Source organism: Melissospora conviva (genome assembly GCF_049523535.1).
GTDB lineage: Bacteria > Actinomycetota > Actinomycetes > Mycobacteriales > Micromonosporaceae > Melissospora > Melissospora conviva.
Genome location: NZ_JBLLDT010000002.1, coordinates 571,795 through 801,897, shown reverse-complemented (window position 1 = coordinate 801,897; position 230,103 = coordinate 571,795). Strand labels below are relative to the sequence as shown.

199 protein-coding genes, 1 tRNA gene and 3 pseudogenes (1 of these 203 only partly in view) are annotated in these 230,103 nt (G+C 72.5%); 122 read left to right on the top strand and 81 right to left on the bottom strand.

Features of this window, described 5'->3' with window-relative positions; genetic code table 11:
• Positions 1-600, top strand: the 3' end of a protein-coding gene (gene mptB / locus ACK8GG_RS08680; protein ID WP_440355996.1) for a polyprenol phosphomannose-dependent alpha 1,6 mannosyltransferase MptB. Its footprint begins 843 nt before the window's first position; 600 of the gene's 1,443 nt are visible here — the last part of the coding sequence; the start codon falls outside the window, past its left edge; it ends in the stop codon at positions 598-600.
• Positions 597-2,180 carry a polyprenol phosphomannose-dependent alpha 1,6 mannosyltransferase MptB gene (gene mptB / locus ACK8GG_RS08675; protein ID WP_440355995.1) on the top strand — a complete coding sequence of 528 codons (1,584 nt, stop codon included), beginning with the start codon at positions 597-599 and terminating at the stop codon, positions 2,178-2,180. The genes mptB (ACK8GG_RS08680) and mptB (ACK8GG_RS08675) overlap by 4 nt, the downstream gene beginning before the upstream one ends.
• A 101-nt stretch (positions 2,181-2,281) precedes the next feature.
• On the opposite strand, the gene ACK8GG_RS08670 is transcribed toward mptB (ACK8GG_RS08675), so the two are convergent.
• From ACK8GG_RS08670 to glnA, 3 genes are all read right to left on the bottom strand, one after another.
• A complete protein-coding gene (locus ACK8GG_RS08670) occupies positions 2,282-2,695 on the bottom strand; it encodes a VOC family protein (protein WP_440355994.1) in 414 nt (137 codons plus the stop codon).
• A gap of 105 nt (positions 2,696-2,800) precedes the next feature.
• Positions 2,801-3,925 (bottom strand): peptidoglycan recognition protein family protein, encoded by a 1,125-nt coding sequence (locus ACK8GG_RS08665; RefSeq protein ID WP_440355993.1) that lies wholly within the window; start codon positions 3,923-3,925, stop codon positions 2,801-2,803.
• Positions 3,926-4,171: 246 nt separating this feature from the next.
• Positions 4,172-5,596 carry a type I glutamate--ammonia ligase gene (gene glnA, locus ACK8GG_RS08660; RefSeq protein ID WP_440355992.1) on the bottom strand — a complete coding sequence of 475 codons (1,425 nt, stop codon included), beginning with the start codon at positions 5,594-5,596 and terminating at the stop codon, positions 4,172-4,174.
• 239 nt (positions 5,597-5,835) lie between these two features.
• On the opposite strand from glnA, the gene ACK8GG_RS08655 reads away from it, so the two are divergent.
• The gene (locus ACK8GG_RS08655; protein ID WP_440350496.1) at positions 5,836-6,279 is read left to right on the top strand and encodes an RDD family protein; all 444 of its coding nucleotides are present in this window, start codon (positions 5,836-5,838) and stop codon (positions 6,277-6,279) included.
• 91 nt (positions 6,280-6,370) lie between these two features.
• On the opposite strand, the gene ACK8GG_RS08650 is transcribed toward ACK8GG_RS08655, so the two are convergent.
• Complete coding sequence (locus ACK8GG_RS08650) at positions 6,371-7,054, bottom strand: DUF4191 domain-containing protein (RefSeq protein ID WP_440355991.1); 684 nt, start codon at positions 7,052-7,054, stop codon at positions 6,371-6,373.
• 151 nt (positions 7,055-7,205) lie between these two features.
• Between ACK8GG_RS08650 and ACK8GG_RS08645 the strand changes: the two genes are divergently transcribed.
• Entirely contained in the window at positions 7,206-7,757 is a 552-nt protein-coding gene (locus ACK8GG_RS08645; protein ID WP_440355990.1) for a hypothetical protein, read from the top strand.
• 10 nt (positions 7,758-7,767) lie between these two features.
• Here ACK8GG_RS08645 and lipA read toward each other — a convergent pair whose 3' ends face one another.
• Positions 7,768-8,709, bottom strand: coding sequence for a lipoyl synthase (gene lipA / locus ACK8GG_RS08640; protein WP_440355989.1), 942 nt, complete (start codon positions 8,707-8,709; stop codon positions 7,768-7,770).
• 405 nt (positions 8,710-9,114) lie between these two features.
• Here lipA and aspS point away from each other — a divergent pair, with 405 nt between their 5' ends.
• Positions 9,115-10,431, top strand: a complete 1,317-nt coding sequence (gene aspS, locus ACK8GG_RS08635) for an aspartate--tRNA(Asn) ligase (protein ID WP_440355988.1) — start codon at positions 9,115-9,117, stop codon at positions 10,429-10,431.
• 71 nt (positions 10,432-10,502) lie between these two features.
• On the opposite strand, the gene lipB is transcribed toward aspS, so the two are convergent.
• The 4 genes from lipB to ACK8GG_RS08615 form a co-directional block, all read right to left on the bottom strand.
• On the bottom strand, positions 10,503-11,141 hold the full coding sequence (lipB, locus tag ACK8GG_RS08630; RefSeq protein WP_440355987.1) for a lipoyl(octanoyl) transferase LipB: 639 nt from the start codon (positions 11,139-11,141) through the stop codon (positions 10,503-10,505).
• Between the two features lie 52 nt (positions 11,142-11,193).
• Positions 11,194-13,032, bottom strand: a complete 1,839-nt coding sequence (locus tag ACK8GG_RS08625; RefSeq protein WP_440355986.1) for a DUF6311 domain-containing protein — start codon at positions 13,030-13,032, stop codon at positions 11,194-11,196.
• 126 nt (positions 13,033-13,158) lie between these two features.
• Positions 13,159-14,055 (bottom strand): TIGR01777 family oxidoreductase, encoded by an 897-nt coding sequence (locus tag ACK8GG_RS08620; protein ID WP_440350488.1) that lies wholly within the window; start codon positions 14,053-14,055, stop codon positions 13,159-13,161.
• A 47-nt stretch (positions 14,056-14,102) separates the two neighbouring features.
• A complete protein-coding gene (locus ACK8GG_RS08615) occupies positions 14,103-15,359 on the bottom strand; it encodes a globin domain-containing protein (protein WP_440355985.1) in 1,257 nt (418 codons plus the stop codon).
• A 232-nt stretch (positions 15,360-15,591) separates the two neighbouring features.
• Between ACK8GG_RS08615 and ACK8GG_RS08610 the strand changes: the two genes are divergently transcribed.
• Positions 15,592-16,236, top strand: coding sequence for a 2'-5' RNA ligase family protein (locus ACK8GG_RS08610; RefSeq protein WP_440355984.1), 645 nt, complete (start codon positions 15,592-15,594; stop codon positions 16,234-16,236).
• Positions 16,237-16,330: 94 nt separating this feature from the next.
• Here ACK8GG_RS08610 and sucB read toward each other — a convergent pair whose 3' ends face one another.
• Together sucB and lpdA are read right to left on the bottom strand one after the other, a co-directional pair.
• Entirely contained in the window at positions 16,331-18,172 is a 1,842-nt protein-coding gene (gene sucB, locus ACK8GG_RS08605; protein WP_440355983.1) for a 2-oxoglutarate dehydrogenase, E2 component, dihydrolipoamide succinyltransferase, read from the bottom strand.
• A gap of 67 nt (positions 18,173-18,239) precedes the next feature.
• Complete coding sequence (gene lpdA, locus ACK8GG_RS08600) at positions 18,240-19,628, bottom strand: dihydrolipoyl dehydrogenase (protein ID WP_440350484.1); 1,389 nt, start codon at positions 19,626-19,628, stop codon at positions 18,240-18,242.
• Positions 19,629-19,799: 171 nt separating this feature from the next.
• Here lpdA and ACK8GG_RS08595 point away from each other — a divergent pair, with 171 nt between their 5' ends.
• A complete protein-coding gene (locus ACK8GG_RS08595; RefSeq protein ID WP_440350483.1) occupies positions 19,800-20,132 on the top strand; it encodes a hypothetical protein in 333 nt (110 codons plus the stop codon).
• A 91-nt stretch (positions 20,133-20,223) separates the two neighbouring features.
• Here ACK8GG_RS08595 and ACK8GG_RS08590 read toward each other — a convergent pair whose 3' ends face one another.
• Positions 20,224-21,798, bottom strand: coding sequence for a leucyl aminopeptidase (locus ACK8GG_RS08590; protein WP_440354829.1), 1,575 nt, complete (start codon positions 21,796-21,798; stop codon positions 20,224-20,226).
• A 157-nt stretch (positions 21,799-21,955) separates the two neighbouring features.
• Here ACK8GG_RS08590 and gcvT point away from each other — a divergent pair, with 157 nt between their 5' ends.
• Complete coding sequence (gcvT, locus tag ACK8GG_RS08585; protein ID WP_440354828.1) at positions 21,956-23,086, top strand: glycine cleavage system aminomethyltransferase GcvT; 1,131 nt, start codon at positions 21,956-21,958, stop codon at positions 23,084-23,086.
• 5 nt (positions 23,087-23,091) lie between these two features.
• Here gcvT and ACK8GG_RS08580 read toward each other — a convergent pair whose 3' ends face one another.
• Both ACK8GG_RS08580 and ACK8GG_RS08575 read right to left on the bottom strand, forming a co-directional pair.
• Positions 23,092-24,387 carry a DUF2314 domain-containing protein gene (locus ACK8GG_RS08580; protein ID WP_440354827.1) on the bottom strand — a complete coding sequence of 432 codons (1,296 nt, stop codon included), beginning with the start codon at positions 24,385-24,387 and terminating at the stop codon, positions 23,092-23,094.
• Positions 24,388-24,480: 93 nt separating this feature from the next.
• Positions 24,481-26,328 carry a bifunctional adenosylcobinamide kinase/adenosylcobinamide-phosphate guanylyltransferase gene (locus ACK8GG_RS08575; RefSeq protein ID WP_440355982.1) on the bottom strand — a complete coding sequence of 616 codons (1,848 nt, stop codon included), beginning with the start codon at positions 26,326-26,328 and terminating at the stop codon, positions 24,481-24,483.
• 175 nt (positions 26,329-26,503) lie between these two features.
• On the opposite strand from ACK8GG_RS08575, the gene ACK8GG_RS08570 reads away from it, so the two are divergent.
• On the top strand, positions 26,504-26,704 hold the full coding sequence (locus tag ACK8GG_RS08570; protein ID WP_440350750.1) for a hypothetical protein: 201 nt from the start codon (positions 26,504-26,506) through the stop codon (positions 26,702-26,704).
• A 110-nt stretch (positions 26,705-26,814) separates the two neighbouring features.
• Here the strand turns inward: ACK8GG_RS08570 and ACK8GG_RS08565 are convergent, their stop codons facing one another.
• The 3 genes from ACK8GG_RS08565 to ACK8GG_RS08555 all read right to left on the bottom strand — a co-directional run bounded on the left by ACK8GG_RS08565 (position 26,815) and on the right by ACK8GG_RS08555 (position 32,469).
• Positions 26,815-27,813 carry an aldo/keto reductase family protein gene (locus ACK8GG_RS08565; protein ID WP_440350478.1) on the bottom strand — a complete coding sequence of 333 codons (999 nt, stop codon included), beginning with the start codon at positions 27,811-27,813 and terminating at the stop codon, positions 26,815-26,817.
• A 66-nt stretch (positions 27,814-27,879) separates the two neighbouring features.
• The gene (locus ACK8GG_RS08560) at positions 27,880-29,451 is read right to left on the bottom strand and encodes a WG repeat-containing protein (protein WP_440355981.1); all 1,572 of its coding nucleotides are present in this window, start codon (positions 29,449-29,451) and stop codon (positions 27,880-27,882) included.
• A gap of 2,460 nt (positions 29,452-31,911) precedes the next feature.
• A complete protein-coding gene (locus ACK8GG_RS08555) occupies positions 31,912-32,469 on the bottom strand; it encodes a helix-turn-helix domain-containing protein (RefSeq protein WP_440350476.1) in 558 nt (185 codons plus the stop codon).
• A 65-nt stretch (positions 32,470-32,534) separates the two neighbouring features.
• Between ACK8GG_RS08555 and ACK8GG_RS08550 the strand changes: the two genes are divergently transcribed.
• Positions 32,535-33,218, top strand: coding sequence for an AzlC family ABC transporter permease (locus ACK8GG_RS08550; protein WP_440355980.1), 684 nt, complete (start codon positions 32,535-32,537; stop codon positions 33,216-33,218).
• Positions 33,212-33,520 (top strand): AzlD domain-containing protein, encoded by a 309-nt coding sequence (locus tag ACK8GG_RS08545; protein WP_440350474.1) that lies wholly within the window; start codon positions 33,212-33,214, stop codon positions 33,518-33,520. Before ACK8GG_RS08550 ends, ACK8GG_RS08545 begins: the two co-directional genes overlap by 7 nt.
• Before the next feature lie 91 nt (positions 33,521-33,611).
• On the opposite strand, the gene ACK8GG_RS08540 is transcribed toward ACK8GG_RS08545, so the two are convergent.
• From ACK8GG_RS08540 to nadA, 3 genes are all read right to left on the bottom strand, one after another.
• Positions 33,612-34,211, bottom strand: coding sequence for a DUF3043 domain-containing protein (locus tag ACK8GG_RS08540; RefSeq protein WP_440350473.1), 600 nt, complete (start codon positions 34,209-34,211; stop codon positions 33,612-33,614).
• 69 nt (positions 34,212-34,280) lie between these two features.
• Entirely contained in the window at positions 34,281-35,636 is a 1,356-nt protein-coding gene (murA, locus tag ACK8GG_RS08535; protein WP_440355979.1) for a UDP-N-acetylglucosamine 1-carboxyvinyltransferase, read from the bottom strand.
• Between the two features lie 219 nt (positions 35,637-35,855).
• The gene (nadA, locus tag ACK8GG_RS08530) at positions 35,856-37,025 is read right to left on the bottom strand and encodes a quinolinate synthase NadA (RefSeq protein WP_440355978.1); all 1,170 of its coding nucleotides are present in this window, start codon (positions 37,023-37,025) and stop codon (positions 35,856-35,858) included.
• A 66-nt stretch (positions 37,026-37,091) separates the two neighbouring features.
• Here nadA and ACK8GG_RS08525 point away from each other — a divergent pair, with 66 nt between their 5' ends.
• The 3 genes from ACK8GG_RS08525 (at position 37,092) to ACK8GG_RS08515 (ending at position 39,798) form a co-directional block, all read left to right on the top strand.
• On the top strand, positions 37,092-38,213 hold the full coding sequence (locus ACK8GG_RS08525) for a glycerate kinase family protein (RefSeq protein ID WP_440355977.1): 1,122 nt from the start codon (positions 37,092-37,094) through the stop codon (positions 38,211-38,213).
• A 111-nt stretch (positions 38,214-38,324) separates the two neighbouring features.
• Positions 38,325-38,693, top strand: coding sequence for an iron-sulfur cluster insertion protein ErpA (gene erpA, locus ACK8GG_RS08520; protein ID WP_440350469.1), 369 nt, complete (start codon positions 38,325-38,327; stop codon positions 38,691-38,693).
• Between the two features lie 127 nt (positions 38,694-38,820).
• Positions 38,821-39,798: a carbohydrate kinase family protein gene (locus tag ACK8GG_RS08515; RefSeq protein ID WP_440354821.1), complete on the top strand. Its 978-nt coding sequence runs from the start codon at positions 38,821-38,823 to the stop codon at positions 39,796-39,798.
• Positions 39,799-39,826: 28 nt separating this feature from the next.
• Here the strand turns inward: ACK8GG_RS08515 and ACK8GG_RS08510 are convergent, their stop codons facing one another.
• Both ACK8GG_RS08510 and ACK8GG_RS08505 read right to left on the bottom strand, forming a co-directional pair.
• Positions 39,827-40,075: a sulfurtransferase TusA family protein gene (locus tag ACK8GG_RS08510; RefSeq protein ID WP_440354820.1), complete on the bottom strand. Its 249-nt coding sequence runs from the start codon at positions 40,073-40,075 to the stop codon at positions 39,827-39,829.
• 36 nt (positions 40,076-40,111) lie between these two features.
• On the bottom strand, positions 40,112-41,263 hold the full coding sequence (locus ACK8GG_RS08505) for a cysteine desulfurase family protein (protein ID WP_440354819.1): 1,152 nt from the start codon (positions 41,261-41,263) through the stop codon (positions 40,112-40,114).
• A gap of 167 nt (positions 41,264-41,430) precedes the next feature.
• Between ACK8GG_RS08505 and ctaC the strand changes: the two genes are divergently transcribed.
• Positions 41,431-42,384, top strand: coding sequence for an aa3-type cytochrome oxidase subunit II (gene ctaC, locus ACK8GG_RS08500; protein ID WP_440350465.1), 954 nt, complete (start codon positions 41,431-41,433; stop codon positions 42,382-42,384).
• Between the two features lie 3 nt (positions 42,385-42,387).
• Positions 42,388-42,813, top strand: coding sequence for an aa3-type cytochrome oxidase subunit IV (gene ctaF / locus ACK8GG_RS08495; RefSeq protein ID WP_440354818.1), 426 nt, complete (start codon positions 42,388-42,390; stop codon positions 42,811-42,813).
• A 102-nt stretch (positions 42,814-42,915) separates the two neighbouring features.
• Here the strand turns inward: ctaF and ACK8GG_RS08490 are convergent, their stop codons facing one another.
• The 4 genes from ACK8GG_RS08490 to ACK8GG_RS08475 all read right to left on the bottom strand — a co-directional run bounded on the left by ACK8GG_RS08490 (position 42,916) and on the right by ACK8GG_RS08475 (position 45,739).
• Positions 42,916-43,110: a hypothetical protein gene (locus ACK8GG_RS08490; RefSeq protein ID WP_440350463.1), complete on the bottom strand. Its 195-nt coding sequence runs from the start codon at positions 43,108-43,110 to the stop codon at positions 42,916-42,918.
• 86 nt (positions 43,111-43,196) lie between these two features.
• On the bottom strand, positions 43,197-44,255 hold the full coding sequence (trpD, locus tag ACK8GG_RS08485; protein ID WP_440355976.1) for an anthranilate phosphoribosyltransferase: 1,059 nt from the start codon (positions 44,253-44,255) through the stop codon (positions 43,197-43,199).
• 86 nt (positions 44,256-44,341) lie between these two features.
• Positions 44,342-44,740, bottom strand: coding sequence for a response regulator (locus tag ACK8GG_RS08480; protein ID WP_440350461.1), 399 nt, complete (start codon positions 44,738-44,740; stop codon positions 44,342-44,344).
• 99 nt (positions 44,741-44,839) lie between these two features.
• Positions 44,840-45,739 (bottom strand): cytochrome c oxidase assembly protein, encoded by a 900-nt coding sequence (locus ACK8GG_RS08475; protein ID WP_440350749.1) that lies wholly within the window; start codon positions 45,737-45,739, stop codon positions 44,840-44,842.
• Between the two features lie 164 nt (positions 45,740-45,903).
• Here ACK8GG_RS08475 and ctaE point away from each other — a divergent pair, with 164 nt between their 5' ends.
• From ctaE to ACK8GG_RS08450, 5 genes are all read left to right on the top strand, one after another.
• Positions 45,904-46,503: an aa3-type cytochrome oxidase subunit III gene (ctaE, locus tag ACK8GG_RS08470; protein WP_440350460.1), complete on the top strand. Its 600-nt coding sequence runs from the start codon at positions 45,904-45,906 to the stop codon at positions 46,501-46,503.
• Positions 46,504-46,694: 191 nt separating this feature from the next.
• Positions 46,695-47,471: a cytochrome bc1 complex diheme cytochrome c subunit gene (gene qcrC, locus ACK8GG_RS08465; protein WP_440354816.1), complete on the top strand. Its 777-nt coding sequence runs from the start codon at positions 46,695-46,697 to the stop codon at positions 47,469-47,471.
• 76 nt (positions 47,472-47,547) lie between these two features.
• Positions 47,548-48,639 (top strand): cytochrome bc1 complex Rieske iron-sulfur subunit, encoded by a 1,092-nt coding sequence (gene qcrA, locus ACK8GG_RS08460; protein WP_440354815.1) that lies wholly within the window; start codon positions 47,548-47,550, stop codon positions 48,637-48,639.
• Positions 48,636-50,243, top strand: a complete 1,608-nt coding sequence (gene qcrB, locus ACK8GG_RS08455) for a cytochrome bc1 complex cytochrome b subunit (RefSeq protein WP_440354814.1) — start codon at positions 48,636-48,638, stop codon at positions 50,241-50,243. Before qcrA ends, qcrB begins: the two co-directional genes overlap by 4 nt.
• A gap of 325 nt (positions 50,244-50,568) precedes the next feature.
• Positions 50,569-51,252 carry a DUF4142 domain-containing protein gene (locus tag ACK8GG_RS08450; protein WP_440355975.1) on the top strand — a complete coding sequence of 228 codons (684 nt, stop codon included), beginning with the start codon at positions 50,569-50,571 and terminating at the stop codon, positions 51,250-51,252.
• 105 nt (positions 51,253-51,357) lie between these two features.
• On the opposite strand, the gene ACK8GG_RS08445 is transcribed toward ACK8GG_RS08450, so the two are convergent.
• The 5 genes from ACK8GG_RS08445 to ACK8GG_RS08425 all read right to left on the bottom strand — a co-directional run bounded on the left by ACK8GG_RS08445 (position 51,358) and on the right by ACK8GG_RS08425 (position 56,920).
• A complete protein-coding gene (locus ACK8GG_RS08445) occupies positions 51,358-51,645 on the bottom strand; it encodes an Lrp/AsnC family transcriptional regulator (RefSeq protein WP_440350455.1) in 288 nt (95 codons plus the stop codon).
• A gap of 38 nt (positions 51,646-51,683) precedes the next feature.
• The gene (locus ACK8GG_RS08440; protein ID WP_440355974.1) at positions 51,684-52,556 is read right to left on the bottom strand and encodes a nucleotidyltransferase family protein; all 873 of its coding nucleotides are present in this window, start codon (positions 52,554-52,556) and stop codon (positions 51,684-51,686) included.
• Positions 52,553-53,071 carry an NUDIX hydrolase gene (locus tag ACK8GG_RS08435; RefSeq protein WP_440350454.1) on the bottom strand — a complete coding sequence of 173 codons (519 nt, stop codon included), beginning with the start codon at positions 53,069-53,071 and terminating at the stop codon, positions 52,553-52,555. The genes ACK8GG_RS08440 and ACK8GG_RS08435 overlap by 4 nt, the downstream gene beginning before the upstream one ends.
• A 54-nt stretch (positions 53,072-53,125) precedes the next feature.
• Entirely contained in the window at positions 53,126-54,922 is a 1,797-nt protein-coding gene (locus ACK8GG_RS08430; protein WP_440354811.1) for a RelA/SpoT family protein, read from the bottom strand.
• A 192-nt stretch (positions 54,923-55,114) separates the two neighbouring features.
• Entirely contained in the window at positions 55,115-56,920 is a 1,806-nt protein-coding gene (locus ACK8GG_RS08425; protein WP_440356088.1) for a DEDD exonuclease domain-containing protein, read from the bottom strand.
• Positions 56,921-57,053: 133 nt separating this feature from the next.
• On the opposite strand from ACK8GG_RS08425, the gene ACK8GG_RS08420 reads away from it, so the two are divergent.
• The 3 genes from ACK8GG_RS08420 (at position 57,054) to ACK8GG_RS08410 (ending at position 61,054) form a co-directional block, all read left to right on the top strand.
• Entirely contained in the window at positions 57,054-58,556 is a 1,503-nt protein-coding gene (locus ACK8GG_RS08420; RefSeq protein ID WP_440350452.1) for an NYN domain-containing protein, read from the top strand.
• 117 nt (positions 58,557-58,673) lie between these two features.
• Positions 58,674-59,933 carry a M48 family metallopeptidase gene (locus tag ACK8GG_RS08415; protein ID WP_440354809.1) on the top strand — a complete coding sequence of 420 codons (1,260 nt, stop codon included), beginning with the start codon at positions 58,674-58,676 and terminating at the stop codon, positions 59,931-59,933.
• Positions 59,930-61,054, top strand: a complete 1,125-nt coding sequence (locus ACK8GG_RS08410) for a glycosyltransferase family 4 protein (RefSeq protein ID WP_440354808.1) — start codon at positions 59,930-59,932, stop codon at positions 61,052-61,054. Before ACK8GG_RS08415 ends, ACK8GG_RS08410 begins: the two co-directional genes overlap by 4 nt.
• 50 nt (positions 61,055-61,104) lie before the next feature.
• On the opposite strand, the gene ACK8GG_RS08405 is transcribed toward ACK8GG_RS08410, so the two are convergent.
• The 5 genes from ACK8GG_RS08405 to ACK8GG_RS08385 all read right to left on the bottom strand — a co-directional run bounded on the left by ACK8GG_RS08405 (position 61,105) and on the right by ACK8GG_RS08385 (position 68,078).
• A complete protein-coding gene (locus ACK8GG_RS08405; RefSeq protein ID WP_440355001.1) occupies positions 61,105-62,769 on the bottom strand; it encodes a putative bifunctional diguanylate cyclase/phosphodiesterase in 1,665 nt (554 codons plus the stop codon).
• Positions 62,770-62,839: 70 nt separating this feature from the next.
• On the bottom strand, positions 62,840-63,649 hold the full coding sequence (locus ACK8GG_RS08400; RefSeq protein ID WP_440354807.1) for an SAM-dependent methyltransferase: 810 nt from the start codon (positions 63,647-63,649) through the stop codon (positions 62,840-62,842).
• A gap of 246 nt (positions 63,650-63,895) precedes the next feature.
• Positions 63,896-64,561: a response regulator gene (locus tag ACK8GG_RS08395; protein ID WP_440350447.1), complete on the bottom strand. Its 666-nt coding sequence runs from the start codon at positions 64,559-64,561 to the stop codon at positions 63,896-63,898.
• On the bottom strand, positions 64,558-66,252 hold the full coding sequence (locus ACK8GG_RS08390; protein WP_440354806.1) for a GAF domain-containing sensor histidine kinase: 1,695 nt from the start codon (positions 66,250-66,252) through the stop codon (positions 64,558-64,560). The genes ACK8GG_RS08395 and ACK8GG_RS08390 overlap by 4 nt, the downstream gene beginning before the upstream one ends.
• A gap of 14 nt (positions 66,253-66,266) precedes the next feature.
• Positions 66,267-68,078 (bottom strand): AMP-dependent synthetase/ligase, encoded by a 1,812-nt coding sequence (locus ACK8GG_RS08385; protein WP_440354805.1) that lies wholly within the window; start codon positions 68,076-68,078, stop codon positions 66,267-66,269.
• 182 nt (positions 68,079-68,260) lie between these two features.
• On the opposite strand from ACK8GG_RS08385, the gene ACK8GG_RS08380 reads away from it, so the two are divergent.
• From ACK8GG_RS08380 to ACK8GG_RS08355, 6 genes are all read left to right on the top strand, one after another.
• The gene (locus ACK8GG_RS08380) at positions 68,261-68,716 is read left to right on the top strand and encodes an SRPBCC family protein (protein ID WP_440354804.1); all 456 of its coding nucleotides are present in this window, start codon (positions 68,261-68,263) and stop codon (positions 68,714-68,716) included.
• 39 nt (positions 68,717-68,755) lie between these two features.
• Positions 68,756-69,493, top strand: coding sequence for a hypothetical protein (locus ACK8GG_RS08375; protein WP_440354803.1), 738 nt, complete (start codon positions 68,756-68,758; stop codon positions 69,491-69,493).
• A gap of 77 nt (positions 69,494-69,570) precedes the next feature.
• Positions 69,571-70,542 (top strand): ROK family glucokinase, encoded by a 972-nt coding sequence (locus tag ACK8GG_RS08370; RefSeq protein ID WP_440354802.1) that lies wholly within the window; start codon positions 69,571-69,573, stop codon positions 70,540-70,542.
• A 72-nt stretch (positions 70,543-70,614) separates the two neighbouring features.
• Complete coding sequence (locus ACK8GG_RS08365) at positions 70,615-71,337, top strand: endonuclease/exonuclease/phosphatase family protein (RefSeq protein ID WP_440355973.1); 723 nt, start codon at positions 70,615-70,617, stop codon at positions 71,335-71,337.
• Between the two features lie 57 nt (positions 71,338-71,394).
• Positions 71,395-72,792, top strand: a complete 1,398-nt coding sequence (locus ACK8GG_RS08360) for a flavin-containing monooxygenase (protein ID WP_440355972.1) — start codon at positions 71,395-71,397, stop codon at positions 72,790-72,792.
• Positions 72,789-73,610 carry an alpha/beta hydrolase gene (locus tag ACK8GG_RS08355; protein ID WP_440354799.1) on the top strand — a complete coding sequence of 274 codons (822 nt, stop codon included), beginning with the start codon at positions 72,789-72,791 and terminating at the stop codon, positions 73,608-73,610. The genes ACK8GG_RS08360 and ACK8GG_RS08355 overlap by 4 nt, the downstream gene beginning before the upstream one ends.
• Positions 73,611-73,620: 10 nt before the next feature.
• On the opposite strand, the gene ACK8GG_RS08350 is transcribed toward ACK8GG_RS08355, so the two are convergent.
• The 3 genes from ACK8GG_RS08350 to ACK8GG_RS08340 all read right to left on the bottom strand — a co-directional run bounded on the left by ACK8GG_RS08350 (position 73,621) and on the right by ACK8GG_RS08340 (position 79,758).
• Positions 73,621-75,042: an alpha,alpha-trehalose-phosphate synthase (UDP-forming) gene (locus ACK8GG_RS08350; RefSeq protein ID WP_440355000.1), complete on the bottom strand. Its 1,422-nt coding sequence runs from the start codon at positions 75,040-75,042 to the stop codon at positions 73,621-73,623.
• 164 nt (positions 75,043-75,206) lie between these two features.
• Positions 75,207-76,046, bottom strand: coding sequence for a DUF308 domain-containing protein (locus ACK8GG_RS08345; protein WP_440354798.1), 840 nt, complete (start codon positions 76,044-76,046; stop codon positions 75,207-75,209).
• Positions 76,047-76,191: 145 nt separating this feature from the next.
• The gene (locus tag ACK8GG_RS08340; RefSeq protein ID WP_440354797.1) at positions 76,192-79,758 is read right to left on the bottom strand and encodes an ATP-binding protein; all 3,567 of its coding nucleotides are present in this window, start codon (positions 79,756-79,758) and stop codon (positions 76,192-76,194) included.
• A 169-nt stretch (positions 79,759-79,927) separates the two neighbouring features.
• On the opposite strand from ACK8GG_RS08340, the gene ACK8GG_RS08335 reads away from it, so the two are divergent.
• On the top strand, positions 79,928-80,119 hold the full coding sequence (locus ACK8GG_RS08335) for a hypothetical protein (protein ID WP_440354796.1): 192 nt from the start codon (positions 79,928-79,930) through the stop codon (positions 80,117-80,119).
• A 53-nt stretch (positions 80,120-80,172) separates the two neighbouring features.
• Here ACK8GG_RS08335 and ACK8GG_RS08330 read toward each other — a convergent pair whose 3' ends face one another.
• Positions 80,173-80,865, bottom strand: a complete 693-nt coding sequence (locus ACK8GG_RS08330; protein ID WP_440350435.1) for a Crp/Fnr family transcriptional regulator — start codon at positions 80,863-80,865, stop codon at positions 80,173-80,175.
• A gap of 353 nt (positions 80,866-81,218) precedes the next feature.
• Between ACK8GG_RS08330 and ACK8GG_RS08325 the strand changes: the two genes are divergently transcribed.
• From ACK8GG_RS08325 to ACK8GG_RS08310, 4 genes are all read left to right on the top strand, one after another.
• Positions 81,219-81,713 carry a polyadenylate-specific 3'-exoribonuclease AS gene (locus ACK8GG_RS08325; RefSeq protein WP_440356087.1) on the top strand — a complete coding sequence of 165 codons (495 nt, stop codon included), beginning with the start codon at positions 81,219-81,221 and terminating at the stop codon, positions 81,711-81,713.
• Positions 81,714-81,820: 107 nt separating this feature from the next.
• The gene (locus ACK8GG_RS08320) at positions 81,821-82,849 is read left to right on the top strand and encodes an ATP-dependent 6-phosphofructokinase (protein WP_440350434.1); all 1,029 of its coding nucleotides are present in this window, start codon (positions 81,821-81,823) and stop codon (positions 82,847-82,849) included.
• 74 nt (positions 82,850-82,923) lie between these two features.
• Positions 82,924-83,739 (top strand): pyrroline-5-carboxylate reductase, encoded by an 816-nt coding sequence (gene proC, locus ACK8GG_RS08315; RefSeq protein WP_440355971.1) that lies wholly within the window; start codon positions 82,924-82,926, stop codon positions 83,737-83,739.
• A 130-nt stretch (positions 83,740-83,869) separates the two neighbouring features.
• Positions 83,870-84,196 (top strand): antibiotic biosynthesis monooxygenase family protein, encoded by a 327-nt coding sequence (locus ACK8GG_RS08310; RefSeq protein WP_440354794.1) that lies wholly within the window; start codon positions 83,870-83,872, stop codon positions 84,194-84,196.
• Positions 84,197-84,368: 172 nt separating this feature from the next.
• Here the strand turns inward: ACK8GG_RS08310 and ACK8GG_RS08305 are convergent, their stop codons facing one another.
• The 3 genes from ACK8GG_RS08305 to ACK8GG_RS08295 all read right to left on the bottom strand — a co-directional run bounded on the left by ACK8GG_RS08305 (position 84,369) and on the right by ACK8GG_RS08295 (position 87,223).
• Complete coding sequence (locus tag ACK8GG_RS08305; protein ID WP_440355970.1) at positions 84,369-85,538, bottom strand: endonuclease; 1,170 nt, start codon at positions 85,536-85,538, stop codon at positions 84,369-84,371.
• Between the two features lie 236 nt (positions 85,539-85,774).
• Positions 85,775-86,638, bottom strand: a complete 864-nt coding sequence (locus tag ACK8GG_RS08300) for an exonuclease domain-containing protein (protein WP_440355969.1) — start codon at positions 86,636-86,638, stop codon at positions 85,775-85,777.
• 96 nt (positions 86,639-86,734) lie between these two features.
• Positions 86,735-87,223 (bottom strand): glutathione peroxidase, encoded by a 489-nt coding sequence (locus ACK8GG_RS08295; protein WP_440355968.1) that lies wholly within the window; start codon positions 87,221-87,223, stop codon positions 86,735-86,737.
• 327 nt (positions 87,224-87,550) lie between these two features.
• Here ACK8GG_RS08295 and ACK8GG_RS08290 point away from each other — a divergent pair, with 327 nt between their 5' ends.
• Both ACK8GG_RS08290 and ACK8GG_RS08285 read left to right on the top strand, forming a co-directional pair.
• On the top strand, positions 87,551-88,957 hold the full coding sequence (locus ACK8GG_RS08290) for a class II 3-deoxy-7-phosphoheptulonate synthase (RefSeq protein ID WP_440350428.1): 1,407 nt from the start codon (positions 87,551-87,553) through the stop codon (positions 88,955-88,957).
• Positions 88,950-89,981, top strand: a complete 1,032-nt coding sequence (locus ACK8GG_RS08285) for a threonine aldolase family protein (protein WP_440355967.1) — start codon at positions 88,950-88,952, stop codon at positions 89,979-89,981. The genes ACK8GG_RS08290 and ACK8GG_RS08285 overlap by 8 nt, the downstream gene beginning before the upstream one ends.
• A 46-nt stretch (positions 89,982-90,027) precedes the next feature.
• Here the strand turns inward: ACK8GG_RS08285 and ACK8GG_RS08280 are convergent, their stop codons facing one another.
• Positions 90,028-90,894 (bottom strand): deoxyribonuclease IV, encoded by an 867-nt coding sequence (locus ACK8GG_RS08280; RefSeq protein ID WP_440355966.1) that lies wholly within the window; start codon positions 90,892-90,894, stop codon positions 90,028-90,030.
• Positions 90,894-92,858 carry a Stk1 family PASTA domain-containing Ser/Thr kinase gene (gene pknB / locus ACK8GG_RS08275; RefSeq protein ID WP_440355965.1) on the bottom strand — a complete coding sequence of 655 codons (1,965 nt, stop codon included), beginning with the start codon at positions 92,856-92,858 and terminating at the stop codon, positions 90,894-90,896. Before pknB ends, ACK8GG_RS08280 begins: the two co-directional genes overlap by 1 nt.
• Positions 92,859-93,013: 155 nt before the next feature.
• Here pknB and ACK8GG_RS08270 point away from each other — a divergent pair, with 155 nt between their 5' ends.
• Positions 93,014-93,385, top strand: a complete 372-nt coding sequence (locus ACK8GG_RS08270; RefSeq protein WP_440350424.1) for an Rv2175c family DNA-binding protein — start codon at positions 93,014-93,016, stop codon at positions 93,383-93,385.
• Between the two features lie 15 nt (positions 93,386-93,400).
• On the opposite strand, the gene ACK8GG_RS08265 is transcribed toward ACK8GG_RS08270, so the two are convergent.
• Both ACK8GG_RS08265 and ACK8GG_RS08260 read right to left on the bottom strand, forming a co-directional pair.
• Positions 93,401-94,483, bottom strand: coding sequence for a polyprenyl synthetase family protein (locus ACK8GG_RS08265; protein WP_440350423.1), 1,083 nt, complete (start codon positions 94,481-94,483; stop codon positions 93,401-93,403).
• A gap of 18 nt (positions 94,484-94,501) precedes the next feature.
• Entirely contained in the window at positions 94,502-95,881 is a 1,380-nt protein-coding gene (locus ACK8GG_RS08260) for a helix-turn-helix domain-containing protein (RefSeq protein WP_440355964.1), read from the bottom strand.
• A 258-nt stretch (positions 95,882-96,139) separates the two neighbouring features.
• Here ACK8GG_RS08260 and metF point away from each other — a divergent pair, with 258 nt between their 5' ends.
• On the top strand, positions 96,140-97,069 hold the full coding sequence (metF, locus tag ACK8GG_RS08255) for a methylenetetrahydrofolate reductase [NAD(P)H] (protein WP_440355963.1): 930 nt from the start codon (positions 96,140-96,142) through the stop codon (positions 97,067-97,069).
• A pseudogene (locus ACK8GG_RS08250) lies at positions 97,066-97,770 on the top strand (CDP-alcohol phosphatidyltransferase family protein); the annotation flags it as partial. The gene metF and the pseudogene ACK8GG_RS08250, both read left to right, overlap by 4 nt.
• 215 nt (positions 97,771-97,985) lie before the next feature.
• Here ACK8GG_RS08250 and ACK8GG_RS08245 read toward each other — a convergent pair.
• From ACK8GG_RS08245 to ACK8GG_RS08215, 7 genes are all read right to left on the bottom strand, one after another.
• Positions 97,986-99,467 carry a phytoene desaturase family protein gene (locus tag ACK8GG_RS08245; RefSeq protein WP_440355962.1) on the bottom strand — a complete coding sequence of 494 codons (1,482 nt, stop codon included), beginning with the start codon at positions 99,465-99,467 and terminating at the stop codon, positions 97,986-97,988.
• Between the two features lie 9 nt (positions 99,468-99,476).
• Complete coding sequence (locus ACK8GG_RS08240; RefSeq protein WP_440355961.1) at positions 99,477-100,598, bottom strand: glycosyltransferase family 2 protein; 1,122 nt, start codon at positions 100,596-100,598, stop codon at positions 99,477-99,479.
• The gene (locus tag ACK8GG_RS08235; protein ID WP_440355960.1) at positions 100,595-101,377 is read right to left on the bottom strand and encodes a carotenoid biosynthesis protein; all 783 of its coding nucleotides are present in this window, start codon (positions 101,375-101,377) and stop codon (positions 100,595-100,597) included. The genes ACK8GG_RS08240 and ACK8GG_RS08235 overlap by 4 nt, the downstream gene beginning before the upstream one ends.
• Positions 101,374-101,925: a GNAT family N-acetyltransferase gene (locus ACK8GG_RS08230; protein ID WP_440354782.1), complete on the bottom strand. Its 552-nt coding sequence runs from the start codon at positions 101,923-101,925 to the stop codon at positions 101,374-101,376. The genes ACK8GG_RS08235 and ACK8GG_RS08230 overlap by 4 nt, the downstream gene beginning before the upstream one ends.
• Positions 101,922-102,659 (bottom strand): monooxygenase, encoded by a 738-nt coding sequence (locus ACK8GG_RS08225; protein WP_440350416.1) that lies wholly within the window; start codon positions 102,657-102,659, stop codon positions 101,922-101,924. Before ACK8GG_RS08225 ends, ACK8GG_RS08230 begins: the two co-directional genes overlap by 4 nt.
• Positions 102,656-103,144 (bottom strand): YbaK/EbsC family protein, encoded by a 489-nt coding sequence (locus ACK8GG_RS08220; RefSeq protein WP_440355959.1) that lies wholly within the window; start codon positions 103,142-103,144, stop codon positions 102,656-102,658. Before ACK8GG_RS08220 ends, ACK8GG_RS08225 begins: the two co-directional genes overlap by 4 nt.
• 191 nt (positions 103,145-103,335) lie before the next feature.
• The gene (locus tag ACK8GG_RS08215) at positions 103,336-104,313 is read right to left on the bottom strand and encodes an EamA family transporter (protein WP_440350414.1); all 978 of its coding nucleotides are present in this window, start codon (positions 104,311-104,313) and stop codon (positions 103,336-103,338) included.
• 521 nt (positions 104,314-104,834) lie between these two features.
• On the opposite strand from ACK8GG_RS08215, the gene ACK8GG_RS08210 reads away from it, so the two are divergent.
• From ACK8GG_RS08210 to ACK8GG_RS08175, 8 genes are all read left to right on the top strand, one after another.
• On the top strand, positions 104,835-105,287 hold the full coding sequence (locus ACK8GG_RS08210; RefSeq protein WP_440350413.1) for an SAV_6107 family HEPN domain-containing protein: 453 nt from the start codon (positions 104,835-104,837) through the stop codon (positions 105,285-105,287).
• A gap of 13 nt (positions 105,288-105,300) precedes the next feature.
• On the top strand, positions 105,301-106,098 hold the full coding sequence (gene imuA', locus ACK8GG_RS08205; protein WP_440354779.1) for a DnaE2-dependent mutagenesis accessory factor ImuA': 798 nt from the start codon (positions 105,301-105,303) through the stop codon (positions 106,096-106,098).
• Positions 106,099-106,219: 121 nt separating this feature from the next.
• Entirely contained in the window at positions 106,220-107,791 is a 1,572-nt protein-coding gene (locus tag ACK8GG_RS08200) for a DNA polymerase Y family protein (protein WP_440355958.1), read from the top strand.
• A 33-nt stretch (positions 107,792-107,824) separates the two neighbouring features.
• Positions 107,825-111,160, top strand: coding sequence for an error-prone DNA polymerase (locus ACK8GG_RS08195; protein WP_440355957.1), 3,336 nt, complete (start codon positions 107,825-107,827; stop codon positions 111,158-111,160).
• A 68-nt stretch (positions 111,161-111,228) separates the two neighbouring features.
• Positions 111,229-111,975: a methyltransferase domain-containing protein gene (locus ACK8GG_RS08190; RefSeq protein ID WP_440355956.1), complete on the top strand. Its 747-nt coding sequence runs from the start codon at positions 111,229-111,231 to the stop codon at positions 111,973-111,975.
• Positions 111,972-113,120 (top strand): alkaline phosphatase family protein, encoded by a 1,149-nt coding sequence (locus tag ACK8GG_RS08185; protein ID WP_440355955.1) that lies wholly within the window; start codon positions 111,972-111,974, stop codon positions 113,118-113,120. The genes ACK8GG_RS08190 and ACK8GG_RS08185 overlap by 4 nt, the downstream gene beginning before the upstream one ends.
• Before the next feature lie 94 nt (positions 113,121-113,214).
• Positions 113,215-114,471, top strand: coding sequence for a DNA polymerase IV (locus tag ACK8GG_RS08180; protein WP_440355954.1), 1,257 nt, complete (start codon positions 113,215-113,217; stop codon positions 114,469-114,471).
• A 118-nt stretch (positions 114,472-114,589) separates the two neighbouring features.
• On the top strand, positions 114,590-114,994 hold the full coding sequence (locus ACK8GG_RS08175) for an SCO2097 family morphological protein (RefSeq protein ID WP_440354773.1): 405 nt from the start codon (positions 114,590-114,592) through the stop codon (positions 114,992-114,994).
• A 106-nt stretch (positions 114,995-115,100) separates the two neighbouring features.
• Here the strand turns inward: ACK8GG_RS08175 and ACK8GG_RS08170 are convergent, their stop codons facing one another.
• The 3 genes from ACK8GG_RS08170 to ACK8GG_RS08160 are packed head-to-tail and all read right to left on the bottom strand — an operon-like array spanning position 115,101 to position 119,864.
• Complete coding sequence (locus ACK8GG_RS08170; protein WP_440355953.1) at positions 115,101-117,527, bottom strand: transglutaminase TgpA family protein; 2,427 nt, start codon at positions 117,525-117,527, stop codon at positions 115,101-115,103.
• Entirely contained in the window at positions 117,524-118,810 is a 1,287-nt protein-coding gene (locus ACK8GG_RS08165) for a DUF58 domain-containing protein (RefSeq protein WP_440354771.1), read from the bottom strand. The genes ACK8GG_RS08170 and ACK8GG_RS08165 overlap by 4 nt, the downstream gene beginning before the upstream one ends.
• Positions 118,811-118,814: 4 nt before the next feature.
• Entirely contained in the window at positions 118,815-119,864 is a 1,050-nt protein-coding gene (locus ACK8GG_RS08160) for an AAA family ATPase (protein WP_440355952.1), read from the bottom strand.
• 449 nt (positions 119,865-120,313) lie between these two features.
• Between ACK8GG_RS08160 and leuS the strand changes: the two genes are divergently transcribed.
• Together leuS and ACK8GG_RS08150 are read left to right on the top strand one after the other, a co-directional pair.
• Positions 120,314-123,154 (top strand): leucine--tRNA ligase, encoded by a 2,841-nt coding sequence (gene leuS, locus ACK8GG_RS08155; protein ID WP_440354769.1) that lies wholly within the window; start codon positions 120,314-120,316, stop codon positions 123,152-123,154.
• A gap of 128 nt (positions 123,155-123,282) precedes the next feature.
• Positions 123,283-123,996, top strand: a complete 714-nt coding sequence (locus tag ACK8GG_RS08150) for a lysophospholipid acyltransferase family protein (protein ID WP_440355951.1) — start codon at positions 123,283-123,285, stop codon at positions 123,994-123,996.
• On the opposite strand, the gene ACK8GG_RS08145 is transcribed toward ACK8GG_RS08150, so the two are convergent.
• From ACK8GG_RS08145 to ACK8GG_RS08135, 3 genes are read right to left on the bottom strand one after another with little or no spacing between them, the layout of a single operon-like run.
• Positions 123,923-124,774: a TVP38/TMEM64 family protein gene (locus tag ACK8GG_RS08145; protein WP_440355950.1), complete on the bottom strand. Its 852-nt coding sequence runs from the start codon at positions 124,772-124,774 to the stop codon at positions 123,923-123,925. The genes ACK8GG_RS08150 and ACK8GG_RS08145 overlap by 74 nt on opposite strands.
• Positions 124,771-125,487 (bottom strand): type 1 glutamine amidotransferase, encoded by a 717-nt coding sequence (locus tag ACK8GG_RS08140; RefSeq protein WP_440355949.1) that lies wholly within the window; start codon positions 125,485-125,487, stop codon positions 124,771-124,773. Before ACK8GG_RS08140 ends, ACK8GG_RS08145 begins: the two co-directional genes overlap by 4 nt.
• Complete coding sequence (locus ACK8GG_RS08135; RefSeq protein ID WP_440356086.1) at positions 125,477-126,715, bottom strand: MurT ligase domain-containing protein; 1,239 nt, start codon at positions 126,713-126,715, stop codon at positions 125,477-125,479. The genes ACK8GG_RS08140 and ACK8GG_RS08135 overlap by 11 nt, the downstream gene beginning before the upstream one ends.
• A 401-nt stretch (positions 126,716-127,116) precedes the next feature.
• Here ACK8GG_RS08135 and mraZ point away from each other — a divergent pair, with 401 nt between their 5' ends.
• From mraZ to ACK8GG_RS08015, 24 genes are all read left to right on the top strand, one after another.
• Entirely contained in the window at positions 127,117-127,548 is a 432-nt protein-coding gene (gene mraZ / locus ACK8GG_RS08130) for a division/cell wall cluster transcriptional repressor MraZ (RefSeq protein ID WP_440350399.1), read from the top strand.
• Positions 127,549-127,748: 200 nt separating this feature from the next.
• Positions 127,749-128,849: a 16S rRNA (cytosine(1402)-N(4))-methyltransferase RsmH gene (gene rsmH / locus ACK8GG_RS08125; protein ID WP_440355948.1), complete on the top strand. Its 1,101-nt coding sequence runs from the start codon at positions 127,749-127,751 to the stop codon at positions 128,847-128,849.
• Positions 128,846-129,457, top strand: coding sequence for a cell division protein FtsL (gene ftsL / locus ACK8GG_RS08120; protein ID WP_440354767.1), 612 nt, complete (start codon positions 128,846-128,848; stop codon positions 129,455-129,457). The genes rsmH and ftsL overlap by 4 nt, the downstream gene beginning before the upstream one ends.
• A 3-nt stretch (positions 129,458-129,460) precedes the next feature.
• Complete coding sequence (locus tag ACK8GG_RS08115) at positions 129,461-131,629, top strand: peptidoglycan D,D-transpeptidase FtsI family protein (RefSeq protein ID WP_440355947.1); 2,169 nt, start codon at positions 129,461-129,463, stop codon at positions 131,627-131,629.
• Positions 131,630-131,750: 121 nt separating this feature from the next.
• Entirely contained in the window at positions 131,751-133,247 is a 1,497-nt protein-coding gene (locus ACK8GG_RS08110; protein ID WP_440356085.1) for a UDP-N-acetylmuramoyl-L-alanyl-D-glutamate--2,6-diaminopimelate ligase, read from the top strand.
• Positions 133,244-134,653, top strand: a complete 1,410-nt coding sequence (locus ACK8GG_RS08105) for a UDP-N-acetylmuramoyl-tripeptide--D-alanyl-D-alanine ligase (RefSeq protein WP_440355946.1) — start codon at positions 133,244-133,246, stop codon at positions 134,651-134,653. The genes ACK8GG_RS08110 and ACK8GG_RS08105 overlap by 4 nt, the downstream gene beginning before the upstream one ends.
• Positions 134,650-135,774: a phospho-N-acetylmuramoyl-pentapeptide-transferase gene (gene mraY / locus ACK8GG_RS08100; protein WP_440350395.1), complete on the top strand. Its 1,125-nt coding sequence runs from the start codon at positions 134,650-134,652 to the stop codon at positions 135,772-135,774. The genes ACK8GG_RS08105 and mraY overlap by 4 nt, the downstream gene beginning before the upstream one ends.
• A gap of 263 nt (positions 135,775-136,037) precedes the next feature.
• Complete coding sequence (locus ACK8GG_RS08095; RefSeq protein ID WP_440354998.1) at positions 136,038-137,441, top strand: FtsW/RodA/SpoVE family cell cycle protein; 1,404 nt, start codon at positions 136,038-136,040, stop codon at positions 137,439-137,441.
• Positions 137,441-138,547, top strand: a complete 1,107-nt coding sequence (murG, locus tag ACK8GG_RS08090; RefSeq protein ID WP_440354764.1) for an undecaprenyldiphospho-muramoylpentapeptide beta-N-acetylglucosaminyltransferase — start codon at positions 137,441-137,443, stop codon at positions 138,545-138,547. The genes ACK8GG_RS08095 and murG overlap by 1 nt, the downstream gene beginning before the upstream one ends.
• Positions 138,548-138,578: 31 nt before the next feature.
• A complete protein-coding gene (gene murC / locus ACK8GG_RS08085) occupies positions 138,579-140,045 on the top strand; it encodes a UDP-N-acetylmuramate--L-alanine ligase (protein WP_440354763.1) in 1,467 nt (488 codons plus the stop codon).
• Positions 140,042-140,875, top strand: coding sequence for a cell division protein FtsQ/DivIB (locus ACK8GG_RS08080; protein WP_440355945.1), 834 nt, complete (start codon positions 140,042-140,044; stop codon positions 140,873-140,875). Before murC ends, ACK8GG_RS08080 begins: the two co-directional genes overlap by 4 nt.
• Positions 140,876-141,119: 244 nt before the next feature.
• Positions 141,120-142,244 carry a cell division protein FtsZ gene (gene ftsZ / locus ACK8GG_RS08075; protein WP_440354761.1) on the top strand — a complete coding sequence of 375 codons (1,125 nt, stop codon included), beginning with the start codon at positions 141,120-141,122 and terminating at the stop codon, positions 142,242-142,244.
• A 10-nt stretch (positions 142,245-142,254) separates the two neighbouring features.
• Positions 142,255-143,001: a YggS family pyridoxal phosphate-dependent enzyme gene (locus ACK8GG_RS08070; protein ID WP_440354760.1), complete on the top strand. Its 747-nt coding sequence runs from the start codon at positions 142,255-142,257 to the stop codon at positions 142,999-143,001.
• Positions 143,002-143,196: 195 nt separating this feature from the next.
• Positions 143,197-143,904: a cell division protein SepF gene (locus tag ACK8GG_RS08065; protein WP_440350389.1), complete on the top strand. Its 708-nt coding sequence runs from the start codon at positions 143,197-143,199 to the stop codon at positions 143,902-143,904.
• Between the two features lie 28 nt (positions 143,905-143,932).
• Positions 143,933-144,232: a YggT family protein gene (locus tag ACK8GG_RS08060; RefSeq protein WP_440350388.1), complete on the top strand. Its 300-nt coding sequence runs from the start codon at positions 143,933-143,935 to the stop codon at positions 144,230-144,232.
• A gap of 52 nt (positions 144,233-144,284) precedes the next feature.
• Positions 144,285-145,100, top strand: coding sequence for a DivIVA domain-containing protein (locus tag ACK8GG_RS08055; RefSeq protein ID WP_440350387.1), 816 nt, complete (start codon positions 144,285-144,287; stop codon positions 145,098-145,100).
• Positions 145,101-145,149: 49 nt separating this feature from the next.
• Positions 145,150-145,719, top strand: coding sequence for a hypothetical protein (locus ACK8GG_RS08050; protein ID WP_440355944.1), 570 nt, complete (start codon positions 145,150-145,152; stop codon positions 145,717-145,719).
• A 39-nt stretch (positions 145,720-145,758) separates the two neighbouring features.
• Positions 145,759-146,046: a DUF167 domain-containing protein gene (locus ACK8GG_RS08045; RefSeq protein ID WP_440350385.1), complete on the top strand. Its 288-nt coding sequence runs from the start codon at positions 145,759-145,761 to the stop codon at positions 146,044-146,046.
• A 313-nt stretch (positions 146,047-146,359) separates the two neighbouring features.
• Positions 146,360-146,782 (top strand): TraR/DksA family transcriptional regulator, encoded by a 423-nt coding sequence (locus ACK8GG_RS08040; RefSeq protein WP_440350384.1) that lies wholly within the window; start codon positions 146,360-146,362, stop codon positions 146,780-146,782.
• A 62-nt stretch (positions 146,783-146,844) separates the two neighbouring features.
• Complete coding sequence (gene lspA, locus ACK8GG_RS08035; RefSeq protein ID WP_440355943.1) at positions 146,845-147,444, top strand: signal peptidase II; 600 nt, start codon at positions 146,845-146,847, stop codon at positions 147,442-147,444.
• Positions 147,441-148,379, top strand: a complete 939-nt coding sequence (locus ACK8GG_RS08030) for an RluA family pseudouridine synthase (protein ID WP_440350382.1) — start codon at positions 147,441-147,443, stop codon at positions 148,377-148,379. Before lspA ends, ACK8GG_RS08030 begins: the two co-directional genes overlap by 4 nt.
• A gap of 15 nt (positions 148,380-148,394) precedes the next feature.
• Positions 148,395-149,453 (top strand): hypothetical protein, encoded by a 1,059-nt coding sequence (locus ACK8GG_RS08025; RefSeq protein ID WP_440354758.1) that lies wholly within the window; start codon positions 148,395-148,397, stop codon positions 149,451-149,453.
• Positions 149,454-150,228: 775 nt separating this feature from the next.
• Positions 150,229-151,707 carry a MinD/ParA family ATP-binding protein gene (locus ACK8GG_RS08020; RefSeq protein WP_440356084.1) on the top strand — a complete coding sequence of 493 codons (1,479 nt, stop codon included), beginning with the start codon at positions 150,229-150,231 and terminating at the stop codon, positions 151,705-151,707.
• A gap of 58 nt (positions 151,708-151,765) precedes the next feature.
• Positions 151,766-152,698, top strand: a complete 933-nt coding sequence (locus tag ACK8GG_RS08015) for a DUF2567 domain-containing protein (RefSeq protein WP_440350380.1) — start codon at positions 151,766-151,768, stop codon at positions 152,696-152,698.
• Here ACK8GG_RS08015 and ACK8GG_RS08010 read toward each other — a convergent pair.
• Positions 152,613-153,305: an LON peptidase substrate-binding domain-containing protein gene (locus ACK8GG_RS08010; RefSeq protein WP_440355942.1), complete on the bottom strand. Its 693-nt coding sequence runs from the start codon at positions 153,303-153,305 to the stop codon at positions 152,613-152,615. The genes ACK8GG_RS08015 and ACK8GG_RS08010 overlap by 86 nt on opposite strands.
• Before the next feature lie 131 nt (positions 153,306-153,436).
• Between ACK8GG_RS08010 and hisD the strand changes: the two genes are divergently transcribed.
• The 10 genes from hisD to hisF all read left to right on the top strand — a co-directional run bounded on the left by hisD (position 153,437) and on the right by hisF (position 161,898).
• Complete coding sequence (gene hisD / locus ACK8GG_RS08005; protein ID WP_440355941.1) at positions 153,437-154,750, top strand: histidinol dehydrogenase; 1,314 nt, start codon at positions 153,437-153,439, stop codon at positions 154,748-154,750.
• Entirely contained in the window at positions 154,747-155,817 is a 1,071-nt protein-coding gene (locus ACK8GG_RS08000) for a histidinol-phosphate transaminase (protein WP_440350377.1), read from the top strand. Before hisD ends, ACK8GG_RS08000 begins: the two co-directional genes overlap by 4 nt.
• A 43-nt stretch (positions 155,818-155,860) precedes the next feature.
• Entirely contained in the window at positions 155,861-156,472 is a 612-nt protein-coding gene (gene hisB, locus ACK8GG_RS07995) for an imidazoleglycerol-phosphate dehydratase HisB (protein ID WP_440350376.1), read from the top strand.
• A complete protein-coding gene (locus ACK8GG_RS07990; RefSeq protein WP_440350375.1) occupies positions 156,472-156,642 on the top strand; it encodes a CG2302 family histidine operon protein in 171 nt (56 codons plus the stop codon). Before hisB ends, ACK8GG_RS07990 begins: the two co-directional genes overlap by 1 nt.
• Positions 156,642-157,262 carry an imidazole glycerol phosphate synthase subunit HisH gene (gene hisH / locus ACK8GG_RS07985; RefSeq protein WP_440350374.1) on the top strand — a complete coding sequence of 207 codons (621 nt, stop codon included), beginning with the start codon at positions 156,642-156,644 and terminating at the stop codon, positions 157,260-157,262. Before ACK8GG_RS07990 ends, hisH begins: the two co-directional genes overlap by 1 nt.
• Before the next feature lie 34 nt (positions 157,263-157,296).
• On the top strand, positions 157,297-157,623 hold the full coding sequence (locus tag ACK8GG_RS07980; protein WP_440355940.1) for a hypothetical protein: 327 nt from the start codon (positions 157,297-157,299) through the stop codon (positions 157,621-157,623).
• Between the two features lie 14 nt (positions 157,624-157,637).
• The gene (gene priA / locus ACK8GG_RS07975; protein WP_440350372.1) at positions 157,638-158,363 is read left to right on the top strand and encodes a bifunctional 1-(5-phosphoribosyl)-5-((5-phosphoribosylamino)methylideneamino)imidazole-4-carboxamide isomerase/phosphoribosylanthranilate isomerase PriA; all 726 of its coding nucleotides are present in this window, start codon (positions 157,638-157,640) and stop codon (positions 158,361-158,363) included.
• A gap of 301 nt (positions 158,364-158,664) precedes the next feature.
• Positions 158,665-159,933: an MFS transporter gene (locus tag ACK8GG_RS07970; protein WP_440355939.1), complete on the top strand. Its 1,269-nt coding sequence runs from the start codon at positions 158,665-158,667 to the stop codon at positions 159,931-159,933.
• Positions 159,926-160,954, top strand: coding sequence for an NADP-dependent oxidoreductase (locus ACK8GG_RS07965; protein WP_440354756.1), 1,029 nt, complete (start codon positions 159,926-159,928; stop codon positions 160,952-160,954). The genes ACK8GG_RS07970 and ACK8GG_RS07965 overlap by 8 nt, the downstream gene beginning before the upstream one ends.
• 176 nt (positions 160,955-161,130) lie before the next feature.
• The gene (hisF, locus tag ACK8GG_RS07960; protein ID WP_440350369.1) at positions 161,131-161,898 is read left to right on the top strand and encodes an imidazole glycerol phosphate synthase subunit HisF; all 768 of its coding nucleotides are present in this window, start codon (positions 161,131-161,133) and stop codon (positions 161,896-161,898) included.
• On the opposite strand, the gene ACK8GG_RS07955 is transcribed toward hisF, so the two are convergent.
• Positions 161,895-162,365: a hypothetical protein gene (locus ACK8GG_RS07955; protein WP_440350368.1), complete on the bottom strand. Its 471-nt coding sequence runs from the start codon at positions 162,363-162,365 to the stop codon at positions 161,895-161,897. The genes hisF and ACK8GG_RS07955 overlap by 4 nt on opposite strands.
• A 95-nt stretch (positions 162,366-162,460) precedes the next feature.
• The gene (gene yczE / locus ACK8GG_RS07950; protein ID WP_440350367.1) at positions 162,461-163,141 is read right to left on the bottom strand and encodes a membrane protein YczE; all 681 of its coding nucleotides are present in this window, start codon (positions 163,139-163,141) and stop codon (positions 162,461-162,463) included.
• A 58-nt stretch (positions 163,142-163,199) separates the two neighbouring features.
• Between yczE and yczR the strand changes: the two genes are divergently transcribed.
• Positions 163,200-164,657, top strand: coding sequence for a MocR-like transcription factor YczR (gene yczR / locus ACK8GG_RS07945; RefSeq protein ID WP_440350366.1), 1,458 nt, complete (start codon positions 163,200-163,202; stop codon positions 164,655-164,657).
• Positions 164,658-164,719: 62 nt separating this feature from the next.
• Here yczR and ACK8GG_RS07940 read toward each other — a convergent pair whose 3' ends face one another.
• On the bottom strand, positions 164,720-166,546 hold the full coding sequence (locus ACK8GG_RS07940) for an AMP-dependent synthetase/ligase (protein ID WP_440355938.1): 1,827 nt from the start codon (positions 166,544-166,546) through the stop codon (positions 164,720-164,722).
• A gap of 279 nt (positions 166,547-166,825) precedes the next feature.
• On the opposite strand from ACK8GG_RS07940, the gene ACK8GG_RS07935 reads away from it, so the two are divergent.
• Positions 166,826-168,052, top strand: a complete 1,227-nt coding sequence (locus ACK8GG_RS07935; protein ID WP_440355937.1) for a S8 family peptidase — start codon at positions 166,826-166,828, stop codon at positions 168,050-168,052.
• Positions 168,053-168,170: 118 nt separating this feature from the next.
• On the opposite strand, the gene ACK8GG_RS07930 is transcribed toward ACK8GG_RS07935, so the two are convergent.
• Positions 168,171-168,800, bottom strand: coding sequence for a TIGR03085 family metal-binding protein (locus tag ACK8GG_RS07930; RefSeq protein WP_440350363.1), 630 nt, complete (start codon positions 168,798-168,800; stop codon positions 168,171-168,173).
• A gap of 196 nt (positions 168,801-168,996) precedes the next feature.
• On the opposite strand from ACK8GG_RS07930, the gene ACK8GG_RS07925 reads away from it, so the two are divergent.
• The 12 genes from ACK8GG_RS07925 (at position 168,997) to ACK8GG_RS07870 (ending at position 187,986) form a co-directional block, all read left to right on the top strand.
• Positions 168,997-170,880: an ABC transporter ATP-binding protein gene (locus ACK8GG_RS07925; protein ID WP_440354754.1), complete on the top strand. Its 1,884-nt coding sequence runs from the start codon at positions 168,997-168,999 to the stop codon at positions 170,878-170,880.
• Positions 170,877-172,670: an ABC transporter ATP-binding protein gene (locus tag ACK8GG_RS07920; protein WP_440350361.1), complete on the top strand. Its 1,794-nt coding sequence runs from the start codon at positions 170,877-170,879 to the stop codon at positions 172,668-172,670. Before ACK8GG_RS07925 ends, ACK8GG_RS07920 begins: the two co-directional genes overlap by 4 nt.
• A gap of 129 nt (positions 172,671-172,799) precedes the next feature.
• Complete coding sequence (gene hisI, locus ACK8GG_RS07915) at positions 172,800-173,222, top strand: phosphoribosyl-AMP cyclohydrolase (RefSeq protein WP_440354753.1); 423 nt, start codon at positions 172,800-172,802, stop codon at positions 173,220-173,222.
• Positions 173,219-174,763 carry an anthranilate synthase component I gene (locus ACK8GG_RS07910; protein ID WP_440354752.1) on the top strand — a complete coding sequence of 515 codons (1,545 nt, stop codon included), beginning with the start codon at positions 173,219-173,221 and terminating at the stop codon, positions 174,761-174,763. Before hisI ends, ACK8GG_RS07910 begins: the two co-directional genes overlap by 4 nt.
• Before the next feature lie 44 nt (positions 174,764-174,807).
• Positions 174,808-175,356: a Trp biosynthesis-associated membrane protein gene (locus ACK8GG_RS07905; RefSeq protein WP_440354751.1), complete on the top strand. Its 549-nt coding sequence runs from the start codon at positions 174,808-174,810 to the stop codon at positions 175,354-175,356.
• A 303-nt stretch (positions 175,357-175,659) separates the two neighbouring features.
• Positions 175,660-176,463, top strand: coding sequence for an indole-3-glycerol phosphate synthase TrpC (gene trpC, locus ACK8GG_RS07900; RefSeq protein WP_440350738.1), 804 nt, complete (start codon positions 175,660-175,662; stop codon positions 176,461-176,463).
• A 100-nt stretch (positions 176,464-176,563) separates the two neighbouring features.
• Positions 176,564-177,841: a prolipoprotein diacylglyceryl transferase gene (gene lgt / locus ACK8GG_RS07895; RefSeq protein WP_440350357.1), complete on the top strand. Its 1,278-nt coding sequence runs from the start codon at positions 176,564-176,566 to the stop codon at positions 177,839-177,841.
• Positions 177,842-177,858: 17 nt separating this feature from the next.
• The gene (locus ACK8GG_RS07890) at positions 177,859-179,058 is read left to right on the top strand and encodes an FAD-dependent oxidoreductase (RefSeq protein WP_440350737.1); all 1,200 of its coding nucleotides are present in this window, start codon (positions 177,859-177,861) and stop codon (positions 179,056-179,058) included.
• A 309-nt stretch (positions 179,059-179,367) separates the two neighbouring features.
• A complete protein-coding gene (gltB, locus tag ACK8GG_RS07885) occupies positions 179,368-184,038 on the top strand; it encodes a glutamate synthase large subunit (RefSeq protein WP_440355936.1) in 4,671 nt (1,556 codons plus the stop codon).
• The gene (locus tag ACK8GG_RS07880) at positions 184,031-185,521 is read left to right on the top strand and encodes a glutamate synthase subunit beta (protein WP_440355935.1); all 1,491 of its coding nucleotides are present in this window, start codon (positions 184,031-184,033) and stop codon (positions 185,519-185,521) included. The genes gltB and ACK8GG_RS07880 overlap by 8 nt, the downstream gene beginning before the upstream one ends.
• Before the next feature lie 116 nt (positions 185,522-185,637).
• A complete protein-coding gene (locus ACK8GG_RS07875; RefSeq protein WP_440354748.1) occupies positions 185,638-186,708 on the top strand; it encodes a glutathione S-transferase family protein in 1,071 nt (356 codons plus the stop codon).
• Between the two features lie 168 nt (positions 186,709-186,876).
• On the top strand, positions 186,877-187,986 hold the full coding sequence (locus ACK8GG_RS07870; RefSeq protein ID WP_440354747.1) for an endonuclease/exonuclease/phosphatase family protein: 1,110 nt from the start codon (positions 186,877-186,879) through the stop codon (positions 187,984-187,986).
• A 102-nt stretch (positions 187,987-188,088) separates the two neighbouring features.
• On the opposite strand, the gene ACK8GG_RS07865 is transcribed toward ACK8GG_RS07870, so the two are convergent.
• The gene (locus ACK8GG_RS07865) at positions 188,089-188,958 is read right to left on the bottom strand and encodes an aldo/keto reductase (protein WP_440354746.1); all 870 of its coding nucleotides are present in this window, start codon (positions 188,956-188,958) and stop codon (positions 188,089-188,091) included.
• A 278-nt stretch (positions 188,959-189,236) separates the two neighbouring features.
• On the opposite strand from ACK8GG_RS07865, the gene ACK8GG_RS07860 reads away from it, so the two are divergent.
• On the top strand, positions 189,237-190,037 hold the full coding sequence (locus tag ACK8GG_RS07860) for an SGNH/GDSL hydrolase family protein (protein ID WP_440354745.1): 801 nt from the start codon (positions 189,237-189,239) through the stop codon (positions 190,035-190,037).
• A gap of 141 nt (positions 190,038-190,178) precedes the next feature.
• On the opposite strand, the gene ACK8GG_RS07855 is transcribed toward ACK8GG_RS07860, so the two are convergent.
• Together ACK8GG_RS07855 and ACK8GG_RS07850 are read right to left on the bottom strand one after the other, a co-directional pair.
• Positions 190,179-190,790 carry a hypothetical protein gene (locus ACK8GG_RS07855; RefSeq protein WP_440355934.1) on the bottom strand — a complete coding sequence of 204 codons (612 nt, stop codon included), beginning with the start codon at positions 190,788-190,790 and terminating at the stop codon, positions 190,179-190,181.
• A gap of 91 nt (positions 190,791-190,881) precedes the next feature.
• Positions 190,882-191,865 (bottom strand): DUF2804 domain-containing protein, encoded by a 984-nt coding sequence (locus ACK8GG_RS07850; RefSeq protein WP_440355933.1) that lies wholly within the window; start codon positions 191,863-191,865, stop codon positions 190,882-190,884.
• 212 nt (positions 191,866-192,077) lie between these two features.
• Here ACK8GG_RS07850 and pyk point away from each other — a divergent pair, with 212 nt between their 5' ends.
• From pyk to ACK8GG_RS07830, 4 genes are all read left to right on the top strand, one after another.
• Entirely contained in the window at positions 192,078-193,520 is a 1,443-nt protein-coding gene (gene pyk, locus ACK8GG_RS07845) for a pyruvate kinase (RefSeq protein ID WP_440350349.1), read from the top strand.
• 11 nt (positions 193,521-193,531) lie between these two features.
• Positions 193,532-194,398, top strand: coding sequence for an acyl-CoA thioesterase (locus ACK8GG_RS07840; RefSeq protein ID WP_440354996.1), 867 nt, complete (start codon positions 193,532-193,534; stop codon positions 194,396-194,398).
• A 57-nt stretch (positions 194,399-194,455) separates the two neighbouring features.
• A complete protein-coding gene (locus ACK8GG_RS07835) occupies positions 194,456-194,926 on the top strand; it encodes an RrF2 family transcriptional regulator (protein ID WP_440354742.1) in 471 nt (156 codons plus the stop codon).
• Positions 194,927-195,203: 277 nt separating this feature from the next.
• Positions 195,204-196,112 carry a sulfite exporter TauE/SafE family protein gene (locus tag ACK8GG_RS07830; protein WP_440350347.1) on the top strand — a complete coding sequence of 303 codons (909 nt, stop codon included), beginning with the start codon at positions 195,204-195,206 and terminating at the stop codon, positions 196,110-196,112.
• Between the two features lie 296 nt (positions 196,113-196,408).
• Here ACK8GG_RS07830 and ACK8GG_RS07825 read toward each other — a convergent pair whose 3' ends face one another.
• A complete protein-coding gene (locus ACK8GG_RS07825) occupies positions 196,409-196,888 on the bottom strand; it encodes an Lrp/AsnC family transcriptional regulator (protein WP_440350346.1) in 480 nt (159 codons plus the stop codon).
• Between the two features lie 82 nt (positions 196,889-196,970).
• Between ACK8GG_RS07825 and ACK8GG_RS07820 the strand changes: the two genes are divergently transcribed.
• Complete coding sequence (locus ACK8GG_RS07820) at positions 196,971-198,149, top strand: trans-sulfuration enzyme family protein (protein WP_440350735.1); 1,179 nt, start codon at positions 196,971-196,973, stop codon at positions 198,147-198,149.
• Between the two features lie 66 nt (positions 198,150-198,215).
• On the opposite strand, the gene ACK8GG_RS07815 is transcribed toward ACK8GG_RS07820, so the two are convergent.
• Positions 198,216-198,289: transfer RNA gene (locus ACK8GG_RS07815), tRNA-Leu, on the bottom strand.
• A 125-nt stretch (positions 198,290-198,414) separates the two neighbouring features.
• Here ACK8GG_RS07815 and ACK8GG_RS07810 point away from each other — a divergent pair.
• The 10 genes from ACK8GG_RS07810 to polA all read left to right on the top strand — a co-directional run bounded on the left by ACK8GG_RS07810 (position 198,415) and on the right by polA (position 209,584).
• Positions 198,415-199,038, top strand: a complete 624-nt coding sequence (locus ACK8GG_RS07810; RefSeq protein ID WP_440350345.1) for an ANTAR domain-containing response regulator — start codon at positions 198,415-198,417, stop codon at positions 199,036-199,038.
• Positions 199,039-199,234: 196 nt separating this feature from the next.
• On the top strand, positions 199,235-200,386 hold the full coding sequence (locus tag ACK8GG_RS07805) for a branched-chain amino acid ABC transporter substrate-binding protein (RefSeq protein ID WP_440350344.1): 1,152 nt from the start codon (positions 199,235-199,237) through the stop codon (positions 200,384-200,386).
• 108 nt (positions 200,387-200,494) lie between these two features.
• The gene (locus ACK8GG_RS07800) at positions 200,495-201,445 is read left to right on the top strand and encodes a branched-chain amino acid ABC transporter permease (RefSeq protein ID WP_440350343.1); all 951 of its coding nucleotides are present in this window, start codon (positions 200,495-200,497) and stop codon (positions 201,443-201,445) included.
• Positions 201,442-202,551: a branched-chain amino acid ABC transporter permease gene (locus ACK8GG_RS07795; protein ID WP_440350342.1), complete on the top strand. Its 1,110-nt coding sequence runs from the start codon at positions 201,442-201,444 to the stop codon at positions 202,549-202,551. Before ACK8GG_RS07800 ends, ACK8GG_RS07795 begins: the two co-directional genes overlap by 4 nt.
• Before the next feature lie 4 nt (positions 202,552-202,555).
• Positions 202,556-203,392 carry an ABC transporter ATP-binding protein gene (locus ACK8GG_RS07790; RefSeq protein ID WP_440350734.1) on the top strand — a complete coding sequence of 279 codons (837 nt, stop codon included), beginning with the start codon at positions 202,556-202,558 and terminating at the stop codon, positions 203,390-203,392.
• The gene (locus ACK8GG_RS07785; protein ID WP_440350341.1) at positions 203,382-204,092 is read left to right on the top strand and encodes an ABC transporter ATP-binding protein; all 711 of its coding nucleotides are present in this window, start codon (positions 203,382-203,384) and stop codon (positions 204,090-204,092) included. The genes ACK8GG_RS07790 and ACK8GG_RS07785 overlap by 11 nt, the downstream gene beginning before the upstream one ends.
• Positions 204,093-204,123: 31 nt before the next feature.
• Positions 204,124-205,023, top strand: coding sequence for an ABC transporter substrate-binding protein (locus ACK8GG_RS07780; protein ID WP_440352650.1), 900 nt, complete (start codon positions 204,124-204,126; stop codon positions 205,021-205,023).
• Between the two features lie 2 nt (positions 205,024-205,025).
• Positions 205,026-206,003 carry an amino acid ABC transporter permease gene (locus ACK8GG_RS07775; protein ID WP_440350339.1) on the top strand — a complete coding sequence of 326 codons (978 nt, stop codon included), beginning with the start codon at positions 205,026-205,028 and terminating at the stop codon, positions 206,001-206,003.
• Positions 206,000-206,809, top strand: coding sequence for an amino acid ABC transporter ATP-binding protein (locus ACK8GG_RS07770; protein WP_440352651.1), 810 nt, complete (start codon positions 206,000-206,002; stop codon positions 206,807-206,809). Before ACK8GG_RS07775 ends, ACK8GG_RS07770 begins: the two co-directional genes overlap by 4 nt.
• A gap of 87 nt (positions 206,810-206,896) precedes the next feature.
• Positions 206,897-209,584 carry a DNA polymerase I gene (polA, locus tag ACK8GG_RS07765; RefSeq protein WP_440355932.1) on the top strand — a complete coding sequence of 896 codons (2,688 nt, stop codon included), beginning with the start codon at positions 206,897-206,899 and terminating at the stop codon, positions 209,582-209,584.
• Between the two features lie 30 nt (positions 209,585-209,614).
• On the opposite strand, the pseudogene ACK8GG_RS07760 reads toward polA, so the two are convergent.
• From ACK8GG_RS07760 to ACK8GG_RS07745, 4 genes and pseudogenes are all read right to left on the bottom strand, one after another.
• Positions 209,615-210,469 (bottom strand): annotated as a pseudogene (locus tag ACK8GG_RS07760) (alpha/beta hydrolase family protein); the annotation flags it as partial.
• A gap of 80 nt (positions 210,470-210,549) precedes the next feature.
• Positions 210,550-210,882 (bottom strand): annotated as a pseudogene (locus ACK8GG_RS07755) (DUF3140 domain-containing protein); the annotation flags it as partial.
• Positions 210,869-211,087 (bottom strand): hypervirulence associated TUDOR domain-containing protein, encoded by a 219-nt coding sequence (locus ACK8GG_RS07750; RefSeq protein WP_440352654.1) that lies wholly within the window; start codon positions 211,085-211,087, stop codon positions 210,869-210,871. The pseudogene ACK8GG_RS07755 and the gene ACK8GG_RS07750, both read right to left, overlap by 14 nt.
• Before the next feature lie 84 nt (positions 211,088-211,171).
• Positions 211,172-211,978: a class I SAM-dependent methyltransferase gene (locus tag ACK8GG_RS07745; protein WP_440349177.1), complete on the bottom strand. Its 807-nt coding sequence runs from the start codon at positions 211,976-211,978 to the stop codon at positions 211,172-211,174.
• A 380-nt stretch (positions 211,979-212,358) separates the two neighbouring features.
• On the opposite strand from ACK8GG_RS07745, the gene rpsA reads away from it, so the two are divergent.
• The 3 genes from rpsA (at position 212,359) to uvrB (ending at position 217,692) form a co-directional block, all read left to right on the top strand.
• Entirely contained in the window at positions 212,359-213,855 is a 1,497-nt protein-coding gene (rpsA, locus tag ACK8GG_RS07740) for a 30S ribosomal protein S1 (RefSeq protein ID WP_440349176.1), read from the top strand.
• Between the two features lie 221 nt (positions 213,856-214,076).
• On the top strand, positions 214,077-215,258 hold the full coding sequence (gene coaE / locus ACK8GG_RS07735; RefSeq protein WP_440355931.1) for a dephospho-CoA kinase: 1,182 nt from the start codon (positions 214,077-214,079) through the stop codon (positions 215,256-215,258).
• A 328-nt stretch (positions 215,259-215,586) separates the two neighbouring features.
• Complete coding sequence (gene uvrB / locus ACK8GG_RS07730) at positions 215,587-217,692, top strand: excinuclease ABC subunit UvrB (protein ID WP_440355930.1); 2,106 nt, start codon at positions 215,587-215,589, stop codon at positions 217,690-217,692.
• 361 nt (positions 217,693-218,053) lie between these two features.
• On the opposite strand, the gene ACK8GG_RS07725 is transcribed toward uvrB, so the two are convergent.
• Positions 218,054-218,998, bottom strand: coding sequence for a C40 family peptidase (locus tag ACK8GG_RS07725; protein WP_440355929.1), 945 nt, complete (start codon positions 218,996-218,998; stop codon positions 218,054-218,056).
• Between the two features lie 15 nt (positions 218,999-219,013).
• Complete coding sequence (locus ACK8GG_RS07720) at positions 219,014-220,120, bottom strand: mandelate racemase/muconate lactonizing enzyme family protein (RefSeq protein ID WP_440355928.1); 1,107 nt, start codon at positions 220,118-220,120, stop codon at positions 219,014-219,016.
• Positions 220,121-220,163: 43 nt separating this feature from the next.
• Here ACK8GG_RS07720 and ACK8GG_RS07715 point away from each other — a divergent pair, with 43 nt between their 5' ends.
• Entirely contained in the window at positions 220,164-220,961 is a 798-nt protein-coding gene (locus ACK8GG_RS07715) for a tyrosine-protein phosphatase (RefSeq protein WP_440355927.1), read from the top strand.
• Here the strand turns inward: ACK8GG_RS07715 and ACK8GG_RS07710 are convergent.
• From ACK8GG_RS07710 to ACK8GG_RS07695, 4 genes are all read right to left on the bottom strand, one after another.
• On the bottom strand, positions 220,927-221,631 hold the full coding sequence (locus ACK8GG_RS07710; RefSeq protein ID WP_440355926.1) for a lysoplasmalogenase: 705 nt from the start codon (positions 221,629-221,631) through the stop codon (positions 220,927-220,929). The two genes, ACK8GG_RS07715 and ACK8GG_RS07710, sit on opposite strands and share 35 nt — an antisense overlap.
• 102 nt (positions 221,632-221,733) lie before the next feature.
• A complete protein-coding gene (locus ACK8GG_RS07705; protein WP_440355925.1) occupies positions 221,734-222,588 on the bottom strand; it encodes a serine hydrolase in 855 nt (284 codons plus the stop codon).
• Positions 222,589-222,649: 61 nt separating this feature from the next.
• Complete coding sequence (typA, locus tag ACK8GG_RS07700; protein ID WP_440349162.1) at positions 222,650-224,518, bottom strand: translational GTPase TypA; 1,869 nt, start codon at positions 224,516-224,518, stop codon at positions 222,650-222,652.
• A gap of 334 nt (positions 224,519-224,852) precedes the next feature.
• Positions 224,853-225,248: a hypothetical protein gene (locus ACK8GG_RS07695; protein ID WP_440355924.1), complete on the bottom strand. Its 396-nt coding sequence runs from the start codon at positions 225,246-225,248 to the stop codon at positions 224,853-224,855.
• 37 nt (positions 225,249-225,285) lie between these two features.
• Between ACK8GG_RS07695 and ACK8GG_RS07690 the strand changes: the two genes are divergently transcribed.
• On the top strand, positions 225,286-225,771 hold the full coding sequence (locus ACK8GG_RS07690; RefSeq protein WP_440355923.1) for a transglycosylase SLT domain-containing protein: 486 nt from the start codon (positions 225,286-225,288) through the stop codon (positions 225,769-225,771).
• 109 nt (positions 225,772-225,880) lie between these two features.
• Here the strand turns inward: ACK8GG_RS07690 and ACK8GG_RS07685 are convergent, their stop codons facing one another.
• On the bottom strand, positions 225,881-228,040 hold the full coding sequence (locus tag ACK8GG_RS07685) for an MMPL family transporter (RefSeq protein ID WP_440352660.1): 2,160 nt from the start codon (positions 228,038-228,040) through the stop codon (positions 225,881-225,883).
• A gap of 90 nt (positions 228,041-228,130) precedes the next feature.
• Here ACK8GG_RS07685 and ACK8GG_RS07680 point away from each other — a divergent pair, with 90 nt between their 5' ends.
• The 3 genes from ACK8GG_RS07680 (at position 228,131) to ACK8GG_RS07670 (ending at position 229,880) form a co-directional block, all read left to right on the top strand.
• A complete protein-coding gene (locus ACK8GG_RS07680; RefSeq protein WP_440349159.1) occupies positions 228,131-228,661 on the top strand; it encodes a MarR family winged helix-turn-helix transcriptional regulator in 531 nt (176 codons plus the stop codon).
• A gap of 593 nt (positions 228,662-229,254) precedes the next feature.
• A complete protein-coding gene (locus ACK8GG_RS07675; protein ID WP_440352661.1) occupies positions 229,255-229,554 on the top strand; it encodes a hypothetical protein in 300 nt (99 codons plus the stop codon).
• Positions 229,555-229,595: 41 nt separating this feature from the next.
• Positions 229,596-229,880 carry a hypothetical protein gene (locus ACK8GG_RS07670; RefSeq protein ID WP_440352662.1) on the top strand — a complete coding sequence of 95 codons (285 nt, stop codon included), beginning with the start codon at positions 229,596-229,598 and terminating at the stop codon, positions 229,878-229,880.
• The last annotated feature ends 223 nt before the right edge of the window (positions 229,881-230,103 follow it).

Sequence of the window (230,103 nt, the reverse complement as noted above, 5' to 3'; positions counted from 1 at the left end):
GCCGGCGCTCAGGTGGTCGGCGCGGCGGTGGCGACGCTGGTCGCCGTGACCGTCGCGGGCGGGTTGAGCTTCGGCTGGGTGACCGGGCTCGCCAGCAGCAGCGACGCTGTCGGCTGGACGTCGCCGCCGACGGCCGTCGGGCAGACCCTCGGCTATCTGCCGCGCGCCTTCGGCATCCGGATCGACCTCATCCCCTACACCCGCCAGGTGGGGCTGGCCGTGCTCGCGGTACTGCTGGTCTGGCTCTGGTGGCGGGTCTGGCGCCGGGGCCGCGACCCGCTGCACGGCGCCGCGCTGGCACTGGCCGCGACGGTCGCCCTCTCGCCGGTCTTCCACCCCTGGTACGCCCTCTGGCCGCTGGCCCTGCTCGCGGTGACCGTCCGGGACCGGATCGGCTGGTTCACCGGGGTGGCGCTGGGTGCGTCGTTCCTGGTCTTCGCCAACGGCGTGGCGCTGGCCCGCTACACCAAGATCCCGGGCGCGCCGTTGATGACGCTGGCGGTGATCGCGGTGACGGTCCACCTGGTACGCGGGGCGCGGCGCGACGCCGCGGTGGCCGCCGACCCGGTGCCGCGCACGGTCGAGGACCCGGTGGCATGACCGGGGCGCAGCAGCCCCGGCCGGCGACGCTGCGGTGGGTCCGCTACGGCGGGCTCGCCGGCGCGGTGCTGCTCGCGCTGGTCGCCTGGCGCGGCGGCGTGCTCCCCGGGCCGCCGCCGGCTTCGACCCCGGGCACCATCTGGCGCGGCCCGTACGGCCCGTGGATCCTCATCGGCTGGTTCGCCGGGACCGCTGCGCTCACCGTCGCCTGGTGGTCCTTGCGGCGCAGCGTGCCGTCGCTGCGCTGGGCGTACGTCACCGCCGGGCTCTGGCTGGTGCCGTTGCTGCTCGCGCCGCCGCTGGGCAGCCGGGACCTCTACTCGTACGCCTGCCAGGGTGCGGTCTTCAGCGACGGCGGCGACCTCTACGGCGCGGGGGTGGCCGAGCTGGGCTGTCCGTGGGTGGAGTCGGTGGCGCTGCTCTGGCGCGACACCCCGACGCCGTACGGGCCGGTTTTCCTGCTGCTGGCGGGGCTGGCCGCGACGCTCGGTGGTTCGCTGACCGGCACCCTCCTGCTGCTGCGGGGGACGGCCCTGGCCGCGGTGGTGCTGATCGCGGTCTGCCTGCCGGGGCTGGCCCGGTACGGCGGGGTGCCGCCGCGGCGCGCGGTCTGGGTGGTGCTGGCCTGCCCGCTGGTCAGCGTGCACCTGATCTCCGGCGCGCACAACGACGCGCTGATGATCGCGTTGGTCGCCGCCGGGCTGCTGGTGTCGCTCAGCGCGGCGCGGCGATCCGGCGGGGCCGCCGGCACCGTGACGCGGTTCGCGGATGTGGGTGGGACGGCGCGGTTCGCGGCTGTGGGTGTGACGGCGCGGCTCGCGGCCGCGGGTGTGCTGCTGGGCTGCGCGGTGGCGGTGAAGGCCACGGCGCTGGTGGCGCTTCCCTTCGCGATGCTCGCCCCCGCGCTGGCTGCCGGGGCTGCCGGGGTGCGGGTCGGTGGCGCGGGCGGCGGGGCCGCGCCTGGCCGGTGGTGGGCGGGCCAGTGGTGGACCGGCCGGTGGTGGGCCGGCGCGGGGGTGGTTCTTGCGGGCGCGGTCGCGGCGCTCGCTGCCGCCTCGGCGCTGGCGGGGCTCGGCCTCGGGTGGGTGGGAGCGCTGGGCGGCAGTGACGACCTGACCCAGTGGACCTCACCGCCGACCGCAGTCGGGTTCGTCGTCAACTACATCGGCCAGACGGTGGTTCCCGGGCTGGACGCGGTGCCCTGGACCCGGGCGGCGGCGCTGGTGCTGCTCGCGCTCTTCCTGGTCGGTTGCTGGCTGCGGACGCTGCGCCGGCTGCGGGCCGGAGCCGGCGCCGAGGTCCTGCTCTGGGGTGTCGCGCTGGCGATGACGGCGACGGTCGCCTGTGCCCCGGTGGTCTACCCCTGGTATCTGGTCTGGCCGCTGGTGCTGCTGGCCGTGGTGGCCCGCCGGACCACCGCGCTCCTGGTCGTCTGCACGGTGGCGGCGTTCCTGCTGCTGCCGGACAGCACGAACCTTGCCCGCTTCGCCAAGGCGCCCGGCGCGATCGTGGTGACGCTGGTACTGGCGGTGCTGCTCGGCCGGCTGCTGCGCCAACGGCGGGCAAGCCGGCGCGCCTGATCCTGCAGCCCAGCCCCGCTGCTCGTTCGTGGACGGTCAGCGGGACGGGCTTGAGGATGCTGCCGCGGGTCGTGGCGCGGCCCCTGTGGCCGGCCTCGGGGTCAGCTCGACGGCTGGCCGATGTCGAACATCCACGGCGTACCGAAGCGGTCCTCGCACTGGCCGTACTCGTCGCCCCACATCTGCTTCTCCAGCGGCTCCTGCACCACGCCGCCGGCGGAGAGCTGCTCCCACCAGCCGCGCAGCTTGTCGGCGTCGTCACCGCTGAGACAGATGGTGTTGGCGTTGCCGCGCCGGATCTCCATCCCCGGCGGCATGTCCGAGCCCATCAGCACCGCGCCGTCGGCGGTGCGCAGCATGCCGTGCATGATCTGGTCGGCCAGTGCCGGGTCCTCGGTGCCGTACTCCCGGAACGTGGTCAGTGCCAGCTCGCCGCCGAAGACGCGCTGGTAGAACTCCATCGCCTCCCGGGCGGTGCCGCTGAAGTTCAGGTACGGGTTGAGTTGCACGGTCATCGCACTCTCCGTCAGTAGTCGTTGACCGCATAGTGACACCCGGCACTGACATTTCTCGGTAGGCGCACCCTCGCTGCCACCGGTTGGGTCGACCTCGGGGGTGGATCAGCCTCGGCGCATCGACTGGCGGACGACGCCGCCGACCAGGACACACCAGGTGCCGGTGCCGACCTTGCCGTTGGGGGGCAGCCCGTGCAGCCGCTGCAGGGCCTGCACGGCCTTCATCGTCGGGTGGTCGTAGACGCCGGTGGGGGCGACCTCGGCGTGGCCCTTGAAGTGCAGCATGAACTGCACGGCCTCCACCGGCAGCCCGGTGGCGTCCTTGTCCAGTTCGGGGGCGAGGGTCTCCCAGGTCGGCGCCGTGAGGGTGGCGTCGACGTCTACCGGGATGCCGTTGCGGACCTGCCAGTCCTGCACCGCGGCGACGGTGGCGGCGTCGAAGGTGCTGTTCGGGGTGACGGCGTATCCGCGGTGGGCCAGCAGGTACTGCACGACCCGGACGCTGGGGGAGCCGACGAATCGCCACAGGTCCGGCCAGCGCCGGGCCGGCACGTCGGCCAGGTCGGTGCCGAGCGCGGCGAAGACCCGACGCCGTACGTCCGGGAAGAGCCGGTAGAACGTCGCCCCCGGGCAGAGCGTCGTACGGAAGTCCCAGTGGCCGAAGATGTCGTGGGCGTGCAGCCCGTACTGCCGGCAGATGGTGGTGCAGAGCTCGACCAGCGAGTCGAGCAGCGCCTCGGGCGGGGTGTCGGTGACGTAGGTGCCCTCGTTCTCGATGCCGATGGCCCGGCCGTTCTCACCGGGACAGTGCGCGGCGATCATCTGCCGGTCGCCGGCCTGCAGGCGCTCCAGGCTGCCGTGGCGTCCCTCCAGCACGTAGCCGCCGCGGCTGATGGTGAAGTGCTGGCCAGTGTCGGACCAGCCGTTGCCGTCCATGTGCAGGTCCTGACAGTCCCGGGCCAGCTTGACCGCCTGCGCCCGCGAATAGTCGGTGACGTTCGGGAACGCCATGTGATGGACGATGATCTTGTTGGTCGGGATGGCGCTGACCGACAGCGGATCCGCCGGTGGGCGGGCACCCCACCCGGCGCAGCTGATGACCTCGTCCAGCCCGCCCGCCGGGTCGGCCCGGGCGGCGCCGGGCAGGGTCAGTTGCGTTCCTACGACCGAGACGGCGGCCGCGCCCAGGCCGGCTCGCAGCAGCGTACGGCGGTCCAGTTCGGCGTGCATGGCAGCTCCTCCACGGCCGGCGGCGACGCTGCCGGGATGAAAAGCAGCTTCACCTGAGGTTTCCAAAATGGAGGATATTGCCGGCGTGGTGCCGTAGTCCAGAGAGTGACGTCGATGTTTTCCCGGTGGGGTGCCGGAAGCGACGGGCCGGGCCTGCGGCCGGCGAGAGCGCGAGGACCGTCCGTGACGCGCCGGAGGCCGGCCCCGTGCGGGACCGGCCTCCAGCGTGACTGCGTCTGCTGGGACTCAGCAGTCGAAGTACATCGCGAACTCGTGCGGGGTCGGCCGCAGGCGGACCGGGTCGACCTCGTTGGTGCGCTTCCAGTCCACCCAGGTCTCGATGAGGTCCGGGGTGAAGACGCCGCCCTCGAGCAGGTAGTCGTGGTCGGCCTCCAGCCGGTCGAGCACGGCCGGCAGCGAGCCCGGCACCTGCTTGACGTCGCCCCACTCCTCCGGCGGGAGGTCGTAGAGGTCCTTGTCGATCGGCGCCGGCGGCTCGATCTTGTTCTTGATGCCGTCCAGGCCGGCCATCAGCATCGCCGAGAAGGCGAGGTAGACGTTGGCCGACGGGTCCGGCACGCGGAACTCGACGCGCTTGGCCTTCGGGTTGCTGCCGGTCACCGGGATGCGGGTGCAGGCGGAGCGGTTGCGCTGCGAGTAGACCAGGTTCACCGGCGCCTCGTAGCCCGGCACCAGGCGACGGTACGAGTTGACCGTCGGGTTGGTGAAGGCCAGCAGCGACGGCGCGTGGTTCAGCAGACCGCCGATGTACCAGCGGGCGGTGTCCGACAGGCCGGCGTAGCCGGTCTCGTCGTAGAAGAGCGGCTCACCGCCGAGCCAGAGGCTCTGGTGGGTGTGCATGCCCGAGCCGTTGTCGCCGAAGAGCGGCTTCGGCATGAAGGTGGCGGTCTTGCCGGCGGCCCAGGCCTGGTTCTTCACGATGTACTTGAAGAGCTGGAGCTGGTCACCGGCGTGCAGCAGGGTGGAGAACTTGTAGTTGATCTCCGCCTGGCCGGCGGTGCCGACCTCGTGGTGCGAGCGCTCCACGGTGAAGCCGGTGTCGATCAGGCGCCGAACGATCGAGTCGCGCAGGTCGGCGTAGTGGTCGACCGGCGGAACCGGGAAGTAGCCGCCCTTGTACGGGGTCTTGTAGCCCTTGTTGCCGCCCTCTTCCTCGCGGCCGGTGTTCCAGGCGCCCTCGATCGAGTCGATGTAGTAGAACGACTGGTGCGCCGAGGTCTCGTGGCGGATGGAGTCGAAGATGTAGAACTCCGCCTCCGCGCCGAAGTAGGCGGTGTCGGCGATGCCGCTGGCGGCCAGGTAGGCCTCGGCCTTCTTCGCCACGTTCCGCGGGTCACGCGAGTACGCCTCGCGGGTGAACGGGTCGTGGATGAAGAAGTTCAGCGCCAGGGTCTTCTGCGCCCGGAACGGGTCGATGAAGGCGGTGGCGACGTCCGGGAGCAGCAGCATGTCGGACTCGTGGATGGCCTGGAATCCGCGGATCGAGGATCCGTCGAAGGCGAGGCCGTCGGTGAAGACGCTGTCGTCGAAGGACTCGACCGGCAGGTTGAAGTGCTGCATCACACCGGGCAGGTCACAGAATCGAACATCGACGAACTTGACGTCCTCATTCTTGAGGTATCGCAGCAGTTCCTCGGGATTGGCGAACACACGTCCTCCTGGCACGTCCCTGGGTGGCTGGGCAAACGGAACGCTATGGCGGCGCCGTTGCCCTGCCGTGTCTCTTATGTTTCCGCCGTGTTAAGCCCGTCGCGGGCAGTCATGGCGGGCCGGCAGCATCGGTCGGCAAGTCACAAATGCGGGCAATCACGTCAGCGCTGGTGAGCGTTGATTCACGCCGGCCCGGCCGCCGCACGGCCCGTTCGGCCGACCGGATAGCCTGACCAGTCATGGCAACCCAGCGTAACGGACAACCCGCCTCCGCTGCTCGGCAAGGCGACCCGGCGCAGCCGCCGGTGGACCGGCTCCCCACCGTCTCACGCCGCTTCGGGGCCCTCATGATCGACTGGGTCCTCTGCCTCTTCGCCTCGATGGCCTTCGCCGATCCGGCGCGTGACGGCTGGGCACCCGTGGTGGTGCTCATCGCCCTCTACGCCGTCTTCGCCGGCTTCTTCGCCCAGACTCCGGGGATGCGCCTCTGCGGGCTGCGTTGCGTCTCCTTCAGCGACGGCGGCCGGATCGGCCCGCTGCGCGGACTGCTGCGCGGCGTGCTGCTCTGCCTGGTCGTGCCGCCGCTGCTGATGGACGGCGCGCGCCGCGGCCTGCACGACCGCCTCGCCCGTTCGATCATCGACTACTCCGACCCGGCCAAGGCCGTCCTGCCGGTCCGCTGAGCTGGTTTCCGGCAACGGGAACTCGGCCCCAAAGCAGCGGTCCGCCCCGACCTGAGTCGGGACGGACCGGAGGTGGCAGAGCCGGCAATCGTCAGCGGCGGGGCATTCGCGGCGCCTTCTGCGGCCGCATGTTCTTCGGGATCGCGCCCTTGGGCATCTGCGGCCGGGCGCTGAGCGCCTTCAGCCGCCGGTTGAGCGCGGTGACGTCACGGGGCTTGAGGGCGCGCGGCAGCTTGACCAGGGTCATCCGCAGCTTCGGCAGCGGCACCTCGCCCTCCTCGCGACCGATCACGTAGTCGTAGAGCGGGGCGGTGCCGATGACCTTGGCGAGCCGGCGCTTCTCCTGGCCGAGCAGGTGGCGCACCCGCTGCGGGCTGCCCTCGGCGAGCAGGATCACGCCGGGGCGGCCGACCACCAGGTGCACCATGTCCATCTGGGTGGTCGAGCTGATCGCCGGGGTGACCCGCCAGTCCCCGCGCATGTTCTCCAGGATCGACGCGGCCGCGCCGGGCTGCCCCTCGGCGGCGTTCATCATCGCCTTGGTCGAGCGCATGTTGAGCACGATCAGCAGCGCCAGCAGCGCCAGCAGGATGCCCAGCGGCAACCAGAGCCAGCCCCAGTAGATGACGGCGGGCACGGTGAGGGCCAACGGGATGAGCACCGCGGCGGCAGCCAGTGGCGCGAACCACTTGTCCTGCTTGGCGGTGAACTTGAAAACCATCCCGATCTGCTTGAGGCGCTCGCGGAACGAGACCTTCTCCTGGGGCTTTGCCATGGGCACGAGTCTAGTGGTCCGCCGGCACGCCGTTGATCCGTGGCCGGTCCTGGCAGCCTGCGCCGTCGGAACATGCCCGCTGATCGATGAGACGTTAGGGTGTGGCCGGGCGGGATGTCCCCGATCGCACCCGAATCGACGGAGGATCCTTGTGACCAGTCCACGACGTCGGCGGGTCGCGGCTGCGGCACTGGCCGGGTTCCTTGCCCTCGGCGGGTGCGGCCCGGGCGACGGCGCCGTTCCGTCGGCGGACGCGCCCCCGAGCGCAGCCGCCATCGCCACCGCAACTGCCGACGCCGACGGTTTCACGTCCGCCGAGCGCGAGGTCCTCAACGCGGTGAAGGGCTTCCACGACGTCGTGTTCGCTCCTGGAGACATCAGAGACAGAAATCTCGCGTCCGCGCTCAAGGGCATCGTGACGGAACAGGTCTACAAGGACGCCGTGGCTTTCGAGAGAAAGCAAGAAGGTCTGGTGCGCCTGGGGACGTACTCATTCGAACCGTTCACCGTCACCATCAACGGTGATGAGGCGGAGGTCCACGGGTGTTTCGACGGGACCTCGTCATTCATGGTGAAGCGTGGCGAGACGCAGCCCGGTGTCGGCTCAAAACCCGGAGATCGGAGAGAGAACGAGATCACGCTTGAGCGGGTCGACGGGGTGTGGCTCGTCTCGTTTCCATTCGCCAACGGCAAACCGTGCTGAGGGCGACCGATCAGGCGGTCGCCGCCGCGTTCTCGCGGGCCTCCAGCGCCTGGCGGTAGAGCCGCCCCGCCCGGTACGACGAGCGCACCAGCGGCCCGCTCATCACCCCGGAGAAACCGATCTGCTCGGCTTCGTCGCGCAGTTCGACGAACTCCTCCGGCTTGACCCAGCGCTCCACCGGGTGGTGACGCGGGGTCGGCCGCAGGTACTGGGTGATGGTGATCAGCTCGCAGCCGGCGGCGTGCAGGTCGCGCAGCGCCTGGGAGACCTCCGCGCGCTCCTCGCCCATGCCGAGGATCAGGTTGGACTTCGTCACCAGCCCGGCGTCACGGGCCTGGGTGATCACGTCGAGGGAGCGCTCGTACCGGAAGGCGGGGCGGATCCGCTTGAAGATCCGCGGCACGGTCTCGACGTTGTGCGCCAGCACCTCGGGGCGGGAGTCGAAGACCTCCGCCAGCAGCTTCGGCTCGCCGTTGAAGTCGGGGATCAGCAGCTCCACGCCGCAGCCCGCCTGCAGGGCGTGGATCTGGCGGACCGTCTCCGCGTAGAGCCAGGCGCCGCCGTCGGGGAGGTCGTCACGGGCGACGCCGGTGATGGTGGCGTACTTCAGCCCCATCGTGGCGACCGACTCGCCGACCCGGCGGGGCTCGTCACGGTCGAGGTCGGCGGGCCTGCCCGTGTCGATCTGGCAGAAGTCACAGCGCCGGGTGCACTGGTCGCCGCCGATGAGGAAGGTCGCCTCGCGGTCCTCCCAGCACTCGTAGATGTTGGGGCAGCCCGCCTCCTGGCAGACCGTGTGCAGGCCCTCGCGGGAGACCAGGCCGCGGAGTTCGGTGTACTCCGGGCCCATCTTCGCCTTGACCTTGATCCACGGCGGCTTGCGCTCGATCGGCGTCTCCGCGTTGCGAGCCTCGATACGCAGCAGTCGGCGTCCTTCAGGAGCGATCGTCACCGGACCAGCCTACGCCGGAGAAGGCATCGATGACCCGATGGGCGAGCGCCGTCACCTTTGCCCGGCACCGCTCCGATCGGCGCCGAAATCCGCTCGCGGCCCGTCGGCGCCCCCTATACGCTGGCCCCAACAGCGACGACGGAGCCGAGTAGTGGCCCGGAACGCCAGTTCAAGAGAGCCGCCGGGTGCTGCGAGGCGGTCTGGCACCGGGGCGTGAAGACCCTCCCGAGCTGCGGGCAGAACGGCGCGTACGCGCTCAGTAGAGCCCGCCCGGCCGGCCCCGGTCATCAGGCGACGAATGAGGCTCCCGCGTCATGCGGGGGCGAAGGTGCGGTGGTACCGCGAGGTTTCCCGCTCGCCCGCACCTCCCTGGGGATCGCGTTGCGATCGATCAAGGAGGTAGCCGTGCAACGCATCCTGTCCCACCAGCTCCCCACCCATCTCGGCGCGACCGTCACCGTCGCCGGCTGGGTCCACCGCCGCCGGCTGTTCAAGTCGGTGGCCTTTCTCATCCTCCGCGACGCCACCGGACTGACCCAGGTGGTCGTCGCCGACTCCGCCACCCGCGCCCAGGTCGAACAGCTCACCGAGGAGAGCGTCGTCGCCGTCACTGGCATCGTCGCGCTCCGGGCCAAAACCACCGGCACCGCGACCGCCGGGGCGGTCGGCGCCGACCAGGTCGAGCTGATCGACCCCGTGATACGCCCGCTCGGCACCCCGGCCGTACCGCCGCCGTTCGACCTGTTCCGCCCTGCCCTGACGGCGACCCTGCCCACCCAGCTCGACCACGCGCCGGTGGCGCTGCGCCACCCGACCCGCTCGGCGGCGCTGCGGATCTCCGCGGCGGCGGTCGCCGGGTTCCGGGCGGCGCTCGACGCCCGGGACTTCGTGGAGATCCACACCCCGAAGATCGTCGGCAGCTCGACCGAGTCCGGGGCGAACGTCTTCGCGCTGGACTACTTCGGCCGGCCCGCGTACCTGGCGCAGTCGCCACAGTTCTACAAGCAGCTCATGGTCGGCGTCTTCGAACGCGTCTACGAGGTCGGGCCGGTCTTCCGGGCCGAGCCGCACGACACCGGGCGGCACCTGGCGCAGTACACCTCCCTCGACGCCGAACTGGGCTTCGTCACCGACCACACCGAGGTGATGGCGGTGCTGCGCGAGGTGCTGGCGGGGATGCTGGCAGTGGTGGAGGACCGGGCCGGTGCGGCGCTGGCGACCCTCGGTGTCACCGTGCCCGAGGTGCCGGCGCGGATCCCGGCGCTGCACTTCACCGACGCGCTGCGGATCGCCGGCGCCGCCGCCGCCGAACCGGACCTCGCTCCGGCGCACGAACGGGCACTGGGACAGTGGGCGCTGCGCGAGCACGGCAGCGACTTCGTCTTCGTCACCGGCTACCCGATGGCCAAGCGTCCCTTCTACACCCACCCCGACCCGGCGCGGCCCGGCTACTCCAACGGATTCGACCTGCTCTTCCGCGGCGTCGAACTGGTCACCGGCGGCCAGCGGCTGCACCGCCACGAGGAGTACCTCGCCGCGCTCGCGGCTCGGGGCGAGCCGGTCCAGCCGTACGCGGGGTATCTCGACGCGTTCCGGCACGGCATGCCGCCGCACGGTGGTTTCGCCATCGGGCTGGAGCGTTTCGTGGCCCGGCTGACGGGGGCGGCCAACGTCCGCGAGGTGACGGCCTTCCCCCGGGACCTGCACCGTCTGACGCCGTAACCCTGCCGCGGATCCGCCCCGCACCTCGAAAACCGGGGTGCGGGGCCGGACCGAGCGGTACGGCCGGCGGGTCAGGCCAGGAGGGTGGGGAGGTGGCGTTCGACGACGGGGAGGACCTCGGCGACGGTGACCGGGCGGCCCAGCTCGGCGGTGAGCGAGGTGACGCCGGCGTCACGGATGCCACAGGGCACGATCTTGTCGAAGGCGCCGAGGTCGCAGTCGCAGTTGATGGAGAAGCCGTGCTGGGTCACGCCCCGGGCGACCCGGATGCCGATCGCGGCGACCTTGCGGTCGGGGCCGCGCTCGTCGGCCGGCACCCAGACGCCGCTGCGCCCGTCGACGCGTACGGCGGTCAGGCCCAGTTCGGCGCAGACGTCGATGAGCAGCTGCTCGGTGCGGCGTACGTAGGCGACCACGTCGATCGGATCGGGCAGCTTCATGATCGGGTAGCCGATGAGCTGCCCCGGTCCGTGCCAAGTGATCTTGCCGCCGCGGTCGACGTCGACAACGGGCGTGCCGTCCATCGGGCGGTCCCATGCCTCGGTGCGCTTGCCGGCGGTGTAGACGCTGGGATGCTCCAGCAGCAGGACGGTGTCGCCGCGCTCGCCGTCGGCGACCTCGGCGTGCAGCCGGCGCTGCTCGTCCCAGGCGCGCTGGTAGTCGACGATGCCGGCGTGGACGGCGGTGAGGGCGGGAAGCGTACTGGTCACGCCGTCAGCCTAGCCCGCACTCGGGGATCGGCAGCCGTTCGTCGTGACAGCGTCAGCCGACCCAGCCGTTGGCGGGTTTCGTCCAGAGCCAGACATCGTCCACGCGGGTCGGCTCGCCGAGCAGTTCGGTGGCGACCTGCCGCACCGCGTCGGCGCGTACCGGCCACTTCGCGCCGTGCGGCGCGTCGGCGAGGACCACCACCTGCACGTCCCAGTACTCCAGGTCCTGCAGCGCGGCGACGCGGGTGGCGCGGGTGACGGGCGGGACCCGGCCGGTCTGCCCGGCCCGGGCCACCATCGAGTCGAAGGTACGGACGACCGGACCGATCTTGCCGCGCCCGTCCGGCCCACCGGGGCCGAGGAAGAAGCCGCTCGGGATCGCGAACTCGCCCTGGTTGTCCGCCAGCGCGTACGCCTGCCAGCGCTGCCCGTCCGGGGTGACGTCCAGGGTCAGCGGCAGCGGGGTGAGCACGCCGCCGGGCGAGACGTACTCGCGCCAGGTGCCGGCGGTGATGAACTGCGGGATCGGCTCGCGTTGCAGCGTCAGCAGCGGCGCGGGGATCAACGGCACCAGCGCCACAGCGAAGGCGACGATCCAGATCGCCCGGGACCGGGCACCACGGCGGCGGCGGATGAGCAGGTCGGCGGCGTAGGCGAGCAGGATGCCGAGAATCGGCCCGATGATCAGGGCCAGCCGGGAGGGGAGCGCGGCGTTGATCACCGGTAGCCGGCCGAGCGTGGCGAAGGGGAGCGCGGTGTCGGTCACGCTGCCGTTGAACTTCAGCACCGGCCCCAGGGAGAGCACGGTGAAGACGATCGCGGTCACCGCGAGCGCGATCAGGGTGGCCCGGCGGGAGCGGTTGCCGTACCGGAACAGCAGCACGAAGCAGACGACGGCCAGCAGCAGCAGCGGGATGCCGAAGAAGCTGTTCTCCTCGGTCGGGTTCGGGGCCAGGCCGGTGTCGAGTCCGGCCAGCCCGGCGAGGCTGCGCTGCGGATAGGCCCCGTACGCGGCCAGGTCCTCGGAGTGGACGATCGCGTCGAAGCCGGTGCCGTGGAAGCGCTGCGGCCCGGCGAAGTGCAGCCAGAGCGGGTACGCCAGCAGGGCGCCGGCGGTCACGGCGGTGACGCCGAGCCCGCGGAGGAAGGAGGGCAGTGCGGCGCGTACCTGACCCCAGTGCGGCGGCTGCGCCGCCCAGACGGCGAGGAAGACCGCCAGCGCCAGGGCGGTGAAGAAGAGCCCTTCGGCGGCGATGGAGAAGGCGATGGCGACGAGCACGCCGAGGATCAGCCCGTTGCGCAGCCAGCGCCCCGGCTGCCGCAGCTGGATCACCCGCCAGATCAGCAGCGGCACCAGCCAGCCGGCCGTCCAGTTCAGGTGGGCGTTGGCGTGCGAGACCATGCCGGGCGCGAAACCGATGAAAAGCCCGCCGAGGGCGGCGGCGAACCCGTTGCCGACGAGGTGCCGGGAGAGCAGCCAGTACCAGGCGATGGCGGTCGCGGCGAGGTTCAGCGTCAGGATGACCAGGAAGGTCATCGGCGCTCCGGCGAGGAAGGTCAGCGGCGCGAAGACCACGGCGTAGACCGTGATCGAGGTGTTGACGGCCAGGTTCACGCCGAGCGGATAGTTCAGCAGCGTGGTGTAGAGCGGGTTCTCGCCGTGGGTGACGGCATGCGCGCCGTAGGAGAGCAGCCACTCGAAGAGCGCCTGGTCGCTGGAGTTGACGGTGATCGCCCGGCCGTTCGGGTCCAGCCACAGGCCGGCGGTGACCAGGAACGCCAGGCCGAAGGCGGCCAGCACGGTGAACAGGTCGCTGCGCCAGTGCGGCAGGCGCCGGGTGCCGGCACGCTCCGGAGGAGGTTCGCTGGACCGCGACGGAGACTTCGGCACGTGCCGGAGGTTACCAACCCGCGCGACGACGCTCGGCGAGTGTGGCCCTGAACCGGCGTCGCTGTCCGGATTTGGTCCCGCCGGGCCGCTCGACGTGGAACGGACCGGCAGGAGCAGCTGCCCGGGTCAGCCCGCCAGGGCGAGCCGCAGAGTCTCGGCCAGCTCCGGGTGCCGGAAGGTGAATCCGCGGCGACGCAGCACGCCCGGCAGGACCCGGGTGCTGCTCAGCGCCTCGGTGGAGAAGCCGCCCAGGGCGACCTTAAGCGCCACGGCGGGGATCGGGATCACCGCCGGACGGTGCAGCGCGGCCGAGAGTTCCCGGGTGAACTCGGCGTTGGTCACCGGGTTCGGGCCGACGAGGTTGACCGGCCCGGCGATGTCGGACTCGAGCAGGAAGACCATCGCCTCCAGCCAGTCCGGCATCGACATCCACGGGATCCACTGCCGGCCGCTGCCGAGCCGCCCGGCGATGCCGAGCTTGAAGGGGAGCAGCATCGGCTTGAGCAGCCCGCCGGACTTCTCCAGCGGCAGTCCGGTGCGCAGCCGCACCACGCGTACGCCGGCGTCCTCGGCGGGACCGGTGGCGGCCTCCCAGACCCGGCAGACGTCGGCGAGGAAGCCCTCGCCGGCCGGTGCGTCCTCCTCGACCGGCCGATCACCGGTGTCGCCGTACCAGCCGACCGCGGAGCTGTTGAGCAGCGCCTTCGGCCGGTCGGCGGCCGGCAGTCCGGCGATGGCGGTGGCGAGCGTCGCGGTGCTGTCGACCCGGCTGGAGCGGATCGTGCGCCGGTACGCCTCGGTCCAGCGCTTGTCGCCGACCCCGGCCCCGGCCAGGTTGATCACCACGTCGGCGGCGGCGACCACGGCGGGGTCGAGATTGCCGGTGGAGGGCTGCCACTCGATCTCACCGGCTCCCCGCGGCTCGCGGCGGACCAGACGGGTGATCTCGTGGCCGTCGGCGGTGAGGCGGTCGGCGAGGCGGGTGCCGAGGAAGCCGGACGCCCCGGCCATCAGGATGCGCATCCTCCTATCTTGGCCGATAACACTCCGGGGCGGAGGTCAGGGGCGGTTCACTGCTGGTCGTGACGGATCCGGTCGGCCGGCACGCCCAGCTCCACCAGCCGCCGGGTCAGCAGCCGGACCATGCTCGCCGGCCCGGCCAGGTACGCGTCGTGGCCGTCCCAGTAGCCGTGCCGGCTGACCACGTCCACCACCGTGCCCTGTTCGTAGGGCCCGGCTTCGCCCTCGGCCACCGCCGGCACCACGCGCAGCCACGGGTACTCCTGGCCGTAGCGGGTGAGGGCGGGCAGGTCGTAGAGGTCGTCGAGGGTGCGGCCGCCGACGAAGAGCCAGGTGGGCGGGGGAGCACTCCGGGCGGCGAGTTCGCCGAGCAGGGCGCGGAGCGGGGCGAGCCCGGTGCCGCCGGCGATCAGCAGCACCGGGGCGTCGGTCTGCGCGGCCAGCGTCATCGTGCCGCGGGCCGGGCCGACGAGCAGCCGATCCCCGACCGCGGTGCGGTGCACCAGCACGTCGCTGAGCTGGCCGGCGCCGGTGGCGCGCACGTGGAACTCCAGTACGCCGTCGGCGGCCGGTGGCCCGGCCATCGAGTAGCTGCGCCAGGTGTGCGGCAGCCGGGCGGAGGCGAGCGTTGCGTACTGCCCGGCGTGGTAGTCGTACGGCCCGGCGGGGGCGACCCGCAGCACGGCGAGGTCCGCGCCGCGCCGCTCGTGGGTGGTCACCGTGGCGTGCACGTACGGCGGGCTGCTCAGCGCCGCGTCGGCGCTGTGGCTCATCACGTCGGCGAGGAACCCGTACGCCCGCAGCCAGGCCGCGTCGTACGGTGCGGACCAGGCCGGTCCGGCGTGCCGGCGCAGGGCGGCGATGAAGGCGTCCCCGAACGGGCCGTAGTGCACCGCGCGGACGCCGAGTTTGCGGTGGGCGCGGCCGTATTCGGCGAACATCGTCAGCAGCCGCTCGGGGGAGTCGAGGTGCTCCATGAGCTGGGTCAGCGACCAGGCGAGTCGTTCGCGCTGGGCGGCAAGCGAGCCGGGGAAGAGGGCCCGCAGGTGCGGGCCGGTCGCGAAGAGTGACGTGTAGAGGTGGGTCAGGGTGTCGGTGAGGGGTTCGAGCAGCGGCAGGCTCTCGCGCATCAGGCGCTGGTCGTCGCGGCGCTCGGGCCAGGCGGCGAGGCGTTCGCCGAGGTAGTCGGTGTCGTCGGACCGGTGTGGACCCTCGCCGCGCAGGCTGCGCCGCAGCCGGATCGAATGGTGCAGGTCGAGGAGGCTGTGGTAGTCGCGGCCACGGTCCGTGTTGTTGATCACCGTCACGTCACGATGCTAGGGAGGCCCTGGATTCGGGCTGCGCGCCGCCAGCGCAGATGTGCCTACATTCACCTTTGTCGCGATAAGGGACCTTTGGCCCTGCCCGGCGGACTTACCGACTGCTACCGCACCTGAGCACTGTGGATCCCGGTCTTTCGCCCCGTCGCGTTGTAGCCTCGCGCGGTGACCTGCGCCTCGCCGAAGAGGACGATCACGCAGCCGGACGGGGGTGTGGACGGTGACCGACGCCGAGCGTATGCGGGACCACTGGTGGTGGCGTCCCGGGCACCGGAGCGGCCGGCACTACCACGCCTGCCACTTCGCCATGGGACGCCATCGGGAGCTGGCGGGGCTGGTGCGGACGTACCAGAAGGCGCTGGAGCCCTTCACGGGCCTGGATCTGATTCCGCTGCCCTGGCTGCACCTGACGATGCAGCCGGTGGGTTTCCTCGACGAGGTGGGCGCCGAGGAGCTGCGGCGACTGTGGCCGGTGCTGGGGCAGGAACTCGCCGCCGTGCCGGCGCCGCTGGTCACCCTGCACCGTCCGGTGGTCCGCGCCGAGGCGATCTACCTGCCCGCCGTCCCGGCCGAGCCGATCCTGGCGGTACGCCTGGCGGTGCGCAAGGCGATCGGTGAGGTGCTGGGGCCCCAGCGGGTGCCGGAGAGCGCCGACCAGGTGGCCGGCTTCCGGCCGCACGTCAGCATCGCGTACGCCAACACCGGCCAGGACGCCCGCCCCGTAGCCGCCGCGCTCGCCGCGGTGGTGACCGAGCCGGTCCTGATCACCCTCGACCAGGTCGAGCTGATGCGGTTCCACCGCGACAACCGGATGTACGAGTGGCGCAGCGCCGAACCGTTGCCGATCGGCGCGGCGACGGGGTGATCGGGTGCCGCAAGGCCCTGCTGCCGGGATTCTCGGCACCGGCCGGGAACGACGAAGGGCTCCCCGGGCGGCCGGGGAGCCCTTCGTCGTCGGATCAGGACAGGCCCAGCTCCGCCTCGAAGTGGCCGCCTTCCAGCCGCTCCTTGACCGCGGTCAGGAAGCGGGCGGCGTCGGCGCCGTCGATGAGCCGGTGGTCGTAGGACATGGCCAGGTACATCATCGAGCGGACCGCGATGACCTCACCCAGCTCCGAGTCCTTGACCACGACCGGGCGCTTGACGACCGCGCCGGTGCCGAGCATCGCCGACTGCGGCGACGGCACGATCGGGGTGTCGAAGAGCGCCCCGCGGCTGCCGGTGTTGGTCAGCGTGAAGGTCGCGCCGGCCAGCTCGTCCGGGCTGATCTTGTTGGTCCGGGTCCGCTCCGCGATGTCGGCCACCCGCCGGGCGATGCCGGCCAGGTTGAGGTCACCGGCGTTGTGGATGACCGGCACCATCAGACCGCGCTCGGTGTCGACCGCGATGCCGAGGTTCTCGCCGTCCGGGTAGGTGATCGTCCCGGCGTCGAGGTCCATCTGGGCGTTGACGACCGGGTAGGTCTGCAGCGCCTCGATGGCCGCGAGGGCGAAGAACGGCAGGAAGGAGAGCTTCACGCCGTGGCGGGCGAGGAAGTCGTCCTTGGCCTGCGCCCGCAGCTTGGCGATCTTGGTGACATCCACCTCGACCACGGTGGTCAGCTGCGCCATCTCGTGCAGCGACTCGTGCATCCGCTTGGCGATGACGGACCGGATCCGCGGCATCTTCTCGACGCTGCCCCGCTTGGCGCTCACCTGCGGCTTCGGCGCCGGCTTGCCGGCGGGCTTCGCCGGGGCCTGCGCAGCGGCGGCCGGAGCCGGCGCGGCCTTGGCCTTCTCCGCGGCGGCGAGCACATCCTGCTTGCGGATGCGGCCACCGACACCGGTGCCGGTGACGGTGGAGAGGTCGACACCGTGCTCGCCGGCGAGCTTGCGCACCAGCGGCGTGACGTAACCCGGGGACTCCTCGGCCGCGCCGCCCTGGGCGGGCGACTTCGCGCCGGCGCTCGGCGCCGGCGGCTGGGACTGCGCCTCGGCCTTGGCCGGATCCTTGGCGGTCTCCGCCTGCGGGGCCGGCTCCGAGTACGACATGCCCGGCGTCGGTTCCTCGTTGTACTCGGCGGGGCGCTGCCGTGCCGGCTTCGCCTCGGCCTTCGGCTCCGGCTTGGGCTCCGGCTTCGGCTCGGCCTTCGCCTCGGGCTCCGGCTTCGCGGCCGGGGCCGCGGCCTTCGCCGCGCCCGGGCTGCCGATGATCGCCAGCTCGGCGCCGACGTCGGCGGTCTCGTCCTGGCCGACCTTGATCTCCAGCAGGGTGCCGGCGACCGGGGAGGGGATCTCGGTGTCCACCTTGTCGGTGGAGACCTCCAGCAGCGGCTCGTCGACCTCGACGGTGTCGCCGACCTCCTTGAGCCAGCGGGTGACAGTGCCCTCGGTGACGCTCTCACCGAGCGCCGGCATCGTCACCGGCGTGCCCTCGGCGCCACCGGAAGCCGCGGGTGCCGACTCCTCGGGCTGGGCCTGCGGCTCCGGCGTGGGCTCCGGCTCCGGCGCGGCCTGCGGCTCCGGCTCCGGCGTGGGCTCCGCCTCGGCCTCGGCCTGCGGCGCGGCGCCGCCGGCCTCCTCGCCCTCCTCGGCGATGACGGCAAGTTCGGCGCCGACCTCGACGGTCTCGTCCTCGGGCACCACGATCCGGCTCAGAGTGCCGGCCGCAGGGGACGGAATCTCCGTGTCGACCTTGTCGGTCGAGACCTCGAGCAACGGCTCGTCCGCCTCGACCGTGTCGCCCTCCTGCTTGAGCCAGCGGGTGACCGTGCCTTCCGTGACACTCTCACCCAGCTGCGGCATGGTGACCGATACCGGCATTTCTCAAGGCTCCTTTGTCGCGTCTTGCGCGTGGCCCGCTCTGCCGCGGGTCACCGTGGGAAAACTGTCAGGCGTGGGCGTGCAGGGGCTTGCCGGCCAGGGCCAGGTGTGCCTCACCGAGCGCCTCGCCCTGCGTCGGGTGCGCGTGCACGAGCTGCGCGACCTCCGCCGGGTAGGCCTCCCAGTTGAAGATGAGCTGCGCCTCGCCGACGAGCTCGCCGACGCGGGCACCCACCATGTGGATGCCGACGACCGGGCCGTCCTCGATCCCGACCAGCTTCACGAAGCCCGCGGTCTTGAGGATCTGGCTCTTGCCGTTGCCACCCAGGTTGTAGTTGTAGGTCTTGATCTTGTCAGCGCCGTACTGCTCCTTGGCCTTGGCCTCGGTCAGTCCCACCGACGCGAGCTCCGGGTCGGAGTAGGTGACGCGCGGGATGCCGTTCTCGTCGATCACGGCCGGCTCGAGGCCGGCGATCTGCTCGGCGACGAAGATGCCCTGCTGGAAGCCGCGGTGCGCCAGCTGCAGGCCGGGCACGATGTCGCCGACGGCGTAGACGTTCGGCACGCTGGTGCGCAGCCGCTCGTCGGTCAGGACGAAGCCGCGGTCCATCTTGACGCCCTGCTCCTCGTACCCGAGGCCGGCGGTGGTCGGGCCGCGGCCGACCGCGACCAGCAGCAGCTCGGCCTCGACGGTGTCGCCGCCGGCGATGCTCACCTTCACACCGGAGTCGGTGGTCTCCACCTTCTCGAACGGCTTGCCGACCTTGAACTTGATGCCGCGCTTGCGGAACGCCCGCTCCAGCGCCTTGGACGACTCCTCGTCCTCGGCCGCCACCAGCCGGGGCAGCGCCTCGACGATGGTGACGTCGGCGCCGAAGGAGCGCCAGACACTGGCGAACTCCACACCGATCACGCCGCCGCCGAGCACGACCACCGAGGAGGGGACCTTCTCCAGCTTGAGCGCGTGCTCGCTGGTGATGATCTTCTCGCCGTCGACCTCGAGGCCGGGCAGGCTGCGCGAGTACGAGCCGGTCGCCAGCACGACGTTGCGGCCGGTGTAGCGCTTGCCGTCCACCTCGACGGTGTCCGGGCCGACGAGCTTGCCCTCACCCGCGACGAAGGTGACCTTGGCGGACTTCACGAGGCCCTGCAGGCCCTTGTACAGCCGGGCGACGACACCGTCCTTGTAGGAGTTCACGCCGGTCATGTCGATGCCGAGCAACTCGGTCTTGACGCCGAACTGCTCCGACTCGCGGGTCTGGTCGGCGACCTCGGCGGCGTGCAGCAGCGCCTTGGTCGGGATGCAGCCGCGGTGCAGGCAGGTACCACCGAGTTCGGCCTTCTCGATCAGCGCCACCGAGAGGTCGAGCTGCGCGGCGCGCAGCGCAGCGGCGTAGCCGCCGCTGCCACCCCCGAGGATCACTACGTCGAAGGTTTCGTCGTTCGGCTGACTCACAGTTCACTCCCGGGTCGCTTCGCTGCTACGAGGGCGTGCCCCAAGGCAAGGGCACACTCGCCTCGGTCATCTTGTCACTTCCGCACCCACACCGCGCAGCGAGGTGCCCAATCCCACCCGGCTGCAACGTACGCTGGCCGCAGTTCGGCGTGGGTGCGGAAGGGATGATCAGTGGCGCTGTTTCGACGACGCAAAAAATCAGACGGTGGCAAAGCGGGTGACCGCTCGGCGAGTCGCACCGACTTCGAATACCTTGAGCAGTTTATCCGTAGCCGGCAGGGTGTTGAAGCGTTCATCGAACCTCGGACGACGGTCACCGAGACCACGGTGATCCTCATCGCGCACGACGGCGAGTGGACTCGTCGGCGTGTCACCGATCCGGGTGAGGCTCGGCGCTTCGCGCACAAGATGGCCATCCCGATCTACGATGTCCGGCTGGTCGGCTACCCGCAGCGGATGCGGGACTACAACGAGCGGCGCAAGCGCCGCCCCGAGCTCTTCTGACACTCCGGCGGCACCTGACCGCCCGGTGGGTGCCCGGCACCTGAGCGCCCGGTGGTGGGCACCCGACCCGGGCGCCCACCACCGGCACGGGTCAGCCGTTGGCCGCGATGTCCTCGATGAGCGCGACCAGCGTCCGCACCGGAACACCGGTGCCGCCCTTGGTCCAGTAGCCGGTCGCCTCACCCGAGTGGTAGCTCGGACCGGCGATGTCGATGTGCGCCCACGCCACGTCATCGGTGACGAACTCGCGCAGGAAGATGCCGCCCTGCAGCATGTGGCCGGAGCGGTCCATGCCGGCCTGCACCTGCAGGATGTCGGCGATGTCGGACTCCATGCCCTTGCGGATCTCGTCCGGCAGCGGCATCGGCCAGGCCGGCTCACCGGTGGCGTCACCGGCGACCCGGACCCGCTCGCAGAGCTCGTCGCTGCCCATCACGCCGGCGATCCGCTTGCCCAGCGCCACCACCTGGCCGCCGGTGAGGGTGGAGGTCTCCAGCAGGTAGTCGCAGCCGTCCTCACAGGCCCGTGCCATCGCGTCGCCCAGCACCATCCGCCCCTCGGCGTCGGTGTTGAGCACCTCGACCCGCTTGCCGTTGTACATCGTGACCACGTCGCCGGGGCGGTAGGCCGTACCCGAGGGCATGTTCTCGGCCATCGGCACGTACGCGTGCACCGCCACCGCGGGCTTGAGCTCCGCGACGGCCAGCATCGTCGCCGCCACCGCAGCCGCACCGCCCATGTCGGACTTCATCTCCCACATGCCCTGCGCGGGCTTGATGGAGACGCCGCCGGTGTCGAAGGTGATGCCCTTGCCGACCAGCGCGACGCGCTTGCCGCCCTCGGCTCCGGCCGGGGTGTAGGAGATCTTGACCAGCCGCGGCGGGGCCGCGGAGCCGTTGCCGACGGCGAGGATGCCGCCGTAGCCGCCCTCGGTGAGGGCGTTCTCGTCGAGCACCTCGACACCGAGACCGGCGGCCTGCGCGGCCTCGGTGACCTTCTCGGCGAACGACGGCGGGCGCAGCTCGTTGGGGGCGGCGTTGACCCAGTCGCGGGTCAGCCGCACGGCGGCGGTGACCACCGCGGCGCGGCGGATCTCGGCCTGCGCGGCGGCGTCGGCGGCGTCGGGCACCGCGATCTGCACCTCGGCCACCGGCGGGCGCAGCGTCGGCTGCGGCTTGGTCTTGTAGCCGGCGAACCGGTAGCCGCCGAGCAGCGCGCCCTCGGCGACCGCGCGCAGCGCGGCCGGGGCGTCGGCGTCGTCGGGCAGCGGCAGCGCCAGCGCCACCCGCCCGGCGCCGGCCAGCGCGCGTACCGCCGTGCCGGCGACCCGGCGCAGCGTCTCCGGCGCGGGGGCGGCCCCCGACGGCTCGGAGCCGAGCCCGACGACCGCCAGCACCGGGGCGCTGACCGTGCCGAGCGTGGCCACCTTCGTCACCTCGCCGGCGCCGCCGGTGGCGCCGAGCAGCGCGAGGGTGCGGGTCAGGTTTCCGTCGAACGCGGCGGCGATGCTCTCCGCGCCCGCGGCCAGCAGCAGGGTGTCGGCGAACCCGTCGGCGGTGGCGTCGCCCTCGGGGCGCTGCGAGTACACGCCGATGACGATCGCGTCGACGGCAAGCTCCGCCGGGTCGCTGTCGACAAGGCTCAAGGTGGTGCTGGGTGATGTCACTCGGCGTCTCCGGAACAGGACTGGGCCCGCGGGGTGTGCGGGCCGGATGGAAGGTCTCCGGCGAACCTACCCGCCGCAGCTGGGACGTCGCCGACCACCTGAGGTGGCGGTGCGGCCGAGCCGCCCGGCCGGTGCTCTTCCCGGTAGGTTGCCAAACATGACCGATGCGACCAGCGCACTTCCCGATCCCGGCCTCCGGCATTCGCCGCTGCACGAACGGCACGCCGCGCTCGGCGCCAAGTTCGCACCCTTCGGCGGCTGGCTGATGCCGCTGGAGTACGCCGGCTCCGGGGTGCTGCGCGAGCACACCGCGGTCCGCGAACAGGTCGGGGTCTTCGACGTGTCACACCTGGGCAAGCTGCGGGTCGCCGGCCCCGGCGCCGCCGCCTTCGTCAACTCCTGCCTGACCGCGGACCTTGAGCGCGTCGGTACCGGGCAGGCCCAGTACACCTTCTGCTGCGACGAGGCGACCGGCGGCGTGATCGACGACCTGATCGCCTACCGCGTCGCCGACGACGACATCTTCCTGATCCCCAACGCGGCCAACGCCGCCGAGGTGCTCCGCCGGCTGCGCGCCGCCGCGCCCGAGGGCATCACCGTCGAGGACCTGCACGACGCGTACGCCGTGCTGGCGGTGCAGGGGCCGCGCTCGGCCGAACTGCTGACCGCGCTCGGCCTGCCCGCCGGGCACGACTACATGAGCTTCCGTACCGCCGGTTTCGCCGGCGCGCAGGTGATCGTCTGCCGCACCGGCTACACCGGGGAACACGGCTACGAGCTGCTTGTGCCGGCCGCGGCGGCGGTGGCGGTCTGGGACGCGCTCTTCGCCGCCGGCGCGCCGTACGGGCTGGTCGCCGCCGGCCTGGGCGCCCGGGACACGCTGCGCACCGAGATGGGCTACCCGCTGCACGGCCAGGACCTCTCGCCGGAGATCACCCCGGTGCAGGCCCGCTCCGGCTGGGCCGTGGGCTGGAACAAGCCCGCGTTCTGGGGACGCGGGGCGCTGCTGGCCGAGAAGGAGGCCGGCGCCCGCCGTACCCTCTGGGGTCTGGTCGCCGCCGGCCGGGGGATCCCCCGCTGCGGCATGAGCGTGCACGCCGGCGACGCCGTGGTCGGCACCGTCACCAGCGGCACCTTCTCACCGACCCGCAAGGCCGGCGTCGCGCTGGCCCTGCTGGACCGCGCCGCGGGCCTGGCCGAGGGGGACACCGTCGAGGTCGACGTCCGGGGTCGCCGGCTGCCGATGCAGGTGGTGCGGCCCCCGTTCGTGCCCTCCTCGGTGCGCTGACCCGCTCAGCGTTCCGGCTGCGCCTGCTGCGCGGCGTCGAGCACCGCCTGTGTCCAGCCGCCCTCGACGACGCCGGTGGCATCGAGCAGGGCCCAGTCGACGACGTCCTCGGCGGAGACCGCCACCGGCGCGCCGATGCGCACCGCCGGGTCGCAGGCCGCGTCGCTGGCGCTGGCACCCGTGAGTCGTTCCGGGGTGGCCCATGAGGTGACGCCCATCCAGACGAACTCGGGGCCGTCGACGGTCTCCAGGGCGTACTTGACGACCAGCTGGGTCTCGTCGGGCAGCCGGCCGTTGAGGAAGCGGTTGCGGATCGAGGGCAGGCTCGCCCGGGCGGTGGCGATCGCCTGGTCCATCTCGTCGTCCGGTTCGGCGTGCGCGACGGTCGACTCCTCGCCACCGAAGAGCGCCGCGCAGGCCTCGGCGAAGTAGCGGGCCGGCGCTCCCAGGTGCCCCTCCGGCGGGAGCAGGCTCAGGAACGACTCGCCGTCCGGGTCGGTCGCCGGGTCCAGCTCCAACCGCAGCCGCACCGGCGCCGTCCCGACGTGCCGGCGCGGATTGCCGTACGCCACGGCGATGTCGTGACCGGTGACGGCGGTGACCATCGGCAGCTGGGCGAAGGGCGGCACGTCCTCCTCGCCGAGCGCCTCGCTCCAGTGCCGCAGCAGCCGGCGCGCCGCGCCGGTCATCACCGCGCCCCAGGCCCGGGCCAGCCCGTCCGGTACGCCCTGCGCCTGCAGCTCCATCAACCCGAAGCGGCGCAGCCCTTTCGTGGTGAACCAGAGCGTGTCGCCCTGCGGGGAGTACGGCACCAGCACCCAGTCGACCAGCCGGATACGGCCCTGCTCGTTGGGGAGTGACCGCAGCGCCGTCTCCGGATCCAGGAAGCGCAGCGCGAAGACGTCGACGATCTCCGCACCGACCGCGGTGGCGATCGCCGCGGCGACCGCCCGTGCGCCCCACTCGTGGGCCGGCGGCCAGCCGGGCCGGAACTCGGCCTGCACGACGACCACGTAGCGGGCGGCGTCCAGGCGTTCGAGCTGCTCCTCGGCGGCGCCGAAGGCGGTCAGCAGGTCACGGGGCAGCGGCGGGAACTCCTCCACCAGCCGGGTGTCGACGGTCAGCAGCGGGCTGTCGAGCATCTGCCGGGCCAGGCTGCGAATCGGCTCGACCAGGCGCTCGGCGATCGCGTCCAGCGCGGTCGCCGGGCTCACCTCGGGCAGATTCGGCACCGGCACCAGGTAGGTCGCGTTCAGCGACTCCGGTACCGGTACGGGCAGGAAGTCCTCAGTGCCGAGCATGTCGTCCTCCCACCAGGCATGGCCGGTCGTTTCGAACGCTACCCGGGTGGGCGGTCCGGATTCAGGCGGTCGGGACTACCCCGCCGCGGCGAGTCAGCCGGCCCGGCCCGCTGACTGCCCGACACCGGACTCCGGCTCGGTCTGCGGCTGCGTGGTCGCCGGTCCCGGCCCCTGCGGTGCCGGTTCGGCGAACTCCGGCTCGGCACCGGCCGGCTCCGCGTCCTCCCTGGTCCCGTCGGACTCGGCCGGCTCGTCTGCGGCATCGGTCGCCGCCGGCTGCGGGTGCGGCGGCAGCGCGGCGGCCAGCGCCAGCGCCGAGCGCAGCATCGGCAACGCCGCCAGGGCGTTCGCCCCCTCACCGAGGTCCAGCCCGAGCCGCATCAGCGGCGTGAGGCCGAGCACCTCGGCGGCGACCCGTACGCCGGGGTGGCCGCCGTCGTCGACCAGCAGGCACCAGTGCCGGGCCTGGCTGCCGAGGTCCCGGCTGACCATGCCGGCGGCGATGCCGACCGGGCCGTCCAGCAGCACCGGCAGCCGGTGCGCGGCGGCGGAGAGGAGCACGCCGGTGGCCACGGCGATGTCGCCACCACCAAGTTCGGCGAGCACCTCCCGGGCGCTGCGTCCGGCGTACCGGCTGCGGTGCAGCGCGTCGCGTACGGCGGTGCAGCGCCGGATCCACGCCGTGTCGTCGACCCGGCCGCCGGGACCGACGACCCGGGCCAGGGCCATCGGCGGCTCGGTGCCGGCGGTCGCCGCGAGCACGGCCGCGGCGGCGCCGTCGGTGCCGGTACCCACCGCGGCAAGCACCAGCAGCCGGACGCCGTCCGCCGCGGCCTGCCGGGCCAGCTCCCAGCCGGTACGCAGCGCGGCCTCGACCGTCGCCTCGTCCAGCGCCGGCCGGAACTCGATCGGTGCCGCCGGTGGCGCCGACACGACCTGGAGGTCGGCGCCGGCGGCCGCGGCGAGCTGCCCCAGCGCCCCCGTGCCGTCGGTCGCCTGCCCGAGGCGGCGCGCGGTCTCCTGCGGTTGGTGGCCGGCGGCCAGGCCGCCGTCGTGTTCGCCCTGCACCAGCAGCACCCGCACCCGATCCCAGGCGGTCGGCACCGGAGTCGCCTGGGTGGCGGCGGCGAACGAGATCAACCGGCTCAGGTCACCGAAGCCGGTGCCGGCGAGGTCGAGGTCGGCCAGGCGCGCGACGGCCTGCGGCCCGGTGGTGTCGTCGGGCATCGGAAGGTCCATGCCGGGTGCGAAGTCCACCTCGGCGGCGTCCAGGTCGGCGACCGGGGCAGAGACGAGCGTGGGGGCGGCGGCCGCAACCGGCACCGCAGCCGGGGCCTGCCGGGGCTGACTGGGAATGCCCACGGAGGCGACCGCGGGTGCGCCGGTGACCCCGTTGGCTCCTGCGCCGGTGCCGCCGGGGCGAGCCCCGGGCCGCGCTGCCGCCGGGGAGCCGGCCGGCGCGTCGCCGGTGGCGGGCTGCGGGACCTTCAACCAGCTGGGCTGACCGGCGATCACCAGCACGACGGCGTCGCAGGCGTCGGCGACGGTGCGGTTGGTGGTGCCGAGGGCGTCGGCGAAGGCCCGCTCCACCAGCTCCGCCGGGGCAGCGCCGAGCCCCGCCTCGGGGGCGACCAGCACCACCCGGGCGGCGCAGTCGCCGACCGCGCCGGCCAGTTCGGCGACGGTTGCCCGATCGTCGGCCGGCTGGTGTGCCGGGTCGAGCAGCACCCGCACCCAGGCGTCCAGGCCCTCGACCAGCAGGGTCTCATCGGCGCGGGCCCGCCGCAGCAGCTGCGCCAGCTCGGAGGGGTCGGCCGAGAACTCCTCGGCGGCGACCCGTCGTACCGAAGCCTGATCCTGTAGCAGGGAGAGGGCGAATTCCGACCTTCCGGAGCCGATCCCCCCGAGGACCAGCAGCCGCTTCCACCCGTCAATCGACATGCTCGTACCTTAGCCAAGCTCGCGTCCGCCCCGGCGCGCGCGGCGGTTTTGGCGCTGCCGGGGCCGCTCTGCCCGGATCGTCGTCGGCGAGCGGTTCGGCCCCGCTCGACTAGGCTGTGCCCCGGTGCGCGGCGTCCCATTCGCCGACGCGACGATCGGTGAGGGGAGACACGGGATGCCGTGGAGCTGGCGGTACGAGGGCGCGAACGGCGAGTCGGTCACCGGCCCGGCGGAGACGTTCAGCAGCCAGTCCGACGCCGAGTCCTGGATCGGCCTGCAGTGGCCGGAGCTGGCCGAGGCCGGCGTGCAGTCGGTCGTGCTGGTGGAGAACGACCGGGTCGAGTACCGGATGAGCCTGCTGCCCCCCGCGGAGTGATCTTCGCGGGACTCGCAGCCGGTCACGACGGCCCCGCGGACCGCTGATCGCCGCGCCACGTGCCGGCCGGCTGCCGTCGGGGCGACCCGGGGGCCGCCCCGACGCCGACGTCAGGGGCGCTTGGCCGGGCTGACCGTACGGGACGGGTCCCGCTGCACGATCGGGTCGACGATCTCGTCGATCGCCTTCATCAGGTCCGCGTCGAGCCGTACGCCGGCGGCCTTGACGTTGTCGTGGACCTGCTCCGGACGGGTCGCGCCGACGATCGCCGAGGAGACGTTCGGGTTCTGCAGCACCCAGGCGATCGCCAGCTGGGCCATGCTCAGCCCGGCCTGCTCGGCGAGGGGCTTGAGCCGCTGCACGGTGGTCAGGACCTCGTCGGTGAGGAACTGCGAGATGAAGCCCGCCCCCGACTTCTCGTCGGTGGCGCGCGAACCGGCCGGCGGCGGCTGACCCGGCAGGTACTTGCCGGTGAGCACGCCCTGCGCCATCGGCGACCAGACGATCTGCCCGATGCCCAGCTCCTCGCTGGTCGGGACCACCTCGCCCTCGATGACCCGCCAGAGCATCGAGTACTGCGGCTGGTTCGATACGAGCTGGATCTTCAGCTCCCGGGCCAGGGTGTGGCCGGCGCGGATCTGCTCGGCGTTCCACTCCGAGACCCCGATGTAGAGGGCCTTGCCGGAGTGCACGATGTCGGCGAACGCCTCCATCGTCTCCTCCAGCGGCGTGCTGTGGTCGTAGCGGTGGGCCTGGTAGAGGTCGACGTAGTCGGTCTGCAGGCGGCGCAGCGAACCGTTGATCGACTCCATGATGTGCTTGCGGGACAGGCCGCGGTCGTTCGGGCCGGGGCCGGTGGGCCAGAAGACCTTCGTGAAGATCTCGATGCCTTCGCGGCGCTGACCGGCCAGTGCCCGCCCGAGCACCTCCTCGGCCCGGGTGCCGGCGTAGACGTCGGCGGTGTCGAACGTGGTGATCCCCACGTCGAGGGCGGCGCGTACGCAGGAGAGCGCCGCGTCCTCCTCCACCTGGGAACCGTGGGTGATCCAGTTGCCGTACGAGATCTCACTGACCATCAGGCCGCTGCGGCCAAGGTGTCGGAATTCCATGCCTGCGACCCTATCGGCCCCGGCGGCGGCCCGCCCCGGGCTGCGCCCGACCACCGGGGGTGGTGGCTAGAGCAGCGGCTCGGTGTCGGCCAGCAGCCGGTCGATGCGTTCCAGCACCGTCGCGCGGCTGCCGTGCACCACCTCGAGGAGCAGGTCACCGCGGCGGTCGAGGGCGCCCCAGCGGCCCCGCCCGTCACCGATCAGGAACGCCACCGGGTGGATCACCACCGCCGGGTGGGCGGGCCGGACCAGCATCCGCCCGTCCCGGTGCACCACACCCTTGCGGCCGCCCGCGTCGACCACCGCCAGCCCTTCGTCGGTGAAGCCGTCCAGGTAGCGTCCGTCGGTCAGCGCGGTGGCGAAGCCGTCGAACGACGGTGCCAGTACCAGTTCACCGGCGCTGTTGACCGCACCCCAGCGGCCCTTGCGCACCACGGCCACGCCGCGCCGGAACGGACGTACGTCGTCGAAGCCCGCCGGCCCGGCCGGCGCGCCGGTCCTGTCGACGGCGAGCCACTGCGCCTCGTCGGCCCGCCGGACCCAGGCGAGCTCGTCGGAGAAGGCCTGGGCCTCCTGGAAACCGGCGTCGGCGCCGATGAGCACCGCCCCGCTGCGGTCGATCAGCTCCCAGCAGCGGGCGTCGGGGTTGCGCACCCAGGCCACGTCCTCGCGGAACGGCTGGGCATCGGCGTACCGGCTGTCGATCACCAGCTCGCCGGTGGCGTCGGCGTACCCCCAGCGTCCCAGCCCGGCGTCGAAGTGCGGCACCGGCAGCACCGGCTTCTGCAGCACCTCGTCGCGGCTGCGGGCGTACGGGCCCCAGCCGCGCGCGGCGACCCGGGCGAAGACGCCGTCCAGGGCGGCCTCGGTACGGGCCAGCAGGTCCCGGTCGTGGGTGCGGCGCAGGTCCAGGGCGCGTTCGAAGTGGACGCACGCCTCGATGTAGCGGTCCTGGTCGTAGCAGGAACGCGCCATCTGTTCGTGCAGCGCGGCCCGCAGCCGGTCGGGCAGCTCCGGGGAGTTGGCCTCGGCGTAGAGCCGGTCCGCCTCGGCGAAGTCGCCCCGGCAGCGCAGTACATGCGCCAGCCGGGCCTGCGCGATCGCGATGCGCCGCAGCTCGCCGGTGGCCTGGGCGTGGGTGAGGGCGAGCTGACCGTCGTCGAGCGCCCGGTCGAGGTCGCCGGCGAGCCGGGAGACCACCGCCCGCAGGCTGAGCAGCCGGGCCCGGGAACGGTTGTCCAGCGCCGCGTCGATCTTGTCGCTGAGCCGGTCGCGGATCCCGGACAGCTCCGCCGGGTCCGCGGCGGACTCCCGCAGAGTCTCGGGGTCCAGCCGCGGCCGGTACGCCGCCAGCCACTGCTCCGGGTCGATCGGAGCCTCGTCGCTGTCCCTGTCCTGGTCGCCGTCCCCGTCGCCGTCGCCGTCCCCGTCCGGGTCGTCGTTCTCGTTGCTGTCGTCCTCGTCCGGTTCCGGGGCGGTCGTGTCCTGCCGCTGCTCGTCTGTGGCCGGTGTCCCGGCAACCGGTGCCGTTTCCGCGCTCGCGGTGGAGCCGTCCGCAGATTCGGTGTCGGGCACTTCTCCGGTGTGGGCGTCGGCAGGGGAGTCGGTGTCCCGGTCGGGCGCCTGCGCGTCGGTCACGGGCCTCGGCGCCTCTGCCACCGGCTTGGTCTCTGCCGCAGGCTGCGTTGTCGTCTCCGCCGCCGCCGTTGGTTCGGGCCCGGGGGAGGAGTCCGCGCCCGAGATCTCGCCGCTGCCGCTGGCAGCGGGTGTGTCGGTCTCCGCGACCGGTGCGGGCGCGTCAGCCGATACGGGGAACGGGTCGGTGGTCGTCGTGGCGGAGGCCTGCGCGGTCGGCTGCGGGGCGGCGTCCTTCTCCGCCGTCGGTGCCGGCTCCGGGCTCGCGTCCGGCTGCGGCCTCCACTCGCCCGCGGTCGCCGGGTACGCGTCGGTGCCCGGCGCCGGGTCGCTGACCGGGAAGTCGGTGGCAGGCGTCGGTGTCGTGCCCGTGGCGTCGGTTGCCGGCCGCGGTGGGACAGCCGGGCCGGGGGAGGCTGCCGGACCTGCGCCGGTTGCGACCGCAGCGGGCTGGGCCGTTGCCGCGGCTTCCCGCGTCGTGCTCGCTGGCGCGTCCGCCGCCGGCATCGTCGCATCGGCTTGACCGGCGGTGCCCGGTGCGGGTGCCGGCGGGGCGGGGACGGCTGCGGTGGCAGGGGGCGCGGGCGCAGGGGTCGGCGCCGGATCCGGCGAGGGAGAGCCGGTGCGGTCGAACCAGCCCCCCTCCGGGGCCTGCGCGATGCGGGGCCGCCCCGGCGGGACGTCCGTCCGTTCGTTGCTGGGACCGTGCGGGGGCGCGGCAGGCCGATCCTGGCCACCTCGGGCGGGTCCGCCCTGGGCCGGTCCACTCTGCTCGGGTCCACTCTGGGCGGGTCGGCCCGGTGCGGGCCCGCTCTGGGCGGGCCGCGGGTCCGGGGCGCTCCGGGCGGGGGTGATGCGCGGCGGGACCGGTGCGGGAATCGGACCGGAGCGCTGCGGCCACGGCAGAGAGTCCGGGTCCACCCCGGGGCTGTCAGCGGTCGGCCGAGAGGCGGGTCGTGGCGTCTCGACGGGTGGGGCCGCAGGAGCGGGCAGGCGGGACTCCCGAGACGGCGCCGGGGGTGAGCCGGCCCGCGTGCCGGGCTGAACGGGCCGGCCGGTGGGCGGTCCCGCCGGTGGCGGGACCGGCACCGGCGGCACTGCCGTCCCGGGTGGCCCACCGGCCGGCTGCCCGGGCGGGCCGGAGGTCGGCCGCCCCGGCATGCCGGAAGTCGGCCGTCCAGGGACGCCCGAGATCGGCCGGTCGGGTGCGCCAGAGGTCGGTCGACCGGGGACGCCGGAGACGGGCCGTGCCGGGACGCCGGAGACCGGTGCGCCGGAGACCGGTGGTCCCGACACGGGACCGCCGGGGCCAGGCCCGGGGCGACCGGGCTCGTGGTGGTCGGCGCGGGGGCGTACGGGTACGCCGGGCTGTCCGCCGTGCGGTGGACCGGACCGGGCCGGCTGCGAAGGGGGTGGTACGGGCGGCCAGGCACGCGGGTCCCGCCGGTCGAAGGGGGTCTCCCGCTCCGGCGGTGCCGGCCGGTCGTACGGCGGCGCCGGCCGCTCGTCGCGCGGACCCGGCCTCGCCGACGGGGTCGGCCGACCGTGGGGCGCCTGCGGATCCTGCGGCCCTGGGTGGCGCGGCCCGGCATCACCCGGTCGTGGTGGGAAATGCTGCGGCGGCGGCGAGACGGGGCGTGCCCGTGGGTCGCGGGGCGGCTGGTGCCAGGCGGCGGGCTGGGCCGCTGGTGCGTCGTGCCGCTGCTGCCGGTCGTCGGGCCGCCGCTGGGTCCCGGGCGGGGTTCGCTGGGCTGCCGGTGCTGCGCCGGGTCGCCCGCCCGCGGCCGGGGCGCTGCGGGACCAGCCTTCCAGTGGCGGGGCCCCGGCGGCGGCGCGGCCCGGCGGGGCGTCCGGGTGTGCTCGTTCGGGTCCGGCGGGGGTTCGCGGCAGGCGTTCGCCGTCGCGCGGTGGTCCGTCGCGCTGGTCGCGCCGGTCCGGGTGGGCCTGCGGGGGGCGCGGCTGTCGTGGGTCCGCACCCTGCTGGTGGGGGGCCGGGCCGCGACGTGGGTCGCGGTCGCCGGACGGGGCGCCGCCGAGGGGGGTGACGCTGGCGCGTCCGCGGGGGACCGGCCGGGGCGGGAAGTTCTCGATGCCGATGTCGCCGGGGTAGCGCTGGCCAGGGAACTGGGGCTGCCACTCCCAGGTGGGTTCGACAGCCCAGGCTTCGCCAGGGCTCCGCCAGCCTCCCGGGTAGTCGCCTCTCATCGGTGGCACCACTGCGGGCCGCAAGCGTGCAGCGGTCCGCGGACCGGCTCGCGTCGCTTGCTCAAGGGGATGCCACCTCGTCGGAAATTGTCGCGCTGGGCGGGCCTGCGGACCGGTGGCTTCCCCATGGGCCTCGGTACGCCGTGCTCGTCGAAGGAGGGTAACGGCGTGGGCTCGGTCACCGCCACTGTGACCGTGCCCATGTCGTCAAACGTTATCGGACGCCGATCGGCTCACTGGAGTGGAGATCGCAGCTCATCAGTGGTGTTCCATGACGAGCACGGCGCGGGTCGCGGGCTCGAGAGCTTCGTACCGGTGGGGTTCGTCGGCCGGGAAGGCGATGTAGTCGCCGGGGCCGAGCTCGGCCGGTTCGGCGACCGGGCCGGTGCGCAGCCGTCCGCTGGTCACCACCAGGTGCTCGACGCCGGCGATGTGCGCCTCGGCGTCGCGTACCGCGCCGGGTTCGAGTTCCAGCAGGTAGAGGTCGCGGCGTACGTGTGCCGGACCGGCCGAGAGGAGCGTCGCGGCGAAGGCGGCGTGGTCGGAGTGGATCCGGGTCCCGGTGCCGGCGCGCACGATCCGTACGGCGGGCGCGGCGGGCTCGACGAGCCGGCTGAACGGGACGTCGAGGGCGACCGCGAGCGCCCAGAGCGTCTCCACGCTGGGGTTTCCGGTGCCGGACTCGAGCTGGGAGAGGGTGGACTTCGCGATGTTGGCCCGGCGGGCGAGTGCGGTCAGTGAGATGCCGGCGCGATCGCGTTCCCGGCGTAACGAGGCGGCGATGGTGGCGAGGGGGGACGGGGTTTCCGTACGCAATGTTCGCTCCGTCGGTCGTTTGTTCGATTTGACGAACAGGCGGGCTGTGTTCAGGATAGCGAACCATGCGTACGGCAGAACGAACACCGCCGCGGCTCTTCGCGGACGTGGCAGCCCTCGGCGCGGCCATGCTCGCCGTCGGCGCCTCCTTCGGCGCGGTCGCCGTAGCCGCCGGGGTTCCCGGCTGGGCCGCCGTGCTGATGTCCCTGGCCGTCTACGCCGGCGGCGCCCAGTTCATGGCCGTCGGGCTGATCAGCGTGGGGAGTCCGCTCGCCGCGGTCTTCGCGGGCCTGCTGCTCAACGTCCGTCACCTGCCGTTCGGGATGACGCTCGGGGCCACCCTCGGCCCCCGGCTGGCCCACCGGCTCTTCGGCGCCCACCTGCTCACCGACGAGGCCACCGCCTACACCCTGTCCCAGCCCGACGACGCCGGGCGGCGGCGGATCTTCTGGAGCATGTCGGTCGGGCTCTTCGTCGCCTGGAACGTCGGCACCGTCGCCGGCGTACTCCTCGGCGGCGTCGCCGGCGACCCGGCCGCCCTCGGCCTCGACGCGGCCTTCCCGGCCGGCCTGATCGCCATGCTGCTGCCCTCGCTGCGCGACCCCGACACCCGCCGGGTGGCGATCGCCGGGGCGGTGCTCGCCGTGGCGCTGACCCCGGTGCTGCCGGCCGGCCTGCCGGTGCTGTGCGCACTGGCCGGGCTGATCCTGCTCGCGCTGCGCCGCAGCCGGCCGGTGCGGCCATGCTGATCGTGGTGATCGCCGCGCTCGCGCTCGGCACCTACGCGACCCGGCTCGGTGGCGTGCTGCTGCGGGAGCGACTGGACCTGCCCGAGTGGGCGCTGCGGCTGCTGCCCGTCGCCGCGGCGACCCTGCTGGCCGCCCTCGCGGCGACTGCGGCGCTGACCGAGGCCGGCCGGTTCGTCGGTCCGGCCCGCCCGGCCGGCGTGCTGGTCGGACTCCTGCTGGCCTGGCGGCGGGCCTCGTTCGTGCTGGTGGTGCTCGGGGCCGCCGGCACCACCGCGGGGCTGCGGCTGCTCGGCGTGCAGTGACCCGGGCGCGGGTGGGCGGTGCCGCCCGGCGAACGGACGACGCCCCCGCGGTGAGTTCACCGCGGGGGCGTCAGAGCGGCTGTGCCGTGGCTCAGACCGGGTCGCCGAGGTTGACCTGCGGCGCCGGCGCGCGCATCTTGCGGAAGGTGATGCCGCGCATCACGGTGTACATGTAGAGCGAGCCCATCCGCTGGCCGGTGTTGGGGAACCGCTCGCGGATCAGCCGCTTGAGCTTGCGGCAGAGCAGCACCGAGTCGACCACCACGGCGACGGCGAGCACCCCCCACAGGATGTTCGAGGCGAGCTGCACGGCCGGCGGCATCGCCTGCGACGAGCCGATCAGCACCAGCAGGGCGCCACCGAAGAACCACGGGCCCACCGTACGGCGGGAGTCCACCACGTTGCGGGCGAGCAGCCGCTCCGGACCGCGGTCGCGGGGACCGCCTTCGCGGCGGAACTCTTCGGCCGCCTCGGCGCGTGCCTGGCGGCGAAGCTCGCGCTTCTCCTCCTTGCTCAGCTCCCGGGTGGGGCCGGCGGGCCGGCGGGCCGGACTCGGCCGCTTCGGCGTCTCACGACCCTTGGCGGGGGTGTAACCCTTTGGGCGGGTCACGGTGGGCTCCTCGTCGGTGGTCACCTCGGTGACGGCATCCTCGACGAGCTGGTCGGACTTGCGGCGAAACAGCGACGGCACGAGTGAAGGGTAGCCAAAAGCGAACGCCCGGTGCACATCAAGGTGCACCGGGCGTTCGCGAAGCGGGTGTTACGGCCGTTCGACGTGTGCGCCGAGGTTGCCGAGCTTGGCCTCGAAGTCCTCGTAGCCGCGTTCGATCAGGCCCACGCCGTAGACCCGGGAGGTGCCCTCGGCGGCCAGCGCGGCGATCAGGTGGCTGAAGCCGGCCCGCAGGTCGGGGATGACCAGATCGGCGCCGTGCAGCTTGCTCGGCCCGGCGATGACCGCCGAGTGCTTGAAGTTGCGGCGGCCGAATCGGCACGGGGTGCCGCCGAGGCAGTCCCGGTAGACCTGGATGTTGGCGCCCATCGAGTTGAGTGCCTGGGTGTAGCCCAGCCGCTGCTCGTAGACGGTCTCGTGGACGATGGAGAGCCCGCTCGCCTGGGTCAGCGCCACCACCAGCGGCTGCTGCCAGTCGGTCATGAAACCGGGGTGCACGTCGGTCTCCAGCGCCACCGCGCGCAGCTCGCTGCCGGGGTGCCAGAAGCGGATGCCGCCCTCCTGGCCCGGGTAGCCGTTGCGCGGCGGGCGCGGGTCGGTGACCTCGTACTCGCCGCCGATGGAGCGGAAGGTGTTCAGGAAGGTCATCATGCCGGCCTGCTCGGCCCCGAGGACCTGTACGTCGCCGCGGGTCGCCAGCGCCGCGGCCGCCCAGCTCGCGGCCTCGATCCGGTCCGGGATCGGGCGGTGGCTGTAGCCGCCGAGCCGGGGCACGCCCTGGATCTCGATCACCCGGTCGGTGTGCACGTTGATGATCGCGCCCATCTTCTGCAGGATGCAGATCAGGTCCACGATCTCCGGCTCCACCGCCGCGTTGCGCAGCTCGGTCACGCCGTCGGCCATCACCGCGGTCAACAGCACCTGCTCGGTGGCGCCGACGCTCGGGTACGGCAGGGAGAACTTGGTGCCGTGCAGCCCGTTCGGGGCGGTCAGGTGCAGCCCTTCGGGGGTCTTCTCCACGATCGCGCCGAACTCGCGCAGCGCCTGCATGTGGAAGTCGATCGGGCGCGGGCCGATGTGGCAGCCGCCCAGGTCGGGGATGAAGGCGTGGCCGAGGCGGTGCAGCAGCGGACCGCAGAACAGGATCGGGATCCGGCTCGATCCGGCGTGCACGTTGATCTCGTCGGTCGAGGCGTTCTGCACGTTGGAGGGGTCCAGGACGAGCTCGCCGGGCTCCGCGCCGTCGCTGACCTTGACGCCGTGCAGGGCGAGCAGGCCGCGGACGACCTCGACGTCGCGGATGCGCGGCACGTCGTAGAGACGGCTCGGCTCGTCACCGAGCAGCGCCGCCACCATCGCCTTGGAGACGAGGTTCTTCGCGCCGCGTACCCGGATCGTTCCTTCCAACGGGGTGCCGCCGTGTACGACCAGGACATCGTCGGTCAACGTAAACCTCCAGCGCGTGGGTGCTGCTGTTTGTCGAAGTGTGCGGGGACGAGATATCGACTCCCACGAAGGCGCAACCGTTGCCGCGGTCCGCTTGGTCCGCCCGGCAGCATAGCGCTGTGTGACCAATCACGCCGAGCGGCACCCGTGCCGGGAGGGTCCCAAAACGGGCGCTGGTGATTATCCGTACGACGATCGTTACTGGTTGTAACTGTCGTCTCAGGGGAGCGCGAGCATCTGGTCCAGTGCTACCCGGGCATGGCCGGCGGTAACCGGATCGACCGTGATGCGGTTGACCACCCGGCCGGCCACCAGCTCCTCCAGCGCCCAGACCAGGTGCGGCAGGTCGATGCGGTTCATCGTCGAGCAGTAGCAGACGGCCTTGTCGAGGAACATGATCTGCTTGTCCGGGTGGGCCAGCGCCAGGCGCCGCACCAGGTTCAGCTCGGTGCCGATCGCCCATGCCGAACCGGCCGGCGCCGCCTCGACGGTCTTGATGATGTATTCGGTGGACCCGACCAGGTCGGCGGCGGTGACCACCTCGTGCCGGCACTCGGGGTGGACCAGGACGTTGACGCCCGGCACCCGCTCCCGTACCTCGTTGACACTGTCGAGAGTGAAGCGGCCGTGCACCGAGCAGTGCCCCCGCCAGAGCACCATCTTGGCCGCCCGCAGCTGCTCGGCGGTGAGCCCGCCACCCGGCTTGTGCGGGTCGTAGAGAACACAGTCCTCCAGTGCGAAACCCAGCTCCAGTACGCCGGTGTTGCGCCCCAGGTGCTGGTCGGGCAGGAAGAGCACCCGCTCGCCCTGCTCGTACGCCCAGTCCAGCGCCCGCTTGGCGTTGGAGGAGGTGCAGACCACGCCACCGTTGCGCCCGACGAAGCCCTTGATGTCGGCCGAGGAGTTCATGTACGTCACCGGCACGGTCGAGGTGGCCAGCCCGGCGTCGGCGAGGACCTCCCAGGCCGCCTCGACCTGCCCCAGCGCGGCCATGTCCGCCATCGAGCAGCCGGCCGCCAGGTCGGGCAGGATCACCTGCTGGTCGGCGGTGGTGAGGATGTCGGCGCTCTCGGCCATGAAGTGCACGCCGCAGAAGATGATGTACTCCGCCTGCGGGCGGGCCGCGGCCTCCCGGGCCAGCTTGAACGAGTCGCCGGTGACGTCGGCGAACTGGATCACCTCGTCACGCTGGTAGTGGTGCCCGAGGACGAAGAGCTTGTCGCCGAGGGCCGCCTTCGCCGCGGTGGCGCGGGCCACCAGATCGGGGTCGCTGGGCGCCGGAAGATCTCCCGGGCACTCGACGCCGCGTTCGGTGGCCGGGTCGCTGCCCCGGCCCAGCAGCAGCAGGGCGGTGGCGGTGGCGGAAGGTTCACCCCAGGTCGCAGTCACGCACTGATCGTCCCACAACCGCGCCGCAGTGCTCGATCGGGAGATGTGTGCTGCCACACTGCCCGCATGCGCGTACTTCTGAGCCCGGACAAGTTCGCCGGCACCCTGTCGGCGCCCGAGGTGGTGGCGGCGGTGAGCCAGGGCTGGCGTGACGTCGCCCCCGGCGACGAGCTGCTCGCCCGGCCGCTGGCCGACGGCGGACCCGGCTTCCTGGAGGTGCTGGCCGCCGCCCTCGACGGCCGGCGGATTCCGGTGCGCACCGTCGACCCGCTCGGTCGGCCGGCCGCCGGTGAGGTCTTCGTCACCGGCGAGACCGCCTACGTGGAGAGCGCCCAGGCCTGCGGACTGCACCTGCTGACCGCCGCCGAGCGCGACCCCAGGGCCACCACCTCGTACGGGCTGGGCCTGCTCGTCGCGGCCGCGGTGGAGAGCGGCGCCCGGCGGGTGGTCGTCGGTCTCGGGGGTTCGGCCACCAACGACGCCGGCGCGGGCATGCTCGCCGCGCTCGGCGCCGCGGCCGTGGACGGCGCGGGACTGGCCCTGCCCTACGGCGGCGCGGCGCTGACCGCGGTCGCCGGTCTGACCGGTGCGCCCCGGCTGCGCGCCGTGGAGCTGGTGGCCGCCACCGACGTCGACAACCCGCTGCTCGGCCTGCACGGCGCCAGCAACGTCTACGGCCCGCAGAAGGGCGCCACGAAGGCCGACGTACTGCTGCTCGACGCCGCCCTCGAGCGCTTCGCCCAGGTGCTGGAGCGGGATCTGCCGTCCTGCCCGCCGGGGCTGGCGCAGCTGCCCGGGGCGGGCGCCGCCGGCGGGCTCGGCGCGGCGCTGCTCGCGCTGGGCGGCCGGTGCGAGTCGGGGATCGGACTGGTCAGCCGGCTGATCGAGCTGCCGCAGGCGCTGGCGGGCTGCGACCTGGTGATCACCGGCGAGGGGGCCTTCGACCACCAGTCCCTGCGCGGCAAGGTCGTCGCGGGCGTCGCCGGGGCCGCCCGGGACCTCGGCCTGCCCTGCGTGGTGCTCGCCGGACGCGTCAGCGCCGGGCGCCGGGAGGCCGCGGCGGCCGGGGTGACCGAGGCGTACAGCCTCGTCGAGCACTTCGGTGACGAGCAGGCGGCGCTGACCCGCCCCGCCGAAGGGCTGCGCGAACTCGCCGCCCGGCTGGCCCGGCAGTGGAGCCGCTCCTGACCGCCGCGGCCCACTCGGCATACAATCCTTTTTCAAGGACACTGGGAATCAACGGGCCGGCGGTTAGCGTTGGCCAGTACGGAACCAGACCCAAGCGCAGGGAGATACCACGTGACCACGCCAGCGCAGAGCCCGTCGACCGAGGCCACGGCCGCGACCGCCATCGTCCTCACCGACATCGCGGCGCAGAAGGTCAAGGCCCTGATCGAGCAGGAGGGCCGCGACGACCTGCGGCTCCGGGTGGCGGTGCAGCCGGGTGGCTGCTCCGGCATGCGGTACCAGCTCTTCTTTGACGAGCGCTCCCTCGACGGGGACGTCGTCAGCGACTTCGACGGCGTCGAGGTCGTCGTCGACCGGATGAGCGCCCCCTACCTGGCCGGCGCCACCATCGACTTCGCCGACCGGATCGACGCCCAGGGCTTCACCATCGACAACCCCAACGCGCAGAACTCCTGCGCCTGCGGCGACTCGTTCCACTGATTTCGCTCCACTGATCGCAGCGCTATGCAGGGCCGTCCCGTCCGGGGCGGCCCTGCGGCGTTTCGCGGCCCGGGCCGGACGGTAGGCTGGCCTGCGCTCTGCACCGCATCCGATCCAGAGGCCAGACATGAAGATCGCCGTATCCGGTTCCATCGCGACCGACCACCTGATGCACTTCCCGGGACGGTTCGCCGATCAGCTCATCGCCGATCAGCTGCACCAGGTGTCGCTCTCCTTCCTGGTGGACGACCTCGTCCTGCGGCGCGGCGGCGTGGCAGCCAACATCACCTTCGGGATGGCGCAGCTCGGCCTGCGCCCGGTGCTGCTCGGCGCCGTGGGCGCCGATTTCGGCGACTACCGCTCCTGGCTCGAGCGCCACGGTGTCGACTGCGACTCGGTGCACGTCAGCGAGGTCGCCCACACCGCCCGCTTCGTCTGCACCACCGACCAGGACATGTGCCAGATCGCCTCGTTCTACGCCGGCGCGATGAGCGAGGCCCGCAACATCGAGATCGCCCCGGTCGCGGCGCGTCTCGGCGGGCTGGACCTCGTGGTGATCGGCCCGGACGACCCGGCCGCGATGCTGCGCCACTCGCAGGAGTGCCGTGACCGCGGGTACGCCTTCGCCGCCGACCCGTCGCAGCAGCTCGCCCGGATGGACGGCGCCGAGGTGCTCTCCCTCATCGACGGCGCGCAGTACCTGGTCACCAACGACTACGAGAAGTCGCTGCTGCAGAGCAAGACCGGCCTGACCGACGAGCAGATCCTCGACCGGGTGCAGGTCTGGGTCACCACCCTCGGCAAGCGCGGCGTGGAGATCTCCGGCCGCGGTATCGACCGCATCCACGTTCCCGCCGCCCGGGAGACCCAGGTCGTCGACCCGACCGGCGTCGGCGACGCCTTCCGCGCCGGCTTCTTCGCCGGTCTCTCCTGGGGGCTCGGGATGGAGCGCGCCGCGCAGGTCGGCGCCCTGCTCGCCACCCTGGTGCTGGAGACCGTCGGCACCCAGGAGTACGACGTGCGGGCCGACGAGTTCGTCAAGCGGCTCGGTGAGTCCTACGGCGACACCGCGGCCGACGAGGTCCGGCAGCACCTGCTGCCCTGACCGTCACCGCCTCGTGCGCCGGACCGGTTCAACCGGTCCGGCGCACGTCGTATCCGGGGGCTGCGCCGACGCGTACCGCCCCGATGAACTCCTGCCCGCGCATCCGGCACCAGGCGGGGATGTCGACCGCGGCGGCCGGGTCGTCGGCGAGGACCCGCAGCACCGCCCCCACCGGCAGCTCCGGCAGCCGTCGCGCCAGCGCGATGACCGGCAGCGGGCAGCGCCTGCCCAGGCAGTCCAGCGTCTCCGCCGGCGACTCGCCCGCACCGTTGGTCATGTCATCTCCTTCCGCGGCGTGCCACGGCGCCGCTGGTCAGAGGTCCAGCACGCCGGCCTCGGCGCGCAGGCCGGCGACGACGCCGGGTAGTTCGGCCAGGAAGCGGTCGACCTCGGCGGCGGTGGTCTCCCGGTGCAGCGAGACCCGCACGTTGCCGTGCGAGAGCACCCCCATCGCCTCCAGCACGTGCGAGGGGCGCAGCGTCGACGAGGTGCAGGACGAACCGGAGGAGACGGCGAAGCCGCGCCGGTCCAGCGCGTGCAGCAGCGCCTCGCCGTCGACATAGAGACAGGAGAAGGTCACCAGGTGCGGCAGCCGCCGGACCGGGTCGCCCACCACTTCCACGTCCGGCACCGTCGCCGCCACCGTGGTACGGATCCGCTCGACCAGCGCGTACTGGCGGGCGGCCTCGGCGTCGATGTCGGCGGCGCCGGCCCGCAGGGCGGCCGCGGCGGCGACCACCGCCGGCAGGTTCAACGCGCCGGGGGAGTGCCCGGCCGCCGCGTCGTCCGCCGGATACGGCGACTCCCAGCGCGTGCCCTTGCGCACCACCAGGATGCCGACGCCGGGCGGGCCGCCCCATTTGCGGGCGCTGGCGGTCAGCAACGACCAGCCGGGGGCCACCGGCGTCCGTCCGACCGACTGGGCGGCGTCCACCAGCAGCGGTACGCCGGCCGCGGCGCAGATCCGCGCCGCCTCGGCGACCGGTTGCGCCGTGCCGACCTCGTGGCTGGCGCTGATCAGCACCGCCAGCGCCACCCCGGGGGCCCGGACGGCCGATTCCCAGCGCGTCAGGTCCAGTCGCCCCAGCCGGTCCACGGGCACGCTCACGGCGCTGCCGCCGGCGGCGACGTGCCGGTCGGCGGCGTGCAGCACCGCCGAGTGCTCGATCGCCGAATGGACCAGCACCCCGCCGCTGCGCCGGCGTGCCGTCAGCGCGCCCAGCACCCCGGCGTGCACCGCGGTCGTGCCGTTCGCTGTGAAGATCACCTCATCGGCGCGGACACCGAGCGTCTCGGCGACGGCGGCGCGGGCGGCGTCGAGCAGCTGCCGGGCGCGGCGGGACCGACTGTAGAGCTTGGAAGGATCGGCCCAGCCGTCGTCGAAGGCGGCCAGCAGGGCCTGGCGTGCCACCGGATGCAGCGGCGCGGCGGTGGCCGCATCCAGATACACGGCAGGGGCGTTCATAAGGCGAACGGTAACGCGTCGGCGCAGGCGCGGATTCCCCGATAGTGCGGACACCGCACCCCAGGGGCCCTGAGCCTGGCAAGGTCGAGTAATCTGCGACGGTCGGTGACGCCTTTGCCGCCGAAGCAGACATAAAAGACGGCGGCGCGCTAGGGAGGCAGGACCAGGTGGTCGCAAGGAGTTCGGATGTACGGCCCTCGGCCGTACGGCACAGCGCTTCCGGCCGGGCCGGAGGAGGCAGCCGGCGGGCCGGTGCTGGTCGGCTCGCCGGGCTCGGCGTGGGCGGGGCCGCGTTGCTCTTCCTGCTCACGGGCTGTGACGTTGGCAAGACGTTCGGTGGCTTCGGTTGGCCGCAGGGCGGCATCACGCCCGAGGCGAACCGGATGTACGACCTCTGGATCGCGAGCGTCATCGCCGCGCTGGCGGTCGGTGTCTTCGTCTGGGGCCTGATCTTCTGGTGTGTGATCCGGTACCGCAAGCGCGGTGACGAGCTGCCCGTGCAGACCCGTTTCAACATGCCGATGGAGTTCCTCTACACCATCACGCCGATTCTGATCATCTCCGTGCTCTTCTACTACACGGCGATCATTCAGACCGACGTGGACAAGGTGAGCGACGACCCGGACGTGGTCGTCGAGGTCGTCGGCTTCAAGTGGAACTGGCAGTTCAACTACCGCGACGGCGCCGGCGCGGACGCCAACACCGTCGCCTCGACGCTCGGCACCGACGACGTCATCCCGGTGCTGGTGCTGCCGACCGGTCGCAAGATCCGCTTCGAGGAGACCAGCCGCGACGTCGTGCACTCGTTCTGGGTGCCGGAGATGCTGTTCAAGCGGGACGTCTTCCCCGGCTCGATCCGCAACGTCTTCGAGGTGACCAGCCTCGACGCCGAGGGCGCCTACGTGGGCCGCTGCGCGGAGCTCTGCGGCACGTACCACTCGATGATGAACTTCGAGCTGCGGGTGGTCTCTCCCCAGGACTACGACCAGTTCCTCGCGGCCAAGCAGGACGGTCAGACGACCCAGCAGGCGCTCGCCTCGATCGGTGAGGAGCCGCTGGCGGTCACCACCTTCCCGTTCGAGACCCGTCGGACCACGAACAACTTCAACCAGGGAGGCTGACGCATGAAGACCGAGTGGCGAATCTTCGGCATCGTCGCCGCCTTCCTCCTTGCGATGACCGGCATTTACGCGGCCTGGACCACGGGCGAGACCGGCCGCATCGAGTGGATCGGTTCGCTGGCGCTGCTGCTGTCGGCCGGGCTCTGCGCGATGTGCGGCGGGTTCTTCTGGTTCGTCTCGACGCGTATCGACCCGCGCCCCGAGGACCGTCCGGACGCGGAGATCGCCGAAGGCGCCGGCGAGATCGGCTTCTTCAGCCCGGGTAGCTACTGGCCGCTGGGCCTGGCGCTCGCCGCCGCGCTGGTCGGCATCGGGCTGGCGTACTGGCAGTTCTGGCTGCTGCTCGCCGGTGGTATCGCGGTCATCTTCGCTGCCTGTGGCCTGCTTTTCGAGTACTACTCCGGTACCCGGCGCACCGCCGAGCACTGAACCGAGCGCAACGACGAAAGGGCCGGCGTCCCATCGGGACGCCGGCCCTTTCGCATGTGCGTGCGGGTGGGTACGGCCGGTGGTGGTGCGGCGGCCCGGACCTCAGGCGGCGTGGGAGCGCGACGCCGCGCGGCGCAGCCGTACCGGTCGCAGGATGGTGGTGGCGAGCAGGTAGGCGCCACCGCAGTCGGTGCAGACGAGCTCCGGGCAGTCGGTGCCGTGCCCGTCCGGGCAGGGTGGCACCTCGAAGCGCGTCACGGTCCCGCAGCCGTCGCAGGGAAGTTCACGCTCGCGCACAGGGCACTCCTCATGTCGTGGTGACGCGTCGGTCGTGCTGCAGTCTGGCACGGGCCACCGACAGATCCCCGTGGACCGGATGCGGGTCAGGCCGCAGCCTGGGCTTCCTTGGCGACCTCGACCCAGCGCCGCAGCACCTGGGCGGCCGCGCCGGAGTCGATGGACTTCGCAGCCCGTGCCATGCCGGCCGCGACGGCCGCGCCCAGATCTCCGTCCAGCGGACCCTGGGTGGCCAGCGCCGCGGCGGCGTTGACCAGCACCGCGTCGCGCACCGGACCGGGCTCGCCGGCGAGCAGGCGGTGCACCACGGCGGCGTTGTAGGCCACGTCCCCGCCGCGCAGGTCGGCCAGCGTGACCCGGGGAATCCCCAGCTCGGTGGCGTCCAGCACCGTCTCGCGTACGATGCCGTTCTGCGCGATCCAGAAGCGGGTGGGGGCGGCGGTGCTGAACTCGTCGAGACCGTCCTCGCCCCGCATCACCAGCACCGAGTCACCGCGGGCGGCGAAGACCCCGGCCATCACCGGCGCCATCCGGGCGTCGAAGCAGCCCACCGCTCCGCTGCGCGGACGGGCCGGGTTGGTCAGCGGCCCGAGGAAGTTGAAGGCGGTCGGCACGCCCAGCTCACGACGCGGTACGGCGGCGTGCCGCATGCCCGGGTGGAAGCGGGCGGCGAAACAGAACCCGATCCCCGCCTCGGTGACACACCGGGCCACCCCCGCCGGACCGAGATCCAGCGGTACGCCGAGGTGCTCCAGGACGTCGGCGGTGCCGCAGGAGGAGGAGGCCGCGCGGTTGCCGTGCTTGACGATCCGTACCCCGGCGCCGGCCGCGACCAGGGCGCTCATCGTCGAGATGTTCACCGTGTGGGCAAGATCGCCACCGGTGCCGACTATGTCGAGTGTCACCGCGCGCAGTTCGTCGGGCAGTTCCACCGGTACGGCGTTGTCGAGCATCGCGTCGACGAGTCCGCCGAGTTCGGCGGAGGTCTCACCCTTGGCGCGCAGCGCCATCGCGAAGCCGGCGATCTGCGCGGAGGTGGCGGCTCCCGCCATGATCTCGCCCATCGCCCAGGCGGTCGCGTCGCCGCTGAGCCCTTCGCCGCGGAGCAGGCTGCCGAGCAGCGCGGGCCAGGTCGGTGTCGCCATCTGCGCTGTCTCCTCCTGCGGCGGGGGTGGGCCGGGCCGGCCCGTGCCGGCGCGACGGTGGCCGTCGCGCCCGGATAGGCGTCGGGTCAGGAGACGCCGGCGTGGCGGCGGAGCAGTTCGGCGACCTGGGTGCCGGTCGTCACCGGGTCGAGCGGGTGCATGAGGGTGGCGTCGACCTCGGCCGAGGCGGCGAGCCAGCGATCGGCGGCCCGGGCGATCACCACACAGGTCGGCGGGGCGTCCTCGCGGTCGTCCTTGATCTGGCGGGCGATGCCGATGCCGCCGGCCGGTGCGGCCTCGCCGTCGAGGAGCATCAGGTCGATCTCGTACTCCTCGACGAGCCGCAGGCACTCTTCATAGCTCGAGGCGTCGGTGAACTCGACGGTCAGATCGGCAGCCGGCCGGGTGCCGACGGCGAGCCGCATGCGGTCGCGCACCTCGGGCTTGCTGCTGTAGAGCAGGACGGTGTAAACACGCTCGGTCATCGGTCCCCTGGCCCTCACGTCGTAGCTTCTGCTTGATCGTACCGCTGGCCGTGGCGGTGGTTCCGGCCCCCTGAGGTGGTGGCACGGCCGCCGCGGGTGTCAGCTCGTGGTCTCCGCGGCGCGCTGCCGGGCCTCCTGGCGGTCCAGTTCCCGGTCGACGCGGCGCGCTTCCCGCTCGGACTGTTTGACCCACTGGACGACGAGCACGGCGAGCATCGTCACGCTGACGAATTCGCCGCCGGCCCAGAGGATGCCCCCGGCGGTCACCTGGTCGGCCCACGGGTCGGCCCAGCTCAGGTTGAGCTCGGGGTACCAGTCGCCGCCGAGGAGCGTCTTGCTCTGCATGATGGTCAGCCCCAGCACCGTGTGGAACGGCACCGAGAGCAGCATCAGCAGCGCGCGGGCCGGGTACTGCCAGCGGTTGGGCAGCGGGTCGTGCCCGACGAGCGGCCAGAAGAAGACACAGCCGGTGGCGATGAAGTGCGCGTGCACCACCTCGTGAATGAGGTCGCTGCGCAGGCTCATCTCGTAGAGCCCGGTGAAGTAGAGCGCGAACGGGTTCACCACGAAGATGGCGAAGGCGACCAGCGGATAGCTGTAGACGCGCACGATGCGGCTGTGCACCACCGCCAGCAGGACCTTGCGGGCCCGCTGGGGCAGGGTGCGCAGCGCCAGCGTCACCGGCGCGCCGAGCGCCAGGAAGATCGGCGCCACCATCGACAGCACCATGTGCTGGATCATGTGCACCGACAGCATGGCGGTGTCGTAGGCGTGCAGTCCGCTGACCGTCACCGCCGCGATGCCGCCGAGGCCGGGGCCGATGAAGGCGATGGTGCGCACCACCGGCCAGCTGTCGCCGCGTACCCGCAACCGGTGGACGCCGTAGAGGTAGAGGCCTGCGGCCAGGACCAGCGCGACGGCCAGCCAGCTGTCCAGACTCGCCTCGGTGAAGAACGACGAGACGCTGAACGGCGGCAGGGAGTCGGCGGCGAGGTTCACGTTGCCGGACGCGACGTGAACCGCGCTAACGTTGGTGGCGGAGACGAGCTGGAACACGTCGTTCAGGCTATGCCAGCGCTGGGGAGAGGCCACCGGCGGCCCAAAAATCAGCCGGTTTGCCACCCCCCCGATCGTCCGCGCCGCTCAGCCGCCATAATGACGACGTGACTGCGGCCCCTGCCATTGACAAGAGCCGGATCCACTCGCTGACCCGACCCAACATGGTCAGCGTGGGGACCATCGTGTGGCTCTCCAGCGAACTCATGTTCTTCGCGGCGTTGTTCGCGATGTACTTCTCCATCCGCGCTGCGGCGCCGGAGCAGTGGGCGGAGCACACGCCCCTGCTCGACGTGCCGTATGCGACCACGTTCACGTTGATCCTGGTGGCATCTTCGATCACCTGTCAGATCGGTGTGTTCGCGGCGGAGCGGGGCGACGTACACGCTCTCCGGCGCTGGTTCACCATCACCTTCGTGATGGGCCTGATCTTCCTCATCGGTCAGTTGAACGAGTACCGCACGCTCGTCCACGAGGGTGTGAAGATCAACTCCGACGGTTACGGATCGATGTTCTACCTGACCACCGGCTTCCACGGACTCCACGTGGCAGGCGGTCTGGTCGCGTTCCTCATCTACATGATCCGTACGACCATGGGGCGGTTCACGCCGGCCCAGGCGACCTCGGCCATCGTGGTCTCGTACTACTGGCACTTCGTTGACGTCGTGTGGATCGGGCTCTACCTCATGATCTACTGGCTTCAGTGATCCAGGCGCATCCGGATAACGCCGCCGTTCCCTACCTGAACCAAGGTCGAGAAACCGTTTAAGGACAACAGGCCATGACTTCTGACACCCCCGACGCGCCTCGCGGTGACGTCGCGTCCTCCGGGCGCGGGCCCGGATCGCGAGGCCGCCACGGCGGTCTGTTCGCGCGGTTACGCCGCCGGCCCTCCGCGGTGCGCAGCAGGGGCCGCCGCCGGCTGGGTGCCGCGGTACGCCTGGTCGCCGCGCTGATGCTCGCCGGCGGCGCCTACACCGTGTTCGCGCCCGGCCTGCAGGCCCAGGAAACCAACCAGCTCTCCGCGGCCGCCGCCGAGGGCAAGGCTCTCTTCGACGTCAGCTGCGTCAGCTGCCACGGCAGCAACCTGCAGGGTGTCGAGGACCGCGGCCCGAGCCTGATCGGTGCCGGCTCCGCGGCCGTCGAGTTCCAGGTGGGCACCGGCCGCATGCCGATGGCCCGTCAGGAGGCTCAGGCGGAGCGCAAGCCCGCGCTGTTCACCAGCGACCAGATCCGCCAGCTCGGCCAGTACGTCCAGGAAATGGGGGGTGGCCCGCAGCTGCCCGCCGGTGACGACCTGGCTGCCGGTGGCGACGTCGCCCAGGGCGGCCAGCTCTACCGGGTCAACTGCTCGCAGTGCCACTCCTTCGGTGGTGGCGGCGGTGCCCTCTCCTCCGGCAAGTTCGCGCCGAACATCCGGGTCGCCACCGACCGGCAGATCTACGCCGCGATGCTCACCGGGCCGCAGAACATGCCGGTCTTCGGTGACAACCAGCTGACGCCGGACCAGAAGGCCGACATCATCGCCTACATCAACGAGGCGCTGAAGGAGTCCAACGACCCGGGCGGCTTCAACCTGGGCCGCTACGGGCCCTCCACCGAGGGTGTGGCTGTCTTCCTGGTCGGCATCGTGGCGCTCGTCTTCGCCTGCCTCTGGATTGCGGGGAAGTCGTGAACCACCGCAACGACACGGTTTTTCTACCCGGTGCCGCGGTGCTTCGTCTCGGCGCCGCCGCTAGCGAGGTGACGGCATGAGCACGCACGCGGACACCCCGGCCGACAAGGCCGGCGGCAGCCCGATCGACCTGGACGACCCGAGCCTGACCCGGTTCGACATCGTCCGGGAGGGCGCCCGCCTGGACGACATCGAAATCGTCCACTACGAGCCGCAGTTCCCGGTGGCCGGGACCAAGGCCGAGCGCCGGGTCACCCGGTTCGTCTCGTTCCTGTTCCTGCTCACCGGTGCCGCGGCGACCGCCTTCCTGGCGATCTACATCTGGTGGCCGTGGGAGTACAAGCTCACCGCCGGGCCGGACAAGCTCTACACCCCGCTGCTCGGCCTCACCCTGGGCATCGCGCTGCTCGGCATCGGCTTCGGCATCCTGACCTGGGCCAAGAAGCTGCTGCCCAAGGAGATCTCGATCCAGGCGCGGCACGACACCTCCACTCCGGAGTCGCGCAAGATCGTCGGCAACACCATGCTCTACATGGCCGACGAACTGGGCGTGAAGCGCCGTCCCCTGCTGGGTGCCTCCGTGCTGGCCGGTCTGCTCCCCGTCGGCGCGGTCGCCGCCGCGCCGCTGGTGGGTGGGCTCATCAACAACCCGCACAAGAACAACCAGATGATGACCACCGGTTTCCAGCCCGTCGACGGCAAGCCGGTCCGGCTGGTCCGCGAGGACGGCACTCCGGTGCGTCCCGATGACATCAGCACCGGTGGACAGATCACCGTCTTCCCCGGCATTCCCCACGGTGTGAGCAACAAGCACGCCGATTCGCCCACCCTGCTGATCCATCTGCGTGAGTCCGACGCGGAGAAGGCCCGGGCGAACAACGAGCGCAACGAGCACAACCGCGGGTACATGTGGGGCAACTACATCGCGTACTCGAAGATCTGCACGCACGCCGGCTGCCCGGCCAGCCTCTACGAGCAGCAGACCAACCTGCTGCTCTGCCCGTGCCACCAGTCGCAGTTCCTGATCACCGATAACGCCAAGCCGGTCTTCGGTCCCGCCAGTCGCCGGCTGCCGCAGCTGCCGATCGAGCTGGACGCCGAGGGCTTCTTCGTGGCGAAGTCCGACTACACCGAGGCCGTCGGACCTGACTTCTGGGAGCGGCCGTGAAGCGGCGAAAGGTTGACGTAAGGGCGGTTCCGGCAAAGGCCGCGAACGCCGTGGACGATCGGTTCCAGGTCTCCACCCCGCTGCGCCGGCTGCTCAACAAGGTCTTCCCCGACCACTGGTCATTCCTGCTGGGCGAGATCGCGCTCTTCTCGTTCATCGTGCTGCTGCTGACCGGTGTCTTCCTGACCTTCTTCTTCGAGCCGGCCCTGACCGAGGTGATCTACAACGGCAGCTACGCGCCGTTGCGGGGCACCCACATGACCGCCGCGTACGCCTCCACTCTGGAGATCTCGTTCGACGTCCGCGGTGGACTGATCATGCGGCAGATGCACCACTGGGCAGCGCTGCTGTTCATGGCGTCGATCGTCGTGCACATGCTGCGGGTCTTCTTCACCGGCGCGTTCCGCAAGCCCCGCGAGGTCAACTGGGTCATCGGCTCGCTGCTCTTCTGGGTCGGCTTCCTGGCCGGCTTCACCGGCTACTCGCTGCCGGACGACGGCCTCTCCGGCACCGGTCTGCGGATCGCCTCGGCGATCATGCTCTCCATCCCGGTGGTCGGTTCCTGGGTGACCTCCTCCATCTTCGGTGGAGAGTTCCCCGGCGACATCATCATCAGCCGGATGTTCATCGCCCACGTGCTGCTCGTCCCGGGTCTGCTCGTCGCGCTGATCAGCGCCCACCTCGGGCTGGTCTTCAAGCAGAAGCACACCCAGTGGCCCGGCCCCGGCCGGACCAACGACAACGTGGTCGGCGAGCGGATGTTCCCGCGCTACGCGCTCAAGCAGGGCGGCTTCTTCATGCTGGTCTTCGGCGTGATCGCGCTGATGGGCGGCCTGATGCAGATCAACCCGGTCTGGCTCTTCGGCCCGTACGAGGCATGGGTGGTCTCCGCGGCCAGCCAGCCGGACTGGTACGTGATGTTCCTGGACGGCTCGACCCGGTTGATGCCCGCCTGGGAGATCGTCATCCCGATCGGGGACGGCTACGTCATCCCGCCGCTCTTCTGGCCCACCGTGGTGCTGCCGGGAATCCTGGTCGGTCTCTCGCTGGCCTACCCGTGGCTGGAGGCCCGCCAGACCAAGGACTACCGCAGCCACAACCTGCTGCAGCGTCCCCGGGACACCCCGGTCCGTACCGCGCTCGGCGCCATGGCCGTCACTTTCTTCATGGTGCTGACCCTGACCGGCGCGAACGACGTCATCGCCGAGAAGTTCTTCATCAGCCTCAACGCGATGACCTGGGCCGGCCGGATCGGCATCCTGCTCGCACCGCCGCTGGCGTACTACCTCACCTACCGGATCTGCCTGGGTCTGCAGCAGCACGACCGGGAGGTGCTGGCCCACGGCGTGGAGACCGGCATCATCCGGCGCCTGCCGGACGGCCGTTTCGAGGAGGTGCACCAGCCGCTGAGCAGCGGTCACGGTGAGCTGGAGTACACCGGCTGGGTCGTGCCGAAGAAGATGAACCGGCTCGGCGCGCTGGGCCCGGCCATCAAGGGATTCTTCTACCCGATCGAGAAGCCGGTCGAGGCGCCGGTCTCGCCGGGGCACCCCCCGGTCGAGGAGCGCCCCGAGCGTTCGGAGATCAGCAGCGACAACCGCTGACCTTCACCCGCGCAGCGCCCGTGGCGCCCACCCTCGTGGTGGGCGCCACGGGCGTTTCTGCTGCTGTCCCGATCCGCCCCCGTGCCCCATTTCCGGACCTCGCCTCACCCCCGGGAAGGCGGGGGCAGAAAACGAAGCCATGGGCAGGAAACCTGCCACTACGGCGATGTTGTGCGCACGACAGCAACGCTGTGCCCATCACGACGACAACAACTTCCAGCATCAGCGCCGTGGACACGGGGCCGATGCTGGAATCACGGAGATGCCCGCGTTAAGCCGGGTCCGGCCGGGTAAGCGCGCGGTTCGACTTCATGGGGGAGGAAGAATGTTGGGAGTGAGACGAATCGGGCTGGTCGTAGCCCTGGCCGTGATCGGGCTGGTGCCCGCCACCGCGAGCCACGCCGCCGGGCAGGTCTGGACCGAGTCCAGCGCGCCGGCCACCACCCAGGACCAGAAGTTCCTGCAGTCGATCCACCAGGTCGACCTGGCGGAAGTGGTCATGGGCGACATGGCGGCGAACAAGGGTGAGAACCAGCAGGTCAAGGAGCTGGGCAAGCAGCTGGCGATGGACCACAAGCAGCTGGACGAAAAGGTCACCAGCACCGCGTCAAAGGTCCAGGTGACGCTGCCGGACCAGCCGACGCCGGACCAGCAGGCCATGGCCGACCAGCTCAACCAGGTCAGCGGCGCGGAGTTCGACCGGCAGTGGGTGACCGCTGAGCTGGAGGGTCATGTCCAGGCGATCCAGATGGTGCAGACCGAGATCTCGCTCGGTAGCGACCGGGAGGTGACGCAGCTGGCGCAGGACGCCCTGCCGACGCTGCAGGCGCACTACGACGCCCTGGTGAACCTCGCCCAGAGCATGGGTGTCGCGGTTCCGCAGGCCGGCAGCAGCGCCACGCCGGGCGGCGGGACGAGCAGCACCCCCGGTGGCGGAATGACCACCACGCCGGGCGGTGAGGCGACCACGACGCCGGACGACGAGATGACGACCACCCCGGGCGGCTGACACAAGGCCGCACCGAACGGCGACGCCGCCCCGCACCAGCTGCGGGGCGGCGTCATCGTGTCGGTGGAGCCGAGGTCACCGCTGTTCGCCCACGGCCGCCGGCGTTCACTCGGCGCCGGGGAGCCCGATCGAGAACGCCTGCTCCAGGTCGTGCTGGGAGTACGCCCGGAAGGCGATGTGCGACTCGGTGTCGATGACGCCGGGGACCTTCGAGATGCCGCCGGCGATCACCTGAGCGATCTGCTCGAACTCCCGCACCCGCACCATCGCGATCAGGTCGCGGTGCCCGGCGACCGAGTAGACCTCGCTGACCCCGGGCAGGTCGGCCAGCGCCTCGGCGACCTCGGGGATCGAGTCGGTGGCACAGTCGATCAGCACGATCGCGGTGATCACTGGCGAGCTCCTTTGCGTCGACGTCGTCGCCGCCAATGCTAGGCCCCGGCAAAGTCACGGCGGTGCGCAGCCACCACCGTCAGCGTCTCGCCGGCCCGGATCGTCCCGCTCAGCCGCTCGGCGGCCTCCACCCGGGCGCCCGGCCAGACGACCGAGTCGATGACCGTGCCCCGCACGATCGCCCCCGCGCCGATAACCGACCGTTGCGCCCGGCCGGTCACCACGGCATCCTCGGCGATCAGGTTCGTCCCGCCGGCGGCGTGCAGGTTCGCCGACAGGTAGTCGGCCGGCGTGCCGGTGTCGAAGAAGGTGCCGGGATAGGGCACCACCTCACACTCGCCGGCCGCCTCCGCGGGACGCCAGACCGTGCGTACCAGGTCGGCGGGCTCGGCCGGCAACTGGCGGACCCGCTGCCAGGGCAGCAGCGAGAAACCGGTGAACCGGTGTCCGCTGAAGGTGCCGGGCTCCCGCGGATCCGGGGCCGGCTGCCCCAGCAGGCGCACGGTGCGCCCGTCCCAGCCGTCCAGCAACGCGGCGATGTCCGGCCCGGGTGCCAACCTGTCGGCGAGGTAGGCGTCGGCGTTGCCGACCAGCACGCCGCGGCCGGCGATCCAGTCCCGCAGCAGGCCCAGAGCGCCGGCCGTACCGAGCAGCGTCGACTCGACCGAGACCGTGGCGCGGGCGCCGACGTGCGCGGCCACCTGATCGCCGAGGTAGCAGGCGTTGACGGCGACCCGGCCGGGGCCGGCCAGCCCAAGCCCGGCCAGCCGTTGCAGCGCCCGGTCCAGCAGCGGGACGTTGCCGACCGGGCAGAGCGCCTTCGGGACCTGGCCGGTCAGTGGGCGCAGCCGGGTGCCCTCGCCCGCGGCGAGGATCACCGCGCAGACCCCGTCCGGCGCCCCGGCGGTCACGGGGCCGGGGTGGCGCCGTCGGCGCCGGGGCCGATGCCGTAGTAGCCGAGCAGGTTCGCCGTGGCCCGGCTCAACCGGGGAAGGTCGTCGAGAGGGTGCCAGGCCGCCTCGAAGACCTCGGCGCCGTCGACGATCAGCTCCGTGGTCGAGGCCGGCACCTGCGCGGTGAAGACGACGTCGACCCAGCCGGCCCGGTGCACCACGGCGTTCGGCACGGCCGGGCTCAGCTGCTGCGGGTCGAGCCGTACGCCGGACTCCTCGGCCAGCTCACGCGCCGCGCCGACGATCGGGTCCTCGGCCCGGCGCAGCAGCCCCGCCGGCAGCGTCCAGCTGTAACCGGGCGGCTGACGGAGCAGGAGCAGGCGACCGGGCGCGGGGGCCTCGGAATCGGTGACCAGGGTGACGGCGCCGACGGTGTACTTCGGCACAGCGAGGCGGACCAGGCGCCGCCGTAGCGGCACCGGCAACCGGTAGAAGGTGCGGTAGCCGAGGGCACGAACACGGCGATTGATCACTGAAACAGGCTAAGGGGTCGATACGGTCCCTGGCCATCGAGGGCCGGTATCGGCCTACGGACCGTTGTCCACCAACTCGATGAGCCGGCGCACCACGTCGTCCGGTTCGATCTGCCGGTCGACCACCGCCACCAGCATGGTGTCCAGGTCCGGGTAGCCGAGCTCCTGCGACAGCCGCAGCAGGGGATGGTCGTGGGCCAGGCCGCGGCCGTACTTGCGCAGCGTCAGGCCGATCGTGGCCCGCCCCAGCCGTACCTTGTCACTGATGGAGATGCCGGGCTCGCTGTGCTCGGTGAACCAGCGGTTGATCTGCATCCGGGCCTGCGGCGACTTGACGAAGTCCAGCCACTCGCGCCGGGGGCCGGTCGTCGCGGCGGCGGGGTCGGCGCCGCCAGCCCGGTCGGCGCCGGTGAAGATCTCCACCACGTCGCCCTCGTCGAGCGGGGAGGAGAGCGGCACCAGCCGGCCGTTGACCTTCGCGGCGACGCAGCGGTCGCCGTAGGCCGGGCCCAGCTCGTAGGCGACGTCCACCGGGGTCGCTCCCGCCGGCAGCACCACCGGCCGGCCGTCGACGAACACCTGCACCTGCGCCTCGGCCAGGTCGCAGCGCAGCGAGTGGAGGAACTGCCCGGGGTCGACCGCCTCCTGCTGCCAGTCGAGCACCCGGCGCAGCCAGTCGAGCTGCTCGGCACGGATGGTGGAGTGGCCCTTGCCGGCGGGGAAACGGAAGTCGGCGGCGACGCCGAACTCGGCCCACCGGTGCATCGTGGCGGTGCGGATCAGCACCTCGACGGTGCGCCCGTGCGGACCGGTGACGGTGGTGTGCAGCGAGCGGTAGAGGTTGTTCTTCGGGGAGGCGATGAAGTCCTTGAACCGGCCGGGCACCGGACGCCACAGGGCGTGCACGGTGCCCAGGGCGGCGTAACAGTCGGTCTCCGGCCCGTCGACGATGACCAGCAGCCGGGGCAGGTCGACCGGCACGCTCGCGCCGTCGGCGACGGTGTCCTTCCAGATCGAGTAGTAGTGCCGGGGGCGGGACTGGACGGTGGCGTCCAGCCGGTCGCGGCGCAGTGCCCGGTCGGCCAGGCGGCGTACCTCGTCGACGTACTCGTCCCAGCCGGCGCGCTCGCGGACGTAGCGGTCGATGCGCTCGTAGGCCTCCGGCTCGAGGTGCTCCAGGACGACGTCGTCGAGGGCGCGTTTGAGCACCTGGATGCCGAGCCGGTCGCAGAGCGGTACGAGCACCTCCTGGGTGGCGCCGGCGATACGGCGGCGGGAGGCGGGGGAGCGCACCCCGAGCGTGCGCATGTTGTGGAGGCGGTCGGCGAGTTTGATGATGAGCACCCGGACGTCCTTGCCGGCCGCCACGATCATCTTCCGGATCGTCTCGGCCTCGGCGTCCTTGCCGTAGAACTGCTTGTCGAACTTCGTCACGCCGTCGACGAGGTGGGTGACCTCCGGGCCGAAGTCGTCGTCGAGGCCCTGCAGCGTGTAGCGGGTGTCCTCGACCGTGTCGTGCAGCAGGGCCGCCATCAGCGTCACCGAGTCCATCCCCAGCTCGGCGCAGATCTGCGCGACCGCCAGCGGATGGGTGATGTACGGCTCGCCGCTCTTGCGGAACTGCCCGCGGTGCATGTTCTCGGCGATGGTGTACGCCCGCTGCAGCGCGGCGGCGTCGGCGCCGGGGTGGATCGCGCGGTGCGTGCGTACCAGCTGGGCGACCGGGTCGGACTCGGAGCCGGACCAGGTGAGCAGGGCGCGCAGGCGCCGGGTCAGGGGCAGATCACCGGGGCGGGGCAGGGCATGGCCGAGTGTCACGCCGTGACTGGCTTCGAGGTTCACTCGGGACACCTCCTCACCCGACTTCCGCGCCTTGCGCCAATGTGGCGATAACCGGAAGCAGGCCCACGAACCGGGCAGGACTGCACTTCTCTAACAGCCTAAGTGAGGTCCGGTAGTCCGATCAGACACTTACTCATAGGACTTTCGGCCCATATTCGCGCACCTTTCGGCGTCGCGTCCACCGGTCATCCGCACCGCAGCTCAACCCCGTCCCGCCTCATCGCGCCCCGCCGACCCGGCAGAATCGGCCTTGGTCAGCAGGTCACGGTACCTTTCCGCGCCGTCGGCCGGCGAAGCCCACCCCTCGGAGATCTGCACCAGCCGGGTCTCCGGGCGCTCCAGCCAGGACAGGATCCGCTCGGATTCCTCGGCCGTCGCGTGCGGAACCGGCCCGTGCCCGCCCGAGAGCACCGTCTCGGCGGTGGCGCGGATCACCTCCAGCGTCGCCCGCGGATGCCGCCCCGGCGGGGAGACGCCGGCGCCGGCGAGGCGGCCGTGCCGCACCAGCGCCAGCTCCCAGCCGCCGTCGCGGGCCGGGCGGGCGGCGGCGATCTCGGCGACCCGGCTCAACGCGGTCAGCCGCTGCATCCGGATGGTCGCCCGCAGCAGCGCCGCCAGCCGGCTGCGGGTCACCGCCGCCTCCTCGTAGCGCAGACCCGCCGAGAGGGTCTCGATCCGGGCCAGCAGCGCCTCGACCACCATCTGCGGGTTGCCTACCGTGGCGGCCCGGAACGGCGCGGCGGCCTGCCGGTCGTACGCCTCGACGTCGACGCGGTGCTCACACGGCGCCGGGCAGCGCCCGAGCTCCGCCAGGGCACAGGCCGCGATGGTGGTGCGCACCGAGAGCCGGTGCGTGCACTGGCGCAGCGGCACCGCCTCGTGGAAGCCGGCCGCGGCGAGTTCGGCGCTGCGGCGGGAGCCGAACGGCCCCAGATAGGCGACGTCGTCCGGACCGATCGCCCGCACGATCGACAACCGGGGATAGGGCTCGGCGGTCAGCTTCAGCCAGAGCGCGCGCTCCGGGTACTTGCTGCGCCGGTTGTACGGCGGGGCGTGCCCGGCGATCAGCCGCAGCTCGCGTACCTCGGCCTCCAGGCCGTGGGCGCACTCCACCGCGTCGACCCGCTCGGCGGCGGCGAGCATCTCCGACATCCGGGCGCGCTTCTCCGAGGCGGTGAAGTAGCTGCGTACCCGGGTGGCGATGTCGGTGGAGGTCCCCACGTAGAGCGGCCGGTCGTCGGCGGCGCGGAAGATGTACACCCCGGGCCCCTTCGGCAGCCCGTCGGCGAGGTGCCGCTTGCGCCGCTGCGTCGGGGTCACCGCCCGGGCGAACTCGATGGCGCCGCCGAGGGTGTGCACGTCGTGGCCGCCGAGGCGCCCGATCAGCGCGTGCAGCACCTCGACGGTGGCCCGGGCGTCGTCCAGCGCCCGGTGGTTGGGCTGGGTCGTGGTGCGGAAGTACGCCGCCAGCGTGCCCAGCTTGCGGTTGGGAACCTCGTCACGGGTCAGTACCCGCCGGGCCAGCGCCACCGTGTCGAGCACCCGGGGGTTGGGCCAGCGGTAACCGTGCTTCGCGCACGCCGCCTTGAGGAAACCCACGTCGTACGGCGCGTTGTGGGCCACCAGCACCGCGTCGGAGAGGAACTCCAGGAAGGTCGGCAGCACCGTCTCGATCGGCGGCGCCGGGGCGATCATCGCCTGGGTGATGCCGGTCAACACGGTGATGAAGGGCGGGATCGGCTGCCCGGGGTTGACCAGGGTGCCCAGCGAGCCGAGCTCCACGCCGCCGCGGACCTTCACCGCGCCGATCTCGGTGATCCCGCCGCCATCGGGGGAGCCGCCGGTGGTCTCCAGGTCCACCACCACGAAGGTGGTCCGGTGCAGGGGGAGTTCGTGGGGGTCGCCGCCGTCGACCGAGCCGTCCGCGCCGAGCAGCGCATCCTGCACGAAGCCGGGGGCGCCGGCGGTTTCGGCGCGCGGCGCGGGGGGAGCGGGGCGGTCGGTCACTGACACGCGGCGGACGTTAGCGACCCCCTCCGACACAGCGGCATCTGCGGTCACATCCGTCGGCACCGGCCTAGCATGAGAGATCGCCTCACTCGCCCGGCGAGCTGCCCGGGCCCGGTGGGAGACTTGCCACATGCCCCACACCGAGCCATCCGACGATCAGCCGTACGAGAAGGCGAGTGCCGGGGCGCCGGCGGAGGATGTCCGGCAGGCGCCGGCGCCGCCGGAGCCTGATGTCGAGGCCGGTCCCGGCTCCGACAAGCCGGAGCCTGATGTCGAGGCGGATCCCGGCTCCGACGATTCGGAGCCTGATGTCGAGACGGATCCCGGCTCCGACGATTCGGAGCCGGTGCTGCCGGAGCCGGTCCGTCAGCGGATCATCACGCTGACCGCTGCGGCGATCTCCACCCTGCCGCACGACCAGCTCCCGTCGCCGCTGCGCCGGGTGGCGAAGTTCGCGCCGAACCGGCGGGCCCGCCTCGGCGGCCCGGCGATCGCCAGCCAGCTCGCCGGTGACCCGCTCTTCCGCCAGCGCATCAGCGGCCGGGTGACGGCCGACGCCGCCGAACTCGGCGCCGCGGTGACGACCGGGACCGCGCCGGCCGCCGCCGATCCCGTGGAGGTCGCCGCCCTGGCCTACCTCGCCCGCCCGGCAGGCTGGCGAGAGCTGGTCGAGGCCAGCGGCGCGGCGGTGCGGGCGGAAGCCGACAGCGCCATGATCGCCGAGCTGGTCCGGGAGTCGGAGCAGCGGGCCGCCCGGGCCGAGCACGACCGGTCGCTGGCGCGGGCCGAGGTGGAGAAACTGCGCGACGAGATGAGTCGCGTCCGTGACGAGAACGGCAAGCTCCGCGAGGAGGTCCGCCGCCTGAAGCAGTCCGTCCGGGAGGCAACCGCCGGGCAGCAGCGCAGCAGCGAGCTGCTCGCCACCGAACGGGGACGGGCGACCCGGGCCGCGGCCGACCACGACGCGGAGCTGCGCCGGCTGCGGGCCCGGCTGGCCGAGGCGGAGGACGCGATGGGCGCTGCCCGGCAGAGCGCCAAGGAAGCGCGCTCGGTGGACGACGCCCGGCTCTGGCTGCTGCTGGAGACGATCAGCCAGGCGGCGGTGGGGCTGCGCCGGGAGCTGGCGCTGGAACCCACCGATGTGCGCCCGGCCGACTTCGTCGCCGGGGCGGACGCCGCACAGCCGACCGCGGTGGCCGCTGCCCGCGCCCGGGACACCGACGACCCGTTCCGCCTCGACGAGCTGCTGGCCCTGCCCCGGGTGCACCTCATCGTCGACGGCTACAACGTCACCAAACGCGGCTTCGGCGAGATGTCGCTGGAGCAGCAGCGCAAGCGGCTGATCACCGGTCTCGGCGGGATCGCCGCACAGACCGGTGACGAGGTGACGGTCGTCTTCGACGGCGCGGAGCGCGTGCACGGCCTGCCGCCGACCCCGCGCGGCGTACGGGTGCTCTTCTCCCGCAAGGGCGAGATCGCCGACGAGGTGATCCGGCGGCTGGTCCGCGCCGAACCCGGCGGCCGGCCGCTGGTGGTGGTCTCCTCCGACCGGGAGGTCGCCGACAGCGTGCGGCGGCACGGCGCGTACCCGATGGGGGCAGACGCGCTGCTGCGGCGGCTGGCGCGCTCCTGACTCCGGCCGGGAGCCGGCTGCGCCCGTGCTGTCCCGGCCCGGCTGCGGGCAATAGGATGAGCCCTTGATCGGTGCGGGGAGGAGCGGCGCGATGGCCGGAATCGGCACGGTGGCGCGATGACCCCGCGAGGCTGGGCGGTGATCGCCCTGCTCGCCATCGCAGTGGTGTCGCTGCTGGTGCTGTTCCTGATGATTCCGTGGCGCCGACCGCCGGCGTCGCGCGCCGACCAGCTCGCCGCCCTCGCCGACCTGCCACCCGCCGCCGTCGCCCGCGGCCGGGCGTTTCGCGCCGCGTTGCGGCCCCCCGGCTACGCCGGACTCGTCGCCGGTCTGGTCGTCGCCCTGCTGCTCGGGTTGACCCCGCTCGGATCCGGGCTGGTGGCCCTGGCCGGCCGGCCCTTCGGCGGCCACTGGATCGCCCAGGCCGTGCTCGGCGGTCTGCTGGTGGTCTTCGTCGCCGACCTGCTGACCCTGCCGTTCGCCGCCTGGCGGCATGCCGTGGTCAGCCGCTACGGCCTGGCGACCTCCGGTTGGAGCGGCTGGGCCGGCGACCTGCTGAAGTCCTACGCCGTCAGCGCGGTCATCGGCGCGTCGGCGCTGCTGGGCTTCTACACCGTCACCCGGCTCGCCCCGCAGTGGTGGTGGGCCTTCGGCGCGCTCGGCGCGGCGGCACTGGTGGTGCTGCTGTCGTTCATCCTGCCGGTGCTGGTCGAACCCGTATTCAACAAGTTCACCCCGATGCCCGACTCGCCGCTGCGTACCGAACTGATGGCCCTGGCCGCCCGCGACGGCGTGCCGGTGCGCGACGTGCTGGTCGCCGACGCCTCCCGGCGCACCCGGGCGGTCAACGCCTACGTCTCCGGCTTCGGCCCGACCCGGCGCGTCGTCGTCTACGACACCCTGCTGCGCGAGGCGACCCCCGCCGAGGTGGCCGCGGTGGTCGCCCACGAGCTCGGCCACGCCAAGGACCGCGACGTGCTGACCGGGACGATCACCGGCGCGCTCGGCGCCGCCGGGGCGGTCGTGGCGGTCTACCTGCTCGGCTCGGCCACGGGCCTGCTGCGGCTGGCCGGGGTCGACTCGATCGCCGAGCCGCGGGCGTTGCCGCTGCTGCTGGCACTGGTGAGCGTCACCGGCCTGGTCGCCACCCCCGCTCAGGCCCTCGTCTCCCGCCGGCTCGAGGCCCGCGCCGACGCGCACGCCCTCGCGCTCACCGGCGACCCGCAGACCTTCGAGGCGATGCAGCGCCGCCTCTCCGCGGTCAACATGGCCGACCCCGACCCGCCCCGCTGGGAACACCTCTACGCCGCCACCCACCCCAGCACCGTCGAACGGATGGCGGCGGCCCGCGCGTACGCGAGGATGACTGACCGATGAGCCGCACCCTGCTGATCACCAACGACTTCCCGCCCCGTCCCGGCGGAATCCAGTCGTTCGTGCACAACCTCGCCCTGCGCCAGCCACCCGGGTCGGTGGTCGTCTACGCCTCCAGTTGGCGCGGCGCGGCCGAGTTCGACGCCGCGCAGCCCTTCCCGGTGATCCGCGAGCGGACCAAGGTGCTGCTGCCGACACCGCTGATCGCCCGCCGCGCCGCCCGGCTCGCTGCGGAACACGGCTGCGACACCGTCTGGTTCGGCGCCGCCGCACCGCTGGGACTGCTCGCCCAGGGACTGCGCCGGCGAGCGGGGATCCGCCGGGTGGTCGCCCAGACGCACGGGCACGAGGTGGGGTGGGCGGCGTTGCCGGGCGCCCGGGGCCTGCTGCGCCGCATTGGCCACGGCGTCGACGTCACCACCTACCTCGGGGAGTACACCCGGGTCCGGCTCGACCGGGCGCTGCACGGTGCCACCCAGCTGCGCCGGCTGGCACCCGGTGTGGACGTCGACCAGTACCACCCGGGGGTGGACGGACAGCACATCCGCGCCCGGCTCGGGCTGGCGGACCGGCCGGTGGTGGTCTGCGTGTCGCGGCTGGTGCCCCGCAAGGGCCAGGACATGCTGATCCGGGCGCTGCCGGAGATCCGGCGCCGGGTCCCCGGCGCCGTGCTGCTGCTGGTCGGCGGCGGACCGTACCGGGCCACGCTGCAGAAGCTCGCCCGGCAGGCCGGGGTGGAGCGCGACGTGGTCTTCACTGGTTCGGTGCCGGCGGAGGAACTGCCCGCCCACTACGCCGCCGGCGACGTCTACGCGATGCCCTGCCGTACCCGAAACCGAGGTCTTGACGTCGAAGGGCTCGGCATCGTCTACCTGGAGGCGTCCGCGATCGGGCTGCCGGTGATCGCCGGGGACTCCGGCGGCGCGCCGGATGCGGTGCGCGAGGGGGAGACCGGACATGTCGTCTCCGGCCGGGACCTCGCCCAGCTCACCGACCGGGTCGTCGGTCTGCTCGACGATCGCGACCTGGCACATCAGTTCGGTGCGGCCGGGCGTGCCTGGGTGGAGCGGGAGTGGCGCTGGGAGCTGCAGGCCGACCGGATGGCGGCGCTGCTCGCCGAGTGAGGCCGGCGGAGCTCACGGCGCCGGCGCCGGTGGAACACAGCCGGGTGGTGTCAGGACGGGCAGCGCAACCGTTCGACGATGCGCTGCGGCGGGGCGGGCCGGCCGAAGTGCCAGCCCTGACCGGCGTCGCAGCCGATGGCGCGTAGCCGCTCCGCCTGCAGTGCTGTCTCCACCCCCTCGGCGGTCACCGTCAGGTCCAGGGCGTGCGCCAGCGAGACCAGCGAGGCCAGGATCCGCTCGTCGGTACCGCTGCCGCCGTTGCCCAGGCCGGTGACGAACGACCCGGCCAGCTTCAGCTCGTTGACCGGCAGATGCCGCAGGTACGCCAGGTTGGAGTAGCCGGTGCCGAAGTCGTCGATGGCGATTCGTACGCCCAGGTCGGCGAGGACGCGCAGCGCGTGGACCGGCTCGGCCGCGCTGCTCATCATGGTGCTCTCGGTGATCTCCAGCTGCAGCCGCTGGGGCGGCAGGCCGGTCCGTTCCAGCAGGGCCCGCACCTGGTCCACGAGCCCGGCGGCGTGGACCTGCCGGACGGCGAGGTTGACGCTGATGAAGGGTGAGCGGCCGTCCGGGCCGGACCAGTTCCCCGCCTCCCGGCAGGCCTCGGCCATCACCCACTCGCCCAGCCGGACGATCAGTCCGGTCTCCTCGGCCAGGCCGATGAAGCTGTCCGGGCGCAGCACCCCGAGGTCGGGGTGGCGCCAGCGGACCAGGGCCTCGACGCCGAGCACCGACCCGTCGCCGAGCGAGGCCAGCGGCTGGTAGTCGAGATAGAACTCGCCCCGCTCCAGCGCGGCCGGCATCGCCGCCGAGAGGGCGTACCGGGCCAGCTCGCGCTTGTTGCGTTCCGGGTCGAAGATCATCGAGCGGGCCCGGCCGGCGCTCTTGGCCCAGTGCAGGGTGATGTCGGCGGCGCGCATCAGATCGCCGGGCGTGGTGGCCGAGGTGGGCCGCTCGACGATCCCGCCGCTGGCGGTCACCGTGATCTCGTGCTCCTCGACGTTGATCGGTCGCCGTACCGCCGCCAGCGCCGCTTCGGCGACGCGCACCACCTCGTCGACCCCGCTGGTGGCCTCCACCAGGATCACGAACTCGTCGCCGCCGAGCCGCGCCACCAGGTGCTCCCCGGCAGCCTCCCGCAGTCGCGCCGCGACCTGGATGAGCAGCTGGTCGCCGAGCTGGTGTCCGAGAGTGTCGTTGACGACCTTGAACCGGTCCAGGTCGAGGAAGATGACGCCCAGCCGTCTGCCGTGCCGCCCGGGCCGGTTCATGGCGCTCGCCAGCCGTTCGGTGAAGAGCGAGCGGTTCGGCAGGTCCGTCAGCGAATCGTGGGTGGCCTGGTAGCGGAAGCGCGCCTCGCTCTCGCGCAGCGCCTGCTCGGCCTGGATGCGGGCGACCATCGCGGCCCGGCGGATCGACTCCTGCTCGTCGAGGGTCCGGTTGCGCAGCGCCCGGGCGTAGCCGGTCGCCACCGCGGCGAGCAGCCGCGACATGCGTTCGTGCACGGCCTCCCCGTCCAGCCCCAGGTGGGTGAGCAGGTGACGCTGCAGCACCTCGACGGTACGGCCCAGTCCTTCGGCGGAGGTCAGATGCGCGGCGACCAGTCCGGCGCCGACCTGGTGGCCGACGCGCAGATCGAGGTGCTCGGCACGCAGCGTCTCGCCGAGCCGGTCGGTGAAGCGCGCCAGGAGGGCCTCGAGCTGCTCCTGGTTCATCGCCAGGAAACTGGTGCCGGTGACCGCTTTGGCCCAGAGCCGGGCGAAGCGGGCGGGGGAGGGCTGTTCGTCAGTCACCGAGCCGGCCCACGCCGCCGATGAAGACCGATTGCTCGGCGTCCTCGGTGTTGTCCAGTGCCTCCGGCCGCCACAGCGGCACCCAGACCACCCCCGGGTCGACCAGTTCGAAGCCGGCGAAGAGGTCGGTGAGCTGGGCGTGGCTGCGAATGAAGAGCGGGTTGTCGGTCTTGCGGTAGACCGCTTCCGCCTCGGCCCGCTCCGCCTCGGTGCGTCCGTCGTCGCTGGCCTGGGAGAGGACCAGATGACTACCGGGTGCCAGCGTCCGGCGCAGGCGGTCGATGATGGCGGCCGGCTCGTCGGAGTCCGGGATGAAGTGCAGCACCGCGACGACGATGACGGCGATCGGCCGGCTGAAGTCGAGCAGCTTCTCCACCTCGGGGTGGTGCAGGATCTCCTCGATGTTGCGCAGGTCCTGCTGGATCACCGTGGTCCGGTCGTCGTCGGCGAGGATCTCCCGGCTGTGCGCCACCGCGACCGGGTCGATGTCGACGTAGACGACCCGTGACTCGGGCGCGAGCTGCTGGGCGATCTCGTGGACGTTGCCGACGGTGGGGATCCCCGAACCGATGTCCAGGAACTGCCGTACGCCCTGCGCCGCGAGGTACTGCACCGCTCGCCGCAGGAACGCGCGGTTGGCCTGTGCCATCAGGGAGGCGGTGGGCACGGCGGCGATCATCGCCTGGGCGGCGGCGCGGTCGACGGCGAAGTTGTGGGAGCCGCCGAGGTAGTAGTCGTACATCCGGGCGACACTGGGTCGTTCGATGTCGATGCTCTCCGGTGCCCAGTCCGGTCGCTGCATGTTGCCACCCCTTCGCGGTGTTTTGCGAGTGGCCCACCATTGATGCGCCCCTGGGGTATTCTGCCCGCCCGCCGTCCGGGTGAACAGAGGTAGATCGACATTGATCGCCGCCCGGGTGGCCTCTGCCCGCCCGTGGCCTGCGCGTGCTGTCGCCCACGGGGGTCGTGCCCGGAGACGCCGAATGCCCGCCTCAGCGCAGAGGGCGGGCATTCGGTGCAGGAGAAGGCCGGTGCCGGGTGGCGGTGGTCAGAACTTCGGCGCGTCCGGGGCCTCGAGCAGGCCGAGCCGCAGCGCGGTCATCAGCGCCTGGGCGCGGTTGGCGGCGCCGAGCTTCTCGTAGAGCTTGGAGATGTGGGTCTTGGCCGTCGACTCGCTGACGAAGAGCTGCTTGGCGATCCCGGCCACGCTCATGCCGTCGGCCAGCAGCCGCAGCACCTGCCCTTCGCGCGGCGAGAGCTGCGGGCCCGAAGGGGTCAGCCGCCGCTTCATCGCCTCGGCCAGGTCGGCGGCGGTGAAGGCGCTGGGGGAGGAGGCGGCGTGCCGGGCAGCGGCCACCACCTCGTCGGCGGGGGCGGTCTTGGGAACGAAGGCGCTCGCGCCGGCCTCCAGCGCTCCGAAGAGCTGGTCGTCGCCGGCGTACATGGTCAGCACCACGATTCCCATCGTGGCGCTGGACTTGCGCAGCGCGCGGGTCGCGTCCAGACCGCTGCCGTCGGGCAGCCGCAGGTCCATGATGACGACGTCGGGTGAAAGGGCGCCGGCCTGGCGGACCCCCTCGGCCGCTGTGGCGGCCTCACCGACGACTTCGAACTGGCGGTCCCGCTCGAAAGCGTGCCGTAGTCCCTTGCGGATCAGATCGTGGTCGTCGACGAGCAAGATCTTGGTGCGCGTGGCCGGGCTGGGACTGGTCATCCTCGGGTATCTCCCCTTCTACCTGCGGTGTCGCTACCGCGCACGGTATCGCGTCGGGGCGAGGTGCCCACCACCACGGCCACCGTCGTCCCACTCGGCCGACGTGGTCTGATCTCCAACCGGCCCCGGATACGTTCCGCCCTCTCGGCCATGATCGCAAGACCGTACCGGCCGTCCGGCCGCTGGTCGGCGATGCCGTGACCATCATCCGACACTTCGATCTGGGCGTACGGCGGGTCGATGGCGCAGGTGACCCAGAGGTTCGTGGCGCCGGCGTGCTTGCGCGCGTTGGTGACCGCCTCCTGGGCGATGCGCAGCAGCTCGGCCTCGGTGGCGGCCGGCAGCCGGGCGGTCGACTCGTCCAGCGACAGGTGCACCCGCAGCCCACCGGAGGCGCCGACGGTACGGGCGTACTCGGCGATCGCGGCGGCGAGGCCCCCGTGGCGGTCGACCTCGCTGCGCAGCTCGAAGAGGCTCAGCCGCAGCTCGGTGATGACCCGGGTCACCTCACCGCGCAGTGTCTGCAACTCCTCGGCGGTCTGTTCGGCGCCCTCGGGGAGGGTGGCCAGGGCGTTGTCGATGCCGTACCCGACCATCACCAGTTCCTGGGCGACGCCGTCGTGGATCTCCCGGGCCAGCCGCTGCCGCTCCTCGTTGGTGGCCAGCGACCGCACCTCGTCGAAGAGCAGCGCCGCCTCCAGCCGCAGTGCGGCGGGGCTGGTCAGCTCGGTCACCTGCGCGACGACGGGCGGCGGGTAGGCGTGGGCCTGGTCGGCCTCGAGCGTCACCAGCCCGACCGTGCGGACCCCCGCCACCAGGGGTACCACCAGCGCGGAGACCTCGCCGCCGGGGTGCGAGCGGGCCTGCGAGCGGGGAGCCGTCTGGGGTTGCTGGCTCGCCCAGGCGTCGGCGATGGCGGAGTCGGCGTCCAGGGTCGTCTCCCAGTCCACCCGTTCGACACCGGTCTGGGCGAGCACGACCAGCCGCCCGCCGCCGCTGGCGGAGAGGACCGCGGCCCGGTCTGCGCGGGCCACGGTGCGCAGCTCCTCGAGCAGGTGTTCGGAGATGCCGCCGGGGTCGAGGGTGGCGCCGGGCAGTTGCCGGGCCACCCCGCGCAGCTGCGTGAGCAGCCGGGTCGCCTCGGCGTACGGCTGGGGGCGGTCCTCGCCGCGGCCGTACGTCCGTTGTTGCACGGAGGCGGTGACGAAGATGCCGAGCGCGATCAGGACGCCCCACTGCAGGCAGGCGGCGAGGTAGCCCAGGTGGGCGATCTCCCGGCCGCCCCCGCCGGCCTCGGTGAACACGGCGGCGACCAGTGCCACGGCGACCCCGCCGCCGAGCAGCAGCAGGCCTTCGTTGTAGCGCCGCTGCAGCGTGCTGGCGGCTGCCGGAACCGCCAGGTAGACCAGGACGGCGGAGGCCGCCAGCCCGCTGGAGTCGACGAGCGACCCCAGGTGGCTGGCGGCGAGTCCGACGATGACAACCTCGGCTGCCCGGCTCAGGCGTGGCAGCAGCGGGTGCCCGAGTGCCAGCATCGCGGGCAGGCCCGCGGCGGCGAGCAGCGCCACCCACCACAGCTGCCCCACCCGGCCCGTCGCCAGCAGCACCAGCGCGCCGACGAGGGCGAGCATCACCAACCGGACGGCGAGTACCAGCGGGTGCGGGCGGCGCGGGAGTGTCGAGGGGGGCATCTGAGGGATGGTAGTCAGCCCTGGTAGATGTGGGCGATTTCGTCGGCGTAGTTCTTGTGCACCACACCTCGCTTGACCTTCATCGAGGGGGTCAGCTCGCCGGTGATCTCGGTGAAGTCGGCGGGCAGGATCCGGAAGACCTTGATCGCCTCGGCCTTGGAGACCGCCGCGTTGGCCTCGTCGATGGCCTTCTGGACCTCGGCGCGCAGCCGCTCGTCGTCGCGGACGTCGGCGACGTCGGTGGTGGCGGGCAGGTCGTGGTCGGCGCACCACTTGGGCCACGCCTCTTCGTCGATGGTGATCAGTGCGGCGATGAAGGGCTGCCGGTCACCGACGACGAGACACTGGCTGATCAGCGGGTGCGAGCGGACCCGGTCCTCCAGCACGGCGGGGGCGACGTTCTTGCCGCCGGCCGTGACGATGATCTCCTTCTTGCGGCCGGTGATGCTCAGGTAGCCCTCGTCGTCGAGCTTGCCCAGGTCACCGGTGCGGAACCAGCCGTCGGTGTCGATCGCCTCGGCGGTGGCCTCCGGGTTCTTCCAGTAACCGGGGAAGACGATGTCACCCTTGATCAGGATCTCGTCGTCCTCGGCGATGCGGATGCTCACGCCGGGCAGCGGGCGGCCGACGGTGCCGATGCGGGTGTGGCCCACGACGTTGGCGGCGGCGGCCGGCGCGGTCTCGGTGAGGCCGTAGCCCTCCACGATCGCCACGCCGATGCCGCGGAAGAAGTGCGTGAGGCGGACGCCGAGCGGGGCGCCGCCGGAGATGGCGTCGTTGCAGCGGCCGCCGAGCGCGGCGCGCAGCTTGCCGTAGACCAGCTTGTCGAAGAGCTTGTGCTTGAGCTTGAGCCCCAGGCCGGGTCCGCCGGGGGTGTCCAGCGCCTCGCTGTAGGCGATGGCGGTCTGCTCGGCCTTGGCGAAGATCGCGCCCTTGCCGTCGGCCGCGGCCTTCTGCTTGGCGGTGTTGTAGACCTTCTCGAAGACCCGGGGAACCGAGAGCACGAAGGTCGGCCGGAACCGCTGCAGCTCGGGGACGAGCTTCTTGACGTCGCCGACGTGCAGGGTGGTGGAGCGGGTCTGCACCACGCCGATCTGGATCAGCCGGGCGAACGCGTGCGCGAGCGGCAGGAAGAGCACCGTGGTGGCGCCCTCGCGGAACAGGTTCGGCAGCACCGGGATGGCGTTGCTGATGTCGGAGTGCATGTTGCGGTGGGTCAGGATGCAGCCCTTGGGGCGGCCGGTGGTGCCGCTGGTGTAGATGATCGTGGCCATGTCGTTGGCCTTGACGCCCTTGCGGCGCACGTCGATCTCGGCCGGGTCGACCCCGGCGCCTTCGGCGGTCAGCTGCCCGACCGCACCCTTGTCGATCTGCCAGACGTGGGCGAGCTCGCCGAGCCCGCCACGGACGCCCTCGATGGTCTTGGCGTGCTCGTCGTTCTCGATCACCACGGCGTAGGCGCCGGAGTCGGAGAGGATCCAGGCGGCCTGCTCGGCGCTGGAGGTCTCGTAGATCGGGACGGTCACCGCGCCGGCGGCCCAGATGGCGTAGTCGAACAGGGTCCACTCGTAGCGGGTCTTGCTCATCAGCGCAACGCGCATGCCGGGCTGCACGCCGGCGGCGACAAGGCCCTGGGCGAGCGCCACGACCTCGTCCCGGAACTGACGGCAGGTCACCTCGATCAGGGGCGCGTCGTCACCGCCCGCGAGGTCAGGGCGGACGAACAGCACCTGATCCGGGGCGATCTGGACGTTCTCCCAGACCGGATCGGTCAGATTGGCGTCGTCGCCGATGGTGACGATCGGGGGGACCGAGAACTCGCGCACCTGCACTCCCTCGTGCTCGTACTGGCCGGGCCGGTTCCGTCCTGCTGACGGCCCGGCGCTTGTCGAAACCTACCTGTAGCTCCACGGCAACGACACAGGCAGGGGCCGTAGCGGACCAGGTCGGACCGCTTCCTTGGCGGGGGCGGCCCGCGAGATGGCGATCACGCGGTAGCCTGCCCCCCATGGCGGACATCTCCTCCCAGTCGATCGTCATCGCGGCCGAGCCGGCCCGGGTCTCGGAGGTCATCTGCGACTTCGCCCGGTATCCCGAGTGGGTCGAGGCGATGCGCGAGGCCGAGGTGGTCGAGGAGTACGAGGACGGGTACGCCAGTCAGGTGCGCTTCGTCCTCGACGCCGGGGTGCTGACCGACGAGTACGTCCTGGTCTACGAGTACGCCGATGACCTCTCGCGCGTGCAGTGGCACCTGGCGGCCCCTTCGCGGACCCAGAAATCGCAGCGCGGGTCGTATGACATCACCCCGAACGGGGACGGAACCTCCACGGTGGTGTACACGCTGGAGGTCGAGCTGTCGGTGGCCATGTTGGGCATGTTCCGCCGCAAGGCCGAGAAAATGATCATGGACACGGCGTTGAAGTCACTCAAGCGGCGGGTAGAGAACATGGGCTCGCCGCAGTGACGGGCCAGGCACCAGATTCGCCACGGCAAAGGAGCCGGCATGGGGGGCGTTGGTCCGGGTTCGGCCCGGGAGGAGGCGGAGCGGCTGGTCGCCACCGTGCTGGGCGCGGTGCGCCTGGCGGCGACCGAGGCGCGATCCGGCGGATCCCTGGGTCCGCTGGGTGAAGCCTTCTCAAGTGTTCTGAATCACACTCCGAACCCCGCAGCTGCGGATTCGGATGGTCCACCCCCTGTCGCCACCGGCAGCCCCGAGTGCTGCGTCTGCCCGGTCTGCCGGGCGATAACGGCAGTGCGCGACCCGAACCCGGAGTTCGCCGAGCGGCTCGCCACCGGCGCCGGTGACCTGGCCGCAGGCGTCGCGAGCCTGCTCAGAGCCTTCTCCGGCGGACCGGGGCGCGATACCGGCGAGCCGGACTCCACCGCCTCCGGCCGCGACGCCGAACCCGCCCCCGGCCCCGGACCCGACGCCGAATCCGGCGCCCGGTCCGGTGCCGCGACCGAGCCGGCAGCGGACGTAACCGGGCTCACCCCCGGGGACGTGTGGCGCCAGGCCACCCGCAGTGGGCATGATTGCCCGTCGTCTCCCGAGAGCCACGGCCGGACCGAGGCCGTCGGAGGCAACTCCCCGGGCACCGAGCCCGTGACCGACCACGCTGTGTCACCCGCATCCGCGGTGGACGGCGAGCCGTCATCGGCGGTCGGCGGGGCACAGCCGGCGGTGCCGGCGTCCCGGGAACCGAGCGAGGCCCCGGTGGCCCGCTCGGCGGACGACGACTGAGTGGATCAGGTGCGGCGACCCCTGGCGGCCTCCCGGCCGGCGATGGCGCCCGGGCAGCACAGCGGAGGGGAGCAGCGGTGACGCTGACCATCGGAGTCGACGTCGGTGGCACGAAGGTGGCCGGCGGTGTCGTGGACGACGACGGCACCGTGCTCGCCCGTACCCGCCGGGACACCCCGGCGGAGGACGTCGGCAAGACCCGCGACGTGATCATCGAGGTCGTCGGCGAACTCGCCGAGGAGCACCCGGTGGCGGCCGTGGGTATCGGCGCCGCCGGCTGGATCGACGCACACCGCTCCCGGGTGCTCTTCGCGCCGAACCTGGCCTGGCGCGACGAGCCGCTGCGCGACTACGTCCGCGACGCGGTGGGGCTGCCGGTGACGGTGGAGAACGACGCAAATGTCGCCGCCTGGGCGGAGTTCCGCTACGGCGCGGGCCGGGACGCCGACGACTCCATGATCATGTTCACGATCGGCACCGGCGTGGGTGGCGGCATCGTCCTCGGCGGTGAACTGGTCCGGGGTGCCAACGGCGTCGCGGCCGAACTGGGCCACATGCTCGCGGTCCCCAACGGGCACGAGTGCGGCTGCGGCCGTTTCGGCTGCATCGAGCAGTACGCCAGCGGTACCGCCCTGGTCCGGCTCGCCCGGGCCGGCGCGCGGCAGGAGCCCCGGCGCGCCGAGATCCTGCTCGACCTGGCCGGCGGCGATCCGGACGCGATCGCCGGACCGATGGTGACCGCCGCGGCCCGGCACGGCGACGAGATCTCCACCGCCGCCTTCGCTCAGGTCGGGCACTGGCTCGGCATCGGGCTGGCCGACCTGACCCAGCTGCTGGACCCGCAGGTCCTGGTCGTCGGCGGTGGCGTCGTCGAGGCCGGCGAGCTGCTGCTCGGGCCCGCCCGGGAGACCTTCGCCGACCATCTCGCCCAGCGGCGGCTGCTGCCGATGGCCGAGATCCGCCCGGCCGAGCTGGGCAACACCGCGGGTGTCATCGGCGCCGCGGACCTCGCCCGCCGGGCCGTCCCGGCCGGCGCCGGCCGGCTCTGACGCAGACTGGCCGGCCACCCGCCTGCGGGTGTTGTCAGGGCGGCTCCACGCCTACGAGGGGGAGGGAACCCGATGAGCGGGGGGACCGGTGCCGACGGCCACGTCCCACTGCGGGTGGCCTCCTACAACATCCACACTCAGCGTGACGACACGGTGGCGCTGGCGCAGGTCGTGCGGGAAATCGCCCCGGACGTCCTGATCGTGCAGGAGGGTCCCCGCCGCTTCCGGTGGCGGGAGAAGTCCGCCGCGCTGGCCCGGTCCTTCGGCATGGTGGTCGCCGCCGGTGGCCTGCCCGGGCTGGGCAACCTGCTGCTCACCACCCTGCGGGTCCGGGTGCACCACACCGCGTACGCGCGCTACCCGCTCACCCCCGGGCGTCACCTGCGCGGCACCTTCCTCAGCGACTGCGAGGTTCCCGGCGCCCGGTTCTCGGTGGCCGGCGCGCATCTGGCCACCGACCCGGTCGAACGACCCGCCCAGGCCCGGCTGCTCAAGGAGCACCTGGCGGCGGCCCGTCATCCGCTGATCTTCGGTGGGGATCTCAACGACACCCCCGGCAGCGACGCCTGGCGAACCGTCGCGGCCGGGCTGGCCGACCCCGGTGACGACGAGTGCCCGACCTTCTCCTGCCGGGCGCCCAGCCGCCGCATCGACGCCATCTTCGTCGATCGACGGATAACCGTCGTACGCCACGAGGTGCCGGACACGCCCCGGGTGCGCCGCGCCAGTGACCACTTCCCACTCGTCGCCGATCTGCTGCTGCCGGCCGATACCGGGCTGGACAAACGGGTCTGAAGTGGAGAAGATTTCGCGGCAACCCGGCATCCCCGCCGCGAAATAGGGAGATCCTCGGTGTCCACCTCCACCGACCAGGGCAGCTCCGGCTCCGGCGACACGCGTCACCAGCAGGACCCGGCCGTGTCCGACCGCGGCGAGACCGTCTGTGTCATCGGCGCCGGCGCCAGCGGGCTGACCGCGGTGAAGAACCTGCGCGAGCACGGCTTCGACGTCGACTGCTACGAACGCGAGACCGGTGTCGGCGGTGCCTGGAACTGGCGGCACGACCGCAGCCCCGTCTACGCCGCCACCCACCTGATCTCGTCGAAGCCCTTCACCCAGTTCCCGGACTTCCCGATGCCGGACGACTGGCCGGACTACCCGCACCACAGCATGCTGCTGTCCTACTTCGAGCGCTACGCCGACCACTTCGACCTGCGGCGGCACATCTGGTTCGGCACCGAGGTGGTCCGGGTCGAGCCGGCCGAGGGTGAACGCTGGGACGTCACCACCCGCTCCACCGGCGGGTACGGCGTCGAACGCACCTCCCGCTACGCCGCCGTGATCGTCGCCAACGGGCACAACTGGTCGCCGAAAATGCCCGAGTACGAAGGGCTCGCCGACTTCCGCGGCGAGGTGATCCACGCCTCGGCGTACAAGGATGTCAAGCAGTTGCGAGACCGCAAGGTCCTGGTCGTCGGCGCGGGTAACACCGGCTGCGACATCGCCGTGGAGGCGGCGCAGGCGGCAGCTGCCTGCTGGCACTCCACCCGCCGCGGTTACTGGTACGCCCCCAAGTACGTCCTCGGTCGTCCGGCCGACCAGGTCAACGACGCCGCGCTGCGGATGCGCCTGCCGGTCTGGCTGCGGCAGTGGCTCTTCCACCGGATCCTGCGGCTGACCGTCGGAGACCTGACCCGGTACGGGCTGCCCCGCCCGGACCACAAGGTCTACGAGACCCATCCGATCGCCAACAGCCAGCTGGTCTACTACGCCGGGCACGGCCGGATCAGGCCGGTGCCGGATGTGGCGCGCTTCGACCGCTACGACGTGGAGCTGACCGACGGCCGGCGCATCGAGCCGGATCTGGTCGTCCTGGCCACCGGCTACCTGCCCCGCTTCGAGTTCCTCGCACCGGGTCTGCTCGGCGACGAGGAGTCCGGACGGCCCTCGCTCTACCTGAACACCTTCCCGGCCGGCCGGCCGACGCTGGCGGTCGCCGGACTGGTGCAGCCGGACTCGGGGATCTTCCCGATCTCGCACTGGCAGACGGTGCTCATCGCCCGGGCGCTGCGACTGCGGCGTACCGATCCACGGCGCGCCGAGGCCTTCGCCGAGCGGGTGCGCTCGGGCGTGGGGCAGCGCTACGCGGGCCGGGTCAAGGAGAGCAGCCGGCACTGGTTCGAGGTCGGACACGTCGACTATCTGCGCGCGGTGCAGCGCGCACTGGACGGGCTGGAGAAAGCGGCATGAGCCAGGGCGGGCGGCTGCGGATCATGCGCGGCAAGGACTGGGCCGATCCGGTGCGCCCGGCACGCCGGGAGGTGCGCGAGGCGGTGCCGGAGACGGCGGGTGACCGGCCGCCGGTGCTCTTCGTGCCCGGCTACGGCTACGGCGCCTGGGCCTTCGAGGAGCACTGGCTGGAGCACGCCGCGCAGCGCGGCTTTCCCGCGTACGCGATGAGCCTGCGCGGGCACGGCGGCAGCGAGGCGGTGCCGGATGCGACGCTGCGGGCGTACGCGCACGACGTGGTCCAGGTGGCGGCGAGCCTGCCACGCCAGGCGGTGCTGGTCGGCCACGGCGCCGGCGCGCTGGTGGTGAGCCGGGCGCTGGCCCGTTATCCGGCGCGGGCCGGGGTGCTGGTCGCGCCGGTGCTCGGTGGCGCCGGAGTGCTCGCGGCGAACCTGCGCCACAATCCGTTCGGCACGTTGCCGGCGCTCTTCGGCGCCCGGGTCCGCTGGCGGGCGCGGCAGCTGTTCAGCGCCGGTCTGCCCGCCGAAACTGCGCGGGGATATCTGGCGCGGTTGGGCGGGGCCGGCGGGCGGGCGCAGTGGCAGCTGCTGCGGCCCGGCCCGGGCGAGCCGGCGGTCGGTGATCCCCGGATGCTGGTGCTGGGCAGCCCCGACGACCGGGTGGTGCCGGCGGCGGCGCTCAACCGGGCGGCGCAGCGCTACGGTGGCGCACCTCTGCTCTTTCCCGGGATGGGACACGCGATGATGCTCGACGCGCGCTGGCGCGAGCCGATCGACGCGATCCTGGACTGGCTGGAGAAGCTGCCGCCGCGCGGTTGAGAGCGCCGGCTCACTCCTCAGTGACCCGGGCCAGCAGCTCCGGCCCGTGCCGGGAGTCCAGCGCCGACAGGTAGGCGCGCGCCCAGGCACGGATGTCGTGGTGGTGCAACCGCTCACGCATCGCCGCCATCCGGGCGGCGGCGTCCGCCGGTTCGGCCCGCAGCGCCTGCAACAGGGTGCGTTTGAGCCCGTCGAGGTCGTGCGGGTTCACCAGGTACGCCTGCGGCAGTTCGGCGGCGGCGCCGGCGAACTCGCTGAGCAGCAGGGCGCCGGCCCGGTCACCGCGGGCGGCGACGAACTCCTTCGCCACCAGATTCATGCCGTCGCGCAACGGGGTGACGGCCAGCACGTCGGCGACGCGGTAGAGGGCGGCCAGCTCGGGCCGGTCGAAGGGCTGCGTCAGGTAGTGCACCGCCATGTCGCCGACCCGGCCGAACTCCCCGTTGATCCGTGCGACCTCGCGCTCCACCCGCTCCCGCAGCCGGCGGTAGCGCAGGATGCCCTCCCGGCCGGGCACCGCGACCTGCACCAGGACGGTCTCGCCGACCCGCAGTTCGCCGTCCTCCAGCAGTTCGCGGTAGGCCTTGAGGCGCTGCTCGATGCCCTTGGTGTAATCCATCCGGTCGACGGCGACGATCACCTGGCGCGGATTGCCGAGGTCGGCGCGGAGCTGCGCCGCCCGGGCCAGCACGTCGGGACGCTCGGCGAGCCCCGACATCTCCGCCACGTCGATCGAGATCGGGAACGCCCCGATGCGGACGATCCGGTCGTCGACGCGTACCTGCCGGTCGGTGGCCTCCAGTCCGAGCAGCGTGGTGGCGAGCTGGGCGAAGTTGTGCGCCGCCTGGGCGAGCTGGAAACCCACCAGGTCGGCGCCGAGCATGCCGCGCAGCAGTTCGGCGCGGCGCGGCAGCTGCGTGAACAGCTCCGGCGGCGGGAACGGCACGTGCAGGAAGAACCCGATCCGTACGTCCGGGCGCAGCTCACGCAGCAGCCGGGGGACGAGCTGCAGGTGGTAGTCCTGCACCCAGACCGTCGCGTCGGCCTCGGCCACTTCCGCGGCGGCCTCGGCGAAGCGCCGGTTCACCCGCAGGTAGGCGTCCCACCACCGTCGATGGTGGACGGGCTGCTCGACGGCGTCGTGGTAGAGCGGCCACAGTGTCGAGTTGGCGAAACCCTCGTAGTGGTCGTGCATCTCCTCGTCGGTCATCGGCACCGGACAGAGGCGTACCTCACCGACGTCGGCGAGGGCGGGGGCGGCACCGGGACGGCCCGCCCAGCCGATCCAGGTGGCGGGGGTGTGCCACAGCAGCGGGTGCAGGGCACTGCTCAGCCCGCCGGGGCTGCGGCGCCATCGGGAGGTGCCGTCCGGCGCCAGGTTGCCACCGATCGGGAGGTGGTTGGCGACCACCACGAGCGAGCTCTGCTGCATACCGGTCATCTCACTCCGCGAAGGGGTGATCGCCAGGTCTGCGGCGCAGCGCGACGGCGATCAGTGGAAGTGACGCTCGGCGGTGCTTTTGATTACCGTAAGCTACACCAGCCGTGACCGCTATTCATAATCCGCTGTCGATGTCCCGCTGTCGGAGGTGCTGGTCAGACCACCGCGCCGTCGTCGAGGTCGTCGTCCTCGTCGCCGACGCGCAGCCGGGAGATGAGCACCCCGAAACCGCCGACGATGCCGGTGAAGCCGAGCAGCGTCGCCAGCATCCGGTCCACCGGCAGCAGGCTGGGGAAGACGAAGAGCAGGAACCCGCCGACGACCGCGAGGATGCCGACGACGGCGTGCTTGGAGAGCCGCGGCAGCGGCGGCGGAGGCGGCGGCGTGTACTCCTCCTCCGGCCCGCCGGGCAGGTCGGCGCCGAAGGTGTCGAGCCCGTCGAGGAGCGACGGCTCGTCGGCGCGGGGACCGCGTACGGAGATCCCGGTGAAGTCCGTCGCCGAGGGCAGTTGCCGCACTCCGGACGGGGCGCTGCCAGCGGCCGGCGGGCGTGGATCGGCCGTCGGGTCCGCGGGCACCTCTTCCACCGCCGGCACGTCCTCCACCGCGGGCCACGGCCGTTGGTCGCCGGCCGGGGAGGCGTGGTAGCCGGCGACGATCCGCTCCCACTCGGCGTCGATGTGCCGGTCGTCGGGCTGCTCCGGCGGCGCGGCCACCGGCGGCGCCTCGTCGGCGAGCTGGGCCAGGTAGTCGCGGGCGGTGCTCAGGTGGACACGGTCGACGTAGAGCCGGTCGACCGGGCGGGGCGGGACGGTGGTGGTGCGGGTCACCGGATTCAGGTCGGCCGAGGGCTGCAGGTAGGCGGCGATGCCACCGGCGGCGAGCACGTCGAGCAGATGCTCGCCCACGCGTGGATCGACGTCACCGGCGATCGCGAAGTCCTTCGCGTCCAGCCCGTTGTCCCGCCGTCCCCGGCGTGCTCCGCCCGCTGACACCGGACACCCTCCTCACCGGGCCGATCGCCCGATCCCGTAGTAGTCCGTGACCGGCGCACTGCGCGCCGTGCCCTGAATCGTGACACGTCCACCCCGGTTTATGGGAGGGGCTGCGCAGGGTGGTGTCGAAGCCGCCGCGCGGCACTCAACCGGCCAGCGCCCCGGCCGCCTCCGGTTCGACCGGCCCCAGGGCCAGCCGGAGCAGGCCGGGCGCCTCGTTGCGTGCGGTGAAGGCACGGATCTCGGCCAGCAGCCGGGCGTCCTCCTCGGCGCCCCGGCGCAGCTCGCCCACCGCCAGGCAGGAGGAGAAGAACCGGTCGGTGACGTCGGGGATGCCCGCGTAGATCCCAGCCGCGGCGGTGTGCAGCCGGGCCGCCCGCCGGTGGTCGCCGGCCGCGCCCGCCGTGACCGCGGCCACCGTCCGCCCCGCGGCCTCGGTCCAGACCGTGTGATGCTCCACCCGCTCCAGCATCTGCCGGATCAGCTCGATCGCCCCCCGATCGCTGAGCGCCGCCGCGTACGTCGCCGCAGTCAGCCACTCGCCGCTGGCCAGCGCCGGCACCGGCAGCCAGGACCGGACAAGTTCGTCGAGGAGTTCGTGGGCCTCACCGGTGCGGCCCTGCAGTGCCCGGCAGAGCGCGCCGTGGCCGAGCATGGCCCAGTGGGTGCGGTGGAAGCCGCTGCGCCGGGCCGTCTCCAGCGCGGCGGTCACGTCGTCGGTGCCGTCCGGGGCGCTGCCCGGCACCGGCTGGTCGCGCAGCACCCGCAGCACTGCCCGGGTGCCGCGTACCTGCATGTCCCAGGCCCCGGCGGGGGTGTCGACGAAGGCGTCGGCGGCGACGAGCAGCCGGTGGAAGTCGCCCTCGAAGTAGGCCCGCATCGCCTCGTCGGAGTAGCCCGTGGCGACCTGGCCGCCGCTGGCAACCGCGATCAGCTCGTTGGAGGCGATCCAGTCGCCCTCCTCGGCCAGCGCGTGGCAGAGGTTCTGCGCCGCCCGGGGCAGGGCCAGCAGCTGCTCGCTGCGGCAGTAGTCGGTGATCTCCCGCAGCTCGGCCAGACCCGCCGGGTCGCCGCCCTGGTAGCGGGCCATGGCCACGGTGATCCGGGCGTTGACCGCGGTCTCCACCAGCCCCAGGCCCTCGGCGATCAGGGCGGCGGCGCCCGCGGCGCTGACCGCCGCGTCGCGCTCCAGGTTGAGCATGTGCAGCCGCCCCAGCTCGCCGTACGCGTCCGCCTTGGCGACGGTGTCGGGCAGCTCGTCGAAGAGTTCCACCGCCCGGTCGAAGCGGGCCGTCGCGCTGCCGCGGTCGGCCCGCAGCCAGGCGGCCTTGCCCAGCAGGGTCCAGGCGCGCGCCGCGCCCGCGCGGTCGCCGGCGGCGAAGAGGCGCTCGGCCAGCGTGGTGAGCCGGTCCTCGCCGCCGCCGGAGAGGAACCCCGCGCCGTCGCGGTGGAAGGCGATCTCGGTACTGAGCAGCTCCAGCCGCAGCCGCTCCAGCGGCTCGGCGCCGGCTGCCAGTTCCAGCGCGCAGGAGATGTGCGCGGCGGCGGCGTCCAGTGCGTGCAGCGCGTACGCCCGCCGCGCCGCCCGGTGCATCGCGTCCCGGGTGGCCGGGGCGTACCGGTCGGTGTCCAGCCCCAGGCTGCCGGTGATCTCGTACGCCGCCCAGCGGTGATGGGCGAGCACCTCGGCCAGGTCGGTGTCGCGGGAGAGTTCGTCGAGCCAGTCCGCGGTCCGCTCGTGCCGGGTAACCCGCTCGGTACGCGGCAGCCGCTGGTAGCAGACGTCGCGGACCAGGACGTGCCCGAAGCGGAACTCCGCCTGCCCGGCCATGCTGGAGCTGCTCTCCTCGTGGACGAAGTCGGACTGCTCCAGCCGGCGCAGTGAACGCTCCACCGCCTCCACCGGCTGCCCGAGCGCCGCGGCGATCGCGCCGGGCCAGAACTGGGAGCCGACCACGGAGGCGGTGAGCAGCACGGCGCGGTCGGCCGGGTCGAGCAGGTCGATCCGGTTGGCGATCACCGAGTGCACGCTGTCGGGGATCGGCAGCTCCTGCGGGCGGCTCAACGTCCAGCCCCGGCCGATGCGGTGCAGGAAGCCCTGCTCGATCAGCATCCGGACGTACTCGTGGGCGTAGAGGGGGTTTCCGCCGGCCACCTCCACCAGGGGGCCGATCATCTCGGCGGGGAAGACCGCCTGGTCGAACATGTGCGCGTAGAGCGCGACCACGCCGCTGTCGCGCAGCGGCGGCAGGGTGATCGTCAGTGATCCGGTGGTGGAGCCGGCCCAGCTCGGATCGCGGTCGATCAGCTCCGGGCGGGCGGTGCAGAGCAGCAGCAGCGGCACGTCGCGGGCGCTGGCGCCGAGCAGCTCCACGAAGCGCAGCATCGCCTCGTCGGCCCAGTGCAGGTCCTCGAAGACCAGCACCGTCGGCCGCCGGGCCGCGACGGCGATCAGGAACCGCCGCCAGCCGGACTCGATCTCCTTCGCGGCGAGGTTGGTGCCGGGCAGCCCGATCAGCGGGCGCAGCGCCGCGATCAGCCGGTCCGCTTCGGCGCCCTCGGCCACCTCGCGGACCGTCGCCTCGAGCCGGGCGCCGGCAGCGGCGGCGTGGTCGGTGTCGAGGATGCCCGCCTCGGCCTTGACGATGTCGGCCAGCGCAGCGAAGTTGACGTTCTCGCCGAAGGGCGGACAGCGCCCCACCCGCCAGGTCATCGGCAGTTCCAGCCGGCCGGTCTCCCGGCGCAGCTCCCGCATCAGCCGGCTCTTGCCGATCCCGGCCCGGCCGAAGACGGTGACCAGCCGCGGCATGCGCTCGCGGGTCACCCGGCCCGCCGCGTTCGCCAGCATGCCCAGTTCGTGCTCGCGGTCGACGAACGGGCTGGCGTCCGCGGCCGGCTCCGGCGCTGGCGGCTGCGCCGGCCGCAGCGCCAGCCAGACCTCGGTCGGCGTGGAGCGGCCGCGCAGGGTGATCGGCGGGCGTTCTTCGTAGCCGATGCCGTCGCGGGTCAGCGCGTACGTGGGGCCGCAGACGAGCACCCCGCCCGGCGGGGCCACCGACTGCAGCCGCGAGGCGGTGTTCACCACGTCCCCGGCGACGATCGCCTGCCCGCCGTCGTGGGCCGCGGCGACGTCGACCAGCGCCTCGCCGGTCGCCACCCCGACCCGGAACTGCAGCCCGTCGGCGCCGGAGGGGGCGAAGCGGGCCAGTACCCGCTGCAGCTCCAGACCGGCCCGTACGCAGCGCAGGGCGTCGGTCTCGGTCGCCACCGGCGCCCCGAAGAGCGCCATCACCGCGTCGCCGATGTACTTCTCCACGACCCCGCCGTACTGGCCGACGACGCGGCGGGCGGCGGCGAAGAACCCGGTCTGCAGTCCCCGGACCAGCTCGGGGTCGGAGCGCTCGACGTACGGAGTGAAGTCGATCAGGTCGACGAAGAGGACACTGATCCGCCGGCGGTCCTCCTGCGAGGGCGCGCCGAGGGCGCCGCCGCCGGTGCCGCCGACCTTGACTCCGCACGCGGTGCAGAACGCGGCGTCGACGGGGAGTGCTCGCGCGCACTGCGGACACGACAGGGCGAGCTCCGTGCCGCAGCGGCCGCAGAAGCGGTCGTCGGGGCCGGGCTGCCGTCCACAGTTGGCACAGGGGGCGCTGATGCTTCCTCCTCCGTACGCACACTCTGCTCCGCGGCCGCGGAGGCCGGTAGATGGCACGATAACCCGCGGTGCACCGGCCGATCACCGGGCAGGCGTGCTGGTCTCTGTGGACTGTCGGATACCGGGCTGTTGCCTAGTGGACAGTTCCGCACCCCCCGGAAATGGCGCTCGCCGCGGCTACAGTCGTGGCCACCCGCAAGCCGAAGAAACCTCTGGGGAGACGAACATGGCAAAGGTTCTGCTGATCGCCGCGTGGACCGACGGTCAGGGGCAGCAGCATCCGGCCGGCGAGGTCGTGGCGGTCGACGACGCGACCGCGGCCGCGCTGAGGGATTCCGGGATCTGCGACCCCAACTGGGTCGGCCCGACCGGCGGCAAGGACACCACCGACTGGGTCGGCCCGACCAATACCCCCTGAACCGCCGGACGCCGGCGCGCTGACGTCCGTGCCGCACTCACGTGGCACGGACGTCAGCGTTCGTTCATCCCGGCCCGCCGGCGCAGCGCGGAGACGTCGGTGACGACGATCCGCCGCCCTTCGGTCCGCAGCCAGCCGCGGTTGGCGAACGAGCCGATCGCCTGGTTGACGCTCTGCCGCGAGCCGCCGGCCATCTCGGCGAGCTGGCTCTGATTCAGCTCAATGGTGATCATCGGGGCCTGGCTGGTGCCGGCGAGCCGGACCAGGGTCTTGGCCACCCGGCCGGGCAGGTCGAGGAAGACATGGTCGGCGTTCTGCTCGGTGAGGCGACGGATCAGACCGCCGAGTGAGCGCATGACCGCGTCGAGGATGCGTGGGTTGGCGTGCACCAGGTCCATGAAGGCCGGACGCGACAGCGCCAGCGCGCTGCAGTCCTCGATCGCCTCGGCTGAGGCGGAGCGGGTCGAGGCGTCGAGGAGGCTGACCTCCCCGAGGACGTCCGGCGGGCGTACCACCGACAGGACCGCGCGCTCACCGGAGGGCGAGGTGCGGAAGACCGCGACCGCCCCGCGGCGCAGGATGATCAGTGATTCGCCCGGGTCGTTCTCCACGAAGAGCAGCTGTCCCTTGCGGTAGGTCCGGGGCACCGCTGTGGCGATCACCCGGCGGCGCACCTCCGGTTCCAAACCGGCGAACAGTTCCACTCCGGTGAGCGCGTCGCCCTGTTCCGGCAGGCGCATCTCCACGGTCACATCCTCCCCGTTCCGGCGGCCCCTGCCGGTGCGGCGTCATGCCGGCACTCGGCGGTGTGGACGCACGCCGGACACCCCTTCCGGCCGCGATACACATCAGATCATGGCCCTCCTGTCGCTTGCTGTACAGCCCTGCCATCACTTGGGTGACAGTGCCGTCCGTTGATCCCGGCGAGCATGGAGACGGATTCGCCGCGGGTGGGGGCCGGACGGGGGCGTGGCGGAGGCGGGGGTGGACGTCCCGGCCGGCGCGCGGCAGCGAGCTGCGCCGGCCGGGTGCGTTCCCGGCGCCGGCTGTGGCGGACCCGGCGTCGCGGGCCGGGGCACGGTGCGCGAGGATGACACGAATGGTCTACCGCTACTTCTACGACTGCGAGTTCATCGAGGACGGGCGCACCATCGAGCTCGTCTCCATCGGCGTGGTCGACGAGTACGGCCGTGAGTTCTACGCGGTCTCCACCGAGTTCGACGGCTCCCGGGCAATCCCCTGGGTGCGCCGCAACGTGCTCGACCGGCTGCCCTCGCCCGCCGACCGGGCCTGGCGCTCCCGGGAGCGCATCCGCGACGACCTCTACGACTTCCTGCTGGAGCCGCTGCAGGACTCCCCGGGAGAGCAGTTGGAGCTCTGGGCCTGGTACGCCGCCTACGACCACGTCGTGCTCGCTCAGCTCTGGGGCGCGATGACGGCCCTGCCGCGGGAGATTCCGCGCTTCACCAAGGAGCTGCGTCAGCTCTGGGACGACCGGGGCCGGCCGGTGCTGCCCGACGCTGCCGAGGCCCGGCACGACGCCCTCGTCGACGCCCGGCACAACCTGGCGCGCTGGCGGGCACTGAACCCCTGAGGCAGCGCAAGTCACCCGGCACGGGGCAACGGCGACGCGGAAGTGCGGCGGCACCTATTCTGAGACTTGACCACGATCTCGGCTTCAGCCAGGAGGATGAGCGGATCATGCGCATCGGCGTGCTCACGGGTGGCGGCGACTGCCCCGGACTCAACGCGGTCATCCGCGCGGTCGTCCGCAAGGGCATCGACAACTACGGCCACGAATTCGTGGGGTTCCGGGACGGCTGGAAGGGGCCCCTGGAGGGGCTGACCCGGCCGCTGACCGTCGCTGACGTGCGGGGCATCCTGCCGCGCGGCGGCACGATTCTCGGCTCCTCCCGGACCAACCCCTTCAAGATCGACGGTGGGGTGGAGCGGATCAAGGAGAACCTCGCCGCGCAGGGGATCGACGCGTTGATCGCCATCGGCGGTGAGGACACCCTCGGGGTCGCCGCGAAGCTGCACGACCTGGGTGTGCAGGTGGTGGGCGTGCCGAAGACGATCGACAACGACCTCGGCGCCACCGACTACACCTTCGGCTTCGACACCGCCGTCAACATCGCCATGGAGGCGATCGACCGGCTGCACACCACCGCCGAGAGCCACCACCGCACCCTGGTGGTCGAGGTGATGGGTCGCCACGCGGGCTGGATCGCGCTGCACGCCGGCCTGGCCGGCGGCGCCAACGTCATCCTGATCCCCGAGCGCGAGTTCGATGTGGAGCAGGTGGCCGGCTACGTCGAGAAGCGTTTCCAGCACCAGTACGCCCCGATCGTGGTGGTCGCCGAGGGCGCTCACCCGCTGGAGGGGCAGATGGTGCTGCACAACCAGGAGCTCGACTCGTTCGGGCACGTGCGCCTCGGCGGCATCGGCCAGTGGCTGGCCGAGCAGCTGGAGGAACGCACCGGCAAGGAGGCCCGCACGGTCGTGCTGGGTCACATCCAGCGCGGCGGCACCCCGACGGCCTTCGACCGGGTGCTCGCCACCCGGATGGGGCTCGGCGCGATCGACGCGGTGCACGACGGCGACTGGGGCAAGATGGTCGCCATTCACGGCACCGACATCGTCCGGGTCGCGCTGGCCGAGGCGGTACGCGAGCTCAAGACCGTGCCCACCGAGCGGTACACCGAGGCCGAGGTCTTCTTCGGCAGCTGAGGCACGTCCAGCATGATCGTGGGGGTCCGGTAGACGCCGGGCCCCCACGACTGTTCGGAAGAGAGGTACGGCGGATGCAACCCGACACCCGTACGGTGGCCCTGCTCGGCGCGGGCAGGATGGGGGAGGCGGTGCTGGCGGGGCTGCTGCGGGCCGGTCGGCCCGCCGAGCGGCTGCTGGCCACGGACGTCCGGCCCGAACGCGGCGAGGAGCTGCGGGCCCGTTACGGCGTTCGCGTCGTCGACAACGCCACCGCCGCCGAAGCGGACGTGCTGGTCGTCGCGGTCAAACCGCAGGACGCCGCCGCGCTCCTGGCCGAGGTGTCCGGCCGGATCTCGCCGCAGACCCTGGTCGTGTCGATCTGCGCCGGGCTGACCACCGACTTCTTCGCCCGCCGGCTGCCCGCCGGCACCCCGGTGGTGCGGGTCATGCCCAACACCCCGGCGTTGGTCGGCGAGGGGATGAGCGGCATCTCCGCGGGCGCCCACGCCGGGCCGGAGCACCTGGCGATCGCCGAGGAGATGTTCGCGCCGCTGGGGCGCACGGTCCGGGTGCCGGAGTACCAGCAGGACGCGCTGACCGCCCTCTCCGGCTCGGGGCCGGCGTACTTCTACCTGCTGGTGGAGGCGATGGTCGACGCGGGCGTGCTGCTCGGGCTGCCCCGGCAGACCGCCCACGAGCTGATCGTGCAGACCGCGCTCGGGTCGGCGGTGATGCTGCGCGAGTCCGCCGAGCACCCGGCCCAGCTGCGGGCGGCGGTCACCTCGCCGGGCGGCACCACCGCGGCCGCGCTGCGCGAGCTGGAGAAGCACGGCGTACGCGCCGCGATGCTCGACGCCCTGGAGGCGGCCCGTGACCGGGCCCGCCAGCTCGCCGCCGAGAACGAATAACCCGCCCTTCTCGCTTCCCCCTTCCCGCTGATCGTTGTCAGCTGCTCGCGGTCCGGTGAGCGCGACCGTTGACTTCGATCAGGGTTGAGGTTCTAGCGTCGGTTTCCTGCCCTTGGAGCAAGGAGACATCGTGTCGATCGTCTATCGAGTTGACAAGTTCGCCGTACCCGAGAAGGCGCGCGAGGAATTCTGGGGACACGTGGGGCGGACGCACGCACTCCTGCGGACACAGCCGGGGTTCCTCGACGACGCCCTGCTGGAGCAGGTCTCCGGCCCGGGCCGCTTCAACGCGGTGACCATCGTGCGCTGGACGTCGGCCGACGCTCTGCCCGCGGCCCGGGACGCGGTGCACGCGGCGCACCGGGCCGAGGGCTTCGACCCGGCGGCGTTCTTCGCGCGGGCCGGCATCGAGGCGGACGTCGCCAACTACGTCGAGCGTTCGCCGGTCGGCACTTGAGGTCCGTTCACCCCAGGGCTGGCAGCCGTGGTCGCCGACCAGACGTCCAGCAACGGTGCCGTCTCACCCGTCAGTACACCGGAATCCGCGCCGGGCTGTTTCGAGCTCCGGCGCGGATTCCCGTCCGTCGGCTCCCGTCCGCTGGTGCCCGCGCGGATTCCGGTGTGCCGGGTCAGTTCCAGATGGCGGTTGCCCACTCGGGATGATCGATGAAGGGGTTGCGATTGTTCTGCCAGTTGGCGTAGATGACGTCGTTGCGGCGCTTCTCGAAGGCGTCCGGCGGGTCCTGGGCGTGCCACTGCAGCAGCACGGAGAGCTTGCCGTGGTACGGGGCGCTGCCGTTGGAGACCGAGTTGTTGATCTCGAGGTTGGGCCAGCCGTCGGCGCCCTCGTACCGGATCGCCATGTACATGATCATGCGGGCGACGTCGCCCTTGACGGCGTTGCGGGGCTCCCACGAGTCGGCGTCGGTGTAGCAGCCGGGCGCCTCGGCCACCGGGCTGCCGCCGTTGTCGAAGTCCTTGTTGCCGCGGGTGCTGTTGACCGAGACGTCGGTGGGGCGCAGGTGGTGCAGGTCGGTGCCGGGGCCGGCCGCGGTGCCGAAGTCGCCGTGCGACTGGGCCCAGACGTGCTCGCGGTTCCAGTCGTTGACGCCGCCGCCGTTGCTGGTCTTGCTCTGGGAGCGCCCGGTGTAGAACAGGATCACGTTGGCGGAGTTGGCCGGGTCCTGGTCGGTCTGCTTGAGCGCGTCCCAGACCGTCGCGTACGAGATCCTGGTCTGGACCTTGATGATGTTGTGCAGGGCGCCGCGCAACTGCGGGCCGGTCTTGCCGATCGCACCCGCGTAGTACGTCGAGTCGTACGGGCTGCCGGGGGCACTCGGCGTGGGACTGGGGGCCGGGGTGCCGCCGCCACCGAGGCTCATCGCGGTCGGGTTCTTCAACCCGGCGTGCGTGAAGTACGCCGTCAGCGTCCCCGTCACCGTCACCGCCCGGCCCAGCAGCGACGGGTTCGACTGCAGGCCGAAGGTGGCACGGTAGGCGCTGGTGACCTGGACGTAGAGCATCCTGGCGGTGCTCTGCTCGCCGGCGGTGTCGGCGATGGCGATCGCCGTGTCGCCGGTGAACCCGCTGCGGATGACGGTGTTGGTCGCGGTCGGCTGGCCGACGACGTACCCGGTCACCGTCGCGGTGCCGGACTGGTTGGCGATGGCCTGCGCGACGGTGAGGTTGACCGCCGCGCCGGCCGAGACCGCCCAGGTGGGGAGGCCGACGACGAGGGTGAGGACGAACGCGATCGTCAGCCGGCCCGGCCACAGCCAGGCGGCGCGTCTGGTATTCATGCCGACGGATGTTAGCGAGTCAAGATCACGTATGGAATGGCCGCTGCGTTAATTCCCGGCAACTGCACCGATCCCGCCTGGCCCCTGCCGCAACTTCGGAGATATTGCGGCCGGCCGGCCGGCCGAACCGAGGCGGCGTCATCGGCGAAGTCGCGGCCAGGCCAGGTCACGCCAGGTCACGCCAGGCCAGGTCAGGTCAGGTCAGGTCAGGTCACGCCAGGTCACGCCAGGCCAGGTCAGGTGGGAGGTGTGGTGGGGCGGGGGCGCTCGGGGCGGGGGGCGGTCTCCAACGGCCATTCCAGGCTGACGGTCTCCCGGCGGCCCTTGCGGTCGAAGAAGGCCTGCAGGTCGCGGCCCTGCGCGGCGAACCACTCGATCTGGCGGCCGTGCAGCTGCGCGGGCGGCAACCCGGCGATGTGCGGGTGCCGGGCGGCGATCGACCGGGCCAGCTCCAGCGCGGCCTGCGCGTCGGCGGCGGCGTCGTGGGCGTTGGCGAGGGTCACCTCGTAGTACCCGCAGAGCTCCCCGAGCTGGCGGCTGCCCGACCAGCGGGGCTCCACCTCGCGGTGCAGGATCGACGGGTCGATGATGATCGCCCGGTCCCAGTCGACCGGCGGCAGCCCGTGGCGGGCGAGTTCGGCGGCGAGCGCGGTTACGTCGTACTGGGCGCAGAAGGCCACCAGGGGAGTGGCGTCGGCGATCAGCTTCGAGATGGCGGTGGCGAGTTCGGCGAGCGCGACGGCGGCAGGGCGGCCGTGCCGGCGTACGTGCTCGTCGGTGATGCCGTGCACGGCGGTCGCGTCGGCGGGGATCGGCACCGCGGGGTCGATGAGCCAGTCGGACCGGCGGCCGTCGGAGTGCACCAGCGCCGCCGAGACGATGCGGGTCTGCAGCGGCTGCGTGGAGGTGCCCTCCAGGTCGAAACCGACCAGCGGCAGCTCGTGCCAGCCGCCGTGCCCGCCGCGCGGCGGCGCGACGCGCCTGGGCGCGCACTCGTTGTGGTACGTGCGCCAGCGGCCGTCCTGGTTGACCGCCTGACCGGCGCCGGCGGCGACGCGGTCGTGGCACTCTCCGCAGGAACCGGGGAACTTGTTGATCACGAGGGGTGTCTCCTGTGCGGCGGGGAGCGGGCGCCCGAGGATAGATCATCTGATCCAGGCCCCGGTACGCCCGCCGCCCCGCCGCTCACCCCGGGATCAGCGGGGCAGCACCTCCTCGATGGCGGCTACCACCTCGGCGGACTGCGGCTCCACCCGGGGGCCGAACCGGGCCGCCACCGTGCCGTCGGGGGCGACGAGGAACTTCTCGAAGTTCCACTGGATGTCGCCGCTGCGCCCCTCGGCGTCTGCGGTCGGCACCAGCTGCGCGTAGAGCGGGTGCCGGTGCTCGCTGTTCACGTCGACCTTCTCGGTCAGCGGGAAGCTCACCCCGTAGTTCACGTCGCAGAACTCGGCGATCTCCTCCGGCGTGCCCGGCTCCTGCCCCATGAACTGGTTGCAGGGCACCCCGAGCACGGTCAGGCCCCGGTCGGCGTACGCGGTGGCGAGCGCCTGCAGCCCGGCGTACTGCGGCGTGAGCCCGCACTTGGAGGCGACGTTCACGATCAGCAGGGCCTGCCCGCGCAGGGCCGCGAGGTCGAACGGCTCGCCGTCGAGAGTGTTGATCTGCGTGTCGAAGATGCTCATGGCGGCGAGATTACCCGTCCGCTGTTTTCCCGCCGTTGGTCCTGTTTCACCTGTCCGACCACTGGTCGGCGCCGCGGACGATGGGGACCGGCCGGTGCTTCCGCCGGAGCGCGAGCGCGAGCTCGGCCGGTGTCACCGCGGCGAGTGCCGGTTCACCGTCCGGCGGCCGGCCTGAGGCGTACGTCACTCGCGGCGCCCGCGGTCTTGACCTGCGCCGATGCGGTGCGGCGCCGATTTCGGGCGGCCGGGGTGAGATGAATCTTCCAAGTGGCGGAACGGCAGCCCTCGGCGGCAATCGGTGCGGCTGCGCGCCGTAGGCTTTCTGTCATGCGCGATCAGTGGCATCAATTGAGCTACCCGGCGGTCGGCGTGCAGGCGCTGCAGACCAGCCGGCCCACCCACGACTCGGCGGAGGACGCCGCGCTCGGTCTCGACCGCTGGCGGGAACTGCCGCGAGCCCAGACCCCGCCGTGGCCGGACGCCGCCGCCGTGGCCGACGTCTGCAAGGTCCTGGAGAACGTCCCGTCGATCGTCGCGCCCTACGAGGTTGACGACCTGCGCCGCCGGCTCGCGCTGGTCTGTGAGGGCAAGGCGTTCCTGCTGCAGGGCGGCGACTGCGCCGAGACCTTCGCCGACAACACCGAGAGCCACCTGATCGCCAACGCCCGCGCCCTGCTGCAGATGTCGATCGTGCTCACCTACGGCGCGTCGCTGCCGGTGGTCAAGGTCGCCCGGGTCGCCGGCCAGTACACCAAGCCCCGTTCGGCGGCGCTGGACGCGCTCGGACTCCCGTCGTACCGCGGCGACATGATCAACTCGTTGGATCCGGTCTTCGAGGCCCGCGTCGCCGACCCGCAGCGGATGATCCGCGCGTACGCCAACTCGGCCGCGGCGATGAACATGCTCCGGGCGTACCTGGCCGGCGGGCTGGCCGACCTGCACGCCGTGCACGACTGGAACATGGGCTTCGTCAAGGCATCGCCGGCCGGTGAGCGCTACGACGCCATCGCCCGGGAGATCGACCGGGCGCTGGCATTCATGCAGGCCTGCGGCATGAGCGACGACGACGCGCTGCGCACCGTCACCCTCTACTGCTCCCACGAGACCCTCGCCCTGGAGTACGACCGCGCGCTGACCCGGGTCTCCGACGGCCGGGCGTACGGGCTGTCGGGGCACTTCCTCTGGGTCGGCGAGCGGACCCGCCAGATCGACGGCGCGCACCTCGACTTCATCTCCCGGATCGCCAACCCGATCGGGGTCAAGATCGGCCCGACCACCACCCCGGACGAGGCGATCGAGCTCTGCGAGAAGCTCAACCCGGAGAACATCCCGGGCCGGCTGACCCTGATCAGCCGGATGGGCAACCACAAGGTCCGTGACGCGCTCGCGCCGATCGTGGAGAAGGTCAGCGCCTCCGGCGCGAAGGTCGTCTGGCAGTGCGACCCGATGCACGGCAACACCCACGAGTCCTCCAACGGTTACAAGACCCGCCACTTCGACCGCATCGTCGACGAGGTGCTCGGCTACTTCGAGGTGCACCGCGGCCTGGGCACCCACCCCGGCGGACTGCACGTCGAACTCACCGGCGAGGACGTCACCGAATGCCTCGGCGGCGCCCAGGCCATCGAGGACGTGCACCTGCCCGACCGTTACGAAACCGCCTGCGACCCGCGACTGAACACCCAGCAGTCGCTGGAGCTGGCCTTCCTGGTGGCGGAGATGCTGCGTGGCTGAGCGAACTGTCGACCTCCGTTCCGACACCGTCACCCGCCCCACGGCGGCGATGCGTGAGGCGATGGCGCGCGCCGAGGTCGGCGACGACGTCTACGGCGAGGACCCCGAGATCAACGCGCTGGAGGCGGAGGTCGCCGCCCTCTTCGGGCACGAGGCGGCGCTCTTCGCCCCGAGCGGCTCGATGGCCAACCAGATCGCCCTGCAGCTGCTGGTGCCACCCGCGCACGAACTGCTCTGCGATGCCGACGCGCACGTGGTGACGTACGAGATCGGCGCCGCCGCCGCGTACGGGGGGATCTCCTCGCGGACCTGGCCGGCCGTCGGCGGCGACCTCGACCCGGACGTGGTGGCCGCGATGATCCGCCCCGACGGTTACTGGGCGGTGCCGACCCGGGCGATCGCCGTCGAGCAGACGCACAACCGCGGCGGCGGTGGCGTGATCCCGCTTGCCACCCTGCGGCAACTGCGTGACATCGCCGACGTCGCGCAGGTCGCGCTGCACTGCGACGGGGCCCGGATCTGGCACGCCCACGTCGCCGACGGGGTGCCGCTGGCCGAGTACGGCGCGCTCTTCGACACCCTGTCGGTCTGCCTCTCCAAGGGGCTCGGCGCGCCGGCCGGCTCAGTGGTCGTCGGCAGCGCCGACAAGATCGAACGTGCCCGGTTCATCCGCAAGCGGATGGGCGGCGGCATGCGCCAGGCCGGCATCCTCGCCGCCGCCGGGCGGTACGCGCTGCGTACCAACATCGACCGTCTCGCCGAGGACCACGCCCGGGCCGCCCGGCTGGCCGAGGCGCTGGAGCCGTTCGGGGTGCTGGCCGCCCCGGCCCGCACCAACATCGTGCCGCTGGACTTCACCAAGGCGACGATCGACGCTCCGGCGTTCGCCGCGGCCGCCCGCGCCGAGGGAGTGCTCGTCTCGGTGCTCGGCCCGCGCACCGGCCGGCTGGTCACCCATCTCGACGTGGACGACGCCGGAATCGACCGGGCGGTGGCCGTCCTCACCCGCATCCTGCGCGACTGACCCACCCCCGCCGCCGGCAGCCTCGCGCGTCTGCGGGAGCGCGAGGTCAGCCGGTGGGGCGCAGGCGCTTGAGCAGGGCGATGTCGGCGGCGTGGCCGTGGTGCTTCTCGGTCGGCGTCTCCACCACCAGCGGCACCCCGGCGGTCGCCGGATGGGTCATCAGTTCGACGAACGCCGCCTCGCCGATGTTGCCCTTGCCGATCGACTCGTGCCGGTCCCGCGTCGACCCGCAGAGGTCACGGGAGTCGTTGGCGTGCACCAGCTTCAGACGGTCCGCGCCCACGGTCGCCACCAGCGCGTCCAGGGTCGCCGTCATGCCGCCCTCGGCCGCCAGGTCGTGCCCGGCCGCCCAGGCGTGGCAGGTGTCGAAGCAGACCCCCAGCGCTGGGTGACGCTCCACCGCCTCCAGGTACGGCCCCAGGTCCTCCACCCGGGAGGCGAGCGAACGGCCGCCGCCGGCGCTCGGCTCCACCAGCAGCAGCGGACCGCCCTGCTGCGCCGCCGCGTCCAGCAGCGGCAGGAGAGTTTCGCGCACCTGGCGCATGGCCGTGTCGCCGTAGCCGGCGTCGACCGCGCTGCCGGCGTGGTAGACCACCCCGGCCGCGCCGATCGCCCGGCCGCGCTCCAGCGCATGCGCCAGGGTCGCCGCCGACTTCTCCACCGTCGCGGCGGTCGGCGAACCGAGGTTCACCAGCAGTGAGGCGTGGATGAAAACCGGCACCCCGCGCTGCTCACAGCCGTCCCGGAAGGCGGCGTCCTGCTCCGGGTCGCCCGCCGGCAACGCCCAGCCACGGGAGTTGGAGACGTAGACCTGCACCACCTCGGAGCCGGCGGCGTCGACGTAGGGCAGGGCGGCCCGCGCCAGCCCACCGGAGGTGGGGGTGTGCGAACCGACCAGGCGGGTGGCGGCCATCAGATGCATCCGATGGTGATCTGGGTGCCCGGTGCCACCTGGGCGTTCTCGCCCGGGTTCTGGAACCGCACGGTCCCGTTGGGATTGAGCTGGATCGAGACCGCGAACTGCTGGCTCTCCAGCAGCGCCTTGGCCTCCTGGCAGGGCATGTCGATCACCTTGGGCACGGCCACGGCCGCCGGGCCGTTGCTGACCTCCAGCTTGACCTGGGCGCCCGCTTCCACGCCGGAGCCGTTGCTCGGGCTCTGTGCGAGCACCTCGTCCTTGGGCCGGTCGGAGTCCTTGTACGTCTCGACCGGAACGAGCCCCAGCTGCGTCAGCGCGGCGCGGGCCTCGTTGATGTTCTTGCCCACCAGGTTCGGCACGCTCAGCGGCGCCCGGCCCTTGCTCAGCACAAGGGTGATCTCCTGATCCGGTTTGACCTCCTCGCCGACAGCCGGGTCGACATCGATCACGACACCCTCGGGCAGGTCGTCGTCGTAGCGCGCGGTGCCCTTGACGGCCTTGAGCCGGCTGTTGCGCAGCTCCGCCTGGGCCAGCTCGAAGGTCTTGCCGACCACGTCCGGCACCCGCACGCTCTCCGGTCCGAGCGAGAGGACCAGGGTGATGGTGCCGCCCTTGACGACGCGTTCGGTCGAGGACGGGTCCTGTGACAACACGGTGTCGCGGGAGCTGTTCGGGTCGTACCGGGGGGTGTCGTAGGCGAGGGTGAAGCCGCCCCGGTCCGCCAGCTCCTGGGCCTCGGCCTTGGTGAGGTTCACCAGCTGCGGAGTCGAGGTGTAGCGGCCCACCCCGAACCACCAGCCGCCGATCATGGCGACCAGGCCCAGCACCACCGCGGCGGCGATGATCGCGGTCCGGCGCCGGGGATCGCCCAGCGGTCCGTCGCCGGGCCCGGTCACCTCGGCCGGGACGGCGGGCTCGACGGCGCGCCGGCGGTGCGGCTGCTGCCGTGCCTTGGTCTCCGGCAGCCGGGCCCAGGCCGGCCGCTCGGCCGGCGAGACCGCGGCGACGATCATGGTCTGGTCGGCGGAGGGCGGCAACTTCGGCAGCACCGTGGTGCTGCTCTGCGCCGAAGTCAGCCCTTCCCGGGCGGCCTGCACCTCGGTGAGGAAGGCGGCGGCATCGCCCGGACGTGCCTGCGGGTCGCGGCGGGTGGCGCGCAGCACCAGCTCGTCCACCAGCGGCGGCAGTCCCGGCACGAGCGTCGAGGGCGGCGGCACGTCCCGGTCGACGTGCTGCCACGCGATGTCGACGGCGCGGCCCTGGTCGTACGGCACCCGGCCGGTCAGCATCTCGAACAGCACGATGCCCGCGGAGTAGACGTCGGAGCGGGGGTCGGCCCGCCCGTCGCTGACCAGCTCCGGCGGCACGTACGCGACGGTGGCCATCAGCTGGTTGCCCGCTTCGTCGCTGGCCTCCACGGCGCGGGCCAGCCCGAAGTCGGCGACCTTGACGACGCTGTCGACGAGTGTGGCGGAGGCGCTGCTGGGCGCCTCGGCCACCAGCACGTTCTCCGGTTTGACGTCCCGGTGCACCAGGCCGGCGCGGTGGGCGGCGGCCAGTGCGGCGAGCATCTGCTCGGTGACCGCCAGCGCCTCGTCCGGTTTGAGCCGGTTGCGCTCGATGAGCACGTCGCGCAGCGTGCGGCCGCGGACGTACTCCATCACCAGGTACGGCAGGCCGTTGTGGGTGCCCTGGTCGTAGACCGCGACCACGTTGGGGTGCGTCAGCCGGGCGATCGTCTTGGCTTCCTCGGTGAAGCGGGTGAGGAAGTGACCGCCGTCCTCGGGCGTCTGCGGCGCCTGGGTCGGGTGAATGATCTTGAGCGCGACTGTCCGCTCGAGGCGTTCGTCCGTTGCCGTGTACACGGTCGCCACGCCACCACGGGCCACGCGACCGCGAATGCGGTAGCGCCCGTCGATGAGCGAGCCAAGCAACGTGTCGGCGACCTGTATGTCCATCGGCAGGGAGTCTATGTCTCGAGGCGGCAGGGGCAGAACAGGATGCTACAGCCGTACGGCGAGTCGTCCGTCGCAGCCACCCGTAATCGATCTTTGCGCACGTGGTTGACCTGGACCGTTGGCCCTGGCGGCACCCGGCATGGCAGGGTGGTCGGGTGACTGAATCAGTGCCCGCAGACCCCAGCGCCGGTGCCGTCGACGCCGAGGAATGGCTGACCCTGCCGGACGTCGCCGAGCGGCTCGGCGTCTCCATCAGCAAGGTGCACCAGAAGATCCGCGACCGTGAGCTGATCGCCGTACGCCGCGACGGCGTGCGCCGCATGCCGGCCGAGCTGATCGCCAACGACAACGTGCACAAGCACCTGCCCGGCGTGCTCAACCTGTTGCGCGACGCCGGCTACGACGACGACGAGGCTATGGAGTGGCTGCTGCGGCCCGACGACTCGCTGCCGGGCACGCCCGCGCGGGCGCTCGCCGGGGATCTCGCCCGGGAGGTCAAGCGGCGGGCCCAGGCGCTCGGCTACTGACCCGCCGCCTGCGCTTCAGTCCCGGCGCCGGGTCGCCGCAGCCGCCAGCTCCACCAGCACCTCACGGGCCTCGGGCAGCAGTTCGACCCGGTGCAACGCGGCGACAGCCGTCTCGGTCAGCTGCGCGATGCGCGTCTCGGTGCGTTCCAGGGCGCCGCTGCCGACGATGAGCTCCCGCAGTGCGGCGACGCCCTCGGTGTCCAGCTCCGGGTCACCGAGGCGCTGCTCCAGCAGCTTGCGGCCGGCCGGGTCGAGGGTCTGCATCGCCGCGGCCACGAGGTAGGTCCGCTTGCCCTCGCGCAGGTCGTCGCCGGCAGGCTTGCCGGTCTGCTCCGGGTCGCCGAAGACCCCCAGTACGTCGTCGCGCAGCTGGAAGGCCTCGCCCAGCGGCAGCCCGTACGCCGAGTAGGCAGCCTGGACCTCGGGGCCGGCATCGGCCAGCGCGGCACCCACCAGCAGCGGACGCTCGACGGTGTACTTGGCCGACTTGAACCGGGCGACCTTGCCCGCCCGCTCCAGCGAGGTGTCGCCGGTGGCCTGGGTCAGCACGTCCAGGTACTGCCCGACGGTGACCTCCGAACGCATCTCGTCGAAGACCGGCCGGGCCCGGGCCAGGGTGGTCGAGTCGAGTCCGCTGCTGTGCAGCAGTTCGTCGGACCAGACGAGGCAGAGGTCGCCGAGCAGGATCGCCGAGGCCTCGCCGAAGGCGTCCGCGCTTCCGGTCCAGCCGGCCCGGCGGTGGTGGGTGCCGAAGCGCCGGTGGATCGCCGGCTCGCCGCGCCGGGTGTCGGAGCGGTCCATCAGGTCGTCGTGGATCAGTGCGCTTGCCTGCACCAGCTCCAGGGCGGCCAGGGTGGCGACGACCTGGGTGGAGTCGGGCCCGCCGGCGCCCCGGTAGCCCCAGTAGGCGAAGGCAGGGCGCAGGCGCTTGCCGCCGCGCAGCAGAAACGCCTCCAGGGCGTCGGCGACCGGGGTCAGTCCGTCGTCGATGCCGGCCATCCAGGCCCGGCGGGAGGCCATGAAGCTGGTCAGGGCCGCGTCGACACGTCGGCGAAGATCGGCCCGGTCGACCGGAGAGAGGGGAGCAGCTGGAGTCACCGCCATGACGGTAGTCGGTCACGGGGCGCCACCCGGCTGACCCCCGGGGTCCCCGTCGGGCGGGCCACAGCGCCGCCCCGCACCGTGGCCGGAGGTGACGAAGATCGGCCCAGCCTGGCGGGCCTGGGCGGGTGGAGCGGCGCCGGGCAGCCAGGGGCGCGTCGCGCGGACCAGGCGGAGGTGCCGACGAGCCGGGGCGCGGTCACGGTGCGTTCCCAGTAGCCGGGCCCCGGTCACCTCCGCGGCGGCACGGGCCGAGCCGGAGCCGACCGCGGCGACCAGGGCGGCCCCGCCGGCCTCGACGGCCTGCTCGACCTCGCCCAGCTCGGCGTAGGCGCGCGCCAGCCAGCTGCCGTAGACGGCGCGTTCGCGCAGCCGTCCGCTGCGGGCGCCGGCGCGCAGCAGCGGCACCGCCCGCAGTGGCCGGCCCAGCGCCACCAGGGTCCGTCCGGTCATCCCCGCCGCGGCCGCCGGATCCAGCCAGTAGGACCAGTCGGGCGCGGCAGCGGGCCGGTGCCGGGCGAGGGCCTGCTCGGCCACGGTCAGCGCGGTGTCCGCGGCCGGGCGGCGTCCGAGCAGGGCGGCGGCGAAGGCCACCCGGTGGGCCAGCAACGCCCGCAGGGCCGGCGGCCCGCCACGGCCGGCACCGCCCTGCCCGGCGCGGGCCAGCAGCAGCGCGGTGCCGGGTTCGACGGTGGCGAAAAGGTGGCTCGCCGAGGCCAGTACGTGACCGGCAGCGGTCCGGTCGCCGGCCGCAGCGGCGGCGAGCAGCGCCAGCCGGTAGGCGTGCAGGGCAGCCACCGCGTCACCCGCGTCCGCGGCCTGCCAGCCGGCCAGCTGGCCGGCCCCGGCAACCAGCCGCAACAGCGGACGGCGCTCGCCGCGTCCGCCCTGGCCGAGTGCGACCAGCGCCGACTCCAGCCGCTGCGCGCCGTGACCGGCCAGGTCCGTCCCGCCGAGCAGGTCGTCGAGGCGCCGTAGCTGCGCCAGATCGGCACCGGTGACGGGCGGGGGCGCCCCGGACGCGCCGAGGGCAGGCCACGGCGGGCCGACCGGTGCCAGCGGAGCGCCGGGGTCGGCGAGCCACCGCCGGGCCAGCGCGCAGAGCTCGGCGCGCAGCCGGGACACCTCCCCGGTGGCGGCTGCGCCGCGGGGCGAGCAGGCCCGCACCCGCCGCAGTTCGGCGGCCGGCACCTCGAAGAGCAGGGCCAGGCGGTCGAGCCAGAAATCACCCGGTGTCCGCTCCTGACGCTCCCAGCGGGATATCTCGTGCCGGGTCACCGTGTCGCAGCCCGATACGGCGGCGAGCTCACGAGCGGTACGCAGCTGACTCCAGCCGCGTTCGCGACGCAGCCGGGCCAGCACCGGCCCGAGAGTGTGCGGGGCGAGCGGTCTCATCGGCTCCTCCGGCGGACAGGCGGGGTGACGGCCCGGAGCCTCGCGTAGCTCCGGTGCCGCCGTTTCTCAGTGCCGACCCCCGTCCGGCCGCCGGCACCCGATCTGCCGCCGGCCGACACGACCCCCGCCGGTGCGCCGGGGTGTCGGCCCCGGGCCCGTGCCGGATCTTTCTAGCCGCGCGGTACGACGTTTTCCGCCGCGCGTTCCGTGACCTGGGAAAGTCGGCAACGGGCAGGGCCCGCCCGGTAGGGTCGCAGGGTGGCGCTCGGTCTTCCCTCGGTCCTCCCCAACTCACCACCGGCGATCGGGGAGCTGATCCGTGCCCGCAGGCCGACCTTCTCCTTCGAGTTCTTCCCGCCCAAGACGCCCGAGGGCGAACGCCTGCTCTGGCAGGCGATCCGCGAGCTGGAGCCGTTGCAGCCCTCGTTCGTCTCGATCACCTACGGCGCCGGCGGGACCACCCGGGACACCACGGTGGCGGTGACCGAACGCGTCGCGACCGAGACGACGCTGCTGCCGATGGCCCACCTCACCGCGGTCGACCACTCCGTGGCCGAACTGCGCAACGTCATCGGCCGGCTGGCCGGTGCCGGGGTGCGCAACGTGCTGGCGGTGCGCGGCGATCCGCCCGGCAACCCGATGGGGGAGTGGGTGGCCCACCCCGAGGGCGTGCGCTACGCCGAGGACCTGGTCCGGCTGGTCCGCGACTCCGGCGACTTCAGCGTCGGGGTCGCCGCCTTCCCGTACAAGCACCCCCGGTCGCCGGACATCGAGACCGACACCGCGCAGTTCGTGCGCAAGTGCCGCGCCGGCGCCGACTTCGCCATCACCCAGATGTTCTTCGACGCCGATGACTATCTGCGGCTGCGCGACCGGGTCGCCGCCGCCGGCTGCGACACCCCGATCCTGGCCGGGGTCATGCCGGTTACCCGGATGGCCACCATCGAGCGTTCCGAGCAGCTCTCCGGCGCGCCGTTCCCACGCCGGCTGGCCGAACGGTTCGCCCGCGTCGCCGACGACCCGGCGGCGGTCCGTCGCCTCGGTATCGAGCAGGCCGGGCAGATGTGCCGGCGACTGCTGGACGAAGGGGTGCCCGGAATCCACTTCATCACCCTCAACCGCTCCACCGCGACCCGGGAACTGTGGCAGCAACTCCGCAGCGACCTGCCGGAGCAATCGGCGGCGTGACCGGCGAAGAGAAGACAGTCCCGCCGGCCCGTACCGAACTGACGTGGGACGAGTACACCGCCGCCTGGGCCCGGCTGCACGGCGGGTTCGACCCGCGACTGGCCACGCCGGTGGTCCGGGGCTGGCTTCGGGTGGCGTACCAGATCGGGTTTCTGCTCGCCCGGATGCGGGTCTCCCCGACGGCGGTCACCGTCGCCGGGGTGGTGATCTGCGCGGGGGTGCCGCTCGTCGCACGGCAGGGCGTGCAGGGCCCCTTTCTGGGCGCCCTGCTGATCCTGATCGCCGCGGTCGCCGACAGCGTCGACGGCGCGGTGGCGGTGATCAGCCGGCGGACCAGCCGGCTCGGCTACGTCTACGACTCGCTCGCCGACCGGCTCGGCGAGGTGGCCTGGCTGGCCGCGTTCTGGCTGCTCGGGGCGCCCGGCCCGCTGGTGGTCACCGCCGGCGCCCTCTCCTGGCTGCACGAGTACCTGCGGGCGCGGGCGATCGCCGCCGGGATGCGCGAGATCGGCGTGGTCACCGTCGGGGAACGCCCGACCCGGGTCTCGGTGGCGCTGGTCGGGCTTCTCGTCGCCGGCCTCGCCGCCGCGATCGATGCGGAGCTCGCCCCCGCCGCGGTCACCCTCGCCGCCGCGGTCTGGGTGCTGACCGCCGGCTTCGGTCTCGGACAGCTCCTCACCGTTGTCCGTAGTGCCCTGCTGCCCACCGGGCAGACCCGGCCGGCGCAACCGCCACAACCGCAGCCGGCGCCGTCACCGCAGGCGCCACCACGGTCGCAACCTGCGCCGCCACCGCAGTCGCCGCCCCAGGCGCCGCCACTGCCGCCACCGATGCGGCCGTCACCACAGCAGCCACCGCCGCCGCCACCGGGGCGGCCGCCTGCGCCGCCGCTCTGAGCCGCTGCCACGGCGACGCGTCAGGCCGGGCCGATCCGGTCGGCGACGATCTGCGCCGAGAGGGTGACCATCGGCAGCCCGCCACCGGGATGGGTGGAGCCGCCGACCAGGAACAGGCCGTGTGTGCCGGTGCGGTTGGCCGGGCGCAGCAGTCCGCCCGCGGTGCCGTAGATGCTCCCGCCCGGCGCCGCCGTCTCCTCCGCCAGCTCCGCCGGCGTGCGGACCTGGCGGAACAACAGCCGGTCGCGCACCTCGACGCCCCGCGCGGCCAGCACCGCCAGGACCCGGTCGGCGTACGCGTCGGCCAGGCCGGGCCGGTGCCAGTCGACACTGCCCGGTGACCGGCCGTGCCGGGCGGCGTTGACCAGCACGAACCATGCCTCGTGCCCCTCGGGACGGACCAGCGGATCGTCGGCGACGGTGACGAAGACCGTCGGGTCCGGCGCGGGCCGGGCCGGTGCGCCCCGCCCCGGATCACCGAAGACCGCATCGAACTCGGCGTCGTAGTCGGCGGGGAAGAACACGTTGTGGTGGGCCAGGCCGGAGCTGCCGGTGACCCCGAGCAGCAGCACGAAACCGGCGAGGCTGCGATCGGCGAGCCGGGCCAGGCGGCGGGGGTCCGGCAGCAGTTCGCGGTGGACCGTCGCCGCGTCGACGTTGGCGACCACCACGTCGGCGGGGACCCGGGCTGCGGAGCCCGCGAGGCGTACCCCGCGTACCCGCCCACCGGGGGCGTCGATCCCGGCGACGGCGGTGCCGGTCTCCACCACCACGCCCAGGTCCAGGCAGCGGGAGAGCAGGGCGTCGCCGAGCGTGGCCAGCCCGCCGCGCGGATACCAGCCGCCGAAGGCCAGCTCCGCGTAGGGCACGGCCGCCAGCGCCGCGGGCGCCCGGCGCGGGTCGGCGCCGGTGTAGGTGGCGTACCGGTCCAGCAGCATCCGCAGGCGCGGGTCGCGCAGCAGGCCGCGGCCCAGGCCGCGCAGCGTCCGGCCGGGCGCGATGGCTGCCAGGTCGCCCAGCCGCCAGGCCAGCCGGGCCACATCCAGCGGAGAGTCGACCGGGCGGCGCAGGATGTCCCGCCAGGACGCCTCCCAGATGCGGCCCGCCCGCTGCCAGAGCCGCTGCCAGTCGGCGGCCGCCTCGGCGCCGAGGGCCGCGCCGATGCGGGCGGTGAAGACCTGCGGGTCGGCACAGGAGTCGAGCACGGTGCCGTCCGCGAAGACGTGCCGCACGATCGGGTCCAGCGGCACCAGGTCGACGTACTCGTCGAGTTTGGCGCCGGTGGCGGTGAAGAGGTCGGTGAAGACCTGCGGCAGGGTCAGCAGGCTCGGCCCGGTGTCGAAGGTGAACGCCCCGGCCGGGGTCTGCTCGGTGTGCCGGCCGAGCTTTCCGCCGACGGTGTCGGCGCGTTCGAAGACGGTGACCTCGTGCCCGGCCGCGGCGAGCCGGGCGGCGGCCGCCAGCCCACCCATGCCGGCGCCGACGACCACGACGCGAGCCATGCGAGCCTCCTAGTTGACCGGCCGGCCCCGCCAGAGCAGGCGATGCCGTGCCCGCAGATGGTACGACCGCAGAGTCAGCCAGCCGAGGATCCCGACCGACAACGGGTGTGCCAGCGCGTCGGGCCAGGCCCGGCCGCCGGTCGCGGACGCGGCCACGACCCGCCCGGCCACCCCGAGCAGGTACGCCGCGGCGGCGGCCAGCGCCAGCTGCGTCTGCCCCACCAGGGCGGCGGCGAGCGCCACCAGCGGCGGTGCGGTGTAGAGCGTCAGCAGCAGCGCCAGCACCGCGCCGGCGGCGAGCGGGGAGCCGAAGGTGGCCCAGAGCGACTTGCTGTAGCCGTCGCGGACCTCCGGCCAGGAGCTGTACATCCGGCACCGCGCGATCGCCGAGCCGTCGGCGAGGGCGATCCGCGCCCCGGCGCGCTTGACCGCCCGGGCCAGCTCGATGTCCTCCAGCACCCGGTCGCGGACGGCGGCGTGCCCGCCGCAGCGCCGGTAGGTCTCCGCGTCGAGGAGCAGGAACTGCCCGCCGGCGGCGGCCAGCGACGGCCGGGCCGAGCGCTCCATCGCCGCCAGCGGCAGGAAGGTCAGCCAGAGCCACTGCAGCAGCGGCTGGACCAGCCGCTCACCGCCCGAGCCGGCGACGATGCGCGGGTACGCCGTGAGCAGTCCCGCCCCGGAGGCCCGCAGCGTCGTCACCGCGGCGGCCACCGCGTGCGGGGCGAGCACCACGTCGGCGTCGACGAAGACCAGCACCTCCGCGTCGCCGGCACCGGCTTCGGCCAGCTGCCGGCAGGCGTACGGCTTGCCCAGCCAGCCCGGCGGCAGGGGCGCCCCGGTGAGCAGGGTGACCCGGGGATCGGCGGCGGTCACCGCGCGGACCACGTCGGTGGTGCCGTCGGTGGAGCCGTCGTCGAGGATCACGATGCGCAGGCCGGGCACGTCGCGCTGGGCCAGCAGCGACCGCAGGCAGGGCTCGACCCGGTCGGCTTCGTCGCGCAGCGGCAGCAGCACCACCACCGGTTCGGTGACCGGGGCCGGCCGTGCCGGTGGGCGGCGCAGCCACCAGCGGGCGTTGACCAGGGTGTGCGCGGTGAGCACGGCGACGACGGCCGTGAGCAGCCAGCTCACGTCGCCGGGACCACCGGCCGCCGGGATCGCTGCCGCAGCAGGGTCACCGCCAGCGGCACCGCCACCACGGCCATCCCCGCCGCGCCCCAGAGCGCGGAGGCGGGCAGACCGAGGAAGACCGCGTGCGCCAGGACGCTGGAGGCGTACGTCCAGAGGTAGAGGGCGTACATCGGCTCGTCGCCGGCGTCGGGTACGGCCACCGCCGCCCCGCCCAGCGGGCGCAGCATGGTCATCACCAGCGCCGCGAAGAGCAGCCAGCCGAGGTAGTTGCTGATCGGGATGCCGTCCAGGCCGGGCAGGGCGGGGCCGTCGCCGAGCCAGCGCCAGTACCCCTCGGCGACCATCTGCGGGTCGAGGAAGAGGTCCCAGGTGACCAGTCCGGCCGTGGCCAGCGCGATGCGCCCGACGCCGGGCGGCAGCAGCCGGGTGGCGGCCAGCCAGGCGGGCCAGGCCATCCAGGTCCAGGCCAGCGGGATGACCAGGGGCACCCCGGCCAGCTGCGGTCCGAGCTGTCCGGAGTAGTCGTAGCTGCCGAACGGGAAGCCGGTGGCGACTCCGAGCGCCTCGATCGCCAGCCCGCCGCCACCGGCGATCAGCGCCAGCGCGGCGGCGGCCCGCGGGCCCCGGGTCAGCAACGCGTGGCCCACCGACAGCAGGCAGCCGAGCAGGACCACGGCCACGGTGAGCCGGGCGCGGGTGGTGCCGGTGGTCAGCGGGTACGCGATCTGCGCCAGGACGAGCACGCCCAGCAGCAGCCAGGGCAGCCGGCGGGCGGTCATGACCCGACCGGCGGCAGGGGCAGTTCGTGGCCCAGCACGGCGAAGGGCCGCTCGTCGCCGGGGAAGCAGAAGTGGCGCAGCACGTCGACGAAGCCGAAGCGGCGGTAGAGCCGCCAGGCCCGGGAGCGCTCCTCGTCGGCCTCCGGAGTGGAGAGCAGGGTGGTGTTCCCCTCGGCCATGGTCAGCAACGCCCGCAGCTGCCCGGCGCCGAGGCCGTGGCCCTGCGCGGTGGGGCGCACGTGCAGCTCCACCACTTCGAAGCAGTTGCCGAACCAGGTTTTGCGGGCGACCTCGTCGAGGGAGGCGTAGACCTGGTCGTGCCACCACTGGCCGGGCTCGGAGCGGTAGCCGTACCCGAAGCCGGCCAGCCGGCCCTCGTCGGTGAGGGTCGCCACCGCCCGGAAACCGGGCCGCCGGACGTGGGTGGCGATGTAGCCGCGGCGGGCCTCCAGCATGTCCCGGCGGTAGTTCATCGCCTCGCCGTAGACGGTCAGCACGTCGTCGAGGCGCCGCACCATGTCGTCCGGCTGCCACGGGATGAGCCTCATGCCGTGCTGTCCTTCACTGTCGGGTCCTTCTCGTCCGGGTGCCAGCCGAGCACCGACCGGTCGCCGGTGACCTCGCCTATCTCGAAGCGCGCGAAGAGTTCCTCGGCGTACCAGCGGCGGACGGGGGTCTGCATGATCGCGTCCCGGTGCTCGGGCCGACGGTACGCGAAGTCCATCAGGTCCGCCGACTCGCGCCACACGCTCACCGTGCCCTGCCAGCCGATCGGCGCCTCGCCGACGCCGAAGCGGGCGAGCAGTCCCGGCGCGGTCCGCAGCGCCGCCGCCACCGGCGGCACCGCGCGCCAGAACGTCACTGCCCGCGCCGGTCGCAGCCGGGCCCGGGTAAGGGCCAGCACCGGCCCCTGCGTACGCCCGCCGGCCGGGTCGCCGAAGGGGTGCACGCCCGACCACTGACCGCGGCTGCTGACCGGGCGCAGGTCCAGCCGGGCGGCGCCGGTGGCGATGCGCCCCCACGCCTGTCCGACCGGGCCGGCCGCGAAGCCGTCGGCGTGCCGCGGGTCGTCCCAGGCGACCAGCGCCGCCCACCGGGTCAGGTCGGCGTCGCCGGGCCCGAAGCCGGTGCCGGTCCCGGTGCCGAGGAGCTTGCCGAACCGTACGCCGGGCAGCGCCCGCAGCCGTCGCGGGTCGCGGGCCATCCGCATCAGGGCACGGGGCAGCGCCCGGCGGGGGGTCCGCCAGACGTGCAGCGTGACGAGTCCGGGAACGCTGTTCACGCCACCTCGGCCGCGGTGCCGGCGGTGATCCGCAGCAGTTCGGCGTAGGTGGTGGGGAAGACCGCCCGGGGTACGCCGCCGGCCGCCCAGATCTCGTCGTAGCCGGCCAGGGCCGTGTCGACCAGGGTGCGGACCGGCTTCGGGTGCCCGAGCGGGGCGACCCCGCCGATCGGCTGTCCGGTGTGCTGCCGGACGAATTCCGGGCTGGCCCGTTTGAGCGCGCTCAGGCCGAGGTCGGCGGCGACGCGGGCGGTGTCCACCCGGTGCGTGCCGGAGGTGAGCACGAGCAGCGGCTGCCCGTCGGCGTCGAAGATGAGCGAGTTGGCGATCTGGCCGACCGTCACGCCGAGCGCCTCGGCCGCCGCGACGGCCGTGTGCACGGCGTCGGGCAGCACCCGTACCTGGCTCGGGGCGCCGGAGCCGTCGCGGGCGTCGGCGTTGTCCAGGGCGATCTGCACCGCCTGGACGTTGGCATGTGACTGCATGCGTTCATCTTCCCAACCCGGCGGCGGTCAGGCGAGCGAGGTTCGCCCGGTGGGACGCCCTTGTCGGCGTTTCACCGGCCGCCGGGCGGGGGTGACACCCGCCGGGCGGGGGTGACGGGCGCGGGTGCGGTGACGGGCGCGGGCGCGGGCGCGGTGACGGGCCCGGGTGCCGGCGGCGTCGTCCGGTGGTGTCAGCGTGGAGCGATGCCCGCGGGTGGTGCGAGGGTGGGCCCGGCGGCCGGTGGTGGTGCGGCGGCCGACCGCACCCGGGCGGTCTCGGCCAGCGCGACGCCGGCGAGCACCAGCGCCCCGCCGGCGAGCTGGGGCAGGTTCAGCGTCTCGCTCAGCGCCAGCCAGGCCACCGCGGTGGCGATCACCGGCTCGATCATCCCGAGGATTCCGACGCTGGTGGCCGGGAGGTGACGCAGGGCGGCGGCGACCAGCAGGTACGGCGCGATCGAGCCGCCGACGACGACGTAGAGGCAGAGCACGACCACGGGTACGCCCGCGTCGGTGGGTGCGGTGAGCACGTCCCAGCCGGCGGTGCCGTGGGTGAGCGCGCGCAGCAGCAGTCCGGCCACGGCGGAGACGCCGAACGCCCAGGTGGTCAGGGAGAGGGTGTCCCGGTTGCGGACGCCCTGCGCGCCGAGCACGTAGTAGACGGCGAGCAGCACGGCGGAGGCGAGCGCGGCGAGGATGCCGAGGCCGTCGAGTTTCAGGTCGCCCCAGACCTCGGCGACGCAGGCGAGCCCGGCCAGGCTCAGCGCCAGCCCCAGCCAGAGCCGGGAGCGGACCGGGTGCCGCTGGCCGAAACGGGCCCAGAGCGCGATGAAGATCGGCGCGGTGAACTCGAACAGCAGCGCGATGCCGACCGGCATCCGGGAGATGGCCACGAAGTAGAGCATCGGCACGCCGAAGAAACCGGCCAGGCCGTAGCCGACCAGCATGGGCAGTTCCCGGCGGGTGATCCGCAGCCGCCGCAGTCCGGGGCGGAGCAGCGCGCTCAGCAGCAGCAGGCCGGTGACCGCGCCCGCGGCCCGGATGAGGGTGAGCTGGGGGGCCTCGACGCCGGCCCGCATGACGAGCTTGGAGACGGTGCCGTTGACCGCGAACAGGGCGGTCGACGAGATCACCATGAGTACGCCCAGCAGGGGCCCGGGTTTGGTCACGGCGGTGAGGGTAGCGCTCGGGTTGTCAGGGGCCGAAGCGGATCTGGGCCATTACCGCAGAGTGTGTCGGCGGCCACGATGATCCATCGGTGACCTGCGATTTGATCACCGGGGCCGACCCGCCGGTGAACTGGGAAAGTTCTGGTTGCGTTTTCGTCGGCGCCGAGGTGTACTGTCTCTGGTTAGAACGGGTGTTCGATTGATTCGGTGTTCGATGAAGTCGAGCATTCGTTCCCCTGCGGGGCGGTGTTTCGCGGCACCGGCTCCCGCTGCGGTTCCGCGGACCGCCTGGCTCCGGACGCTCGCGAGTCCGAGGCCGACAGGCAGACCGTCGCACGCCGCCCCCGACCCCCGGGCGGCGTGCGACGGCCCGCCGGTAAACCGCCGGCCGGATGTGGACGTGGGGAAGCGCCCATATCCGGCCGGCGATCCCGGTGCGTCTTCCTCCGCGCCGGATCGCTTCACGCGCAGGGCCACCGATCGACACGGTGGCGCCGACGGCGATGCGGAGGAGGAAGCCCATGTCGATCGACCCGGCTCAGATGCCCACGGTGCCCGCGCACGTGCTGCCGCACCGCACTCCCGCGCAGCTTCTCGTGATCGCCCGCAACGGGCTGGCCGAGGCCGCCCGGACACAGCCGGACGGGCTGCGTTACGCCGCCGCCCACCTGGCCGCGCTGCGTGCCGCGGCGGCACTGCTAGCGGCCCGGGCCCGTCCGGTCCCCGCCCGTCGCAGCAAGGTCACCAGCGTCTGGGACCTGCTCGTGCTCGTCGCTCCCGAGCTGGGGGAGTGGGCCGCCTTCTTCGCCACCGCCGCCGTCAAGCGGGCCGCCGCCGAGGCGGGCATTCCGCGGGTGGTGACCGCCCGTGAGGCGGATGACCTGCTGCGCGCCGCCGAAGATTTCGTGACCCTCGTCGAGCAGGCGCTCGGCGCCGTGCACCAGCCGGCGCTGGACGGTCTGGCCGCGGCCTGAGGTGCCGACCAGGATGAACGGCCGGACGGAGACCGGCGCAGCAGTCACGGCGGCCCGGACGGTGGTGGGCGCCACGGCGCTGGCCGGTCTGGTCCGGCCCGCCAGTGAGCCGGCCCCCCTGGGGGCCGGGCGCAGCCTGCCGGTCCTGCCCGAGCTGGCCGGGCTGCTGCCCCACGGCGTGCTGCGCCGGGGCAGCGTCGTCGCGGTCGCCACCGGCCGTCCGGTGAGCAACGGCGGGACTTCCCTGCTGCTGGCGCTGCTGGCCCAGGCGTCCCGGGCCGGATCGTGGTGCGCGGTGGTGGGCCTGCCCGAGCTGGGGATGGCCGCCGCCGCCGACCTCGGCATCGCCCTGGACCGGTTCGCCCTCGTGCCGGCCCCGGGGCCGGACTGGACGGCGGCGGTCGCCGCCCTGATCGACGGACTCGACGTCGTCGTCGCCGCCGTGCCCGCGACGGTCGGCGCCGCCGTGGCCGACCGGCTCGCCGCGCGCGCCCGCCAGCGGGGCTGCGTCCTGGTCTCCTACGGCCCCTGGACAGGCGCCGACGTCACCCTGCGGGTGGTACGCGGCGCCTGGGAAGGGCTCGGTCACGGCCGAGGGCGGCTGCGCCGGCGGGAAGTTGTCCTCTCCGCCCGGGGGCGAGGCGCCGCGGCCCGCCCCAAGGAGGTCAAGGTCTGGCTCCCCGGTGCCGGCGACAGCGCGGGCACCGCGGCGGCGGAAGCCGTGGCTCAGGGTGCTGTGGCTCAGGGTGCTGTGGCGGCGGGCACCGCCGGGCAGTCGCCGCGCCGCGTGCCCTTCGCCCTGGTGAAGTGAGTCCGGCGGCCGTCGCCGCACGGATGTGACCCAGGTCCGCCGATCGCGCCGGCGTCCTCCGTATTTCGAACAGGTGTTCTAGTCTGGCCAGGGGCAGGGCAGCCGGGACGGAGGTGCGCAGATGCCGGACGACGCGGCGGCGGTGCGCACCCTGGTCGTCTGGTGCCCGGACTGGCCGGTGGCCGCCGCCGAAATCGTCGACGGGGTGCCGGCCGCCGGCCCGGTGGCGGTGCTGCACGCCAACCGGGTGCTGGCCTGCTCCACGGCTGCCCGCGCCGAGGGCGTCCGGCGGGGCCTGCGCAAACGGGAGGCGCAGGGCCGCTGCCCGGAGCTGGTCGTCGTCGACCACGATCCGGGCCGGGACGCCCGCGCCTTCGAACCGGTGCTGACCGCCATCGCGCAGGTCGCCGCCGGCGTCGAGGTGATCCGCCCCGGTGTGGCAGCCCTCGCCGCGCGCGGACCGGCCCGCTACTTCGGCGGCGAGGAGCAGGCCGCCGAGCAGATCGTGGAGCAGATCGCCCAGAGCTGCGAGGTGGAGAGCCAGGTCGGCATCGCCGACGGCGTCTTCGCCGCCGGGCTGGCCGCCCGCAGCGGACAGATCATCGCCCCCGGCGCCACCCGGGGGTTTCTTGCCGGCCAGCCGATCGAGGCGCTGGCACGGACCGCCCTGACCGATCTGCTGCGCCGGCTCGGCCTGCGTACGCTCGGCGACTTCGCGGCGCTGCCCGCCGGGGACGTCCTGGCCCGGTTCGGCTTCGACGCGGCCCTGGCCCACCGGCTCGCGGTCGGCCGCGACCACCGGCCCCTCGCCGTCCGCCGGCCCCCGCCCGACCTGGCGGTGACCGAGACGTACGACGAACCGCTGGACCGGGTCGACGCGGCGGCCTTCGCCACCCGCGTCCTCGCCGAACGGCTGCACGAGCGGCTCACCGGGCACGGCCTGGGCTGCACCCGGCTCGAGATCGAGGCGGTCACCGCCGACGGGCAGGAACTGCACCGCACCTGGCGGCACGACGGGCTGCTCACCGCCGCGGCGATCGCCGACCGGCTGCGCTGGCAGCTCGACGGCTGGCTCTCCGGCGGTCACCGCCGCGGCGCCACGGCGGTGACCGCGCGCCCGACCGCCGGGATCATCCGGCTGCGCCTGACCCCGGCCGGGGTGCTCGCCCAGGCCGGGCTGCAGCCCGGGCTCTGGGGCGAGATGGGGCCGGAACGCGACCGCGCGCACCGGGTGCTCAGCCGGGTGCAGGGCCTGCTCGGCCCGGACGCGGTGGTCACCGCCGTGCTCGGCGGCGGACGCGGCGCCGCCGACCAGGTCCGGCTGGTGCCCTGGGGCGACGAGCGCACCCCGGCCCGGCCGCCGGCCGCGCCCTGGCCGGGCCGGATCCCGCCACCGGCGCCCGCCCTGGTGCTGCCGGTGCCGCTCGCCGCCGACGTGCGCGACAGCTCCGGAGCGCCGGTACGCGTCAGCGCCCGGCTGGAGGTCAGCGCCGCCCCGGCCCGGCTCGCCGTCGACGGCGCCGCACCGATGGAGATCACCGGCTGGTCCGGTCCGTGGCCGGTCGACGAGCGCTGGTGGGCGCCGGCCGAGGCCCGCCGGGGCGCCCGGTTCCAGATCGGCCTCGCCGACGGCGGCGCCCTGCTGCTCTGCCTGACCGAGGGGCGCTGGGTGGTGGAGGCGATCTATGACTGACCGCCGCGGGGTGCCCGGAGCGGAGGTGCTCCGGTGAGTTTCCACAACCCGGACCTGCCCTGGAGGGAGCTGGAACGGATCCTCTCCGGCCGTCCCGGCCCGCACCGGCATCTGCGGGTGGTCGACCCGCTCGCCGCCGACGACAGTGAACGGCCGCCCCGGCAGCCACCGGCGATGCCTTCCCCGGCTCCGGTGGAGGCGGGGCGGGTGCCCTACGCCGAGCTGCACGCCCACACCAACTTCAGCTTCCTCGACGGTGCCAGCCACCCGCAGGAGCTGGCCGCCGAGGCGGCCCGGCTGGGGCTGGGCGCGCTGGCGGTCACCGACCACGACGGGCTCTACGGGGTGGTGCGCTTCGCCGAGGCGGCCCGGGAGGTGGGGCTGCCCACCGTCTTCGGCGCGGAGCTGACCCTGGGCCGCCCCGGACCGCGCAGCGGCGAACCGGACCCGGCCGGCCGGCACCTGCTGGTCCTCGCCCACGGCCCCGAGGGGTACGCCCGGCTGTCGGCGGCCATCGCCCGCGCCCAGCTGCGCGGCGGGGAGAAGGGCCGTCCGGACTACGGCGAGCTGGAGCAGGTCGCCGCCGAGCTGCGCGACCACGTTCTGGTCCTCACCGGCTGCCGCAAGGGACCGGTGCCGGCGGCGCTGCTGACCGGAGGGGTCGAGGCGGCTGCCCGGGAACTGGACCGCCTGACCGCGCTCTTCGGCGCCGAGACGGTGGCGGTGGAGCTGACCGATCACGGCGACCCGGCCGACGGCGACCGCAACGACGCCCTCGCCGAGCTGGCCGCCGGTGCCGGGCTGCCGACCGTGGCCACCGGCAACGTCCACTACGCCACCCCCGCCCGGCGCCGGCTCGCGACCACACTGGCGGCGGTCCGGGCCCGGCGCAGCCTCGACGAGATCGACGGCTGGCTGCCCGCCGCCGGCACCGCCCACCTGCGCAGCGGCGCGGAGATGGCCGCCCGCTTCGCCGCCTACCCCGGGGCGGTGGCGCGGGCCGCCGAGTTCGGCGCCGAACTCGCCTTCGACCTGGACGTGGTCGCCCCGCGGCTGCCGGCGTACCCGGTGCCGCCCGGGCACACCGAGATGAGCTGGCTGCGGCAGCTGACCATGGACGGCGCGCTGGACCGGTACGGCCCGCGCGCGGCACACCCGCAGGCGTACCGGCAGCTCGACCACGAACTCGACATGATCGACAAATTGGGGTTCCCCGGCTACTTCCTGGTGGTCTACGAGATCGTGAAGTTCTGCCGGGAGCAGGACATCTACTGCCAGGGGCGGGGGTCGGCGGCGAACTCGGCGGTCTGCTACGCGCTGCGGATCACCAACGTGGACGCCGTCCGGCACCGGCTGCTCTTCGAACGTTTCCTCGCCCCCGAACGGGACGGACCGCCCGACATCGACGTCGACATCGAATCCGGTCGCCGGGAAGAGGTGATCCAGCACGTCTACGCCCGCTACGGCCGGGAGCACACCGCCCAGGTCGCCAACGTCATCTCCTACCGCCCCCGGTCGGCGGTGCGCGACATCGCCCGCGCGTTCGGCTTCCCGTCCGGGCAGCAGGACGCCTGGAGCAAACAGATCGACCGCTGGGGCACGGTTGCCGGCTCCGAGGCGGAGGGGATCCCCGAGCAGGTGGTCGCGTACGCCAACGAGCTGCAGACCTTCCCGCGGCACCTGGGCATCCACTCCGGCGGGATGGTGATCTGCGACCGCCCGGTGATCGAGGTCTGCCCGGTGGAGTGGGCGCGGATGCCCGGCCGCACCGTGCTGCAATGGGACAAGGACGACTGCGCCGCCGTCGGGCTGGTCAAGTTCGACCTGCTCGGCCTCGGCATGCTCACCGCCCTGCACCTGGCGCACGACCTGATCGAGTCGACCCTGGACCTGGGGAGCATGTCGCTGGACGATCCGGAGGTCTACGCGATGCTCTGCCGGGCCGACTCGGTCGGGGTGTTCCAGGTGGAGAGCCGCGCGCAGATGGCGACCCTGCCCCGGCTCAAGCCGCGGGAGTTCTACGACCTGGTGGTCGAGGTGGCGCTGATCCGTCCCGGGCCGATCCAGGGCGGCTCGGTGCACCCGTACATCCGTCGTCGCAACGGCCTGGAGCCGGTCACCTACGCCCATCCGCTGATGCGCAACGCGCTGGAGAAGACGCTGGGGGTGCCGCTGTTCCAGGAGCAGTTGATGCAGCTCGCCATCGACCTGGCCGGTTTCGACGCCGCCGAGGCCGACCAGCTGCGCCGGGCGATGGGCTCCAAACGCTCCACCGAGCGGATGGCGGCGATCTCGCAGCGCCTCTATGCGGGGATGGCCCGCAACGGCATCACCGGGGAGGTCGCCGACGACGTCTACCTGAAGCTCTCCTCCTTCGCCAGCTACGGCTTCCCGGAGAGCCACGCGATGAGCTTCGCCTACCTGGTCTACGCCAGTGCCTGGCTCAAGCGCTACCACCCGGCGCCGTTCCTGGCCGCGCTGCTCAACGCCCAGCCGATGGGTTTCTACGCACCGCAGACGCTGGTCGACGACGCCCGCCGGCACGGCGTGGAGGTACGCCGCCCGGACATCAACGCCAGCGGCGCCGACGCCGTCCTGGAGTCCACCCCGCAGACCCGGTGGGGCAGCGCAGCGGGGGAGCCGCCGCAGCGGTGGGGGCTGGGCGGTCCGGCGGTCCGGCTCGGGCTCGCCTCGGTGCGCACCATCGGCACCGAACCGGCCGAGCGGATCGAGGCCGAACGGGCGGCCGGTGGGCCGTACCGGGACATGGCGGATCTGGCCCGGCGCACCGGGCTGAGCGCCGCCCAGCTGGAGGCGCTGGCCACCGCGGACGCCTTCGCCTGCTTCGGGCTGACCCGGCGTGAGGCGCTCTGGGCGGCCGGGGCGGCGGCGCAGGAACGGCCCGGCCGGCTGCCCGGCGCGACCGGCGGGCTGACCGCGCCGACCCTGCCCGGGATGGACGAGGTGGACACCCTGCGGGCCGACGTCTGGGCCACCGGGCTGTCGCCGACCGACCATCCGGTACGGGTGATCCGGCCCCGGCTGGCGGCGCTCGGCGCGGTGCCGATCGGCGAGCTGGGGCGGGTGGCGCACCGCAGCCGGATCCGGGTGGGCGGGATCGTCACCCACCGGCAGCGGCCGGCCACCGCGGGCGGGGTGACATTCCTGAACCTCGAGGACGAGACCGGAATGCTCAACGTCATCTGCTCACCCGGGTTGTGGCAGCGCTACCGCCGGGTGGCCCGCAGCAGTGCCGCGCTGCTGATCCGGGGGCGGCTGGAGCGGGTCGAGGGGGTGACCAACCTGGTCGCCGACCGGCTCGACCCGATCGTCGTGCCGACCCGCGTCGCCGCCCGCGACTTCCGCTGAGCGCCGGCGGCGGCGCGGGAGGCGGGCACCCGTCGCCGCTGTCGCCCGGCGGCACTAGTCTCGATCGCGTGGAGCAGACCCGAGCGCTCGCCGGACCCGAGTTGACCCCCCGTACCGCTGTCGTCTGGACGGTGCTGCGCGCCGAACTCGACCGGCACGGCGGCCGGCCGCTGACCGTGCTCGACATCGGCGGCGGCACCGGCGGCTTCGCCGTGCCGCTGGCAGCCGCCGGGCACCGGGTCACCGTCGTCGACGCCAGCCCCGACGCGCTGGCCGCGCTGACCCGCCGGGCAGCCGAGGCCGCAGTGGGCGACCGGATCCGCGCCGTGCAGGGCGACGGGGATGCGCTCGCCGGGCTGGTCGAGCCGGGCAGCGTCGACCTGGTGCTCTGCCACGCCGTGCTGGAGGTGGTCGACGACCCGGCGACGGTGCTGGCGGCCATTGCCACCGCGCTGCGGCCGGGCGGCGCGGCGAGCGTGCTGGTCGCCGGCCGGGCCGCGGCGGTACTGACCCGGGCGATGAACGGGCACCTGAGCACCGCGGCGTCGCTGGCGGCAGCGCCCGAGGGGAGCACCGGCGCCCGGGACACGCTGCGCCGCCGCTACGACGCCGACACCGCCGCCACGCTGCTGACCGCGGCCGGCCTGACGGTGGAGGAGATCCACGGCGTACGGGTGCTCGCCGATCTGGTGCCGGCGGTGGTCGCCGACGGTGACCCGGGCGCCCTGCTGGAGCTGGAACTCGCGCTGGCCTCCCGCATTCCCTACCGCGATCTCGCCGCCCAGCTGCACCTCTTCGCGCGCCGGCCGGCATGAGCGACCTACTGCAACCGGTCCGTCCCCGCTACGGCGAGGCGAGCCTCGCCGACATCCTGCCCAGCGCCCTGGCGGTGCTCGGCGTGCCGGGCAGCCCCGACCCGCTGGGCCTCGCCGCCGAGCTGGACGGCGTACGCCGGATCGCGGTCCTGCTGGTCGACGGGCTCGGCTGGCACCAGATCCCCACGGCCGCGCCGTACGCGCCGGTGCTGGCCGAAATGGCCGCGACCGGGGGGCGGCCGCTGACCACGGGTTTCCCCTCCACCACCCCGACCAGCCTGGTGAGCCTGGGCAGTGGCGCCGCGCCCGGCGCGCACGGGGTGCTCGGCTTCCGGGTCCGGGTGCCGGCCACCGAGGAGATCCTCACTCACGTCTTCTGGACCGACGAGCCGGATCCGCACCGCTGGCAGCCGGTGCCGACGCAGCTGGAGCGGGCCCGCGCGGCCGGGGTGGCGGTGACGGTGGTGAGCCGGCCGGAGTTCGAAGGCAGCGGCCTGACCGTGGCGGCCAACCGCGGCGGCGACTTCCGGGGTGCGGCCGAGCCGGAGGAGCTGGCCCGGGAGATGCTCGCGGCGCTGACCGCCGGCCCCGGCCCGGCACTGGTCTCCGGCTACCACCGCGACCTCGACCTGTACGGGCACCTGGGCGGGGTCGACTCGCAGCTGTGGCGGGTGGCGGCGGCGGAGCTCGACGTGCTGCTGGAGCGGCTGCGTGCCGGCCTGCCGCGGGACGCGGCACTGCTGGTGACCGCCGACCACGGCCAGCTCAACGTGCCGGTGGAGCACCGCTTCGACCTCGACGCCGATCCGCGGCTGCGCGCCGGGGTGCGGCTGGTCGCCGGCGAGGCGCGGGTGCGGTACCTGCACACCGAGCCGGGAGCCACCGCCGACGTGGTGGCGGCCTGGTCGGAGCTGCTCGGTGAGGCCGCCTGGGTGGCGACCCGGGCGGAGGCCGTCGCGGCCGGCTGGTTCGGGCCGGTGCCGCCGGAGCATCTGGGCCGCATCGGTGACGTCGTGGTGGCCTGTCACGGCACGTACGCCGTCGTCGCCTCCGTCGTCGATCCGGGCGAGGCCCGGCTGGTCGGTTTCCACGGCTCGTACACCGCGGCCGAGATGACCATTCCGCTGCTGGTGGTCCGCGGCTGAGCTCTCGCTGCCGACCTGCCGACCTGCCGACCTGCCGACCTGCCAGCTGAGGCGTTGTTCGCTGGTTGTCGCAGGTGCGGGCTAGCCTGCGGGCATGGGACGCAGCCAGTCACTGCCGCGCGGCGGTGATCCGCACTTCGGCGCCGACGGCGACGATCGGGGCTGCACCATCCTGCACGTCGACATGGATGCCTTCTTCGCCTCGGTGGAGGTGCGCCGGCGCCCGGAGCTGCGCGGCCGCCCGGTGATCGTCGGCGGGACCGGACCGCGCGGCGTTGTCAGCTCCGCCAGCTACGAGGCCCGCCGCTACGGCGTGCGCAGCGCGATGCCGACCATGCGCGCCCGCTCCCTCTGCCCGCGCGCGGTCTTCCTGGCGCCGGACTTCGCGGCCTACTCGGAGGCGTCCCGCGCGGTGATGGCGATTTTCCGGGAGGTCACCCCGCTGGTGGAGCCGATCTCGTCGGACGAGGCGTTCCTGGATGTGGCGGGGGCGCGCCGGCTCTTCGGCCGCCCGGTGGAGATCGCCCGGCGGATCCGCGCCCGCGTCACCGAGCAGGAGCGGCTCACCTGCTCGGTGGGGGTGGCCGCGACGAAGTTCGTGGCCAAGCTCGGCTCCACCCGCGCCAAGCCGGACGGGATGCTCGTCATCCCGGCCGACCGGACGCTGGAGTTCCTGCATCCCCTGCCGGTGGGGGCGCTCTGGGGGGTGGGGGAGCGCGCCGACCAGACGCTGCGCCGGCTCGGGCTGACAACGGTGGGGGAGGTGGCCGCCGCGCCGCCCCGGATGCTGCGCAACGCGCTCGGCGAGGCGGCCTCGGCGCACCTGACGGAGCTGGCGCACGGGCGTGACCCGCGGCGGGTCAGCCCCGACCGGGTGGAGAAGTCCATCGGCGCGGAGACGACCTTCGACACCGACGTCAGCGACCGGGCGGTGCTGCGCCGTACCCTGCTGGGGCTGGCCGAGAAGGTCGGCGCCCGGCTGCGGGCGGCGGGTCAGGTGGGGCGGGTCGTCTCCATCAAGGTCCGCTACGACGACTTCCGGACCGTCAGCCGCTCCCGCACCCTGGAGAATCCGACCGACGTCGCCCGGGAGATCCTGACCACCGGCTGGCAGCTGCTCACCGTCCTGGACCCGGGTGCCCCGGTGCGGCTGGTGGGCATCCGCGTCGAGCGGCTGGCGGCGACGACCGACGCGCCGAGACAGCTGGTGTTCGGTGAGCCGGAACACGGGTGGCGGGAGGCGGAGACAGCGGCAGATGCCGTGGTTGCCCGTTTCGGGCGTTCTGCGGTGCGCCCGGCGAGTCTTTTGGCCCGCGCCGGCGACGATCAGCGGGAAAATCCCTCCCGGTGATGGGTCGTCCAGCTTTCCGAGGAGCGGCGCCCCTCGTAGACTTGTGGGATAGCCAGCCGGTCGGCTGACAACGGTCCCAGGACCGCGCGGACGACCAGAGTGACCGGGGAGGAGTGCCGTGCCGCTCTCGGAGCACGAGCAGCGGCTGTTCGAGCAGATCGAGCGGTCGCTTGCCGAGGACCCCAAATTCGCCTCGGCCGTTCGCGCCAGTGACCCGCGTGTGCATACGCGGCGTCGGCTGCTCGTGGCTGCCGGGATCATCGCCGTCGGCCTCGCCCTCGTCGTCTACGGCACAGTGATCAAGACCCCGCTCCTGTCGGTGGCGGGCTTCGTGCTGATGCTCGGCGCGGTCGGGTTCGCGCTGCAGTCCCAGCGCCGTGGCCGGACCCCGGACCTGCACGTCGTCGGCGGCACCAGCACCCGCGCCACGGCTGGTCGTGGCCGGTCCCGCAGCCGGGGCCGCCGGTCGTTCATCGACCGGCTGGAGGAGCGCTGGCGGGAGCGTCCCGAGGGGCACCGCTGACCCACACCGGAAAGCGCCGGCACCGACTGAGAAGACAGTGAACGCGGTCAGGCCCACGGCCTGACCGCGTTCGTCATGTCTCAGCCGGTTCGGCGCAGGAAGCGGCTCAGCCGGCTCGGCGCAGGAAGCGCCGCGGGGATCGGCGCTCGAACGCCGCCCGTACCCGGGCGGCGGCGGCGACGGTGCGGAAGACGGCCTCGGCGACACCCCGCTGCCAGCGGCGCAGCACCGAAGCGGGCAGCACCGCCGCCGACAGCCGGGTCCGGCGGTCGGCGCCGGCGGCCAGGGCCCGCCGCACCCGCGTCAGCGCCGGCACGAGGTCGTCGACCGGCACCTGCGGCCGGCGCGCGTACCGTGCCTGCTCCTCGGCCCGTCCGAGCAGCCGCGCCGCGGCGGCCGCGTCGTCGGGCAGGCCCGCGCCGGAGCGCACCACCGCTTCCGCCGTGCCGCGGGGCGTCTGGGCCGGTGACACCGGCACGCCGAAGTCGATCAGCAGGTCCTGCAGTTCGTCCCAGGCACGGTGGGTACGCGCCCGCACCAGATCGGTCCCGCCCTGCGCCGCGGTATCAGTGACCGATGGGGCCGGCAGGGTCGCGTAACGGCGGCGACGCCGCAGCGCGCGGGCCACCCCGGGTGCCAGCAGCACGACCGCCACCAGCACGACGATCAGCAACCACCAGGGCGAGACCACACGGTCGGGGGTCGGGTCGGCGACGAGTGCGCCCTCGCTGCCCGGATCCACGCCGCCGTCGCGCCGGTCCGGGCCCTGCGGACCGGCCTCGGTGTCGTCGTCCGACGGCGCCGTCGCACTCGCCGAGGGGGTGGGCTGCTCCGGGGCGTCGGCGTCCGGGGCCCAGTCGGAGCGGGCCGAGCCGCTCACCGCGTACGCCGGGGTGGCGTCGAACGGGACCCAGCCGACGCCGCTGAAGTAGACCTCGGTCCAGGCGTGCAGATTGCGGTTGGTCAGGGTGTACGTACCGTCGCCGTCGGCGCTGCCCCGGGTGAAGCCGAAGGCGACGCGGGCCGGAATGCCGGCGGCGCGCACCAGCCACGCCATCGCCGCGGCGTACTGCTGGCAGTAGCCGACCTTGTTGGTGAGGAAGTCGACGATCTCCTCTCCGCTGGTGCCGTTCGCCGTGCTGAGGCGGTACCGGAAGCCGTTGTCGGAGGAGAAGTGGTCGTAGATGGCGCGCACCTTGTCGTAGTCGGTGCGCTCGTCCTCGGTCAGCTCGGCGACCAGAGCGTCGACCTCCGGCACCGGCGGGACGACGGTCTGCTGCCAGGCCGGGTCGTCGCGACTGACGGCGGCGGCGCCGCGCAGCGCCCGCGGGGTGTAGGTGCTGCGCAGGTAGTCGAAGGAGTACGTCATGTCCCGGGAGTCCTCCCGGCGGGAAAAGATCAGTTGGCGCTCGGAGTCGTAGAGCCACCGGGAGCCGATGTCGCGCGTGCCCACCGGCGTGGCGTAGACGGGCAGCAGCGGCATCCGGAAGTTCTCCGTGATCTCCACCGTCGCCTGGTGCCGTTCCTGTCGAACGCCGTCGAGGTCGAGGTTGAAGGAGTCCGGGAGGGGGAGACCGTCCGACTGCAGCGGCCGCCCCTGCGGGGTGCGGACCCGGAAACCCCCGCCGAAGAGCTCGTCGGCGACGCCGAAGCGCAGATAGAACGGGCTCTTCTCGGAGGTGCGCACCCGCACCATGTCGACGCGTTCACCCTGGTTGAGCTGGCCGCTGAGCGCGGCGAAGAGATCCACCCGTCCGGAGCTGCCGTTGAGCCCGGGGCCGTCACCGCCGTCGCCGTCGCCGAAGCGGTCCAGCACCCCGCCGGTCATCCCGGGCACGGCCGCCGGCAGCAGCACCGCGACCAGCACCCCCAGCACGCTGAGCCGGCGACCCGCCGACGACAGCGGCGAGGGCTGCCAGGTGTCCACGTCACGGCCGTCCTCGGTGAACCGGCGCCCGAAGCGGCGTACCCGGTCGACGTTGTCGGCGCAGATCAGCCAGAGGTAACCGGCCGCGCCGATCACGAAGGGCGCCGGCGGCACCCCCTCGGTGGCGACCGCGACCGGCACCGAGTAGATGGCGAGCATCGGCAGGCCGGCGAGGGCGGGCCGGCGCAGCGTCACGGCGAGCAGATCCACCACGACGGCCACCCCGGCGACGCCGAGCACCGTGACGAAGAGCAACGGGTCGCTGTCCGGCACCGGCGCCCGGTGCCGGTTGATCTCTGTGCCCGTGGTGGCGAGGAGGTCGGCGAAGTGGGCGAAGGTGCCGGGGGTCGGCACCAGGGCGAGCAGCTCCGCGCCGCTGGGGAAGAGCCAGGCGAGCCCGATCAGCAGCCCGCCGGCCATGGCGAGCAGCTGGGCCCAGACCGGTGCCCGCAGTGCACGCGAGAGGGCGGCCGACCCGGCCACGGCGAGTACCGCGATCAGGCACATGCCGAACCAGGTCCAGCGTTCGAAGATCGACGAGAGCGGGGTCGCGGCGAGCAGGGTAGCGGCCGCGGCGATCAGTCCGAGCCGCTGCACCTGGTTCATCGTCGGCTCCCGACGGTCTCGGCGGTGACCGCCCGTCCGGCACCGCCGGCCGGATGCTGCGCCACCCGCGGCCAGATGGTGGCGAGGTCGTCACCGTGGCGTACCGGCACGACCCGCCAGCCCCGCCGGGCCAGCACCCGGGTGCCGGCGGCCAGTGACTGGGCGCTCTCGGCGCGGGCATGGTCGGGCAGGTCCAGCCAGCTGAAGCTGTCGATCAGGAAGGCGACGCCGGCGCCGGCGCTGCCGAGCCCGGTCACCAGTTCGGTGTCGGCGGGTGTGAGCGGACCGAGCAGCGCGACGACGAGGCCGCCGTCGGTGCGCCGGCGTACCCGCTCGACCAGCCGGGTCAGGTCGTGGCGGTGTTCGGGCCGGATGTCGGCGAGCTGGTCGAGGAGGTGTCCCTCGCCCTGTTCGCTCGCCACGTCGATGTTGTCGCCGGCGACCAGCCGGACCTGGAAGCCTGCCTGGCGCAGGTGCACGGCGATGCTCGCGGCCGCGCTGACCATCCACTCGAAACTCGCCGTCGGGCCCTCGCCGCAGTGGCTGCCGGCCCGGGTGTCGAGCACGATCGTGGCCCGGTTCTCGCCGGGTTGCTCCTCGCGGCGCACCATTAGCTCACCCGTACGGGCGGTCGACTTCCAGTGCACCCGCCGCAGGTCGTCGCCGCGGCGGTACTCGCGGGTGGCGGTGTCGTCCTCGCCGTGCACGGCGACCGAGCGGATCCGGCTGCGTCCGGCGCCGGCCCGGTTGCCGGGCAACGCCACCGCCTGCAGCGCGACGATGCGCGGCACGACGGTCAACCGGTCGCCGGGGGCGAAGGAGTGGGTCAGCTCGCAGAGCCCGAACGGATCGGTGACCCGGATGTGCAGCGGGCCGACCGGGTAACGGCCGCGCAGCTCAGGGCGGACCGTGTACGCGATCGAGTTGGCCTGGTGCACCCCGAGCCGGTCGAGCACCACCCGGGGCCGGCTGCCCAACGCGTACGGCAGCATGTCCTCCAGCAGCAGCGTCCCGGTCGGCAGCCGGGACACGTTGCGCAGCCGTAGCAGTACCCGCGCGCTGGCGCCGACCGGGATCCGGTGCGGGCCCACCTCCCGGTCGCATTCCAGCCGGGCTCGGGTCCGTCCCACGTAGAAGGCCGCCAGCAGCGGCAGGACGGCGAGCAGCACCGCGACCCGCAGCAGGTCCTGCTCGCCGAGCAGCACCGCGGAGACGGCCGCTGCCAGCGCGGCGGCCAGGAAGGACCGCCCGCGGGTGGTCAGCCCTCGCAGTCCCTCCAACATCGCCTCATCCCCTCCGGGGGGCGGCCGGGCGGTGTCCGTTGCTCTCGGCGGGCCGGCCGGCGGGGGGAAGGCCGTGGTGCTCCACGACCGGGACCCGCCGGACCAGTTCGCCGACGATTGTGTCGGTGTCGCGCCCGGCGAGCTGGGCGTCGGCGGTGGGGATGACCCGGTGGGCCAGCACCGGCACGGCCAGCTGTTGCAGATCGTCGGGGAGGACGTAGTCGCGCTCGTCCAGCGCGGCGATCGCGCGGGCGGTGCGCAGCAGCTGCAGCGTCGCCCGGGGCGAGGCGCCCAGGCGCAGCTCGGGGCAGTCGCGGGTCGCGGTGACCAGCGCCACCGCGTACTGCTTGACCGCGTCGGAGACGTGGATGGCACGCGCCGTGGCGATCAGCCGGCGTACCGTCTCGGCGTCGGTGACCGGGAGCAGCGCCTGCAGCGGGTCCCCGCCGCCGTGGCCGTCGAGCATCGCCAGTTCCGCGCCGACGTCGGGGTAACCCATCGCGATCCGGGCGGTGAACCGGTCGCGCTGCGCCTCCGGCAGCGGGTACGTCCCCTCCATCTCGATCGGGTTCTGGGTGGCGATCACCATGAAGGGCGCCTCCAGCTGGTAGGTCACCCCGTCCACGGTGACCTGCCGCTCCTCCATGCACTCCAGTAGCGCCGACTGGGTCTTGGGGGAGGCCCGGTTGATCTCGTCACCGACGACCAGGTTGGCGAAGACCGCGCCGGGCTTGAACTCGAAGTCGTGGTTCTCCTGGTGGTAGACGCTGACCCCGGTGACGTCGCTGGGCAGCAGGTCGGGGGTGAACTGGATGCGCCGCACCGTGCAGTCGATCGAGCGGGCCAGCGCCTTGGCGAGCTTGGTCTTGCCGACCCCGGGTACGTCCTCGATCAGCAGGTGCCCCTCGGCGAGCAGGACGGCCAGTGCCAGCCGCACGGTCGGGGTCTTGCCCTCGATGACCTGTTCGATGTTGGCGACCACCGCCGAGGTGACCTCGCGGAACTCGTCCTGCGGCAGTGTGCCGTCCAGCTCCTGGAAGATCTGCTGAGTCACCCGGTCTCCTTGTCATGCTTGCGCCGTTGCCCGGCCGGATTCCGCCAGGCGGTTGAATGCGATTCGGGGCGTCGTGCGGAGCAGAACGACCGCGCGGTGCACTCACGTACAACCCAGGCTATCCGCAATCTTCGGTGACGCCGACCCACTGCGGGGACCCGGGTGAAATTCCGGGAGGAACCCCCCGAAGGAGCGTCGCCGGCAGGTAGCGGCCAGGAGTGTGCGCGCCCGGACCGGGGCAGGCGCTAGAATGCGCTCATGGCTGGAGTAGTTCTGCTCCTTATCCGGCCGTGCTGATGCGCTGAGCGCGCCACAGCACGGCATCCCCTCCTGCGCGAGGGGCTTTTTTGTGCCCTGGAACAGCCAGCCCGAGCGAGCGAACCGAGGCCACCGGCGGGATAACCAGCCGCCCGGTGGCCCCGGCGGTGACAACCGAAGCGAGGAGCGCCATGACCGAGGTAGCCGCAGCGGCGACCGACACCCCACCGTTCCGGTACACCGCCGCCCTGGCCGGTGAGATCGAGCACCGGTGGCAGGACATCTGGCAGGAGCGCGGCACCTTCCGCGCCCCGAACCCGACCGGGCCGCTGGCCGACCCCGAGCACCCCCGGGCCGGGGCGGAGAAGCTCTTCGTACTGGACATGTTCCCCTACCCGTCGGGCGCCGGGCTGCACGTCGGGCACCCGCTGGGCTACATCGGCACCGACTGCTACGCCCGCTTCCAGCGGATGAGCGGCCGCAACGTGCTGCACGCGATGGGCTTCGACGCGTTCGGCCTGCCCGCCGAGCAGTACGCCGTGCAGACCGGCACCCACCCGCGGACCACCACCGAGGCGAACATCGAGCGGTACCGCGCGCAGCTGCGCCGGCTGGGGCTGGGACACGACGACCGGCGCTCGGTCGCCACCATCGACACCGACTTCTACCGCTGGACCCAGTGGATCTTCCTGCAGGTCTACAACTCCTGGTACGACCCGGATGCCCGCAAGGCCCGTCCGATCACCGAGCTGATCGCCGAGTTCGAGGCGGGTACGCGCCCGACCCCCGACGGCCAGAGCTGGGCCGCACTCGACGCCGACCAGCGGCGCCGCATCGTCGACGACCACCGGCTGGCGTACGTCTCCGAGGCGCCGGTGAACTGGTGTCCCGGCCTGGGCACCGTGCTGGCCAATGAGGAGGTCACCGCCGAGGGCCGCTCCGAGCGGGGCAACTTCCCGGTCTTCAAACGCAACCTGAAGCAGTGGATGATGCGGATCACCGCCTACGGTGACCGGCTGATCGAGGACCTGGACGCCCTGGACTGGCCCGAACCGATCAAGATGATGCAGCGCAACTGGATCGGCCGCTCCACCGGCGCGCACATCGACTTCCCGACCGCGCAGGAGCCGATCCGGGTCTTCACCACCCGCCCGGACACCGTCTTCGGCGCCACCTACATGGTGCTGGCGCCGGAGCACGCGCTGGTCGACACGCTGGTCCCGGCGGCCTGGCCGGAGCAGACGAAGCCGGCGTGGACCGGCGGGCACGCCGACCCGCGGGCGGCCGTGGCGGCGTACCGCGCGGCCGCGGCGGCGAAGTCGGAGCTGGAGCGGACCGCCGACGCCAAGGAGAAGACCGGCGTCTTCATCGGTGCGTACGCGACCAACCCGGTCACCGGCGGGCAGATCCCGATCTTCATCGCCGACTACGTGCTGGCCGGTTACGGCACCGGCGCGATCATGGCCGTGCCCGGCCAGGACGAGCGGGACTGGGCCTTCGCCGAGGTATTCGACCTGCCCATCGTGCGGACGGTGGCGCCGTCGGAGGGTTTCGACGGCAAGGCGTACACCGGCGACGGCCCGGCGATCAACAGCGCCGCGCCGGAGCGCGGGATCGACCTGAACGGCCTGGACGTCGCCGAGGCCAAGGCGAAGATCATCGACTGGCTGGAGGCGAACGAGCACGGCGCGGGCGCGGTCACGTACCGGCTGCGCGACTGGCTGTTCAGCCGTCAGCGCTACTGGGGCGAGCCCTTCCCGATCGTCTACGACGAGGCCGGCAACGCCATCGCCCTGCCGGAGGAGATGCTGCCGGTCGAACTGCCGGAGGTCGACGACTTCTCGCCCAAGACCTACGACCCGCTGGACGCGAACTCGGAGCCGGAGACCCCGCTGTCGCGGCGCAAGGACTGGGTCGAGGTCGAGCTGGACCTGGGCGACGGGCCCAAGCGCTACACCCGCGAGACCAACGTGATGCCGCAGTGGGCCGGCTCCTGCTGGTACGAGCTGCGCTACCTGGACCCGACCAACTCCGCGCAGTTCGTCGACCCGGCCAACGAGCGGTACTGGATGGGCCCGCAGTTCCCCGGTGACTGCGGCGGCACCGACCTCTACGTCGGCGGCCAGGAGCACGCCGTGCTGCACCTGCTGTACGCCCGCTTCTGGCACAAGGTCCTCTACGACCTGGGGCACGTCTCGTCCTTCGAGCCGTTCCGCCGGCTGTTCAACCAGGGCATGATCCAGGCGTACGCCTACACCGACGAGCGCGGCACCTACGTGCCGGCCGAGGAGGTCGTCGAGCGCGACGGCACGTACTTCCTGGGCGAGGCGCAGGTGCGCCGGGAGTACGGCAAGATGGGCAAGTCGCTGAAGAACGTGGTGACCCCCGACGACATGTGCGCCACGTACGGCGCCGACACCTTCCGCGTCTACGAGATGTCGATGGGGCCGCTGGAGGTCTCCCGCCCCTGGGAGACCCGCGCGGTGGTGGGGTCGTACCGGTTCCTGCAGCGGGTCTGGCGCTCGGTGGTTGACGAGGGCAGCGGCGAACTGCGGGTGACCGACGCCCCGGCCGACGAGGCGACCCGCCGGCTGCTGCACAAGACCATCGACGGGGTCGGGGCCGACATGGCGGCGATCCGGTTCAACACCGCCATCTCGAAGCTGATCGAGCTGACCAACGGGCTGACGAAGCTGGCGGCGACCCCGCGCGAGGTGGCCGAGCCGCTGGTGCTGATGCTGGCCCCGTTCGCCCCGCACATCGCCGAGGAGCTGTGGGCGAAGCTGGGGCACGAGCGGTCGCTGGCGTACGAGGCATTCCCGGTCGCCGACCAGACGCTGCTGGTGGCCGAGATGGTGACGTACCCGGTGCAGGTCAACGGCAAGGTCCGCGGTCGTGTCGAGGTGGCCGCCGACGCCGCCGAGGAGACCGTCCGTGCCGCCGCGCTGGAGGCGGTCGCCGGTCAGCTGGGGGGCAAGGCGCCGCGCAAGGTGATCGTGATCCCGGGGCGGATGGTCAGCGTCGTGGCCTGAGCGCCACGGCAGGACCCGGCCGCGGGTCCGCGAGATGGACCCGCGGCCGTCGTCTCCGCGGCGCTCACCTGCGCTCCTCTATAGTTCGCGAGATCATCAGCCGAGACCGAGGAGTGGTCGCCGTGCCCATGCCCGGGACAGGTCCGCGGCCGGCCGCCCTCGCCGGCGGCAGCCCGCTGAACCGGATGACCCGCCGGATCGCCGCACCGCTGGTGCGGTTGATCTTCCGGCCGGTCATCGAGGGGCGTGAGCGGATCCCGGCCACCGGTCCGGTCGTCTTCGCCGCCAACCATCTCTCCTTCGTCGACAGCATCGCCATCCCGCTGGCGGCGCCGCGGCCGGTGTACTTCCTGGCCAAGGCGGAGTACTTCGAGGGGCACGGGCTCAAGGGGCGCCTCACCCGCTGGTTCTTCACCGCCACCGGCGCGATCCCGGTGCGCCGCGGCATGCACCGCGACGCCCAGGCCGCCCTGGACACCGCGCTGGAGGTCCTGCGGGCCGGCGCCGGCTTCGGCATCTACCCGGAAGGGACCCGTTCGCTGGACGGACGGCTCTACCGGGGGCGTACCGGGGTGGCGTGGCTGGCGCTGACGACCCGCGCGCCGGTGGTGCCGGTCGGGCTGGTCGGCACCGAGGGGATCCAGCCGGTGGGTGCCAGGCTGCCCCGGCGCAGCCCGGTCCGGGTGCGCTTCGGCGAGCCGCTGCGTTTCGGTCCCGAGTACGGCGACGCCGGTTCGGCCGCCGCCCGGCGCCGGGTGACCGACGAGATCATGCAGGCGATCGGTGAACTGTCGGGGCAGGAGCGGGCGCCGGGCTACAACCGTCCGCCACAGCCGGAGTAGCCCCGTCCTGTTCCGGGCCGGCCCCGGGCCGCCGGGCACGCCACGCGCGGTGCACCAGCACCGCGCCCAGCAGCAGCCCCAGGGCGGCCGGCGCGGCGGCGAACCAGTCGATGCCGCCGGGGGCGGTCACGGCGGCGCCGACAGCGGCGTAGCCGAAGGCGCTCGGCATGATCGCCACGATGCTGCCGAGCAGGAACGGACCCGGTCGCACCCCGGTGGTGCCGTAGCCGTAGCTGATCAGACCGAAGCCGCCGAGCGGCAGCAGCCGTACGGTGAGCACGCCGGCCAGGCTCTGCCGGGTGAACCAGCGATCCAGGCGGGCCAGCCGGCCCGCGGACCGCTCGGTCATGAAGGCGCGCCCCAGCAGCCGGCCGGCCGTGAATGCCACGATGGCGGCGATCAGCGCCGCGGCCAGGGTGTAGAGCGCGCCCTGCCAGAAGCCGAAGAGCGCTCCCCAGGCGACGGTGAGCACCGTCCGCGGCACCAGCGCCACCATCAGCAGCGCGGCGACGCCGATCGCCGCCACCGGCGCGTAGCCGCCGAGCCGGTCGACCAGGGCCGGCAACTCGTCGGCCGCGGGCACCGGCGCCACGGCGGTGATCAGTCCCAGGCCGGCGAGGATCGTCAGCAGCAGTAGGAACCGCCGGGTGGAGCCGCGCCGCAGCTGCGTCCGCAGCCGGTCCCGGTGACGCTGCCGCGACGCCGGGGCGCCGGAACCCCGGGACGCCGTGACGCCCGCAGCCGTGGGGTGCGGCGCCGCTGGGCCCGGGACGGTCATTGCCGGGCGGCGACCGCCGCCCGGCGCTCCGCCCGCAGCTTCTCCGGCCAGCTGTCGTCCAGCGGCGGGAGCTGACCGGCGCCGGTGGCCCAGCGCAGCAGCAGGTCGGCCAGGGCGGGGTTGCGGGCCAGCGCCGGTCCGTGGGAGTAGGTGCCGAGCAGCTTGCCGCGCCAGGCCCCTTCGGTGACGCCGTCGTTGCCGACCCCGGCGGTGACCCGGGCCAGCGGCGAGACCTCCGGTCCGAGATGGGTACGCCCGCCGTGGTTCTCGAAGCCGGTCAGCGCGGGAACAGCCAGCCGCGGGTCCACGTCGCCGGCCAGTTCGCCGACGGCCCGTGAGGCGCCCCGGTCGGAGTGCAGGTCCAGCAGGTCGAGTCCGGCGCACTGGGTGCCCTTGGCGAAGAAGGAGCGGCCCAGCAGCTGGTAACCGGCGCAGACGCCGAAGACGACCGAGCCCTGCGCCGCTGCCCGGTGCAGTCCGCCGTCGGCCATCAGCCGCTGGGCGCCGAGCGCCTGCGGGCCGTCCTCGCCGCCGCCGACGAGGTAGATGTCGGCGGTGGTGGGCAGCCGTTGGTCCGAGCGGACCTCGAGGGTCTCGACCGGCATGCCGCGCATCCGCGCCCGGTGGGCCAGGATCAGCAGATTGCCGCGGTCGCCGTAGGTGGACAGCAGGTCCGGGTAGATCCAGACGATTCGCAGGCTCTCAGTTGACACGGTCCAACTCCGCTCGGATGTCCTGGAAGGCGGTGTAGTTCGCGATGACCTCCAGCCGTCCCGCAGGCACGGCGGTCACGGCGTCGAGGAAGCGCCGTACGTGCTGGAAGGGCACCTGGTTGATCTCCAGTCGCACCGCCAGGTCGTACGCGCGGTCGCCGGTGATGAGCACCTGCCGGCCGCGCAGCGGCGCGAAGTCGACGTCGTAGAGCCAGGAGGTGTCCGCGCCGTCGGGGTCCCGGGCGTTGATGGAGAGCAGGGTCGGGGCGTCGTCGGCCATGTCGAAGGCCTCCAGCCAGCTGGCGGGGTTCTTCGCCAGCAGCAGCCGGATGTTGCGCCCGTCGCGGATCACCTGGGCGTAGCGGCCGGCCACCGAGGTCACGCTGCCGAGGCGGGAGACCGCGTCGACCGGGCGGACGCCGAACTGCGCGGCCACGGCGAGGGCGGTCGCGGCGTTGCCGAGGTTGACCCGGCCGGGGAGCTGAAGGCTGATCTTGTGCCAGGCGCCGGTCGGGTCGAGCACGCCGTCGTCCTCGACGAGCCAGTGCGGCTGCGGCCGGCGCAGCGGGCAGCCGACACACCACCACTGATCGCCGGAGCGTTCGATGGAGGAACCGCACTCGGGGCAGACCCAGGAGTCGTCGTGCCAGCGCTGCCCGGCGCTGAACCAGGTGACCAGCGGCGGCCGTTCGCGGGCCGAGGGCGGGGTGACCGCCCAGACCACCATCGGGTCGTCGGCGTTGGCGACGATGCGGATGTCCGGGTGCTGCACGAGGGTGGACCGCCACAGCTGGGCCATCATCGCGACCTCCTTGGCCCGGTCCAGCTGGTCGCGGGAGAGGTTCAGCAGCGCCACCACGCGGGGGTTGGTCGCGTCGATCACCTGCGGCAGGTAGTGCTCGTCGACCTCCAGCACCGCGTACGGCGTGTCGCCGGCCTTGGCCAGCGCCGAGGTGTGCCCGGTGGGCATGTTGGCGCCGAAGGAGTTGGTGGCGACCGGCCCGAGGACCCCGACGGCGGCGGTGGTCAGCCGGGTGGTCGTGGTCTTGCCGTTGGTGCCGGAGACCAGCGCGATGGCGCGTCCGTTGGCGAGGTGCGCCAGCAGATCCGGGTCGATCTTCAGACCGATCCAGCCGCCGATCACCGATCCGTCGCCGCGGCCCGCCGCCCGCGACAGCGCGGCAGCGGTACGCGATACCGAGGTGGCCACTTTCGCCCGCAGGGGCATCGTCCCGTCCGTCACGCGAGGCAGGTTACCCCGAGCGGTCCCCTCCACCCCTGGCGGTCGTCCCTCCACTTTCCTCCCTGCCCTCCTCGCCCGGCCACCGGCTGTGATCGCCAAATAGGCATCCCGCTGCCAAACGTGACACCACATGTGGTGTGCGTCACTTTCTGATCAACTGTCGGAGACCCGACGTGTCGACGGCACGCCGCCGCGCTCCACTCCACTCCACCACCTATGACGTGGTCTTTTGTCGCCGAATCCGGTACTGATCGGGGCGAAATCCGGTTGCAGGTGGAGGGAAGTGGAGTAGAGTGGGGCGCGATGGTGGGGCCGGGAGGGTCACACCGGCCCGAGGGGTCAGCGGCGCCGCGAACGCCGCGCGAGGGCAAGGGGGGTTGGGCCGAATGTTTCTCGGCACCCACACTCCGCGCCTCGACGACAAGGGCCGGCTGATCCTTCCGGCGAAGTTCCGGGACGAGCTGGCGGGAGGTGTCGTGATCACAAAAGGGCAGGAGCGCTGCCTCTACGTCTTCCCGACCGCCGAGTTCGCACGTATCGCCGAGCAGTTGCACGCGCAACCGATGACGCACAAGGCAGCCCGCGCCTACAGCCGGGTCTTCTTCGCGAGCGCGCACGACGAGGTTCCGGACAAGCAGGGGCGGGTGACCATCCCGGTGCACCTGCGGGCGTATGCGGCCCTGCACCGGGAGCTGGTGGTCATCGGGGCGAGCACCCGGGTGGAGATCTGGGATCGCCAAGCCTGGGAGACCTACCTCGCTGAGAGTGAAGACGACTTCGCCGACATCGAACAGGGGGTGCTGCCGGGCGGGCTGTAGGGCCGCGGCACGACACGTACCGCCAGATCTCCAGCCGCTCGTTGCTCCTGGCGCCCCTTCCCCGGTGCCAGGGCACGCCGGACGCCGGAGACGCGAAACCGGCTGGCGAGAGCGGATGGGGATCTGACGGTACGAGCGCGTGGGAACGCGATCGGCAGCAGTGACAACGAATCGAAAAACGTAAACCAGTGGGGGTCGACATGGCGGAGCTACGCGGCAGGCATGTGCCGGTGCTGCTCGAGCGCTGCCTCGAGCTGCTGGCCCCCGCGCTCGGACGCGGTGGCCCGACGGTGCACGTGGACGCCACGCTGGGGCTCGGCGGTCACGCCGAGGCGGTGCTGGCGGCCTTCCCGGAGACGGTGCTCGTGGGGCTCGACCGCGACACCGAGGCGCTGGCGCACGCCCGCGCCCGACTGGCGCCGTACGCCGACCGGATCCACCTGGTGCACGCGATCTACGACGAGCTGCCGGAGGTCCTGGCCGAGCTGGGCATCGATGGCATCGACGGTGCGCTCTTCGACCTGGGGGTGTCGTCGCTGCAGCTCGACGCGGCCGACCGCGGGTTCGCCTACGCGCAGGACGCGCCGCTGGACATGCGGATGGACCAGACCCGGGGCGTCACCGCCGAGGAGGTGGTCAACACCTACTCGCACGGCGACCTCGCCCGGGTGCTGCGGGTCTACGGCGAGGAGAAGTTCGCCGGCCGGGTCGCCTCGGCGATCCTGCGGGAGCGCGAGCGCAACAAGATCACTTCCTCGGCCCGTCTGGCGGAGCTGGTCCGGGAGTCGATTCCGGCCGCAGCACGACGAACCGGGGGACACCCGGCAAAGAGAACGTTTCAGGCTTTACGGATCGAGGTAAACCGAGAACTGGTCGCGTTGGAGACGGCGCTACCAGCAGCTCTGGACGCGCTCGAGATCGGAGGCCGCATGGTGGTGCTGTCCTACCACTCGCTGGAGGACCGCCTCACCAAGCAGGCCTTCGCTGCCCGGGCGCGTAGCAGTGGTCCGGTGGACCTCCCGGTGGAGTTGCCGGGAACCGGGCCGACGCTGCGGTTGCTCAGCCGGGGGGCGGAGCCGCCGACCGAGGCCGAGGTGGCCGCCAACCCGCGTGCCGCATCCGTGCGGCTGCGGGCGGCGGAGCGCATCGACCCCGACGCGCCAGGGCGTACGTCAGGGACCGACCGCGAACGGTCCCGACGGTCAGCACAGGGGATGCACCTGCCCGCCGGATCCCGCAAGGGGCGGCGGCGGGTGCCGGCAGAAGGCAGGGACGCGGCGAGCCAGGGGGAGGGATCATGAACGTCAACAGGCGCGACAGCCGGGTGCAGCCCGGCGGTTCGCGCGGCGCTGCGCAGCGCGCACCGCGGTCGGGGGGCCGGACCACGGTGGAGTCGCGCGCACACGCCGGAAAGCGAGTGGCAGCAGATCGCGCCGCCGGCTCGCGCGACGCCGGCATCGCCGCGGCGGCACAGTTCCGTACGCAGGGGACCGCCGCGCTGCGCGTGGAGCGCGCCCGGCCGCAGCGCGACGCCGCAGCCGCACCCCGGCTGCAGGTGGCGCCGCCGCCGCCGGTGCGGGTGCCCGGCACGTCGTTCGTGGCGCTGATCCTGGTGCTGGTCGTCGCCGGTGTCCTCGGTGTCGTGGTGGTCAACACCAAGATCAACGAGAACGCGCTGCGCCTCGCCCAGCTGGAGAAGCAGCAGGCCGCCCTCGACCTGGACCAGCAGCAGCTTCAGCAGGCGATCACCGACGCCCAGGCGCCGGGCAACCTGACCGCCAAGGCGCGGCAGCTCGGCCTGGTCGAGTCGGGCCCGCCGACCTACATCCGCCTCTCCGACGGCCGGGTCATCGGTGTGCCGCAGCCGGGCAACGGCCAGGCCGGCGCCGCCGGGTCCGCAGGAGACTGATCGGTGGCACCACGATCCGACGAGCCGCGCCGGGACCCCCCAGGGTCCCGGCGCGGTTCCGGGCGTGGGGGCAACCGCACCGGTCAGCAGCCCAGCGGTGAACCGGGCCGGGGCATCTCCGACGCCCGCGCCTACACCCCGCGTGGGCGCAGCCTCCGGGAGGCCGCCGAACAGCGCCGCACCCCCCGCACCAGCCGCTCCGGCGACCCGTTCCGGCCGGCCCTGCAGGTCGTCGAAGGCGGGCGCGCCGAGGGCGGATCCGACACCGCACGCCGAGCCGGCCGCCGTCCGGCACCGGCGGAGGGGGACCGGCCGCCGGCGCAGCGCACCCGCGGCGGTGGCCGGGTCGCCGAGCCCGTGCCCCGGCGCCGGGAGACCCCGCCGGCCAGGCAGCGCCGTGACGGCCGGACGGCGCCGCGCCGTCCCAGCCGCAAACCCCGCCGCCCGCCCCGGCTCGCCGATCCCGCGCGGCGGCTGCGCCTGGCCGGACTGCTCACCCTGGTGGTGTTCGCCACCATCGGCATCCGGCTGGTGGCACTGCAGGTCGGTGAGAGCCCGTACGCCGAGCTGACCGGGCGGCAGCGGACCGTGCAGCTCGCCGCCCCGCGCGGCGCCATCTACGACCGGGACGCGGTCGTTCTGGCCCAGAGCGTCGAGGCCCGGGCGATCTCCGCCGACCCCACCGAGATCACCGACCCGCAGGCAACCGCGACGGCGCTCTCGCCGCTGCTGGGAATCGCCCGCACGACGCTGCTCGAGCGGATGGCCCCCGGCACCACCGAGCTCGGCACCCCGCTGCGCTTCCGCTACGTCGCCCGGGGCGTCTCCGTCGACACCGCCCGCAAGATCGAGCAGTTGAAGCTCGAGGGCATCTACAGCGGACGCGACGAACGCCGCGAAGTGCCCGGCGGCGACCTCGCCGCGAACCTGCTCGGCTTCACCGGCCGGGACATGGTCGGCCTGGAAGGGCTGGAGGCCCGCTACGACGAGGTGCTGCGGGGCCGGCCCGGCAGCTGGACCTACGAGGCCGGCAACAGTGGTCTCGACGCGCCGATCCCCGGCGGCTACAGCCACCGGGACGAGGCCGAGCCGGGCAGCAACCTGTACCTGACCATCGACGCCGACCTGCAGTTCCAGGTCCAGAAGCTGCTCAGCGAGAGCATGCCCCGGGTGGCCGGCGCGACCGCCAGCGCCGTCGTCCTGGAGGTCGGCACCGGCGAGATCCTCGCCCAGGCCAGCCACCCCACCTACGACGCGGCGAACTGGGAGAGCAGCGACCCGGCCGACCGGTCCGACGCCGCGACCAGCTTCATTGTCGACCCGGGCTCGGTGCACAAGGCGATCACCTTCGGCGCAGCCCTCGAGGAGGGAGCCGTCGAACCCGACACCGTGCTCGCGGTTCCCAACGCCATCCGCAAGGGCGACACGACCTTCGCCGACACCTATCCCGCCAACGGCCGGCGGATGAGCCTCGACGGCATGCTCGCCCACTCCTCGAACGTCGGCACGATCATGGTCGCCGACCGGCTGGGGCCGGCGAAGCTCCACGACTACCAGCGCCGGTTCGGCCTGGGCGAAGCGACCGGGGTCGGCCTGCCCGGCGAGGCCTCCGGCGCGCTGCTCGCGCCGGAGAACTGGAGCGACTCGTCGTACGGCTCGGTCCCGATCGGGCACAGCGTCGACGCCACTCCGCTGCAGATGGCCGCCGCCTACGCGGCCATCGCCAACGACGGCGTCTACGTCCGGCCCCGGCTGATCAAAAAGATCGTCGGCGCCGACGGGACCGAGCAGCACGTCGAGCTCGACAGCAGGCGGGTGCTCGGCACCGAGAACGCCGCCGCGCTGCGCCGGATGCTGGAGGCGGTCACGACTGTTCCGGACGCCACCGGCGGGCGGGCCGCGGTCAAGGGCTACCGGGTCGCCGGCAAGACCGGCACCGGCTGGCGCCTGGTCAACGGCAAGAAGGTCGCCGGCGACGTCGCCTCCTTCATCGGCATGGCCCCGGCCGAGAACCCCAGGTACGTCATCGCCGTCTTCGTACACACCCCGTCCGGCGGCGGCGGGGACGTCTCCGCACCGATCTTCTCCGACATGATGGCTTTCACCCTGGCCCACTACCGGGTGCCCCCGAGCAGCGCCGCACCGCCCAAGTTCGAGGTCTTCCCGCGCTGAGCAGGGATATCGCGACATCATCGGTGAGTGCCGACGAACCACCGGGACGGCAGTGTGGTCGGGGCCGGACGAAAGGGTAGGGTCTGACGCCGTGCCCGGCAATCCGCGTCCCCGTACCGTGATGTCCACCCGGCTCGGCGATCTCGCCGCGCGGCTCGCTGTGGAGCCGCCTGCCGGCGCCGCGGAGGTGACGGTCACCGGAGTCACCCATGCCGGCCACGAGGTCCGCCCCGGTGACCTCTTCGCCGCCCTGCCCGGCGCCCGCCGGCACGGTGCCGAGTTCGCGGCCGACGCCGCCGCCGCAGGCGCGGTCGCGGTGCTCACCGATCCCGCCGGCGCCGAACTCGCCGCCGGCAGCGGGCTGCCCGTGCTGGTCGTCGCCGACCCCCGGGAGGCACTCGGCCCCCTCGCCTCGGCCGTCTACGGCGACCCCACCGCCGACCTGCTGGTCATCGGCGTGACCGGCACCGCCGGTAAGACCTCCACCGCGTACCTGGTCGAGTCCGGCCTGCGCGCCGCCGGCCACCGCACCGGGCTGATCGGCACCGTGGAGACGCGCCTGGGCGGCACCGTCGTGGAGAGCGTGCGGACCACCCCGGAGGCGACCGACCTGCACGCCATGCTCGCCGCGGCCCGCGAGGCCGGTGTCACCGCCGTGGTGATGGAGGTCTCCAGCCACGCGCTGGCGATGGGACGCGTCGGCGGGGTCCGCTTCGCCGTGGGTGGCTACACCAACTTCGGCTCCGACCATCTGGACTTCCACGCCGACTCGGCGGACTACTTCGCCGCCAAGGCCCGGCTCTTCGACGGCCGCTGCGGCGCCGAGGTGCTCAACCTCGACGACCCCGCGCTGGCGCCGCTCTTCACTCCCGCGACGATCAGCTACTCCGCAGCCGGGGACCGCCGGGCGACCTGGTGGGCGGCGGAGATCACCGGATCCGGCTACACCCAGCGCTTCACCGCCAACGGGCCGGGCGGGCAGGCGGTGCCCGCCGGGGTCCGGCTGCCCGGGCGGCACAACGTCGCCAACGCGCTGCTGGCCATCGCCATGCTCGTCGCGGTCGGCGTCGACGCCGCGACCGCCGCCGCCGGGGTCGCCGACTGCCCCGGGGTTCCCGGCCGGCTGGAGTTGATCGACGCGCCGGGTCCGGTGCGGGGCGTCGTCGACTACGCCCACAAGCCGGACGCGATCGTGGCCGCCCTCGCCGCGCTGCGGGAGCTCACCGCCGGCGGCGGCCGGGTGCTCTGTGTGATCGGCGCCGGCGGCGACCGTGACCGCGGCAAGCGGCCGGTGATGGGAGCCGCCGCCGCCGAGGGCGCCCAGCTGGTGCTTGTCACCGACGACAACCCCCGCACCGAGGACGCCGCCCTGATCCGCTCCGAGGTGCTCTCCGGCGCCCGGCGCGTTCCCGGCGCCGAGGTGCTGGAGATCGCGGGGCGCCGCGCCGCCATCGACGAGGCGGTGGCGCTGGCCCGCCCCGGCGACATCGTCGCGGTCCTCGGCAAGGGACACGAACGAGGCCAGGAGGTGGCCGGCGAGGTGCTGCCATTCGACGACCGGACCGAGCTGGCGCAGGCGCTCAGCGCCCGGTTCGGCACGGCAGGGGAGGCAATGTGATTGCGTTGACGCTCGCCGAGGTGGCCGCCGCGGTCGACGGCCGGCTCGCCGGAGCCGACCCACAGGCGGTGGTCACCGGCTCGGTGGAGTTCGACTCGCGCAAGGTCTCACCGGGCGGGCTCTTCGTCGCCTTCGCCGGAGAGCAGGCCGACGGGCACGACTTCGCCCCGGCTGCCCGCGACGACGGCGCCGCGGCGGTCCTGGGCACCCGCGAGGTGCCCGGGGTGCCGATGGTGCTCGTCGACGACGCGCTGGCGGCGATGGGGGCGCTGGCCCGCGCTGTGGTCGACCGCCTCGACCAGCTCACCGTCATCGGGATCACCGGCTCCTCCGGCAAGACCACGACCAAGGACCTGATCGCACAGCTCACCGCCCGGCTCGGCCCGACAGTGGCGCCGCCGGGATCGTTCAACAACGAGCTGGGTCATCCGTACACCGCGCTGCAGGCCGACGAGCGGACCCGCTTCCTGGTGCTGGAGAAGGGTGCCCGGGGGCCGGGGCACGTGCGTTACCTCTGCGACATCGCGCCGCCGCGCATCGCCGTGGTGCTCAACGTCGGCGTGGCGCACATCGGCGAATTCGGCTCGGTGGACGCGATCGCCGCGGCCAAGGGGGAACTCGTCGAGCAGCTGCCGGCCGCCGGGCTCGCGGTGCTCAACGCCGACGACCCGCGGGTCGACGCGATGGCCGGGCGCACCGCCGCCCGGGTGGTGCGCTACGGGGAGGCGGCCGCCGCGGACGTACGGGCCGTGGACGTGACGCTCGACGAGCGGGGCCGGCCCTCGTACACCCTGGTGACCCCCGAGGGGAGCCGGCCGGTGCGGCTCGGGCTGACCGGACGCCACCAGGTCGGCAACACCCTCGCGGCCGCGGCGGTCGCCCGCGAGCTGGGCATGCCGCTGGACGACCTGGCACTGGCATTGAACGAGCTGGGGCTGGTCTCCAGCCGGCGGATGGACGTCTTCGACCGCCCCGACGGGGTGACGGTCGTCGACGACTCCTACAACGCCAATCCCGCGTCGATGGCGGCCGCGCTGCGGGCGCTCGCCGGGATGGGCGGCGCAGGGCGCACCTTCGCGGTGCTGGGATACATGGCAGAGCTGGGCGAGTACGAGCGGGACGGCCACACCGAGGTGGGCCGGCTCGTCGCGGATTTGGATGTCGACCGGCTGATCGTGGTGGGGGAGGCGGCCGCGCCGATCCACCACGGTGCGTCGGCGGTGCGGAACTGGGGAGGCAAGTCGGTGCTGGTTACCGATCAGGCGGCGGCGGTGCAGGCGCTGCGCGCGGAGCTACGGGCGGGTGACGTCGTCCTGGTGAAGGGCTCGCGGTACCGCACCTGGGAGGTGGCCGACGCACTGCGCGCCGACGCCGACGCCGGCGCGACGGGAACGGGTGTGGCGTGAGAGCGGTAGTCGTGGCCATGGGAGTGGCCTTCCTGATCTCCCTCTTCTTCACCCCCATCGCGATCAAGGTCTTCACCCGGCTCAAGGCCGGGCAGCCGATCCGCTCCGACGGCCCGGCGATGCACCAGGGCAAGAGGGGCACGCCCACGATGGGCGGTGTGGTCTTCATCGTCGCCACGGTGATCGCCTACGTCGCCGGTCACCTGGCGCTGACCACCCTGCCGGACCAGCAGATCGCCCAGGTCGAGCCGACCGTCACCGCCCTGGTGCTGCTCGGCCTGATGGTCTTCTCCGGAGCGGTCGGCTTCATCGACGACTTCCTCAAGGTGCGCCGCAAGAACAGCGCCGGTCTCAACAAGCGCGGCAAGCTCTTCGGGCAGATCATGGTCGGCGCGGTCTTCGGCGTCGTCGCGCTCTACTTCCCGAGCAGCATGGTCGACGCCGATGGCGTGACGACCAACACCGAGACGGTCGGCAGCACGACCCTGTCGTTCATCCGGGACATCGACGTCCTGGACGTGGGCAAGATCGCCTCGGTGATCATCTTCATCTTCGTGGTGATGGCCACGACCAACGGGGTGAACCTCACCGACGGCCTGGACGGTCTCGCCACCGGGGCCTCGGTGATGGTGCTCGCCGCGTACGCCCTGATCGCCTTCTGGCAGTACCGGCACTGGTGCGCCGACCCGGCGTACACCCGGGACTACTGCTACACGGTCCGTGACCCGCTGGAGATCGCCCTGATCGCGGCGGCCGGCGCCGGTGCCTGTGTCGGATTCCTCTGGTGGAACACCTCGCCGGCGCGGATCTTCATGGGCGACACCGGTGCGCTCGGCCTGGGTGGTCTGATCGCCGGTATGGCGATGGCGACCCGTACGGTGCTGCTGCTGCCGATCATCGGTCTGCTCTTCGTGATCATCACGATGTCGGTGGTCATCCAGGTCATCTCCTTCCGCACCACCGGCAAGCGGGTGTTCCGGATGTCGCCCCTGCAGCACCACTTCGAGCTGGCGGGCTGGAGCGAGGTCAACATCGTGGTCCGCTTCTGGATCATCGCCGGCATCGGGGTGGCGATCGCCCTCGGTCTCTTCTACAGCGACTATCTTGCGGCCATCGGCTGATCACCGGCCCTGCCGCCGCCGCCGGTGATCACGGCGGCGGTGGCCCGGCCCGTCTGGCGGCCCGGCCGACACGCCGCGAACCTCGCGGCGTCGGCGGGCGCCGGGCAGGGAATGATGGCCGGATGGGGGAGGAACGGGACGACCAGGGCATGACGGCACAGCGGCGTGATGTTCGTGGCGGGAAGGCACGGGTGCCCGACGAGCCGCCGCGCGCCGCCGAGCCGGCGGCGCCGAGCCGCCGGCTGCGTGATCCGGCGGCGGGCCTGGCGCTGCTGCGGGGCCTGCTCGCCCGCCCGCTCGCCTCGTACTACCTGCTGATCTCCAGCTCCGCGCTACTGCTGATCATCGGCCTGACGATGGTCTTCTCCGCCACCAGCCTGCGGGAGTTCGCCACCGGCGGCAACGCCTTCGCCGCCCTGACCAAGCAGGCGATCTTCGCCGCGATCGGCCTGGTCGCCTTCTGGGCCTGTCAGCGGCTGCCCGCCCGGACGTACCGGGCACTGGGACAGCCGCTGCTGCTGGTCTCGCTGGCGCTGCTGGGGCTCCTCAACGCCATGGTGGTGCTGGAGAGCTTCAGTGACGGCGACGTCAGCATCGGGCCGATCCGGGCGAACCTGAACTGGCTGCATCTGGGCCCCATCCAGCTGCAGCCCGCCGAGCTGGCCAAGTTCGCCCTGGTGCTCTGGGGCGCGGACCTGCTGGCTCGCAAGGGCGCCAAGCTCGGCTGGTGGCGCGAGCTGGCGACGCCGCTCTTCCCGGGGGTGGTGCTGCTCTGCGTCCTGGTCGGCTACAACGACCTCGGCACGATGCTCTGCCTGCTGGCGGTGGTGGTGGGGCTGCTCTGGGCGGCCGGGGTGCGGCTGCGGGTCTTCGCCGGCCTGTCGATGGCCGCCCTGCTCGGGGTCGGCCTGCTGATCGCCGCCGCCTCCCTGGGCGCCGGTTCGGGTGCGAAGGGCGCGGAGAACTACCGGTTCAAGCGCCTCACCTCCTTTCTCACCACGCCCAGCCAGGAGGAGTGCTGGGGTGACAGCCTCCAGCTCTGCCAGGCCCGCGACGCGATCGACAACGGCGGGTGGTTCGGGGCCGGCCTCGGCAAGGGCGGCGCCAAGTGGAACTGGCTGCCCGAGGCGCACAACGACTTCATCTTCGCCGTCATCGCCGAGGAACTCGGCGTTGTCGGCTCGGTGGTGGTGCTGACCCTCTTCGCGGTGCTGACCTACACCGGGCTGCGTATCGCCCGTCGGGTGCACGACCCGTTCCGCCGGCTCGCCGCGGCCGGTGTGACGACCTGGCTGGTCAGCCAGGCGGTGATCAACATCGGTGGTGTCGTCGGTCTGCTGCCGATCACCGGCGTCCCGTTGCCCTTCATCTCCGACGGTGGCAGCGCCCTGGTCGTCACGCTCGCCGCGGTGGGCATGCTCGCCTCCTTCGCCCGCGCCGAGCCCGACGCGGCCCGGGCCCTGCACGCCCGTCCGCCGGCCCGGTGGGTCCGACTACTCTGGGCCCCGTTGCCGCCGTTGCCGCCGGCCCGGCGCCGGAAAGGGCAGCCGGAAGGGGGAAAGGTCGGGCCCCGATCGGGAATGCGGCGCAGCGACGAGGCTTCTGCCACCCGCGGCGACCGCGTCACCAGGATCGGCTCCGGTTCGGCGAAGGAGAGGAGACGCTGATGGCCCCGTTGCGCTCGGTGGTACTCGCCGGCGGCGGCACCGGAGGGCACATCTACCCGCTGCTCGCCTTCGCCGACTGTCTGCGTCGGCACGACCCCGATGTCCGGATCACCTGCCTCGGCACCCCACGCGGGCTGGAGAACGAGCTGATCCCGCCACAGGGCTACGATCTGCGGCCGATCCCGGCGTACCAGCTGCCCCGGTCGGTCAACATGAACCTGCTGCGCACCCCGGACCGGATGTGGACCGCCGCCCGCGCTGCCGGCCGGGTCCTCGACGAGGTCCGCGCCGAGGTGGTGGTCGGCTTCGGTGGCTACGTCTCGGTCCCGGCCTACCTCGCCGCGTGGCGGCGCGGTCTGCCGATCGTCATCCACGAGGTGAACGTGCCACCTGGGGTGGCCAACCGGCTCGGCATGAAGATGTCCGGGAAGGTGGCGGTCGGCTTCCCGCACCAACCGGAGCAGTCCGAACTGCTGCGCGACGCCCGGGTCGTCGGGGTGCCACTGCGCCGGGCGATCGCCGGCCTGGACCGCGACGCCGCGCGGGAGGCCGCCCGCCGGCACTTCGGCCTGCGCCCGGAGCTGCCCACCCTCTTCGTCGCCGGCGGCTCGCAGGGTGCCCGGTCGATCAACCTGGCCGTCGCCGGCGCGGCCAAGGCCCTGGCCGCCGCCGGCATCCAGGTGCTGCACGTCATCGGGGCCCGCAACGAGCCGGTGCCGGTCCCGGTCGACCTGCCGGTGCCCTACGTCACGCTGCCGTACCTGTCGCAGATGGAACTGGGCTACGCGGCGGCGGACCTGATGCTCGCCCGCGGCGGGGCGATGACCTGCGCGGAGGTGGCCGCGGTCGGGCTGCCGGCGATCTACGTGCCCTATCCGCACAGCAACCAGGAGCAGAAGCGCAACGCCCTGCCGGTCGTGCAGGCCGGTGGCGGGCTGCTGGTCGACGACGCCGAGCTGACGTCGGACTGGATCGAGGAGAACGTCATCGGGCTCGTCCGGGACCCGCGGCGGCTCGCCGCGATGGCCTCGGCCGCAGCCGCATACGGCCGCCGTGACGGCGACGAGGCGTTGCTCGACTTCGTATACGAGGCGGTGCGCCGGTGACCGGCCGTGCCGCGAATGGAAGGTACAACCTATGAACACCGCACAGTTCACCCCGGCCGGCACGCTGACCGCCGAGGACCTGGGTGCCGTGCACCTGATCGGCATCGGCGGGGTCGGCATGAGTGGCCTGGCCCGGCTGCTGCTGACCCGGGGGATCCGGGTCTCCGGCAGCGAGCTGCGCAACTGGCCGTCGCTGGCCGGGCTGCGGGCGCTGGGCGGCACGATCCACATGGCCCACGACGTGGCGAACCTCGACGGCGTGGACACCGTCGTCTACTCCACGGCGATCCCCGCGGACCACGTCGAGCTGGCCGAGGCGCGCCGGCGTGGGCTGCGGGTGCTGCACCGCTCGGAGGCGCTGGCCGCGACGATGACCGGCCGCAAGACCATCGCGATCTCCGGCACGCACGGCAAGACCACCACGACCTCGATGGTCACGCTGATCTTCCAGCAGGCCGGGGTGGACCCCTCCTTCGTCATCGGCGGGGAGATCTCCGAGGCCGGGTCGAACGCCCACCACGGCAGCGGCGAGTACTTCGTCGCCGAGGCCGATGAGAGCGACCGTTCCTTCCTGCTCTACCGGCCGTACGTCTCGATCATCACCAACATCGACGAGGATCACCTCAACACCTACGGCGACTACGCAAACCTGGCGGCGACCTTCGCCGACTTCGCCCGGCTGACCGACCCGGAGGGGTTCGTGGTCGTCTGCGCCGACAACCCCGGGACCCGGGAGCTGGCGGTGCAGCTGCGCAGCGAAGGACGGCGGGTCTACACCTACGGCGAGGCCGCCGACGCCGACCTGCGGCTGACCGATGTCGCCTCCTCCGCCCGGGGCGTGCACTACCTGGCCACGGTCGACGGCACGTCGCTGGGAGAGATGCGACTGCCGGTTCCCGGGCGTCACCTCGGCCTCAACAGCGCGGCGGCGGTGCTGACCGCGTACCACCTGGGGTTGCCGGTGGAGGCGGCCCGCAGCGCGCTGGCCGCCTTCCCCGGCGTGCGGCGCCGCTTCGAGCGCAAGGGCAGTGTCGAGGACATCACCGTCTACGACGAGTACGCCTACCATCCGACCTCGATGACCGCTGCGCTGCGAACCATGCGCGAGGTGGCCGGCGACGGCCGGCTGCTGGTGGTCTTCCAGCCGTACCGGGTCTACCGCACCCGGGATCTGCACGCCGAACTCGCCGCCGCGCTCGGTCTCGCCGACGAGGTGCTGATGCTGGAGGTCTTCGGGCCGGGGGAGGAGCGCGGGCCGGGCGAGGGCGGCGCTGCCCTGCTCGACTCGGTCGACCTCCCCGCGGGCTGCAAGGTCTTCCTGCCGTCCTTCGACGACGTCGCCGCCGAGGTGGTGCGCAGGGCCCGCCCCGGTGACGTGGTGCTGACGATGGGCGCCCCGCCGATCTCGCTGCTCGGCGACGAGCTGCTGGAGGCGCTGGCCCGGGAGGCCGCTACGCGTGCCGCCGCGGCCGGCGGTACCGACTCCCCGTCGCGATGACGCCGGGGCGCCCGCGCGGCCGCACCCGTGCCGGTGAGGGCGGCGCCGCGCCCGGTGGGCGGGCCGACCGGACCGGCGCCGGGCGCTGGAAACTGGTCCGGGCCGGCAACGACGCCGTGCCGCCGTCGGTGCGCCGCTTCATGCAGCGGGCACGGCGGCGGCGGATGCGTGCCGCGCTGCCGTGGGCGGTCGGCGCCGGGGTGGTGGCCCTCGCGGGCGTGCTGGCCTGGGTGCTGCTCGGCACCGGGGTCTTCGCGGTGACGCGGGTCCAGGTGACGGGCGCCGAGCTGGTGACCCCGGCCCGGGTGCGCGAGGCCGCGGCGGTGCCGGCCGGTACGCCGCTGGCCCGGGTCGATCTCACCGACGTCGCGGCGCGGATCGGGACGCTTCCCGAGGTGGAGCGGGCCGAGGTCGGTCGTGACTGGCCGGACACCCTGACGGTACGGGTGATCGAGCGCACTCCGCTGGCGGTGGTCCCCGGCGAGGACGGCTTCCGGGTGATCGACGCCGCCGGTGTCGTGTTCCGCACCGTGGCGCAGGCTCCGGAGGGGTTGCCCGTCGTCCGGCTGGCGGAACCCGGCCCGGACGATCCTGAGACCGATGCCGCGGTGGAGGTGCTGACCGCGCTCACTCCCGAGCTGCGCGCCGAGCTGGTCGAGATCACGGTGACGGGGCTGGCCGGGATCAGGTTGCGGCTGGCCGGGGAGCGCACTGTCGTGTGGGGAGACGCAACCTCGAGTCCGGTCAAGGCGGCGGTCGCCACGGAACTGCTGAAGCGGGAGGGGACCATGATCGACGTGAGCGTCCCCGATGTCGTTACGATCCGTTGAGACCATCAGTGCCTGATCCGGCCGGTCCGGTCCGGATTGGGTTCAGCGCGGCGACACGCCGACGGCGGTCCTTGGCTCTCGCCGTGGCGGCGCATACGTTGCCCGAAGAGGATCAGTAGTTGACATAAGTCAAAGCCTCTAGTAGAGGGTGAGGGTTTACCCCTTCGCTCTTCCGGCCGAAGCGTTGTCAACTGGCCGAGCCGGCGCGATCGGCGGCGCCAATCTCGAAGGGAAAGGACTGGCGATGACACCTCCGCACAACTACCTGGCGGTCATCAAGGTCGTCGGCATCGGTGGCGGCGGCGTCAATGCCGTCAACCGGATGATCGAGGTTGGACTCAAGGGCGTCGAGTTCATCGCGATCAACACCGATGCGCAGGCGTTGCTGATGAGCGACGCCGACGTGAAACTCGATGTCGGGCGGGAGCTGACCCGAGGGCTTGGCGCCGGCGCCAATCCCGATGTCGGCAAGAACGCCGCCGAGGACCACCGCGACGAGATCGAGGAGGTGCTCAAGGGCGCCGACATGGTCTTCGTCACCTGTGGCGAGGGCGGCGGCACCGGCACCGGTGGCGCGCCGGTGGTGGCGAACATCGCCCGTAAGCTCGGCGCGCTCACCATCGGTGTGGTCACCCGCCCGTTCTCCTTCGAGGGCAAGCGGCGTCAGGTGCAGGCCGAGGCGGGAATAGAGGAGCTGCGCAATCAGTGCGACACCCTCATCGTGATCCCGAACGACCGGCTGCTGGCCCTCGGTGACCGGGGTATCAGCATGATGGACGCGTTCCGTCAGGCCGACCAGGTGCTTCTCTCCGGTGTGCAGGGCATCACCGACCTGATCACCACCCCGGGTCTGATCAACCTCGACTTCGCCGACGTCAAGAGCGTGATGAGCGGGGCCGGCAGCGCCCTGATGGGCATCGGCAGCGCCCGCGGCGAGAACCGTGCGGTCGAGGCGGCCGAAGCGGCGATCTCCAGCCCTCTGCTGGAGCAGAGCATGGACGGTGCCCGCGGCGTGCTGCTCTCCATCGCGGGTGGATCCGACCTCGGTCTGTTCGAGATCAACGACGCCGCGCAGCTGGTCACCGATGCGGCGCACCCGGACGCGAACATCATCTTCGGCGCGGTCATCGACGACGCGCTCGGCGACGAGGTCCGGGTTACCGTGATCGCCGCCGGCTTCGACGGCGGCACGCCGTCCTACAAGGCCGCCGAACCGTCGCGCAAGGCCACGTCGGTGAGCGGGTCCGGCGGTTCGGGTTCCGCGGCGACAGCCCCGGCGCAGGCGACCGCCTACCCGCCGAACCAGCCCAGCTCGCGGGTGCCCTTCGACGATGTGGACATTCCCGACTTCCTCAAGAATGGCTCCTGAGCGACGAGCCATGGACGACGCGACGACGGCCCGGCACGACCGCCGGGCCGAACTGGCTGCCGGGCTGGCCCAGGTGCGGGCCCGCATCGCCGACGCCTGCGCGGCGGCGGGGCGGGACCGCACCGAGGTGTCGATGATCGCGGTGACCAAGACGTACCCGGCGGCGGACGTGCTCCTGCTGACCGGGCTCGGGGTGACCGACGTGGGGGAGAACCGCGACCAGGAGGCGGCGCCCAAGGCCGCGGAGGTGGCGGCGGCCGGAGCGACGCCGCGCTGGCACTTCATCGGCCGGTTGCAGCGCAACAAGTGCCGTTCGGTGGTCCGGTACGCCGACGCGGTGCATTCGGTCGACAGCGTGCGGCTGACCCGCGCGCTCGCCGCCGCCGCAGAGCGGGAGCGGGAGCGTCCACTCGACGTGCTGGTGCAGGTGAGTCTGGACGGTGACGTCGAACGCGGCGGCGCGGTGGCCGACGGGGACGCGTCCCCGGAGCAGAGCCTGGACCGGGTGGCTGCCGAGGTGGCCGGGGCCGGGCCGCTGCGGCTGGCCGGCCTGATGGCGGTGGCGCCGCTGGACTGGGAGCCGGCGCGAGCCTTCGCCCGGCTGGCCGCGCTCGCCGCGGCGTTGCGCGCCGACTATCCGGAGGCCACGGCGATCTCGGCGGGGATGAGCGGGGATCTCGAGGTCGCGATCGCCCACGGCGCGACACACGTCCGTGTCGGCAGCGCGTTACTCGGAAAGCGTCACTCGCTGCGGTAGCCTCATCGCGTATCAGCAAACTACATCGGTGTTGTTCGGACGGTCGTCCCGATGGCGACCACCGGTTGGTCGTGACGAACAGTCGTTCGATCTTCAGGAGTGACTGGACCGGCCGATGGGTAGAGGCAGTGCCGATCCCCGTGCTCGCCGGCGCGGGTACGGGGGCGTATGCCGCAGGTGGACGGAGGGGCGCGGATGGGTGCACTGCGCAAGGCCGGTGTCTGGCTCGGCCTGGTCGAGGACGAGGAAGACCGGGGCTACGACGACGGTGGGTACGAGAAGGGTGGCTACCGCGAGTCGCGGTACCGCCAGAGCCGATACCGCGACGAGTTCGCCGATGAGGACGAGGACGACGCCGAGGAGCCGCCGGCTCGACGGCTGCGCTCCGGTGACCGGGGCCGGCTGACCGATCGCGGAGTCTCCCGGGCCGCCGCCCTCGACGACGACGGCGACGACGAGCGGCCGGAGCACGTGGAGCGCGAGCACCGCTCGAGTGTGCGCTCCATCACCCGCACCTCCGGTTCGGAGAGCTCCGCTGGGCTGAGCTACCCCACCCGCGACAGTCTGGCCCTGGCCCCGCAGGTCCAGGTCCGCGAGCGGGTCGCCACCGTCGAGGAGGAGCAGCGGTACCAGATCACCACGCTGCACCCCACGACGTACCGGGAGGCGCGCACGATCGGCGAGCACTTCCGCGACGGCACCCCCGTGATCATCAACCTCACCGAGATGGAGGAGGCGGACGCCCGGCGCCTGGTCGACTTCGCCGCCGGGCTGGCCTTCGGACTTCGGGGTACGATCGAGCGGGTGACCAACCGGGTGTTCCTGCTCTCGCCGGCCAATGTCCAGGTCACCGCTGAGGACAAGGCCAAGATCGCCGAGGGCGGGTTCTTCAGCCTGAGTTGACCGCCCCGAGCAAGGGAACGCGCCTACCGTGTTGTCGATCGTGCTACAGGTCCTGTATCTGGTCGTCTATGTGTTCTTGCTGGTCCTGCTCTCCCGATTCGTCCTGGGAGCCGTTCTTCAGTACGGTCGGCGCTGGGAGCCGGGGCGCGCCGCGGCGGCGGGATTGGAAGTCGTGTGGAGCGTCACTGATCCCCCTCTCAAGGCGTTGAGGCGAGTGATCCCACCGTTGCGAATTGGTACCGTGAGCATCGACCTGGCTTCCCTTGTGCTCCTGGTTATCCTGTTCGTGCTGATGCAGTTCGTGTTACAGCGGTTGATCACGGGATGATGATCCGGTGGTCCAGCTCGATACGCGGCCGCAACTGACCCGAGGAGTTTCGATGCCGCTGACACCGGCTGACGTGCATAACGTCGCCTTCAAGAAACCGCCGATCGGCAAGCGGGGGTACGACGAGGAGGAGGTCGACGCCTTCCTGGACGAGGTAGAGCGCGAGCTCGCCCGTCTGATCGAGGAGAACAACGAGCTGCGCGCCCAGGTGGAGCGGGGCGGACGGGGCGGCGCTCCTGCCGGTCCCGGCGCCGACCCGCGCCTGGCGGCGGAGCTGAACGACGTCAAGGCCCAGCTGGACCGGGTGCAGCGCGAGAAGGCGCAGGCCGAGCAGGCAGCGCGCGCGATGCAGGCGGAGCTGGAGCAGTCGCGTTCGCAGGGTCCCGCCGCCGGCGGCGCCGACGGTGAGCAGCAGGCGCTGCGGGTGCTCATGATGGCCCAGCGCACCGCCGACGACCACCTCTCCGACGCCCGGCGTGAGGCCGACCAGCTGCTCGATGAGGCTCGTGCCAAGGCGGAGGAGGTCACCCGCGAGGCGCGCGCCAAGGCCGACGCGCTGGACCGGGACGCCCGCCAGCGGCACCAGGAGGCGATGGGCGGCCTGGACGCCAAGCGTACGGCGCTGCAGAAGCACATCGAGGAGCTCAAGCAGTTCGAGCGTGAGTACCGCACCCGGCTCAAGTCCTACCTGGAGTCGCAGCTGCGCGACCTCGATGGTCGTGGACAGGGCGTCGAGGCGGAGCTCAACCGCGGCGAGAGCAACCGCCCGGTCACCGGCGCGGGCGCGGGCAGTGGCCTCGCCGCTGCCGGTCTGGCCGGTTCCTACGGCGGGGGCAGCCGCTCCAGCGCCCTGGAAGCGAATCGCTGATCCTGGGTTCGTGAGCGCCTGAACCGAAGCGACGCGGCGGGGGTGAGCAGTGATAGTGGTAAGTCTGCTGCTCATCCTTGTCGCGGTCGCCCTGCTGGTGCTCGGTCTCACGGCCGGCTCCAGCCTGCTGCTGACCAGTTCGATCGCGGCGAGTCTGCTCGCCGCGGTGGCCCTGATGGTGGGTGCCCGCCAGGCATCCGCGGCCCGGGCCGGCGGGAGGAAGACCCGCGCCGGACGCGACGGGCGGGGCACTGGCGCAACCCACCGGGACACGGCCACCGCCTCGGCGCGGCGTGACCCCGAAAGAAGCACAACCGAAGCCGGTGAGAACGGGTGGCGGCAACCGCCCGGCTCGCCGGCTTCCGGCGTTGGCGGCCTCTTCGCCGACGAGCCGCCGGCCCAGCCGGTGCAGCCGACGGACCTGCGCCGGCTGGCCGGCCTGGAGACCGCGGTCCACGTCATGGACGGTCGTCCCCGCTACCACCTGGCCGACTGCCGTCATCTGCGGGACCGGCCAGCCGAGACGCTGACGGTCGCCGAGGCCGTCGGGTTGGGTTTCTCGCCCTGTGGCTGGTGCCGCCCCGTGACGGCGCTCCTCGCCGAGCAACGGCCGGTCTGAGGGGTGGCCAGGAAGGGCGCGCCCGGGCCGGGCGCAGGTGTGACCGTCGCCGTCCGGGTCAAGCCCGGTGCGTCCCGTACCCGGGTCGGAGGCGGCTTCGAGGGCGGTCACGGCCCGGCGCTGGTGATCGCGGTGCAGGCCCCGGCGGTGGACGGCCGGGCGACGGAGGCCGCCCGGCGGGCGCTGGCCGAGGCGTTGGGTCTGCGGCCCGCTGCGGTGTCGTTGCGCCGCGGCGCCACCAGTCGCGACAAGCTCTTCCTGGTCGAGCCGGCGCCGCCGGATCTGCCCGCCCGGCTGGCTCGGCTCCGTGCGGGAGCCGACGACTGAGCGTCCTGCCGCGGCGGTGTGGGTCCTTGGCCGAGGTGCCGACGACTGAATCCGTTTCTGCCCGGTCAAGGGCGGGTCCTGTCCGGCATTCCTCTGCTAGCGTGGCTTTTGCCCGAAATCGGGGCATGTGTAGAGGGTCGGCTACGGTACGTCGGCACGGTGTGTTGTCGCGGACCTCTACGTTCCGTATTCTTGCCAATCTCTGGAGTGCGCAGCCGACCGGCTGCGCGCCCCTTTTGTACCAGGTCGCCAGGATCCGGCGGCCGTCGTCGGATGTCAACGATCGCCGCAGGCGCGGTGCGAGGGAGCGACCATGGCCAAGCCAGTCGAGACCAGGACCGCCGGCCGCAAGCCGGCCGCCGCGAAGGTCACCCGCAGCGCTGCCGAGACCGAGAAGATCCGCGCAGCGCTGGCGGCCCGGTACGACGAACTGCGGGCCGAGTACGATCAGACGCTGAGCGAGATCACCGAGCTGCAGCGCGACCGGTTGACCGACTCCGCCGGGGACGACCAGGCGGACACCGGCACCAAGACCTTCGAGCGCGAGCAGGAGATCTCTCTCGCCAACAGCATCCTGGAACGGATCACGCAGGTGGAACGGGCGCTGGAGCGGCTGGACGAGGGTGGCTACGGCTGGTGCGAACGGTGCAGCACGCCGATCCCCGTCGAGCGGCTTGCCGCCTTCCCGTCGGCCACTCTCTGCGTGACCTGCAAGCAGCTGGAGGAGCGGCGCTGAGGTGACTCCTCCGGCGCCCGCGGTGACCACAGGTTGCACCGCACGACGTCGATGGGGAGCAGATGACCGCAGCACGGCCCGTGGAGGAGACGATCGGCAGAGGCGCAGGCCCGCGCCGCGTACGCAGGGCGGTCATCGTGCTCGGCCTCGTCGCGTTGGTGTCCTACCTCGCCGACCTGGGGACCAAGCAGCTCGCCCTGACCAACCTCGAGGGCCGGGAGCCGATCCGGTTGCTCGGCGGGGCGGTCCATCTGACCCTGACCTTCAACAGCGGGGCAGCGTTCGGCCTCGGCGCGGACTACACCTGGATCTTCTCGGTCATCACCATCGCCGTGATCGGCTGGATCGGCTGGATGGCCCTGCGGCTGCGTTCGGTGCCGTGGGCTGTCTCGCTCGGTCTGGTCCTCGGCGGCGCGCTGGGCAACCTGACCGACCGTCTCTTCCGTGACCCCGGACCCTTCGTCGGGCACGTCGTGGACATGATCAGCCTCTTCGACCCGTACGGGCAGGTCTGGCCGATCTTCAATCTCGCCGACAGCTCCCTCGTGGCGGGTGTGCTGCTGGCGGTGCTGCTGGAATTCACCGGCCGCCGGCACGACGGCACCCGTTCGACCGACGCGGTCGCGAAGACCGACCACGCCCCCACGGAGGAGTCCGCATGAGCTCGCTGACCGGCGACACCCGGAGCCTTCCGGTTCCCGACGGCCTCGACGGGATGCGCCTGGACCAGGCCGTCTCGCGGCTGTTCGGGCTCTCGCGTACCGTCGCCGCCGCCCTGGTCGAGGCCGGGGACGCGCTTGTCGACGGCGTCCCACGCGGCAAGTCCGACAAGGTCAGCGGCGGCTCCTGGCTGGAGGTGACCCTGCCCGCCCCGCCGGCGCCGGTCACCGTGGTGCCGCAGGCCGTGCCCGGACTGCGGGTCGTCTACGCCGACGACGACATCGTGGTGGTGGACAAGCCCGTCGGCGTCGCCGCGCACCCCAGCCCCGGCTGGACCGGGCCGACGGTGATCGGCGGGCTCGCCGCCGTAGGGCACACCATCGCCACCAGTGGTGCGGCCGAACGGCAGGGCGTCGTGCACCGCCTCGACGTCGGCACCACGGGCATCATGGTGGTGGCCAAGAGCGAGACCGCCTACAGCGCGCTCAAGCGGGCCTTCAAGTTCCGTGAGGTGGAGAAGCGGTATCACGCCGTGGTGCAGGGCCACCTCGATCCGCTGCGCGGCACCATCGACGCGCCGATCGACCGGCACCCGCACCACGACTACCGCTGGGCGGTGGTCTCCGGCGGCAAGCCGAGCATCACCCACTACGACACGATGGAGGCGTTCCCGGCGGCGAGCCTGGTCGACGTACGGCTGGAGACCGGACGCACCCACCAGATCCGGGTGCACTTCTCCACCCTGCGGCACCCCTGTGTCGGTGATCTGACCTACGGCGCCGATCCCACCCTCTCCGCGCGGGTCGGCCTCGCCCGTCAGTGGCTGCACGCGCACTCGTTGAGTTTCGTCCACCCCCGAACGGGGGACGAGGTCAGCTTCGTCAGCGATTACCCTGACGATCTGGAGCGGGCACTGAGAGTGCTGCGCGACTACTGACGAGGAGGGGCCGCCTTGGCGCTGGGCGATTCCCTGAGGCGGCTCGACCGATGGTTGCTGCCGCCGATCGCCCGGGCCCTGCTCCGTGTCGGCCACGGTCCGGTGCGCCTGCGCGCGCTGAGCACGGTCGCGCTCTTCTGCGCCGTGGTCGGGGCGGTGACCGCCGCCTGGGCCGTCGACCGCCCCGCCACCGGTGAGCTGACGCTGCCGCAGATGGCCGTGGTCGGCGTCCTGGAAGGGGAGCCGGTGGCCGGCTACCTGGCTGCCGCCGACGCTGAGCTCGCCCGGCTCGCCGCCGACACCGGGCCCGGCTCCGACGAGCCGACGTACGCCCTGGTCACGTTCTCGGCCTACCTCGGCGCGGACCGGCTGCGGTCGGTGCTCGGCGAGGTGCCGGTGGCCGAGGCGTTCGCCCGGGTCAATCTGCCCGGCCGGGAGGCCGCCAATCTGCGCCTGCGGGCGTTACGGGACGCCGGGGACCTGACTCCGGCGATGCGGGAGGCCGCCGAGCGCAGACAGCGGGAGGCGGCCGGGTACCGCGCACGGGCCGGCACCGAGCGCGCGGCTGGGCAGCGCCGGACGTACGAGCAGCAGGCGGTCGCCGCGGAGGCGGAGGCGCTCGCCTACCGGTCGGGATGCTCCTGCGTCTACGCAGTGGTGATCCGCGCGACCCCGCGACTGCTGCAGGACATCGCGGGACGCGCCGCGGTCCGGGCCGTCGACCCTGCGCCGGAGGTGTGGAATCTGGACCGGGCGGTCTTCTCCCCGCCGTTGCCCGAGCAGACCGACCGGGCGGCCGCGCAACGCGGGCGCGAACCGCGGGCGGGCAAGCGGTTGGGCGCCCCGGCGGGAGAGCCCGGGCGCAGGCCTGACCCGATCCCGTCGTCGTCGGCCGGCACTCCGGGCCCCGCGCACTCCCCGCCCACTGCACCGACGCGCTCCGCCGTGCCGAACGAATCCGTCAGCCCCGGTGGACCGGTCACGCCGGAGGTTCCACCTGCCACACCGGACGGCGTCGACGACACACCGCAACCGCTGCCCACCGCCGCGCAGGAATCCGCGCAGCCGGGGTGACCGGGCCGGCGCTCGCTCCCCGGCCCGTGCCGCGATTGCTGTCCAGAGCGAAATATTTTGTGCCGTCGGCCGGGTCGGCGACCCACTGCCGGCGCTGCCCTCGGGCGGGTCCGGTGCCGCTCGGATGTTTCCGCAGGCCTCGGCCATCGGACCGGAGCGGACCCCGATCCCTTGAAGATCATCCGATTCCCGGTGATATCACCCGGGTATCGATCGGTGGGGATAGCGGTGTGCACCACGGAAGGTGGCCCAAATAGGGTTGCTTTCGTAGCCTGTCAGGGCGACACCGACGGCGCTGGGAGGGCGAGCTGTGGACGGCAGCGAGACCGGCTGGGACCGGAGCGCGGAACCGGCCCCGCGGTGGCGCACGCTGCTGGACCGGGCGCGCCTCGGCTCGCGCGGCCAGGACCGGGGCGACGACCAGCACCGCGGGGCTCCGGAGCCCGCCGACGAGGCGCCCGCGCCCCGGGCCATCGGCTACTCCGGGCGGGCCTCCATCGGCTACCCCGCCGAGGCGGACCAGGAGCCGGACCGGTGGCCCCGCTCCGGACGGGAGTACGGCGCCGGCTACGGCTACCGGCCCGAGGAGGGCCACGGCGCCGACCCCGCCCCCCGGCCGCCCTACGGCGGGCAGACGCGGGCGTCGCGAGCGGTCCCCGGCGCCGACCCGGCATCGGGCTACAGTCCGGATCGGACGGCACGCGGCGGCTACGGCGCCGATCCGTCCGTGGGCTACGGCGCCGATCCGTCCATGGGCTACGGCGCCGATCCGTCCATGGGCTACGGCGCCGATCCGGCGGCGGGCTACGGGGACCTTTCCGCGCCGCGCGGTGGTTACGGCACCGAGCCGGCCTCCGGTTACGACCGCGCGGGCGTCGACGAGTACGACAGTGGCGCGGAGTTCTCGTCGCGCGGCTACGGTTCGTCCCGCTACGCCGAACTCGGCAGCCTCTCCGACGGCTACCGCGACCCGGAGCCGGAGCCACCGGGCGTCTCCGTCGACCGCTACTCCCGGTCGGCGGCGCCGGAGCCGGCGGACCTCTCCGTCGACCGCTTCGCCCGGCCTTTGACGCCGGAGCCGCCGGGCGCAGCCGTGAATCGTCACACCCGGCCGGCGGTGGCTGCACCACAGCCGCCGGGCATCCCCGATGACCGCTACGCCCGGCCGCCGGCACCCGCGCCCCGCTCCGAGCCGGACCCCGCCGAGTCCCGGTACTCGCTACTGGATCGCGGCTACCCGCCACAGGAGCCGCCCCTGCCGTCGCGCTACGCCCTGCTCGACACCGGCTATCAGCCCGAACCCGCCTACCGCGCCGCCTATCCGACCGCGCCGCAGCAGCCGCCGGGGTTGCCGCCGGCCCCGGCGCCGGCGCCGGTCGCCGCCGCCTATCCGGTGCGCACCCGGGCCCGCCGCCCGGAGCCGGAACCCGAGCCGAAGCAGAGCGGGGAGGTGCAGCAGGCGACCGAGACGCTGCGCCGGGACCTCGGCAGGCCGCAGGTGCTGGCCTTCGCCAATCCCAAGGGCGGGGTGCACAAGACCACCGCGACGGTGCTGGCCGCGGCCACCATCGGCAGTGTGCGCGGACGTGGTGTGCTGGCCTGGGACGACAACGAACTGCGCGGCACCCTGGGACTGCGGGCCGGTAGCGCCCGGCACGCCCGGACCATCCGCCACCTCGTCAGTGACCTGGCCACCGTGGAGATCCGCAACGGCGCCGACCTCAACGACTGCCTCGACCAGTACCTGCGGCATGCCGCGGACGGCTCCTACGACGTCCTCGCCGGCGAGGAGAGCCCGCGCTTCGCCGAACGCCTCGACCAGCACACGGTCGGCCGCGTGATCGAGCTGCTGCGCCGCACCCACGAGGTGATCTGCGTCGACACCGGCAACAACGTGGAGAGTGCCAACTGGCGGGCGGTGATGCAGGCGGCCGACCAGCTCGTGCTCACCACCGTGCCGCGCGAGGACGCCGCTTTCAGCGGCGACTGGATGCTGGAGGTGCTGCACGAGGTCGGGCTCGGCGACCTCGCCGACAACGCGGTCACCCTCATCTCCTGTCCGACACCGGGGCGGTCGCCGTTGCAGGACGACCTCGAGCGGCACTTTGCCGGCCGGACCCGGGCCGTGGCGGTGGTGCCGTACGACCCGGCGCTGGAGGCCGGTTCCTCCATCGAGTACCAGAACCTTCAGCCGGGCACCCGGGACGCCTGGCTCAAGGCCGCTGCCACCATGCTGGAGCCCTACACCAGCTGAGGCGCCGGGTTCACCAGGTGCCCCCACGGCCCCGGCGGCAGCCTGAGAGGATCGGCGGGTGACCGAGCCCCACTCCGTACCCGACCGTTTCGCCGATCGCGGCCTGCCCGGCGCGGACGCACCCGCGGCGCCCCCGTCGCGGCGTGCCGCGCTGCTGTCCAGGGGGGCCCTGCTGGCCGGCGTGATCGCGCTCGGCGTGCCGCTGGGTCTGCTCTGGGCGGTCGTCGCCCCCGAGATTCCGGTCCTCAAGACCACCGACTGCGGTACGGCTTCGCCGAGTGAGTGCGTCGTGGTGCCGAGCGCCCAGCCGGAGCAGTTCATCGCGGCCGACGGCTGGTTCGGGCTGCTCGGGCTCGTCTTCGGGGTGCTGGCCGCGATCGCCGGCTGGCTGCTGCTGCGCCGGCACCGGGGCCCGGTGACCCTGCTCGTGGTGGTGCTCGGCTGTCTCGGCGCGGCACTGCTCGCCTGGCGGGTCGGTCGGCAGGTCGGGCTGGAGGAGTTCGGGCAGCTGCTGGCCGCGAGCAGGCCGGGGGACACCTTCACCAAGCCCGCCGACCTGCGCGCCGGCGGGCTGACCTGGCTCTACGCGGGTGAGATCCCTGGTCTGCGCAGCGGTATCCCGGTCTTCACCGGGGTGGTGCTGCTGCCGGCGTTCGGGGCCGCGGTGATGTACACCCTGCTCGCCGGCTGGTCGCGCTGGCCGTCGTTGACGCCCGAGCCGGAGTGGGGCGCCGGCTCCGGCTGGACCGCGGAACCGCAGTGGGGTGCCGGTCCGCAGTGGGACACGGGCTCGCAGTGGGGTGCCGGGCCGGGGTCACCGGGAGCGCCGGAGGGCGGCGCGCCGTCGTCCGCGCAGCCGAGCGCCGGGCCGGCGTCCTCCGACGGACCCGGCGAAGGCCCCGGTCTCAGTTCGGACTCGACGTCACGCCCAGCTCCGCCAACGGCACCGGAACGGCCCGGACCTGACGCAGCAGGGCCGTCTCCCGGTTGAGCAGCCGCAGCTCGGCGCGGAGCCGGGCGGCGGTGCCGGTGAGCGCGAGCAGCCGCTGCCGCTCCGGCAGGGTCAGCGCGGCCGTGGCCGCCACCAGGTGCGACAGCACCGTCGGGTCGTCGGGAAGCTGCTCGGAGATCTCCTCGGCCTCGCCGGGGCGGATCAGCGCGAGGTACTGCCGGAAGACCGCCAGGACCCGCGGGGCGAGACGGTCGGCCTGCTCGTCGGTCCCGTCGCCCTCGGGCAGCCACTGCACCCGAGCGGTCAGGTACGGCGTACCGGCGTCGAGCAGCTCTTCGATGCGGAACCGGCGGCGGCCGACGGTCACCAGGTCGAAGCCGCCGTCGGTCAGCTCTGTCACCTGGCGCAGTTCGGCGCTGCATCCGATCTCGTAGAGGCTCACCCCGCCGTGGTCGGCCGCGCCCGGCGGCGCGACCTCCCAGCCCTGCCGCAGGGCGACCACACCGAACTCCCGCGGCGGGTCGCCGGGGAGCGCCATCAGGTCGCGGGTGAGGGCGCGGTAACGCTCCTCGAAGACGTGCAGGGGCAGGACCAGACCGGGGAAGAGGACGGTCCCGAGCGGGAAGAGCGGCAACCGGGCACTCACCCTGCGAGGGTATCCGGCGTCCGCGCGGTCGGCAGGCCCGCAGGTGTCCGGTGGGCGGCGTGGCTGGGGTCACCGTCCCGCACCGTGGCCGCGCGCCGTCCGGACACGCCGCGCCGCCTAGACTCGCAGGAGTGTTGAACCGGATCGACCTGCGCGGCGGCGTCTCCGACGTCCGCCGACTGCTGCCCCGCGCCCAGCTCGACGTCTCCGTGGCGGTCGAGAAGATCGCTCCCGTCGTCGAGGCGGTGCGGGAGCATGGCTTCGCCGCGATCCGGGAGGCGACCGAGCGCTTCGACGGCGTGCGCCTGGCCGAGCTGCGGGTGCCCGCCGAGGCGATCGCCGCCGCCGAGCGGGAACTCGACCCCGACGTACGCGCCGCGCTGACCGAGTCCATCACCCGGGCCAGGAAGGTGCATGGCGACCAGCGCCGCGCCGACCACACCACCCAGGTGGTGCACGGCGGCACGGTGACCGAGCGCTGGATCCCGGTCGACCGGGTCGGGCTCTACGTGCCCGGCGGTCTGGCCATGTACCCCTCGACCGTGGTCATGAACGTCGTCCCCGCGCAGGTGGCCGGGGTCCGCTCGCTGGTCGTGGTGAGCCCGCCCCAGCAGGAGAACGGCGGACTGCCCGACGCGCGGGTGCTGGCCGCCTGCGGGCTGCTCGGGGTCGAGGAGGTCTACGCCGTCGGCGGGGCCCAGGCGGTGGCGATGCTCGCCTACGGCGCCGGCACCGACGCCCAGGGACGCGGTCACTGCGCCCCGGTCGACATGATCACCGGGCCGGGCAACATCTGGGTGACGGCGGCCAAGCGGCTGCTGCGCGGCGTCGTCGGCATCGATGCCGAGGCCGGACCGACCGAGATCGCCATCCTCGCCGACGACACCGCCGACCCGGTGCACGTCGCGGCGGACCTGATCAGCCAGGCCGAGCACGACCCGCTGGCCGCCAGCGTCCTGGTCACCCCGTCGGTGGCGCTGGTCGAGGCGGTCGAGGCGGAGCTGACCCGGCAGGTCGCGGCGACCAAGCACACCGAGCGGGTCACCACCGCCCTCAGCGGCCGGCAGAGCGGCGCCGTGCTCGTCGACGACCTGGAAGCCGGGCTGCGGGTGGTCGACGCGTACGCCGCGGAGCACCTGGAGATCCAGACCCGCGACGCACGGCAGTGGGCGATGCGGGTCCGCAGCGCCGGTGCCATCTTCGTCGGGGCGTACGCGCCGGTCTCGCTCGGCGACTACTGCGCCGGCTCCAATCACGTGCTGCCCACCGGTGGCTGCGCCCGGCACTCCTCCGGCCTGTCGGTGCAGTCGTTCCTGCGCGGCGTGCACCTGATCGAGTACACCGAGCAGGCGCTGCGCGAGGTGGCCGGGCACGTGGTGACCCTGGCCAATGTGGAGGACCTGCCCGCGCACGGGCAGGCGGTGCAGGCGAGGTTCGGCCGATGAGCGCGCTGTCGGACCTCCCGCTGCGCGCGGACCTTGTCGGCCGCAGCCCGTACGGGGCGCCGCAGCTGGACGTGGCGGTGCGGCTGAACACCAACGAGAACTCCTATCCGGTGCCCGAGCCGGTGGTGGCGGCGATCGCCGACGCGGTCGCCGCGCAGCTGCGGGACCTCAACCGGTATCCGGATCGCGAGGCGGTGGCGCTGCGCGCGGACCTGGCCGCCTACCTCGGCCACGGACTGGGCGCCGACGGGGTCTGGGCGGCCAACGGTTCCAACGAGGTCCAGCAGCAGCTGCTGCAGGCTTTCGGTGGCCCCGGCCGGGTGGCGCTCGGCTTCACCCCGGGCTACTCGATGCACCCGCTGCTGGCGCTGGGCACCGGCACCCGTTGGGTCGGCGTGCCGCGTGGCGACGGCTTCGGGCTGACCGCCGACGAGGCGGTCGCCGCGGTGCGTGAACACGCCCCCGACCTGGTCTTCCTCTGCTCGCCGAACAACCCCACCGGCACCGCCCTCGACCCCGCGGTGGTGACCGCCGTGCTGGCCGTGGCGCCGGGCATGGTCGTGGTCGACGAGGCGTACGCGGAGTTCGCCCGGCCCGGCACCGTCAGCGCGCTGTCGCTGCTGCCGGCGCACCCGCGGCTGGTGGTGACCCGCACGATGAGCAAGGCCTTCGGCTTCGCCGGCGGGCGGCTCGGCTATCTGGCCGCCGCCCCGGCCGTGGTCGACGCGGTGCAGCTGGTCCGGCTGCCCTACCACCTCTCGGCGCTGACCCAGGCGGCGGCGCGCGCGGTGCTGGCCCACGCCGGTCTGCTGCTGGCCACCGTCGACGCGATCAAAGAGCAGCGGGACCGGATCGTCACCCGGTTGCGCGAACGGGGCCACCGGGTCGCCGACAGCGACGCGAACTTCGTCCTCTTCTCGGTCGGCGGCGATCAGGCGTCGGCCTGGCGAACCCTGCTCGACCACGGTGTGCTGGTCCGCGACGTCGGACTGCCCGGATGGCTGCGGGTCACCGCCGGCACCCCGGCCGAGACCGACGCCTTCCTGGCCGCAGTGGAGTCCCTGTGACCACCGCACACCGCATCTCCGACCAGCAACGAGAGGCACGATCATGAGCAGGACCGCCCGGGTGGAGCGCAACACCAAGGAGACCAAGGTCCTCATCGAGCTCGATCTCGACGGGACCGGCCGGGCCGAGATCAGCACCGGGGTCGGCTTCTACGACCACATGCTGCACCAGATCGCCCGGCACGGCGGCTTCGACCTGACCGTGCGTACCGAGGGCGATCTGGAGATCGACGCGCACCACACGATGGAGGACACCGCCCTCGCGCTCGGCGCCGCCTTCGACCAGGCGCTGGGGGACAAGGCGGGCATCCGCCGGTACGGCTCGGCGACGGTGCCGATGGACGAGGTGCTGGTCCGCGCCGCCGTCGATCTCTCCGGCCGGCCGTACGTGGTGCACGACGAGCCGCTGCTGGTGCCGTACATCGGAGGTGTCTACGCCACCAGCATGACCCGTCACATCTGGGAGTCCTTCGGCCACGCGGCCCGGATCACTCTGCACGTCGACGTGCTGCGTGCGGCGCGTCCCGGCGGGCACCCGGACGCCCACCACGTCGTGGAGGCGCAGTTCAAGGCGGTCTCCCGTGCGCTGCGCGAGGCGACCGCGATCGACCCGCGGGCGGCCGGCGTGATCCCGAGCACGAAGGGCGCCCTCTGATGGACAACATCCTGGCGGTGCTGCTGCTCGTTCTGGGCGGGATGCTCGTCGGTGGCGCCTTCTCGCTGCACCGGCAGGGCGCGGCCCGGGGCACCGTGGTGGTCGTCGCGGTGCTCGCGGTCCTCGCCACGGCCGGCGGGATCCTCTGGCTGCTGCCAGGGGAGGGCTGATGGCCCGCGTGGTGGTGCTCGACTACGGGTCGGGCAACCTGCGCTCGGCCGAGCGGGCGCTGGCCCGCGCCGGCGCGGACGTGACGGTGACGGCCGACCTGGACGCCGCCGCCGAGGCCGACGGGCTGGTGGTGCCGGGCGTCGGTGCCTTCGCCGCCTGCATGGCGGGCATCGCCGAGCTCGGCGCTGCCCCGGTGATCGCCGAACGGGTCGCGGCGAACCGGCCGGTGCTGGGCATCTGCGTCGGCATGCAGATCCTCTTCGAGTCCGGCCAGGAGCACGGTGTCGTCACCAAGGGCATCGGGCTGCTGCCCGGAGCGGTGACCCGGCTGCCCGCCACCCGGGTGCCGCACATGGGCTGGAACACCGTGCGGCCGGCGCCGGACTCGACGCTCTTCGCCGGTCTCGGCCCGGCCAGCCGCTTCTACTTCGTGCACTCCTACGCCGTGCTCGACGCCGAGACCCTGCGGGCCGAGGGTGCGCGGGTGACCACCGCGCGGCACGAGGCGGACTTCGTCGCCGGGGTGGAGCGGGGATCGCTGTCGGCGGCCCAGTTCCACCCGGAGAAGTCGGCCGAGACCGGCGCGGCGCTGCTGCGCAACTGGATGGCGACGCTGTGACCGCCCGGCGCCACGCCACGGTCGGCGCGGCGGCATGAGCAAGGAGCGCGCCCGCCGCAGGGCCGAACGCGAGGCCGTTGCCGAGCGGGAGCGGGCCGCACGCCGGCGGGTGGTACGTCGCCGGGAACGCCGGCGTGCGCTGCTGCGGCGGCTCACCCCGGCCTGGCCCTTCGGGCGTACCGGCCGGCTCTACGCCCGCCGCAGCCCCCGCCAGCGGGCCGCCATCGCCGCTTCGGTGGTCGTGGCGATCGGCGCGATCTGGTACCTCGTACCCGATCCGGCGCTGCGTCTGTTGCTGACACTGTTACTACTGCTCGGACTGCCGGTGATCATCGTGGTCACCCTGGACCGTCGGATCTGATCGAGGAGATCAAGTTGAGCCTCACCCTGCTTCCTGCCGTCGACGTCGCGGACGGTCAGGCCGTCCGCCTGGTCCAGGGCGCCGCCGGCAGCGAGACCACCTACGGAGATCCGCTGGAGGCGGCGCTGGCCTGGCAGCGCGACGGCGCCGAGTGGATCCACCTGGTCGACCTCGACGCGGCGTTCGGCCGCGGCTCCAACGCCGACCTGCTGGCCGACCTGGTCCGCCGTATCGACGTGAAGGTCGAACTCTCCGGTGGCATCCGCGATGACGAGTCGCTGCTCGCCGCGCTCGGCACCGGCGCGGCGCGGGTCAACGTCGGCACGGCGGCGCTGGAGAACCCGCGCTGGTGCGACCGGATCGTCGGTGAGTTCGGCGACCGGGTGGCGATCGGGCTGGACGTGCGCGGCCGTACGCTCTCGGCGCGCGGCTGGACCCGCGACGGCGGTGACCTCTTCGAGGTGCTCGACCGGCTGGACAAGGCCGGCGCGTCGCGTTACGTGGTCACCGACATCACCAAGGACGGCACGATGCGCGGGCCGAACCTGGAGCTGCTGCGCGAGGTCTGCGCCCGTACCGCCGCCCCGGTGGTCGCCTCCGGTGGTGTCTCCACTCTGGATGACCTGCGCGCGCTGGCGGAGCTGGAGCCGCTGGGCGTGGAGGGTGTCATCGCCGGCAAGGCGCTCTATGCGGGCGCGTTCACCGTGGCCGAGGCGCTGCAGGTGCTGCGCAGCGCCTGATCGGCCATCCGCACGTGGTCGTCAGCCGGATCGCCTCCCCGGAGGCGGTCCGGCTTTCTCGTGCCGGCCGGCCGATGTGGATGCTCGCCGAGGGTCGATGCCCGGCCGGTCGGCGGCAAATCGGCGACGACGGCGCAGACCGTCCCGTCCGATCGGTCTAGCGCGATGTCCTCCGGTCGGGCAGAATCGCCTAGCGTCGCATTGTCGAATCGCGGGGGAGCACGAGGTGACGGCTGGGGTGTCCGCTGATGAGGGTCCGGCTACATTTCGATCCGTTCTCGCCCATCGCGAATACCGCTATTTGCTGTCGGCCAACGTATTCTCCTGGATCGGCGACTATCTCGCCCGCGCCGCCGTCACCGTGCTGGTGCTGCACCACAGCGGATCGGTGGCACTCTCCGCGGCCTCCTTCGCGCTGAGTTACCTGCCCTGGCTGGTCGGCGGACCGGTGCTTGCCGCCATTGCCGAACGGATGCCGTTCCGTTCGACCATGGTTGCCTGCGATCTGATCCGAATGCTGCTCATCGGTCTCATCGCGCTTCCCGGCATGCCCATCTGGGGCATGTTCGCGCTGCTCTTCGGCACCGCGATGGCGAATCCGCCGTTCCAGGCGGCCCGCTCGGCGCTCCTGCCGCAGGTGCTGGTCGGCGACCGGCTGGTGATCGGGCTGGCGCTGCAGCAGAGCACCGGACAGGCGGCGCAGATCGTCGGTTTCGCAGCCGGATCGACGTTGGCCGGGATCGATCCGCGTACCGCGCTCATGGTCAACTCGGTGACCTTCGGAATTTCGGCGTTGTTGATCAGGCTCGGGGTGCACGACCGGCGTCCGGTCGGCATTTCCCAGACCCGCCGGCCGCTGCTGCGGGAAACGGGCGACGGCTTCCGGATCATCTGGCATTCCCGGGTCATGCGCGGAATCGCGGTTCTGGTTTTCGCCACCATGTTCTTCGGGGTGGTACCCGAGGGGCTGGCGGCCGGCTGGGCGCAGACACTGGCCGACGACCGCGCCGAGGCAGGCTGGATGCAGGCCATGATCATGATCGCCAGTCCGGTCGGGATCATCCTCGGTGGACTCGTCGTCGGCCGGCTGCTCAGCGCCGAACAACGTCGGCGCTCGATCCCGGTCTTCGCCGTCCTCACCCCGTTGGCGCTGGTACCCGCGATCTTCGCCCCGCCGGTCTACCTGGTCTCGCTGATGGCCTTCGCCTGCGGCTTCATGGGAGCAGGCATGTTCCCGGCGGCCAACGGCCTCTTCGTGGAGGTGCTGCCCGCCGGCTACCGGGCACGGGCGTTCGGCGTCATGCAGACCGGCGTGCAGGTCTCCCAGGGAGCGGCGGTGCTCGCCACCGGGGTGATGGCGGAGCGGTTTTCTCTCCCGGTTGTCGTCGGCGCCTGGAGCATCGGGGGCGTCCTGCTGACCCTCGCGGTAGCGTTCCGGTGGCCCTCCAACACCGAGATCTCTCAGGAGATCGAGGAGAACCGGCGGGCCAACGCCTCCCCGCCCGGCCCGGAAGCGCCGCCGCCGCAGACGTCCCGGGTCGAATCCACGAAGGGTGCCGAGCATGGCTGAACCGTCCCGGCAGCAATCCGTCCCGTCGGTCGCCCGGCAGGTGCACCTCGCCTCCCGGCCCCGGGGCTGGCCGGCCCCGGAGAACTTCGCCGTGGTCGAGGCGCCGGTGCCCGAGCCCGCCGCCGGCCAGGTACTGGTGCGGAACCTGCTCATGTCGGTCGACCCGTACATGCGCGGCCGGATGAACGACGTGAAGTCCTACGTGCCGCCGTTCCGGCTCGGTGCGCCGCTCGACGGCGGCGCGGTCGGTGAGGTCGTCGTCTCGGCCGCGGACGGGCTGCGCCCCGGCGACCTGGTCCTGCACGGCCTCGGCTGGCGCGAGTACGCCCTGGTCGACGCAGGCTCGGCGCGGGTGATCGATCCGGCACTCGCGCCGGTTTCGGCGTACCTCGGTGTGCTGGGCATGCCGGGACTGACCGCGTACGCCGGGCTGCTGGAGGTGGCCGGGATGCGACCTGGCGACACCGTCTTCGTCTCCGCGGCCGCCGGTGCGGTGGGGAGCCTCGTCGGGCAGCTCGCCCGCCTCAAGGGTGCGGCGCGGGTGATCGGCAGTGCCGGCTCCCCGGCGAAGGTCGCGCACCTGCGCGCACTCGGTTTCGACGCCGCCTTCGACTACCACGACCGCCCGGTCCGCGAGTCGTTGCGCGAGGCCGCGCCCGACGGTATCGACGTCTACTTCGACAACGTCGGCGGTGACCACCTCGAGGCGGCGATCTCCGCGCTGCGCCCGCACGGCCGGGCGGCGATCTGCGGCATGATCTCCCAGTACAACGCCGAGGAGCCGGCCGCCGCGCCGCGCAACCTCGCCCTGCTGATCGGCAAGCAGCTGATGCTGCGGGGCTTCCTCGTCTCCTCCCACGAGGGGCTGCGGGAGCAGTTCGTGACCGAGGTCTCCGGGTGGGTCCGCTCCGGCGAGCTGCGCTACGACGAGACGGTCGTCGAGGGGATCGACGCGGCCCCGGCGGCGTTCCTCGGTCTGCTGCGCGGGGAGAACCTGGGCAAGATGCTCGTCCGGCTCTGAGCCCGGCGGCCGCCGGGCCCACCGCCAGGGACGCTGCCGAGCCCACTGCCCGGGCACGCCGCCGCCCCCGTCGGCCGCCGGCCGGGACACCGCCGCGCACCGGACGGCGTCCCGCAGCCTGGTCGGCGGGCCGGGGCCCGGCGGCGCTGCGAAAACCCGGCGCTAGGGTTCATGTCATGACGGTGGCGGTGCGCGTGATTCCGTGCCTGGACGTGGACGGCGGACGGGTTGTCAAGGGCGTCAACTTCGTCGATCTCCGCGACGCCGGTGATCCGGTCGAGCTGGCGGCGGCGTACGACCGGGCCGGCGCGGACGAGTTGACCTTCCTCGACGTGACCGCCTCCTCCGAGGGCCGGTCGACAATGCTCGACGTGGTGCGCCGTACGGCCGAGTCGGTCTTCATCCCGCTCACCGTCGGCGGTGGGGTCCGCGCCGTCGCCGACGTCGACACGCTGCTGCGGGCCGGGGCGGACAAGGTGGGCGTCAACACCGCGGCGATCGTCCGGCCGGAGCTGATCGCCGAGATCGCCGACCGGTTCGGCAGCCAGGTGCTGGTGCTCTCGCTGGACGTGCGGCGGGCACCCGTGGGCACCACCGACAGCGGCTTCGAGGTGACAACGCACGGCGGACGCCGCGGCACCGGCCTGGACGCGGTCGGCTGGGCGCGGCGGGTGGCGGAGCTCGGGGCGGGGGAGATCCTGCTCAACTCGATGGACGCCGACGGAACCAAGGCCGGCTTCGACCTGGAGCTGATCACCGCGGTCCGGCAGGTGGTGGACGTGCCGCTGATCGCCAGCGGTGGCGCCGGGGCGGTGGCGCACTTCCCGCCAGCGGTGGCGGCCGGTGCCGACGCGGTGCTCGCCGCCAGCGTCTTCCACTTCGGTGAACTCAGCGTCGCCGAGGTCAAGGAGGCGCTGCGCGTGGCGGGGCAGCCGGTCCGCTAACTCGGCTCGGCCCGCTCCTGCGCCGTCTCCGGTGAGCGCCGGGGCCGGGGCAGCAGGCGCACGATGTACTCCTGTACGGCGATTCCGTACTCGTCCTCGTCCAGGGTCCAGTCCGTGTCGCCGGGTTGGCAGCGGCGGTTGAGCAGCTTCTGCACGGTGTCCACCGTCGTGCCCATGCCGGAGCTGGGGCGGCTGCGCCAGAGCTGCTCGCCGGCCGTGGTGACCCGGAACCAGCCGTCGGTCACCGTCACCAGGCCGGCGCCGGCGAGGCGTCGCACCGCACCGAGGACGTCATCCCGTTCGGGGATGCTGCGGTTGAGGTGGTCGGCGGTGGCGAGCACGTCGGTCAGCCGGATGCCCTCCGGGCGTCGGGTGGCCGCCGAGCGGCGATGCCGGCCGGCACCGCCGGCGATCACCAGTGACACGAATATCCACGAATCCTGCCAGCGCCATCCCTCAGCCCCCATGGGTGGATTCTGCCGGGTGACACCGCGCGGCGGAACAGCAGGGGAGGGACGGATCCGTCACTGTTTCGATGGCGCTGAAGGTGACGGGGACCGCCTCAGGCCGGGCCGGGCGGCGCGGTGCCGGGAAGCGGAATGGGCCCGGCCGCCGCGGTGGGGAACGCCGTCGTGGAGGGCGTGGCCGGCACGGTGAAGAGCGGGATGAAGAGGTTCGCCAGCGGGCCGATGGCCAGCGCGTAGGCGACGGTGCCCACGCCGGCCGTGCCGCCGAGCAGCCAGCCGAGGGCCAGCACCGCCACCTCGATCACCGTCCGGACGCGGCGCACCGTGTAGCGGGGGTGCCGGGCGACGAAGCCGGTCATCAGTCCGTCGCGCGGCCCCGGGCCGAGCCGGGCACCGAGGTAGAGGCCGGTGGCGACCCCGTTGAGCACAATGCCGGCGAGCAGCAGGGCGATCCGCGCCGCGATCGGGGCCACCGTCGGCAGCAGTGCCAGCGCCGCGTCGACCACGACGCCGATGACCAGCACATTGCTCGCCGTGCCGAGACCGGGCCGCTGCCGCAGGGGCAGCCACAGCAGCAGGACACCGATGCCCACGCCGATGGTCACGGTCCCGAAGCTGAGCCCGGTACGCGTGGCGAGTCCCTGGTGCAGGACGTCCCAGGGGTTCAGCCCCAGCGCGGATTCGATCATCAGCGCCATGCTGATCCCGTAGAGGGCGAGTCCGGTGTAGAGCTGCACCAGCCGCCGGGGCAGGCGGGACTTGCGGAAAAGGGCCATGCATGCCACCCTAGGGGCCAATTTTCGGAGGCCAGTAGCCAATGTCGCGGAGGTGGCCATGACACCGCAGATTCGCGGCGCTCAATTGGCCCGAATTCTGGGTCATTGGCATGCCCTGCCGGGTCGGCGGCGCAGCCCCGACTACTCCGCGCTGGCCGATGCGGTGCGCGGCCTGCTCGCCGACGGCCGCCTCGCGCTCGGGGTCCGGCTGCCGGCCGAGCGGGAACTCGCCGAGACCCTGGGTATCAGCCGCACCACCGTCAGCGCGGCGTACCGGCAGCTGCGCGACACCGGGCACGCCCGCAGCCGGCGCGGCTCCGGGACCTGGACGGCGCTGCCGGCCGGCCACAAGATGGCGAACTTCGGTCTCTGGACACCGGCCGACGACCTGGACGTCATCGACCTCGGTTGCGCCGCGCTCGCCGCCCCGCCGCAGCTGGTGCACGCCGCCCGCGACGCCGCCGAGGACCTGCCGCGCCACCTCACCGGCGCCGGCTACCACCCCACCGGCATCGGCGAGCTGCGGGACGCGATCGCCGCGCTCTACACCGCCCGGGGCCTGCCCACCAGCGCCGAACAGATCATGGTCACCAACGGGACGCAGCACGCGCTGGACCTGGTGATCCGGCTGGTCCTGCCCCCCGGCGGCCCGGCCCTGGTGGAGTCGCCCACCTATCCGAACGCGCTGGCCGCGCTCACCGCCCGCCGGGCGCGCATCATCACGCACGGGGTGAGTCCCGACGACCCGGGCTGGGACGACGAGCTGCTGCTCGCCACCCTGCGCCAGACCCGGCCCCGGCTGGCGTACCTGATCCCGGAGTTCCACAACCCGACCGGCCGGCTCATGCCCACGGCACTGCGGGAGCGGCTCGCCGCCACCGCCGCGCAGACCGGCACCGACCTGGTGGTGGACGAGTCCTTCGTGGAGCTGGCACTGGACGGCACGACGATGCCCCCGCCGGTGGCGCTCTTCGACCGCAGCTCCCGGGTGGTGTCGATCGGCGGGATGAGCAAGCCGTACTGGGGCGGGCTGCGGATCGGCTGGGTGCGCGCCTCGGCGCCGCAGGTGCAGCGGCTGGCTGCGGCCCGGGTCGGGGTGGACATGGCCAGCCCCGTACTGGAGCAACTCGTGGCGGTGCGGTTGCTCGCCGAGGCGGAAACGATCGTCGGCGAACGCCGGGCGCAGCTGGCTGAGCAGCGCGACGTGCTCGTCGGCGAGCTGGCGCGACTGCTGCCGCAGTGGCGGGTCGTCGCGCCCAGCGGTGGGGTCTGCCTCTGGGCCGAGCTGGACGGCCCGATCTCCAGCGCGCTCTCCCGTGCGGCCGAGGCGATCGGCGTACGGCTGGCCCCCGGGCCCCGGTTCGGACTCGACGGCACGCTCGAGCGCTTCCTGCGGTTGCCGTTCACCCTGCCGGCAGCGGAGCTGGTGGAGGCGGTGGGCCGCATCGCGTCGGTGCGCTACGACCTCGACCGGGGCAACCGGATGCGCTGGCCGGAGCCCGCCGTCATCGCCTGAGCGTGCGACGGAGGTGGCACCTCGCGGGCGCCTCACCCGCGCTGTGCCACCTCCGGCCGCTGTCAGATGTTGGCCAGGCTGCCCTGGTACATCTGCTCGATTTCGTCGGCGAAGTTGGCCTCCACCGCGCGGCGCTTGATCTTCATCGAGGGGGTCATCTCGCCGTCCTCGATGGTCAGGTCGCGCGGCAGGATCGTCACCTTCTTGATGGTCTCCCACCGGTTGAGCTTCTGGTTGAGCTGCGCGACGTAGCCGTCGACGAGCTCCTTGACCTCGGGCGAGGTGACCAGGTCGGTGTAGTGGCGCCCGGCCAGCGGCCCGTTGGCGGCCCAGGCGTCGATCGCCTCGGGGTCCAGCGTGATCAGCATCGTGCAGTAGTTGCGCGCCTGGCCGACCACGATCGCCTGGGAGGTGTACGGGCAGATGGCCTTGAACATGCCCTCGATGTGCGACGGGGCGATGTACTTGCCGCCGGAGGTCTTGACCAGGTCCTTCTTGCGGTCGGTGATGCGCAGGTAGCCGTCGGCGTCGAGTTCGCCGATGTCGCCGGTACGGAAGAAGCCGTCCTCGGTGAAGGCGGCGGCGGTCTCCTCCGGCAGGTGGTGGTAGCCGCGCATCACGGGTACGCCGCGCAGCAGCACCTCGCCGTCGGTGTCGAGCTTGCACTCGAGGTCACCCATCGGCCGGCCGACGGTGCCGATGCGCAGTCCGCCGGGCGGGTTGACGAAGGCGCCGGCGCTGGTCTCGGTGAGCCCGTACCCCTCGGAGATCGGCAGGTTGGCGGCGGCGAAGAACTCGGAGATCTCCTTGCTCAGCGGCGCCGCGCCGGAGACCATCACCCGCATCCGCCCGCCGAGCTTGGCCTGCAGCTTGCTGAAGACCAGCTTCTCGGCCAGCCCGTACCGCACCTTGAGCCCGGCCGGGACCGGCTTGCCCGCCTGCTCCAGCGCGACCTTCTGCTTGCCGGTCTTCACCGCCCAGCTGAAGATCTTGGCCTTGGCGCCTCCCTCGGCCTGTACGCCGGTCACCGCCTTGTTGTAGACCTTCTCGAAGATGCGCGGCGCGCCGCACATCAGCGTCGGGCGCACCACCGCGAGCAGCTCGACCAGCTTGTCGATCCGGCCGTCGACGTAGGTCGGCAGGCCGACGTGGATCACGCCGCAGATCAGGGTCTTGCCGAACGAGTGCGACAGCGGCAGCCAGAGGTACTGCAGGTCGTCGGCGACGAGCAGGCCGAGCTCGGCCTGGGCGACGGCCTCCCAGCACCAGCCGGAGTGCAGCAGCTCCACGCCCTTGGGCTGTCCGGTGGTGCCGGAGGTGTACATCAGGGTCGCCAGGTGCTCGGGCTGGATCCGCTCGATGACCTTGTCGATCAGATCGGGGGTGCCGGCCAGTGCCGCTTCACCCCGCCGCTCCAGCTCGGCCATGGTCAGCTGCGGCACCGCCGCCGCCGGGTCCGCCTCGCCGTCGATCAGGATGACGTGGGTCAGCTCCGGCAGGTCCGCGCCGGCGATTTTGGACGCCTGGGTCGGGTTCTCCGCGATCAGCACCTTGCTCGACGAGTCGCGCAGGATGAAGGCGGTGTCCTCGGGCTCAGTGGTGGGGTAGACGGTGGTGGTCGCTCCGCCGGCGCACATGATCCCGAAGTCGGCCAGCACCCACTCCAACCGGGTGTTCGCCAGGATCGCCGCGCGGTCCTCGTGGTCGACGCCGAGCTCCCGCAGCCCCGCGGCGAGGGCCCGGGCGCGATCACCGACCTGTCGCCAGGTGAGCCATACCGGGCCGGAGTCGTCCGGCGCGGGGTGCGCGAAGGCCTGTGCGTCCGGGCTCGTCGCCACACGGGTGAAGAGCATGTCCGGAATTGACCGGTACGGAATGTTGAGACTCATTCGGATAGCCGCCTTCGGGGGTGGTGCGTGATGGGCATCACGTCTTGCGGTCTCCGCAGACTATTGCCTACAGCGCGTTATCGGCTAGACCCGCGAAGGTCGTCAGTTCTTCGCAAACCCGCCACACTGACCGTTTTCGGCGACGGCGATGCGCCGCCCCCGGCGCCCCGCGCGGCGCCGGCGGTGGTATGAGTCGTTCGATATATCGGGAACCCGGACGAACAATCATAGACTTCTGTCGATTCACCTATCCCGGGGTGAATCAGTGAGGAGCAGGTGATGACACTTCCGGACAGGCGGCGGGTTGGCCGACTCGTATTCGGCGCCTTCGCCGCAACGGTCACCGGTGTCGCTGCGATGGCCGGACCGGCCCTGGCGGCGCCGACCGGCGAGGTGCGCTACGCGGGCAGCCCGGACGCGGTCGCCGGCAGCTACATCGTCGTACTCTCCGACGACGCCGTGGGCGCCGCCGGCACCCAGCGCGCCCGCGCCGAGGTCCCGGCCCAGGCCCGCGAGCTCGCCGGCCGCTACGGCGGCAACGTCGCCCGTACCTTCGACGCGGCCATCAACGGCTTCGAGGCGAAGATGACCGCCACCCAGGCCAAGCGGATGGCGGCCAACCCGGCGGTTGCCTACGTCGAGCAGGACCAGGTCGTCTCGCTCGCGGCCACCCAGACCAACCCGCCCTCCTGGGGCCTGGACCGCATCGACCAGCGCAACCGGCCGCTGAACAGTTCGTACACCTACCCGAACACGGCGAGCAACGTGCGGGCGTACATCATCGACACCGGCATCAGCCGCAGCCACACCGACTTCGGCGGCCGGGCCGTCACCGGCTACGACGCCGTCACCTCCGGTGGCGCGGCCAACGACTGCAACGGGCACGGCACCCACGTCGCCGGCACGGTCGGCGGCACCCGGTACGGCGTCGCCAAGAACGTGCGACTGGTCGCCGTGCGCGTGCTCAACTGCTCCGGCAGCGGCACCAACGCGGGCGTCATCGCCGGCATCAACTGGGTGACCGCCAACGCCGTCAAGCCGGCCGTGGCGAACATGAGCCTCGGCGGCGGCGCCAGCACCACGATCGACAACGCGGTCGCCAACTCCATCAACTCTGGCATCAGCTACGCGATCGCGGCCGGCAACTCCAACGCCAACGCCTGCAACTACTCCCCGGCCCGGGTCCCGGCGGCGATCACCGTCGGCGCCACCACCAGCACCGACGCGCGGGCGTCCTACTCCAACTACGGCAGCTGCCTGGACATCTTCGCCCCGGGGAGCTCGATCACCTCCGCCTGGCACACCAGCACGACGGCGAGCAACAGCATCAGCGGCACCTCGATGGCCGCACCGCACGTCGCCGGCGCCGCCGCGCTGGTCCTCTCGGCGAACCCGTCCTACACCCCGGCCCAGGTGACCAGTTACCTGACCGGCAACGCCACCACCGGCGTCGTGACCAGTCCCGGGAGCGGCTCCCCCAACCGGCTGCTCTTCGTCGTCAACTGACACGCCCCGGCAAGCAACGGGGAGTGGGCTCGCGGCCCGCTCCCCGTTCGCGTGTGCGGAGCGGGCTTTCGCGTGTGCGGAGCGGGCTCAAGGTCCGTTCGCCGTGTCGTGCGCGGAGTCAGATGCCCGGCGAGACGCTCTGCAGCCGCGCGACGAGCGCCTCGTCGCCGTCGACCTGCACCCGGGCGACCCGTTGCCGGCCGAAGAAGAACAGCAGCAGCTCCGCCGGGGCGCCGATCACGCGTACGGTCTCGTCTCCGGAGCCGACGGCGGTCTCGCCGTACCCCGGCGCCCGCAGCCGCACCCGCGCGCCGAAGCCGCGGAGGGTGAGCCGGGCGAACAGGGGCAGCCGGGCCCAGAGCGCGGCGTTCAGGTCGGCCGGCAGGTCCCGGGGCTGCCAGTCCGGCTGCGCCCGCCGCAGGTCCTCGTGGTGGACGACGAATTCGATGGTGTTCGCCGTCTCGTCGGCCAGCGGGTTGCTCACCGGGCTCCACCAGGGCGGCCGGCGCAGCTGCGCGATCAGCTCCGGAAAGGGCTGCTCGGCCACCGACCGCTGGACCCGGGCGTGGTGCCCGCGCAGCGGTGGCAGCAGCGCCCCGGCGGCCGCGTCCGGGCGGCGCTCGCGGACCACCAGATGGGCGGCGAGGTCGCGGGCGGCCCAGCCCTCGTTGATCGTCGGCGCGTCCGGGCCGAGCGCCAGCAGCAGATCGGCCAGGGCCGCGCGCTCGGTGCGCGCATGACGGGACATGTGGGTCAGCGTAGGCGCAACCGGGCCGATCTGCGCGGCTACCCGGCGCCGGCGCCATGACCGCCGACGACGCCACCGGCGGCGGTACGCAGCCTGCCCGGACTGCTGCCCGGGCCCCTGATCAGGGCAGGCGACGCGATGTCGGCCCGTCGGTGAGGATAGGGGAGACTGGAACGATTCGAGGCGGGGGAGCGACGTGGCGAGCAGGACGAGCGGGGACGTGCTCCGGCAGGGGATGCGGGTACTCGGGCGGGCGATTCGGGAACAACCCCGTATCTTCGCGCTCGCTGTCGGCGGCAGCGTCCTCTTCTCCCTGCTGATCATCGCCAACTCGTACGTGGTCGGCTGGGTCGTCGGCGATGTCGTCGTCCCCTCGATCGCCGACGGCCGGCTCGAGTGGGGGCTTGTCGTCCTGGCGGCGGTGGCGCTCTTCGCCGTCAGCGTGCTGCGGGTGGTCGGCATCCTCGGCCGCCGCCTCGGCGCCGGCTACATGCAGTACCGGCTGCAGGCCGCCTGGCGGCGCCGGGTCACCCGCCGCTACCTGGAGCTGCCGGTCTCCTGGCACCAGCGGCACTCCACCGGCACGCTGCTGTCGAACGCCAACTCCGACGTGGAGTCGATGTTCCACCCGATCGCGCCGCTGCCGTTCGCCGTCGGCACGGTGGTGATGCTGGTCAGCGCGGTCAGCGCCCTCTTCGCCACCGACTGGGCGCTGGCGCTGGTCGGGCTGGCGATCTTCCCGTCGCTCTTCGCGCTCAACGTCGTCTACTCCCGCGCGATGGCGCCCCGGCAGGCGCGGGCCCAGCAGATGCGCGCCGAGGTCAGCGACATCGCCCACGAGAGCTTCGACGGCGCGCTGGTGGTCAAGACCATGGGGCGGGAGGCGGAGGAGACCGACCGCTTCCGCGCCCGCGCCAACGAGCTGCGCGATTCGCTGATCTCGGTCGGCAAGCTGCGCAGCATCTTCGACCCGCTGCTGGAGTCGCTGCCCAACCTCGGCACCCTCGCCGTGCTGCTGGTCGGGATGGTGCGGCTGCGGCACGGGGCGATCAGCGTCACCGAATTGGTCAGCGTCGCCTACCTGTTCACCGTGCTGGCCTTCCCGGTCCGGGCGATCGGCTGGGTGCTCGCCGAGCTGCCGCGCAGCGTCGCCGGCTGGGAACGGGTCCGCAAGGTCGTCGAGGCGACCGGCGAGATGCGCTACGGCGACGTGACCATCGACCCGGTCGGCCGCGGCCCGGCCGAGCTGACGTTCCGCGACGTGGGCTTCGGCTACGAACCGGCCGAGGGGGAGAGCCCCGGACAGGTCCTCACCGACGTCGGTTTCACCGTCGAGCCGGGACGTACCGTCGCCCTGGTCGGCCCGACCGGCAGCGGCAAGTCGACGATCGCCGCGCTGGCGCTGCGCCTGGTCGACCCCGGCTCCGGGGAGGTCGCGCTCGACGGGGTGGAGCTGCGCCGGCTCACCGCTGCCTCGCTGGCCGCCAACGTCGCGCTGGTGGCGCAGGTGCCCTTCGTCTTCGACGACACCGTACGGGCCAACATCACCCTCGACCGGGCGGGGATCGGCGACGACGAGGTCTGGGCGGCGCTGCGGCTGGCCGAGGCGGACGGCTTCGTCGCCGCGCTGCCCGACGGACTCGACACGATGGTCGGCGAGCGGGGCACCTCCCTCTCCGGCGGGCAGCGGCAGCGGCTGACCCTGGCCCGTGCCCTGGCCGGCAAGCCCCGGATGCTGGTGCTCGACGACGCCACCAGCGCGGTCGACCCGCGGGTGGAGGCCTCCATCCTCGCCGGGCTGCGCTCCGGCGCCGGGGCCGGCACGTCGATCCTGGTGGTGGCGTACCGCCGGGCCACGATCGCCCTGGCCGACGAGGTCATCTATCTGGAGCGGGGCCGGGTCCGGGCCCGGGGCACCCACGAGGAGCTGCTCGCCACGGTGCCGGGCTACACCGACCTGGTGACCGCCTACGAGCAGGCCGAGGCGCAGCGCGAGCGTGAGCTGGCGCAGCAGCGGGAGACCGACAGCGACGACGAGCAGGTGCCCTCGCTGGCACCGGGTGGAGAGGCGACGACGTGAGCGCGGTCGATGCGGCACCGGCCGAAACCCTGCCGGCGGGCGGTGCGTGGCAGACCCTCAAGCGAGGGCTGGCGCTCTCGCCGGAACTGCGGGTCGGGCTGGGCGCCACCCTGGGCCTGGCGCTGATCTACATGGTCGGCCGGGTCGTGGTGCCGGTCGCCATCCAGCAGGGCATCGACCGGGGGCTGGCCGTCGCCGGCGGGCCGGACATCGCGGTGGTGATCAATATCGTCGCGGTCACCGCCGCGGTGCTCGTTGTCACCACCACCTGCGGATATCTGATGACCCGCCGGCTGTTCATCGTCAGCGAGACCGCGCTGGCCGGGGTGCGGGTGCGCGCCTTCCGGCACGTGCACGACCTGTCGATGCTGCACCAGCAGACCGAGCGGCGCGGCTCGCTCGTCTCCCGGGTCACCAGCGACGTCGACCAGATCACCCAGTTCGTGCAGTGGGGCGGCGTCCTGCTGGTGGTCAACGTCGGCCAGCTCCTGATCACCGCCGGCGTGATGGTCTACTACTCCTGGCAGCTGGCGCTGGTGGTCTTCGCCGCGTTCCTCCCGGCCGCGCTGATCATCCGCTGGCTGCAGGGCCGGCTCGGCCAGGCGTACCGGGTGGTGCGCCAGCGCACCGGGACGATGCTCGGCGCGGTCGCCGAGAGCGTCGTCGGCGCCCCGGTGATCCGCTCCTACGGGGTGGCGGGGCGCACGGCGGCCCGGCTCGACGAGGCGATCGAATCCCAGCGGCAGGCCCAGCAGAAGGCGATCCGCACCAGCGTTGTCGGCTCCTCCGTCGGGGAGCTCGCCGCCGGTCTGGCGCTCGCCTGCGTGGCCCTGCTCGGCGTCTACCTCGGCGCCGACGACAGTCTCACCGTCGGGCAGCTGACCGCGTTCCTGTTCCTGGTGACGCTCTTCATCCAGCCGGTGCAGGTCGCCACCGAGGTGCTCAACGAGGCCCAGAACGCCATCGCCGGCTGGCGCCGGGTGCTGGACGTGCTCGACATCGCCCCGGACGTCGCCGATCCGGGCGCGCAGGGCGTGGAGCTGCCGCCGGGACCGCTGGACGTGCGCTTCGCCGAGGTCGGTTTCCGTTACCCGGGCGGTCCGCCGGTGCTGACCGACGTCAACGTCGACATCGTGGCCAAGACGCGGGTGGCGGTGGTGGGCGAGACCGGCAGCGGCAAGACCACCTTCGCCAAGTTGCTGACCCGGCTGATGGATCCCACCAGCGGCGAGGTGCTCCTCTCCGGGGTGCCGCTGCCCCGGGTGCGGTTCGACTCGCTGCGCTCCCGGGTGGTGATGGTGCCGCAGGACGGCTTCCTCTTCGACGCCACCGTCGCCGAGAACATCCGCTTCGCGGCGCCGCAGGTGACCGACGAGGAGCTCACCACCGCCTTCGCCGAGCTCGGGCTGACCGACTGGCTGGCCGGCCTGCCGGCGGGGCTGGCGACCCAGGTCGGCGAACGCGGCGAGTCGTTGAGCGTGGGGGAGCGGCAGCTGCTCGCGCTGGTGCGCGCCTACGTCGCCGATCCGGATCTGCTGGTGCTCGACGAGGCGACCAGCGCGGTCGACCCGGCGACCGAGGTGCGGCTGCAGCGGGCGCTGGACGCGGTCACCCGCGGCCGGACCACGGTGGCGATCGCGCACCGGCTCTCCACCGCCCAGTCCGCCGACGAGGTGATCGTGATGGACCGGGGCCGGATCGTGCAGCGCGGTCCGCACGCCGAACTCGTCCGCGACACCGGCTCGGTCTACGCCCTGCTCTACGCCTCCTGGCTGGAGCAGACCCGCTGATCGCACCCGGTTCGCCCCGTATTCACCCGGCCCCGCCGCACAGCCCGGCAGGGGGTGCCGCGGCGGGTGGGGCCCCATCGGTGGGAGCGCCCTACCGGGCCCGTGACGCGTGCGGGAGAATTGCACACTGTGCCCGTACCTGACGCGCCGGTGACCGGTGCCTTCGAGAACCCGCCCGCCGAGCGGCGGCCCGCCGCCCTCGACCCGGAGATCGCCGCGCGGCTGCGGCGCAACGCCGACGGCCTGGTCGCCGCGGTGGTCCGGGAGCACTCCACCGGGGAGGTGCTGATGCTCGCCTGGATGGACGACGAGGCGCTGCACCGCACCCTCACCACCGGGCGGGCCACCTACTGGTCGCGCAGCCGGGGAGAGTACTGGGTCAAGGGGGCGACCTCCGGGCACCACCAGTACGTCCGTGCCGTCGCCCTGGACTGCGACGGTGACGCGCTGCTGGTCGACGTCGACCAGGTCGGCGCCGCCTGTCACACCGGCAAACCCACCTGCTTCTCCGACCACCTGCCGGTCACCGGCGCCCAGGGAGGACGCTCATGACCAGCGGTGTGGTGCAGCCCGGCGAGGCCGACTTCCGCGCCGCCGCCGCCCGCTGGCGGGTGGTGCCGGTGACCCGGCGGCTGCTCGCCGACGGCGAGACGCCGGTCGGTGTCTACCGCAAGCTCGCGGGCGGGCCGGGGACCTTCCTGCTGGAGTCCGCCGAGCAGGGCGCCGGCGCCGGTGTCGCCTGGTCGCGTTACTCCTTCATCGGCGTCCGCAGCAGCGCCACCCTGGTGGAGCGCGACGGCGCGGCGCACTGGCTGGGCGTCCCACCGGCCGGGGTGCCGACCGGCGGCGACCCGGTCGAGGTGCTGCGCGCCACCGTCGGGGCGCTGGCCGGCCCGCTCGGGGAGGCCGGCACCCCGCCGCTGACCGGCGGGATGGTCGGCTACCTCGGCTACGACCTGGTCCGCCGTTTCGAGCAGCTGCCCGCCCACACCGAGGACGACCTCGGTGTGCCGGAGCTGGGCATGATGCTCGCCACCGACCTGGTGGTGCTGGACCACTTCGACGGCTCGGCGATCCTGGTCGCCAACGCGGTGCTGCCGCCGCTGGACGCCCCGGACCGGCAGCGGGAGGTCGACGCCGCCTACCACCAGGCGATCGGCCGGCTCGACGCGATGACCACCGCACTGTCCCGGCCGATCCCGCCGATGATCTCGACGGTGGAGCGGCAGCCGGTCGTGCCGGCGGCCAGCCGTACGCCCGACGGTGGTTACCTCAAAGCCGTCGAGGCCGCCAAGGAGGCGATCCGGGCCGGTGAGTGCTTCCAGATCGTGCTCTCGCAGCGTTTCGAGCGGGAGACCGACGCCGACGCGCTGGATGTCTACCGGGTGCTGCGCACGACCAACCCGAGCCCGTACATGTACCTGCTGCACTTCGACGACTTCGACATCGTCGGCTCCTCGCCGGAGGCGCACCTGAAGGTGAGCGCCGGGTCGGACGGTCAGCTGCGCGCGATGCTGCACCCGATCGCCGGGACGCGGCCGCGGGGCGCCACCACCGGTGACGACGCCCGCCTGGCGGCCGAGCTGCTCGCCGACCCGAAGGAGCGCGCCGAGCACGTCATGCTCGTCGACCTGGGCCGCAACGACCTGGGCCGGGTCTGCCGGGCCGGCACCGTCGAGGTGCCGCAGTTCGCCTCGATCGAGCGCTACAGCCACGTCATGCACATCGTCTCGACGGTGGTCGGCACGCTGCGCGCAGACCGGACGGCCTTCGACGCGCTGGCCGCCACGTTCCCGGCGGGCACGCTCTCCGGCGCGCCGAAGGTGCGGGCCATGGAGATCATCGAGGAGCTGGAGCCGGTACGCCGTGGCCTCTACGGCGGCACCGTCGGCTACTTCGGCTTCGGTGGCGACCTGGACATGGCGATCGCCATCCGCACCGCGCTGATGCGCGGCCGGCGCGCGTACGTGCAGGCCGGCGCCGGGGTGGTGGCGGACTCCGATCCGGTGGCCGAGGAGCAGGAGACACGGAACAAGGCGGCGGCGGTGCTCGGCGCCATCGCCGCCGCGGAGACCCTGCGCGCCGCCCGGTGAGCGCCGGGGCGTCCGCGGACCGGGCCGAGGGAACGGGTGAGGGCATGAGCGTGGCACCACGACGACCGTTGACGTACGCCGTCCTGCTCTGTCTGGCCGGGGCGGCGCTGGTGCTCTTCGCGGCCACCCGCGTCTGGCAGCTGGAGGTGACCGTACGTCCGGCGCCGTTGCCCCCGATCGAGCAGGAGCGCAGCGGCGGCTCGCTGATGCCCTGGTTGCCGGCGCTGGCGGTCGTCGCCCTCGCCGGCGGCGGCGCGATGCTCGCCACCCGGGGCCTGCTGCGGCGGCTGCTGGGCGGTCTGCTGCTGGTGATCGGTACCGCGCTGGTCGCCGGAGGCTCCGTGGCCGCCACCAATCCCGACGTCGACCGGCTCTGGCCGCTGCTCTGTGTGCTCGGCGGGCTGGCGGTGGCGGCCGCCGGCGCGGCCACGGCCGCCCGGGGGCACCGCTGGCCGGCGATGGGCGCCCGTTACGAACGCGCAGCCGGCACGCCGCCACCGGCGGTGTCGTCGCGGCCCGAACGGGTCGAGGCGGCGGGCACCCGCGACGCCTGGGACGCCCTGGACCGCGGCGAGGATCCGACAGCCGGCTGAGCTCTGTGGCCTGCCTCCGGTCGCCGGCTGATGCGGCGGGCGGGGATCCGTGGTGTGATCACAGTGGTTGTCGTCGATGCCGCCACGCCGGGCGGTGGCGGTGGCAATCTGTGACAGGTCGCTCACGGGAAGTCGGCCATTATGCCGTAGCCCATTTGGTGAGGAGCGCCATACCCCCGGCTGCCTGGCGTTTGCCCTGCCACCTAGCATCGGCCCATGACACCCGGAGAGGGGAGTCCGTTGGTGACTGCTGAGCATGTGCACGCCGGGGATGACGGTGCCGTGGTGGCGTCCGGACCGAGCGTGCTCGACGAGATCCTGGCCGGAGTCCGTGAGGATGTGCAGCGGCGCCAGCAGGAGGTGCCCCTGGAGCAGATCCGGCAGCTCGCTGCCGAGGCGCCGCCGGCGCTCGACGCGTACGCCGCACTGCGCCGTTCCGGTGTCGCCGTGATCGCCGAGGTCAAGCGGGCGTCGCCGTCGAAGGGACGGCTGGCCGACATCGCCGACCCGGCGGAGCTCGCCGGGGAGTACGCCGCCGGTGGTGCCCGGGCGATCAGTGTGCTCACCGAGGGGCGCTGGTTCGGCGGCTCGCTGGCCGACCTCGCCGCGGTGCGGGCCGCGGTCTCGGTGCCGGTGCTGCGCAAGGACTTCGTCGTCTCCAGCTATCAGGTGCACGAGGCCCGGGCGTACGGCGCGGACCTCGTCCTGCTGATCGTTTCCGCTCTGGAGCAGAACGCGCTGATGGGGCTTCTGGAGCGCATCGAGTCCCTCGGCATGACCGCCCTGGTCGAGGTGCACGACGAGGAAGAGGCCGACCGGGCGCTGGCCGCCGGGGCCCGGGTGATCGGGGTCAACGCCCGTAACCTGCGCACCCTGGAGGTCGACCGCACCGTATTCGAGCGGGTCGCCCCCGGGCTGCCCAGCGACGTCGTCAAGATCGCCGAGTCGGGGGTGCGCGGCCCGCACGACCTGATCCGGTACGCCTCCGCCGGCGCCGACGCGGTGCTGGTGGGCGAGGGCCTGGTCACCAAGAAGACCCCGCGCGACGCGGTCGCCGAACTGGTCAACGCCGGCAACCACCCGGCCACCCCCCGCCCCGCACGCTGATCCCGGCGCGGTCGAGGTCGCCTCGGCCGCGCCGCAGCGCCGCGCCGTGGCGGTCACACCGGGGTGTCCGGTCGCCCCGCGTCGGCGGTAGCGTGTCCGGGTGACCCTCGCTTCGCTGAGTCCCCTGGCCGCCATCCCGAGCCCCGACACCGCCGTCTGGCAGCTCGGGCCGGTGCCGCTGCGCGCGTACGCCCTCTGCATCGTCGCCGGGATCGTGATCGCCTCGGTGGTGACCGAGATGCGGCTGCGCCGTCGTGGCGTGGCGCCCGGCGCGGTCTTCGACATCGCCATGTGGGCGGTGCCCTTCGGCATCGTCGGGGCACGGATCTACCACGTGGCCACCTCGTACCAGAACTACTTCGGCCCCGGGCAGGACCCGCTCGACGCCCTGAAGATCTGGCAGGGCGGGCTCGGCATCTGGGGCGCGGTCGCCGGTGGCGCGGTGGGGGCCTGGCTGGCCGGCCGGCAGCTCGGCATCCCGCTGTCGGTGATCGCCGATGCCGTCGCTCCGGGGCTGCCCCTGGCGCAGGCCGTCGGGCGCTTCGGCAACTGGTTCAACAACGAGCTGCACGGCGCCGTGACGACGCTGCCGTGGGGTCTCGAGGTGCACCGGATGGACCCGGCGAACCCGGGCCAGGCGCTGCGGGATGTCAACGGCAACCCGGAGCTGCTGCCCGGCCTCTACCACCCGACCTTCGCCTATGAGGCGCTCTGGAACGTCGGCGTGGCGCTGCTGATCTTCGCCGTCGACCGGCGCTTCAAGCTCGGCCGTGGCCGCGCCTTCGCGCTCTACGTGATGGGTTACACCGCGGGGCGCTTCTGGATCGAGATGATGCGCACCGACACCGCCAACGAGATCCTCGGCGTACGGCTGAACGTCTGGACGGCCGCGGTCGTCTTCCTCGGCGCCCTGCTCTACTTCCTGCTGGTGCGTGGTTCCCGCCAGTACCTGATCCCGATCGAGGCGACCGGCCCGGCCCCGGCCGACACCGGCGACGTCTCCCGGGTCGACGTGCAGGCAGCCGAGCGGGCCCGGCGCGAGGAGGCCGTCCCGGCCGGCTACCGGGTGGTGACCGAGGAGCAGTTCCAGCGCTACCAGGACACCGGCGAGGTGCCGCCCGAGGCGGAGACCGAGCCTGCCGACACGGAAGCGGCCGACCCGGCAGGCCGGGACGGGAACGATTCGGCTCCGGACGCGACGGATGCCGCCGGACCGGACGCGACCGGTTCCGCGGGACCGGACAGCGCGGCATCCGACGGACCGCGCACCGCCCAGCCCGCCGACGTCGCCTCCGCTACGCCGGCCTCCCCGGCGACGGGTGAGGCGGCCGGTGAACCGGCGCGCAAGCCCGGCCAGAAGGCCGAGCGGGACGGCTGAGCGCGATGACGGCAACCATGCGCAGGGCCCTGGTCGTGGGTGGGGGCATCGGTGGTCTCGCGACCGCCGGCGCGCTGTCCCGCTCCGGCTGGCAGGTCACCGTGCTGGAGCGCGCCGACCGCATCCGGGTCGAGCCGACCGCGCTGCTGCTCTGGCCCAACGCCATCCGGGCCCTGCGGGCGCTCGGCCTCAGCGCCGGGCTGGACGCCATCGCCACCCCGCTGCCCGACGCCGGGGTACGCCGTCCGGACGGCCGCTGGCTGGTCCGGCCCCGGCCCGAGCCGGCCGCCGCCACCCCGGTGGTGGTGCACCGTGAGGACCTGCACGACGCCATGATCGCCGGCCTCGGCGACCGGGTGGAGCTGCGCACCGGATTCACCGTCCGGACGGTGCGCTCCGAGGACGGGCAGCGGCCGGCGGTGGGGGACGGCCACGACCTGATCGAGGCGGACCTGGTCGTCGGCGCCGACGGCATCGACAGCGTCGTGCGGTCCCGGCTGGCACCGGACGCGGTCGCCGTCAGCGCCGGCTGCGTCGCCTGGCGGGCGGTCCTTCCCTGGTACCGCGCCCCCAAGCTGCCCGCGGATCAGCCGGTCAACGGCGAGGTGCTCGGCGCCGGTTACCGCTTCGTCTCCGTCTCGCTGGGCGAGCGTGGCTCCTCGGGCGGCTCCAGCCGCGGCGGCATCTACTGGGTCGCCACCGCCGCGGGCGCGCCCCGCCCGGAGCCGGCGCAGACCCAGCTGGCCCTGCTGCAACGCTGGTACGCCGACTGGCCCGCCCCCATCGGGGAGCTGCTCGCCGCCACCGAACCCGCCGACCTGGTGCAGCAGGAGGTACGCGAGCTGCGGCCGCTGCCGCAGTACTACGGCCGCACCGCCGGCCCGGGCGGGCTGGTGCTCCTCGGCGACGCCGCCCACGCCATGCCGCACCATCTCGGCCAGGGCGCCTGTCTGGCGTTGGAGGACGCCGCCACGCTCACCGGCCTGGTCCGGGAGACCGCGCCCGGTGAGCCGCTGCGGGCGGCGGTCGAGGCGTACCAGCGGCTGCGCCGCCCTCGGGTGGCGGAGGTGGTGCGCCAGACCCGGCGGATGTCGGCGGTGCTGCGCAGCCGGGGGCGGCTGGCGCTGCGTGCCCGCGACGCGGCCCTGAGCACCATCAGCCCCCGGCTCGTGCAACAGGCCGGCAGCACCGCGGGGCGCTGGCGCCCACCACTCTGACCGGCACCCCCGCCCCCGGGCGGGGCCGGGTGTGCGGTGACCACCCCGTGCCGAAAGCGCACCGGGGCACCGAACTCCTCGTAGTGAGCTGTGTCACGGGGTGCCCCGCCGCGGACGAGTCGCACCTGCCGAAACCGTTGCATCCGGTGCGGTATCCACCCGGCGGTGGCGCTGGTCTTCGTCGCGAGCCGGAAGTGTGATCAATCCGCCTGGAGCTTGCGCGAAAGGGTCTCCCGTAGACTGAATTGAAGCGCAAGGGCCGACGTCGTCCCGAACATGTTCCATTCCTCCCCGACGACAGGAGGCCTGGTGGCTCTTTCGCATCCCCATCAGCCGCAGACCGCTCCCCGCGCCGACCAGGGGCTCTACGACCCCAGTCGCGAGCACGACGCCTGTGGCGTCGCCTTCGTCGCCGATCTGCACGGCCGCCGCTCCCACGACGTTGTCGCCAAGGGGCTGGCCGCGCTCTGCCGGCTGGATCACCGGGGCGCCCGGGGCGCGGAGACCAACACCGGCGACGGCGCCGGGATCATGATCCAGATTCCGGACGAGTTCCTCCGGGCGGCCGTCGGCTTCGCGCTGCCGCCGGCCGGGCAGTACGCCACCGGCCTGGTCTTCCTCCCCGACGACGACGCCGGCGAGGCGCGCGCCCGCCAGGTGCTGGAGAAGTACGCCCTGGTCGAGGGGGCCGACCTGCTCGGCTGGCGCGACGTGCCGGTCGACGCGAGCGACCTCGGGGCCACGGCGCTTGCCGCGCTGCCCCGGGTGCGGCAGGTATTCCTCGCCGCGCACCGGCTCACCGACGCGCCCGCCGGCCCGGCCGGGGAGCGCCTGGACGGGCTGGAGCTGGAGCGGGTCGCCTACTGCGTGCGCAAGCAGACCGAGCGGGAGACCGCCGAGCGGGGCGTGCCGGCGTACTTCCCGTCGCTGTCGGCGCGGACCTTCGTCTACAAGGGGATGCTCACCCCGGACCAGTTGCCGGCTTTCTTCCCGGACCTGACCGACTCCCGGGTCAGCAGCGCCATCGCCCTGGTGCACTCGCGCTTCTCCACCAACACCTTCCCGTCCTGGCCGCTGGCGCACCCGTTCCGCTTCATCGCCCACAACGGCGAGATCAACACGATCCGCGGCAACAAGAACTGGATGCAGGCCCGTGAGGCGCTGCTGGCCAGCCCGAACCTGCCGGGCAACATCCGCCGGCTCTTCCCGGTCTGCACCCCGGCCGCCTCCGACTCGGCGAACTTCGACGAGGTGCTCGAACTGCTGCACCTGGCCGGGCGCAGCCTGCCGCACGCGGTGCTGATGATGATCCCGGAGGCGTGGGAGAACGACCCGGACATGGCGGCGGCGAAGCGGGACTTCTACCGCTTCCACGCCAGCCTGATGGAGCCCTGGGACGGCCCGGCCTCGGTCGCCTTCACCGACGGCGAGATCGTCGGCGCGGTGCTCGACCGCAACGGCCTGCGGCCGGGGCGCTGGTGGCGGACCACCGACGGGCTGGTCGTGCTCGGCAGCGAGGCCGGCGTGATCGACCTCGACCCGGCCACGGTCATCGAGAAGGGCCGGCTGCAGCCGGGCCGGATGTTCCTGGTCGACACCGCCGCCGGGCGCATCGTCCACGACGACGAGATCAAGGACGCGCTCGCCGCCGAGCAGCCGTACGCCGACTGGCTGCACGCCGGGCTGATCGAGCTGGGCGACCTGCCGGCACGCAAGCACATCGCCTACAGCCACGAGTCGGTACGCCGCCGCCAGCAGACCTTCGGCTACACCGAGGAGGAGCTGAAGATCCTGCTCGCGCCGATGGCGCGTACCGGGGCCGAACCGCTCGCCTCGATGGGCACCGACACGCCGATCGCGCCGCTGTCGACCCGGCCGCGACTGCTCTACGACTACTTCCACCAGCTCTTCGCCCAGGTCACCAACCCGCCGCTGGACGCCATCCGCGAGGAACTGGTCACCAGCCTGCAGTCGACCATCGGCCCGGAGGGCAACCTGCTGGACCCGGGACCGGTCAGCTGCCGGCAGATCGTGCTGCCGTACCCGGTGATCGACAACGACGAGCTGGCGAAGATCCTCTCCATCGACGCGGACGGGGATCTGCCCGGCTTCAAGGCCGTCCGGGTCTCCGGGCTCTACCGGGTACGCGACGGCGCGGCCGGCATCAAGGCCCGGCTGACCGAGATCTGCCGGCACGTCTCCGAGGCGATCGAGGACGGGGTGCGGATCCTGGTCCTGTCGGACCGGGACTCCACCGCCGACCTGGCCCCGATTCCGTCGCTGCTGCTGACCGCCGCGGTGCACCAGCACCTGGTGCGCGAGCAGACCCGCACCCAGACGGCGCTGATCGTGGAGTCCGGCGACTGCCGCGAGGTGCACCACGCGGCGGTGCTGATCGGCTACGGCGCGGCGGCGATCAACCCGTACCTGGCCTTCGAGTCGGTGGAGGACCTGATCACCACCGGCGCGCTGCCGGGCCTCGACGCGCGCACCGCGGTGCGCAACTACGTCAAGGGCCTCGGCAAGGGCGTCCTGAAGGTCATGTCCAAGATGGGCATCAGCACCGTCTCGTCGTACTGCGGCGCCCAGGTCTTCGAGGCCGTCGGGCTCAGCGACGAGCTGCTGGCGCGCTACTTCGCCGGCACCGCCGGCAAGATCAGCGGCATCGGGCTGGCGGAGATCCACGCCGAGGTGGCCGCCCGCCACTCCCGCGCCTGGTCCCAGGCCCCGGCCGACACCCGGCGCACCCTGGAGGTCGGCGGCGAGTACCAGTGGCGCCGCGAGGGCGAACTGCACCTGTTCAACCCGGAGACGGTCTTCCTGCTCCAGCACGCCACCCGTAGCCGCCAGTACGACGTCTTCCGCCGCTACACCGCCAAGGTCGACGAGTTGGCGGCGCAGGCGGGTTCGCTGCGCGGGCTGTTCCAGCTGCGTACCGGTGTGCGCCCGGCGGTGCCGATCGACGAGGTCGAGCCGGTCAGTGAGATCGTCAAGCGCTTCTCCACCGGCGCGATGTCCTACGGTTCGATCTCGGCGGAGTCGCACGAAACCCTCGCCATCGCGATGAACCGCCTCGGCGGCAAGTCCAACACCGGCGAGGGCGGTGAGGACGTCGAGCGGCTGCACGACCCGGCGCGGCGTTCGGCGATCAAGCAGATCGCCAGCGGCCGTTTCGGGGTGACGACCGAGTACCTCGTCAACGCCGACGACCTGCAGATCAAGATGGCCCAGGGCGCGAAGCCCGGTGAGGGCGGGCAGCTGCCGGGCAACAAGGTCTGGCCCTGGGTGGCCCGGACCCGGCACGCCACCCCCGGCGTCGGCCTGATCTCGCCGCCGCCGCACCACGACATCTACTCCATCGAGGACCTCGCGCAGCTGGTCCACGACCTCAAGTGCGTCAACCCGGCGGCCCGGGTGCACGTCAAGCTGGTCAGCGAGGTCGGCGTCGGCACCGTCGCCGCCGGGGTGGCCAAGCTCAAGGCCGACGTCATCCTGATCTCCGGCCACGACGGCGGCACCGGCGCCTCGCCGATGAACTCGCTCAAGCACGCCGGCACCCCCTGGGAGCTGGGCCTGGCCGAGGCGCAGCAGACGCTGCTGCTCAACAAGCTGCGCGACCGGGTCACCGTGCAGGTCGACGGCCAGCTCAAGACCGGCCGCGACGTGGTGATCGCCGCGCTGCTCGGTGCCGAGGAGTTCGGCTTCGCCACCGCGCCGCTGATCGTCTCCGGCTGCGTGATGATGCGCGTCTGCCACCTGGACACCTGTCCGGTCGGCATCGCCACCCAGAACCCGGTGCTGCGGGAGCGTTTCACCGGCAAGCCCGAGTTCGTGGAGAACTTCTTCCTCTTCCTCGCCGAGGAGGTCCGCGGCTACCTCGCCGAGCTGGGCTTCCGCTCCATCGAGGAGGCGATCGGCCAGGCCGAGCTGCTGGACTTCACCCCGGCTGTCGACCACTGGAAGGCCCACGGGCTGGACCTCAACCCGGTGCTGGCGGTGCCGGCGCTGCCCGAGGGCGCGGCCCGGCGCGGTATCCGCGCCCAGGACCACGGCCTGGAGCTGGCGCTGGACAACGAGCTGATCCGGCTTGCGCAGCCGGCGCTGACGCAGGGCCGCCCGGTGCGGGCCGAGGTGGCGGTGCGCAACGACCACCGCAGTGTCGGCGCGATGCTCGGCGGCGAGGTCGCCCGCCGCCACGGCGGCGCGGGCCTGCCGGCCGACACCATCCAGTTCGCGCTGCGGGGCACTGCCGGGCAGTCCTTCGGGGCGTTCCTGCCGCCGGGGGTCACCCTGCGGCTGGAGGGCGACGCCAACGACTACGTCGCCAAGGGCCTCTCCGGTGGCCGGATCGTCGTGCGACCGGATTCGGACGCGCCCTTCGTCCGCGCCGGCGCCGCCGCGGGCGCCGAGGACCAGATCATCGCGGGCAACACCATCCTCTACGGTGCGACCGCCGGCGAGGTGTTCCTGCGGGGCCGGGCGGGGGAGCGGTTCGCGGTGCGCAACTCCGGCGCCACCGCCGTCGTCGAAGGCATCGGCGACCACGGCTGCGAGTACATGACGGGCGGCACCGTCGTGGTGCTCGGCCCGACCGGACGCAACTTCGCCGCCGGCATGTCCGGTGGCAGCGCCTTCGTCTGGCGGCTGGACGCGCGCCGGGTCAACGGTGAGCTGGTGGACCTCGCGCCGCTCGGCGACGAGGAGCGGCAGACGCTGCACGCCCTGGTGCAGCGGCACTTCGCCGAGACCGACTCGGCGGTGGCCGAGGCGCTGCTCAAGCGGTGGCCGGAGGCGGTCGAGGAGTTCACCGCCGTGGTGCCTCGCGACTACCGGCGGGTGCGGGAGATCATGCGGGCCGCCGAAGCTGCCGGCCTCGATGTAGACGAGGCGGTGATGGGGGCGCTCGCCGCACCCGCGGCACCGCCGGCCCGGCCGGCCCTGCCCGCGCCGCGGTCCTCCGAGGAGGTGGCTCGTGCCTGACCCGTCTGGCTTTCTGCGCTACGACCGGCGGCTGCCGGCCCGGCGTCCGGTGCCGGTGCGCATCAGCGACTGGCGTGAGGTCTACCCGCAAGCCGGCGAGGAGCTCACCCGGGAGCAGGCGACCCGCTGCATGGACTGCGGCATCCCCTTCTGCCACAACGGCTGCCCGCTGGGCAACCGGATCCCGGACTGGAACGACCTGGTCCGCACCGGCGACTGGGGTACGGCGATCGAGTCGCTGCACGCCACCAACAACTTCCCGGAATTCACCGGCCGGCTCTGCCCCGCCCCCTGTGAGGCCGCGTGCGTACTCGGCATCAACGGCGGCGCGCCGGTGACGATCAAGCAGGTCGAGGTCGAGATCATCGACCAGGCGTTCGACCGGGACCTGGTCGCGCCGCAGCCGGCCTCGGTGCGTTCCGGCCGGCGGGTGGCGGTGGTCGGCTCCGGTCCGGCCGGGCTCGCTGCCGCGCAGCAGCTGGCCCGGGCCGGGCACGACGTCACCGTCTTCGAACGCGACGAGGCGATCGGCGGGCTGATGCGCTTCGGCATCCCCGACTTCAAGCTGGAGAAGCGGCACATCGCCCGCCGGCTGGCGCAGATGCAGGCCGAGGGGGTCCAGTTCCGCACCGGCGTGAACGTCGGCGTGGACGTCACCGCCGAGCAGTTGCGCGCCGAGTACGACGCCGTGCTGCTGGCCTGTGGCGCGCTGGTCGGCCGGGACACCCCGGAGACGCCGGGACGCGCGCTGCGCGGCGTGCACCAGGCGATGGAGCACCTGGTCGCTGCCAACCGGGCGGTTGCCGCCGCCGGAGACGGCCCGGTTGACGCGGCCGCCATCGACGCCGCCGGCAAGCACGTGGTGATCATCGGTGGTGGTGACACCGCCGCGGACTGCCTCGGGGTTGCCCACCGGCAGGGCGCGGCCGGCGTACACCAGCTCGACCTCTACCCGGCGGCCCCGCACGAGCGGGACGAGGAGCGCGACCCGTGGCCGACCTGGCCGTGGATCCTGCGCGAGTACGCCGCCCACGAGGAGGGTGGCGAGCGGCTCTTCGCCGTCGCCGTACAGGAGTTCGTCGACGACGGCACCGGGCAGGTCCGGGCGGTACGCGTCGCCGAGGTGACAGTCGAGAAGCGCGACGGCCGCCGCATCCTGCACGTCGTGCCGGGCAGCGAGCGGGAACTGGCTGCCGACCTGGTGCTGCTGGCGATCGGCTTCGAGGGCACCGAGCAGCAGCCGCTGCTGGCGCAGTTCGGGGTGACGCGCAACCGGCGCGGCGCGGTCGACGCCCGGCCGGACTGGCAGACCGACGCCGACGGCGTCTTCGTCGCCGGTGACATGCACCGCGGCGCGTCGCTGATCGTCTGGGCGATCGCCGAGGGGCGCGCGGCCGCAGCCGGCATCCACCGCTATCTCGACGGCGCGGGCGAGCTGCCCGCGCCGGTCGACCCGGCCGCCCAGGCGTTGGCGGCCGGCTGACCGGAGCCCGCAGCTCCCGGGCAGTCCGCAGTTGTTCGCACGCCCCCGTCGGGACCCGCACGTGGTCGCGGCGGGGGCGGCTGCGTACCCGGGGCCCGGACGGGTAACGTCCGAGCATGTCGAAGGCAGCGGACACAGCAGCAGAGAACCGGCCGGAGCAGGCCGGAACCGAGCAGGGCAGGTACGTCATCGCGGGCGGGGAGTTCACCCGCGACCAGCGCTACATCGCCACCCGGATCACCGCCGACGGGCGCGACGGTTACCCGGTCGAACCCGGCCGCTACCGGCTGGTGGTCAGCCGGGCGTGCCCCTGGGCGAGCCGGGTGATCATCCAGCGCCGGCTGCTCGGGCTGGAGGAGGCGCTGCCGATGGCGGTCGCCGGGCCGACCCACGACGCGCGGAGCTGGACCTTCGACCTCGACCCCGACGGCCGGGACCCGGTGCTCGGCATCGAGCGACTCCAGGAGGCGTACTTCGCCCGCTTCCCCGGGTACGAGCGGGGCATCACCGTGCCGGCGATCGTTGACACCACCACCGGACAGGTGGTGACCAACAACTACCCGCAGATCGAGTGGGACCTGGCGCACGAGTGGCGCGCCCACCAGCGCCCCGGCGCCCCCGACCTCTTCCCCGAGGCGCACCGGGAGGAGATGACCGAGCTGGACAAGGTCGTCTTCAAAGACGTCAACAACGGCGTCTACCGGTGCGGCTTCGCCGGCTCGCAGGAGGCGTACGAGAAGGCGTACGCGCAGCTCTTCGGCCGGCTCGACTGGTTGTCGGCGCGGCTGGAGCAGCAGCGCTACCTGATCGGCGACACCATCACCGAGTCCGACATCCGGCTCTTCACCACGCTGGTGCGCTTCGACGCGGTCTACCACGGCCACTTCAAGTGCAACCGCACCAAGCTGACCGAGATGCCGGTGCTCTGGGCGTACGCCCGGGATCTCTTCCAGACTCCGGGCTTCGGCGACACCGTCGACTTCGACCACATCAAGCGGCACTACTACCAGGTGCACACCGACATCAACCCGACCGGCATCGTCCCCTGTGGTCCGGAGCTGGAAGGCTGGCTGAGCCCGCACGGCCGTGAGGCACTCGGTGGCCGCCCGTTCGGCGACGGCACCCCGCCGGGGCCGCCGCGCGCCGACGAGGTCGTACCGCCGGCCCACACCCCGTACGCAGCCTGACGGAGCGGCTCCTGGGTCGCCGTGCGGCAGGGCGGCGCCCAGGTGAGCGCGAGCGGCGTTGTGCCGCGTAGGCGAAGGCCACATAGGACAGCGCGCTGCTGTTCTGGTCGTTAGCCTGTCATCCCTAACGGATCTTGATTAGGGAGTCACGCAGGGATGCTACGGAGAATGATCGCGGCGGCGGTGTCAGCGGTGCTGGGCATGGTGGCGGGGGCCGCCGTGCTGTCGGGAGCTGCGTTCGCCATGGAGACGCACACAGCCCCGGAGAAGACCATCAGGGTGATGACCTGGAACGCCTGTGGCAACAATCCGGGCTGCAAGTTCTATGACAATCCGACGGGGCTGGTCGGCACCGTGGTGTGGCACATGCAAAACCACGGCGCCTACGCCGATGCGGCAATAATTCAGGAGTTCTGCCGCTCGCAGGCCGTGACGCTGGAGGCCAGGCTGGAGGCCGCGTACGGCTATGGCTGGGACGTGCGGTTCGCGCCCATCAAGGTAAAAAAGACCGACACCCCGGAGACTTCCCCGAACAAGCAGTGTGTGCAGGGGCGGGGTGACTACGGCATCGCCATCGCGGTGCCGGATGAGAACACCTGGTGGGAGCCGCGCTACCTGCCCTCGCCGACCAATGCCGAGTGGCGGGTAGCCATGTGCGCCACGGTCGACTCGTGGTGGGTGAAGATCTGCAACGCCCATCTCAGCTACAACGGTGACGACCCGGATTACGGCTTCCGCACGCAGCAGGTGGCGGCCTACAAGTCGTTCGTGAGCCCGTCGCGCTTCCGGGTGATCTTCGGTGGGGACTTCAACCTCCAACCGCCTGCTGTGGTCGGCTACGCGGGCGGAGGCATGACCCCGATCTATGATGAATTTGTGGAGTGTGCGCAGGCTGACCAGAGTTCGCCGCGTACAGGACCGGGCACCTTCTATACGACCAAGCCGCACGACAACTCGCACATGGTCAAGTTCGACTACCTTTTCGCCGACCCGCCCCTGCCGCACACTTGCGGTCGGGTAGGTGGTGGGCCGGTTGAGTCCTCCGACCATATGCCCATCTGGATGACGGTCGACATGCCCGCACACGTGACCGGTACGGTCACTCGTTCCGCGAGCGGAGGCTGTCTCCTGTTGAACGGTTACTGGCTTCTGGACGGTCCCTCGGACGTAATCCACGAGGGCGCCCGTGTCACAGTCACGGGACGTGTGGAATCCGGAGACCATTCCGGCTGCCAGCAGGGCACCGCTCTGAGGGTGGAGACCGCCGAACCCGCCTGAGCATCCGGCACCTGAGCTACCGGCAGAGCGATCTGTCGGTACCTCAGGTGCCAGCCGGCGATGTTGCGTCAGGCGGAGCGGGTCGGGCTCAAACCGCGTTGCTCAGACCGCCTTGGTGAGGGCGGCGTACTCGTCGTCGGTGAGCTGCACCTGCGCGGCGGCGACGTTCTCCTCCAGGTGCGCCACCGATGAGGTGCCGGGGATCGGGAGCATGACGGGGGAGCGGCGCAGCAGCCAGGCGAGTGCGAGCTGCGCCGGGGTGGCGCCGTGCTCGCGGGCGATGGCGTCCAGCGGCCCGCCGGGCTTGGCGAGCTCACCGGTGGCGATCGGGAACCACGGGATGAACGCCAGGTCGTTGCGCTCGCAGTACTCCAGCACCTCTTCGGACTGGCGGTTGGCCACGTTGTAGAGGTTCTGTACCGAGATGATCGGCGTGATCGCCTGCGCCGCTTCGATCTCGGCGACGCTCACCTCGGAGAGTCCGATGTGGCCGATCTTGCCCTCCTGCTTGAGCAGGACCAGTTCGCCGAGCTGGTCGGCGAGCGGCACCTTCGGGTCGATGCGGTGCAGCTGGTACAGCGGGATCTGCTCCAGGCCGAGGTGGCGCAGGCTCAGCTCGCACTGCTGGCGCAGGTATTCCGGCCGCCCGACCGGCCGCCAGTCGTGCGGGCCGGAGCGGGTCAGCCCGGCCTTGGTGGCGATGACCAGGTCGTCGGCGTACGGGTGCAGCGCCTCGCGGATCAGCTGCTCGCTGACGAACGGCCCGTACGAGTCGGCGGTGTCGATGAAGGTCACGCCGAGCTCGACGGCGCGGCGCAGCACCCGGACCGCCTCGCCCGGGTCTTTCGGGTCGCCCCAGACACCGGGTCCGGTGATCTGCATCGCGCCGTAGCCGAGCCGGTCGACGGTCAGGTCCCCGCCGATGCGGTAGGTGCCCGATGCCTTCGCGGGTCGTGCGTCGGCGTCTGCCATGAGTGGATCTCCCATTCCTCGTCGGATGTCTCACCTCGAATCTAGTCACCGCCGCCGGAGCGTGCCGGGCGCACGGTGCCGTGCGGGGTGCGGGAATCCGGCCACGGCGGGTCCGGCCGGCGTCGACGGCGGGCCAACGGAACGGGGGCCGGGGCAGGCCGAGGCCGCGGAGCGTTCCATTAATCGAAATGTTTCTATACCATTGCGAGCACGTTACATCCCCCGGCCACGCGCGCGGTCTGAGGCTTCCCCCACCCCTGCCTCGTGGAGGTCGTTCCATGACACCTCGACCGCTGACCCGCGCCCTCGCCGGGTTCCTCGCCGCCGCCGCCACCGTGCTGGCCGCCGCGCTCGCTCCGAGCGCCGCACACGCCGCCGCCCCCGTGCACTACGTCGCCCTCGGCGACTCCTACTCCTCCGGCGTCGGCGCCGGCCCGTACGACCTCTCCACCTGCCTGCGCAGCCAGAAGTCGTACGCCCCGCTCTGGGCGGCCAGTCACTCGGTTGCCAGCTTCGCCTTCCCCGCCTGCGGGGGAGCTGTCACCTCCGACGTGCTCGGCAAGCAGCTCTCGTCGCTGAGCAGCACCACGACCCTGGTGACCATCACCATCGGCGGCAACGACGCCGGGTTCGCCGACGTCATGATCAGTTGCCGGTTCGGCAGCCTCTCCACCTGCACCAACGCGGTCAACGGTGCCAAGACCTTCGCCACCTCGACGCTGCCGGCCCGGCTGGACCAGACGTACGCGGCGATCCGTGACCGCGCGCCGAACGCCCGGCTGATCGTGCTCGGCTACCCGCGGCTGTTCGAGACCGGCTCCTGCGGGCTGCTTGCGATGAGCACGACGAAGCGGGCGCTGCTCAACGAGGCCGCGGACACCCTCGCCTCGGTCACCTCGGCCCGGGCCCGGGCCGCCGGGGCCACCTTCGTCGACACCCGCAGCTTCTTCGCCGGGCACGGCGTCTGCGGCGCGACCCCGTGGATCCTCGACGTCTCCGGCGTCATCGAGGCATACCACCCCAACGCCAACGGCTACCGGTACGGCTTCCTGCCCGCACTGAACTCCGTCACGGGCTGAGCCCTGCCACCGGCTGAGCCCCGAGGGCTCCGTCACGTCTGACCGATGCCACGGGCTGACCCACGTCAGACACCGTTCCCGCCGGCGGTCCGCACCCGGCCGTCGGCGGGACCCGTGTCCGCGCCCCGGTGCGGGAACTGTTCAGCCGGGCTGACCCGTCAGGTAGCGCACGCCCGGGACCTGGTTCAGTCCGGGGTCGTGGAAGCCGCGGGTCAGCGGATAGGGCTCCAGGTGCAGCGCACGCAGGATCGCCACGTGCTGCTCGGGCGCCGAGCCGTGCGGGGCCGGACCGCGCAGCACCCCCGCCAGCAGTTCGGGATCGACCCGTCCGGCGCCGAAGGGCACGAAAGGCTCCGGGTCCGCGCCCGACGGGCCGGCCGGCGTCGGCGCCTCCGGGGCGATCACCACCCCGTCGATACGGCGGACGAACTGTCCGTCGGCGTCCTGGGACCATTCGACCAGCTTGGCGACGTCCGAGACGTACTCGTGGTTCTGCCGGCCGTTGCGGAAGACCTGGGCCAGCATCACCTCGGAGTCGACCTGGAACGCGAGCGCCGGGCAGCGGGCCCGCCAGCTCAGCTGCCGGCCCAGTACCTCGGCGCGGGAGGCGTCGTCACCGCGGTCGCGCGGGATCACCGCCCAGCGCTGCTCGCCCACCGGCGCCACGAGCACCTCCGCACGCAGCTCGGCCACGGCCCGCTCGACCGCCGGGTACTCCGCGGCCAGCAGTACGGTCTGGTAGTTCGTTCCCATCCGAACCCCTCCCCGGCCGATCCCGGTGGCCGACCTTCACGATCTTGAAGGATCCTAGACCGGCCAGCGGGCGCTGTCGCGGCGCGGCGTGTCACCAGCGGTTGCGGGCCTCCTCGGCCCAGCCGACCAGACCGTCGAGCTCCACCCGCTCACCGTCGCCGATCTCGGCCCACCCCGAGAAATGACCGAAACACTGGTGCGTCTCGCCGGCGAGCACCCCGAGATTGGTACGGGAGACCCGCTCGTGGAAGGGCGTGAAGCGTGCGTCGAGGCGCTCGCCGGTGATCCGCCACGGGCGCAGCCAGTCCGCCCGGTCGTAGCTCCACCGCAGCTCCTCGCCGATCTTGTGCAGCCGGCCGTCGACGAAGACGGCGTTCTCGGTCATCCCGGTGCCGTCGGTCCAGACACCGCCGAGCTGGACGGCCCGGCCCGGGGCGCACCCCGCAGCCCAGTTCCAACGCGCCGAGTAGGGCCACCGGCCCCGGCCGTGGTCGAGCACCGCGAAGGAATCAGCGGCGGAGATCTCGTACGTGGCCGCACCCAGACGCAGCCGCCCGCTCGCCGGCCGCCCCAGATCCTTGAGCGTGTACTGGAAGAGCCGGTCGCTCCACGGCACCACCACACCGAGCGACTCGTGCCCGGCCGGCAGCGGCACCGTCAGCTCCACCTCCACTCCGGGGGCGGTCGCCCGGATCCAGCTGCCGTCGGCGCGCTGGTCGATGTCGACGGTGACGCCGCCGCCGCTGGCCGAGACCGTGCCCGCGCCCCCCGACGGCGGCAGGATCGCGCCCCGGGCGAACGGGGTGAGCCCTTCGCGGTTGTGCTCGGCGCCGGTCGTGCGGTCCAGCACGTACACGCTCTGCAGGCCGGCGTAGTCCAGCGACGAGGCGACCACGCCGATGATGTGCCGGGGTGTGACCACCCCCCAGTACTCCCAGCGTTTGCTGCGCCCCCAGCCGCGCAGGTTGGCCCGGTGCAGGGGCCGGCGGGTCCAGCCGACGGCGGCCGGGTTGAGCCGCCCGTCGGGCAGGCAGAGGTCGACCGGTTCGGTGATCTCGGGCTCGTGCGTGGTCATGGCCAGCAGGCTAACGAGGATCCGGGCCAACCCAGCTCAGCCGATCGTCCGGGTCGTGCCGACCCGGGGTGGATTGTCCGATGAGCGCGCCCGGCGGGGTGGGGCCGCCGGCCGAGGGCGCACGCCGCACCGTGGCCACCTCCGGTGGGTGTTCGGCAGCCGTTAAGGGGTCGGCCGTCCCCTCGATGGGCAGGAGAGACTAGCCTCAGGGGGTGACTCGGCGCGCGAAGATTGTCTGCACTCTTGGACCAGCCACCTCTTCACCGGAGCGCATCCGCGGTCTGGTGGAGGCCGGGATGAACGTGGCCCGGCTGAACTTCAGCCACGGCAGCCACGCCGACCACGAGCAGGTCTATCACCTGGTACGCGAGGCGGCGGAGACCACCGGGCGGGCGGTGGCGGTCCTGGCCGACCTGCAGGGCCCGAAGATCCGTCTCGGGCGGTTCGCCGACGGCCCGCACGAGTGGCGTACCGGCGACTGGGTGGTCATCACCGGCGAGGACGTGCTCGGCACCAAGGAGCGGGTCTCCTGCACCTATCGGCGCCTGCCGCAGGAGGTGCACCCCGGCGACCGGCTGCTCATCGACGACGGCCGGGTCGTGGTCGAGGTCAGCGAGGTCACCGGCGACGACATCCGCTGTCTGGTGATCGAGGGCGGCCCGGTCTCCAACAACAAGGGCGTCTCGCTGCCGAACGTGGCGGTGAGCGTCCCGGCGCTCTCCGACAAGGACGCCGCTGACCTGCGGTTCGCCCTGGAGCTCGGCGTCGACTGGGTGGCGCTCTCCTTCGTCCGCTCGGCCGAGGACATCAAGCTGGTGCATGCGGTGATGGCCGAGGCCGGGGTGCACCGGCCGGTGCTGGCGAAGGTGGAGAAGCCGGAGGCGGTCGAGCACCTGGAAGCGATCGTCGACGCCTTCGACGGGGTGATGGTCGCCCGCGGCGACCTCGGTGTCGAGCTGCCCCTGGACCAGGTGCCGCTGGTGCAGAAGCGGGCCGTGCAGCTCTGCCGGGAGAACGCCAAGCCGGTCATCGTCGCCACCCAGATGCTCGACTCGATGATCGAGAACGCCCGCCCTACCCGGGCCGAGGCCTCCGACGTGGCCAACGCCGTCCTCGACGGCGCCGACGCGGTGATGCTCTCCGGTGAGACCAGTGTCGGGCGCTACCCGGTGCTCACCGTCAGCACGATGGCGAAGATCATCACCACCACGGAGAGTGGGTCGCTCGGCGTGCCGCGCCTGCAGCACGACCCGCGTACCCACGGCGGTGCGCTGACCCGGGCCGCCTCCTCCATCGCCCGCGCCATCGACGCCAAGGCGCTGGTGGCCTTCTCCCAGACCGGCGACACCGTACGGCGGCTGTCCCGGCTGCACTGCGACCTGCCGCTGCTGGCGTTCACGCCGATGGCGGAGGTCCGCAACCAGCTCGCCCTCTCCTGGGGGGTGCAGACGTTCCTGATGCCGTTCGTGGCGCACACCGACGAAATGTTCCGCCAGGTCGATCAGGCACTGCTCGGGTTGAACCTCGCCGAGCCGGGCGAACACATCGTCATCGTGGCGGGCAGCCCGCCGGGCGTGCCCGGCTCCACCAACACCCTGCGGGTGCACGAGCTCGGCTCGCTCGTCGACGCCGCCACCGCCCGAGCGCTGCAGTGAGCGGGGAGACCATCGTGGGTCAGGCCGCCGTCGACCAGCTCCTCGAGGTGCTGGACCTGGAGCAGCGCGACGAGATGACCTTCCGCGGGATGAGCCCGCCGGTGGGGCCGCAGCGCGTCTTCGGCGGGCAGGTCGCCGGCCAGGCGCTGGTCGCCGCCGGTCGTACCGTTGTCGCGGACCGCTTCGTGCACTCCCTGCACGGCTACTTCGTCCGCCCGGGAGATCCGAGCGAGCCGATCGAGTACCGGGTGGAGAACGTCCGCGACGGCCGCTCCTTCTCGGTGCGCCGCTCGGCTGCCTACCAGCACGGCAAGCCGATCTTCTTCATGTCCGCCTCGTTCCAGCGCGCCGAGGACGGCCTCGACCACCACGCTCCCGCCCCGCTGAACCTGCCGGGGCCCGACGAGGTGCCGACCATGACCGAGCGCCTCACGCCGTACCCGGAGCGGCTGGGCGTCTGGTCGCTGACGCCCCGGCCGATCGACGTGCGCTATGTCGGTGAGCCCGGCTGGGTCCGCCCCGGTGACCGCCCGGCGGAGCCGCACCAGCGAGTCTGGATGCGCATCGACGGCAAGCTGCCCGACGACCCGCTGCTGCACGCCTGCGCCCTGACCTACGCCTCGGACCTGACCCTGCTCGACTCGGTCCTGTCGGTACACGGCGAGGTCTGGGGCCCCGGGGGAGTGATCGGGGCCAGCCTCGACCACGCCCTGTGGTTCCACCGTCCGCTCCGGGCCGACCAGTGGTTCCTCTACGACTGCTGGAGCCCGTCGGCCTCCGGTTCCCGCGGGCTGGCCACCGGGCGGATCTTCGCCGAGGACGGCCGGCACATCGCCACCGCCGTGCAGGAAGGGCTGCTGCGCCGCGTCGGCGAGTGAAACGCTTTTCCGGGGCGGACGCCGGGGAGTCCGGCCCGGCCGACTAATCTTGCTGCCATGCGCCTCTCCGCCCGCGTCGACTACGCCCTGCGGGCAACCGCCGAACTCGCCGCGGCCGTCGGTGACGATCCGAACGTCAAGGTGCGTCCGGTGACCGCCGAGCAGATCGCGCGGGCCCAGCAGATTCCGCCGAAGTTCCTGGAGAGCATCCTGCTGCAGCTGCGCCAGGGCGGTGTCGTGTACGCCCAGCGTGGCCCGGAGGGCGGCTACTGGCTGGCCCGCCCGGCCGCGGAGATCACGCTGGCCGAGGTGATCCGGGTGATCGACGGTCCGCTGGCCCATGTGCGTGGCCGCCGCCCGGAGGAGTTGGAGTACACCGGCGCGGCCCAGGCGCTGCAGGAGGTCTGGATCGCCCTGCGCGCCAGCGAGCGCGAGATTCTCGAAATGGTGACCGTCGCCGACGTCGCGTCGGGTGCCCTCCCGGAGCGGATCACCTCACTCGCCGCCGACCCCCGCGCCTGGACCTGACCGGCCCGATCCACGCCGTCGGCGCCACGTAGCCGCCCCCGCGGGCACGGGTCCTTCCCGTAGGCGCCCCGCGCCCTTTCACGGTCCTGCCGCGCGCGCCGCATGCTCCATTCAGGTGGGTCCTTTCCGTACGCGTCGCATGCTCCCTGGCCGGCACGGGACCCTCCTGCGGTGGCACGGTCCTTTTCGCAGATGGTGCGTGCCGGGTTGACCGGGCCGACCCCGCGGCGCATTGTCGACCAAGTCGATAGGGAATGCCGAATATTCGGAGGACGCCGTGCGCAAGCTGCTGGTTCTCGCACTGGTCGGGTTCGCCGCACAGCTCGTCGACGGCTCCCTCGGCATGGCGTACGGGGTGACGTCCTCGACGTTGCTCCTGCTGGTCGGCATCGCGCCGGCGACGGCCTCGGCCTCGGTGCATCTGGCCGAGATCGGCACCACCCTCGCCTCCGGCGCCTCCCACTGGCGGTTCGGCAACGTCGACTGGCGCACCGTCGGGCGCATCGCGCTGCCCGGCGCGGTCGGTGCCTTTCTCGGCGCCACGCTGCTCAGTGGTCTCTCCACCGAGGTCGCCGCGCCCTGGATGGCGGGCATCCTCCTCGTGCTCGGCATCTACCTGCTGATCCGCTTCTCCCGGCCGATGCGGACCGTGCGCCAGGCCGGTCCGCTGCGCCGGCGTTTCCTCGGTCCGCTGGGGCTGGTCGCCGGCTTCGTCGACGCCACCGGAGGCGGCGGCTGGGGGCCGGTCGCCACGCCCGCACTGCTGGCCTCCGGGCGGCTCGCCCCCCGCAAGGTCGTCGGCTCGGTCGACACCTCCGAGTTCGTGGTGGCGGTCGCCGCCAGCGTCGGCTTCTTCATCGGACTCGGCTCGGCGGGCTTCATGCTGCCGGTGGTCGCGGCGCTGCTCGTCGGTGGCGTGATCGCCGCCCCGATCGCCGCCTGGCTGGTCCGGGTGGTGCCCGCGCAGCTGCTCGGTGCGGCCGTCGGCGGGGTGATCGTGCTGACCAACGCCCGCACCCTGATGCGCGCGGCCGAGGTCGGCGGCAACCTGCGCGCCGCGGTCTACGGACTGGTCGTGCTCGGCTGGGTGGTCGCCGTCGCCTACGCGCTGCGCGCCCTGCGCCGCACCCGAGCCGACGCGGCGGTCTCGGAGCAGGAGCGGCCCCTCACCGCGGTCGACGGCTGATCCGGGGGGCACCACACGCGTGGGAGGGCGTCGAGTCCGCGCCCACGACCCGGTCGGCGGTCGAAGCGGAGAGCACCCGGCGGCGATGGGCAGTCGCCGGACCGGCTTGGGCGAACCGCCCGCGCCGATCCGGCATACCGCACCGCGGTATCCGTGACCCGTCCCGATCGTGGATACCGAACCACCACCGGCACCCAAGTTACGCAGGGTCCGAGGCGGTCAGATGACGGCATTGTGAAGATCAGGTTTCGTCGGCTCCGGTGGGTGCGCGACCGCACGGCGGCCCGGCGGGCGGCTCAGCCCAGGCCGCGGGCCTGCTCGAAGATGAGGCTGGTCTGGCTGTGCAGCACGGCCGGGTCGACCGCCAGATGGTCGAGGACGAAGTCGCGCAGCGCGTCGGCGGAGGCGGCCCGTACGTGCAGCACGTAGTCCTCGGCGCCGGCCACGTGGAAGACGGAGATCACCCCGGGCAGCCGGACCGATCGGGCCCGGAAGGCGTCGACGGCGGCGCGGGCGTGCTTGGCGAGCCGGACGGAGATGAGCGCCTGCAGCGGCAGACCGAGGGCGGCGGGGTCGATGTCGGCGTGGAAGCCCCGGATGGCGCCGGCCTCCCGCAGCGCCCGGACCCGGGTCAGGCAGGTCGAGGCGGCGACGCCCACCCGTTCGGCGAGGGCGTTGTTCGGGATCCGGCCGTCGGCGGACAACTCGGTGAGGATGGCGTGGTCGATCTCGTCGAGCGCGGAGAAGCGCCGCACATCATTCGCTGAAGTGGACATATCGGCAGGGCCCTCCGAAGAATATTTCGCAGTACGCGGGATTGCAGAAGCATATTCCTTTCTATTGCGCTGAAGCACGCTGATATTCGACGCTTACCGCATGAGCGCACTTGACACCCGGGCCGTGCACGCCGGTCGCGAGGACCTCGCCGCCCTGGGCGTGCACGTGCCACCGATCGACTTCTCCACCACCAACCCCCTGCCGTCGGTCACCGCCGGCGGCGACGCGTACGAGCTGCTCGCCGGCGGCGGCACCCCGGGCGAGAGCACCAGCGCGGTCTACCAGCGGCTCTGGAACCCCACCGTGGGCCGCTTCGAGCAGGCGCTGGCCGAGCTGGAGTCCGCGGCGGCCTCGGTCGCCTTCGCAAGCGGCATGGCGGCGCTGACCGCCGCGCTGCTGGCCGCCACCCGTGACGGGCGCCGGCACGTGGTGGCGGTCCGTCCGCTCTACGGCGGCACCGACCACGTCCTCGCCACCGGGCTGCTCGGCACCACCGTCACCTGGGCCACCCCCGACGAGGTCGCCGCGGCGATCCGGGCCGACACCGCGCTGGTGATCGCCGAGACCCCGGCCAATCCGAGCCTGGACCTGGTCGACATCGCGGCCCTCGCCGCCGCCGCGGGCGACGTCCCGTTGCTGATCGACAACACCGTCGCCACCCCGGTGCTGCAGCAGCCGCTGCGGCACGGCGCGGCGCTGGTCCTGCACAGCGCCACCAAGTCCATCGGCGGGCACGGCGACGTGCTGGCCGGCGTGGTGGCCTGCGACGAGCAGTGGGCGGCCCGCCTGCGCCAGGTGCGCGCGGTCACCGGAGCGGTGCTGCACCCGCTCGGGGCGTACCTGCTGCACCGCGGCCTGCAGACGCTGCCGCTGCGGGTGCGGGCCCAGCAGGCCGGCGCGCAGAAGCTCGCCGCCTGGCTCGGCGGGCACCCCGGCGTGACCGCCGTGCACTACCCGGGCACGGCCGGCGGGCAGCACCTGATCGGCCGGCAGATGACCGGGACCGGCAGCCTGCTCGCGTTCGAGGTCGACGGCGGTGCGGCGGCGGCCGCGGCGGTCGCCGACGGGTGCGCACTGATCACCCACGCGGTCTCCCTCGGCGGGGTCGACACGCTCATCCAGCACCCGGCGTCGCTGACCCACCGGCCCGTCGAGGGCGCGGCGAAGCCGGCGGCGGGACTGCTGCGGCTCTCGGTCGGGCTGGAGGATCCGGAGGACCTGCGGGCCGACCTGGCCCGGGCGCTGACCGCGGTGAGCTGAAACCGATCATCGATTCGGTCGGGGCCGTGCGCGGAGTGCACAGAGAACACGCCGCCGATCGAGAGGTGCCCCCGGTGGGATTCGAACCCACACTGTCGGAGGTTTGAGCTCCGCTTCTCTGCCAGTTGGAATACGGGGACCGTCCGGCCGGAGCCTCCCGCCGTACGGGGTGACGCCTGCCGGTACCGCACAGGTTACCCACTAGGCTAAGCCCGGTGACACCCGGCTGGCGGTTGCCGGGTCGGACGTGGTGGGGGTAGGGCTCGTGGCCGAGACGCCGCAGGATGCGCCGCGCAGGCGGGTGTTGATCGCCGAGGACGAGGCGCTGATCCGGTTGGATCTCGCCGAGATGCTCGGCGAGGAGGGCTACGAGGTGGTCGGCGAGGCGGCCGACGGCGAGACCGCGGTGCGGCTGGCCGAGGAGCTCCGGCCGGACCTGGTGATCCTCGACATCAAGATGCCGATCATGGACGGGCTGGCCGCGGCGGAGCGGATCGCCGGCGCCCGGATCGCACCGGTGATCATCCTGACCGCCTTCAGCCAGCGTGACCTTGTCGAACGTGCCCGCGCCGCCGGCGCGATGGCGTACCTGGTCAAGCCCTTCCAGAAGAGCGACCTGGTACCGGCGATCGAGGTCGCGCTGAGCCGTTACTCCGAGATCGGCGCCCTGGAGGCGGAGGTCGCCGGTCTCACCGACCGGCTCGAGGTCCGCAAGAGCGTGGAGCGCGCCAAGGGGACCTTGATGGCGGCCTATGGCATGACGGAGTCCCAGGCGTTCAAGTGGATCCAGCGCACCGCGATGGACCATCGCATGAGCATGCGCGAGGTATCCGAGCGGATTCTGACCGAAACGTCCACGGACGGGCTGGGCCAGGAACTCCAGAGCTAGGATCTTACATACGTCGCATCGACCGGCCGGGTGTTGTAACGGTTAGGTCAACCACTTCTCCGGGTCCTTCCGCCGTGCCGCGCTGGTGGGATAACGTCCCGCCCCAGACCGCGACATCGGTCTGGCTCGGCCTGTCAGCGCAATAGCCAATTGGCGGCGTGTGGTTCGAGCCACGTGACGGAGGAGGGTTCGGGCCTTGAGGCAGAAGCTCGTACGGTTGTTCGGCGGTGTGGCCATCGCTGCGCTCGCCATTGGTGGCACGGCCGCCTGCAAGTCGGACAGTGGCAGCGACGCCGCCGACGGCTGCGGCAGCAAGATCGCGTTCTTCGGTGCGCTGACCGGGCCCTCGGCGGCCCTCGGCATCAACGAGAACAACGGCGTCAAGCTCGCCGTGGACCAGTACAACAAGGCGAACCCCGACTGCAAGGTCGAGCTGGTTCCGCTGGACTCGCAGGGCGACCCGGCCCAGGCCCCCGGTCTGGCCCAGAAGGCGATCGACGACGAGAAGCTTCTCGGCATCGTCGGCCCGGCGTACTCCGGTGAGTCCGAGGCCGCCAACCCGCTCTTCTCCGAGGCTGGGCTGGTGCACATCACCGCGTCCGCGACCAACCCGACGCTGGCCGACCAGAGCTGGCCGACCTTCTTCCGGGTGGTCGGCAACGACCTCAGCCAGGGCCCCGCGGCCGGCAAGTACATCAAGGACGTGCTGAAGTCCGAGAAGGTCTACGTCATCGACGACCAGTCCGCCTACGGCGCGGGTCTGTCCAGCGAGGTCAAGAAGGTCCTCGGCGCCAGCGTGGTCGGTGAGGACAAGGTCCAGGGTGACGGCAAGCAGGCCGACTTCTCGGCCGTGGTCACCAAGGTCAAGAACTCCGGTGCCGACGTGGTCTTCTACGGTGGCTACTACCAGGAGGCCGGCCTGATCCGCAAGCAGCTCAGCGCCGCCAACGTCAAGGTCACCCTGGTCGCCGGCGACGGCGTCAACGACAAGTCCTACATCACCGGCGCCGGCGCTGCCGCCGCCGAGGGCACCATCCTCACCTGCCCGTGCCAGCCGGCCACCGAGGCCCGCGGTTCGTTCAAGGACGACTACAAGGCCACCTTCGGCGAGGACCCGGGCACCTACAGCGACACCGCCTTCGACGCCGCCAACATCCTGCTCGCCGGCATCAAGGACGGCGCCGGCACCCGCGCCAAGATGCTCGAGTTCGTGAAGGGCTACGAGGGCGACGGCGTTGCCGCCAGCTACAAGTTCGCCGCCAACGGCGAGCTCGAGGCCGACCAGGTCAAGGTCTGGGCGTACAAGGTCGTCAACGGTGAGGTCGTTCCGGACCAGGAAATCAAGTAAGGGTTCTGGTCCCCGACCTGACGGTTTCGCAGTGATCGCGGGTGCGGCCGGGAGCACGCTCCCGGCCGCACCCCGTTTCTTTCGCCATCCTTTACGGAGCGTCCTGCCTTGAACTTCGACGGCTTGTTCTCCAACTTCGGGGAACTCACCACGACGGGCCTGACGATCGGCGCGATCTACGCCCTCGTCGCGCTCGGATACACGCTGGTCTACGGCGTGCTGAGACTCATCAACTTCGCCCACTCCGAGGTCTTCATCGCCGGCGCCTTCGCCTCGATCTGGATCCTGGCAGCCTTCGGTCTCGACGGAGACTCGGTCGTCACCGGGCTGGGCTCGATTCTGTTCTTCCTGCTCGTCGCGATGGCCGCGGGTGCGCTCGCCTCGGCGGGTACCGCCGTGGTGCTGGAGCGGGTGGCCTACCGGCCGCTGCGCAAGCGCAACGCCCCGCCGCTGGCCTTCCTGATCACCGCGATCGGCGCCTCCATCGCCATCTCCGAGGCCTTCGGCATCTACACCCGCCGGCGCCCGGAGGGCATGCCGAAGCTCATCTCCACCGAGCCGCTCTTCACCATCAACGGCGTGGAGATCACCGCGGTCCAGGTACTGATCGTCGCGGCCGCGCTCGGGATGATGGTCGGCCTCGACTACTTCATCAACCGCAGCCGTATCGGCCGGGGCATCCGGGCCGTGGCCCAGGACGCCAATACCGCCGCCCTGATGGGCATCAACAAGGACCGCATCATCCTGGTGGTCTTCATCATCGGTGGCGCGATGGCCGGCGTCGCCGGTCTGCTCTACAACGTCCGGATCGGCACGCTGACCTACAGCGTCGGCTTCCTGCTCGGACTCAAGGCGTTCACCGCCGCGGTCCTCGGCGGTATCGGCAACCTGCGGGGCGCGCTCCTCGGCGGCCTGCTGCTGGGTCTGGTCGAGAACTACGCGTCCGGCCTGTTCGGTGGCGAGTGGAAGGACCTCTCGGCGTTCGTCGTTCTGATCGTCCTGCTGATGTTCCGGCCCACCGGTCTGCTCGGCGAGTCACTGGGAAGGGCACGCGCATGACAAGCGTCGCAGAGAAGTTCCGCGCCGGCCGTCACGGCATCGCCGAGCGCTGGCACCACGCTCCCCGCTGGGTGCGCTGGGTCGGTATCGCGGCGCTCATCGTCTTCTTCTACGCCCTGCCGAACCGGGAGTTCTACCAGTGGCTGGGGCCGATCCCCACCACCGGCTCCAACTTCGGCCACGTGCTCTTCACCGTCTCCATCTACGCGCTGCTCGCGGTCGGACTGAACATCGTGGTCGGCTTCGCCGGCCTGCTCGACCTGGGCTACTTCGGCTTCTTCGCCGTCGGCGCGTACACGGTCGCGGTGCTCACCTCGCCCAGCAGTGACCTCTCGACGCTCTGGCCGTGGCTGGTCGCCCTGCCGCTGGCGCTCGGGTTCACCATGATCTCCGGTGTCATGCTGGGTACGCCGACACTGCGACTGCGTGGCGACTATCTCGCCATCGTCACCCTCGGCTTCGCCGAGATGATCCGCATCGCCGCACAGAGTTCGGAGTTCCTGCGGGGACAGCGCGGCTTCAACCAGATCCCGCACCCCCCGGGCACCTACGGCGACGGCACCCCGATCTTCGGTGTGCTCGACCCGAGGCCGTACTACTGGCTGGTGCTGACGATCATCATCCTGGTGGTCATCGGGGTGCGGAACCTCAACCGCAGCCGCGTCGGCCGGGCCTGGGTCTCCATCCGCGAGGACGAGGACGCCGCCCAGTTGATGGGTGTGCCGACCTTCAAGTTCAAGCTCTGGGCCTTCGCCGCAGGCGCCTTCATCGGTGGCCTGGCCGGCGCCCTCTTCGCCGGCAAGCAGAACTTCGTCAGCTCCCAGAATCTGGAACTGCTGAACTCGATCATCATTCTGGCGGCGGTGATCCTCGGCGGCTCCGGCAACATCACCGGCGCGCTCGTCGGTGGGAGCCTGGCGGCGTACCTGATCGAGCGGTTCCGCGGCATCGAGGTCTTCGGCATCGAGCTCTACGAGTTCCGGTTCCTCTTCTTCGGCCTCATCCTGATCATCATGATGATCTTCCGGCCGCAGGGGCTGATACCCAACCGACAGCGCGCGGCGGAGTTCAAGGACCGTCGCAAGGAGGTGATCGTCGGTGGATGAGACCGTGCAGAAGCCGTCCGTTCCCGAGCAGGCCGCGGCCCCGGCCGCGGAGAGCACGCCGGCCGAGCGTGAGCCGCTGCTCGAGGTCGACCACGTCACGCTCCGCTTCGGCGGGGTGGTGGCGCTCAACGACGTCGACTTCACCCTCTACAAGGGGGAGATCCTCGGCCTGATCGGCCCCAACGGCGCCGGCAAGACCACCTGCTTCAACGCGATGACCGGCATCTACCAGCCCTCCGAGGGCGAGATCCGGTTCCGCGGGCAGCGGATCACCGGCAAGAAGAAGCACCAGATCACCAAGATGGGCATGGCCCGGACGTTCCAGAACATCCGGCTCTTCCCGGAGATGACGGCGCTGGAGAACATCCAGGTCGGCGCCGACGCGCACCACAAGACCAGCGTGATGTCGGCGCTGTTCCGGCTGCCCCGGCACCGCCGCGAGGAGCGCGACGGGCTGGAGAAGGCGCACCGCCTGCTCGAGTTCGTCGGCATCCCCGGCCGGGCCCACGAGGCGGCGCGCAACCTCTCCTACGGCGAGCAGCGCCGGCTGGAGATCGCCCGGGCGCTCGCCACCGATCCGGTGCTGCTCTGCCTGGACGAGCCGGCGGCCGGGTTCAACCCGGCCGAGAAGGAGGAGCTGCTCCAGCTCATCCGCAAGATCCGGGACCAGGGTGTGACGGTGCTGCTCATCGAGCACGACATGCGGCTGGTCATGGGTGTCACCGACCGCATCGTGGTGCTGGAGTTCGGAAAGAAGATCGCCGACGGACTCCCCGCCGATGTGCGGGAGGACCAGCGGGTGGTCGCGGCCTACCTGGGGGTACCGGACGATGCTGCTTGAGATCGAAGACGTCAGCCTGCTCTACGGCCGGATCAAGGCCCTGCACGGCATCAGCCTGACGGTCAACGAGGGTGAGATCGTGGCCCTGATCGGCGCCAACGGCGCCGGCAAGTCCACCACCATGCGCGCCATCTCCGGCATCCGGCCGATCGCCTCGGGTGCCATCCGGTTCGAGGGCGAGGACATCTCCAAGCTCCGGGCAGATCTGCGCGTGCGCCGCGGGCTCTGCCAGGCACCCGAGGGCCGGGGCATCTTCCCCGGCATGACGGTGATGGAGAACCTGGACATGGGGGCGTACACCCGCCGTGACCGGGCCGGGATCGCCAGTGACCTGGCCCGGGTGCTGGACCTCTTTCCGCGTCTGGCGGAGCGGCGCAAGCAGCTCGGCGGCACCCTCTCCGGTGGCGAGCAGCAGATGCTCGCCGTCGGCCGGGCCCTGATGAGCCGCCCCAAGCTGCTCCTGCTCGACGAGCCCTCGATGGGGCTGGCGCCGATGCTGATCCAGCAGATCTTCTCGATCATCACCGAGATCAACCAGCAGGGGACCACCGTCCTGCTCGTCGAGCAGAACGCCCAGCAGGCGCTGGCGCGCGCCCACCGGGCGTACGTGCTGGAGACCGGGCACATCGTCAAGACCGGCACCGGCGCCGAACTGCTGCACGACCCGGCAGTCAAGGACGCCTACCTCGGTGTGGCCTGACGGCCGCGGCGAGATCTAAGGAGTAATAGAGATGTTCATCGAAAACCACCGTCGCCGGGCCCTCGTCGGCGCCGCCGGCGCAGCCCTGCTGGCGCTGAGCCTCGCCGCCTGCGGTGACAAGGCCGCCGACGACGACGCCCCGGACGCCCCCAAGGCCACGGCCGACGCGGCGCTCGCCGCCAAGGTGCCCGACGCCATCAAGGCCGACGGCGTCATCAAGGTCGGCACCGACGCGACCTACGCCCCGGCCGAGTTCCTCGACACCGACGGCAAGACCGTGGTCGGCTTCGACATCGACCTGTTCAACGCGGTCGCCGCGAAGCTCGGTCTCGAGGCGCAGTACGAGTCGGCGCCGTTCGACGCGATCCTGCCCGGAATCGAGTCGGGCAAGTACGAGATCGGCGTCTCCTCGTTCACCATCAACGAGGACCGCAAGAAGACCGTCAACATGGTCAGCTACTTCTCCGCCGGCACCCAGTGGGCCACCAAGGCGGGCAACCCGAGCGGGATCAACCCCGACGACGCCTGCGGCAAGAAGGTCGCGGTGCAGGTCGGCACGGTGCAGCTCGACGACGTCACCGCCCGGTCGAAGGCGTGCACCGACGCCGGCAAGCCGGAGATCACCATCGACCAGTACCAGGCCCAGAGCGACGCCACCGCCGCGGTGATCAGCGGCAAGGACGACGCCATGCTGGCCGACTCGCCGGTCGGCGCGTACGCGGTGAAGCAGTCCAACAACCAGCTCGAGCTGCTCGGCGACATCTACGAGTCGGCGCCGTACGGCTACGCCGTCGCCAAGGACCAGGCCGAGTTCGCCGCGGTCGTGCAGGAGGCCCTGGCCGCGATCGTCGCCGACGGCACGTACGAGAAGGTGCTGGCCGAGTGGGGCGTCGAGGCCGGCGGCATCGCAGAGTCCGCGGTCAACCCGTAACCATGACCGTGGAAACACCGGAGCGGGCACGGCCTGAACCAATCAAGGCCGTGCCCGTCCGGCACCCCGGACGCTGGGTCGCCATCGCCGTGCTGGCGGTGCTGGCGGCGATGTTCGTCAACCTGCTCGTCACCAACAAGGCCTTCAACTGGCCCATGATCGTCGACGAGATGTTCCGCCCGCCGATCATGGAAGGGCTGCGCGGCACCCTGGCCCTGACAGTGCTGTCGATGCTGATCGGCATCGTGCTCGGCATCGTGCTCGCGGTCATGCGGCTCTCGGAGAACCCGGTCCTGCGCGGCGTGGCCTGGCTCTACGTCTGGTTCTTCCGGGGCGTGCCCCGGCTGGTGCTGGCCATCCTCTTCGGCAACCTGGGCATCCTCTGGGCGCGGGTCGAGTTCGGCCTGCCCTTCGACCGGCAGCTCGGTGCGCTCTTCGGCATCGAGAACTTCGAGGCCCGGCTCTTCGGCTTCAGCGCTCTGGAGATCCTGACCGGATTCGTGGCCGGCATGCTCGCCCTGGGGCTCTCCGAGGCGGCCTACATGGCCGAGATCGTCCGGGCCGGGATCCAGTCGGTGGACGAGGGACAGACCGAAGCGGCGGCGGCGCTGGGCATGAGCCGGACCCAGATCATGCGGCGGATCGTGCTGCCGCAGGCGATGCGGGTGATCATCCCGCCGACCGGCAACGAGACAATCGCGATGCTCAAGGACACCTCGCTGGTGGCCTTCGTGCCGGTCTCCGCCGAGCTCTTCTTCCAACTCAAGGCGGTGGGCTCGCGGACCTTCCAGGTCTTCCCGATGTACGTCGCCGCCTGCCTGTGGTACCTGGCGCTGACCAGCGTCCTGCTGGTGGGGCAGCACTACCTGGAGAAGCACTTCTCCAAGGGCGTCGGGCGTTCGGCGCGGGCCCGTACCCGGCTGCGCACCATCACGGCGGAGACCGGCAGCAGCAGCGCCGGCGGGGCGGGGGACGTATGACCGGCCAGTTGATCCCGGCGCAGCAGCCGGGACGGGACGCCGACGCCGCCGTGATGGTCGACGCGCAGGACGTGCACAAGTCCTTCGGTTCGCTGGAGGTGCTGCGCGGGGTGGACCTCACGGTCCGCTCCGGTGAGGTCTGCTGTCTGCTCGGCCCTTCCGGTTCGGGCAAGTCGACCTTCCTGCGCTGCATCAACCACCTGGAAAAGATCAACGCCGGCCGGATCCGGGTCGACGGCGAGCTGATCGGCTACCGGGAGCGCAACGGCAAGCTCTACGAGATGCGCGACGCCGAGGTCGCCGCCCAGCGTCGGTCCATCGGTATGGTCTTCCAGCGCTTCAATCTCTTTCCGCACATGACGGCGCTGGAGAACGTCATGGAGGCGCCCGTGCACGTCGCGGGGGTCAAGCGCGCGCAGGCGCGGGACCGGGCCGAGGCGCTGCTGGACCGGGTCGGGCTCGCCGACAAGATGCGCAACTACCCCTCGCAACTCTCCGGCGGCCAGCAGCAGCGGGTGGCGATCGCCCGGGCCCTGGCGATGAGCCCGAAGCTGATGCTCTTCGACGAGCCGACCAGCGCCCTGGACCCCGAACTGGTGGGGGAGGTGCTGGACGTGATGAAGGACCTCGCCCGTGAGGGCATGACGATGATCGTGGTCACCCACGAGATCGGCTTCGCCCGCGAGGTCGGCGACTCCATGGTCTTCATGGACGGCGGCGTGGTGGTCGAGTCGGGCGTGCCCCGCGAGATGATCGCGGCGCCGCAGCACGCGCGCACCCAGGCCTTCCTGGCCAACGTGCTCTAGGAAGCTCCGCGAGGTCCCCGCGGCCGCCGCCGGCCCCGCCGAGGCGGTCGCGGGGAACGTCACCGGCGGCGACTAGAGTCGGTGGGCGTGACAGCCACTGCGCCCCGCCTGCTCCTCGTCGACGGTCACTCCATGGCCTACCGGGCGTTCTTCGCCCTGCCGGTGGAGAACTTCTCCACCACGACCGGGCAGGCGACCAACGCGGTCTACGGCTTCACCTCGATGCTGATCAACGTGCTCCGCGACGAGCGGCCCACGCACATCGTGGTGGCCTTCGACGTCTCCCGCCACTCCTTCCGCACGGACAGGTACGCCGAGTACAAGGCCGGCCGCTCCGAGTCCCCGGCCGACTTCGCCGGCCAGGTGAGCCTGGTCAAGGAGGTGCTCGAGGCGCTGCGCATCCCGGTGGTGGAGAAGGAGGGCTACGAGGCCGACGACGTGATCGGCACGCTGGCCTGCCAGGCCCGGGACCTCGGCATGGAGGTGCTGATCTCCAGCGGCGACCGGGACGCGTTCCAGCTCGTCGACGACCGGATCACCGTGCTCTATCCGCGCAAGGGCGTCTCCGACCTCGCCCGGATGGATCCGGCGGCCATCCTGGCCAAGTACGGCGTCGCACCGGATCGTTACCGCGATCTCGCCGCCCTGGTGGGCGAGACCAGCGACAACCTCCCGGGCGTGCCCGGTGTGGGCCCCAAGACCGCCGCCAAGTGGATCAATCTCTACGGCGGGGTCGACGGGATCGTGGCCGGGGCCGACGCGATCAAGGGCAAGGCCGGTGAGAGCCTGCGCGAGCGCCTCGCCGACGTGCTGCGCAACTACGAGATCAACAGGCTCGTCACCGACCTCGAGCTGCCGCTGCGGCCGGAGGACGCCCAGTGGCACGGCTGGGACCGTGAGGCGGTGCACCAGGTCTTCGACGCCCTCGAGTTCCGCATCCTGCGCGACCGCCTCTACCAGTACCTGGAGGCGGTGGAGCCGGAGGCCGAGGCGGGCTTCGACCTGACCGGCGAGATCCTGGCCCCCGATGCGCTGGCGCCGTGGCTCGCCGCCCAGGCCGGACCGGGTGTGCCGACCGGGGTCGCGGTGGCCGGCAGTTTCGGCCGCGGCACCGGCACCCTCACCGGCGTGGCCCTGGCCACCGCCACCGGAGCCGCCGCCTGGTTCGACCCGGCCCGGCTCACACCCGCCGACGACGCCGCCTTCGGCGCCTGGCTCGCCGCCGCGGACCGGCCCAAGGTGCTGCACGACAGCAAGCCCGCGCTGCTCGCCTTCACCGGCCACGGCTGGCCCCTGGCCGGGCTGACCGATGACACGGCGCTCGCCGCCTACCTGGCCCGCCCCGATCAGCGCTCCTACGACCTGACTGACCTCGCTCTGCGCTACCTGCACCGCGAGCTGCGGGTCGACACCCCGCAGACCGGCCAGCTCACCCTCGACGGGCTCGGCGACGAAGGTGTGGCCGAGCAGAACCTGATGCTGCGCGCCCGGGCAACCCTGGATCTCTCCGACGCCATCGGCGCGGAGCTTGCGGGGCGCGGGGAGCAGTCGGGGCGGCTGCTGGCCGCGCTGGAGCTGCCGCTGGTGCGGGTGCTGGCGGGCATGGAGCGCCTCGGCATCGCCGCCGACACCGAGTACCTCACCGACCTGGAGGCGCAGTTTGCCGCGGAGGTTAAGGCGGCGGCCCAGGCCGCGTACGGCGTGATCGGCCGGGAATTCAACCTGGGCTCACCGAAGCAGCTCCAGGAGATCCTCTTCACCGAGCTCGGGCTCCCCAAGACCAAGAAGATCAAGACCGGGTACACCACCGACGCGGACGCCCTGCAGTGGCTCTACGCCCAGACCGAGCACCCCGTCCTGGCCCACCTGCTGCGCCACCGCGACGTCGCCCGGCTCAAGAGCACCGTCGACGGGCTGCTGAAGTCGATCTCCGACGACGGGCGAATCCACACCACGTTCAACCAGACGGTGGCGGCCACCGGCCGGCTCTCCTCCACCGACCCCAACCTGCAGAACATCCCGATCCGTACCGAGGAGGGCCGGCGCATTCGCCGGGCCTTCGTCGTCGGCGGCGACTACGACTGCCTGCTGACCGCCGACTACAGCCAGATCGAGATGCGGATCATGGCGCACCTCTCCTCGGACGACGCGCTGATCGAGGCGTTCAACTCCGGCGCCGACTTCCACGCCGCCACCGCCTCCTCGGTCTTCTCCGTGGACCTTGCCGACGTCACCGCCGAGCAGCGCCGCAAGATCAAGGCGATGAACTACGGCCTTGCGTACGGCCTGAGCGCCTTCGGGCTCTCCCAGCAGCTCGGTATCACCGCCGAGGAGGCGCGCGGGCTGATGGCCGAGTACTTCGAGCGCTTCGGTGGGGTGCGCGACTACCTGCAGGAGGTGGTCAACCGGGCGCGTTCCGACGGCTACACCGAGACGATCCTGGGCCGGCGTCGTTACCTTCCCGACCTGGTCAGCGACAACCGGCAGCGCCGGGACATGGCCGAGCGGATGGCGCTCAACGCCCCGATCCAGGGTTCGGCGGCCGACATCATCAAGCTCGCCATGCTGCACGTGGACGCGGCGCTGGCCGCCTCAGGGCTGCGCTCCCGGATGCTGCTGCAGGTCCACGACGAACTCGTCTTCGAGGTCGCCGCCGGCGAGCGCGACGCGCTGCGCGAACTGGTCCGGGAGCAGATGGGCGCCGCCTATCCGCTCTCGGTGCCGCTGGAGGTCTCGGTCGGCGAGGGCGCCGACTGGCAGACCGCCGGCCACTGACCCACCGCCACCTCGTCGCGGACACCAGGCGGGGAGGTCTGCCACGAAGGCCGCGATCCGCTCGACCAGCGGTCCGGCGGCCCGGGTCCAGTTGAAGTGGTCGACCCGCCGGCCGAGCCGGGCCGGGCCGTACCGCTCGCGCTGCACGGTCGTGGAGGTGAACTTGGCGCAGAGGTGGTCGACGGCCGAGTGCGGCGTGAAGCTGTCGTTGTCCACGCTGATGGCGAGCACCGGCAGGCCGATGCGGCGTACGGCGGCTTCGGTGTCCTGTCCGTCGATCATCGGAAACCGGCCGGTGCGGGCGGTGTGGGCCCAGTCGCGGATGACCCCGCGCGCCTGGCGGCCGCCGAAGCCCCAGCCGGGCCAGACACCGAGCAGCTTGACCGTCCCGCTCACCGCGTACGAGAAGGGCAGCAGGGCGTTGCGGCGGGGTGGCGGGTAGGCGCGCCAGTAGGGCAGCGACGAGGCGATCAGGGCCAGCCCGTCGATGTCGTCGGCGCCGCTGAGTGCCACGTGCATGGTGGCCATCTGGCCGCCGAGGGAGTGCCCGAGCAGGATCCGCTTGCGTCCGTCGAGCTGAGGCTTGACCTCGGCCAGCACGGCGTCGAGATCGGCGAGGACCTCGGCGAAGCCGTACGCCGAGGCCCGGCTCGGGGCGGGCGTGCTGTCGCCGGTGCCGCGCAGGTCCCAGACGACCACGGCCAGACCGGCGGCGCGCAGCTGCGCGGCGAAGGGCCGGTAGTAGCCGGCGGGTACGCCCATCGCGGGGCAGATGACCACGACGGGGGCGTCGGCGACACCCTCGGGCTCGGCGTAGACGCGGATGCCGATGCGGTCGCCGCCGCGTTCGATGAAGCTCTGGGTGTACTGCGGGTCCGTGCTCATCGGGACAGGCTAAGTGGCCCTGGTTACCAGCGGGTAACCAGGGGTCGCGTCTGCTCGTTCCCTGGTCGTGGCGCTGATCACTTCAGTGGATCATGGCCCCAGTTCATCAGCGAGTAGCGCCAGCGGGTGTGTCGTACGTCGCCGTGCGGTCGCTGCGCCAGGTGCCGGCGGATGTAGCCGACGACCTTGCGCATGTGGGCGACGTCGCGCTCGGAGAGCGCGGCGCGGTCGGCGCGCAGCAGCCCCACGATGCGCCGGCCGGACTCGTGCCCGACCGACTCGCCGCCACCCCGGTGCGCGCCGACGGCCTTCGACTCGGGCGTCTCCAGCCAGCCCCGCAGCTGTGCCGGGCTCATGTTGACCGCCTCGGCGAACTCGCGCGGCACGTCCCGGCGCCGGTCAGCGCCGCTCATCGTGCAGCGCCTCCGGCCGGTGGACCGCCTCCGCGCCGGCATAGGTGCGCACCAGGTACTGCGGGTGCTCCGGCGAGGCCGCCACCACCCGCCCGGCGGCCCGGGTCCGGCCGCTGATCTCCCGCTGCACCGTGCCGTGCGCCTGGCTGCCGTGGCTGTTCCAGACCACCCGGTCGTGCCGTCGCAGCTTCCTCTGCCTGGACATGCGGGCCGCGTACCCGGGTGTCACCGACTCAATCGCCGCCGTCGACCCGGCCGTCGGCCCGGGCAAGGCGGCGGCGCCGGCGGGTCAGCCGGGGGACTTGTCGCTGACGAAGATCGCCGTGCCCGGGAAGAGCCGGCCCCGCAGCGGGCTCCACTGCCCCCAGATCCCGTCGTGCCCTTGCGGCCACTCCGGCTCCACCAGGTCCCGCAGCGTGAAACCGGCGGCGACGAGTTCCCGGATCCGGTCGCCGAGGGTGCGGTGCTGTTCGACGTAGGTGGGCACCCCGTCGGCGTCCTGCTCGATGTAGGGCCGCCGGTCGAAGTACGAGTGCACCGCGTGCAGCCCGCCCTCACCGGGGTCGTCGAGGAAGATCCAGCGCATCGGGTGGGTGACCGAGAAGACCCAGCGCCCACCGGGGCGCAGCACCCGGTGCACCTCGCGCATCACCGCGGCGGAGTCGGCGACGAAGGGGATCGCGCCGAAGGCGGTGCAGACGATGTCGAACGACTGGTCGGCGAAGGGCAGCGCCAGCGCGTCGGCCTGCACCAGCGGCACCCGGACGCCGCTGGAGTCGGCGGCGGCCCGGGCGTGGCGCAGCATTCCGGCGGAGAGGTCCATGGCGACCGGCCGCGCGTGCCGGGTGGCGAGCCAGCGGGCGGCGGAGGCAGCGCCGCAGCCCAGCTCCAGCACCCGGCGGCCGGTGAGGTCGCCGAGCAGCCCCGCCTGGGCCTCCCGGAGTCCCTCCGGGCACCAGACGAAGTCCACCTCGCCGAGGAACCGGCCGTGTTCGGCCTGGTAGTCGTCGGCGTCGCCGTCCCACCACCGCCGGCTGGCCCGGCGGGCATCGGCGTCGTCGACGGTACGGCGGGTCACTGCGGGGTCGTCGGTCACGCCCACACGCTAGGCCGCCCGCCCGCCCGGCGCCCCTCCGGTGTCGATGTACCGGCGAGTCGCAGAAATGTGACAGGGCGGACATCCGCGCTCACACCAGGCGTTTTTCCGGGTTTGGCAGCAGCCGTCAGTCGCGATCGGTGGGAGGCCTTGCACGCTGTGGTAATGCACGCGGTAGGCTGTTCGATGCGCTTGCGGATCGCGCGCCTCGGCAGGGAGCAGGCCCGCGGACGGCGGAACGACTCCGGACATCATCCCGCGACGGGAACCCCGTCGCCGAGGAGACGTACGGGTCTTTCGGTCGTCGGATCCGCAGGAGCAGACAGGTCACCGCGACACAGCCTGCAGTGACAAACCATCCGACCGGAGCAACCGCCCACATGACGAGCAGCATCGAGGCCCCCTCGAGCGCCACCCGGGTCACCCACGACGATCTCGGTTCCGAGGAAGCCTTCCTCGCCGCGATCGACGAGACCATCAAGTACTTCAACGACGGCGACATTGTCGAAGGGACCGTCGTAAAGGTCGATCGGGACGAGGTCCTGCTCGACATCGGCTACAAGACCGAGGGTGTCATCCCCTCGCGCGAGTTGTCGATCAAGCACGACGTTGACCCCGCCGAAGTGGTGTCGGTCGGTGACCACATCGAGGCCCTCGTTCTCCAGAAGGAGGACAAGGAGGGTCGCCTGATCCTCTCGAAGAAGCGGGCGCAGTACGAGCGCGCCTGGGGCACCATCGAGAAGATCAAGGAAGAGGACGGCGTCGTTCGCGGCTCCGTCATCGAGGTGGTCAAGGGTGGCCTCATCCTCGACATCGGGCTGCGCGGCTTCCTGCCGGCCTCCCTGGTCGAGATGCGCCGGGTGCGCGACCTGCAGCCGTACGTCGGCCGCGAGCTCGAAGCCAAGATCATCGAGCTGGACAAGAACCGCAACAACGTGGTCCTGTCCCGCCGGGCCTGGCTCGAGCAGACGCAGTCCGAGGTGCGCACCGAGTTCCTCAACAAGCTGCAGAAGGGGCAGGTCCGCAAGGGCGTCGTCTCCTCGATCGTCAACTTCGGCGCCTTCGTCGACCTTGGCGGCGTGGACGGCCTCGTGCACGTCTCCGAGCTCTCCTGGAAGCACATCGACCACCCCTCCGAGGTTGTCGAGGTCGGCCAGGAGGTCGAGGTCGAGGTCCTGGACGTCGACCTGGACCGCGAGCGGGTCTCGCTGTCGCTGAAGGCGACCCAGGAGGACCCGTGGCGTCAGTTCGCCCGCACCCACGCGATCCAGCAGATCGTGCCGGGTAAGGTCACCAAGCTCGTCCCGTTCGGTGCGTTCGTCCGCGTCGACGACGGCATCGAGGGCCTGGTCCACATCTCCGAGCTGGCCGAGCGCCACGTGGAGATCCCGGAGCAGGTTGTGCAGGTCGGCTCGGACGTCATGGTCAAGGTCATCGACATCGACCTCGAGCGTCGCCGGATCTCGCTCTCCCTGAAGCAGGCCAACGAGGGCTTCGTCGAGGGCGAGGAGCACTTCGACCCGACCCTCTACGGCATGGCTGCCACGTACGACGCCGAGGGCAACTACATCTACCCGGAGGGCTTCGACCCGGAGACCGGGGAGTGGCTCGAGGGCTTCGACAAGCAGCGCGAGACCTGGGAGCAGCAGTACGCCGAGGCGCGTACCCGCTGGGAGGCCCACACCAAGCAGGTGCAGACCTCCCGGGCCGCCGAGGCCGAGGCCGCGGCGAACCCGACTCCGGTCGTCCCCGCCGGTGCCACCACCACTTCTTCGTCCTCCAGCGCCCCGGCGCGGCAGGCGGAGGAGCCGGCCGGCACCCTGGCCACCGACGAGGCGCTCGCGGCTCTGCGCGAGAAGCTCGCCGGCGGTAAGTAAGCCGTACCAACGAGGGGCCTCGGCTCCGACGACCCGGGTGACCGGGTCGTCGGGCCGGGGCCCTTCGCCTTTTGTGCCGTCCGCTGCCCTCCGCTGCCCTCCGCGGCCGTCCGCTGCCGGGCGGAACCGGCGAGGCCGCGGAGCCCGGTTCGCCGCCGTCGCCGCATACGCCGGTGGGGGTGGCGGCAGCCCGGCGCCGGTGATCGGGTTGACTGGTCGTCGTGCTGATGGTGGGACTGACCGGTGGAATCGGATCCGGCAAGAGCGCGACCACACGCCGGCTCGCCGAACTCGGGGCGGTGATCGTCGACGCCGACCGGATCGCCCGCGAGGTGGTGGCGGTCGGCACCGACGGGCTGGCGGAGATCGTCGAGACCTTCGGCTCCGGGGTGCTGGGCCCCGACGGGGCTCTGGACCGCGCCGCGCTCGGTGCGGTGGTCTTCGCCGACGACACGGCCCGGGCCCGGCTGGAGGCGATCACCCATCCGCGGGTGCGCCGTCGTAGCGCCGAACTCGTCGCGGCGGCGCCGGCGGACGCGATCGTCGTCAACGACGTGCCGCTGCTGGTCGAGGTCGGCCTGGCGGCGACGTACCACCTGGTGATCGTGGTGCAGACCGATCCGGCGGTACGGATCGAGCGGCTGATCCGTGACCGGGGGATGACCGCCGAGGAAGCGAACGGGCGGATCCGCGCCCAGGCCGACGACGCGCGGCGCCGGGCGGCCGCCGACGTGCTGCTGCGCAACGACGGCACCCTGGCGGACCTGCACGCCGCCGTCGACCGGCTCTGGCGCGACCGGCTGGTGCCCTACGAGCGCAACCTGCGGGAAGAGCGTGCCGTCCGGCACTCCGGTCCGGTGCTGGTGCCGGCCGACCCCGGCTGGCCGGCCGAGTACGCGCGGATCGCGGCCCGCATCCGGTATGCGCTGCGCCCCGCCGACGTACGGCTGGACCACATCGGCTCCACCGCGGTGCCGGGGCTGGACGCCAAGGACGTCATCGACCTGCAGTTGGCCGTCGGTTCCCTGGCCGAGGCCGACGAGATCGCCGGCCGGCTCGCCGCCGCCGGCTTCCCGCGCCTGCCCGGCGACTGGTCCGACGACCTCGCCGAGGGCGATCCGGCCGGCGCCGGCGAGAAGCGGCTGCACGGCAGCGCCGACCCGGGACGCCCGGTGCACCTGCACGTACGCGTCGCCGGCAGCCCCGGCTGGCGCTTCGCGCTGCTGATGCGCGACCACCTGCGGGCCGATCCGGAGCGGGCGGCGAGCTACCTGGCGCTCAAGCGCCACCTGGCGGCCGCCGCACCGGACATGACGGGCTACCTCGACGGCAAGGGCCCGTGGTGGGAGCAGGAGCGCCGGCTGGAGCAGGAGTGGGCGGCGCGTACCGGCTGGCGGCCCTGAGAGATCGGCGCCGTCTCGCCCCGGTGGCCGCCTGGGTGTGGCGACGGCGCGCCGGCAGCCGGTGGGGGCTGGCGGCGCTCGCGGCGGCCGGTCGCTCTCGCGACCAACGACGGTGCGCCACATCAGCGTGAGCCGGGGCTGCGACCGGTGTGCCGGGGACGTCCGGCCGGGTGGCGGCCGGACACCTGCCCGGGCGGCCGCCGCGAGCGGCCTACGCCGTCCACGGTAGCCCTCCGGCGGGGGCCGCACAATGCGGATATCGAAGCGGGTCGCACACCCTGCGTTGCTGCTCAGTACGTATGTCGGACCGTCGGCGTACGGTGGTCACATGGCTCTTGACATTCCCCGGCTGGAGGGTCGTTTCCAGGTCGTCAGCGACTTCCAGCCGGCCGGTGACCAGCCGGCTGCCATCGACGAACTGGAGCGCCGGGTCCGGCGCGGCGACCGCCACTCGGTGCTGCTCGGCGCGACCGGCACCGGCAAGAGCGCCACCGCGGCCTGGCTGATCGAGCGCGTGCAGCGCCCCACCCTGGTGATGGCCCCCAACAAGACCCTCTGCGCGCAGCTGGCCAAGGAGCTCGGTGAGCTGCTGCCGCACAACGCGGTGGAGTACTTCGTCTCGTACTACGACTACTACCAGCCCGAGGCGTACATCCCGCAGACCGACACCTACATCGAGAAGGACTCCTCGATCAACGAGGAGGTCGAGCGGCTGCGGCACTCGGCGACGATGTCGCTGCTGACCCGCCGCGACGTGGTGGTGGTGGCGACCGTCTCGGCGATCTACGGCCTCGGCACCCCCGAGGAGTACCTCGACCGGGCGGTGCGGGTGCAGGTCGGGCAGGAGATCGAGCGCGACAAGCTGCTGCGGCGGCTGGTGGAGGTGCAGTACACCCGCAACGACCTCGCCTTCAACCGTGGCACCTTCCGGGTCCGCGGCGACACGCTGGAGATCATCCCGGCGTACGAGGAGCTGGCGGTGCGGGTCGAGTTCTTCGGCGACGAGGTGGAGAAGCTCTACTACCTGCACCCGCTCACCGGCGAGGTGGTCCGCGAGGTCGATCACCTGCTGATCTTCCCGGCGACGCACTACGCGGCCGGCCCGGAGCGGATGGAGCGCGCCATCGCCGGCATCGAGGCGGAGCTGGCGCAGCGGCTGGCCGAGTTCGAGCGGCAGGGCAAGCTGCTGGAGGCCCAGCGGCTGCGGATGCGCACCACCTACGACATCGAGATGATGCGTCAGGTCGGCTTCTGCTCCGGCATCGAGAACTACTCGATGCACATCGACGGCCGGCTGCCCGGCAGCCCGCCGCACTGCCTGCTCGACTACTTCCCGGACGACTTCCTCACCGTCATCGACGAGTCGCACGTGACGATCCCGCAGATCGGCGGCATGTTCGAAGGCGACGCCTCCCGCAAGCGGATGCTGATCGACCACGGGTTCCGGCTCCCCAGTGCCGCCGACAACCGGCCGCTGCGCTTCGACGAGTTCCTCGAACGGGTCGGGCAGATGGTCTTCCTCTCCGCCACCCCCGGCACGTGGGAGATGGAACGCGCCGAGGGCGAGTTCGTCGAGCAGGTCATCCGCCCCACCGGTCTGGTCGACCCCGGGGTGATCGTCAAACCGACCAAGGGGCAGATCGACGACCTGATGCACGAGATCCGGCTCCGCACCGAGCGCGACGAGCGCGTCCTGGTCACCACGCTGACCAAGAAGATGGCCGAGGACCTCTCGGACTACCTGCTCGAGCACGGCGTACGGGTGCGCTACCTGCACTCCGAGGTCGACACGCTGCGCCGGGTGGAGCTCCTGCGTGAGCTGCGCAAGGGCGACTACGACGTCCTGGTCGGCATCAACCTGCTCCGCGAGGGCCTCGACCTGCCGGAGGTGTCGCTGGTGGCGATCCTCGACGCCGACAAGGAGGGCTTCCTGCGCAGCGGCCGGTCGCTGATCCAGACCATCGGCCGTGCAGCCCGTAACGTCTCCGGCCAGGTCCACATGTACGCCGACAAGATCACGCCGTCGATGGCCGCCGCGATCGACGAGACCAGCCGGCGCCGGGCCAAGCAGGTCGCGCACAACGAGGCGCACGGCATCAAGCCCGAACCGCTCCGCAAGAAGATCCACGACATCCTCGACGACATCTACCGGGAGGCGGAGGAGAACGAGGCCACCCAGGTCGGGGGAGCGGTGCGGCAGATGTCGCGCGGCAAGGCGCCGGTCAAGGAGACCCGCAGCCGGGGCAAGGCCGCCGCCGCGCCGTCGCGTGAGGGTATGGCCCGGGCCGACCTGGCCCGGCTCATCCAGGAGCTCAACGACCAGATGCTCGCCGCCGCCCGGGAGCTGCAGTTCGAGCTGGCCGGCCGTATCCGCGACGAGATCTCCGAGCTGAAGAAGGAGCTGCGCGGAATGGACGTCGCCGGGGTGAAGTGACCACCCGGACCCGTGGGGCGTGACGCGCGCCCCTGCCCCCTCCGCGGCCGCCGGGCGCTGCTGGTCCGTACGCCGGTGCCGCCACGCCCTGCTCGCCTAGGGTGAGGTGCATGGCTGGTGACGCGGCACCGCAGCGGCCGGGGGCGGGGCGCCGGGCGGTCCCGGAACGCCTGCCGGTGCTGATGTACCACTCGGTCTCCGGCCGGTCGCCGGTCCGCTGCACGACCAGGCCGTCCCACCCTTTACCGGGCGACGGGTCGAGAAAGACGGCTAGTCTCCTAGGATGCCCTGGAGGCGGTGCTGTCCGTCACCTCCGCCCGGCGCAGAACTGGACAGGTCGGGGCAAGCGGAGCGGAATGCGTCAGACGCGGTGCACGCCGACGAGGGTGGCAGTGCGGTCGGCGGGGAGCGGCTCCTCCAGCACGCGCCGCCGTACGTAGCAGGCGTGCAGCATCCGCCGGTAGTCACCGGGACCCGGCTCGGCGGAGACGATGCCGATGTGGTGGATCGGGCGACCCGGCCGGGCGAAGAGGTAGAGGTCCCCGGGGCGTTCGGTGCCCAGCGGCACCGCGCGGGTCGCGGCGGCCTGATCGTCGGCGTCGCGGGGGAGGCGGACCCCGAATCGGCGCCACACCACCTGCACCAGGCCCGAGCAGTCGATGCCCGCCGGTGAGACGCCGCCCCAGAGGTAGACGGTGTCGCGCAGGCGCCGCGCCACGTCCAGCACGCGGGCCGCCGGCGGGGGAGCCGGGTCGACCGGCGCCAGCTGCCCCGGGGCCGCCCAGAGCGGCTGCGCGCGGCCGGGCACGTGGACCGGGAGCCAGCCGCGCCGGGCGGGACCGGCGGCGGTCAGCCGGGTGCCGAGGACGACCCCGGCCAGGACGGGCAGACCGTCGGGCGCGTCGTGCAGATCGGTCCGGAGGGCGCCGACGACCAGCGGATCGCCGGCCGGGTCTTCCCCGCCGAGGGTCAGCTGCCGGGCGGGCAGCCACCCGGGATACCCGCCCGGGTCCAGCCGGCCGGCGGGCTGCTCCAGCGCCACGACGCGGACCCAGCCGTCGGGCCGGACCTCGGTCACCCGGACCCGCTCGCCGAGCAGCAGCTGGGTCAGGACGGCATCGCAGAGGAATTCGTCCGGGCGCAGCCCGGCGACCCATTCGGTGATGTCCGCGCCGGGCGCGACCGCCGCGCAGTCGACCGGCCGCAGGAGGGCGGGATCGCGCCAGAGCGTCGCGACGGGGACCCGTACCCGGGCCTCGTCCGCAGGTCCCGCACCCATGCCCATCGCCGCCTCCTGCCGTCGCACCGAGCCTAGGGAAAACTACTTACGATCTTCAACCCGTTGGCGGAAACCTTCCTCCACCGCGTGGACACCGGATCCCGGCACGTCCGGCAGGACCACCGTGGCGCCCTCGTACCGCGCGCCACCGCGTACCGGGGACCAGGCCAGCCACCAGGCGGCGTCCAGATCGGAGACAACGCTCGTGCCGTGCGCGGCTGCCAGCGCCGCGGCGGCGCCGACCCCGACCTGGGTCTCCATCATGGAACCGACAACCGTGCCCACCCCGTTCGCGGCGGCGAGTTCCAGCAGCGTGCGGGCAGCGGACAACCCGCCGCACTTGGCGGTCTTCACATTGACCAGATCCGCCGCCCGCCGGCTGATCACCTTGACCAGGTCGCGGACGCCGAAGACCGCCTCGTCGGCGAGGATGGGCACCTGCACCCGGTCACTGACCCAGGCCAGGCCCTCCAGGTCCCAGGCCGGCACCGGCTGCTCGACCAGTTCGAGGTCGAGCCCCGCATCCTCCATGGCGCGGATCGTCCGGACGGCCTCCCGGGGCGTCCAGCCCTGGTTGGCGTCGAGCCGGATCCGCACCCCGGGCCCGGCCGCCGCCCGCACCGCGCGGACCCGGTCGAGATCGCCGGCGGCGTCGGTGCCGACCTTGAGCTTCAGCACGGTGAACCCCTCCGCGCCCCGCCGCCGTGCCGCGTCGGCCATCGCCACGGCGTCACCGGCGGCGAGGGTCACATCGGTCGGTACGCGCAGCGACGTGCCACCCAGCAGCCGCACCAGCGGCACGCCGAGCCGGCGTGCCGCCAGGTCGTGCAGGGCGGTGTCCACCGCGCCCCGGGCCGCCTCGTTGCCGGCAACCGCCCGGTGCACCTCGGCGCAGCGCGCATTCAGGTCGTCGGGATCGCGGCCGGTCAGCAGCGGCTTGAGCACCTGCTCCACACAGGCCCGGGAACCCTCGACCGAGGCGCCGGTAACCTGCCAGACCTGCGGGGCCTCGCCGAAACCGCAGCGGCCGTCGGTGTCGACGACTTCCACGACGAGCGACTCCACCGTCGTGGCCGACCGCAACGCAGTCACGAACGGCGTGTGCAGTGGCGCGGTGACCCGGTGGGTGCGTACGGCGGCGATCGTCATGTGCGGCACCCTATAGCGCAGGAGCAGACATCGGGGAGGGCTGATGATCGAGCAGGACTGGCGCCTGACGGGCGCGCCGAACGCACGGGACCTGGGTGGGCTGATCGGCGCGGACGCGCGCCGGATCCGGCCGGGACTGCTGCTGCGCAGCGGCGCCCTGGGACGGCTGACCGATGAGGACACGCGGCTGATCGAGACGTTCGGGGTGCGCTGCGTGGTGGATCTGCGCTACCAGGGGGAGATCGATGCCGCGCCGGCCGACCGGATCCCCGCCGGCGCCCGGGTGGCGCACCTGCCGGTGCACGACCCGGCACACCCACTCTTCGGGTACGTCTCGGCGGTGCTGCTCGGCCACGAGCCGGCCGCGTACGTCGGGCTGGCCCAGCAGGGCACCCCGGGGGCGATGGCCGACATCTACCGGTGGTTCGTCAGTGGCGAGGCGGCCCGGCGGCAGTTCGGTGCGGCGGTACGACTCGCGGCCGACGCCGACGACCTGCCGCTGCTGTTCCACTGCAGTGCCGGCAAGGACCGCACCGGCTGGCTGGCGGTGGTGCTGCTCACCGCGCTCGGGGTGGAGCCGGCCGCGATCCGCGCCGACTACCTGCTGACCAACGAGCGCAGCGCCGGCGTCAACGAGGTGATCCTCTCGGCGATGCGGCGGCGCTACCCGCAGCTGCGGGAGGAGTCGGTGCGACCCTTGCTGGAGGTCCGCGAGTCCTACCTGGACGCCGGCTACGAGCAGGTCGCCCGCAGCTACGGCACCTTCGACGCGTACCTGCGGGACGGGCTGGGCTGCGGGGACGAGGTCATCGCGTCGCTGCGGGCGAAACTGCTGGAGTGATCGAGGGCGGGCCGGCCGCGGAGAGCCGCGCAGCCCAGCCGGTCACCAGCAGGAACTGCCCGGCGGTGTAGGTGGCCATCACCCAGATCGGCGGCCCGGGCAGGGTGGCGACGTCGGCGACACCGACGGCGATGAGCAGATCGGAGACGAGGAAGAGCCCGCCGCCGACGGCCACCCGCGGGCCGTACGCGGCGGCGCAGGCCGCCATCGCCGCCAGCGCGCAGGCGTACCCGGCGACCGGCACGGCCAGCCCGGCCGCACTGAGCCCCGGCCACATCCAGGTGAGCGCGGCGGCGGTCGCCACCGCGTACCCGATCGGCACGGCGACCAGCGGCGGACGGCGCAGCCGGCCGAGCGCGCCGCCGCGGGCGAAGGCGACGAGATAGGCGATGTGGGCGCCGAGGAAGAAGACCATGCCGGCGAGGAACCAGCCGGTGCCGTCACCGAGCAGGGCGACGTCCCCGGCGGTCGAGGCGGCCAGCGCCACGAGGACGACGACCGGGACGGCGGCCCGCTTCTCGCGGGCGGCGAACCAGAGGTACGCCGCCAGGGCCGGCATCAGCAGCGGCTTGCTGATCTGCACGGCGACGGTGGCGTCGACGGCGTTGGCGGTCAGGTTGACGGCGACGGCTACGGCGAAGACGAGCAGGGCGACGCGGCTGCGGGACATCGTTCCCCCGGGGGTGGTGGGTCGGGTGGTGTCCGGCAGCCTAGCCGCAGCCGCCGGTCACGGCATCCGTCGCCGCGTGCACTGCTGCCGCCCGAGCCCGGCTCAGAGCCGGTGCCGGGCGGCCCAGGCCGTCGCGGAGACGGTGGCGATCAGTCGTCGTGCGGTGGCGTCGTCGTAGGCCGGCCCGCCGTCGGCCGTCGCCGCGGTGGTGCAGACGGCTATCGCGTACGGCGGGGCGTCATCGGGCAGGACCACGCCCGCACCGTGCCGGATGCCGTGGACCCAGCCGTTCTTGTGGGCGATGCGGGTGCCGGCGGGCAGCCCGGCGGGCAGGTCGTCACGGATCTCCTGGGCCAGCAGCACGTCGCGCATCTGCGCGCAGGCGGCGGGGGAGGCGAGCGGCCCCGGTTGTTCGGCGCCCTGCACGATCGCGGCGTGCAGCGCGGCGAGGTCGGCGGCGGTGACGAGGTTGGTCAGGCCGGCATCGCGGGCGGCGAGGTCGCCGACGGCCCGGGTGGTGACGCTGTGCCGGGCGCCGGCCAGTGCCCAGACCTCGGCCACCGCGGGCAGGCCGACGTGGGACATGACGAGGCAGGTGGCGAGGTTGCTCGACCGCACGATCATCCGGTGGGCCAGCCGGCGCAGCGAGGCGTTGCCGCCGAGACGCCCCCAGACCTCGGGGTCGTTGTCGTCGCGGGGGGCGCAGGCGAAGCGCGGCGCGCCGGGCTGCGCCGAGGCGAACTCGGCGACCACCGGCACCGGCGCGTCGAGGTCGAGCCGGCCGGCCTCGGCGGCCCGGTGGAGCGCGACCAGGACCGCTGTCTTCATGGTGCTGGCCGCGTAATGGGTGGTGTCCGCCAGCCGCCGGTAGGCCGCCGGCGCGCCGAGCCGGCCGACGTGGACGGAGACGCAGCCCGGCACGGCCTCGAGCCGGATGTCCAGTTCGTCCCAGGTCATGGCGGGCATGCTAACGCGCCGAACGCCCCCGCCGGGGTGCGGCGGGGGCGTTCGGGGAGCGTCAGTTGTTGTGCTTGCGCCGGGCGGTGGCGCGGCCCCGGACCTGCTGGTCGAGGATCACCTTGCGGATGCGCACCGCGGCCGGGGTGACCTCGACGCACTCGTCCTCGCGGCAGAACTCCAGCGCCTGCTCCAGGGAGAGCTTGCGCGGCGGGATCAGCTTCTCGGTCTCGTCGGAGGTCGAGGCCCGCATGTTGGTGAGCTTCTTCTCCTTGGTGATGTTGACGTCCATGTCGTCGGCGCGGGAGTTCTCGCCGACGATCATGCCCTCGTAGACCTCGGTGGTCGGCTCCACGAAGAGGGTGCCGCGCTCCTGGAGGTTGGTCATCGCGAACGCGGTCACCACGCCGGAACGGTCGGCCACCAGCGAGCCGTTGTTGCGGGTCTTCAGCTCGCCGAACCACGGCTCGTAGGACTCGAAGACGTGGTTCAGGATTCCGGTGCCGCGGGTGTCGGTCAGGAACTCGGTCCGGAAGCCGATCAGGCCGCGGGCCGGAACGAGCCACTCCATCCGGATCCAGCCGGTGCCGTGGTTGACCAGCTGCTCCATCCGGCCCTTGCGGGTGGCCAGCAGCTGGGTGATCGCGCCGAGGTACTCGGCGGGGGCGTCGATGGTGAGGCGCTCCACCGGCTCGCAGGTCTTGCCGTTGATCTCCCGGGTGACCACCTGCGGCTTGCCGACGGTCAGCTCGTACGACTCACGGCGCATCTGCTCGACCAGGATGGCCAGCGCCAGCTCGCCGCGGCCCTGCACCTCCCAGGCGTCGGGGCGCTCGGTCGGCAGCACCCGCAGCGACACGTTGCCGATCAGTTCCTTGTCGAGGCGGTCCTTGACCATCCGCGCGGTGACCTTGGCACCCTTGACCCGGCCGACCAGCGGCGAGGTGTTGGTGCCGATGGTCATCGAGATGGCCGGCTCGTCGACGGTGATCAGCGGCAGCGGGCGCGGGTCCTCGGCGTCGGCGAGGGTCTCACCGATCATGATCTCCGGGATGCCGGCGACGGCGATGATGTCGCCCGGCCCGGCGGAATCGGCGGGCTTGCGCTCCAGACCGTCGGTCATCAGCAACTCGGAGATGCGTACGCGCTCGGTGGTGCCGTCGGTCTTGCACCAGGCGACCGTGTGGCCCTTGCGGATGGTGCCCTGCCGCACGCGGCACAGCGCCAGCCGGCCGAGGAACGGCGAGGCGTCGAGGTTGGTGACGTGCGCCTGCAGCGGCGCGCCCTCCTCGTAGGAGGGGGCCGGGATGGTCTCCAGCAGGGTGCGGAAGAGCGGCTCGAGGGAGTCGCTGTCCGGCGGGATCGTGCCGTCGGCCGGCTGGGTCAGCGAGGCGATGCCGTCGCGGGCGCAGGCGTACACGATCGGGAAGTCGATCTGCTCGGCGTCGGCGTCCAGGTCGAGGAAGAGCTCGTACGTCTCGTCGACGACCTCCTTGATGCGCGCGTCGGGGCGGTCGACCTTGTTGATGACGAGGATGATCGGCATCCGGGCGTTCAGCGCCTTGCGCAGCACGAATCGGGTCTGCGGCAGCGGTCCCTCACTCGAGTCGACCAGCAGCACCACGCCGTCGACCATGGTCAGGCCGCGCTCGACCTCGCCGCCGAAGTCGGCGTGGCCGGGGGTGTCGATGATGTTGATGGTGACCGGGTCGGAGCCGTCGGCCGGGTGGTAGCGCACGCCGGTGTTCTTGGCCAGGATGGTGATGCCTTTTTCCCGCTCCAGGTCCATGGAGTCCATTACCCGGTCGGTCATCTCCGCGCGGGCGCTGAAGGCGCCGGCCTGCCGCAACATGGCGTCGACCAGAGTCGTCTTGCCGTGGTCTACGTGGGCGATGATGGCGACGTTGCGGAGGTCGGTGCGAAGCTGCATGCCTCTATTCTCCCGCGTACTTCCGCGCGCGGCCACGTCGGGGGGCGACGTTACCTGCCTGAAACAGACGCGCCGGGGCATCGGAGCGCGGTGAGCAGCACCACGCAGGGCGTCATCAGCGCTCCCGGCGCTGCCTGCCGGGTTTGCCGGGCCCGGCCGCGCCCGCCGGGTCGCAGTCGTCGATGACGGTGGCGAGAATCACCGCCGGCTTCCGGCGGGAGGCGCCGCAACCTTTCCCGGCCCGGTGTGGCGACGGCGGACGCCGGGCGCGGGTCCGGCGGCCGCGGCGAGCCGGGCGCACGGAAACAGGGCAGCCCCGAACCGGTGCCGGTTGCTAGGGTCCGCCCAGGGCAGACCGATCGAGGGAGACGTATTCGATGGGCTTCAGACCGGCTCGTACCGTCGTGGCGTTGGGGATGGCGCTGCTGCTGGTGACAACGGCGGCCGGCTGCGCCGGCGGCGACACCCCGCCCGACGACGGGCCGATCTTCGTCCTGCCGAGCGGGCCCTCCCCGGAGCCGCTGATGACATCGTCGGCGGCGAGCGCGCGTCCCACGCCGAGCAGGTCGGCGTCGCGCCGCCCGTCGCCGTCGCCGTCGGCGAAGCAGGACGCCCCGGCCGCGCCGAAGCCGGCCACGAAGGCGCCGAGACCGGCGGCCGTGCCGGCCAAGCCGAAGGAGACCAGCCTTCCGCCGCCGGTGCCGGCGCCCGCGCCCTCCGGGGGCTGCACGCCCCGCTACTCCGGCACCAAGGCGGGCACCGCGCAGGTGAAACAGGCGCTGGAGGCTGCTGCTGCCCGCACGTACTGGCCGACGTCCGCGCCGGAGATCAGTATTCCGGCGAACCTGGTCAAGGCGACAGCCTGGCAGGAGAGCGGCTGGCAGTCGAACATCATCGCCTGCGACGGCGGCGTCGGGCTGATGCAGGTGATGCCCGGCACGGCCCAGTGGATGAATCAGCGGTTCGGCGAGTCGTACGACATCGGCGACCATCGGGACAACGCCTACCTGGGTGCGACGTACCTGGCGTGGCTGACGAAGTACATCGGGGACATGTACTTCGCCGGCAGCTACAGCCTCGACCCGGGGAACTGCTCGGCCGCGCTGAACTCCTGCCTGCTCAACGCGGTCATCGCGGCGTACAACTACGGCCACGCCGCGGTCGCCACCGACAACGGCCTGGTAATCCCCAACTCGCGGTACGTCAACAACGTCCGCGCGTTGATGAACGAGTGCGTCTGCCTGGGCTACTGACCCGCGCCGGCGAGTGGGTGCTGACGGTGCCCTCCGCCGCCTTCACGCGGACGGCGCCGCCCGCCTTCGCGCGCCGGGGAGGGGGCGGAGGCGGGCGGCGCGGTGACGGTCAGCTCCGGGGTGCGGTCCGGTCCCGGGTGGCGCGGCCGGCCGGCGTGACGGCGACCGCCGGGGCGGTGGCCACCGGGGCCGGAGCGGGGCCGGCCGGGTGCCGCGCGAGCCGGCTCGGCCACCAGAAGTGGCGCCCGAGCAGCATCACGATCGAGGGGACCAGCAGGGTCCGCACCAGCAGGGTGTCCAGCAGCACGCCGATGCCGACGATGACGCCGATCTCGGTGAGGGTGACCAGGGGCAGGACGCCGAGGACCGCGAAGACCGCCGCGAGCAGGATGCCCGCGCTGGTGATCACGCCGCCGGTCACGGCGAGCGCGGTGCGGATGCCCTGCCGGGTGTCGCCGTCGCGCGACTCCTCCCTGGCCCGGGTGGTCAGGAAGATGTTGTAGTCGACCCCGAGCGCCACCAGGAAGAGGAACGACAGCAGCGGCACGCTGGTGTCCAGGCCGCCGTAGCCGAGCCATCCGGTGAAGAGGAAGTTGCCGGCGCCGAGGGCGGCGAAGAAGGTCGCGACCACGCTGGTGACCAGGATCAGCGGCGCCAGCAGTGAGCGCAGCAGGAGTATCAGCACCAGCAGCACCACGGCGAGGATCAGTGGCACCACCACCTTCAGGTCCCGGATGGCGGCGTCGCGGCTGTCGAGGTTGGCCGCCACCGATCCGCCGACCAGCGCGTCGGCCTCGGGCACCTCGGCCAGCCGCTCGCGCAGGTCGCGGATGGTCTGGTAGCTGTCGGCGCTGTCCGGCTCGGCGGCGAGCACCACGTCGAACAGGACCAGCCCTTCGCCGCGGTCGGCGGGGCGGATGGTGACGACGCCGGGGGTGTCGGCGGCGACCGTGAGGACCGTGTCGGCGGCGGTCTCGTCGGCCAGTACCACGGTGGGATCGGCCTGGCCGGCGGGGAAGTGCCGGCTGAGGGTCTGCAGGCCGTCGATCGACTCGGCCTGGACCCGGAACTGTTCGGTGCGGCTGAGCCCGAGCCGGGCGTCGTGCAGGCCGCTGGCGAGCAGGGCGAGCAGGACCAGGGTGCCGGTGAGGATGGCGACCGGGCGGCGGGAGACGAAGGTGCCGACCCGGGCCCAGACGCCGGTACGGGTCGGTTCCGGCTGCCCGGGGCGCGGCACGAACGGCCAGAAGAGCCCGCGTCCGCAGACGGTCAGGGCGGCGGGGAGCACCACCAGGCCGTACAGGGCGGCGACGGTGATGCCGACGGCGCCGGCGACGCCGATGGCCCGCTCGTTGGCGAGTACGGCCGCGACGAGGGTCAGCAGGCTCAGTGCGACGGTGGCGGCGCTGGCGGCGATGGCCGGTCCGGCCGAACCGAGGGCGCGGCGCATCGCCTGGCGGCGGTCGGCGTTGCGGCGCAGTTCTTCGCGGTAGCGGGCGATGAGCAGCAGCGCGTAGTTGGTGCCGGCGCCGAAGACGAGGACGTCGACGATGCCGGTCGTGGAGGCGTCGATGTTCATGTCGATGGCGCGGCTGACCACGGCGATCATCGAGTTGCTGACCAGGTCGGCGGTGCCGACGACGGTCAGCGGCACGAGCCAGAGCCACGGGCTGCGGTAGGTGACGATCAGCAGCACGGCCACGACGGCGACGGTGACCAGCAGCAGCCGGGTGTTCGCGCCGGCGAAGGAGCCGGCGACGTCGGCGCTGAACCCGGCGCCACCGGTGACCTGGGCGATGAGCCCGTCGGGCAGGTCGTTGCGGCTCGCGGCGCGCAGCTGGTCGATCACTTCGCCGTTGCGCTCGTAGCCGCTGTCACTGGGCAGCGGCACGGCGATCAGCGCGGCGCTGCCGTCATCGGCGAAGACCGGCGGCGAGACCTGACCGTTGACGGCCCACTGGGTGAAGGTCTCCCCGACGGCGGCGATCGCCTCCCGGTCGGCCGGGTTCAGGGGTGCCTCGTCGCGGGAATAGACGACCAGGGCCGGATTCTGCTGTCCGGAGGGCAGGCGGCGCTGCAGCTCGGCCACCTGCGCCGACTGCGCGTCCGAGGGGAGCGCGGCGGTGCTGTCGGTGCTGCTGCGGGCTTCGCCGCCGAACATGAGCGCACCGGCTGAGGCGATGGCCGTGAGGACCAGGACCAACCAGGCACTCCACTTGCCGGTGATGACGCCGGCCAGCCGTGGCCCGACGGCGCGAATTCCTCGCATCGCAAACTCCCGATTTTCGAGTATCTTGATTGTCGAGAGTATAGGGCAGGTGGCTATGCTGCAACGCGACTGGCCGGGAGGGGACACGAGATGGCACTCGAGGGCATGTACCGTCCCCGGCACACACCCCGGGAGAAGGTCTCCGCGGAGATCGCGACAGACCTGCGGCAGTACTCCATCGACGCCCAGCACATCGCGCACGCCTTCGCGGCGCTGCACGGACTGCACGGCACGGACCTGCAGGCCCTGGTCGCGGTGATGGACGCCGAGCGCATCGGCGAGCCGCTCACCGCCGGACGCCTCGGCGAGCACCTGAACCTCTCCTCCGGGTCGGTCACCGCGCTGGTCGACCGGCTTGAGCGGGCCGGGCACCTGCGTCGTGAACGCGACACCGTCGACCGGCGCAAGGTCTACCTCCGCTACGCCGAGCAGGGCGCCGCGCTCGCGGTGACGTTCTTCCGCCCCCTGGGCGTGCGCACGGACGAGGTTCTCGACCAGTTCAGCGACGCCGAGCTCGAGGTGGTCCACCGGTTCCTCGCCGCGATGGTGCGTTCCATGAGTCACCACCGTGACGAGGTCCGGGCCGCCCGACCCGAGAACGGCCGCGCCCGCAGGCAATGACGCCGGCGCCACGCGACAGTTGCGTGGCGAACAATTCATTCAGCGCTTAAACACCTTGACATGGTGCGCGTAATGGTGGGCGCCAGGGTCGTTTGCGGTACCGCATCCATCGGCGTGACGCGACGTGATCCAGTGTTCTGAATTGTCGATGAGTCAGGGCTTTCTGATGCGCCGGTGGCCTGATCTCCGGCGCCTGTCCAATGTCATCTCACGCCGTCGTCGGGATGTCGCCGAATTCACCATCTGCAATCTCTGTCAGGCCTCTTTGGCCCCTCTGACCTGGACTTATCCATGTCTCGCGCGTAGCGTCACCTTCGACAAAGCGATCCGCAATGGTTGATCGTGAATTCAATATCCAGCCCTCGCTGGGCCACTGTGGGTATTGCCTCCGAATCTTCTGCTGGAGGAAGAATGTCTTTCCCGTGCGATGTCTTTCGTCCTGCCCGCGCTCCGCCCAATGGTGCACCGTCCGGCATTAGGGACAGGCCCCTGCGGTCTGACTTTCCGTGCGCGCCGGCGCGCAATGCATGCGGCCTCGAGGTCGCGTACCCAGATCATCGAAAGTGGCTGACGCTCGACGAAAGGAAGCCGTCATGGCCATCGAACAGAACGAACCCATCCAGGGGAACACCGGCCTGCCCGGACGCACGGTCGCCAACTTCCTCACCGACATGCAGAACCTGCGCACCTGGTGGCACCGCCCCGTCGGCGCCTCCGGGGTCGTCAACCCGCCCAAGCAGTTCTCGCCGCTGTACTGGATGCTGCGCGCCGCCCAGGAGTACAGCGTGACGGCCGAGGCGCAGGGACGTTCGCCGCTGACCGCCGACGAGATCGTCGCGGCCATCCCGGCGCAGCGGGCGCACGAGGTCGCGGAGAAGCTGCGCCGGTCCTGACCCGCCCGGTACCCGTGCAACCAACGAACGAGGAGCCCGACATGCAACAGTCAGATCCGATTCAGGGAAACACCGGCCTGGCCGGTAGGAACGTCGGCAACTTTCTCACCGACTGGCAGAACCTGCGCAACTGGTGGCACGAGCCGGTCGGCGCCGCCGGACTGGTCAACGTGCCGGAGCAGGGTTCACCGGCTCGGCTGATCCTGCAGCTGGCCCTGGAGATCACGGGGGTGCAGATGCTGGCGGAGATGGACTCCGACCAGATCGCCGCCGCGATCCCGCCGCACCTGGCCGACGAAGTCGCCGAGAAGCTGGCGGCGCGCTGATCCCCACCCCGGTCGGCGGTGCCGCGGCGTCGGCTCCGAGGACGGCCGGCCGAGACAGAGAATCGGCCGGTTCCTGGGGAACCGGCCGATCCATGGGGAAACAGAAGGTGGAGGCGACCGGCGATGCCGGTCGCCTACACATCAAGTCAGATCGGGCGCACGGTGTCCGCCAGCGGACCCATCTTAACCGGGGGCACCACGAACTCGACCTTCTGGCCCGCCT

Bases quoted from the DNA above. Each gene is read 5' to 3' on its own strand.
- ACK8GG_RS08210 (WP_440350413.1), top strand. From the start codon at position 104,835: ATGTCGATCGACCCGGCTCAGATGCCCACGGTGCCCGCGCACGTGCTG.
- ACK8GG_RS08400 (WP_440354807.1), bottom strand. From the start codon at position 63,649: ATGCAGCGACCGGACTGGGCACCGGAGAGCATCGACATCGAACGACCC.
- ACK8GG_RS08650 (WP_440355991.1), bottom strand. From the start codon at position 7,054: ATGGCAAAGCCCCAGGAGAAGGTCTCGTTCCGCGAGCGCCTCAAGCAG.
- ctaF (WP_440354818.1), top strand. From the start codon at position 42,388: ATGAAGACCGAGTGGCGAATCTTCGGCATCGTCGCCGCCTTCCTCCTT.
- proC (WP_440355971.1), top strand. From the start codon at position 82,924: ATGCAACCCGACACCCGTACGGTGGCCCTGCTCGGCGCGGGCAGGATG.
- ACK8GG_RS08515 (WP_440354821.1), top strand. From the start codon at position 38,821: ATGAAGATCGCCGTATCCGGTTCCATCGCGACCGACCACCTGATGCAC.
- yczE (WP_440350367.1), bottom strand. From the start codon at position 163,141: ATGGCCCTTTTCCGCAAGTCCCGCCTGCCCCGGCGGCTGGTGCAGCTC.
- ACK8GG_RS08040 (WP_440350384.1), top strand. From the start codon at position 146,360: ATGGCCAAGCCAGTCGAGACCAGGACCGCCGGCCGCAAGCCGGCCGCC.
- imuA' (WP_440354779.1), top strand. From the start codon at position 105,301: ATGAACGGCCGGACGGAGACCGGCGCAGCAGTCACGGCGGCCCGGACG.
- ACK8GG_RS08325 (WP_440356087.1), top strand. From the start codon at position 81,219: ATGGTCTACCGCTACTTCTACGACTGCGAGTTCATCGAGGACGGGCGC.
- ACK8GG_RS08375 (WP_440354803.1), top strand. From the start codon at position 68,756: ATGGGGGGCGTTGGTCCGGGTTCGGCCCGGGAGGAGGCGGAGCGGCTG.
- ACK8GG_RS08165 (WP_440354771.1), bottom strand. From the start codon at position 118,810: ATGTTGGAGGGACTGCGAGGGCTGACCACCCGCGGGCGGTCCTTCCTG.
- ACK8GG_RS07675 (WP_440352661.1), top strand. From the start codon at position 229,255: ATGGCCATCGAACAGAACGAACCCATCCAGGGGAACACCGGCCTGCCC.
- qcrA (WP_440354815.1), top strand. From the start codon at position 47,548: ATGAGCACGCACGCGGACACCCCGGCCGACAAGGCCGGCGGCAGCCCG.
- ACK8GG_RS08280 (WP_440355966.1), bottom strand. From the start codon at position 90,894: ATGGCCGCCACCCGCCTGGTCGGTTCGCACACCCCCACCTCCGGTGGG.
- ACK8GG_RS08295 (WP_440355968.1), bottom strand. From the start codon at position 87,223: ATGAGCATCTTCGACACGCAGATCAACACTCTCGACGGCGAGCCGTTC.
- ACK8GG_RS08525 (WP_440355977.1), top strand. From the start codon at position 37,092: ATGCGCGTACTTCTGAGCCCGGACAAGTTCGCCGGCACCCTGTCGGCG.
- ACK8GG_RS08480 (WP_440350461.1), bottom strand. From the start codon at position 44,740: ATGACCGAGCGTGTTTACACCGTCCTGCTCTACAGCAGCAAGCCCGAG.
- ACK8GG_RS08235 (WP_440355960.1), bottom strand. From the start codon at position 101,377: ATGACCGCCCGCCGGCTGCCCTGGCTGCTGCTGGGCGTGCTCGTCCTG.
- ACK8GG_RS08390 (WP_440354806.1), bottom strand. From the start codon at position 66,252: ATGCCCCCCTCGACACTCCCGCGCCGCCCGCACCCGCTGGTACTCGCC.
- ACK8GG_RS08260 (WP_440355964.1), bottom strand. From the start codon at position 95,881: ATGAGACCGCTCGCCCCGCACACTCTCGGGCCGGTGCTGGCCCGGCTG.
- ACK8GG_RS08415 (WP_440354809.1), top strand. From the start codon at position 58,674: ATGACCCCGCGAGGCTGGGCGGTGATCGCCCTGCTCGCCATCGCAGTG.
- ACK8GG_RS08200 (WP_440355958.1), top strand. From the start codon at position 106,220: ATGCCGGACGACGCGGCGGCGGTGCGCACCCTGGTCGTCTGGTGCCCG.
- ACK8GG_RS08070 (WP_440354760.1), top strand. From the start codon at position 142,255: ATGGACGACGCGACGACGGCCCGGCACGACCGCCGGGCCGAACTGGCT.
- ACK8GG_RS07850 (WP_440355933.1), bottom strand. From the start codon at position 191,865: ATGACCACGCACGAGCCCGAGATCACCGAACCGGTCGACCTCTGCCTG.
- ACK8GG_RS08620 (WP_440350488.1), bottom strand. From the start codon at position 14,055: ATGCGCATCCTGATGGCCGGGGCGTCCGGCTTCCTCGGCACCCGCCTC.
- ACK8GG_RS07905 (WP_440354751.1), top strand. From the start codon at position 174,808: ATGAGCGTGGCACCACGACGACCGTTGACGTACGCCGTCCTGCTCTGT.
- ACK8GG_RS07980 (WP_440355940.1), top strand. From the start codon at position 157,297: ATGAGCAAGGAGCGCGCCCGCCGCAGGGCCGAACGCGAGGCCGTTGCC.
- ACK8GG_RS08150 (WP_440355951.1), top strand. From the start codon at position 123,283: ATGCCCGGGACAGGTCCGCGGCCGGCCGCCCTCGCCGGCGGCAGCCCG.
- ACK8GG_RS08355 (WP_440354799.1), top strand. From the start codon at position 72,789: ATGAGCCAGGGCGGGCGGCTGCGGATCATGCGCGGCAAGGACTGGGCC.
- ACK8GG_RS07710 (WP_440355926.1), bottom strand. From the start codon at position 221,631: ATGTCCCGCAGCCGCGTCGCCCTGCTCGTCTTCGCCGTAGCCGTCGCC.
- ACK8GG_RS07860 (WP_440354745.1), top strand. From the start codon at position 189,237: ATGACACCTCGACCGCTGACCCGCGCCCTCGCCGGGTTCCTCGCCGCC.
- ACK8GG_RS08365 (WP_440355973.1), top strand. From the start codon at position 70,615: ATGAGCGGGGGGACCGGTGCCGACGGCCACGTCCCACTGCGGGTGGCC.
- ACK8GG_RS07875 (WP_440354748.1), top strand. From the start codon at position 185,638: ATGTCGAAGGCAGCGGACACAGCAGCAGAGAACCGGCCGGAGCAGGCC.
- rsmH (WP_440355948.1), top strand. From the start codon at position 127,749: ATGGCGGAGCTACGCGGCAGGCATGTGCCGGTGCTGCTCGAGCGCTGC.
- ACK8GG_RS07930 (WP_440350363.1), bottom strand. From the start codon at position 168,800: ATGTCCCGTCATGCGCGCACCGAGCGCGCGGCCCTGGCCGATCTGCTG.
- gcvT (WP_440354828.1), top strand. From the start codon at position 21,956: ATGACCGATGCGACCAGCGCACTTCCCGATCCCGGCCTCCGGCATTCG.
- ACK8GG_RS08670 (WP_440355994.1), bottom strand. From the start codon at position 2,695: ATGACCGTGCAACTCAACCCGTACCTGAACTTCAGCGGCACCGCCCGG.
- ACK8GG_RS07705 (WP_440355925.1), bottom strand. From the start codon at position 222,588: ATGACCTGGGACGAACTGGACATCCGGCTCGAGGCCGTGCCGGGCTGC.
- ACK8GG_RS08395 (WP_440350447.1), bottom strand. From the start codon at position 64,561: ATGACCAGTCCCAGCCCGGCCACGCGCACCAAGATCTTGCTCGTCGAC.
- ACK8GG_RS08000 (WP_440350377.1), top strand. From the start codon at position 154,747: ATGAGCGCGCTGTCGGACCTCCCGCTGCGCGCGGACCTTGTCGGCCGC.
- sucB (WP_440355983.1), bottom strand. From the start codon at position 18,172: ATGCCGGTATCGGTCACCATGCCGCAGCTGGGTGAGAGTGTCACGGAA.
- ACK8GG_RS07855 (WP_440355934.1), bottom strand. From the start codon at position 190,790: ATGGGAACGAACTACCAGACCGTACTGCTGGCCGCGGAGTACCCGGCG.
- ACK8GG_RS08135 (WP_440356086.1), bottom strand. From the start codon at position 126,715: ATGCCCCTGCGGGCGAAAGTGGCCACCTCGGTATCGCGTACCGCTGCC.
- ACK8GG_RS08230 (WP_440354782.1), bottom strand. From the start codon at position 101,925: ATGAGGCTCATCCCGTGGCAGCCGGACGACATGGTGCGGCGCCTCGAC.
- ACK8GG_RS08185 (WP_440355955.1), top strand. From the start codon at position 111,972: ATGAGCGACCTACTGCAACCGGTCCGTCCCCGCTACGGCGAGGCGAGC.
- ACK8GG_RS08290 (WP_440350428.1), top strand. From the start codon at position 87,551: ATGCGCGATCAGTGGCATCAATTGAGCTACCCGGCGGTCGGCGTGCAG.
- uvrB (WP_440355930.1), top strand. From the start codon at position 215,587: ATGGCTCTTGACATTCCCCGGCTGGAGGGTCGTTTCCAGGTCGTCAGC.
- ACK8GG_RS07720 (WP_440355928.1), bottom strand. From the start codon at position 220,120: ATGACGATCGCCGCCGTACGCACCCACCGGGTCACCGCGCCACTGCAC.
- ACK8GG_RS08065 (WP_440350389.1), top strand. From the start codon at position 143,197: ATGGGTGCACTGCGCAAGGCCGGTGTCTGGCTCGGCCTGGTCGAGGAC.
- ACK8GG_RS08335 (WP_440354796.1), top strand. From the start codon at position 79,928: ATGGCAAAGGTTCTGCTGATCGCCGCGTGGACCGACGGTCAGGGGCAG.
- ACK8GG_RS08510 (WP_440354820.1), bottom strand. From the start codon at position 40,075: ATGACCAACGGTGCGGGCGAGTCGCCGGCGGAGACGCTGGACTGCCTG.
- ACK8GG_RS07715 (WP_440355927.1), top strand. From the start codon at position 220,164: ATGATCGAGCAGGACTGGCGCCTGACGGGCGCGCCGAACGCACGGGAC.
- ACK8GG_RS08320 (WP_440350434.1), top strand. From the start codon at position 81,821: ATGCGCATCGGCGTGCTCACGGGTGGCGGCGACTGCCCCGGACTCAAC.
- ACK8GG_RS07780 (WP_440352650.1), top strand. From the start codon at position 204,124: ATGTTCATCGAAAACCACCGTCGCCGGGCCCTCGTCGGCGCCGCCGGC.
- pknB (WP_440355965.1), bottom strand. From the start codon at position 92,858: ATGGACATACAGGTCGCCGACACGTTGCTTGGCTCGCTCATCGACGGG.
- ACK8GG_RS08380 (WP_440354804.1), top strand. From the start codon at position 68,261: ATGGCGGACATCTCCTCCCAGTCGATCGTCATCGCGGCCGAGCCGGCC.
- ACK8GG_RS08545 (WP_440350474.1), top strand. From the start codon at position 33,212: ATGCTGATCGTGGTGATCGCCGCGCTCGCGCTCGGCACCTACGCGACC.
- ACK8GG_RS08030 (WP_440350382.1), top strand. From the start codon at position 147,441: ATGAGCTCGCTGACCGGCGACACCCGGAGCCTTCCGGTTCCCGACGGC.
- ACK8GG_RS07795 (WP_440350342.1), top strand. From the start codon at position 201,442: ATGACAAGCGTCGCAGAGAAGTTCCGCGCCGGCCGTCACGGCATCGCC.
- ACK8GG_RS08080 (WP_440355945.1), top strand. From the start codon at position 140,042: ATGACGCCGGGGCGCCCGCGCGGCCGCACCCGTGCCGGTGAGGGCGGC.
- ACK8GG_RS07785 (WP_440350341.1), top strand. From the start codon at position 203,382: ATGCTGCTTGAGATCGAAGACGTCAGCCTGCTCTACGGCCGGATCAAG.
- ACK8GG_RS08450 (WP_440355975.1), top strand. From the start codon at position 50,569: ATGTTGGGAGTGAGACGAATCGGGCTGGTCGTAGCCCTGGCCGTGATC.
- ACK8GG_RS08410 (WP_440354808.1), top strand. From the start codon at position 59,930: ATGAGCCGCACCCTGCTGATCACCAACGACTTCCCGCCCCGTCCCGGC.
- leuS (WP_440354769.1), top strand. From the start codon at position 120,314: ATGACCGAGGTAGCCGCAGCGGCGACCGACACCCCACCGTTCCGGTAC.
- ftsL (WP_440354767.1), top strand. From the start codon at position 128,846: ATGAACGTCAACAGGCGCGACAGCCGGGTGCAGCCCGGCGGTTCGCGC.
- murG (WP_440354764.1), top strand. From the start codon at position 137,441: ATGGCCCCGTTGCGCTCGGTGGTACTCGCCGGCGGCGGCACCGGAGGG.
- ACK8GG_RS07890 (WP_440350737.1), top strand. From the start codon at position 177,859: ATGCGCAGGGCCCTGGTCGTGGGTGGGGGCATCGGTGGTCTCGCGACC.
- ACK8GG_RS07750 (WP_440352654.1), bottom strand. From the start codon at position 211,087: ATGTCCAGGCAGAGGAAGCTGCGACGGCACGACCGGGTGGTCTGGAAC.
- ACK8GG_RS08180 (WP_440355954.1), top strand. From the start codon at position 113,215: ATGGGACGCAGCCAGTCACTGCCGCGCGGCGGTGATCCGCACTTCGGC.
- ACK8GG_RS08550 (WP_440355980.1), top strand. From the start codon at position 32,535: ATGCGTACGGCAGAACGAACACCGCCGCGGCTCTTCGCGGACGTGGCA.
- rpsA (WP_440349176.1), top strand. From the start codon at position 212,359: ATGACGAGCAGCATCGAGGCCCCCTCGAGCGCCACCCGGGTCACCCAC.
- ACK8GG_RS08145 (WP_440355950.1), bottom strand. From the start codon at position 124,774: ATGACCGTCCCGGGCCCAGCGGCGCCGCACCCCACGGCTGCGGGCGTC.
- ACK8GG_RS07775 (WP_440350339.1), top strand. From the start codon at position 205,026: ATGACCGTGGAAACACCGGAGCGGGCACGGCCTGAACCAATCAAGGCC.
- ACK8GG_RS08170 (WP_440355953.1), bottom strand. From the start codon at position 117,527: ATGAACCAGGTGCAGCGGCTCGGACTGATCGCCGCGGCCGCTACCCTG.
- ACK8GG_RS07955 (WP_440350368.1), bottom strand. From the start codon at position 162,365: ATGGGGGCTGAGGGATGGCGCTGGCAGGATTCGTGGATATTCGTGTCA.
- ACK8GG_RS07910 (WP_440354752.1), top strand. From the start codon at position 173,219: ATGACCAGCGGTGTGGTGCAGCCCGGCGAGGCCGACTTCCGCGCCGCC.
- ACK8GG_RS07865 (WP_440354746.1), bottom strand. From the start codon at position 188,958: ATGGCAGACGCCGACGCACGACCCGCGAAGGCATCGGGCACCTACCGC.
- ACK8GG_RS07940 (WP_440355938.1), bottom strand. From the start codon at position 166,546: ATGAGTCTCAACATTCCGTACCGGTCAATTCCGGACATGCTCTTCACC.
- yczR (WP_440350366.1), top strand. From the start codon at position 163,200: ATGACACCGCAGATTCGCGGCGCTCAATTGGCCCGAATTCTGGGTCAT.
- ACK8GG_RS08575 (WP_440355982.1), bottom strand. From the start codon at position 26,328: ATGTCGATTGACGGGTGGAAGCGGCTGCTGGTCCTCGGGGGGATCGGC.
- ACK8GG_RS07770 (WP_440352651.1), top strand. From the start codon at position 206,000: ATGACCGGCCAGTTGATCCCGGCGCAGCAGCCGGGACGGGACGCCGAC.
- ACK8GG_RS07965 (WP_440354756.1), top strand. From the start codon at position 159,926: ATGGCTGAACCGTCCCGGCAGCAATCCGTCCCGTCGGTCGCCCGGCAG.
- typA (WP_440349162.1), bottom strand. From the start codon at position 224,518: ATGCAGCTTCGCACCGACCTCCGCAACGTCGCCATCATCGCCCACGTA.
- ACK8GG_RS07870 (WP_440354747.1), top strand. From the start codon at position 186,877: ATGATCGCGGCGGCGGTGTCAGCGGTGCTGGGCATGGTGGCGGGGGCC.
- hisH (WP_440350374.1), top strand. From the start codon at position 156,642: ATGGCCCGCGTGGTGGTGCTCGACTACGGGTCGGGCAACCTGCGCTCG.
- ACK8GG_RS08655 (WP_440350496.1), top strand. From the start codon at position 5,836: ATGGCAACCCAGCGTAACGGACAACCCGCCTCCGCTGCTCGGCAAGGC.
- ACK8GG_RS08580 (WP_440354827.1), bottom strand. From the start codon at position 24,387: ATGCTCGGCACTGAGGACTTCCTGCCCGTACCGGTACCGGAGTCGCTG.
- ACK8GG_RS07835 (WP_440354742.1), top strand. From the start codon at position 194,456: ATGCGCCTCTCCGCCCGCGTCGACTACGCCCTGCGGGCAACCGCCGAA.
- ACK8GG_RS07825 (WP_440350346.1), bottom strand. From the start codon at position 196,888: ATGTCCACTTCAGCGAATGATGTGCGGCGCTTCTCCGCGCTCGACGAG.
- ACK8GG_RS08305 (WP_440355970.1), bottom strand. From the start codon at position 85,538: ATGAATACCAGACGCGCCGCCTGGCTGTGGCCGGGCCGGCTGACGATC.
- ACK8GG_RS08055 (WP_440350387.1), top strand. From the start codon at position 144,285: ATGCCGCTGACACCGGCTGACGTGCATAACGTCGCCTTCAAGAAACCG.
- ACK8GG_RS07680 (WP_440349159.1), top strand. From the start codon at position 228,131: ATGGCACTCGAGGGCATGTACCGTCCCCGGCACACACCCCGGGAGAAG.
- trpD (WP_440355976.1), bottom strand. From the start codon at position 44,255: ATGGCGACACCGACCTGGCCCGCGCTGCTCGGCAGCCTGCTCCGCGGC.
- ACK8GG_RS07670 (WP_440352662.1), top strand. From the start codon at position 229,596: ATGCAACAGTCAGATCCGATTCAGGGAAACACCGGCCTGGCCGGTAGG.
- hisB (WP_440350376.1), top strand. From the start codon at position 155,861: ATGAGCAGGACCGCCCGGGTGGAGCGCAACACCAAGGAGACCAAGGTC.
- ACK8GG_RS08350 (WP_440355000.1), bottom strand. From the start codon at position 75,042: ATGCAGCAGAGCTCGCTCGTGGTGGTCGCCAACCACCTCCCGATCGGT.
- lspA (WP_440355943.1), top strand. From the start codon at position 146,845: ATGACCGCAGCACGGCCCGTGGAGGAGACGATCGGCAGAGGCGCAGGC.
- ftsZ (WP_440354761.1), top strand. From the start codon at position 141,120: ATGACACCTCCGCACAACTACCTGGCGGTCATCAAGGTCGTCGGCATC.
- ACK8GG_RS08020 (WP_440356084.1), top strand. From the start codon at position 150,229: ATGGGCTACGGCGCCGATCCGGCGGCGGGCTACGGGGACCTTTCCGCG.
- ACK8GG_RS08220 (WP_440355959.1), bottom strand. From the start codon at position 103,144: ATGCAGTCACATGCCAACGTCCAGGCGGTGCAGATCGCCCTGGACAAC.
- ACK8GG_RS08665 (WP_440355993.1), bottom strand. From the start codon at position 3,925: ATGCACGCCGAACTGGACCGCCGTACGCTGCTGCGAGCCGGCCTGGGC.
- ACK8GG_RS08565 (WP_440350478.1), bottom strand. From the start codon at position 27,813: ATGGAATTCCGACACCTTGGCCGCAGCGGCCTGATGGTCAGTGAGATC.
- ACK8GG_RS08505 (WP_440354819.1), bottom strand. From the start codon at position 41,263: ATGAACGCCCCTGCCGTGTATCTGGATGCGGCCACCGCCGCGCCGCTG.
- ACK8GG_RS08405 (WP_440355001.1), bottom strand. From the start codon at position 62,769: ATGAACCAGGAGCAGCTCGAGGCCCTCCTGGCGCGCTTCACCGACCGG.
- ACK8GG_RS08420 (WP_440350452.1), top strand. From the start codon at position 57,054: ATGCCCCACACCGAGCCATCCGACGATCAGCCGTACGAGAAGGCGAGT.
- ACK8GG_RS08245 (WP_440355962.1), bottom strand. From the start codon at position 99,467: ATGGCTCGCGTCGTGGTCGTCGGCGCCGGCATGGGTGGGCTGGCGGCC.
- ACK8GG_RS07935 (WP_440355937.1), top strand. From the start codon at position 166,826: ATGACACTTCCGGACAGGCGGCGGGTTGGCCGACTCGTATTCGGCGCC.
- ACK8GG_RS07990 (WP_440350375.1), top strand. From the start codon at position 156,472: ATGGACAACATCCTGGCGGTGCTGCTGCTCGTTCTGGGCGGGATGCTC.
- murC (WP_440354763.1), top strand. From the start codon at position 138,579: ATGAACACCGCACAGTTCACCCCGGCCGGCACGCTGACCGCCGAGGAC.
- ACK8GG_RS08110 (WP_440356085.1), top strand. From the start codon at position 131,751: ATGTCCACCCGGCTCGGCGATCTCGCCGCGCGGCTCGCTGTGGAGCCG.
- ACK8GG_RS07685 (WP_440352660.1), bottom strand. From the start codon at position 228,040: ATGCGAGGAATTCGCGCCGTCGGGCCACGGCTGGCCGGCGTCATCACC.
- hisF (WP_440350369.1), top strand. From the start codon at position 161,131: ATGACGGTGGCGGTGCGCGTGATTCCGTGCCTGGACGTGGACGGCGGA.
- mraZ (WP_440350399.1), top strand. From the start codon at position 127,117: ATGTTTCTCGGCACCCACACTCCGCGCCTCGACGACAAGGGCCGGCTG.
- ACK8GG_RS08570 (WP_440350750.1), top strand. From the start codon at position 26,504: ATGCCGTGGAGCTGGCGGTACGAGGGCGCGAACGGCGAGTCGGTCACC.
- mptB (WP_440355995.1), top strand. From the start codon at position 597: ATGACCGGGGCGCAGCAGCCCCGGCCGGCGACGCTGCGGTGGGTCCGC.